Raw genomic sequence first — 227170 nt, 5'->3', positions numbered from 1 at the left:
TCCATTGTCTTGATCGATGACGGCTCAACGCCACTCGGCCTCGAAGCGCTGGCGTCTTTTCCATACCCGCTGAGCTTCGCGGTGGATGCGGAATGGGCTGGTGCGGCAGAGGCCATGGCGCGCTACAGGGCGGCAGGCTTTGACGTGATGGCGCTGGCCAATATGCCCGAAGGGGCACAGGCCAGTGATGTGGCCGTGGCCCTGAGCGGTGTGCTGGATGTGGTGCCCGAGGCCGTGGGCGTTCTGGAAGGGGACGGCGGCGGTCTGCAAGGCAGCCGTGCGGTCACCGATCAGGTGGCCTCGGCGCTAGCCGACAGCGGCCATGGGCTGGTGCTCTATCCTCAAGGGTTGAACACAGCCGTGTCACTGGCGCAGCGCGCAGGCGTGCCGGCACGCACCTTGTTCCGTGATTTCGATGGCGCAGGCCAAAGCCCGACGGTGATCCGCAGGTTCCTTGATCAGGCCGCGTTTAAGGCCGGGCAGGAAGGGGCGGTCATTATGGTGGGGCGGCTCCGGGCGGATACGATTTCCGCGCTCTTGATCTGGGGGTTGCAGGACCGAGCCTCGCGCGTGGCTTTTGTCCCGGTCTCGCAAGTGTTGATCCAACCCCCCTCCTGAGACGCTGTTTTCACAAGGACGACGCTTTGCAGCGTCGGCTCGATCTGCGCTGACGCGCGGTTCGCGGGAGGGCTGCCGGATTCTTTCGTGGCGACAACCCGCGTGTGCGGCGTGCGGAGGCTATAGCCCTTCTCAAAAACCCGGGTCACGAAAACACTGCCACGCACCTGCTTTCCCGTGATTTGCGTGATGCCCGTTGTATCAGGTTTCCGTCGACATGCTTTGGTTTGGCGGTTCCGCGCCAATGGCGATGAGCTCTTGCTTGAGGCGTTCTGTGCCCGCGTGGCCGCATTCCAGCGCATGCACATAGGCATGGGTGAGCAGAAAGGCCCGTTGCCGGGGCGCCTGCGATTGCGCGGCGGCCTCGGTGTAGAGCTGCACGAGGAGCGGCGCGTCGTTGTCTTGCAGAGCCGCGTCCAGCCGCGCTGCAAGATCGCTCATTCAGCGGCCTGCGCGCTCCCGCGTGCGGATTGCAGGCGGCCCGCGACCCAATCGTGGAAGAGATGCGTAGGCCCGTCCATGACAGGGGAAAAGCGCCCGCCATCAAACCCTACGGCATGACGGCCCTTCTGCATGCCTTCCACCACGAAGATGTCTTCCTCGAACACGCCCTTCCATTGTTCTGCATTGCGCAGGCGCAGGGCGCTGTCGGTCTCGTCGCTGGGGTAGAACAGGTGAATATGCTCTTCGGTCACGCCTGCGCTTTGCGGGCGCAAGATGATGGCGTAGCTGTGATCGCGGTGCACACCCAGCATCACATTGGGAAAGGCGGTAATGTATTCCGCAGCGGTATCCCATTTTGCGGGCAGATCTGCGAAATCGGGGAAGGCGGGGCCGTTATCTCCTTGCATCTGCTGATAGACCAAGGTGCCTTGACCGCTGAAGAGCCCGGGCTCTTCGATATGGTAGTGGTCTTCAAGCCGCGAAATGGCGTTCAGACCCGGATGGACCCAGGGCAGGTGGTAGCTTTCGGAATAATTCTCGATTGCCAGCTTCCAGTTGCCGCGCACTTCGAGCATGAAGTTGCTCTCCGCACCGCCATGATACATGGGGCGATCAAAGTCTTTCCAGCGGGCCAGGAGGCCTGCATTGGCGTCCTCAAAGGCGGGCGCGTCACCGGAGACATTGATCCAGACCACGCCGAACCAAAGATGGCTGCGCACCTCGATGAGCCCCAGCGTGTCGCGGTCGATCCCCTCTGCGGTGTTCTGGCCGGGGCCGCCGACATGGGGCGTGGCCACGAGCTTGCCTTCCGTGGAGTAGCACCAGGAATGGTAGGGGCAGCGAATGGCGCCTTCGATCTTGCGCGGCGTGTCCACGAGGATCATGCCACGGTGGCGACAGATGTTCTGAAAGACCCGCACCTGGCCAGCGCGGTCGCGCAGGAGCAGAAGGGGCATGCCCATGAAATCAATCGGGCAGGCATCACCCGGCTCCGGGACATCCACCTGAGCCGCCAGCCCGGCCCAGCCTGAGAAAAACAGCGCGTCGCGCTCTTCTAGAAAGAGCGCCTCGTCCACGTAATGGGCGTTTGGCAGGCCATTGGCCTCGGACACAGGGCGGCGCACGAGGGACAGGTCGGTTGGCTGGGGCATGTGGTTTCCTCCCGAACACGATGCCCGAAAATTCTGTTGGAGATTCGCGTCCAACTCGCGCCCGCTTGCGACGCGGGTTGTCTCACTGCGACGTCAGATGCCTCAGCTCACAGGCTCATCGGGCTGCAAAATCGCCCGGTCCGTCTCCGAGAGATCCGACACCCAGCGATATCCTGTGCCGCGTGCGACCTTGAGCGCCCGCCCGTAATCATTGCCCAGATGCTCCCAGACCAGACGTGTGATGCGCTTGCCGGTCTGCATCTCCGGGGTGGTGCGGATTGTGTATCCCGTCCAGGTATTGAGCGCGATGGAGGGCACGCGGTGCAGGTAGGTGAAGGAGCCGGTGAGCGCATTGCGACGGGCCACCAGCGAGGCCACGCCATTCTCCTGACGCAGGAAGAAGCCACGGAACTCCCTGTCGCGGGGCCGCGTCAACCCGACCTTGGACATGGCCTCCTTGGCCTCGTGGCCGCGCACAAAGGTGAAGCCCTGTTCACGATAGACCAGAACGAGGCCTTCGACGAACTTGTCCTGCTCGATAAAGGACCGTCGCAAAAAGCGAAAAAGCCCGTCGGGCAGCATGGCCTGGGTGATATTGGTTGATTCTGCGCCGAGGAAAGGCGCGATCGTCGGATGCGACAAAAGCAGCCCGCGATCTTGTGTGATGGTCTCGACCGGCTCCAGAAGGATACGCGCATCAACGTCAAAAAAGGTGCAGATCCGGTGGAGCACATCGGGGCGCGGAAAGCTTTCGCCTGACAGGTATCTGTTGAACTGCGTCCGGTTGATGCCGAGATCCCGACACAGGGCTGAGATGGATTTTGCTTGCCGGCACAAGTGCTTGAGGTTCGCGCCGAACATATCGCGCAGCTCTGCCGGAGATGGGGTGCCGGGTTTGGCTGATTTTAACAATTGGGCCATCTGAACGTCCTTCGGGCCTTGCAATAGCGGTTTTGCCAGGGGCGGGCGCATCCAAAATTGTACCAACTCAGATCGTGATTGACGCATTTTAACGTCAGCTGATGCGAACTAGAACCAGCATTGCCCGGAACAGACACAAAAAACAAGCCCGTTCGCAGCGCTTTGGCGCTCTGCAAGGTTTAAAAATGTGCAAAATCGACAGAACACACGGTGTTTTTGTGTTCTGATCTGAGGATGGTGCGATGTTAGTCGAAAGAATGTGTGGGGTGGTTTTATGGTCGTCAGACGACGACGCTCAGGCTGTGATCTGGTGCGAAGATCATGGCAATCTCGCCTTTTACACCGCGCAGGAGACGGACATGCATGCCGGTTTGGCGCTGGATGCGGGCGACCTGATCGATTTTGAGCTCGATGACGCGGCTGAGCATCGTTTGGCGCACAATCCCCGACTGCTCGTTGAGGATCACGCACCCAATCTTGCGCAGGGGCTGCGCGGGTGTTCGGATCCTGACGCGGGTGCGCCTCCTGTGACGGCGGGCACGGCTCCAGGCAAAATTGTCCGATTCCCGGGCGCGGCTGCGGCCTGATCCCAGAGCATACAATTCAAATGGTTTGATCGCGGGCGCCGCGTCGCCTCAGGCCGCAGGCCCGCGCGACAAGGCCGCAACACCCGTCCGGGCGACTTCCTGAAGACCCAGCGGGCGCATCAGATCAGCAAAGGCATCGACCTTTTCCGGCGTTCCCGTGATCTCGAAGACAAAGCTCTCCAGCGTACTGTCAACAACATTGGCGCGGAAGATGTCGGCCAGCCGCAGAGCTTCAACGCGCTTGTCGCCATCGCCGGTGACTTTGAAGAGCGCCAGTTCGCGCTGCACGGCAGGGCCTTCGACCGTCAGGTCATGCACTTCATGCACCGGAACGATACGGCCCAGCTGCGCCTTGATCTGGTTGATGACCTGTGGCGTACCGGTCGTCACGATGGTGATGCGCGACAGGTGGCCTTCATGGTCCACTTCCGCGACGGTCAGGCTCTCGATATTGTAGCCGCGCCCCGAGAACAGGCCGATGACACGCGCCAGTACACCGGCTTCATTGTCAACCAGAACGGCGAGCGTATGCGTTTCCTGAACGTCCGAGAAATTGGGCCGCAGATTATAGGCCGAATGCTTGGACGAGCCTTTTTTGATCTTGAGTGCTGACATGGTCTCTCCGGGGTCACGGGGGCCAGACGCGGCCGTCGAACCGATTAAGCACAGAGCCGGAAAATCTTCAACTAATCTCAACACTTTTTTGGCCTTTTGAGCCCAGCAATTCAGGGACCCATCCATGCCGGCCAGCCGACAGCAACGGAAAGTGCCTCAGCCTGAAACGAATTTCTCCATGGCGCTCATGGAGCAATTGCTGTTGCCGTTGCGCGCCTATGCGTTTCAGCTCGATGCGGATTATCGCGTGAGCTACCTCAGCGATCATGTTGCGCGTGTCACGGATTATACCGCCGATCAGCTTCTGGGCGTGCAGGTCATTGATCCGAAATGGGGCGCGGCGGGTGTCGAAGTTGGCATGCAGGAGTATCACCGCACCCTGATCGAAAGGAAGCCTGTTCTCGGTCAGTCTTATGAGCGGCTTTTCGTCAATGGGCGGCGTGGCGTGATCATGGATTCCATGCTGCCGCATTTCGATGAGTCAGGTGAATTTCAGGGCTATTCCGGCCTGTCGATGATCTTGTCGGAGGTTTTCAACCATGCCGATAGTAACGGCAGTCTTGTCTCCGTTCTGAAGTCGCGCGCAGATCAACTTGAAGCGACCTTGTTGCAGCGCAACGAAGAGCTTGAGCGATCCAATGCAGCACTGACGGAGATTCTGGACGCCATGGGCGAAGGGCTTCTGGTGACAACAAGTGAAGAGATTTACGATGACGATAACCTGATCCAGTTCGTTAACCCCGCTTTTTTGCGGCAAATGAATCTGGATCCGAAGAAGGTGCATCCCGGAGCGCCGTTCAAACGGGTCAATGAAGCGCTGTTTGAACGGGGCGAGGTGAAGCAGCGCAATACCAAAACCCTGCATGAATCGCTCTCGCAGGACGGCGGTTTAACCATATCCCTCAATACGTTGGGTCGTGTTATTCGCGTGAAGGGCACAGAGCGGCCTCAGGGCGGTTTCGTTCTGGTGCATACCGATGTCACGGAGTTGGAGCAGCGCAACCAGATGCTCGAGGCCGCGCGCAAGGCGGCGGATGTCGCCAATGCGGCGAAGTCCAACTTCCTCGCGGCCATGAGCCATGAAATCCGCACACCCATGAACGGCATTGTGGGTATGACGGATCTGTTGTCATCAACGGATCTGACTGCGGAGCAGCAGGAATTTGTGGCGACCATTCGCTCCTCTGCCCTGGCTTTGACGGAACTTATCTCGGATATTCTGGATTTTTCGAAAGTAGAAGCCGGGCATTTTGACCTCTCGCCCAGCGTCTTTGGCATTGGCGACATGTGCAAGGAGGTGGCAGCTCTGATGCGGCCCATGGCGGAAGCCAAGGGTTTGAGCTTCGAATTGGACATCGCCGATGGTGTGCCCGAGGTCGTCTATGGAGACACCTCTCGCCTGCGCCAGATCCTCGTGAACCTTCTGGGCAATGCCATCAAATTCACAGTGTCAGGCAAGGTGCGTCTCGCGGTCTCCGGGCGCAGCAATATCATGTTTCAGGTGGAGGATACCGGCATTGGCATTCCCACGGACAAACTGCAATCGATCTTCAAACCGTTTGAGCAGGCGCAGGGGGGATTGCAACGTCAGTTTGAGGGGACGGGGCTGGGCCTGGCCATTTCGCTCAAACTGGCCCGCGCCATGGGCGGGGGGATCAAGGTGCATTCCGTCGAAGGAGAGGGCACCTTGTTTTCAGTGCAGGTGCCGCTGGCCCCTGCGCGCAAGACGACGCAGGTGCACAGTCGGCAGACACGATCAGGCGAGATCGATGGCGCGTTTGTCCTTGTGGCCGAGGATAACAGAACCAATCAAATCGTCGCCGAACGTATGCTCGCGCGATTGGGCGCGAAATGCGAAATCGTTCCCGATGGTCGCGCTGCCGTCGAGAAGTTCGCCAAGGGGGGGTTTGATCTGGTGTTGATGGACCTGTCGATGCCCAAATTGTCTGGCCTCGACGCCACGCGGCTGATCCGCCAGCACGAGGCCGAAGAAGCAAGATCAAGAACGCCTATTATCGCTCTGACAGGCAACGCTTTTGCTCAAGACAGGCAGGATGCCCTAGAAGCGGGTATGGATGGGTTCCTCAGCAAACCGCTTCAGCTCAAGACCCTGCAGGACGAGATTGCGCGCCACCTGAGCGGCGCGCAAGCCAAAAGCGCTTAGACGAGGACAGCGCCGGAGCTGCCAATCGCATCTTTGGTTGAGGCTTCGCCCAGAAGCATCTTGTTATGGGGTTCCCCTGACGGGATCATCGGGAAACAATTCTCGTGTTTCTCGACAAGGCAATCGAAAATCACCGGACCGTCGTAGTTGAGCATTTCCATGATGGCATCATCGAGATCGTCGGGGTTGTCACACAAAATGCCCTTGGCGCCAAAGGCTTCGGCCAGTTTGACAAAATCAGGCAGTGCGTCAGACCAGCTGTGCGAATAGCGCTCACCGTGCAGAAGTTCCTGCCACTGGCGGACCATGCCCAAACGCTCGTTGTTCAGGATAAACTGCTTCACCGGCAGATTGTACTGCACGGCGGTGCCCATTTCCTGCATGTTCATGAGCCAGGATGCTTCCCCCGCGACATTAATCACAGTCGCTTTCGGATGGGCGATCTGTACGCCGATGGAGGCCGGGAACCCATAGCCCATGGTGCCGAGCCCGCCCGATGTCATCCAGCGGTTGGGGTCTTCAAAGCCCAGGTATTGCGCGGCCCACATCTGATGCTGGCCAACTTCCGTGCAGATGTAGCGATCGTGCCCCTTGGTCAGCGCTTCCAGCCGGGCCAGAGCGTGTTGCGGGCGGATCGTTTTGCCCTTTTGCTCGAAGCTCAGGCAATCCACCGCGCGCCAATCCTCGATCTGGGACCACCAGCGCTGCAGCGCCTCGCGGTTGACCTTGCGCCCGCGCGCTTTCCAGATCTTGAGCAGGTCCTCGAGCACATGGCCCACATCCCCAATGATCGGCATATCCACGCGGATGACCTTGTTGATCGAGGAGGGGTCAATGTCGATATGCGCCTTTTTCGAGTTCGGCGAGAAGGCATCGAGGCGGCCGGTGATGCGGTCATCAAAGCGCGCGCCGACATTGATCATCAGATCGCAGCCGTGCATCGCGAGATTGGCCTCGTAGAGACCATGCATGCCCAGCATGCCCAGCCAGTTCTTGCCGGATGCGGGGTAGGAGCCCAGACCCATCAGTGTTGACGTGATCGGGATGCCCGTGGCGTCTACCAGCTCGCGCAGCAGTTGCGAGGCCCCGGGACCTGAGTTGATTACGCCGCCACCGGTATAGAACACGGGCCGCTCTGCCGTTTCCAGCGCCTCGACCAACTCGGTGATGATGTCCAGATCGCCTTTCACCTTGGGCGCATAATGCCCCAGATCCGCCTTGGCGGGCGGCGTGTATTCGGCTGAGGCGAATTGCACATCCTTGGGGATGTCGATCAGAACCGGGCCGGGGCGGCCTTTGGTGGCGACATGAAAGCCTTCATGGATCACCGAGCTCAGCTCAGCGGTATCCTTCACCAGCCAGTTCATCTTGGTGCAGGGCCGGGTGATGCCCACGGTATCGGCTTCCTGAAAGGCATCCGAGCCGATCATGAATGTCGGCACCTGACCCGTCAGAACGACGAGCGGAATGCTGTCCATCAACGCGTCGGTCAGGCCGGTCACGGCATTGGTTGCGCCGGGACCGGACGTCACCAGCACCACGCCGGGCTTGCCCGTCGCGCGCGCATAGCCTTCGGCGGCATGCACCGCGCCTTGCTCGTGACGCACAAGAATGTGGCGGATGGCGTTTTGCTGAAACACCTCGTCATAGATCGGTAGGACCGCGCCACCGGGATAGCCAAAGACTGTGTCGACACCCTGATCCTTCAGGGCTTCAACTACCATTTTCGCTCCGGTCATCTGACGTGTCATATCGTTCTCCGTATCTCTGACATGCGTCTCTTTACTCGCGCCACAAAAAAGCCCCCGGGGGTGATCCGGGGGCGCATGGGGTACCGTTATGGTGTCCGTTACCGGCCCATGCGCCAAAATTCGATTAGTACGACAAGCTGCCCCATCGGGTGCCTCCTCATGTGCATGTCAGGCGTTTTAGGGGCGCGGGGCAGGGGCGTCAACACTCAAGTGCCGCAATTCACTGCGCGAAGCCCGCATTTTCTTTGCAAAAATTGCCGAGATCGTGATTTTTGAGACAGATTGTGAATTTTGTGCATCGAAAGCCCAGGATGTCGGCGGCCCAAATTCACAAATCCACATGTGTGCCTTGCAAGACGCCATGCTCCATCGCGTAGCGCGTGAGGCCCGCGGTTGAGGAAATGCCCAGCTTGCGTTTGATGTTCTTGCGATGGGTTTCCACGGTGCGGACTGAGATATCGAGCGCCAGCGCAACCTCCTTGTTGGATCGCCCCTGCGCCAGTTGCAGCAGGATGGTTTGCTCTCGGTTGGTCAATTGCTCGCGATCCGTCGTGGGCTCCAGTGACCCTTTCGCGCCCGTACACAGATATCGCTCGCCCTCCATGACCGTGTCGATGGCCCGTTTGATCTCGTCGGTGGGCACATCCTTGAGCACATAGCCCATGGCGCCATGGCCCAGAGCGGAAGAGATGTATTCGGGGCTGTCGTGCATCGACAGGATCAAGACGCGCAGATCGGGCATTTTCTCCAGCAGCATCTCGGTCGCGGTCAGCCCGCCCACCTTGGGCATGTTCAGATCCAGCAGGACGACGTCGGGCTGGAGCGCTTCGGCTTGATCTATGATCTCCTGACCATTGGACAGGGTCGCGGCCACTTCGATATCGTCGAAGCTTTCCAGAATCGCCTCGATCCCTTCGGCGACCATGGGATGGTCATCGACGATGACAACACGGGTTTTCATGCACGGGCCTCCTTGGAGGGGGGTGTTTGGGGCGCGGCTGTCTCAGGCGGTGCGCCGTCCTGAGCCGCATTTTCGGGCGAGAGCATATGGCTGAGCGGGACCTGTATTTCAATGGTCGTGCCAGCCCCTTTTGCGGAGAGGATGCGCAAGGTGCCGTCCAGTTGATCGACACGCTCCTGCATATTCCGAAGGCCAAGACCGGAGCCGGCGAGCAGCGATGTGTCGCGCGCGGCAAAGCCTTTGCCATCGTCAGAGATGCGCAGCGTCGCGCCGCGCCGGTGGCCGCGCACATCCACCTCGACGCGGCTGGCCTCGGCATGGCGCTCGATATTGGTCAGCGCTTCCTGCGCGATCCGGTAGAGCGCGATTTTGGCTTCGGGATCCAGCCGGTTGCGGAAGACGACAGTCGAAAAGACCGTCTCCATGCCGGTGCGCTCGCCAAAATCCTCGACCAATGATTTGAGCGCAGGTCCGACGCCGAGATCGTCAAGCACGCCGGGGCGCAGATCGCGGCTGATGCGGCGCACCTCCTGCACGGTCTCGGCCAGCGTATCGATGCCGCGATCGAGGGTCTCGGAGGCGCGCCGGTCGCCTTTGACAAGCCGCCGCTTGGTGATGTCGAGCGTGTAGCGGATGGCCACAAGCATCTGGCTGATCCCGTCGTGCAATTCACGCGCCACGCGGCCGCGTTCTTCTTCCTGCGCATCGAGCACCCGCTGGGTCAACGCCTTGAGTTTCGTGTCAGCCAGACGCCGCTCGCGGATGTTGAGGAAGAGCCCCGAGAGAAAGACCAGCAGCAGCGCGCCCAGCGTGATCGCGATGATGTAGTAGAAGGTCTCCTGAATGCGGCCTTCGACATCTGCCCGGGCCGCGGCAACAGTTTCCAGAACGTCATCGACGAAAACCCCGGTGCCAACGGCCCATTGCCAATCCTGCAGACCGGTGACGTAGACGATCATGCGCGCGGTCTCGCGGGTGGAGGGCTTTGGCCAGTCAAAGCTGTGATAGCCCGATCCGTCGCGGGCAAGGCGGATGAGCTCATCTGTCACGGGCGTGCCGTTGAGATCGCGCAGGCCGGTCCAGTTGCGCCCGATCAGATGGGTCTGGCGCGGGGCCACGAGATTGGTCCCGTCATAGCGAAAGACAAAGAAATGGCCCTCGGTGCCATAGGTCATGGATGACAGAATGCGCGTGACCTCCAGCTGAGCGGCGGCATCATCGGGTGCGGCGCGCCCGTAGATGTTGATAAAGGCGTTGCGGGCGATCGTGATGTAGTTTTTGAGCTCTTCCTTCTTTGCCTCGATCAGCGCGCTTTGCAGCGCATCAATCTCACGCTCGGCCAGCTGGCGGGATTGATAGGTCACCACCATGGCGATGGCTGCCGCCGCGAGGATCAGCGGCACTGTGGCCAGCAAAAACAGCTTTTGACCATACGAGAGGCGAAACGTGTGGATGGCGCGCAGCATGTCTGATTCGATACGCGCTTTGCCGCTCTGAGGCCAGTGCAACCGTGTCAGCCTACGGCGGGGTGGGTGTATGGTGGCGCTAACATGGTCAGGAAATTTGGCCAATGCGGTCAAAAAGGGGAATTTCTACGGGGTAGTTGGTATTCCACCTCTCCCGCGCCCCGGTTAACGTCGCGCCACTGTAAACGATCCGCCCGCCCTGTTTCCGCCTTCATGCGGAACGTGGGAACGGGAGGGCACGACATATGGGGAGGACCATTTATGGATCGTCGTTCTTTTCTGAAAAACTCTGCGATTGGTGGCACCGCTGCCGCGGCGTCCGCAACACTCGCGGCACCGGCCTATGCGGCCGGTCATGCGCGTACGCTGACCATGGTGACATCCTGGGGCCGTGGCCTCGCGGGTGTTTTTGACGCGGCACAACGTGTTGCAGACAGCATCAACGCCATGTCCGACGGCTCGCTGACCGTTGAGATCAAGGCCGCGGGCGAGCTCGTGGGCGCGTTTGAGGTGTTTGACGCGGTGACATCCGGCCAGGCCGACATGTATCACGCCGCTGATTACTACTTCATCAACCAGCATCCCGCCTATGCGTTCTTCACCTCCGTGCCCTTCGGCATGACGGCTCAGGAACTCATGAACTGGTACAACCACGGCGAAGGTGCGGCTCTGCATGATGAGCTGGGCGAAATCTTCGGCCTGAAATCCTTCCTCGCGGGCAACACTGGCGCCCAAGCGGGTGGCTGGTTCGCCAAAGAGATCGCAGGGCCTGAAGACTTCAACGGTCTGAAGTTCCGGATGCCCGGCCTTGGTGGTCAGGTGCTGGGCACGATGGGTGCATCGGTGCAGAACCTGCCCGGCGCGGAAGTGTATCAGGCGCTGGCCTCCGGCGCGATTGACGGCACTGAGTGGATTGGCCCCTGGGCCGATGAGAAGGCTGGTTTCCAGGAAATCACCAAGTTCTACTACACCGCCGGTATGCACGAGCCGGGCGCTGGCCTCTCGCTGGCAACCAACCGTGACGTCTTCGACAGCCTCACACCGTCGCAGCAGAAGATCATCGAAATCGCTTCCGGCGAAGCGCACAGCTGGTCGCTGGCACAGTTCCTCAACAACAACGGTTCCGCGCTGCAGCGTCTGCAGTCCGGCGGCGTCAAGGTTCTGGAATTCCCCGACAGCGTCTGGGATGCGATGGCAGCCGGTGCGAAGACTGTCTCCGACCAGTACATGGGCGACGACATCTACGCCAAGGTCAAAGCCTCCTACGATTCCTCCATGGCGGCATCGTCGAGCTGGCTCACGCAATCCGAGGGCACGTACCGCGCCCAGCGTGACCGCACAACGGGCTAAACCCCGCAGCTGACATGACCGGGCTCGCGCGACATCTGATCGCGCGAGCCCATTGTGCACCCGGACAGCGCGTCCGGTGTAACTTCTCGTGACCAAGAGAGGGAAGGGGGCCTTATGCTGGACGGTATTGCCTGGCTACTTACCAATATCGCGATGGCGTTCGTCAATTTCTTCAGTGCGCTGGCGCAGCCGGGATTGTGGCTGAGCTGGATTGGCGGGCTGCCGACGACGGAAGCCAAACAGGCGCTGATGCGCTTCATCTATTACGGCGGGTCCGTAGAATTCTTCTTTGTGTGTTTCACCACCTTTCTCGTGGTCACGGCAGTGGGTGTGTTCTACTCGCGCCAGTTCCTGTGGAAGGTGACAACCGGGCTTGAGGCCGTGGCCAATACAACGGGCCGGATCTTCGCCTGGGCCGGTCTGCTGATGGTTTTACAGCAGATCATCATCGTCTTCATGCAGCGTATCTTTGCGGCGGCCGAGATCTCCATCGGGTTTGGCAAGGCCATGACCTATGATGTGAGCTGGTGGTCCGAGGAGCTCAAACTCTACAACGCGATGATCGTGTGTTTGTGCTGTACCTACACCTTTGTGCAGGGCGGCCATGTGCGCGTGGATCTCGTGTATTCCGCCGTGTCGCACCGCACCAAGCGGATCATCGACATGTGTGGCTCCATGCTCTTCATGTTGCCCACGGCGGTGATCACATGGATGTACGCATGGTATTTCCTCTGGCGTCACCTTGTCGTGCCGAAGCCATCGGCGTCCGACGAGCTTGACCGTCTGCTGACCAAGGCGCGCGCCTTGCGCTGGAACGTGGAGACCATCGGGTTCTCGCCCAACGGTTTTAACGCGTATTTCCTCTTCAAGGTGCTGCTGGTGTTCTTTGCCGGGCTCGTTTTCATCCACGCCATTGCGTTCTTCTACCGCTCCTACCTGGAGTATGTCGAAGGCGAAGAGGCCGCGGGCAAATACCTCGACAAGGACAGCCTTGGCGAAGGTGAAGAAGCCTACGAAGGCACACACTAGGAATATTGGGGTAGAACCATGCTATTTGGACTTGATGGCGTCGAGATCGGCCTGATCATCGTCTTTTTCTGCCTCTTCGGGGGCATTCTGTCCGGCTTTCCGGTGGCCTTTGCCATCGCGGGTGCGGGCGTCATTTCCTTCGCGATCATTGCCGCGCTCGACAGTGCGGGGCTGCTGATCCACCAGGCGATTGACAAAAGCTCGCCCGAGTTTGCGGGGCTCATAGCCGAGGGCGTGCGCTCTGAGGCGATATCGATCTTCCGATACCCGGATTTGCCGAGGATTGCGGAACCGGTCTTCGTCTCGGGGTGGGAAACCGCGCTGGATCGCAACGTCTCTTTCATCGTGAACCGGATCAACGAGCGCGTGCTCGCGGGTCAATCCATCGAGACGCTGCTGGCGGTGTTGATGTTTGTTCTCATGGGGATCACGCTGGAGCGCTCCAAGATCGCCAATGATCTGCTGACAACCATGGCGCGGGTCTTTGGCCCGCTGCCGGGGGGCCTCGCGGTCTCGGTGGTTGTGGTGGGTGCGTTCCTCGCGGCCTCCACAGGTATCGTTGGCGCGACCGTTGTGACCATGGGGCTCCTGTCGCTGCCCACCATGTTGCGGGCAGGCTATTCGCCCCAGCTGGCCACGGGTGTGATCGCGGCTTCGGGTACCTTGGGCCAGATCATTCCACCGTCGATCGTGATCGTTCTTCTGGGGACGTTGGCGGGGGATCTCTATTCCGCCGCGCAGGAAAATCGCGCCCAGCTTGCCGGGTGTTCGGACGCTCTGACGTTGCTGGGTGAGCCTGCGGTGGTCTCGGTTGGCACGCTCTTTCAGGCGGCGCTTTTGCCGGGCATCATGCTGGCGTTCCTCTATGGCGCCTATGCCTTTGGCTACGCGCTCTTCAACCCGTCCAAAGCGCCCGCCGTGGAGCTTGGCTCGACCAATTCCGAGCCGATCACGCGCAGCGAAGGCCTGACATGGTTCCTTGGTGTGCCTGCGGCCCTGATCTTTGTCGTCATCGCCTTTGGACAGCTGAACGTCGTGGGCAGCCAGAACGTCACGGTGGACAGCTTCTCCGATGCCGGTCAGACCGCATCGCTTCGCACCAACGTGTCCGAGCAATGTCAGGCCTCGATGATCGAGCTGCATGGTCAGGAAAAATGGGACGCGGCGGTGGCCGAGCAGGCCGAGATCGATGCGGCCGGCGGTGTTGCGCAAGCGGTTGAGCTGACCGATGAAGAACGCGCGGCGGCCCTGGTTGAGAACATCGCCAACGCAGCGCCCATCGGCACAGGTGTTGCCGTGGGCTTCCTGCTGCTCGCGCTGACGCTGGCCATTGCGCGGGGCGTTGCGCCCACGGCGGAGCCTTTGCCGTTGCTCATCGGCTTTGCCGGTGTCGCACTGGCCTTCATCATCGATGCGGTCGCGATTTCGCCGGTCACATCAGCGGGGGCCACCTTCTTGATCCTTCTGATCCCCTTGGCCATGGCGCTCTACGGGGTCCGGATCGCGGCGATCCGCCTGTCGAAGAACGAGCTCTTGCGCGTGGTCTTCCCACCGCTGGTCCTGATCGTGGCCGTGTTGGGTTCTATCCTCGGCGGCATCACCAACCCGACGCCCGCAGCGGCGCTTGGGGCCGGTGGCGCGATCATGCTGGCGGCTTACCGCAAGCTGGCCGATCAGAACCGCTCGGGGCGCATTGTGCTCATGACGACCTTCTCGGTCATCATCATGATCCTTGTGGGCATCAACTTCGATCTGCGCATCAACAATGCCGAAGTAAGCTTTGAGAGTTACGTGGCCTATGTCGTGGCGACGGCGGCCTATCTCTACTCGCTCTTCGGTCTCTTGTTTGCGCTTTGGGTGCTCTATGCGGGCGGTGTTCTGACGCCGGTCGTGCGGGAGACGGCGAAGGTGACGAGTATGGTCTTTACCATTCTCATCGGCTCGCAGTTGCTCAACCTCGTCGTGATCTCCTTCGGGGGCGAGCACTACATCCAGCAGTTCCTCCAGAGCTTTGACAATGAGTTCAAGGTCTTCATCATCGTGATGCTGGTGCTCTTCGTGCTGGGCTTCGTGCTCGATTTCCTCGAGATCATCTACATCGTGATCCCCATTGTGGGCCCGGTGATCTATGGCGGATCCTTTGATCCCAAATGGGTCACGATCATGATCGCGGTGAACCTGCAGACCTCGTTCCTGACGCCACCCTTTGGCTTCGCGCTCTTCTACCTGCGAGGGGTCGCGCCAAAAGAAGTGACGACGGCACATATCTATCAGGGCATCATCCCCTTCGTGGGAATTCAGGTCGTGGGTCTGGCGATCCTGTGGTTCTTCCCGACGATTGTGACCATTGTGCCGGATCTGATCCCGAACTAGCGGGTCACGCTGTGAGAATTGATAAGGGCGTCCTTTCGGGGACGCCCTTTTCCTTTGGCCTCTGAATGATTTTCAATCTGCCGCGGTGGCTTCGATCTCGAACATGAGCCCCGGCAGCGCCAGCCGGTTGACCTCCAGCAGGGTCATGGGTGGGGCGCATTGGATGGGGCCGAAACGCTGACCGAAGAGATCGAAGTTCTTCAGCGCCTCATCCATATCCGTCACAAAGACGCTCAGCCGGATAATATTGCCCAGCCCCATGTCCGCGCCCGCCAAGACGGCTTCGAGATTGTCCAGCGCCAGCGCGATCTGTCCGCGCATGTCGCCCTCGAATTGCGGGGCGCCTGTCTCATCAACGGCAGTCTGGCCTGCGCAGATCAATTGCCGGCGGTGGCCTTCGATGATCTCGCCTTGATTGTAGCCAAGGTTCAGGGACCAGCCCCATGGATTTACGGCGGTGCGTTGCATGATGTCTCTCCTTCAATATGAGCCTGAGGGAGGTCTAAAATGAATTAGTGCCAAAAAATGGCACTATATGTGCTATGGTACAAAAATGAATATACGCACCAGACATGACGCCATTATCCGCACCCTGCGCCGGCAAGGATCAGCCACGATTGAGACGCTTGCGCAGGAGGTGGGCGCGTCGCGCCGCACAGTGTTGCGCGATATCTCCGCGCTGCGCGATCAGGGCTTTGTGATCTATTCAGAACCGGGCCGGGGCGGCGGTGTGCAGCTTGATCCGCAATCCATGCAGACGACGGCGCGGCTTTCCGTTGCGGAAGTCTTTGCCCTCTTGATCAGCGTGGCGGCGATGCGGGCGGCGCAAAACCTGCCGTTTTCCGATCTGGCGGATGCGGGATTGGCCAAGATCGAGCGGTCCTTGCCGTCAGACAAGGTCCGCGATCTGCGCCGGTTTCTGGATTGTCTGCACATCGGGAAGCTTTCACCGTTGCAGGATCTCTCGGATGTGCAACCGATGGATCCTGATCTGTTGCCCGCCTTCGAGGTGGCTTTCCTGCAACGCCACGTTTTGCGCTTTGCCTATCGCGATGCGCGGGGCAATCAGACGCTGCGCGAGGTGGAACCTCAGGCGATGCTGATCCTGCAGCCCCTGTGGTATCTTGTGGCCTGGGATCCTGCGCGCGATGATTTCCGACACTTCCGTATGGATCGCATCTCCGCGCCTGTGGGCGTGCCGGAAAAGGGCTTTCGTCTGCGCCATGTGCCCTTTGAGGACGATGTCTGCCCCTATACTCAAATGCAGGAGGCCGCGCAGGCGGCACGGGCTGCGGTGAGCTAGAGCGCTTTGCGATCGGAGGACGAGATGCGCGGTACAAGCGCCTTCACAAGCTCCTTCATGTCGATCTGCCCCACGGGTCGCCCGTTTTCCACCACACGGAAGTTTTGCGACGTATCACCGCCCGAAAGCGCGATCAGGTGTTCCAGCGTGTCATGGGGGGCGACATCGCCCGCGTAGTCCGCACCCTCGGCCAGCGGGATCATGATGGAGTTGACCCGCAGGACCCGCGCGCGATTGATGTCGCTCACGAAGTCCTCGATGTAGGGGTCTGCCGGATGCATCAGAATCTGTTGTGGCTCGCCTTGCTGCACAACTGCGCCGTCGTTCAGGATGACCAGATGATCGGCCAGTTTGAGCGCCTCATCAAGGTCATGGGTGATGAAGATGATGGTCTTGTTCAGCTCCTTTTGCAGCTCCAGCAGCAGGTCCTGCATATCGGTGCGGATCAGGGGATCGAGCGCGGAGAAGGCCTCATCCATCAACATGATATCGCTGTTGGACGTCAGGGCGCGGGCGATGCCCACCCGCTGCTGCATGCCGCCTGACAGCTGATAGGGGTAGCGGTGTTCAAACCCGTCCAGCCCGACGCGCGCGAGCCAGCGGGCCGCCTCTTTGAGACGCGTGGGCTCATCAATGCCGCGCACCTGCAAGGCGAGCGCGGTATTTTGCAGAACGGTGCGATGCGGCAGAAGCGCGAACTTCTGAAAGACCATGGACATCTTCATGCGCCGAAGGGTGCGCAGGGCATCGGCATTCTTCTTGAGCACATCTTCGCCATCCACCAGCACCTCGCCAGCGGTGGGTTCAATCAGGCGGTTGAGATGGCGGATCAGCGTTGATTTGCCGGAGCCTGAAAGCCCCATGACGACGGTGATCTCGCCCGCCTGCATATCCACATTGATATCTCTGAGCCCCAGAACATGTTCGTGGCTGGCCAGCAGCTCTGCCTTGCCCATGCCGCCGAGCACGTGCGGCAGCACCTTTTGCGGTTTGGGCCCGAAGATCTTGTAGAGGCCGCGAATGCGGACTTTCGGGGCGGCGGTTTTAGGATTTGCCATGCTTTGCGCGCTCATTTGCTTTGCCGAGACACATCAACGCGTGCGAGCGCCGCTTTTGATGTGCGATCCAGCACGACGGCCAGCAAGACAATTCCCAAACCCGCGACGAGACCCACGCCTAGCTCGAGATTTCGGATGCCGCGCAGGACAAGGACGCCCAGGCCCGGAGCCGAGACTAATGAGGCAATCACCACCATCGACAGGCTCATCATGATCGTCTGGTTCACCCCGGCCATGATGTTGGGCAGTGCCAGCGGAAATTCGACACCGATGAGCTTTTGCCGCGGTGTCATCCCAAAGGCATTGGCCGCCTCCACAACATCGCGATCCACCAGCCGGATGCCCAGATCGGTCAGCCGGATCACGGGCACGATTGCGTAGAGAATGATCGCAATGCCGTAGAGCTTGGGTTCGGTCACGGAAAAGAGAAAGATCAACGGGATGAGGTAGACAAAGGTTGGCAGGGTTTGCAGAAGATCCAGAAGCGGGATCATCATGCGCTGCAACGTATTGGATTTGGACATCCCGATCCCGATGGGCACACCAAAGAGAACGCAGAGCGAGGTACAGACAAAGACGATGGACAAGGTTTGCAGGGCCGGGTCCAGATGGTCGATCACACCGAAGAACACGAACGTTGCCGCCACAAGCCCTGTGACCCGAAGCGAGCGCGAGACAAGCCAGGTCAGACCGATGAGCAGCGGGATGAGGATGAACCACGGCGTGGTGGTGAAGGCAAACAGAGCGCCTTCCAGAAGCCAGGAGAGCGGCTGGGTCAGCGGATCGAGAACGAGCTTGAGCGTATCCTTGATGGCCAGAAAGCTGTCTTCGACACCTGCCGTCATCTCCCGGGTGCGGGGCATTTCTGCGCAGGATTCATTGAGCGCGTCCAGCGACGGGAACGGCAGGGTGCCGCCTGCCTCTTCGGCGTCATCCCCGCGCGATTGGGCGAGAAGATCGGCCATGGACATGGGCGCGTCGGAGGAGGCCTGATCGCACCAGTCTCGCAACCCGAGGCTGTCAAATACCCAATCGTAAAATGCCATGGCATCCTGTCCCGTCGTCGTCTTTTGCGCGTATCAGGCGAACAAACCGAGCTGCTCCGGGGGGCATGCGTGCTGCGAACCCATGGGCTGGTTGCCTTGTGCGTATGTGAGGCATGGCGCTGGTATTGCGCAGCGCGTGTCCCGCGCACAGGGTTTCAAGTCTTGGCTGCAATTGCAACATGGCAGGTGCTTCATGGACAGCGCAAAGCAGCTCCGTCATGTTGGACGCCGGTATGTGCGGGATAAATGAGCGCAAAGAGGGCAGGCATGGCGGAGCACTCCGATCCCATTGGGGAAACACAATCGAAACCGTCGCAGATCCTCGTGGCCACAGATGCGCAGGGCGCGGTCGTCGTGGCGCGTGAGGGGCTCAGCTTTTGGGGCGGGGTTGATCCTGAAACCGGCCGCGTCATCGATGCGCATCACGATCTGCATGGGCAATCGCTGGCAGGCAAGATCGTCCTGATGCCCACCAGCCGGGGATCTTGTTCGGGCAGCGGTGTCTTGCTGCAACTGGCGCTGAACGGTCATGCGCCTGCGGCTCTTGTGTTTCGTGAGGCCGAAGAAGTTCTCACCTTGGGGTCGTTGATTGCGGCACATATGTTTGACCGGCCCGTGGCTGTTTTGCGTCTGACCCCCGCCGATTTTGACGCGCTCAGCCAAAAGGCCGAGGCGACGCTAAAAGGCACAAGGCTCACGGCGGGTGATCTCGCGCTGGATCTGGCCACGACGTCCCATAGCGATCTTGGCCTGACCAAGGAGGATCGGGAAAAGCTCGAAGGCGGGCAGGGGCGTGCCGTGGCCTTGGCGATGCAGGTGCTCTGTACCATGGCCTCCGCGCAGGGTGCGCGCCGGCTGATTGATGTGACCCGTGGGCATATTGATGGGAGTATCTACGCCCATGAGGCCAATCTCATCTTCGCTGAAGCCATGGCCGAGATGGGCGCGCAGGTGGCCCTGCCTACAACAATCAATGCCATTTCCGTGGAGCGGAACAATCTGGCGGCCCATGACCTGCCGCCGGATTTCTCAAATGCGGCGTGCCGTCTGGCGGATGCCTATGTGCGCATGGGGGCGCAGCCGACCTTCACCTGCGCGCCCTATCTCCTCGAGGACGCGCCGGGGCAGGGCGAAGACATCGGGTGGTCTGAGTCCAATGCGGTCATCTATGCCAATTCCGTCCTTGGCGCGCGCACGGCAAAACATCCCGATTACCTCGATCTCTTTGTCGCGCTGACAGGGCGCGCGCCTGAGGCAGGCGTCTATCTCGACGACAATCGCCGCGCGCGTGTTGTTATCGATGTAGCCTGCCCCGAGGGTATCGACGATGCGTTCTGGCCCTTGCTGGGCTGGATTGCGGGGCGGTGCGCGCCCGACAGTGTCGCCTTGATCAACGGGGTGGAAAAGGCTCAGCCGAGCAAGGATGATCTGCGCGGCTTATGTGCGGCGTTTGGTACGACGTCGGCCGCGCCGCTTGTGCATGTCGCGGGCATCACGCCGGAGAGCGATCTACCCCCCCGACCCGACGCGCGGCACGTTCGCGTCACCCCGTCAGACTTGCGCGCTGCTTGGGCGCAGCTCAACACGGGCACGGAGCAGATTGATCTCGTGGCCATCGGCAGCCCGCATGCGTCCTATGACGAGACACGCCGCTTTGCTGCGCTCATGCGCGGCCGTCAGGTATGCTCCGGGACCAAGGCCATTGTCACATTGGGCCGCGCTGTTCTCAGCCGCGCGCGGGCGGACGGCGTAGCCCAAGAGTTGGAGAAGGCAGGTGTGCAGCTGATTGCGGATCTTTGCTGGTGCTCAATCGTGGAGCCGATCTTTCCCACAGAGGCCCGCTGTCTGATGACCAATTCGGGCAAATATGCCCATTACGCAGAGGGGTTGAGCGGGCGGGCGGTGCGCTTTGGCGGGCTGGTGGCCTGTGCGGAGGCGGCCTGTTCGGGGCATGCGCCCACGCAATGGCCGGTCTGGCTTGATGAGAGCATTTCGACGGAACCCTGACACATCGCGCCTCACGAAAATCATGAGAAAGCAGGTGCCTGGCAGTGGTTTTGTAATCCAGAGTGTTCGCGAGATGCTATACGCCACGCGCCTCTATTGCAGATCAGCGGGCAAACCGAGGGCCGCCAAGGCATCCTCCCGGTTGTCAAAAAGATGCACGGTCTGCTTTCCAAACCCTTCGGCCAGTTTCTTGTAAGCCATTGTGCCAAATCTCAAAAGCGGATTGCGGGCGATAATGGCCGTTTCCATGACGGGCATTCCGTCTTTGATCAGGCGCATCTTCGAGCGCACCATACCGGGCAGTTTCCACAGCTGGAGGTCAAAGTTTTGCACATCACGCAGATCGATCAGAATGCGTTGCGGCAGGGGGTCCGCGTCTTCAATGAATGACCGAAACGAGTCCAGCGACTCCTCCATAGTGACCCGGCCAGCGTAATGAACGATGACAAGTTCGTACTCCGGACGTGGCGAGATGAGGATCGGCATAGACCACAGGTAGGAGGATACCGGCAGCGGAGCAAGTGCTCAAAAGGTCATCCCGAGAGGCGTCCTTGTTGCAAATTGCCGCGCAGGAGGATGGTTTAGGAGCGACTTTTGGTTAATCCTGAGCAAGGACCGTATCGAGCGCAACCGGATCGATGCGCAAGAAGCCAAGCGCTTCTTCGCGCGTTCTGAAGACCGCTGCGAGTTGTCTGTCCGACGTGGAGACCAATCGCACGTATTCTTCCCATTTGGCGAAGACATCGTCCTGCGGCGCATAAATGCCCATGACCATGCTCACCTCAAACGGATCCAGAATGGACAGCTTCTGAGACACGAAATGCAGCATTTCCTGAAAATCGATGTCCAGCTTCGTAACGCCGCTGCAATCGGCCAGGACAGGGGTTCCTGAATAGGCGTGGCCCGAGGTCAAATACTCGATGAAGTTGCTCGCGGATTCTTCAAGAACAACCGTGCCCTGCCACGTCACGATGACGATGTCTGGGTCGGTGAAGATGCGATAACTGACCGGCATTACAAAATGTTACGCGCTTTGGCGTCATGGGAGCAAGCCCGCAGACGCCAAAGCGTGGATGACATAGCGTCATGTGTTGCCCGCCTTGGCTGGCAGGTTGGGTCAGTCCATCGCCTTAAAGTTGAACTCGCCACCTTCCTTGATGCCGGACGGCCAGCGCGCCGTCACGGTCTTGGTGCGGGTGTAGAACTTGAAGGCGTCCGGACCATGCTGGTTGAGATCCCCGAAGCCCGATTTCTTCCAGCCGCCGAAGGTGTGATAGGCGAGCGGGACGGGGATTGGCACGTTGATGCCCACCATGCCGATGTTGATGCGGTTGGCGAAGTCCCGGGCGGCATCCCCATCCCGGGTGAAAATCGCGGTGCCATTGCCGTATTCATGATCCATGGCCAGACCAATGGCTTCCTCATAGGAGGCCGCACGGACGGTTGAGAGCACGGGGCCAAAGATTTCCTTGCGGTAGATGTCCATCTCAGGCGTCACACGGTCAAAAAGATGCGGCCCGACAAAGAAGCCGTCTTCATACCCCTGTAGGGAAAAGTCGCGTCCGTCGACCACGAGCTCGGCGCCCTGATCAACGCCAGATTGAACAAGGCCGAGGATGTTTTGCTTGGCAGCTGCGGTCACGACAGGTCCGTAATCCACATCATCGCCCGCCGTATAGGGGCCAACTTTCAGCGACTCGATGCGCGGCACAAGCTCTGCGATCAATCGATCAGCCGTTTCATCGCCGACCGGAACCGCGACCGAGATCGCCATGCAGCGCTCGCCTGCGGCCCCGTAGCCCGCGCCCACGAGCGCATCGGCGGCCTGGCCCATATCGGCGTCTGGCATGATGATCATGTGGTTCTTCGCGCCGCCAAAACACTGCACGCGTTTGCCGTTGGCGCAGCCGCGCGCGTAGATGTATTCGGCGATGGGTGTTGAGCCCACAAAACCGATGCTTTGCACGATGGGGTGATCAAGCAGCGCGTCCACAGCTTCCTTGTCGCCATTCACGACCTGAAGGATGCCCTTGGGCAGGCCGGCTTCTTCCATCAATTCCGCGAGCATGAGCGGGACCGAGGGATCGCGCTCGGAGGGTTTGAGGATAAAAGCGTTGCCGCAGGCGATGGCGGGCGCAAACATCCACATCGGGATCATGGCCGGGAAGTTGAACGGCGTGATGCCCGCTGTGACGCCAAGTGGCTGACGCATGGAATACATGTCGATGCCGGGGCCCGCGCTATCGGTGAACTCACCCTTGAGCATCTGCGGCGCGCCGATGCAATATTCGACCACTTCGAGCCCGCGCTGCACATCGCCCTTGGCATCGGGCAAGGTTTTGCCATGCTCGCGCGAGAGCGCTTCGGCGAGCTTGTCCATGTCACGGTTGAGCAGGTGCACGAATTGCATCAGAACCCGGGCGCGGCGCTGCGGATTGGTCGCGCCCCAGGCCGGTTGAGCGGCAGCCGCGATTTTGACGGCGGTGTTGACCTCATCGGCGCTGGCCAAGGCCAGTTGCGCCTGCACTTCGCCCGTGGCGGGATTGAACACATCAGCGCTCCGGCCTGATGTGCCCGCCACGTGGGCGCCATTCATGTAATGGGACAGCTGTTGCATGCGATCTCTCCTCAAGATGTGAACTGGTCCAGTTTCCATCCCTCTAGCATTGCGGAGATGCATGACAAAGGGGCATGATGGCAAAAGCATATTGCAATTTTGCAAGGAGGCGAGCTCATGGATGATTGGGACGATCTGCGCATATTCCTCGCAACAGCACGGGCCGAAACCCTGTCAGGCGCCGGGCGGGCCTTGCGTCTGGATGCGGCGACGGTCGGGCGGCGATTGGCGCGGCTCGAGGAGCGGTTGGGGCAAGTGCTCTTTCTCAAGTCGCCCAGAGGCTATGCGCTGTCCGAGGCGGGCATGCGGCTTTTGCCTGCGGCAGAGCAAGCTGAAATCGCGGCGCATGCGGCGGTGGAGGCCTTGGGAGAGCCCAGTGAAGGCTTGGCCGGTCAGGTCCGGATCGGCGCGCCGGATGGGTGCGCGAACTATCTCCTGCCTCAGGTCTGCGCGCGGCTGGTTGCCGAGAATCCGGCGCTGGAGTTGCAAATTCTGGCCCTCCCACGGGTGGTGAACCTCTCCAAACGGGAGGCCGATCTGGCGATCACGGTCTCGCGCCCGACAGGGGGGCGGCTCATGGTGCAGAAGATTTGCGACTATACGTTGCTTCTGGCGGGCTCGCGCCGCTATCTCGCGGCCCATGGGCCGGTGCAAGCGCGCGCAGACCTGCGACACCACCCTATGGTCGGCTATATCCCGGACATGATTTTTGATGCCGAGCTGGATTACATGCGCGAGCTGGGCTTGGGCGGTGTGCATTTCGGGTCAAATTCCGCATCGGTTCAGCTCAATCTGTTGCGACAAGACGCTGGGCTGGGGATTTGCCATGCCTTTGCCTTGCCAGCCGCGCCAGAGGTGGTCCCGGTGTTGACGCAGGACATCCGCCTGACCCGGAGTTTCCACCTTTTGCGCCATGCCGAGGATCACAAGCGCGGGCGTCTGACACGGCTTGCGGACCGTCTGGTTTCCCTGATGCGGGCCGAGATTGCCCGGCTTGAGAGCCCATTCGACCTAAGGGAGAATTGACAGAAGGCCCCCTGTGCCGCGATGCTGGGGAAAACAAGCCAATCACAAGCGACGAAGGGACAGCCAATGCTCGTGCAACAAATCCTGAATTCCAAATCAGATCAAGCTGTTGTGACTGTTTCACCGGGGACATTGATCTCTGAGGCGGCCAAGATTCTGGCGGAAAAGCGGATCGGGACGGTCATTGTCTCCAAGTCTGGCCAGACCGCGGATGGGATCTTGTCGGAGCGGGATATCGTGCGCGAGCTGGCAGCGCGCGGGGCAACCTGCCTGAGCGATGCTGTTTCGGACTACATGACCTCTGAGCTCAAGACTGCGTCGCGGGAGGACAATGTGGACACAGTTCTGGCCACCATGACCGCAGGCCGGTTCCGCCATATGCCCGTGATTGATGACGGCGCGCTTGTGGGGATCGTGACTTTGGGAGATGTGGTCAAAGCCAAGTTGTCCGAAGTTGCCATGGAGAAGGATGCCCTTGAAGGCATGATAATGGGCCATTGATCGCGCGACTTTCTCCCCCGCGACACCTGACCGCTTGAACCGGACGGCGATTTGAGGCTTTCTCCGCGCAAACGGCCGCGAGACCGGAGGGACAGGAATGCGCGTTGGACTTTACCCGGGAACCTTTGATCCGGTGACCCTGGGGCACATGGATATCATCCGCCGTGCCACGGCTCTTGTGGACAGGTTGGTGATTGGTGTTGCGATCAATCGTGACAAGGGCCCGCTTTTTCCGCTCGAAGATCGGGTTGCCATGATCGAGACGGAATGCGCGGCTTTGTCCGAACAAACCGGCGTGGAAATCGTGGCGCATCCCTTTGAGAACCTCCTGATCGATTGTGCCAAGGACGTGGGCGCAGGCGTGATTATTCGCGGGCTCCGGGCTGTTGCGGATTTTGAGTATGAATTTCAGATGGTTGGAATGAACCGCGCGCTCAATGATGATATTGAGACGGTATTCCTGATGGCGGAGGCGAAGCATCAGGCCATTGCCTCCAAGCTGGTCAAGGAGATTGCGCGGCTTGGGGGGGATGTGTCGAAATTTGTCACGCCTGCGGTCAAAGAGGCGCTTTTGGCCCGCCTCGATCGCTAGAGTGCGACAGAGGCAGGCAGTCTTTTCATCGCAGGCCGGTGTTATGGTACTCCGCGAAAAACCTGGATCACGACGACACTGCCAAGCACCCGCGTTTTCGTGAAACGCGGTGCATCAGGTTTCCGTCGAAGTGTTTTACTCGCCGTAAACTGCTTTATACGCGATCTTCTCGGCATCGCCGGGATAGATATCGAGATCCAATGCGACATCCACAGGCATATTGCGCAGGGCGTCGACGGTGCGCAGGTAGGATGCGCGCTTTTGGTACCGTTTTTGGAGTTCTGTGAAAACACTGCTCATGTTCGTGCCTCCTTTCAAGAGGGTTTGGAGTTGCGTGGTCTTTGAACCACTGACACCCCGTACATAAGCAAGTTGGTGGCGCTAACAATGCACAGCTTGTCAGGCCCGCCTTGCAGTTTTTGCAAGGCTCCCCGAGGTAAGGTTAACAATCTTTTCAGGTGGTTACGCGAAGCGTTCCTGAATTTCGCGCTTGATCTCATCGGCTGGGGTCACGCCCTGGATCGTGTGCACGTGCTTTCCTGCGCCATCAAGAAAGACGAGGGTCACATTGGGCAACCCCATGCGCGCCTGAAACTCCGCGCCTTCCAGAGTTGTGATGTTGGCCACGAGATATTGGGTTTGGGCGGCATCTTTGCATTGGCGCAAGGCCTTGCGTGTGGCTTTTTGAAGCGCGGTGCAGAGCGCGCATTGCGGATCGTGGATTTGCACGATCGTGGCCATGCCATTGCCGATCCTGCTCAGGTCCGTCTCGGCGAGCTTTTTGCGAAAATCGAGAGCCAGCGCTGTACCACCGCCGCCCAGAACGGCCGCGCCCGCGCCAAAAAGCGCCAGCGTTTTGAGTGTGTCGCGACGGTTGGTGGGTTTCGGGGCGGCAGGTTGTGCGTCCTGTGATTTGCGCCGCTTGGTGGTTTTACGTGCCATGGTGTGGTGCCCCTCGTGAATTTACGCTGAGATAACCACAAAAAAGGCGCGTGAAGGGTCAACTTCCCTCACGCGCCCGTGAACTCGTACCATAATTATGGGTTACAGAAACTTGGCCATGGCAATTGCGGTATCGGCCATCCGGTTGGAGAAACCCCATTCGTTGTCATACCAGCTCAGGATACGACACATATTGCCGTCCATGACCTTGGTTTGATCCGTGGCGAAAATGGAGCTGTGGGGATCATGGTTGAAGTCCATGGAGACCAGCTTGTGATCTGTCGCGCCCAACACACCTTTGAGCGGGCCATTGGCGGCGGCGCGGATCGCGTCATTGATCTCGTCGACGCTTGTGTCGCGGTTGGCTTCAAAGGTGAGGTCGACCACTGAGACATTCGGCGTCGGCACCCGGATGGCCACACCGTCAAGCTTGCCGTTGAGCTCGGGCAGGACCAGACCAACCGCTTTCGCAGCGCCCGTAGACGTCGGGATCATGGACATGGCCGCCGCGCGGGCGCGGTAGAGATCCTTGTGCATCGTATCGAGCGTCGGCTGATCGCCTGTATAGCTGTGCACGGTGGTCATGAAGCCGCGTTTGATGCCGATGGCGTCATTGAGGACCTTGGCCACGGGCGCAAGGCAGTTGGTCGTGCAGGATGCGTTGGAGACAATCACATCCTCGGCTGTCAGCTCATTGTCGTTCACGCCATAGACGATGGTTTTGTCTGCGTCCTTGCCGGGCGCAGAAATCAGAACGCGGCTGGAGCCGTTCTCGAGATGGGCCTGGCAGGCGTCCTTGGAGGTGAAGATGCCTGTGCATTCCAGCACGACATCCACGTCTGACCACGGAAGATCCGCAGGATTGCGCATGGCGGTGACAGCCATGGGGCCACGTCCCACATCGATGCTCTCGCCCGACACGGTCACCTGCGCGGGAAAGCGGCCATGCACTGTATCGTATTGCAGCAAATGCGCGTTGGTTTCGACAGGGCCCAGATCATTGATGGCCACAACCTCGATGTCTGTCCGCCCGGATTCGATGATCGCGCGGAGTACGTTGCGGCCAATCCGACCGAACCCGTTAATTGCAACTTTCACAGCCATCCGTCTGGTCCTTATGCATTTTTTGTCTTTGTGACGGCGTGACATGGTGGGTGCTGCGTCAGGCTATGCCCTTGCAGCTGCGTTCAGCCCGTGCCCCGCCCCGTTCTGTTACCGCTAACAACACGAACCAGCCGGTCCTGTCAAGTCATCGCCAGAAGGCGAGCCACTCAATGAGATCGAGACCCTTCTTGGACAGGAAGAGGAAATGCTCGGTGCCGAAAAACACCCAGTCAATCCCGATGCAGACCAGAATGCTCAAGCCTGTCCAAAATGCGATGCCATTTGTCATGGCGCAAACATGGGGCAGGGCCGCGCAAATGAAAAGGGCCTGTGGGCGGCGCGGTCGGTGCAAAACGCAAAAGACCAGAGCGCACGGCTCTGGTCCCTCAATTCAGTTTGAAAAGGATGGTATCAGACCAACCGGCCCATGGCCGCGGCGACATCTGCCATACGAACAGAGAAGCCCCATTCGTTGTCATACCATGCCAGCACCCGCACGGTGCGCTTGCCCACGACCTTGGTCTGGTCGGGCGCGAAGATACTGCTGTGGGGGGTATGGTTGAAATCAATCGAGACCTTGGGCTCGGGATCATAGGCCAGAACAGCGCCCATATGCCCGGCAGCGGCTTCACGCACCACTTCGTTGACGTCTTCGACCGTCACGTCTTTGGAAGCCTCAAACGTCAGATCCACAGCGGAGACATTGGGCGTGGGCACGCGCATGGCGGTGCCGTCCAGTTTTCCCTTGAGGTTGGGCAGCACTTCCCCCAGCGCCTTGGCGGCCCCGGTTGACGTCGGGATCATTGCCATGGCCGCCGCGCGGGCGCGGTAGAGATCAGAGTGACGCCGGTCCAGCGTGGGCTGATCGCCGGTGTAGGAGTGGATCGTTGTCATGATGCCGCGCTCAATCCCGATGGCCTCATCGAGAACCTTGGCCAGAGGAGCGAGGCAATTTGTGGTGCACGACCCATTGGAGATCATCGTGTCGCCATCCACCAGATCACGATGGTTGACCCCGAAAACAACGGTCTTCTGGACGTTCTTGGCAGGTGCGGAGATCAGGACGGACTTGGCGCCTTGCTTGATATGCACATCTGCCTTGTGGCCGTCATTGAACTTGCCCGTGCATTCCAGCACGACATCGCAGCCGCTCCAATCGAGCTCAGTCGGATCATATGTCGAGAAAACCTGCATCGGGCCACGGCCCAGATCCATCGTGTCACCAGACACTTTCACTTCATTGCCAAAGCGCCCATGGATGGAATCGTAGCGCAGAAGATGCGCCGAGGTCTCGATCGGGCCTGTTGCATTGATCTTCACAACTTGCACATCATTGCGCGCGCTCTCGGCAATATGAGCCAGCGTACAGCGGCCAATTCGGCCAAAACCATTGATCCCGACAGTCACAGTCATGGGGCACTCCTTACGTCCGTTGCCGTTCAGGTACCCGGCCTTTGTGTTAAGACAAAGGAAAAAGTGTTTTTCCACCAACATGATAGCGATAACCGTGGCAGGCTGGCGCAACCTGGCCCGAGGTGAGCGCTAACGGTTGCGGTACCATTTTGGAGGTTTCCGCACACAACGGCATACGATTCGCAGCCCTTGCAGGTTTTTGCCTGCGCGTTAGGGTGCAGCTCAACGGAAAAGAAGCGTGTCGGGAGTGTGGGTATGAGCGGTTTGTTGGCCTTGTTTGATGATGTGGCGGCCATTGCCAAGGTGGCGGCAACCTCCGTGGACGATGTTGCTGCGGCGGCTGCGAAGGCGGGCGGCAAAACCGCCGGCGTGATCATTGATGATGCGGCCGTGACGCCCAAATACGTCCAGGGTTTCGCGCCCGCCCGCGAATTGCCGATCATCTGGCGGATCGCCAAGGGGTCGTTTTTCAACAAGCTGGTGATTTTGCTACCTATCGCGATGCTGCTCGCCAATTTTGCGCCCTGGTTGATCACGCCGCTGCTGATGCTCGGGGGGTCATACTTATGTTTCGAAGGCGCCGAGAAGGTCTTTCACTGGCTCTTCCCGCATGCGGACAAGCATGTTGAGGCGGATATGTCAGTTAAGGATCCGGGCCATCTTGAGGAGGAAAAGGTCAAAGGCGCGATCAAGACGGATTTCATCCTGTCGGCCGAGATCATGACCATTTCGCTGGCCGCCATTGAAGCGCCCAACGTGTGGATGCAGGGCGCGACGCTGGCCGTCGTTGCGATTGCGGTCACAATCGCCGTGTATGGCTCGGTGGCCCTGATCGTGAAGATGGATGACGTGGGGCTTTATCTTGCCCGCAATGGTCAAACATCCATGAGCCGGTCTTTTGGCAACGGTCTGGTCAAGTTCATGCCGCATCTGCTCAAGGTGCTCTCAGTCGTCGGCACGGCGGCCATGCTTTGGGTCGGCGGGTCGATCATGGTGCACGGTTTGCACGATCTGGGCCTGCATCACCCTTATGTCGATATCAAACATATCGCTGAGGGGATCGCGGGATCGGTCGAGGCGGCGCAGGGCTTTGTAAAATGGTTCTTCACCGCGTTCTTTGACGGGATCATCGGGCTGGCCTATGGGCTCTTGCTGATCCCGGTCATCTTGCGGGGCATTATGCCTCTGTTCGGCAAGAGCGTGCATTAAGCCTCGGTGGCGGACGAAGTTTGGGGCGCGCCTGTTGGATGCTGATGCGCTCTGAAGGCTCTCGGTCCCGGTCATAACGCCCGCGGATTTCCGCGTGCCCGGGCCGTATCTCGGCGGTCCTTCGCCGCGTCCTGCCGCATATCGCCATTTGATGCGCCACTTCTTGCGCGCCGGGCGCGGCGAGATGCCGAAAAACGCGGCCCGCCTCGCCTGACCTATCGGGCGCCATGCGAGAGCGCGCATGCCCATGACACCCCAATCAATAGGTGTCACTATGGAACTGAAAGCAAAATCCCTCTCACTGGATACAATCGCAGAACACGTCAGCCTTGATCCCGGCTTGCGTGCGCGCACCAGCGTGGAGGATATAAATGGCGGGATCGCGGCGGCGCGGTTGATGAATGAGGTTATCCTCGAAGCGGTGGCTGCGACGGGCGTGAATGCAGACGGGCGCATTTCGGCGGGCGATATGCAAAAGCTCTCCGACTATATCCGCGCCGATGATGCGCTCTATGCCAGGTTTGTCGAGGGCCATGGCGATGACGAGGGCAATGAGGAAACCGGCTTTCATCTTGTTCAGGGCGATGGCGGCACGCTGAAGTTTCAGGGGCGCGCCTTCATCAACACGGTCGCCGATGCGATTTACCACGTTGGATTTCCCATCGTTGACGGGCGGTTCGAGAACGAGGACGGCGACGCCAATGAGCTGGCCGTCGATGTGGCGGGGTGGCTGAATTACTACCTGAACGGCGTCAACATCGTCTATGGGAGCGCAGAGAGCGAGACCCTCTATAGCGGAAAATACAGCGCCGAACTCGTCGATGCGGCCAATGAATTGTTCTACGCAGGCTCCGGTGACGACAAGATCTGGGCGGGCGAGGGCGACGATTCCGTGCGCGCTGGCGATGGCAATGATGTCTCCGGCGGCGGCAAGGGCGATGACACGCTGCGCGGTCAGGACGGCGATGACAAACTCTGGGGCGAGCAGGGCGACGACAGCCTCATTGGCGGCAACGGCGCCGATGAGCTGGGCGGCCACACGGGCGATGACACATTGCGCGGCGGCCGGGGCGACGACAAGCTCTGGGGCGATGCCGGCGAAGACAGCATCAATGGCAACGGCGGCAATGACAAAATCGGTGGCGGGTCGGGTGATGATCTCCTGACTGGCGGCTCGGGCGATGATGAGATCGGCGGCGGCAGCGGCGCGGATCGTATGCTCGGCGGCAGTGGCAACGACAAGCTATGGGGAGTCACCGGCGAAGATACGATCAAAGGCGGCTCCGGAGATGATCGCATCGGAGCCGGGCAGGGCCATGACTTGGTCAGAGGCGGCAGCGGCGACGACACGATCTGGGGCGATCAGGGCAATGACCGCCTCAAAGGTGGGCGCGATGATGATGTGCTGGGCGGGGCTGATGGGCAAGATACACTGTCCGGTGGCAGTGGTGACGACACGCTAACGGGGGGCAACGGCCGTGATATCATGCGCGGCGGCACCGGGCGCGATGAACTTCTGGATTGGGAGGATGGCAAGGCGCGCGATATCTTCGTCTTTCGCGCAGGCGATTCCGGGCTCGGAGATCAGGCGGACGTGATCAAGGGGTTTGATGCGGGCCGTGGTGGCGGAGCGGACCGTATTGATCTCAGCGAATATGGCGGCTTGCGCTTTATCGGCACGGAGGCTTTCAGCTCCGGCGCGTCGGTCCGGGTGGACAAGGATCTGGTCCAGATCGATGTCGACGGTGATGGCGGCGTGGATGAAGAAATATCCGTGCTCTGGGTTGGCACGCTGGAGGAGGTGAATTTCATCCTCTGACAGGAAAAAGGGCAAGGCTGTGTGCGCAGCCTTGCCCCTTCATGTCCTGAGGTATGCTCTGATCTTTAGCGGCGCGTTTCTTCCCAATCTCCGCCGATCAGCTTGCGGACCTTGTCGGCCACGGCCTCGGGCGTGATGCCGAAATGCTCGTAGAGCTGTCCTGCAGGAGCAGAAGCGCCAAAGCCGTGCATGCCAACAAAGCCTGATTTCTCACGCTTCCCGCGCTCCCCAAAGAGCCAGCGATCCCAGCCCATGCGAATGCCCGCCTCAACGGCGACCCGGACCGGACCGCCGGGCAGAACGCGGCGACGATAGGCTTCGGGCTGCTCCTCGAAGAGCTCCCAACAGGGCATGGAGACGACGCGCGTGCCGATGCCTTCGGCCTGCAGGATATCGCGCGCGGCCATGGCGATCGAAACCTCGGACCCCGTGGCCATCAAGACCGCCTGACGTTTGCCATCCGCATCCGCCAGCACGTAGGCGCCTTGCGCGGTCAGGTTGGAGCGCTTGTTCTCCGTCCGCACTGTGGGCACGCCCTGACGAGTGAGCGAGAGCACCGACGGCGTGGCATCCTGCGTGAGCGCAATTTCCCAGGCTTCCGCCGTCTCGACGGTATCCGCCGGGCGGAACACAAGCGTGTTGGGTGTGGCGCGGGAAATGGCCAGATGTTCGACCGGCTGGTGCGTCGGGCCATCTTCGCCAAGACCGATGCTGTCATGGGTCATGACATAGACGACGGGCATCTTCATCAAGGCCGACAGACGCATGGCCGGGCGGGCGTAATCGGTGAAGCACATGAACGTGCCACCGTAGGGCCGGATGCCGCCGTGCAGCGCCATGCCGTTCATCGCGGAGGCCATGCCATGTTCGCGAATGCCCCAGTAAACGTAGCGCCCCTTGCGATTGTCCACGTCAAAGACGCCCAGATCGGCTGTCTTGGTGTTGTTGGACCCCGTGAGGTCCGCAGAGCCGCCAACAGTCTCGGGCAGGACCGGGTTGAGCACTTCGAGCACCATCTCGGAGCTCTTGCGCGTGGCGACCTTGGGTTGTGTCTCGGACACTTGCGCCTTGAGCGCCTTGATCGTGGCCGAGAGCTTCTTGGGAGCCTCGCCTGCCATGGTGCGGGCGAATTCCTTTTGACGGCTGGCCGAGCATTCCGCGAGACGCAGGTCCCATTCCGCGCGCTCCGCCGCGCCGCGGCTGCCGATTGCTTCCCAAGCGGCTTTCACATCATCGGCCACTTCGAAATGGCCCAGAGGCGCGCCATAGGCCTCTTTTGCTGCGCGCAATTGGTCTGCATCGGTCAGGGCGCCATGGCCCTTGGAGGTGTCCTGCGCGGCATGGCCCAAGGCGATATGCGTCTTGCAGGCGATCATCGAGGGTTTCTTGGTCTTCTTGGCCGCCGTGATCGCGGCGTCGATGGCCTCGGGATTATGGCCGTCGATTTCCTGCACATGCCAGCCCGCGGCCTTGAAACGCCCCACCTGGTCGGTGCGATCCGACAGCTCGACCGTGCCGTCGATGGTGATGTTGTTGTTGTCCCAGAAGACGATCAAACGCGAGAGCGCCTGACGGCCTGCAATGCCGATGGCTTCGTGACTGACACCTTCCATAAGACAGCCGTCGCCCGCCATCACATAGGTATAGTGATCCACAAGCTTCGTGCCAAAGCGCGCCCGCAGCATCTCCTCCGCCATGGCAAAGCCCACGGAATTGGCGATGCCCTGACCCAGCGGACCGGTGGTCGTCTCAATGGCCTGCGCCAGAAAGTTCTCGGGGTGGCCCGCGGTCTTCGCGCCCAACTGGCGGAAGTTCTTGATTTGCTCCAGCGTGATCTCGCTGTCACCACTGAGATAGAGAAGCGCGTAGAGCAGCATCGAGCCGTGCCCCGCAGAAAGGATGAACCGATCCCGGTCCGCCCAATCGGGTCGCGCAGCGTCAAATTTGAGGTGTTTTTCAAACAAAACAGTCGCCACATCGGCCATGCCCATGGGCATGCCGGAATGGCCTGAATTGGCCGCCGCGACGGCATCGAGGGTGAGCGTGCGGATGGCAGCCGCCTTCTTCCAATGGTCTGGATGGGCGGATTTGAGCGCGTCGATGTCCAAGGGATCTATCCTTCATCTCAGGGTTTGCCCGCTCCTTAACAGCCCGGGATCAAAGATCAAGAAGGCCACAGGCCGCAATCTGGACCTTGGGTGAAGACCCCGCGCTAAGCGTTTGAAAACATGGGGGGCGCAATTTCCCGAACATAGGTTTAAAATCGGCATCCAGACGCGCAGAGCGATTCGCGTCAGGGTGTAATGCCCAACAGGCAGGAAGACGCGTCGCAGCGGCCCGGCGGGGTGTACGTTGCGGTGTGAGACAGAAAGGTCGGGCAATGGCAGATATCGAGGACATGCAGCGCCGCATTACGCAGGCCCTGCATCGTATCAGTGCAGCAACAGATCACATGGCCAGCGGTGGCCCCGATCAAAGCGGAGAGATTGCCGCGCTCCAACAGGCGCTTGAAGATGAGAAAACGGTGACGTCTCAATTGGATGAGCGCATCAAGGGCCTCAAGGAAAAACACGCGACCGAGCTTGCCGAGGCGCAATCCGCCAGCGCGGGTCAGGCCGAAGCCATGGCCCAGGTCGATGCCGAGCTTCAGCGTTTGCGCCGCGTCACCCAGCAATTGCGCGAAAACAACCGCGCCCTGCGGGAGGCCAATGAGAAGGGCGTGGCAGAGCCGCATCTGATCAACAAAGCCATGCTGGCCGAGCTGGAAGCGCTGCGTGCCGAACGGGCCGCTGATGTTGCGGAAGCCAGTGCGATTTTGTCATCGCTTGAGCCCATGTTGGCCAAAGGGGAGGGCGCCTGATGCCTGAAGTCGCGATTTCCATCGGAGGGCGGACCTTCGAAGTGGCCTGTCAGGACGGCGAGGAGCATTACCTGCATGCCGCCGCCAAGATGCTGGATACCGAGGCACGCGTGCTGACCGATCAGATCGGTCGCGTTCCGGAGGCACGCATGTTGCTCATGGCGGGTTTGATGCTGGCGGACAAAACCGCCGCCTTTGAAGACAAGACCCGTGAGCAGGCCGATGTCATCGCGCAGATGCAGGCGGAGCTTGAAGAGCTGCGGGCGCGCCCTGCGCCTGCACCCCAGCGTGTCGAAGTGCCGGTCATTCCCGATGACGTTGCGGATTCCCTTGCGGAAATCGCGGCGCGTGCGGAAGCCCTGGCCGATGCTGTCGAGGAAAAAGCCGGCGGAGACTAGGTCCCGCAGAAAGTGGCCTGAACGATCTCGGTCTCCAGTGGCGGTCGCGTGAGATCGTCGAAGCGCGGATCTGTCTCGTAGGGGGCGGAGAGCGCGTCCATCATGCGTTTGAACGGCGCCAGATCTCCTGCAACGGCGGCTTCGATCATCTGTTCGATCCGGTGGTTGCGCGGAATGCGGGCGGGGTTGGTCTGGCGCATAAGGTCTTGCGGCGCCGTCTCTTGCGCTAGGCGGGCACGCCACTGGACCTCCCATGCGTCAAACGCAGCGGGATCGGTAAATTGATCGCGCGCGGCATTTGCGGACAAGGCGCGGAAGGTATTTGTGAAGTCAGCATCGTGATCGGCCATGATCTGCAAGAGATCGGTGATCAGCCGTGCGTCGTCCGGGGTGGCCTCTGTGAGGCCGATCTTGCGTCCGAAGTGATGCAGCCACCGCGCGCGGATCAGGCCGGGCATCGCGTGGACAGCTTCTGTAAACTGTTCAATCGCAGCTTCACTGTCCGGCATCAGCGGGACGAGAGACGTGGCCAGCTGTGCCATGTTCCACACGATGATGTCGGGCTGGTTGGCATAGGCGTAGCGGCCTTGCCGATCAATCGAGCTGAAGACGGTATGGGGATCATAGCGATCCATGAAGGCACAGGGGCCGTAATCGATTGTCTCGCCTGAAATCGTGCAATTGTCGGTGTTCATGACCCCGTGGATGAAGCCCACGGACATCCATCGGGCCACGAGATCGGCTTGCCGGGCAATCACGCCTCGAAGAAAATCCAGCGGATTGTCGGCGTCGGGGTCGTGGCGCGCCACGGCATAGTCAAAGAGCGTTTGCAGGTGTTCGAGCTGGCGACGCGCGGCGAAGATCTGGAAAGTGCCCACGCGCAGATGCGAGCGCGCCACCCGTGTCAGCACCGCGCCCGGCAGGGCGGTTTCGCGATAGACCGTTTCGCCCGTGGCCACAGCGGCCAAGGCACGGGTGGTGGGCAATCCCATGGCGTGCATCGCTTCAGACACGACATATTCGCGCAAAACAGGGCCCAGCCAAGCGCGGCCATCGCCCGATCTGGAAAACGGGGTCCGGCCAGACCCTTTGAGCTGAATGTCGAAGCGGCCTGCAGCATTGACCACTTCGCCCAGCAAGATCGCCCGCCCGTCGCCCAATTGTGGGTTGAAATGGCCAAACTGATGCCCCGCGTAGATTTGCGCCAGCGGGCTTGCCCCCTCGGGCGGATGGTTGCCGGAGAAGACCTGCGCAAGCTCCTCCTCCGCGCCAATTCGCAGGCCCAGCTCTTCGGCCAAGGCAAGGTTGAACACCAGAAGTTCCGGTGCTTGAACCGGCTCGGGCGCGACATGGGCGGCAAAGCCTTCAGGCAGCCGGGCAAAACTATTGTCGAAGGGAATGTGCAAGGTCATGCAGGATATATATTGTGCCGCGCCGCTCTTTACAGAGGTTAAAGCGCGCGGGTCATGAGCTGGTAACGATCGCGCAGCGCAAAGCCCACTTTCGCATAGAGCCGCTGCGTTTTTGTGTCGGTTTTATCGACCTCCAGATGAAGCGCGCGCAAACCCGCGCCGGCGAGCGCCTTTGGCAGGGCGATGAGGACCTCTGTCGCCATGCCGCGCCCGCGCACCGCCGGACGGATGTAGATTTCGTCGATAAACCCGTCCAGCCCGCCAAATTCCAGGGACCACCCAAAGGACACGACCAGATAACCCACGGGCGCGCGTGCCGGGCCAATGAGGTAAGCCGCGCCATGGGGCGAACCTTCCAGCAAGGGCAGGAGCGCCGCGCCGCGCTGGTCCGGATCGCTTGGCAGTTCCATTTCCTCGGCGAAAGCGCCAGACATCGCGACCAGACGCTCCAGATGCTCCGGCCGTGCAAGCGTCAGTGCCGCGCTCATAGTCGGGCCAGCCGTTCGGTCAGAAGCGTGAAAAAGCCGTCTGCGTCGATATCACCGATGAACAGGGCATTGGGCGCGCGATCCGTGACGCGCCACCAATCGGCAACGGTCATCCCCATGGTGAGCTCTGACTGGGTTTCGATTTCCACGTTAATACAGCGGCCAGAGAAGAGATCGGGCTTGATCAGGTACGCCGTCACGCAGGGATCATGCAGCGGTGCGCCTGCGGAGCCATATTTCTCCTTGTCGAAGCGCTCAAAAAAGTCGGTCATCTGTGCGACGGCGGTGCCGACAGGCGTGCCCAGATTGCGAAACGCGGAATTGCGCTCGGACGTGACCAGCGCCTTGTGCGTGACATCGAGTGGCATGACAACGATTGATGCGCCGGATTTAAACACGATATCAGCGGCTTGGGGGTCGACGTAAATGTTGAACTCCGCCGTGGGCGTCATATTGCCCACTTCGAAATAGGCCCCGCCCATCAGTACGATTTCCTGCACCTTTTCGATAATGTCAGGCGCGCGCTCGAACGCTGTGGCGATATTGGTGAGCGGGCCAAGTGGACATAATGTGATCGTATTGGCGGGATGCGCGCGCAGCGTATCAATGATGAAATCAACGCCATGGGTGTCCTGAAGCGCCATCGTCGGGTCAGGCAGGTTCGGGCCATCCAGCCCCGTTCTTCCGTGCACATGTTCTGCGGTGACAAGCGCGCGGCCCAAGGGAGCGTCGCAGCCTGCGAAGACGGGCACATCGGGCTTTCCGGCAAGCTCACAGACGATCCGTGCGTTCTTCGAGGTCAAATCAAGGGGGACATTGCCCGCCACTGCGGTGATGCCCAGAACATCGATCTCTTCGGGGCTCGCCAAGGCCAGCAGGATGGCGACAGCGTCATCCTGTCCGGGGTCTGTGTCGATGATGATTTTGCGTGGGCTCATGGTGTAATCTCTGGACGTGGAGGATGCTTGGCTTGCGTGTCAGTAAGTGGCTGTTTTCCAAATGAGCGCGCCGTGCGCGCGCTTTATTTCTTTGTTTCGTGTCGCTCGGAGTCACCAGAGCAAAAGCTCCGCAGCCCTCCTGCGCTTGTGCCTTTGGTGACAGAGCCGGACTGTCGCCGCAAGACAAATAGCCGTCTCCCACTGCGTGGGGCCCTCGGCGATTTGACTTGCACCGCCAGCCCCGCTCCGTCTCCTGTGGCGCAAGCGACGAGGGCTCCGGAGCAAAGGCTTTAGCCCGTGCGCTCCGTGGCCTTGGCGGCCTCCCACAGCGCATCCATTTCTTCGAGCGTGCTGTCTTCGGGGCGTCGGCCAGTTTTCGCCAATGCCGCTTCGATCTGGGTGAAGCGGCGCGTGAATTTTGCGTTGGTGCGGCGTAGCGCGGCTTCCGGGTCCACGCCGAGATGTCGGGCGAGATTGGCCATCACGAAGAGCAGGTCGCCCATTTCGTCTTCGATCTCGTTCTGGCTGAGTTTGTCCCGCGCCTCGGTCAATTCGCGCGCTTCCTCGAGGAGCTTGTCGAGGACCTGGCTTGTCTCGGGCCAATCGAATCCAACGCGGGCCGCGCGTTTTTGCAGTTTCGATGCGCGCAGGAGTGCGGGCAGGCCCACGGCAACATCATCGAGCGCACCGGTGCGGGACTTGGCTGCGCGCTCTGCGGCCTTGATCGCCTCCCAATCGGCGCTTTGTTGGTCGGCGGATTTGTCCCGGCTCTCGTCGCCAAACACATGCGGATGGCGGGCCACCATCTTGTCGGACATGGTGTTGGCCACGTCCTCGAAGGTGAAGAGCCCGGCGTCCTCGGCCATCTGCGCATGAAAGACCGATTGAAAGAGCAAATCTCCCAGCTCCCCCTTGAGCTCATCCCATGCCTGCCGCTCAATCGCGTCGGCCACCTCATAGGCTTCTTCTATCGTGTAGGGGGCAATGCTCGCGAAGGTCTGCTCGACATCCCAGGGGCACCCGGTTTCGGGATCGCGCAAGCGCCGCATGATTTCGCGCAAGCGCGGCATACCGCCTTTTGGGTCGTGGATCAGATCTTCGGCCATTGCAGCGCCCTCCGATTTGGTGTTGCCTCACATCTGACGCGTGAGAAAGGTGGTGTCCAGATGGCGGTGATCAATCGGATTGCAGGTTTTGCAGATGAGATGGCCGGCTGGCGGCAGCATATTCATGCCAATCCCGAATTGGGGCTTGAGTGTTATCAAACGGCTGCCTTCGTGGTCGAGCAATTGCGCGCCTTTGGCGTGGATGAGATCCACGAAGGCATCGCCACGTCTGGTGTGGTTGCAGTCATCAAGGGGCAGGGCGATGGTCCGGTCACGGGGCTGCGCGCGGATATGGATGCGTTGCCGATGCAGGAAGCGACGGGTGTACCCTACGCCTCGATGCATGACGGGCGCATGCATGCCTGTGGACATGATGGGCACACGGCGATGCTTCTGGGCGCGGCCAAGTATCTTGCGGAGACGCGCAACTTCTCGGGCCGTGTGGTGCTGTTGTTTCAGCCTGCCGAGGAAGTCATCGGCGGGGGGCGCATCATGGTGGAAGAAGGGGTCATGGATCGCTTCGGGATCGAAGAGGTCTATGGGCTGCACACCAACCCGCATATGGCTGAGGGCGATTTCGAGACGAGTGAAGGCCCGCTCATGGCCGCCGTCGATGATTTCTACATCCGGCTGCGTGGCAAGGGCGGGCATGCGGCTTATCCGGAGGATTGCATTGACCCAATCCCCGCCGCTTCCGCTCTTGTGGGCGCGCTGCAAACCATCGTGTCGCGCAATGTCTCAACCCATGACAATGCCGTGCTCACCGTGACCCAGATCCACGCGGGAACCGCAATCAATATTGTGCCCGAGCAGGCCTTCATCTGTGGCACGATGCGTACGCTGACCGAAGAGGTGCGCGCTCTGACCGAGTCCCGCCTGCGGGCTTTGGTCGAAGGCCATGCGCAGGCTTACGGGATGGAGCTCGAGTTGCAGGTGGACCGAGGTTATCCGCCGACCGTCAATCATCCCGCGCAGGCGCGGCTGGCCGCCAGCATTGCGCGCGAGGTGGGCGGCGACGTGCGCGACAACGTGCGCGCCGAGATGGGAGCGGAGGATTTCTCCTACATGTTGGAAGCGCGGCCCGGCGCCTACCTCTTTATCGGCCAGGGCGACGGCCCCGGCGTGCATCATCCCAAGTTTGATTTCAACGACGAGATCGCGCCCATCGGCGCCTCGTTCTTTGCGCGGCTCATCGAGACACGGCACGGGCGGGCGCGCTGACATGGCATTGGAAGACAGCAAAACCTATGTGGACGAAGCCTTCACGCAAAGCGGCCAACGGCGTGGCCCGTCTTATGAGAATACGTTTGGCGGCGCGCTCTCCTTTCTGCGGCGGCGCTATTCCAAAGATCTGAGCGGCGTTGATATCGCAGTTACAGGTGTGCCCTTTGATCAGGCCGTAACCAACCGGCCCGGCGCGCGCTTCGGGCCGCGTGCGATCCGCGAGGCCAGCGCGTTGCAGAGCCCTGATGCGCCCTATGGCTGGGGCTTTGATGTCATGAGCGAGGCTGAGATCGTGGATTACGGCGATCTGCCTTTTGACTATGCCGATGTGCGGGCCTTTCCCGCCGCATTGCGCGCCCATATCACAACCATTCTGGACGCAGGCGCGGCCTCTGTGGCCATGGGCGGGGATCATTTCATCACCCTGCCGATTTTGCGGGCCTATGCGGCGGTCCACGGGCCGCTCTCGGTCATTCAGATTGATGCGCATACAGACACTTGGGCCGATGACAGCGCAGAGCGCATCGACCACGGCACGTTTATGTACAAAGCCATTGGCGAGGGTCTCGTCGATCCGTCCCGCTCGGTCCAGATCGGCATCCGGACAGACAACCCGGACACGTTGGGCATGAACATCATCGATGCAAGAGAGGCCGACAGGCTGGGCTCTTCTGCAGTGGCAGAGCGTGCGCGCGAGATCGTGGGCGCGCATCCGACCTATCTGACATTCGATATCGACGGGCTCGATCCTGCCTTCGCGCCGGGAACAGGGACGCCTGTCTGGGGCGGTCTGAGCTCTGTTTTCGCCGAAGGTCTTTTGCGTGATCTGGCTGGAGTGCGGATCGTGGGCGGCGATGTCGTGGAGGTCTCGCCGCAATATGACACGACGGGGGCCACAGCCATTGCAGGCGCTCATGTGGCCACGGCGCTGTGCTGCCTTATCTGGGCAGGTCAGCAGCACCGGCAGGCGTAAGGGGCAGGCCCTTCACGCGCCGCGAGCGATATTTTGCGCGAAAGGACAGCAGATGCGGTGGAGTTTATGGGTCATTCTTCTGGGCGTTGCGGGATTCGCCGCCTTTGTGCGCTTGGCGCCCAGCGATCCGGCCCGGTGGCATGTGGCCCTGGATTTCGATGCCAACACAACAGATGCCGTCAGTGCGTCGCGTGTGTTTGACGGCGATGCGGCACGTTTTGACGCGCTTGACGCGATTGTTCGCGCTGAGCCACGGACGCAATTGCTCGCGGGGTCTGCCGAGAGCGGCCACGTTACCTATGTGACCCGCTCCGCGCTTTGGGGGTTTCCGGATTACGTGACCTTGCAGCGCACAGATGGGCAGATCCGTGTCTTCAGCCGGCTGCGATTTGGCAAGGCGGATCTAGGCGTCAATGCGGCTCGCGTCGACAGATGGCTTGAGGCTCTGGGGCAGGGCTGAGGTGGCGCATCCATCTTCGACCTGCCGCCACATCGGCACATTGAGCGACATCTGGCATTGCGCCATGAACATGCGGCCATCTACCTGCATGCAGATCGTCTGGCCCAACTCGATGCGCGAGCCGGTGCGGTCCGTGCAGTAGCAATCAACGGTTTTGCCTCCGGGACCAACGACATCGGCGTGGGCCGGGAGCGCAAGACAGAAAAAAAGCAGGGTTCCTCTCAGCATGGGCGCAGTTTATCACGAGAGCCACGCAATTCATAGGTTTTCTGATGATCCCCCAAGAGCGTTTGATGCAGATTACACAACGGTTCGAGTTCCTCGAGGCCAAGATGGCCGGCGGCGCAGAGCCCGGTGAGATCGCGGCGCTGGCCAAGGAATACTCGGATCTCAAGCCTGTGGTGGCGCAGATCTCGGAATGGCAGCGCATCGTTGCCGACATAGAAGAAGCCGAAGCTATGCTCGAGGATCCGGATATGGCAGAGCTCGCGCAGGAAGAATTGCCGACACTGAAAGCCGCGTTGCCGGATGCGGAAGCAGCCCTTCAGATCGCGCTTTTGCCGCGCGATGCCGCCGATGCGCGCCCGGCCATGATCGAGATCCGCCCCGGCACGGGCGGCGAGGAGGCAGCGCTCTTTGCGGGCGATTTGCTGCGCATGTACCACCGCTATGCCGAGGCGCAGGGCTGGAAGTTCGAGATCATCGAAGAGGCGCAAACAGAGCTTGGCGGCATCAAGGAGGTCACGGCTCATGTGACGGGCGAGGGTGTCTTCGCGCGTTTGAAATACGAGAGCGGTGTGCACCGGGTCCAACGTGTGCCGGAGACGGAATCGGGCGGCCGCATTCACACCTCTGCGGCCACTGTCGCGGTTTTGCCGGAGGCTGAAGAGGTCGATATCGACATTGCACCGTCAGATATTCGCATCGATACCATGCGGGCCAGCGGCGCGGGCGGTCAGCACGTCAACACAACTGATTCCGCCGTTCGGATCACGCATTTGCCCTCCGGAATCGTCGTGACCTCATCGGAGAAAAGCCAGCACCGCAACCGCGAGATTGCCTTGTCCGTGCTACGCGCGCGGCTCTACGATCTGGAAAGGCAAAAGGTCCATGACGAACGCTCCGCCGATCGCAAGGCGCAAGTGGGCTCGGGCGACAGATCCGAGCGCATCCGGACCTACAACTTTCCCCAAGGCCGCATGACAGATCACAGGATCAACCTGACGCTCTACAAGCTCGATCAGGTCATGGCGGGCGATCTCGACGAGATCATCGATGCGCTGACGGCGGATTCGCAGGCCACCATGCTCGCGGAGATGGAGGGGTAATGCACTTCTTTGCCTTGGGTCGGTCTTTTGATGTGACGGACGATCAGGCGCAGACCATCGAGACCGCCGCCGGGATATTGCAGGACGCGGGCATTCCCGCGGCGCGGCGCGAAGCCCGGATGATCTGGGCGGCGTGTTTTGATCCTGACGATCCCGAGTGCGGTGCGCTGGATGACGTTGGTCGGCAAAGCCGAGTCCTGCATCACGCCCGCGCGCGAGCTGCGGGCAAGCCCATGAGCCACATCACGAACCAACGCGCCTTTTACGACCATACGTTTTACGTCAATGAAGCAGTCCTCGACCCCCGGCCTGAAACGGAATGTCTTGTGCGCGCCGCGCTGGAGCTGCCCTGGACGACACTTCTCGATATGGGCACCGGGTCGGGCGCTATTGCCGTGAGCCTGCTTGCAGCCCGACAAAACGCGCGCGGCGTGGCCTGTGATCTGAGCGCAGCTGCCTTGGCCGTGGCCGAGAGGAATGCGTACGATATTGGTGTGGCCGAACGGCTCACGCTTGTGCAGAGCGATTGGTTCGCCGCTGTGGACGGGGTGTTCGATCTCATCGTGTCAAACCCGCCCTACATTGCCGCAGAAGAAATGGCGGGATTGGCTTGCGAACTGGACCATGAGCCGCGCATGGCATTGACCGACGAGGCCGACGGGCTGTCTGCCTACCGCGTCATTGCGCGGGATGCAGGCACGTATCTCGCGCCCGGCGGGTCTGTGCTTGTTGAGATCGGGCCAACGCAGGCGGATGCGGTGAGCGCGCTCTTTTCGAACCATGGATTGCGCGACGTCAAAGTGATTCCCGATCTGGATGGTCGGGACAGGATTGTCGCCGCAAGACGGGGCTGAGAGGTAAAATCGTGCGAAAAAGGGGCTTTTTGTCCACTTTTGCCATTTATCACTTGTAAGGCAGAGCGTGCCATGGTTACTCACGCATAGGTGCCGCGACTGCCTTGCAGACGCCGCCTGACCTAAGCCAGACATTTAGCATGATCCGGTCACACCAGCGCAGCAAGGCTGCATTCCGGACACGCAAGGCAAGACTTAAACAGGCTGGATTGAAAAAAGCTCATGAGATCGTCCAAATCCCGTTCGCGGAACAAAAATAACCGCAACAAGCCACAGGGTAATGTGGTCAATCGTGTGTTCGACAGCTCCGGCCCCGAGGGCAAGGTGCGCGGCACGCCGCAGCAAATCTTCGACAAATACAACCAGCTGGCCCGTGATGCACAATTGGCGGGCGACAGGGTTGCGACGGAGAACTTTCAGCAACACGCGGAGCACTACCTGAGGCTTTTGGCCGAGGCGCAGCGCGAGCAGGAAGCGCGCCGCGAAGAGCAGGAACGCCAGAACCGGGAACGTCAGGCGCAGCGTGATCGAGAGCGTCAGGAGCGCCAGGAACGTCAGGAACGCGAAAGCAATGCCGCGCCTGCAGCCGCAGATCCAATGGTTCAGGACCCCGGAGAGGCGCCGCAGCCCGATGTCCTGGAGACGGCGCAGGCGGACACAGGTCTGGTTGAAACCCCCGAGGAAAGCGCCGAGACGGCTGCGCCCGAGGAGCCCAAACCCAAGCCCAAGCCGAAGCGGCGCCCGCGCAAACCCAAAGCGGAGACACCGTCCCCGGACGCGCCACCTGCCGACACGCCGCCGGAAGCCGCTGAATAATCCAACGTGCACGAGCGTTGCGAACAAGCCCCGATGCCCATCGGGGCTTTTTTGTTGGCCCTGCGGCCCTGCGTGGCCTGCGTCAGAGCCATTGCGCCTTGGGCCGTGACATGGCTTAAGGGCACCACATCCAAGTGGAGGCCCCATGACCCAGATCATCACAGCTTTGTCCGATATTTCCGCGCGTTATGATGCGCTCTTTGTTGATCTCTGGGGCTGTTTGCACAATGGGATCGCGGCGTTTCCAGACGCCGTGGCCGCGCTCACAGCATATCGCGCGCAAGGCGGTAAGGTGATCTTGGTGACAAATGCGCCGCGCGCGCGTGACAGCGTGGCGCGTCAACTGGAGCAGTTCGGCGTCCCGCAGGAAAGCTGGGACTCGATTGCCACCTCCGGTGACAGCGCGCGCTCCGCGATGTTCCGGGGCGTGGTTGGCTCCAAGGTCTATTTCATTGGTGAGCCCCGCGATCAGACCTTCTTTGAACCTCTCTCGCTGATCGATGATCCCGTCGAAATCACGCAGGTGCCTCTGGAAGAGGCCGAGGGGATCGTCTGTTGCGGGCCCTTTGATGCCGCGGCAGATCCCGATGTGATGCGCCCGGAATTTCTCTACGCCAAGGAAAAGGGCTTGAAGCTGCTCTGCGCCAATCCCGACATCGTCGTGGATCGCGGCGAGATGCGGGAATGGTGCGCAGGCGCGCTCGCCCGGCTCTATACCGAGATGGGCGGCGAGAGCCTTTACTTCGGAAAGCCGCATCCGCCGATCTACGATCTGGCGCGCCGCCGCTTGGCCGCTCTGGGGACAGATATCCCCAATGAGGGCATTTTGTGCATCGGGGATGGAATCATCACCGACATCAAAGGCGCAATGGGAGAGGATCTCGACAGCCTCTTCATCACCGGTGGCCTCGCCGCCAAGGAGACCAAAACGACGCAGCAACCTGAGCCGGATGCTCTAAGTGCTTATCTGCAAAGTGAAATGTCCTCGCCGACCTACTCAATAGGGTTTTTGAGATAGAGCATTTCATCCTTGCTATTTCTGCGCTTGCAAAGTAATTATCTTGCTTGAGAGGGTCGATATTGAGCTAATTGTTACCTCGACCTGAAAGAAACGCGGTATGGAGAGGCAGATGTTGGACAATATGCCCCGAGGCACGATTTGCATCGAAGATATCGAGATGGGTATGACGCGCCATCTGCGCAAAGTCGTGACCGATCAGGATATCGAACTCTTCGCGCAAGTATCGACGGATCGCAATCCGGTGCATCTCGATGACGATTACGCGCAGGACACGATCTTTGAAGGCCGCATCGCCCATGGCATGCTGACGGCGGGTCTTATCTCCGCGGTCATCGGTGAACAATTGCCGGGACACGGGACGGTCTACATGGGCCAGACCCTCAAGTTTCTGGCGCCCGTGCGGCCCGGTGATATGGTCCATGCCGAGGTCAAGGTTATCGATATCGATTTTGCCAAACGCCGTGTGACGCTGGATTGCCATTGTTCTGTCGATGGCAAAAAGGTTCTGATGGGCGAAGCCAAGGTGCTCGCCCCCTCACGCAAATTCGATTGATCTGAGCAAATCCGAGGCAAGCTGCGGCTTTGACCCGAGAGGTGTTGCGTCGCCCGAAATGACGGGCTACGCCTGCGATCATGCGGATCATCCGAGATTATCAATTCGTAGAAGACCAGGACCGGGGCGCCTCTGTTGCCATCGGCAATTTTGATGGCGTGCATCGTGGGCACAGGGCGGTGATTGACCTCGCGCGGCGCGATGACACGCCGCTTGGTGTTCTGACCTTTGAGCCCCATCCACGCGAGTATTTTGCGCCAGACGCGGCGCCCTTTCGGCTCATGTCGCGTGCGGCGCGCGCGTCTCGCTTGGCCAAACTGGGGATCGATCATCTCTATGAGCTGAATTTCAACGCGACGCTTGCCGGGTTGAGCCCCGAGGAATTTGCACGCGATGTGATCTCCCGAGGGCTTGGCTTGCGGCATGTCGTGGTGGGGGCGGATTTCTGTTTCGGCAAGGATCGTGCCGGAAAAGCAGAGGATTTGCAGGCCTTTGGCGTTGAAATGGGCTTTGACGTGACGATTGCTCCGCTGTTGCAAGAGGGATCAGACGTGGTCTCGTCAACAGCCATTCGGCGCGCGCTCAGCGATGGCAATCCTGAAGCGGCGGCAGAGCTCTTGGGCCATTGGCACCGGATTGAAGGCAGCGTCGTGGGCGGCGAGCAACGGGGGCGGACTTTGGGGTATCCCACGGCAAATATGGCCCTCGAAGGTCTGCATTTGCCGCGCTTCGGAGTCTATGCCGTTCTGGTTGACGTGCAAGACGGCCCGCACCAGGGCAGCTATCTCGGCGCGGCGTCTCTGGGCGTGCGCCCGCAATTCGAGGGCGAGGTTCCCAATCTGGAGACGTTCCTTTTTGATTTCTCGGGTGATCTTTACGGGGCGACGCTCTCTGTGGGCCTCGTGGCCTACCTGCGCCCGGAAGAGACGTTTGAGAGCCTGGAGGCCTTCATCGCGCAGATGGACGCTGATTGCGTCCGCGCCCGCCAAATCCTGAGCGCGCTATGAGCGACCCGATCCCCCGCGCGGGGCTCACACCACGGTTTTGGGAGCGCAAGAAACTCAGCGCCCTGTCACCGCAGGAATGGGAAGCGCTCTGCGATGGCTGCGGCAAGTGCTGCATGAACAAGCTTGAAGATGATGAGAGCGGCGAGGTGGCCTTCACGCGCGTGGCCTGTCGTCTGTTCGATGACGCGACATGCCGCTGCGCCAATTACGACATTCGCCGTCAGTTCGTCCCGGAATGCATTCAGCTGACCCATGAAACCATCGCAAATCATGCCTATTGGCTGCCCCAGACCTGTGCCTACAAACTGCTGTGGGAGGGCAAGACACTGCCCGAATGGCATCCTTTGCTGAGTGGAACCGCCGAGACGGTGCATGCCGCGGGTGTGTCGATGCAGAACCGGACCATCCCGGAGTTCGAGGTCAGCGAAGAAGATTGGGAAGACCACATCATCGAGGAGCCACTTTGAATGCACTTTGCGTCTGACAATACGGGCCCCGCGCATCCATCTGTCATGCAGGCGATGATGGAGGCCAATGAGGGCTATATGTTGCCTTACGGGGCTGACCCTGTGATGGCCGAAGTCACAGAGCGGTTGCGCGCGACCTTCGAGGCGCCGGAGGCGGCGGTTTATCTTGTGGCGACCGGCACGTCCGCCAATGCGCTGGCGCTCGCAACCTTGTGTGAGCCCTGGCAAACGATTTTTTGCAGCCGGTTGGCGCATATCCAGGAAGATGAGTGCAACGCGCCGGAATTCTTCACAGGCGGTGCAAAGCTCACGCTGGTGGGGCAGGGCGACAAGATGAGTGTGTCTGAGCTGCGCAGGGCGATTTCGGGCGAAGAGACCCGTGGCGTGCACGGGCCCCAGCGCGGCGCCGTGGGGCTGACCAACGTGACCGAACGGGGGCAGCTCTACTCACTGGAGGACATCCGGGCGCTCGGAGGTCTTGCCAAAGAATTCGCCTTGCCAGTCCATCTCGATGGCGCGCGTTTCGCCAATGCCATTGCTGCGACCAATGCAAGCCCTGCCGAGATGACATGGCGCGCCGGTGTGGACGCGGTCAGTTTCGGCGGGACAAAGAACGGTCTGCTCGGTGTGGAGGCGGTCATCTTTTTTGATCCCGGGCATGCGCAGCAATTCGAATACCGCCGCAAGCGGGCCGGGCATCTCTTTTCCAAACACCGCTATCTGAGCGCGCAGATGCTGGCTTATCTCCGGGATGATCTCTGGCGCAACCTCGGGGCGCAGGCCAATGCCAAGGCCGCGTATCTTGTTGCCGCTCTTGAGTGCCTGCCTGATGTTCATTTTGACACTGTACCACAGGCCAACATGGTCTTTTGTTCCTTCCCGCGCCATCTGCACCAAAGGCTGCACGCGGTGGGCGCGGCCTACAATATCTGGTCCGGCACTTTGAGTGGCGAGGATCCTGATGAGCTGTTGGAGGCGCGGCTCGTCTGCGATTGGTCCATCAGCCATGAGCTTATTGATCGCTTTGTGGATGTGCTCAAAACCGGGTAGGGCGTCCGGTCAATGACTTGGGACATCAGATAACAGCGCGGCAAAAGTGCCGTGCGGCGTTCGTCCGAAAGCTGTGCTTCAGGTTTTCAGCAGACCGGGTTAACGCCGCGCTTCGACCTCGCGTGCGAGTGCGCAAAAGGCTTCGAGAGACACCTGCTCGGCACGTTCCGTGGGTTGGATACCTGCGCTCAAAAGCGCGTCTTCGACCCATGGACCAAGCCCTTTCAGAGACGCGCGCAGCATTTTGCGGCGTTGGTTGAACGCCCGCGCCACGACATCGGAGAGAACTCTGGGATCTGCGGGAAACCGCATCTCGGGCAGAGCCGAGAGATGCACTACCGCCGAAGACACTTTGGGCGGCGGTGTAAAGGCGCCGGGTGGCAGGGACAGGACGATCCGCGCCTCCGCACGCCATTGCGCCAGGATCGCCAGACGTCCGTAAGCCTTGCTCCCGGGAGCAGCGACAATCCGTTCGGCCACTTCACGTTGGAACATCAGCGTCAAAGAGGACCAGACCGGCGGCCAAGTGTCCGGCGTCAACCAGCGGATCAATAGCTCCGTTCCGACATTGTAAGGCAGGTTCGCCACGATCTTGATCGGCGGCGTCAGGTGTTGAAGCGGATCGAGCTCCAGCGCATCGGCTTCCAACACCTCCAATCGCCCGGGATACGCTGCAGCAATCTCCGCCAAGGCCGGCAGACACCGCGCATCTTTTTCAAGAGCAAGAACCTTGCGGGCCCCCGAGGCAAGAAGCCCGCGCGTCAAACCGCCGGGGCCGGGCCCAATTTCCAGCACGTCGCAGTCCTCCAGCGCCCCGGCCTGCCGTGCAATCTTGGCGGTCAGATTGAGATCCAGCAAAAAATTCTGCCCAAGGGATTTGCGCGCAGAAAGCCCGTGCTTGGCAATCACATCCCGCAAAGGCGGCAGATCATCAATCCCGCTCACGCAAGCACCCCGGCATGGCGTTTGAGAGCTATGTGTTTCTTCTGGCCAAAAATACGCATTACCCGACCTCTGCCGCCAGGCGCAGCGCGGCAATCAAGGAGGCTGGATTGGCCAGCCCTTGCCCTGCAATATCAAAGGCGGTGCCATGATCTGGCGAGGTGCGCAAAAACGGCAGTCCCAGCGTGACATTGACGCCGCCATCAAAGTCCAATGTCTTGATCGGGATCAGCGCCTGATCATGATACATGCACACAGCCACATCATAGCGTGCCCGGGCGGCGGCGTGAAACATTGTGTCGGCGGAGTGCGGTCCCACAATGTCGAGGCCTTCGTGGCGCAAATCGTCCAGAACGGGCGCGATCAGATCAAGTTCTTCCCGCCCCATCTTGCCCCCTTCGCCCGCATGGGGGTTCAGCCCGGCAACGGCAAGGCGCGGGCTCGCGAGGCCAAAGCGATCTTTCAGGCCTTGGGCCGTAATCCGGATGGTTTCGGCCAGAAGATCCGGGGTCAGCGCGGCCTTGACGTCTTCGATCGGGATATGGATCGTGACGGGAACCACACGCAGCATGGGACTTGCCAGCATCATGACGACATGATCGACGTCTGCGAGGTGCGCCAGAAACTCGGTATGTCCCGGGAACGAAAATCCCGCGCCGTCTTGCAGCGCTTGTTTGTGGATGGGGCCTGTACACAGAGCGCGCGCATCGCCTGATTGCACCAGAGCGACACCGCGCTCGATGGCCGTGATGACGCCGGGTGCATTGGCCGGGTTTGGTTGCCCGGGCCGGGCTTCAGCCGCAAATGCGTGGCGCAGAACAGGCAAATGCGATGCGTCCAGCGCCTCCGCCGGTTGCATGATCTCCACCCAGCCTGTGCCCTTCGGCAAGTGACGCGGATCGCCGATCCAGAAGAACGGCGCGTCGTGACCGATAGCTGCCCAGGCCTTGGCGGCTATTTCGGGTCCGATCCCTGAGGGTTCTCCGCAAGTCAGCGCAATGGGTGCGCGTCTCATTTTTCGATGATGCGGGCGTCTGCGCGCAGTTGGGCGAGGAAATTATCGGCCAGAGATTGCACCCGACGGTTCTGAAGGCCAATCGTGATCGCTTGGCGGCGCTCCGCAACCGGATCGACCGGTGTCTCATCGCCGTCAGCCTCTGCGCTTTGCTCTGGTGGTGTGCCTTGCGCCTCGATGGCCACGGAGCGGCCGCAGAGCATCAGGAAGACAAGCGTATTACCGCCCGAGCGGGTCAGCGCCGTTGATACCTCGCCGGGATCCAGCTTGGAGAGCTCGAACGCGATATCGGTCGGCAATTCGCTGGGCGGAAGCGCGCCGCGCTCCAGAACCTCTTCGGGCTGGCCCTTCGCCACGCCATAGAGATCATCGCAGACGTCCACCCGGGCCTTGATCTGATTGGCCGTAGCGAGGGTCGCCTCAGTGCGCCCGCCGGGCATATAGTAAGCGGCGTATTCAATCGCGGAATAGGTCGGCGGCGTGTAGTCGCTTTCCTCGATCGCCCTGAGCTGGAACAGCGCGATGGCGTTCGGGATATTGATGGGCTCCGTAACCTCGCCGGGCGCAAGTCCGAGCACCAATGGGCGCAAGACAGGTGGCAGTTCACTCAGATCGCGCCAAGGCAGCCGTCCGCCCTGGCCGCGTGTGGCCGTTGCGGAGAAGCGCCGTGCGGCTCTGCTGAATTCTGCCTCGGATGTGATCCGCGAGATGTCTGCGGCGCGGGCCTGGACCTGTGCGGCTTGCGGGGGTGGGGCTGGCATGATGATTTCAGACAGCAAGACCCGGACGTTGGAGCCACCCGATCCTTGATTGAGAGCGCGATCGACCTCTTCCTCGCTGACGCGGGCGCGCGGACCAAATCTCTGTTGGACGAGGTTGCGCCAGGCCAGACCGGCCTCGACAAAATCGCGGAACGTGGTTTCCTCGACACCGGCATTGGCCAATGCTGCGATGAATTCTTCTCGGCTGAGATTGGCGCGGCTTGCGAATTCCGCCATGCCTTCAAGGAGCTCTTCCTCATTGGGCACGGTACCGGCGCGGCGCGCCGCTTGCAGTTTGAGGCGATCCTCGATGAGCTGTTCGCGTGCGACGTCCTCGGGATTGCCCGGAGCGCGCAAAACGCCAGCCATCGTGGCGCGCTGCATCAGCTCGTAATTCGTGATGACGTCATCATTGACTTGAATGGCGGGAGAAAAGAGCCCCTGAGCGGCCAGGCCTGTGGCCGTGACCATGGCCAAGCTCCACGTTGCGATCAGTTTGAACATGTCCTGCGATAGCCTCCTGCGTCGCCGCCTGTGCTGAACCCCTTGAGCTCAACAGTTAATTCGAAAGTTGTGGTCGGGTCCAGATTGTCACTGTCCGCAAAGTCGCGATCTGCCTCAAACCGTGCCACCACGCATTCATTTTGATATTCCAGACCAAGCGACCCGTTGGACGATCGATCCTCTGCGAGGTTGTATTGCCAGCCGGCACTGGCTGTCCAGTGGCGAGAGACGCGGTAGGCGCCATCAAAGGACCATTCCGACACCAGATCATCGCGATCTTCATCCAGATCCTCCGGCAATAGCAGATAGCTCGCCGCCAGATCCAGCCGTGTGTTGGACCAGGTGCCGCGCGCCTCGGCGCGGTGCACCTCCCGGTCATCGTCGATCAGCATGCGGCCGATGAAATCCAGCCCGGTCTCGTTCCCGATCTGACCGGAGATCAGCCAATCGCTGCGCGTTTCCGACAAACCCGATGTCGTGGAAAACGCGGCACGGTCCTCTTCGCGCACAACCCGACCGACCGCAACGCCGGTACGCCACCCGGAGGGCGCGACCATGGTCCATCGCAGTCCTGCGGCCCCTTGCCAGCCGCGCTCACGTCGGTCCTTGGCGGCAAAGCGCGACAAGGTCAGCAGATTGCCCTCGTCCAGCTCGGAGCGTTGGCTCTCGTCATTGCCTGTTTCCAGAAGATCGCCGCCTGTCCAGCCCAGCTGCACGACCGGCTCCAGCATATACCGTGCGCCGCTGCCCGAGGTGGCCACAAACGGCATCCGGAGTGTCACATGCCCATGGGGGGCCACGACGGCGTCTTCGACGGGAACCGTGCTGTCGCCGCGATTGCGCACCGCGTCAATCGCCACACCAGCGCCCGCTTCCCAAAGCACGCCCCAGGCGCTGCGCCCGGTCTGTTGCCAGAGCGCTTCGGCATGAGTGCGGACGACATCACGGCCGATGATATCGGCATCGGAATCGCGAAAATGCCCATGCGCCTCCGCCGTAAGCCGCAGTTCTCCGCCGTAGCTGGGAAAGAGACGTTGTTGATGGGAGGCATCAAACACGAAGGCGGGCTGTGTGGCGTTGCTCTCATTGTCGCGCAGCGTGTTGAAGTGAATGAGTGTCCCCTCCGTCAGCCTGTCGCGTGTCACTTTCGTGACAGAGATCGCGCTGTCGAGGCGGTTCTTGGAGGAATAGCCATAGTCTTTGAGATAGGCCTCATCGGTGGTCAGTTCGACATCGAAGGTCAGCGTGTAGTCCCGTGGCAGATCGAACGTTCCATCGGCGAAGAGGTAGCCGCGGGTCTCGCCGGAGCGCAGGGAATCGCGCGTTACTGCGCCATTGAGCTCAATGGTGCCATTGCGGAACGCCTGACGGTAGCGCGCCTCAATCGTGGTCGTTTGGGCGCTCACATAGGGGGTGAGCGTCAGGTCTCTGTGGGGGCCGATTGGAATGAAATACGGGGTTTTGAGCCCGACGCCGAGTTTAGATGTGGAGCGCAGGGTCGGGAAGAGAAACCCGCGTGCGCGCTGCAGGGAGGGGTCGGGAAAACGAAGGCGGGGCAGGTAGACCACCGGGACATCGATCACGCGCAGCTGCGCCCCATCGAGGTAAATCTGCTTTTCCTCATCATCATGGATGATCCGGTCTGCGCGGATTTCCCACAGCGGTTTGCCTTGCGGCCCGCAGATCTGGCACGAGGTGACCGCGGCGCGCGAAAGCTGCGAATAACGCCCCTCGACCCGGGCGAGCTGAACGGCGGCCAGTTGCAACTGGCGATCAAGCACCAGCCGCGCGCCGCGCAGGAGCCCGTTTTCGAAGGCCGCGTCAATTTCCGCGCTCTGGGCTGTCAGGATCGTGCCGTCTGTGTCGGTGATGCGGATCGGACCCACGATGACCAGTTGATCGGTGTCCTGATTATACCGGATCTGCGTGGCGGTGAGCCTGCGGCCCTCAAAGAGCGCTTCGACATTGCCGTCGGCAATCAGCTCTGCATCAGGGGTTACGACGACGCTGTCTGCCACCAGCAAGGCGGGATCCACGGGAGCCGGGGCCTCTTGCGCCTGCGCCATCAATGGCAGGCAGAGAGCGATCAGGCAAAGGAGCAAGGTGCGTCGCAGCATCATCCGTCCTCCATATGCAGGATAACGCCGAGTGCAAGCAGTACCGATGCCACAGGTGGCGCCCATGCGGCTAGCATGACGGGGATTTGTCCATTCTCGCCAAGGATTTGCGCGAAGTTTCTCACGTAGTACAGCGCGAATCCCAAAAGAACGGCGCTGAGCACGGCAATGCCGGTGCGCCCGGTGCGCGCGGGTCGCATGGTGAATGCTGCGCCGACGAGCACCATGGCCACAAGAAACAAAGGCCGGGCAAGTTCCATCTGAAGCCAGACGGCATGGCGGCGCGCGGAGAAGCCCGCTTCCTCGAGTTGCGTGATGAAGGCTGGCAAATCCCAGATTGGTATGGCCGTGACCTTGCCAAAGCTGTCGCGGATCCGTTCCTGCGTTAATGTGGACGGGACAAAGAGCGTCTCATGCAGCGCAGCATTGACCTCGGGATTGATGCCGGGAACGAGCGGCCAGGCTTTGGCTTCCGTCAATTCCCAACCTCCATGTGTCAGCATGGCTTTTTCGGCAATGATCCGACGGGTGGGCGAGCCGCTCTCGGCAAATGCGAGGAAGGTGACATCAAAGAGCTCATCGGCATCGGCTGAGGCGCGCCGGGCATGGATGACCGTCTGACCATCGGAGCTGCCTTGGCGCAGCCACAGGCCATTGGTGCCGATGGAAAGCGTTGCCGTGCCGCCGGATTCGTGAAACTCGCGCAAATTGGCGTATTTTTGGGAGGTTGCGGCGACGATGGGGTTGAACATGGCCACTGCGAGACTGCCCAGCAAACCCGCCACAACAACGGGTGCAACAATCGCCGAAAGCCCGGAACGGCCCGATGCACGTGTCACGACCAGTTCGCTGGATCGCGCGAGGCCCAGATACAGCGCGATCGTGGCCAGAATGACGATGAGCGGTAGCATCTGGTAAAGGCCCAACGGCGTGTTGAGCAAGGTCAACGAGAGGACCTCGCCAAAGGCGAGACCATCGAAAATACGAACCTGTTCGATCAAATCAACAAGCGCCACAAACAGCGCGAAAACGATGAGCAGGCCGCAAAAGGCAATCGCGAACCGACGGGCGAAGTACCGATGCAGAATCATGCGGCAGGCTCCCGTGGCGCGCGGCTCGGCCAGAGCCTTGCGTGTGGATGATCCGCCCGCCAGTAAAGCGCGCCTGCTATAACAAAGCCCACCAGGGCCGGCAGGTAGTTCAGTGGCCAGTTGGAGAAGTCTTTCTCCACGGGGTCCGTGATCGCGCCCTCGACGAGTTTGATCAAGACGAGAAGGCCTACCGCGGCCACCACTTGTTTGGTCACGCCGAACCGGGAGAAGCCCGAGGCCAGAAGCGATGATTGGCCGATCAACACGGCCACAAGACATAGAAGCGGCTGGGCCAACCGCCAATGCAGCTCCTTCCAGACATGGGCTGGCGTCCGGTTGGCCTCTTCCGCCACGCGCGCCACGTCGTCAAAAAACTCCCATGTCGGGACATATTCGAGCTTACGCCGCGAGGCGGTGCCTTGCAGAACAAGACCGCTGACATCGCGCACCAATTCGCCGAAATTGGTCGTCGAGAGGGTCTGCATCGTCTCATCATAGGTCTGGGCGACCCCGTCCACCATCACGAGTTTCGGCCCGGCCTCATCGCGCAGCAGATAGGCGCGTTGTGCGGTGTAGGTGACTTGCCGGCCCGTGTCTCGCAGATCAGATAAAAAGACATCGCGCAGCTCGCCCTGCGTGGAAATCTCGCGGATGTAGAACGTGACCCCGTCCACCGGATGCAGGAAAACCCCCTCCCGGAGGAGGCGCGCGGAGACGGAGCCGGAAATTTCGCGCTCGCGAAACTTCAATTGCTCCGCGCTGACGGGGACCAGAACATGGATCAGCACCGAGGACATCAGCGTCAGGAGAAGACCAAACATCACAGCTGAGCGCGCGACGCGCAGCGAGGAGAAACCCGTGGCCTGCACAACGGTCAGCTCACTGTCATTGGCCAGTCGGTTGGTCATGTAAACAGCCGCTGCAAATCCCGCCATTGGCAACACAAGCGCGATGATCTGTGGCAGGGAAAGAAGCGTAAATTCGAGGAAGACGCGGGCGGAATGGCCATCGGCAATGAGTTCGTCAAACAGCTGGATCGCGTGGTTGATCCAATAGACCGCCACGAGCACCAAAGCGAAGAAGCCAAACAGCATGACAAGCTGTGACAACACATATCTGTCGAATCTCGCCAATCCTTCCCCCAAAGGTGGCCCGCATACATGCGCCGACACTAGACGGATTTCGCGCCCGGGAAAACACCTGAGTCCAAGAGATTTTAACAACAGGATGTGGATCGGCGGAGGCTGGCCCACAATCTGTCGTGGTTGGAGCCCGGATGTCACTATGACGTTGCCCAAGCCCGCGAAACGACTATCGTTGGCACAATTCCAAGCCTGCATCCTTGAGGAACGCACCCATGACAACTCCCCCTGCCATCTCATTTGCCGAAGTAGATATCGATGCCATCGCAGCTCTGAGCGGTCATTTGGCCGTCTGTGTCGATGAAGGCGGCGCGCTGGATGTCGCCGCGCGCCGGATCAACCGGCTCTCCAAAGGGGCCTTGAAGCAATTTGTCGAGAGCGACGGTTTCGGAAAAATGAAAGACGGCGAGGCGCGTGCGCTTCTGGCGCCTCTGGGCGTTGCGGCGGAGGCGATCCTCGTGCTGCGCCTGCCCAAACGGCCCGACGCGGTGCTTGCTCGCAAGGCCGGGGCCGCGCTGGCCAAGGCGCGCGGGGCGGGTGCGTTGCATGTCTTCGCCGGTGCACGCCCCCGTGTGGCGGCCTTGGCGCAGGGGATCGCGCTGCGCAGCTATGATTTCACCGACCACAAGACAGGCGACGCCAGCGACAAGGAGACGCCCGACGGAGAGATCACACTCTTCACAACCAAGGTCGAAGAGGCCAAAGCCGCTTACACAACCTTGGGCGCGCAGGCCGAAGGTGTTTTCTTCACGCGCGATCTCGTGAACGAGCCCGCCAACGTGCTCACAACAACGGAATTTGCCAACCGCCTCACAGCGCTCAAAGACAGTGGGCTGGAGGTTGAGGTACTGGAAGAAGACCAGCTGGCTGAGTTGGGCATGGGCTCACTCCTCTGTGTGGGGCAGGGCTCTGACAGCCCGTCCAAGGTCGTCGTGATGAAATGGATGGGCGGCGAGACGGATGCCGCTCCGCTGGCGCTGGTTGGCAAAGGTGTCGTCTTTGACACAGGAGGCATCTCGCTCAAGCCTGCCGCTGGCATGGAAGACATGACCATGGATATGGGCGGCGCAGGGGTCGTGGCCGGTGTCATGAAGACGTTGGCGCTGCGCAAGGCGCCCGCCAATGTCATCGGCCTGGTGGGGCTCGTGGAAAACATGCCGTCGGGCAATGCGGTGCGGCCTGGCGATGTTGTGACGTCAATGAAGGGCGACACGATCGAAGTGATCAACACGGATGCGGAAGGCCGTCTCGTTCTGGCTGACGTCCTTTGGTATGCGCAAGAGACCTTCAAACCCGCTGGAATCATCGATCTGGCGACGCTCACAGGTGCGATCATCATTGGGCTGGGCCATGATAATGCGGGCGTGTTTTCCAATGATGATGCCTTCTGCGGCGCGCTGCTCAAGGCGGCGGAGGCCGAGACCGAGGGCGCCTGGCGGCTGCCCATGGGGCCGTCCTACGACAAACTCCTGAAAAGCACCGTGGCGGATATGAAGAACGTGGGCGGGCGCGCGGCAGGCTCGATCACGGCTGCGCAATTCCTGCAACGCTTCATTCAGGACGGTATGCCCTGGGCCCATATCGATATTGCCGGTGTGGCCCATATCGCCAAAGGCACGGATCTTGCCCCGGGCGGGGCAACGGGCTGGGGCGTGCGCGCGCTGGATCGTCTCGTACAGGATGCCTACGAGGGATAATGCCGCAGATGGGCGCCGTTTACTTCTACCACCTGACGCAAAAGCCGCTTGAGGCGACCTTGCCCATGCTGCTGGAGAAATCTCTGGCCGCGGGCTGGCGCGTTGTGGTGCGGGGAACGGACGGCGCGCGTCTGGGCAGGCTGGATGAAGCGCTCTGGCTGGGCCCGGAAGAGGGGTTCTTGCCGCATGGGCGCTCGGGCGGGCCCCATGATGCGCATCAGCCGATCCTGCTGAGCACGGATCACACCAATCGCAATGCCGCCTCCTGTGTCATGGCCGTGGATGGTGCAGAGCTGGAGGCAGACGAGGTCAAGGCGCTGGAGCGGGCCTGCATTCTCTTTGATGGCAATGATCCCGCAGCTGTCGAGGCGGCGCGCGGCCAATGGCGCACGCTGACCGGCGCGGGTGTGTCTGCGCAATACTGGTCTGAGGAAAGCGGCCGCTGGCAGAAGAAAGCCGAAGCCTGACACGCTGCCAGGCTGTGGCGCGCTATTTCTCCAAGACCAGCTTGCCGCCTGCGATCTCGATACGGGAAAACGTGCTCAGGTAGGTCATGCCCAACAGGCTCTCGGGCATCTCACCCTCATTGACCAGAACGCGAAATCCGCGCTTCTCGATCCCGCCCACGGCCAGTGTGTCCAGCACGACCGATGCCGTGCGCACGGGGCCATTGGCGGTATTGGCGATGGAGGTGAAGGCCAGCTCATCGGGAGTGATGCCCGCCGCATTGGCAGCCTCCTGCGTCAGCACAACCGCGCTGGCCCCGGTATCCACGACAAATCGCGTGGCCACACCGTTGACATCGGCCATCATGTAATAATGCCCGTCCGGTTGCAGAGGCAGCTCGATCTGGCCCGCATCCGCAAAGACGGCCTGTCGGGGAATGACAGTTCCGCGAATATCGTCCCACATGCCGTAAGCTGCGATCACACCAATAAAGATCAGACCCCAGAGCAACGCCTGCTGCATGACCTGACCCATCCGCGCGCGATTCGACGTGACAAACCAGAACACAACGGCCGCCAAGAGCACGACCAGATAGATCAGATTGCCAGTTTCCATCTCAGACATGATCCACGCTCCTGTAACACCCGCCTTAAAACCTAGGTGGCTTCACGCGTCCTGCAAGGCAAGGCAAGGCGGAGCGCCTTAGCCGGGGATGCCGAAATCCCGCAATCCGTCCAGCACAAACTGAACCGCAAGGGCCGCGAGCAACATGCCAAGCAGCCGCGTGACGACGTTCACGCCTGTTTTGCCAAGGCCGCGCTCGATCAGGTTGGCAGCCAAAAAGAGCACCAGTGCAATGAGAAGCACGCTGGCCACGACGCCCACAATGACGGCCCAGACCACAAGCCCGGACGTCTGCGCGCTGTGGGAAAGCTGTCCGGTGAGCAGGATCACCGTGGCAATGGCACCAGGCCCTGCGATGAGGGGAATGGCAAGCGGGAAGACAGAAGGGTCTGGCCGGTCTTCGGCCTGATCTTCGCGCCGCTTTGTGCGCCGCTCAAACAGCATGTCCAAGGCTGTGAGGAAGAGCAAAACGCCGCCCGCGATGCGAAAGGCGGGCATGGAAATCCCGATAAAGCCCAAAACCGCCTCTCCAAATGCGGCAAAGAGGGCAAGCAGACCCAGCGACAGGACAATGGCGCGAAACGCAATCGCGCGCCGCTCGGCTGGTGACGTGCCTTGCGTGAGCGCCACAAAGAGCGGCGACAGGCCAATGGGATCAATCACGACAAAGAGCGTGACGAACGCAGAGATGAGAAAGGCCGTGTCCATGGCGCAGTCATGCGCAGAATGCGAGGCGGCTGCAAGGGGCAGATGTCAGGCGCTGGCCTGATCGAGCGCCTCCTGCGCGGCCATCCAGAGGCCCTCGGCCTTGTCCATCGCGCCTCTGAGCTCGGCATATTTCCGGTTCCACGTCTCCAGCTCGCCCTTGCGGCTGTCCTCATAGAGCTCGGGATCGGCCAGTTTGGCCGCAAGCTTGCCTTCCATATCCGTCAGTTTCTCGATGCGTTCCTCGCATTTGCGCAGCTCGGCGCGCAGCTTCAAGAGCGTCTCGCGATCTGCGCGTTTGGGCTTTGGCTTGGCCTCAGCGGTTTTGGCGGCCTTGCCGGGCTTGTCGCCCTTGTCCTGCGCCAGCAGGAGTTTGCGGTAGGCTTCCAGATCGTCATCAAAAGGCGTCACGCGGCCTTTGTTCACCAGCCAAAGCGTATCGGCGACCAGGGAAAGCAGATGCATATCGTGGCTGACCAGAATAACCGCGCCGCTATAGGCCGTGAGCGCCTCGACGAGCGCTTCGCGGCTCTCGATATCGAGGTGGTTGGTCGGCTCGTCGAGAATCAGCATATGTGGCGCATCATGGGTCGCCAGAAGCAGTGACAGCCGCGCTTTCTGTCCGCCCGAGAGCGTTTTGACCGTGTTCTGCGCGATATCTGCCCCAATGCCGAAGCCCGCCAGCCGCGCGCGCAGCTTTGCAGGCGGTGTCTCGGGATACAGCCGGGCCAGATGATCGATGGGGCTCGCCTCCACATCGAGCTCATCGACCTGATGCTGTGCAAAATAGCCGACCCGCAGCTTGCTGCTTTGCGCTTTCTTGCCCTCCATCAACGGGAGCTTGTTGGCCAGAAGTTTGGAGAGCGTCGACTTGCCTTCGCCGTTTTTGCCCAAAAGCGCGATGCGGTCATCGTGATCGATGCGCATGGAGAGCTGTTTGAGGATCGGCGTTGTGTCATAGCCGACAATGCCGCCCTCCAGCGAAATGATGGGCGGCGAGAGCTGCTCGGGTTCGGGAAAATCGAACCGTCGTTGGGCCGCGTCTTCCGGTGCCGCAATCAGGTCCATCTTCTCGATCATCTTGATGCGCGATTGAGCCTGTTTGGCCTTGGAGGCCTTGGCCCGGAAGCGATCGACGAAACTTTGCAGATGGGCGCGGCGCGCGTCCTGTTTCTTGGCGGCGGCGGCCTGAACGGCGCGCTGCGCCGCACGGGTGCGCGCGAAGGTGTCGTAGCCGCCTGTATAGAGCGTCAACTTACGCTCGGAGAGATGCAGAATATGGCCCACCGCCCGATTGAGCAGGCCCCGATCATGAGAGATCAGCAGCACGGTATGTGGATATTTGGCGAGGTAGGCCTCAAGCCAAAGCGCGCCTTCCAGATCGAGGTAGTTTGTCGGCTCGTCCAACAAGAGCAAATCAGGCTGCGCAAAAAGGACAGCGGCCAGCGCCACGCGCATCCGCCAACCGCCCGAAAAATCTGCACAGGGGCGGGCTTGGGCGGCTGTGTCAAAGCCGAGGCCCCGCAGGATTGCAGAGGCGCGCGCTTCGGCAGACCAGGCATCGATATCGGCCAATCGCGTCTGGATCTCGGCGATACGCGCGGGATCATCGCTTTCTTCCGCCAGCAACGCCGCGCGTTCAGTATCGGCCTCCAGCACAGTGTCCAGAAGTGAGGTCTGAGACGAGGGCACCTCTTGCGCCACACCGCTAATGCGCGCCCGCGCAGGCAGCGAAATGGTGCCGCCCTCAAGGCTCAATTCGCCCCGGATCAACCGAAAGAGCGTCGTCTTGCCAGCGCCATTGCGGCCCACGATACCGACCTTGTGTCCGGCCGGGATCGTGGCGGAGGCGCCGTCAATGAGCGGGGTGCCATCAATGGCGTAGGTGATCTGATCAATGCGCAACATGCGCGCGCTCTAGCAGAGCCCGGGCGCGCATGCTAGCGGGGCATGATGATACCGCGCACACAGCCCCATCTTGGCACGCTTGTTCTGCTCACGGCACTGACCGTTTTGAGCCTGAACATGTTCCTGCCTGCGCTGCCCGCCATGCGGGATGCCTTCGGCGTCAGCGAAGCTGTCATGGGAGTGGCAATTTCGGGCTACATGATCTGCGCGGCCGCGCTTCAGCTGATCATGGGGCCGCTCTCGGACAGGATCGGCAGACGCCCCGTCATTCTAGGATTTTTGACGCTCTATGTCCTGGCCTCGATCGTTTGCATGTTGGCGCAGAACATCTGGGTCTTTCTGGGTGCGCGCATGTTGCAGGCCGTGGCGGTGGGCGGAGGTGTTCTGGCCTCCGCTGTTGTGCGCGATCTCTTTGAGGGTCGGCAGGCGGCGGCAAAACTGGGCACGATTGCCTCGGCGATGGCCATCGCTCCTATGCTGGCCCCGATGCTGGGCGGGGCGGTAGATACCGCGTTTGGCTGGCGCGCGGTCTTTGTGATCTATGCGGCTTTCGGGCTGATGCTCTTGGCGCTGGCGCTGTGGGATCTCGGGGAGACGCGCCGGAGCGCGACGCGGCCCGAGATACGCGACTACCTCGATCTGCTCCGCGAGCCGCTCTTTTGGGCCTACACGCTCTGCATGGCCTTTGCTGTTGGTACTTTTTACATTTTCCTGACAGGTGCGCCTTTCGTGGCGGCGGCGGTCTTCGGGCTGTCCTCGCGTGATATCGGCATTGGTCTGGGCTCAATCACCATGGGGTTCATGTGTGGGTCCGCCATCTCGACGCGCCTTGTCATGCGCCTCGGGCCACTACCCTTGATCATCGTCGGTCGCAGCGTTGCTGTTGCGGGGTTGATCTGCGGGTTGGTTGGCTTTTCGTTCGGCGCGGCATCTGTAGCTCTGTTCTTTGCAGCCAGCATTTGCGTGGGGCTGGGCAATGGGTTCACCATGCCCAATGCGAATGCGGGCGCCCTGTCCGTCCGGCCTGAGCTAGCGGGAACTGCCGCCGGTGTCTCCGGGGCCGTGATGCTGCTCATCGGCGCGCTTTTGACGGGCGTAGCCACCGCCTTTCTCTCGACAGAGGCCACACCGCTCAAGCTTTTGAGTCTGATGTTTGCGGCGGTCTGCGTCTCTTGCGTCTTTGTGTTTTTTGCACGTGGGTTGGAGCGCCGATAGGGACTTTCCATAGGCCAAAGCCCATGGTATCCGCAGCCGCAATTCAGGACTTCGTCGGGCATTTCGCCCGGCTTTTTTGTAGGAGAGAAACCCATGGCCCTCGAACGGACCTTTTCGATCATCAAACCCGATGCCACACGCCGCAACCTCACAGGCAAGATCAACGCCAAGTTTGAAGAAGCCGGCCTGCGCATCGTTGCGCAAAAGCGCATCCACCTGACAAAGGCGCAAGCTGGTCAGTTCTACGCCGTGCATGCCGAGCGCCCGTTTTATGACGAGCTTTGCGAATTCATGGCCTCCGAGCCGGTTGTTGTGCAGGTGCTTGAAGGGGAAGGCGCGATTGCCAAGAACCGTGAAGTCATGGGTGCGACAAACCCCGCCGATGCCGCCGCAGGCACAATCCGCGCCGAGTTTGCCGAATCCGTCGGCGAAAATTCCGTGCACGGCTCCGATGCGCCGGAAACAGCTGCGGAAGAAATCGCGTTTTTCTTTTCCGGTCTTGAGCTGGTCGGCTAAACCGTCGCAAAGCCTGCGACCAAGACGTAAAGGGGAGCCTCCGGGCTTCCCTTTTTCTTTGGCGCGTCGCTTCGGTCGATCTATGTCGCGGCGGATGCTTGCGCGGCGCGCTCAGCTGCAAATGTGAGCAAAGTTTGCAGCGCGTCGGCGAGGATGGCGTCCGGCTGTGTCAGGGCGATCCGCAGATGGCCCGAAGCGGCTTGACCAAAGCTCTCGCCGGGCATGACGGCAATCTTGTGGGCATCCAGCAATTGATGAGCGAACTCCTCGCCGGACAGGCCGGTCCGGCGCACATCCAGCATCAGATACATCGCGCCTTGGGGCGGGATGGCGCGGACGGTGTCTTGCGCTGCAAGGATCTCCAGCGCCTGATTGCGGCGGGCCCGAAACGGTGCTGCTACCTCAGCGCTCAAGGCCTGACCCTCGGTCAGCGCCCAAAGACCCGCATCCTGAATGAAGCCGGGCACGCCGTAAGTTGTGTTGGTGGCCAGATCGAGCATCGCGGCAACGGCCTCTTGCGGCCCTATGACCCAGCCCAGACGGGAGCCGGTCATCGCAAAGCTCTTTGACATCGAGCCCACCACGAGCGTCCGCTCGGCCATGCCCGGCAGGCTGCGGGGCGAGATGTGAGCGCCTTGCCAAACCTGACTGTCATAGACCTCATCTGAGACAAGCCAGAGATCGCGCTCCTGCGAGGCGCGGGCGATGCTGTCCCACGTCGTTTCGTCATAGACCGTGCCGGTGGGGTTATTGGGCGAGTTCACAAGAAGCGTGCGCGCATCGGGCGCGTGGGCAAACGTGTCGTCGTTGGGTTGAAACGCGTTGTCCGCGCGGGTTTGGAGCGCATGGGGCCGCGCGCCCGCCGCGCGCAGGGTGCCGGGGTAGGTGGCATAATAGGGATCGATAAAGAGCGCAGTGTCGCCGGGGTCACAAAGCGCCATATGCGCGGCAAAGAGCCCGGCCTGACCGCCGGGTGTGATCAACACATTGTCGCGCGTGGTGCGCACGCCCGTGCGGGCTTGCGTCTGTGCCGCGATGGCGTCGCGCAGGGCGGGGACACCGGGCACGCTTGCATAGCCCGTATGACCCCCTCGGGCCGAGCGATCCATGGCGGCGAGGATGTCCGGATGCGTGCGGATATCGTGTTCACCAATGGTCAGCTCAATGACCTCTTGCCCCGCCGCGATCATGGCGCGGGCGCGATAGAAGACCTCCCAACCATCGGAGCCTTCGCCATTCAGTGTTGTGATGCGTTTCGAAAGCTTTGCCATGCTGCGCCTTCGCCTGGAGAGACCCTGCGAGTCAATCGCGATTTTGCGCATCCATGGCGGGTGCGTCGCCACGGAGATAGCGCGGGCCCTGGCCGCGGCGCGCTGCGCGATCATCCTTGTTGTAGAGGTGACAAGCCTCCAGCGAGAGGCAACCGCATCCAATGCAGCCATCGAGCCTGTGGCGCAACGATTGCATGCGCATGATCCGCGCGTCGAGTTCGGCTCCAAACGCGCGCGAGAGTTTTTCCCAATCGGCCTTGGTCGGGGTGCGGCGTTTGGGCAGGCTTTCGAGCGCGGCGCGAATGTCCTTGAGGGAAAATCCAAGCTCCTGTGCAATCATCACGAAAGACAAACGCCTGATGTCGCCGCGCCCGAAGGCGCGGTGGCCACCAGCATTGCGCTCGGGATGCACGAGCCCGCGCTCTTCGTAAAAGCGAATGGTGGCGACGCTGAGCCCGGTTCGCTCGGCTATGGCTCCAATTGATATCCCTCGCATCGCGCAACCCTCTGATTTAGTGACAATCTATCTCCTTGATCTCAAGTATAGGTGAGATGTCATGCTGAAGACAGCAAAACAAAAGGATCACACCGATGGCAATTCTCGAACATATCAACCTGACCGTGGCTGATGCCCATGAAACCGCCAGCATATTGGAACAGGCGTTTGGCTGGCGCGTGCGGTGGCAGGGCAAGACCGCTCAGGGCGGTTGGGATGCGGTGCATGTTGGCACGCAGGACAGCTATCTGGCTCTGTTTTCGCCGGGTGATACCACGGGCCCGGCGCCAAAGCGCTATTCGCGCACAGGGACGTTGAACCATATCGGGATTGTTGTACCGGATCTCGAAGCGGCGGAGGCGCGGGTGCGCGCGGCTGGTTTTACGCCCCATGCCCATCACGATTACGAGCCGGGGCGTCGGTTCTATTTTGAGGGGCCAGACGGGATCGAATATGAAGTTGTGTGCTATGCGTGACCTGATTGTGCGTGCTTGCGCACGCGCTGGCTACGCGCTGTCGCGCGGTATTTTGGGAGTGCTTTAAAGGAGAGGTATCCGATTGGCTTTTACCTTCGCACTGGCATGAGCGTGAGAAATCTGTGGCGCATCGGCGTTGATCAGGCTATCACGGACCCATGAACCGTAGAACTGCATCAATTATCTGCTGCATTCCCACCTGAACGATCAGGCGGGCCGGTTTTCTTTTCATCCTTGTAAGACACTGCTATGCCCGCCGCGCGCGCGACGCGTTTGGAGGCTGACATGGCTGTTGAGAGTAAAATAGAGATCACCTTGCGCAACTCGATGTCGCGGGCGAAGGAGCGGTTTGTTCCGATCGATCCCGGCAATGTTCGGATCTATCTCTGTGGCCCCACGGTCTATGATCGTGCGCATCTGGGCAATGCGCGCAATGTGATCATGTTTGACGTTCTGTTCCGGCTTCTCAGAGAAGTTTATGGTGCGGATGCAGTGACTTACGTGCGCAACTTCACGGATGTCGATGACAAGATCAATGCGCGGGCCGCCGAGAGCGGTCGGTCCATTGGGGAAATCACGGAAGAGACGATTGGCTGGTATCTCGCCGATATGGGCGCGCTTGGCACGTTGGAGCCGACGCATATGCCGCGGGCCACGGAATACGTGCCGCAGATGGTGGCCATGGCGGAGGACCTCATTGCCAAGGGGCATGCCTATGCGGCGGAGGGTCATGTCTTGTTTTCCGTCGAGTCGTATGAAGCCTATGGGGCGCTGTCTGGTCGATCGGTGGATGACATGATTGCGGGCGCGCGGGTCGAGGTCGCGCCTTACAAGCGCAATCCGATGGATTTTGTGTTGTGGAAACCGTCTGAGCCCGATCTGCCGGGATGGGACAGCCCTTGGGGGCGCGGGCGGCCCGGGTGGCACATCGAGTGTTCGGCCATGGCCCATGAGCTTTTGGGCGAGACATTTGACATTCATGGCGGCGGCAATGATCTGATGTTCCCCCATCATGAAAACGAGATAGCCCAGAGCTGCTGTGCCCACCCTGAAGGAGGGTTTGCGCGGGTCTGGCTGCACAATGAGATGTTGCAGGTCGAGGGCAAGAAGATGTCCAAGTCTCTCGGCAACTTTTTCACGGTCCGCGATTTGCTAGACCAGGGCGTGCCCGGCGAGGTGATCCGCTTCGTCTTTTTGTCGACGCATTATTCTAAGCCGATGGATTGGACAGAAAAGAAGGCACGGGAGGCGGAGGCGATGCTGGCGGATTGGTATGATGCCGTGTGGCAACTGGAGCCCGACCCACAAGGCGCTTATGCTGTTGTCCCGCCTATCTCCAGTGACTTGGACACCTCCAAAGCACTGGCAAACATGATGAAATTGTACCGATCCGGAAATCGGCATCGCGAACTGCGCTATGCGATGGAATGGATGGGATTTCCGTTTCCGGATAGACAAGTCCCAGCGGCACTCAAGAAGAACAAAATCACAGACTTGAGCGCGCAAGCGCATGTCAGCTGGAAGGGATCTCTGGATCTAGACACGCAAGAAAAGCTGATGGGGCTGTGCCATTCTTTGGTTGCAAGCCGGGCCGGGGCGATTGAGACCAAGGACTTTAGTGAGTTTGATCGATTGAAGAGCAACGCGGTAGCTGCAGGCGTTGAGGTTCGTATTGGCAATGGCATGATCGAAGTAACGCCAAGCCTGAATTTCGACCCGACCAAATTGGATTGATCATGAGCATTGGAACGGCAGAGAACAGTTCCCGAGCGCGGGTGGGGGCGAAGCCCCCGCCCATGGGGGCGGTCGGGGGCTGTTCGCGCCGAGAGCACGAACGGGCGCTGCATATATTCGCATGGGCCTCTAAACGGACATTTGGAATATCATGACAGAGCGCCTCTACCTCTATGACACCACGCTGCGTGACGGACAGCAGACCCAGGGTGTCCAATTCTCGACGGATGAAAAGCTGCGCATTGCAGAAGCGCTGGATGCGCTGGGGGTCGATTACATCGAAGGCGGTTGGCCCGGCGCCAACCCCACGGACAGTGCGTTCTTTGAAGCAGGGCTGAAGACACGCGCGCAGATGACAGCCTTTGGCATGACCAAGCGCGCGGGCATCTCGGCGGAGAATGACGATGTTCTGGCCGCTGTCTTGAACGCGGGAACAGGGGCTGTGTGTCTCGTGGGCAAATCCCATGTGTTTCATGTCGAGACGGCGCTTGGCATCACGAAAGAGGAAAACCTCGATGCCCTGTCCAAGAGTTTTGCCCATATCGCAGCCTCCGGGCGCGAGGGGCTGTTTGACGCCGAGCATTTCTTTGACGGCTACAAGGCCGATCCGCATTATGCGGTGGCCTGTCTGAACACCGCGCTGGAGGCAGGCGCACGCTGGGGTGTGCTATGCGACACCAATGGCGGGACGTTGCCGGAAGAGGTTGGGCGGATCACGGCTGAGGTCATTGCCGCTGGTATCCCGGGCGACAAGCTGGGGATTCATACCCATAACGATACCGAAAATGCCGTGGCCTGCACATTGGCAGCCGTGGACGCAGGCGCGCGGCAAATCCAGGGGACGCTGAATGGCCTCGGCGAACGCTGTGGCAATGCCAATCTGACGGCCCTGATCCCGACCTTGTTGCTCAAGGAGCCCTATGCCAGCCAATATGAGATCGGCGTGAGCCGCGAGGCTTTGGCGGGCTTGGTGCGCACGAGCCGCATGCTGGACGAGATCCTGAATCGGGTGCCGATGAAGCAATCAGCCTATGTGGGCGCGTCCGCCTTTGCTCATAAAGCGGGGTTGCATGCCAGTGCGATCCTCAAGGACCCGTCAACCTATGAGCATGTGGACCCGGCCAGCGTCGGCAACACGCGCATCATCCCGATGTCAAATCAGGCCGGGCAATCCAATTTGCGCAAACGTCTGGCGGATGCCGGGCTTGAGGTCGAAAAAGGGGATCTGGCCCTGTCGCGTATTCTCGAGCGCGTCAAACGGCGCGAGGCGGCGGGTTATTCCTATGATACGGCTCAGGCCAGTTTTGAGCTTCTGGCCCGCGAAGAGCTCGGTGTTTTGCCGGAGTTCTTTGAGGTCAAACGTTATAAAGTCACGGTCGAGCGGCGCAAGAACAAGCACAATGACATGGTTTCGATCTCGGAAGCTGTTGTTGTTGTCAATGTGGACGGCGAAAAGCGCCTGTCTGTCTCCGAGAGTTTCGATGACACAGGGTCTGACCGTGGCCCGGTCAATGCGCTCTACAAGGCGCTGGCCAAGGATTTGGGCCGGTATCAGGCCCTGATTGACGACATGAGGCTCGTGGATTTCAAAGTGCGCATCACCCAAGGCGGCACCGAAGCTGTCACCCGCGTCATCATTGACAGTGAGGACGGGCAGGGGCAACGCTGGTCGACGGTTGGCGTGTCGGCCAACATCGTGGATGCCTCGTTTGAAGCGCTGCTGGATGCGGTGCGCTGGAAGCTGGTGCGCGATGGCAGATAGGCCCGCCTGGCATGCCTGCGCCGAAATTGTGGAAAAGGGCGATCCGGATCGGTTTGCGGCGGCCATGCTCGCGCCTGTGTCTGCCCGTGCCGTGCTCTTTCCTCTTTATGCGCTCAATGTCGAAGTGGCCCGCGCGCCATGGGTCACGCAGGAAGCGATGATTGCCGAGATGCGGTTGCAGTGGTGGCATGATGCGCTTGGCGAGATCGCGGGCGACGGGGACGTCCGGCGTCATGAGGTGACCACGCCTTTGGCCACTGTCATCTCACCGGCGCAGGCGCGGCTCCTGCAAGAGGCCGTCGAGGCGCGCCGATGGGATATCTACCGCGACCCTTTCGAGGATGCGGCGGCGTTTGAGAGCTACATTCGCCAGACATCGGGCCATGTGATGTCCGTTGCGGTGGAGAGTCTGGGAGGCGCCGTGACAGACAATGTGCAGCAATTGGCCTACGCCGCGGGTCTGGCGAGCTATTTCCGTGCCGTCCCGGAATTGGAGGCGCGCGGTCGCAGACCTTTGGTGGATGGCAGGCCCGAGGCGGTCGTGGCGCTGGCAAAAGACGCGCTTGGCCAACTGGATGCGGTGCGCCTGCGCGATGTGGCACCGGCTGCGCGTCCGGCGCTCTATCCGGCGGCTTTGGCGCGGCCTATTCTGAAAGCGGTCTGCCGGGATCCTTCCATGCTAAAGGACACAACGCTCGTGCTCGCGCCGATCAAGCGCAGTGTGCGGTTCATCGCGGCCCGGCTCGGCAAGTATTGACGCTCAGGCGACTTGCTCATCCTTGGGACGCAGCATCAGCCAAATGAGCGCACCGCCCGCCAGCGCCAGCATGGGCACCATAGCGAGATTGACCGCCGTCCATCCCTGCACCGGATCACCGCCCGCGCAATTCATCAACCCGCCCGAGGCCAGAGAGGCGAAGGTCACGCCGCCAAACACGATCAGGTCATTGAGCCCCTGCGCGCGCCCGCGCTCCTCGGGCGTGTGCGACATGGTCAGCAGCGTCGTGGCGCCGATGAAGCCGAAATTCCAGCCAAGGCCCAGAAGGATGAGCGCCCCGTAGAAATTCGTCAAAGCCACGCCTTGCAATGCCACGACGCCAGCGCCTGCCAGAATTAACAGGCCCAGGCCCATGATCCGTTCGACGCCAAACCGCGCGATCAGGTGGCCTGTGAAGAAGGATGGCGCGAACATGGCCAGCACGTGCATCGTGACGACATTGGACGCATCGGGCACCCCAAAGCCGCAGCCGACAACGGCCAGCGGCGTGGAGGTCATCACGAGGTTCATGAGCCCATAGGTCACAGCGCCGACGATGATCGCCGTGACAATCTGGGGCGATTGGAGAAGCTCCCGGCGGCTGCGCCCGCCCTCGACGCCTTGTTTGGCTTTGGGAGGGTTCGGGATGTCCAGAAGGACAAACAGGAACATGCCCACGGCATTCAACCCGGCCGCCGCTAGATAGACCGGCACATATCGCGCCGCCGTGGCATCCGGGTTGCCTGCGGTCAGGAACGAGACGAGCTGTGGTCCGATAATCGCGGCCAGTAGCCCACCTGCCAGCACGTATGAAATGGCCTTTGGACGAAAGGCCTCTGACGCGGTGTCAGCGGCGGCGAAGCGATAAAATCCCTGTGCGGACATGTAGATGCCCGTCATGTAGGACCCTGCCAGAAAGAGCCAAAAATTGCCAAGCATCAGCGCATAGGCGCAGATCAGTGCCCCGGCCAGCCCCCCCAGAGCGCCGACGACAAAGCCGAGACGACGGCCCATGCGCTGCATCAGGGGCGACAACCACGGCGCGGTTGTCATCGAGCCAAAGACGATCAGCGAGATGGGCAAGGTCGCCAGACAGACATTTGGCGCAAGCTGCTGGCCTGCCAGTCCGCCCACGACAAAAACCAAAGGCATCTGCGCGCCCAGGATGGCCTGGGCCGCAACAAGAACAGCGACGTTGCGCTTGGCGCGCGTGTCATCGGGGGCAACAGAAGATACGTCAGAGATACTCATAATTCCGCTCTACGCCTGTTGCCGGGATCGGGCAAGGTGTCAAAGCCGCGCTGGTGCCGGACGCGCGAGCTGTCTATGTTCACATCATGGCAGAAGAGCTTCTTATCATTGGCGGATCGGCGGAGGCACATGCGTTTGCGCGCCAATGCCCGCAAGCGCGCGCCGTGCTGCCCGGGCCCTTGCGGTCTGATCCCGGCGGTGTCGCTTACGAGATCCTTTCTGAGTGGTCGGCCGAGGCCATTGTGTCCGACGCTCAAGGGCCGGTCATATTGGCGACCCATCCCTGTGATGACGCGCTCTATGATACCTTGCCGCAACGTTGTGCAGCGCTCGGGCGTCCCCTTATTATTTTGCAACGACCCGGGTGGCAGGCAGGCCCGGGCGATCAATGGCACATGCTGAGCCGGGATGGCGATGTCGGCGCGACGATCCCCGACGGTGCGCGGGTCTTTGTAGGCCTTGGGCGCTCCGTTGCGGCTTTGGAGCATCTTCTCGAAGGCCGGTATCTTGTGATCCGGCAGCTGCGCGCGCGCGGCGAGCTTTATGCGGGCGAGGGGCATTTCCTCGACGGAGACGCGCCGTTCACGGTTGAGCATGAAATCGCGATGCTGCGTGCGGAGCGGATTGACTGGTTGCTGTTGCGCAATGCAGGCGGGCAGGGCTCCGCACCCAAACTCAAGGCGGCGCGTGCGCTGGGGTTGCCGATTGCCATGTTGCCGCGGCCGGACCTGCCTGAATCAGTGCCGGTTGTGGAGACGCCTGAAGCGCTTCTGGACATGTTGGCCCGGCGCGAGGCCGGTGTGGGGGCGTCTCAATATGCGCCGGATTGAGAGCGATGCCTGCGTGGCCGAGGGTGCGGCCTGGCTCGCGCAAACCTGTCCGCGCATGGCCCATGCCATCGACCTTACCGCGCCTTTGCCCTTGCGGTTGCGTGCGGACGGCTTTGCCCAATTGTTGTCCGCGATTGTGAGCCAGCAAGTCTCTGTCGCCTCCGCCGCGGCGATCTGGGCCAGATTGGAAGCGGCGGGTGTCGTGACGCCCGAGGCGGTGCTGGCGTTGGACGAAGACGGTCTGCGTGCCCTGGGCCTGTCCCGGCAAAAGGCCAGTTACGCGCGCGCATTGGCAGAGGCCGGCATCGACTTCGATGCCTTGCGCGCGGCGGAGACAGAAGAGGTCATCGCCATCCTCACAGCGGTGAAAGGCATTGGCGTCTGGACGGCGGAAATCTACGCCATGTTCTCTCTGGGCCATGCGGATGTCTTTGCGCCCGGTGATCTTGCGCTCCAGGAAGCGGCGAAAGAGCTCTACGGTCTGGATGCCCGCCCCAAGGAGCGCGCCTTGCGGGAACTGGCCCTGGACTGGTCGCCCTGGCGATCGGTTGCGGCACGGGTGCTTTGGGCCTACTACCGCGTGGAGAAAAATCGAGAGGGCATCAGATGACACGGGTTTTGCAATCGGGCCGGGTAGAGCCGCAATCGGGATCGGTGCGCTCGGCGGTCGTGTTTCTGCATGGCTATGGCGCCAATGGCGCAGATCTTTTGGGGCTGGCGCAGCCCCTGGCGGAACATCTGCCCGATACCTTGTTTCTGGCGCCTGACGCGCCCGAGGCCTGTGCGGGCGCGCCAATGGGCTTTCAATGGTTTCCCATTCCTTGGATCGATGGTTCCAGTCAGGAAGAAGCCGAGGCGGGCATGGCGCGCGCGGCGGAAGATCTCAATGCCTATCTCGATGGCGTCATGATCGACAATGATCTTCTGCCTGAACAGGTTGTGCTGTTCGGATTTTCGCAAGGCACGATGATCGCTTTGCATGTTGCGCCCCGACGCGAGGATCCCGTGGCCGGGATCGTGGCGTTCTCCGGTCGGTTGCTCGCGCCAGACCTGCTGCCCGACGAGGTGCAATCGCGCATGCCCATCTTGCTGGTGCATGGCGATCAGGACGATGTGGTCCCTGTGCAATCGCTGCCCGAGGCGGCCGAAGCGCTGCAGCGCGCCGAATTCACTGATGTCTTTGCCCATGTGATGAAGGGCACAGCGCATGGGATTGCGCCCGATGGTTTGGGCGTGGCCCTGGCCTTTATGCGCGATCACTGCGGGCTCTGAACCCGCGGCTTTCCCGAACACTAGCAGGAGGGGCTTGTCAGGTTACTTGCCCGATATATAGTGTTCTCTAGAGCCGGGGCGGATGTCTTCGCCTCGGGCCCAGGGGGAAGCCGAGGCAAGAAATGAGTCCACTTGATACTGCTCAAGACTTCAGAACTGAATTCACGCGGTCTCCGGGATCGCTCAAGCACTATCCCGCGCTCGTTCTGAACGCCGATTATCGTCCGTTGTCCTATTATCCATTGTCGCTCTGGCCGTGGCAGGATGCGGTCAAAGCGGCGTATCTCGACCGGGTCGATATCGTCGCGGAATACGAGGCACAGGTGCATTCGCCCACGGTGTCGTTGAAGATCCCCTCGGTTGTGGTGCTCAAGGATTACGTGAAGCCGCAAAAGCGTGTGGCCTTCACCCGGTTCAACCTCTTTTTGCGCGATGAGTTTCGCTGTCAGTATTGCGGGGCACGCGGGGAATTGACCTTTGACCACGTTGTGCCACGCGCCAGCGGGGGACGCACGTCGTGGGAAAACGTCGTCGCGGCCTGTGCGCCGTGTAACTTGCGCAAAGGCGCGAAATCGCTGCGGCGGGCCGGTCTGTCCCTGCGCAAGCCGCCGCGCCAGCCCGGAGCTGAGGAATTGCGCAACATGGGTCGCAAGTTTCCACCCAACTACCTGCACGACAGCTGGGTGGATTTTCTCTATTGGGATGCCGAGCTGGACGCCTGACCTCAAGCGCGCCGACGGCGCCGCTTGCGTCCGCCTTCGCCTTCCGAGGGGCCCGCATTGAAGCCCACATCGGGCAAGGTCACGATGGATGAGAGCTCCGGGAACGGGTCCGTTGCATGCGGGATCGCATTGGCGTTGACGAAATGCTCCTGAAAGCGCGGCTCAATGGCGGTCTCGACCTTCGTGATTTCGCCCACAACGCGTTCGATCTCCTGACGCGCCTGGGTATTGCAGAGCGCGATGCGCGCGCCTGTCCCTGCGGCGTTGCCCGCTGAAATGACTTTGTCCAGCGGCGCATCCGGGATCATACCCAGCACCAGCGCGTGTTTGGGAGAGATATGCGCGCCAAACGCGCCTGCCAGCACCACGCGATCCACCTTGTCGACCTGCATGTCATCCATCAAGAGGCGTGCGCCGGCATAAAGAGCGGACTTTGCAAGCTGGATGGCGCGGATATCTCCTTGCGTGACCGTGATGCGCGGGCCGCCGTCGTCTGTTCCGTCGTGGATCAGGTAGGCATGGGTGCGCCCCTCCGCGATGCAGCGCGCTGTGCCGGTCTGTGCGGCGGACCCGATGAGACCGGAGGGATCCAGCAGACCCGCGATCCGCAGCTCAGCTACGGCTTCGATGATGCCGGACCCACAGATGCCCGTGATGCCCGATGCGGCGGTGGCTTCTGCAAACCCTGTCTCGTCCGACCAAAGATCGCAGCCGATCACCCGGAAGCGCGGCTCCTTGGTCTCGGGATCAATGCGGATCGCCTCAATGGCGCCCGGTGCGGCGCGCTGCCCAGACGAAATCTGGGCCCCCTCGAATGCGGGACCGGTGGGGGACGAACAGGCCAGAACGCGACTTGTGTTGCCCAGCAGGATCTCTGCATTGGTGCCCACATCGACAATCAGCGCCAGATCCTCGCTTTTCCCGGGCTCCTCTGAGAGGGCGACAGCAGCGGCATCAGCCCCTACATGACCAGCAATACAGGGCAGCAGATAGATCTGCGCACGCGCATTAATCGCGTTTAAATCCAGATCTTTGGCGGGCAAACTTAATGCGCCTGACGTGGCCAGGGCAAATGGCGCCTGACCAAGTTCGACGGGGTCCATCCCCAACAAGAGATGGTGCATGACCGGGTTGCAGACAAACACAGTCTCTACAATCAACGTAGGATCTATCTTGGCCTCAACTGCGATCTCAGCCGCCAGCGTGTTGATCGCCTCACGGACGGCTTTGGTCATTTCGACATCGCCGCCGCGGTTCATCATCGCATAGGACACCCGGCTCATCAGGTCTTCGCCAAAGCGAATTTGCGGGTTCATGATGCCTGATGAGGCCAGAACCTCGCCGGTTTCCAGATCGGTCAAATGCGCGGCAACTGTGGTCGAGCCCAAATCGATGGCCAAACCGAAGAGCCCGTCTTCATGCAAGCCGGGCCAGATCTCGACAACCTTGGCCTGCGCGCTGTGATGATCGCGATGCAGGGCGACGGTCACACGCCAGGCGCCCTTACGAAGCACGTTTTGCAATTTGCTCATCAACGACAGATCAGCAGAGATCGGACCGACATCCCATTGCTCTGCCAAGGCCCGTTCCAGACGCTCAAAATCGCCCGTCGGAACATGCATGTCAGGCTCGTCCACCTCGACAAAATAGAGCCGCGTCGCCGGGTTCATCGTGATGGCGCGGGCTGTGGCCGCCTTGCGGACCACCTGTTTATGCACCTGGCTCTCGGGCGGCACATCGATCACAACATCGCTTTGCATTGTCGCCTGGCAGCCCAACCGGCGCCCCGCTTTCAGGCCGCGTTTGTCGTCATAGCGCTGCTCCACAGCGTTCCATTCGGACAAGGCATCTTGCGACACCACAACGCCATGTTTTGGAAAGTCGCCCACACCGGGCGAAATCTGGCACTTTGAGCAAATACCGCGCCCGCCGCAAACTGAATCCAGATCAACGCCCAGCTGACGTGCCGCCGTGAGGATCGGGGTGCCAATCGGGAAGCGTCCGCGCTTGCCGGAGGGGGTGAAAACCACGAGGGGATCTTGAGACATCTCATACCTTTTCGTCGCGTCGTTGCTGCTGAACATATGACCGTGGACGCAAAGATACAGCCAAAGAGCGGCATTCACATGTAACTGACCGTCATTTCAGCAAAAAGCCGCGGGTTCTTGAACCTGTACGCATTGGTCTTTTCCTCGATCAGTCCGACGGGAACCTGATACGTCGCGCATCACGAAGAACACGAGAAAGCATTTTCTTGGCAGTGTTTTCATGAGTCATGTTTTTTGCGAAGTGCTATAGGGAAGACATGTCGACACGCCCGGCGTGGGGCGGCGAGACACGACCAACTTGGTATGAGGAGAGGACTATGAAGAACTGGCGTATTATCCTGGGGATCTTGGGTGTTGTTGCCCTGTCGGCTTGTCAAGATACGGCAAATCAGTCCTCGGCGCCGGATGTATTCATGGAGGTCCCGGTGACCTCTGCGTTCAACGAGATTACCAGCGGTGTCACAGGCAAACCTCGCCCCGGCTTGATTATTCAATGGCGCGGCATTGCGGTCGATGACGAAATCGCGATTTGTGGCGCGATCACCTATCCTGACCCCAGCCAGCGCTCAGCGACGTTTCAGGTTCTGGGCAATGCCTATGTCGAGCTCAATGGCGAGAAGATCATGCGCAATCTGCGCTTCTTCAAAAACACGCGGTATACCAATGCGCCGCAGTGGGATGTGGCGAACTGCGTGAAAACGGGCGCGTCGGCGGCAGGCCCAGTGCAACTCAGGCTGGGCTGGGATGCGCAGCGCGTCAATCTCTAGAGCGCGGCAACTCCGGCAGGGACTATCGCGGACGTTTTGCCGCAATCGGTGTTTCGAGCCAACGCAGGATTTCTCCCCGGTTGCCATCAAGTGAGGGGGCAGGCGGCCGCGTCGACGGGTCCGCCATGCCACTGATCTTGACCGGGTTGCCCGCCGCCTTGAAAGCGGGCCGGCCATGCTCCAACACATCCACGACCATGTTGCGCGCGAGAATTTGCGGATCTTTCAGCACTTGCTCAACGTCCTGTATGGGCCCGGTGGGCACACCTGCCGCCGTCAGCCGCGCAATCCAATGGGCACAGGTCTGATCCAACGTGATGGCTTCGATGAGCCGCCTGAGCAAACGCGCGTTTTCACAGCGTTTTGCATTCGTGGCAAAGCGGGGGTCCTGGGCAAGTGGCAGGCCCAGGCAGACGCAGAGGCGCTCAAAGAGAGTGTCATTTCCAGCTGCGATGACAAATTGGCCGTCGCTGCCGTGAAAGGTCTCAAACGGGGTAATCGAGGGGTGCCGCGCGCCGGAACGCCCGGGCGGTTTGCCCGTCGTCGTCGTGATGGCTACGGCATGCTCCAGAATGGCCAGTTGCGAATCGAGCATAGCCACGTCGATCTTCCGACCGGTCCCGGTTGTGTGACGGTCATAGAGCGCTGCGAGAATGCCCTGTGTCAGGAACATACCCGCCACGATGTCTCCGATGGAGGCACCCACGCGCACGGGATCGCGATCTTTCTCACCGGTGATGGACATGGTTCCGCCGCGGGCTTGCACAACCATATCATAGGCGGGCTTCAGTTTATCCGGGCCCGTATGCCCAAACCCGGAGACAGCCGCGTAAATCAACGCGGGATGCGCAGCATGCACATCCTCCCAGCCATAGCCCAGACGGTCGAGCACCCCGGGGCGGTAATTCTCGACGAGGACATCGGCCCGCGCGAGTAGCTTTTCAAACACGATCCGATCGTCATCGGCTTTCAGATCAAGCGCGATGGATTTCTTCGAGTGGTTGATTGCCGCGAAATATGCGGATTTCCCATCCTTGAACGGGGGAAAGGCCCGCGTGTCATCGCCGCGACCGGGTGGTTCGACCTTGATGACATCTGCGCCCAGATCCGCGAGCGAGAGCGTGCAGAACGGCCCTGCCAAAACATGGGTGAGATCGAGAATGGTGATGCCTTTGAGGGGGGACGTCATGGGCCTGCTCCGCGTTTTTGACGTCAGCTAAGCAGGTGTCTGGCGCAAAGCGTAGGGGTTTTTCTCTCCATGCGCGACAAGCCGCCACCCTGCGCACGTGCTACAGGCTCACAGACGTCGTCAACGCGCTAAGCGCGTCTCATATTGGGTAGCTGGGGAAATTGGCTCCGGCGGTAGGGATCGAACCTACGACCAATTGATTAACAGTCAACTGCTCTACCGCTGAGCTACGCCGGAACACGAGGGGCGATATAGCAACAGCGATTCCGGGCGTCCAGAGGGTTTCGTCACAAAATGCGTAAAACGTCCCTAGCTTTTGCTTTTTGCGAAAACTGCGTCGAACCGGAGGGTTGTTGTCGGCGCGACCTGCGCTTTGCCGGTGAGGTCGATCAGATGAGCAAAAACATTGCGCGCGGCGGCGGGCAAAAGGTTGGGGGGGATATCGGTGTAGATGCGTGCGGCGAGCGCTTCAGCGGTGCCCGGCGCTTGCGTCAGGGCGCTCAGGATCTGTTGCTCGCGGCTTTTGCGGTGTTGGATCAACCAATCAAGACGCGCTGCGGGATCTTCGATAGGCAAACCGTGGCCAGGATGGAGCGCCTTGTAGGCGCCTTCCTTCAGACGTTCGCAGGAGGCCATGAAATCCGTCAGATCACCATCGGGGGGCGAGACCAGCGAGCTAGACCATGCCATGACCAGATCGCCACAAAAGCAGAGATCATTCCATGCAAAACTCAGATGGTTTCCCATATGGCCCGGCGTATGCAGCGCTGTAAGGTCCCAATCACGGGACGACACGGTCTGTGCATCTTCGAGGATCACATCGGGTATGAAGGCGTCATCCACACCTTCGCCGCCCCCCGCGAAGCCTTCTGTCGCAAGGGCGGTCATAACCTCGCTTCGGCCCGCAGTCGCCGGGCCGAACGCATGGACCATTGCGCCCGTTGCTTGCGCCAAATCCCGCGCGCCGGGGCTGTGATCGAGATGGGCATGGGTAACAAAGATATGACTGATGCTCCCGCCAGAGGGCACAGCGTCGAGGATGGCCTTACAGTGGGTTGCATCCGTGGGGCCGGGATCAATGACGGCCACGTCCCGTTGGCCCAGCAGGTAGGTATTGGTGCCCCAATAGGTCATCGGCGAGGGGTTTGGTGCGATCAGGCGGCGTATATCCGGGGCCAGCTCAAACAGACGGGGCGGGGCAGGCGGCAGCATATGTATTTCCCTTTTGTCGGGCAGGCTTGAGGGGTAGTGATAGCGCATGTCGTTCGAATGGCTCAAACGCTATATGCCGCGCGGTCTGTATGGCCGGGCTGCGCTGATCCTGGTTTTGCCGGTGGTCATGCTGCAATTGCTTGTCTCGATTGTCTTCATTCAGCGGCATTTCGAGGGGGTGACGGAACAGATGGCGCGGGCCGTGGTGCAGGAGATACGGCTTTTGCAGACGACGCCTGACGCACTGGAGCGGGCGCGGATGGCAGAGGCGCTTGACTATACGCTGACGCCCGTTCCCATGGCGCAATTGCCTGACGTCAGCGAGCGGCGTTGGTTTGACTTCTCGGGGATTGTCGTGATCCGGGAACTCACGATGCGTGTGCCGCAGATACAAGCGGTATCCTTGCCCAATGATCGTGAGGCGCTGGTCTATCTCGCCATGGCGGATGGCCCGATGGAGGTGCAGTTTGACCGGTCGCGCGTTTCAGCGTCCAATCCGCATCAATTGCTGGTCAACATGATCGTGTTCGGGGCGTTGATGACGATCATCGCGTTTGTCTACCTGCGCAATCAGCTGCGTCCCATCACGCGGCTGGCCAAGGCCGCAGAGGCCTTCGGACGCGGGCGGCATATTGCCTACAAGCCCAGCGGCGCAATCGAAGTCCGCGCGGCTGGCAATGCTTTTCTCGACATGCGCCAAAGGCTCGAGCGGCAGATGGAGCAACGGACCTTGATGCTCTCCGGGGTCAGCCACGATTTGCGCACCCCGCTCACGCGCCTCAAGTTGGGATTGTCCATGTCGGATGATCCGGGCGCGGAGGATATGTCACGCGACGTGACGGAGATGGAGCGCATGCTCGATGAGTTCCTCGATTTTGCCCGGGGAGATGCGCAGCAGGCAGAGCCGGAAAGCGTCGATCCGGAAGCCCTGGTGCGCGCCATTGTCAGCGATGCACAGCGGGCTGGCAAACAGGTCGACCTTGAGACAATCGAGGGCGCGGGGGATGTCATGCTGCGCCCGCTTGCGATACGGCGCTGCATTGAAAACCTGATCGGCAATGCGACGCGATATGGGACGCGCGCGCAGGTCAGCCTTTTTGTCACAGACCGGGCCTTGCGCATCCGGGTGGAGGATGATGGGCCGGGCATTGCGCCTGCTGAGAGAGAGGCCGCCATGCGGCCCTTCGTGCGACTTGACGTGGCGCGCAATCAAGATCGCGGTTCAGGCGTCGGTCTTGGCTTGGCCATCGCCTCTGACATCGCACGTGCCCATGGCGGAATGCTGCGCCTGGCCGAGAGCCAGACGCTGGGCGGGCTGGCCGCTGATCTGGTGATTGCGCGTTAGGGCCTGTCGCTGAAGGCGCGCGTTGAACGCGAGGGAGCGGCGACACGTTTGACTCAAACTTGAACGGAGGTTCACGCTCCTGCCATATTCTTGGCCAGCCTGTGTCGCGAGCGCTCGATCATACTCTCCTCATCAGCTGCCAATGGAGAGATCCTTATGACCAAGTTTTCCCGTCTTGTTTCCGCCGTCGCCTGCACCGTCGCCCTTGGAACACTGGCTCAGGCCAATGTGGTAGATCCCGGTGCGACGCCAGTGTCGGACATGACCTTCTTTCAATCCGATGTCTTGATGGCGCAGGCTGCGCCGCGCTCGAGCTACTCCGGAAACTGGTATGTCGCGCCCAATGGCTGTGCCTATTCCCGCGCTCAGGCGCCGGGGCATTCGCCAATGTGGATCCTGATCCAGAACCCGCATCATCTGGGCCTGCCCAATGCCAGCGGGAACTGTCCGACAACGCTCTAAAAGCGCGAACGAAATTCAGATAGAGGCGTGGTCCCAGAGAGGCGGGACCGCGCCTTTTTTGATAGGTGAAGGCCTCCAGGCGGCAACGGCTGTGCGATACGCGGCCAGCATATTTCCACTTTGAAAAAGCATGCAAGAGAGGGAGTTGGTAGGCCCGGCAGGACTTGAACCCGCAACCAAAGCGTTATGAGCGCTCTGCTCTAACCAATTGAGCTACAGGCCCCCGCGCAGATGCCTATGCGTCAGCGTGCCCCGGGTCAAGCCCGTCTCCGCGCCGTTTGCCAGTTGCGAGGCCGCGCGCGATGCTTTACGCGCCACAGGCAACGGCTTTTGGCGGAGAGTTCCCATGTCAGACCAGAATAAAAGCGGGCTCACCTATGCCGATGCTGGCGTCGATATCGATGCGGGCAACGCGCTGGTGGATCGCATCAAACCGGCAGCCAAACGAACCAATCGCTCCGGCGTGATGGCGGGGCTCGGTGGCTTCGGCGCGCTCTTCGATCTGGCCGATGCAGGATACAAGGACCCCATTCTGGTCGCAGCGACCGACGGCGTTGGCACCAAGCTGCGCATCGCCATTGATACCGGGCATGTCGATGGCGTGGGCATCGATCTGGTGGCCATGTGCGTGAACGATCTGGTGTGTCAGGGGGCGGAGCCGCTGCTCTTTCTTGACTATTTCGCCACGGGCAAACTGGAGACGGAGGCCGCAGCGCGCATCATTGAGGGCATCTCCGAGGGGTGCGTGCGCGCAGGTGCGGCGCTGATCGGCGGGGAAACGGCCGAGATGCCGGGTATGTACCCCGAAGGGGATTTTGATTTGGCAGGATTTGCGGTTGGTGCCATGGAGCGGGGATCACATCTGCCTGCCGGTGTCTGCGAGGGCGATGTCTTGCTGGGTTTGGCCTCCGATGGGGTGCATTCCAACGGGTATTCGTTGGTGCGCCGTGTTGCCGACCATGCAGGGCTGTCGTGGGCATCGCCCAATCCCTTTGGCGCGGGGACGCTTGGAGAGGCGCTTTTGACGCCAACACGGATCTATGTCCGCCAGTGCCTGGCAGCGATCCGCGCGGGCGGTGTGCATGGTCTCGCGCATATTACCGGCGGTGGTTTGACGGAAAACTTGCCCCGGGTCTTGCCGGAGGGTTTGGCGGCACAGGTTGATCTGGCCGCTGTCCGCCTTCCGCGGGTGTTCCAGTGGCTGCGCGAGGCCGGGGGCATCGCGGACAGCGAAATGCTGAAGACGTTCAACTGCGGCGTGGGCATGGTCTTGATCGTGGCTGCGGATCGTGCCGACGCCATCACCGATGTGTTGCAGGCCGAGGGCGAAACAGTCACCCGTTTGGGCGAGGTTGTGGCGCAGCCGGGCGCGCGCCTCACGCACAGTCTTTACACAGGCACGCTTGCGTGACCCTGCGGGTTGCCATTCTGATCTCCGGCAGCGGCTCCAATATGGTGCGTCTGGTCGAGGATATGGTTGGCGATCATCCGGCGCGACCCTGTCTGGTCCTGTCCAACGTGGCCAGCGCGGGAGGTTTGGGCAAAGCGCAAGCCCGTGGCGTGCCCACGGCGGTGGTCGATCATAAACCCTACGGGGATGATCGCGCGGCCTTTGAAGAGGCTCTGCACAGCGCGCTCGTGGCCCATGGCACACAGATCATCTGCCTTGCAGGTTTCATGCGTGTGCTGACAGAGGGTTTTGTCCGCCGTTGGGAGGGAAAGATGCTCAATATTCACCCCTCGCTCTTGCCCAAATACAAGGGCCTGAATACCCATGCCCGCGCGCTTGAGGCGGGGGATACCCAGGCGGGCTGCAGTGTTCACCTCGTCACGCCAGCCCTCGATGATGGCCCAATCCTCGGGCAACGCGCTGTGCCGATCCAGCCGGGCGATACGGTTGACGCTCTGGCCGCGCGGGTGCTTGTCGAGGAGCATCAGCTCTATCCAGCTGCCCTGCGGGACTTCTGCGAGAGTGTTTCAAAACACAACGAATAGATGTGACAATGAAGCGCCTTTTCCTTCCGGGTGATTATTGATAGCCCCGGGTGTACGGGTGCGGCAATAAGACAAGAAAAGAGCACACATGCGGACACTTACGACCACCGAGGGTCTGGCGGAATTCTGTTCCGAAGCCAGCCAGCATGATTATGTCACGGTGGATACGGAATTCCTCAGAGAACGCACCTACTATGCGAAGCTTTGCCTGATCCAATTGGCCATGCCGGGCAAGGATGATGACACGGCCGTATTGGTGGATCCGCTGGCCGAAGGTCTCTCTCTGGACCCGCTTTACGAGCTGTTTCGCGATGAGAGTGTGGTCAAGGTGTTTCACGCCGCGCGGCAGGATCTGGAAATCTTCTTTGTCGATGCAGGTTTCATCCCAGCGCCTTTGTTTGACACGCAAGTCGCGGCCATGGTCTGCGGCTATGGTGAGCAAGTGGGATACGAGCGTCTTGTGCGGTCCATTGCGAAAACAGGGCTCGACAAGTCGTCTCGCTTCACAGATTGGGCGCGCAGGCCGCTGTCGGATGCGCAGAAGCGCTATGCGCTTGCGGACGTCACGCACCTGCGCCGGATTTATGAGAACCTCGCGGCTGAGCTTGAACGCTCGGGCCGAACCCATTGGGTTGATGAAGAAATGGGCGTGCTGACAACGCCGGACACCTATGTGATCGAACCACAGAATGCGTGGCTGCGGGTAAAGACACGGACAAGCTCGCCGAAATTTCTGGCCATTGTGCGAGAACTGGCGAAGTTCCGCGAAGCCTATGCGCAGGATCGCGACGTGCCGCGCAACCGCGTGTTCAAGGACGAAGCGCTGGTCGAACTGGCCTCCACAAAACCGCGCACGCCTCAGGAGCTCGGCCGGTCCCGCCTGCTGCAACGCGAAGCGCGAAAAGGCGCTATTGCGGATGGCATTCTGGCCGCGATCGAGGCTGGCGTAAATTGCCCGCCGGAAGACATGCCCAAGCCTGATCGCACACGTGACAAGCTACAGGTGAACCCCGCTTTGGCGGATTTGCTGCGCGTTTTGCTCAAGGCCAAGACCGAGCAATTTGGCGTTGCGTCCAAGCTGATTGCGCCGGCCTCGGATCTCGATTCGTTGGCGGCAGGTCTGCGCAGCGTGTCAGCTCTGAACGGCTGGCGGCGTGAGGTTTTCGGTGAGGACGCATTGCGGCTTTGTGCCGGAAAGATTGCGTTAACCGCCAAAGGCGAACGGATCGAGGTTATTGAGCTCGAAGACGCGACCTGAAGCATCGGGGTTTTTACGTCAGACATCAGATAAGGGCAGAGCGCGTGCGAGGCTCATATGTCGCGCAGCGTTTATCCTGAAGCTGTTTACGGGGTTCTTGGCCCAACGCTCCAGCGCGCCCTGGACCTTTTGCCCTTAACGCCGTGAGCTGCGCACATTGCTCGCGCTGACGACACGAATAGTGCGTACGCCGAGCAAATCTTGCGTCGAGAGGTTCGTGGCCACTGTCACGGTACGCGATTGCTCCGTCCCGCGTCCGCGCCCGGCGGAGGGCTGCAAGGCGCGCATCTCAAAGGTAAGCGTGCTGCCGTCCGAGTCCGCCTCATCGCGCACCAGCCTGACGTCAAATGCGCCAAGAGAGGTCGCCACGCCCGTGGCCTTGATTACTGCGCCGCCCTGAACCTGTTCGATCCGCAGATCCGTGACATTGCCCACAAGCGTGCCGCGATACACACGGTCTTCCTCGCTCTGAAATACCGAGGCGCGCCGCGCAGGGATCAGCGGATTGGTATTTTCCGATGTTGTAACGGGCGCGCTGGAGGATCGGCCAAACCAGTTCAACGGATTGATGTTGGAATCCCGGACCCGCGCACAGCCTGCCGCCGTGGCCAGGATTAGTGAGGCAATCAACACCTTGCGCATGGGTCTCTCCGTTATCATCAGGTCTTTCTCAAGGCCTATCCCATTGCTGCCTGCGTGAAAAGCGCCTCTGGACCTTTTGCGGACAGCGGCCTAACTCAGAGGCAACACGAGAGAGAGGTGTCCGATGGCCAGTGCCGCTTTTGAAGAGATCGTGGAAGATTTCGATTTCCTAGACGATTGGGAAGAGCGCTACCGCTATGTCATTGAGCAGGGCAAAGCGCTGGAGCCTTTGCCAGACGCGCTGAAAGTGCCCGCAACGAAGGTCGATGGCTGCGCCTCGCAGGTGTGGCTGCATCCCGTCATCGAAAACGGTCGTTTTCATTTCGATGGCGAAAGCGATGCCATGATCGTGCAGGGATTGATCGCTGTATTGCGCAGGCTCTATAACGGATTGGCTGTGCAAGAGGTTCTGGCGGTTGATGCGCGTTCCGAGATGGAACGGCTGGGCCTGAATGACCATTTGTCCGCGCAGCGCTCAAACGGCTTGCGCTCCATGATCGAGCGCATTCGCGAAACGGCCGCAGCGCAGACCGCCTGACAGCGCGCATCACGACAGGCCGGATAGAAAAAGGGCGCTGCCAGATCGCGCAACGCCCTCAATTCTCTGCACAGCTGTACGCAGCCGATCAGAACGGAATTTCATCATCCATGTCGCGCGCCGGAGGTGGGGCAGACTGGCCGCCGCCGCCACCGCCGGAATAGCCTCCGCCATAGTCACCGCCCTGATCGTAGCCCATCTGGCCACCACCACCGCCTCCACCAAAGCTGCCGCCACCGCCGCCGCCGCCATCACGACCGTCGAGGAAGGTCATCTCGCCCGCATAGGGCCGCAGCACAACTTCCGTGGAATAGCGATCCTGACCGGATTGGTCTTGCCATTTGCGGGTTTCCAGCTTGCCTTCGAGATAGACCTTGGAGCCTTTGCGCAGGTATTGCTCCGCGAGGCGCGCGAGGTTCTCGTTGAAGATTGCGACGGTGTGCCACTCGGTGCGTTCCTTGCGCTCACCGGTGTTGCGATCTTTCCACGTCTCGGATGTGGCGATGCGCAAGTTGCAGACTTTCCCGCCGTTCTGGAAAGTCCGAACTTCAGGATCGCGCCCCAAGTTACCGATAAGAATGACTTTATTGACTGATCCTGCCATGGTGCCCCCTCAAGTGTGTCGCGAATCCGCGTTTGCGATTTGACGCAGAATACAGCAGCACACGCGAGGTTAAAGAGAGCTTAACCTTAGACATTGGCCAAGCGCGATAAATTCCCTATATTGCCGCGAGACTGGGTAGGGATTGCAGTGATGCGTTTGGTGATCATTGGCTTGTGTTTGGCTGGGCTGACGACGGGTGCTGCCGTGGCTGAAACCATTTCGACCAAAAACAGATCGTCACTTTTCAAATCGCAAACCTCGATTCTCGATCGCCGCGCGACCCAGCAATACAACAATTCCGTGCGCTTGCAGCCGCCCAAAGTCGTGACGCCCAGCAAGTGGAACGATGAAAAAGCGATCCCGAAATATGATGGACGCTACCGCGGCGAATATGAGCAACTTGCGCGCCAGGCCGCGCGGCGCCACGGCATCCCGGAGGATCTGTTTCTCAGGCTTGTGAAGCAGGAGAGCGGTTTCAATCCCAAGGCGCGCAGCCACAAGGGGGCCATCGGTCTGGCCCAGTTGATGCCCGCGACGGCGGAGTATCTGCGCGTCAATCCTCATGATCCTGTGCAGAATCTCGATGGCGGGGCGCGATATCTCAAAGAGCAATACCGCACGTTCAAGAGCTGGCGCCTGGCGCTGGCGGCGTACAATGCGGGGCCGGGCGCTGTGAAGAAGCACGGCGGTGTGCCGCCCTTCAAGGAAACACGCAACTACGTCCGGATCATTCTGGGCAGTTGAGCGAGCGCTCTATTGACAGAGCCTTTGGGCCTCTCTGACACTCCCTCCATTGATTTATAGGCCTGCGGGCAAATTTGAGGGAGATATCAGATGGCGGATCCGAAACATCCGGGACCGATGAAACCCAATATGGCGCCCAAGCGGGCGACGGGCATGGCTCTGAAATCCGTTGCCCCTGTTTCAGAGGCCTCGGGCGCTGTTGCGGAAGGGCCAAAGGGCCCGCTGAAACTCGTGCGAAAGAGCGAATTTGAATGGGCCTATGAGGCACGGGCCGAGCATAGCCTGACCGACGATCAGTCCTGGCTGGTGGCGGAGATCACGGGCCTTCTCAACCAGATGTATGAATTCCGGGATCAAGACGGCACCAAGCGATTGATGGAGCGTCTGGCAGACACTTTCGCGGCCACTTTGGACGATGGCTATGACGGCGATCTGGAACCGCATATCCAGCAGGTTGAAAAAACCCGGCATGAGTTCTTTCGGCGGTGTGTGAAGCCTGCCCATCGCAGGCGGCTGAACTGGCCCATCTTTATGACGGTGGCCGTTCTGGTGGGCTTCATGTTCCTCGGCGGGACAGCGGGTAGCACGCTCAGCAAGTCCATCATCGGATTTCTGGGGACCCCGGAGGAGACAACGCCGTTCTTCTTCATGATTGCAGGCGTGCTGGTCGGGCGATTGATCTATTTCGGCATGGCCCATGGCGAAAAGATCACCTCGCTGGAGATGTATTTCGCGCTGGAACGCGAGCTCTCCAGCCCGATTGTCACGCTGTTGTTTGACATCATCACGGGCTTTGTCGCCTGCTTGCTCTTCGTCACCGGCATCATCGTTATTTCGCTCGGCGGCGGAGAGAACAGCGGCGACGCAGCCATCTCCACGCTGCACGTGATTGACAACCCTATGCTGGCCATTGCCTTTGGCGTGTTGGTTGGTGTGGCCAAGGCTCAGTTTCTCAAGAAGATGGTCGGCCTTGCAACTGAGCGCGTCGGATAAATCCAACGCGCCAGTTGGAATGCAGGCGTGGCGGTGGAGGCGCGTGAGCTTACTCCGCCGCGATCTGGATCACAGGCTCCATTTCATCGAGCTGTTCTGCCGGCAAGTGGCACTTGATCTGGTGACCTTCGGCCAGGATGCGCACCGGGGGCACGTCCTTCTCGCAAAGCCCTCCGGCAACCTGTGATTTCCAGCGGCATCGCGTCTGGAAAGGGCAGCCGGGCGGCGGGTTCATCGCAGATGGGATATCGCCTTCGAGCACGATGTGTTTTTTCTTGACCGAGGTATCCGCGATGGGCACCGCCGAGAGCAGCGCCTCGGTGTAGGGATGATAGGGCGGTGCAAAGACCTGCTCCGTGGTCCCAAGCTCGACCACATGGCCAAGATACATCACCATCACGCGATCCGAGAGGTAGCGCACGATTGACAGGTCGTGGCTGATGAAAAGCAGCGTGGTCTTTTGCTCGCGCTGAATGTCCATCAGAAGGTCCGTCACAGCAGCCTGAACGGACACGTCCAGTGCGGAGACCGGCTCGTCGGCAACGACGATCCGCGCATCGCCCGCAAAGGCGCGCGCAATACCCACCCGTTGCTTTTGTCCGCCAGAGAGCTGACGCGGCATGCGGTCAGCAAAAGCGCGGGGCAGTTTGACCAGATCGAGCAGTTCCAGCATGCGCTGGCGCCGGTCTTCATCGGTTTTGCCAATCTGGAAGATCTCCAACGCGCGAATGATCTGACGGCCCACGGTCATCGACGGGTTCAGCGTATCAAACGGGTTCTGGAAGACCATCTGAACATCCGCGATGGTCTTGGTGTCGCGGTTCTCGATGGGGGTGGATTCGATGTCGCGGTTGTCGAGGATGATCTTGCCCTCCGTCGCCGTCTCCAATCCCATGAGCACCTTGGCGAAGGTTGATTTGCCGCAACCGGATTCGCCCACGATGGCCAGCGTCTCGCTCTCGCGCGCCTCAAAGGACAGCGTCTCGTTGGCCTTCACGACCTTCTTCTCGCCGCCACCGCCAAAGAGCGCATTGGCTGCGACTTCGTAGTATTTCTTGAGATTGTCCATCTTGAGAACAACCTGACCGACCTCGGCCTTTTCCTTTTTGTCGGCTACTTCGATAGGCGCATCCCAATCGATCTCCTGAAACTTCAGACAGCGCGTGGCGTGGCGGTCATTGCCGGGCACATCAGACATCGGGATGTCTTGCGCATCGCAGCGGCCCGGCTCGAAGTAATCGCAGCGCGGCCCAAAGTTGCAGCCATTGGGCCGCTCATGGGGCAAAGGGAAGTTGCCGGGGATCGCCACCAGAGGGCGGGACGATTTATCGGCCCCAGGCAGAGGGATCGAGCGGAAAAGTGCCTGCGTATAGGGGTGCTGCATCTCATCGAAAACATCCGTGATCGAGCCGCGCTCAACCGCTTCGCCAGAATACATCACGCAGAGCCTGTCACAGGTTTCCAGCACGAGGCCAAGGTTGTGCGAGATAAAGAGCATCGAGGTGCCGTATTTCTTGCCAAGGTCTTTGACGAGCTCAACAACCGCTGCCTCAACCGTGACGTCCAGCGCGGTGGTGGGCTCATCGAGGATCAAAAGCGACGGTTTCGACATGAGCGCCATGGCAATCACGATCCGCTGTTGCTGACCGCCGGAGAGCTGGTGGGGGTAGCTGTCAAGGATCCGTTTGGGGTCCGGCAGCTTCACATCCGTGACAACTTCCAGCGCCCGCGCATAGGCGTCACTCTCGGATGTTCCCTCGTGAATGATGGGAACCTCCATGAGCTGCTTGCCAATCTTCATGGCCGGGTTCAGCGAGGCCATGGGCTCCTGGTAGATCATGGCGATTTCCGAGCCGCGAATGTCGCGCAGCTCGTCATCGGTCATTGTCGACAGATCGCGGCCCTTGAACTTGATCGACCCACCCACGATCCGGCCATTCACGCCAAGATCCTGCATGACGCCAAGCGCCACGGTGGATTTGCCACATCCGGATTCGCCCACGAGCCCCACGGCTTCGCCCGGTTGCACAGCGACGGAGAAATCCATGACGGCAGGTATCTCTCTGAGCCGCGTGAAGAATGAAATCGACAGCTTGTCAATTTCGAGCACAGGGCCGTCATAATCCAGTTTCGACATCTTTTACTCTCCCAAGCCAAATGACGCATGCCGCGTTTCTTCTGGCCAAAAATACGCCGGGGTCTGGGGGTCGTTCATGTGCGCCATTGGTTCAAGCACAATGGACGACGCCCGAGGTCCCCGTTTGATCAATCTCTCAGGCTCTCTTCGCGCAAGCCATCGGCCAGCAGGTTCAGACCCAGAACAAGGGTTAGAAGTGCGAAGGCCGGGGGCAGGGCGGGGTGCATGTATATCGACAGAAGCTTGCGACCTTCGTTGATCGTCGATCCCCAATCGGGGCTCTCGGGCGGCAGACCAAGGCCAAAGAAGCCCAAAGTTCCCAGAAGGATCGTGGTGTAGCCAATCCGTAGGCAGAAATCGACGATCAATGGACCGCGCGCATTGGGCAGGATCTCCCAAAGCATGATGTACCAAGGCCGCTCGCCCCGGGTCTGCGCCGCGGCCACGTAGTCGCGTGTCTTGATGTCGAGCGCGAGCCCGCGCACGATCCGAAACACGGTGGGCGAGTTCACAAAGACCACAGAGACAAAGACCACGAGAATGCCCGGCGCAATATCGAACCAGTCAATGATGCCCGGCAGGGTGATCTTGCTGTCGGGCGCGCCGACCGCGGAGGTGTAGAGCAGCACCAGCGGGATCAGCACGATCGCCAGATACATCATATTCTTCGAGGGCTGGGTCCGAAACCGCGAATGGATCAGCACGCCCACGAAGATGATCGGAAAGAAGAACAGCACCGCCGCCATATATTGCGGCAGGCCCGTCAAAACGATCTCCGGTGTGACCAGCAGGTAAAACAGCAAGATCACAGGGAAGGCGAGGATCAGGTTGGCGAGAAACGACAGGAAGACATCGAGCGACCCGCCGTAGTAGCCCGCAGGCAGGCCTAATGTGATGCCAACCATGAAGGCAAAGAGCGTCGCCAAAGGTGCGATCTGCACCACAACCCAGGCCCCTTTGACGACCCGACTGAAGATGTCACGTGCGAGATTGTCGCCGCCCAGCAGATACCAGGCAAACTCGCCGTCCTCGGCGCCCCTGAGTGGCGTCCCGGGAACTTTGTTTTTCATGCCGGAGACCTGGCTGAGGCTGTCATGGGTGACGATCAGATCCATCGCGCCGAAGATGCCGACAAAGACCCAGAACATCACGATGCCAAAGCCGATCATGCCCACGGTGCTGTCAAAGAGCTTGCCGTAGAGGCCCAGTCTACGCTTGTAGACGATCGAGAGCGTGAAGAGCGCAATCAGCGTGCCCCACACCGGGACCAATTGCTGCGAAATGCCACCCAGAATACCTGCGCTTGTCCCCATGGCCGCACCTGCAGCCACGTATATGACCAACAGGAGCAACACGATCCCAAGCAGGACCGTCAGCGCTGCATTCAGGATGCCACCGAGGCCAGGGCCTGCGGCAGAGACAGATCCGTCTGCGTTCAGCACGTTGCGACCCTCCGCAGGCGCGCTGACGAAGAATGTCAGGATGAAGACCGCGAGCAGGCCAAGGCAGGCCAGGCTCAGCGGAATGTTCAGAAAGGCGAGGCTTCCCGTCCAGGTAAGTGGTTCCATGATCAGACCTCCCTTAGCTGACGCTGATGCGCGGGTTGAGATAGACGTAGCCGATATCCGAGATCAGCTGCGTGATGAGCACGACCACGACCGAGACAACCGAGACGCCAAGCAGCAGCTCGATGTCGTTGTTGCCCGCCGCTTGAACAAGCGTCCAGCCGAAGCCTTTGAAGTTGAAGAGCGTCTCGACGATCACAACGCCATTCAGCAGCCATGGGATTTGCAGCATGATGACGGTGAAGGGCGCGATGAGCGCATTGCGCAGCGCATGTTTGACGACGATATTGGGGAAGGACACGCCCTTGAGCCGTGCCGTCCTGATGTATTGCGCCGTCATCACTTCCGCCATTGAGGCGCGCGTCATGCGGGCGATGTAGCCCATGCCGTAGAGCGCAATCGTAATGACCGGCAGAAAGAAATTCTCGAAGGTCGCGTTTTCCATGGCTGAGGTCGCCGTGCCCTTGAGCAGGGTGCGTCCTTCAATCCAGTCATTGGCGGCGAGCCATTGGTTGAGAGGCGAGGCCGAGGCCGCAAAGATCGCAATCAGGATAACCCCGGAAACATACTCAGGCGTCGCGGTGGTTGTGATGGCAAAGGTCGAGAGCGTCCGGTCCGTCCGTGAGCCCTCCCGCATGCCCGCGAGGATGCCCACAATCAGCGCGGAGGGGACCATGACAAGCAGCACCCAGAGCATCAGCTTGGCCGTTTGACTGCCGCGCTCTGCAATGATCGTGCCGACTTCGTCCTTGAACACCGTGGAAAAGCCCCAGTAGCCTTGCAGAATGCCGCAGAAACTGGGGGCCTCAGCCGGGTCTTGCCCGGGCGCGATGCAGCGGCCCGTGACTGTGCCATCCTCGGCCGTGTGCTGATACGAGGGCACCAGCCCAACCCATTCGGCATATTTCTTTGGCGTTGATTGCAGATAGCCGCCTTTTTCGAGCCATGAGGCGACGGCTTCGTCCGACATTCGGAAATTGCCCTGCGTTTTCGCGAGCTTTTCGAGGTTCGGATAAAGGTTCGTCATGAAAAAGACGAGGTAAGTCAGGCAGAGCGCAGTGAGGACCATGACCCCCAGCCTGCGCAAAATGAACAATCCCATGTGAGCCCCTGTTGGTGGCAAGCTGCGGGCAAGGTGACCGCATCAGATCATGGCCCGTTTTCGGGCGCGTTTTATGAAAGGGCCGCGCGATCTATCTCGCGCGGCCCCTGATTTTGCTTAGCCTTTAACGTGCCACTTGTAGATTTGCGGCAGGTAGGCGATGTGCATGTCCGCATCGCCAATCGTCCCGTTGTTGTGACGATAGAGCGAGCGCCAGTAGGGCTGGATCGTCACACCTTCGTCAATCACGATGGCCTGCATCTTGCCCATGACTTCGCGGCGCTTTTCTGCATCCGCGATGCCGTTGGCTTCCGCCAGCAGCGCGTCGAACTCGGCATTGGACCATCCAAATTCGTTCCACGCCTCACCAGATTTATACGCCAGACCCAGAACCTGCGTGCCCAGCGGGCGGTGGTTCCAGTTGGTCGAGGAGAAGGCGTATTTCGTCCAGTCGTTCCAGAACGTGGTCCCGGGCAGGATGGTGCGCTTTACGTTGATGCCTGCGTCGCGCAGCTGGGCTGCGACAGCGTCGGTCGTGTTCTTGCGCCAGTCGTCGTCAATCGAATGCAGCTCGATCTCGACATCTGTCATGCCGGCGGCGTCCCAAAGCTCCTTGGCTTTCGCAGGATCATGGGGCAGGCGGGTCACGCTGGCATCATGCTCAGGGTGCACAGGGCCCACGTGGCAATTGTCTGCCGGAACACCGCGGCCTGCGTTGCCCAGCTCGTTGCACACGGCATTGTCAACCGCCATGGCAAGCGCCTGACGGGCGCGCTTGTCGCCGTAGATCACATTGCCATCGGCATCTGTGGCCAACTGGTTGGGGCGCACAACAATGGTCGAGCCAGTTGCGATTTCGGATTTTTCCCAGCCAATCGCATCCATGATGTCCACGAAGTCACCAACGGTTTCGTAGAACATGTCGACTTCTTCGGCTTCGGCCGCCGCAACCCATGCAGAGGGGTCCGTGCCGTAGTCGATGTATTCGATGCGGTCTGCAAAAAAGCCGCCGCCTTCGAGTGCTGCGTCGCCCCACCATGGGTGATCGCCGCGCACGAGAACGGATTTCACGCCCACTTCATGGCTTTCAACGACCATCGGGCCGGTGCCTATGAGGTCTTGCGTGATATCGGCGTTGGCATCGTAGGATGCATGCGTCACGGCAGCCGGATAATCCGCCATGCCGGGGATCAGCGTGATGTCAGGCGCTTTGGTTTTCAGGATGACCTTGCTCCCATCCGCTGTGATCGCGCCTTCGGCGGCCTGACCTGTCGCATCATCGACGAGCGATGTCATGCGCGCGGCCATCGAGTTGCCCTCAACGCTTGTGTCGCACCAGCCAGTGATCACACGGGCAACATCGTCGGCCGTGAAGTCATCACCATTGTTCCACTTCACACCCTGACGGACATTGAGCGTGAATTCGGTGGCGTCGTCATTGACCTCCCAGCTCTCGACCAACATGCCACGGAACGTACCGTCGCTGTTGTATTCGATCAGGTATTCCAGCGTGCCAGCCGTGACATAGGCCATCTGCGTCCAGTCATACGTGCGCGGGTCTTTGGGCGCGCGGACTTCCATCTGCATGCGGATCGTGCCGCCCTTCTGGGCATGGCCCGCGGCGCGTGCCGGGCTTGCCAGGCCAATCATGCCGTAGGCGGCCGCGGCGCTTACGCCAAGTGCGGTTGTACGCGCGAGAAACTCACGGCGGCTCAGCGCGCCGGATTTGCATTCGTCTGCGTACATGTTCGCCGCCGGATGGATCCGGGTCAGCGAGGTGTCGTGATGCGTCATAATATACTCCCTGTGACACAGTCTTCGTTTGTCATCTTCCGAAAGAGTGAGGGTCTTCCCGGTCATCGTTTCACGCAACCGCCCAAGCGTCTCTTCCCCTGTGCGCCATTCGGCATTGTTTGCACCCATAGGTCAACGGGTTGTTATGCATTTTTTGGTCAAAAAGCGACATATGAATATAACAAATGCGACACCTCGGCGATCCGGTGGATCAGATCTGCGTGCGAAGACGGCTGACGTTACGTTATTCTCACAGCGCTTTGAGTGGCGAAAAGTTGGAGGGTCAATCCGTCTGATCTGCGTGCCAAGTGGTCCAGGAACGGAATCGAGCGCGGGTCCAGGTTCGTTGGCGTTTGGCAAATTGCCGCGTTGCAATCGTCGCGCGCTCCCGGGCTTCGTCCAGTGATAGCTCGCCTTTGAGGTGAGCTATCAACTCGGCCGCGCCGATGGCTTTCATCGAAAGACGCGTGGGATCCCAATGCGCCAGGTTGCTGCGCGCCTCCTCGAGAGCACCGGTTTTCAGCATTTGGTCAAATCTCAGGGCGATCCGCCTGTTGAGCCATTCGGTGTCGGACACGACGGAAATCGCATGGCAGCTCTCGAGCGACAGCGCTGGGGGCGGCGTGTCGTCTTGCCAGTCGGCCAAGCCCCGGCCTGTTGTTTGAAGTACTTCCCACGCTCTCTGGACACGCATGGGGTTTTGCAGGTCAATCCGTTGCCGGGTTGGTGCGTCCAGCTGGGCGATCATGTCGCTCAACTGGCCCGACAGGCGAATGGCATCGGCGCGTTCTCTGATACCCGTAGGTGTGGGGGGGATCTCAGCCAACCCTTCCGTCAGAGCCGTCAGGTAAAGCCCCGTTCCCCCCACGATGATCGGTCGGTCGGGGCCTTGCAGAAATGGGGCAACCTCGCGCAGCCAATGCCCGACGGAATAGGGCGCATCAAAGGGTTTATGCCCATACAAGTGATGCGGAGCCCGGCGCAGATCCGCATCCGGCGGGCGCGCCGTCAACACGGACCAATTGCTGAAGACCTGACTGGCGTCGGCATTCACGATCACGCCGCCCAACCGCTCGGCGATCTCAAGCGCAAGGGCGGATTTCCCGCTTGCCGTGGGCCCGTAGATGAGCACGGGGCGCTCCCGTGACAGGTCTGTGAAAGGTGACGTCACGCCCGTTTGACCCATTCTTGAGATTGCGCAGAAACCCGCATTGAACTGCCCCGACAATTCCTTCATTTTGCGCGTCGAACGAATGCCTGCGCGCCATGGGAGCCCTACAATGTCCGACACGCCTGATCAAACCACCTTCAAACGCGTCATGCTGAAAATCTCTGGTGAGGCATTGATGGGGGATCAGGGCTTTGGCCTGCATCCGCCGACCGTTGAGCGGATCGCGCGCGAGGTCAAAACGGTCCATGATATGGGCGTCGAGATTTGCATGGTCATTGGGGGCGGCAATGTCTTTCGGGGGCTGCAAGGCTCCGCGCAGGGGATGGAGCGCACAACGGCCGATTACATGGGTATGCTGGCCACGGTCATGAATGCGTTGGCGATGCAATCGGCACTCGAAGGTCTGGGTGTTTATACCCGGGTCATCTCAGCTATTCCCATGGATCAGGTCTGTGAGCCCTACATTCGCCGCCGCGCGGTGCGCCACCTGGAGAAAAAACGCGTCTGTATCTTCGCCGCAGGCACAGGCAACCCTTATTTCACGACCGATACCGCTGCGACCTTGCGTGCAAACGAAATGGCCTGTGAGGCCATCTTCAAAGGTACGAAGGTCGATGGCGTCTACGACAAGGATCCCGTCAAAAACCCTGATGCCAAGCGCTACGACAGCATCACCTATGACGAAGTTTTGCAAAAGCACCTGGGCGTCATGGATGCCTCGGCCATTGCGCTTGCGCGGGATAATAATCTGCCGATCATCGTCTTCTCGCTGGATGAACCCGGCGGGTTCAAAGGCATATTGGCGGGCGAGGGCACCTATACGCGCGTTCAGGACTAGCGCGCCTTTTTTGACGCTTGCCTGAGCAACCTCTGCTACAGAGCGGGCCATTGCGGTTTGGGCAGGGTCATGTCACAACATCGCGCAATAAACAGATCAATGAGGTTGGCATGTCGGATGACTTTGAGCTTGATACGGATGACCTGACGCGGCGCATGGACGGCGCTTTGGCGAACTTGCGGACCGAGTTTGCCTCCCTGCGCACGGGTCGGGCCTCGGCTGCGATGCTGGAGCCTGTCATGGTCGATGCGTATGGCGCGCCGACGCCGATCAATCAGGTTGGCACGGTCAACGTCCCGGAACCGCGGATGGTTACCATCAATGTCTGGGACAAAGGGCTCGTTGGCAAAGTCGAAAAAGCTATTCGTGAGAGTGGCTTGGGGATCAATCCTCAACTTAACGGCACGATCATCATGCTGCCCATTCCGGAACTCAACGAAGAACGGCGGCGTGAGCTGACCAAGGTGGCTGCGCAATATGCCGAGAACGCGCGCGTCGCCGTCCGAAATCTGCGCCGTGATGGGATGGATCAGATCAAGAAGGCCAAAAGTGACGGTCTGGGTGAGGATGATCAGAAGTTCTGGGAAAGCGAAGTGCAGGATCTGACAGACACCTACATCAAGAATGTCGATGACATGCTGAATACGAAGCAAGAAGAGATCATGCAGGTCTGATGTCAGTTCGCAGGGCCGCCGCCAAGGCCACAGGCACCAAACCCAAGGGCAAAGACGGGTCAGGCCCGCGGCACGTGGCCATTATCATGGACGGAAATGGTCGCTGGGCGCAGATGCGCAAACGTCCCCGGCTTTTTGGTCACCAGGCGGGCGCGCGCCGTGTCCGCGAGGTTGTCGAAGCTTGTCCGGAGTTGGGCGTTGAATATGTGACGATCTTCGCCTTTTCGACTGAAAACTGGAAGCGCACGCAGACCGAGGTCGCGGGGCTCATGTCGCTCTTTCGGCGGTACATCCGCAGGGAGATGGAGGCATTCCGGGCGGAAAACGTTCAGGTGCGGTTTATCGGCGACCGTCCGCGCCTCGACAAGAAACTGCGCGATCTGATGGATGAGGCCGAGGCCTTCACGGCAGATTGCACCGGGACGAACCTGACGATTGCGTTGAATTACGGCGGGCGCGACGAAGTGGCCCGCGCGACGAAGCGTCTGGCGCGCGACGTGGCTGATGGTAAACTTGATCCCGATTCCGTGGATGAAGAAACGCTGCCAAAGTATTTGGATACACATGTTTTGCCCGATCCGGACCTCGTCATCCGGACCTCCGGGGAAGCGCGCGTTTCGAATTTTCTGCTCTGGCAATCGGCTTATGCGGAATATGAGTTTATCGACACGCTGTGGCCGGACTTCACCCGGGATGTCTTTGCCGAGTTGGTGAAGAACTACGGCGCCCGTGATCGTCGCTTCGGCGGTGTGAAGGCCTGATCCTATGACGACCGACAGCAAATGGAATGATCTGGCCACGCGCATGGGCTCGGGCGGTATCATGGTTGCGGTCGGGATTTTGGGCATATGGATCGGCGGCCATGTCTTTCACGTGCTGATCTCCGCCGTATGCGGCGCGATGATCTGGGAGCTCGTGCGCATGCTGCAACCGGGCCAGCCTCGGTTGGCCATGCGCCTCGGTATAGCCTCGGCGGTGGCCCTTTTGATTGCCAGCTACCTTCCCTTGGGCGTTGCGCTGCCTTTGATCCTGGCGCCGGCCTTTGTGGGGATCGGGCAAATGACCAAGCGGCGCACGCGTTTTACGACCTATGCGACGGCCACATTGCTGGCGGGCCTCGGCATGATTGCTCTGCGGGATGACTTCGGGGTGGGCTGGATGGTCTGGCTTGTCCTCGTCGTCGTCGTCACAGACGTCGCGGGCTACTTCGCCGGGCGCTTGATTGGCGGCCCTAAGTTCTGGCCAGCAGTCAGCCCTAAGAAGACATGGTCCGGAACGGTCGCAGGATGGGTTGGGGCCGCCGCAGTCGGCCTCTACTACGCGACGTATATGGGCGGCGGCGTGAATGTCATCGGAATTTCAATTGCCCTCTCCATGGCCTCCCAGTTGGGCGATATCGCTGAATCAGCCATGAAGAGGCAGGCCGGCGTGAAAGACAGCTCTGCGCTGATCCCCGGCCATGGCGGCGTGTTGGATCGGTTCGACGGTATGCTGGGCGCATCGCTCATGTTGCTGATTGTGGAAGCCTTGGTTGATTTTCCTCCGGTGACCGCATGAGGCGTGTCACGATATTTGGCGCCACCGGATCGATTGGGCAGAACACCATCGATCTGATCGCGCGCGCGCCGAATGACTACAAGGTCGTGGCTGTGACGGGTGGGCAGAACATCGCCCAACTGGCCAAGGATGCGATCGCGCTTGGCGCCGAGATTGCCGTGACAGCCGATGAAAATCGTTTGTCAGAGCTGCGCGACGCCTTGGCCGGGCATGACATTGCGGTTGCGGCAGGGCCGACGGCCCTTTGCGAGGCGGCCGCGCGTCCGGCAGATTGGATCATGTCCTCCATCGTGGGGTCTGCAGGGTTGGAGCCCGGCCTGATTGCGCTGGAGCAGGGGACGCAGCTTGCTTTGGCCAACAAGGAAAGCATGGTCTGTGCCGGTGCGTTGATGAAGGACACCGCCGCGCGCCATGGGGCAGACATTCTGCCGGTGGACAGCGAGCATTCCGCGGTTTTCCAGGCACTTCTGGGCGAGAATATCGCGGAAGTGGAGCGTATTGTCATCACCGCCTCGGGCGGCGCATTCCGCGATTGGCCGATGGAGGCGCTGGCGCGCGCAACGCCGGAAGAAGCGGCGACCCATCCCAATTGGGACATGGGCCAACGGATCACAATCGATTCCGCATCCCTCTTCAACAAGGCGCTGGAACTCATTGAAACGCATGAGTTCTTTGATGTCACGCCTGACCAGATCGAAGCCATCATACACCCCGAAAGCCTGATCCACGCTCTGGTAGGGTTCCGGGATGGGGCCTTGATGGCGCATGTGGGCCCACCAGATATGCGCCATGCCATTGGCTTTGCGCTGCATTATCCGGAGCGGCGGCATTTGCCGGTGGATCGGCTGGATCTGGCGCAGATCGCGACCTTGTCTTTCCGGCCCCCCGATGAGGCGCGCCATCCCGCGCTACGGCTGGCGCGCGAGGTCATGCAGGCGGGCGGGCTTGCCGGGTGCGCCTTCAATGCCGCGAAGGAAACGGCCCTTGACGGCTTCATCGCGCGGCGCATCGGATTTCTCGACATGGCTGCGATTGTTGAAGAGGTTTTGGACCGCTTGAGTTCAAAAGCCGGACAAATTGATGCCGCAATGACCCTTGATAACGTGCTGGCACTGGACCATCTCGCCAGACAAGAGGCGGTGCACGCCATGGATCGCAAGCAGCAGCAGGGATAACAGGCTTTGGATATCGGAAACCTCGTCGCCTCAACGGGCGGGCTCGCCTATACATTGCTTTTTTTTGTTCTGGCGCTGTCGATCATCGTCGCGGTGCATGAATATGGCCATTACATCGTGGGTCGGTGGTCCGGGATCAAAGCGGATGTCTTTTCCGTTGGGTTTGGGCCCGTCATCTGGTCGCGTGTCGACAAGCACGGGACGCAATGGCAAATCGCGGCTTTGCCCTTTGGCGGCTACGTGAAATTCGCAGGCGACGCCAATGCCGCCTCTGCGGGGGCCGATGAAGCTGCTTTGGCCGAGATGAGCCCGGAAGACTTGCGCCACACAATGCACGGCGCGCCGCTTTGGGCGCGCGCGGCCACGGTTGCGGCGGGGCCCATTTTCAATTTCATCCTGTCGATCCTGATTTTCGGTCTGATCTTCATGAACCGGGGCGTTGCCACGGACCCGCTCTCGGTGGGTGACTTGTCTCCCATGCCCGGCGCGCTGGAGCTGAGCATTGGCGATGAGATCACGGCGATTGGCGGGATCGACATCCCGGCCTATTCCGACGGGGAGGCGTTTAATGCGTTCCTCGAAGAGCTGCCTGTTCAGACGCCACTGCCTTACAACGTCATTCGCGACGGCAGCGCACGCGAAGTGCTGGCGCCGTTCCCTTATCCTCCGATGATTACGCAGCTGGTCCCGCAATCAGCGGCTTTCGCAGCAGGGCTTGAGGTGGGTGATGTCATCACGGCCATTGATGGCACGCCGATTGCGGCGTTTTCCGAACTGAAGGATATCGTTGAAGGTTCTGACGGACGCGCGCTGGCGCTGACGGTCTGGCGCGATGGCGAAACGCTCGATCTCACGATGACACCGCGCCGGGTGGATGAGCCAACGGCGGACGGCAGTTTTCAGACGCAGTGGCGGATTGGCATTATTGGCGGTCTCTTCTTTGAGCCTGCGACAGAATCGCCAGGATTTGTGAACGCATTTGCCCAAGGGGCAGGGCAGGTCTGGCGGATCATGGATGGCTCCATCTCGGGCTTGTATCACATGATCACAGGCGCGATTTCCTCGTGTAACCTCTCGGGCCCCATCGGCATCGCCCAGACTTCGGGCCAGATGGCGAGCCAGGGGGCGACCTCCTTCATCTGGTTTGTCGCCGTGTTGTCGACGGCTGTAGGGTTTTTGAACCTGTTCCCGATCCCGGTTCTTGATGGGGGCCATCTCGTCTTTCATGCTTATGAAGCGGTTTTCCGCCGCCCGCCGCCGGAGAATTTCATGCGTGGCCTGATGATAGCGGGTTTGACGCTGGTACTCTCCTTGATGGTCTTCGCGCTCTACAACGATATTTTCTGCCCCTAGGATTGCGGCGGGGGCAAACACGGGCCCTGCCCAAGTTTTGCCTGAATCTCCTTTTAGGATGCGCGTGTAACCCGTGTTCCAGAGGAGCGAGTCGATGCAAACCTTGACCTACAGTGCCCGTGGCCTGCGTCTTTTGGCGCATCTGAATGCCGATCGTATCTTGATGTGCGCAGCGCTTGGAGGTGCCTTGTTGCTCGGCACATATCTGGGGCAATTGCTGATTTCCTAGCAACATGTAGTGGGTGATTGCGCCCACACATGCGGTTTTACTGCGCAAAAATTCCCGCTTCGTTTTTGACAAGCCCGGCCATCCCCCGTAAGTGATGTGCAGGGGAATCTGTTACGGATCGGGCTGATGAGTATGACAAAGACAACAGGCGCTACCAAGGCCGCGAGAACGCGTGGTTTTTTGCGAAACACAGCTCTCGCAAGTGCTGCCGCCGCAGCATTGATGGTAACGCAGCTGCCCGCGCCGGCATTTGCGCAGAATTTCGCGTTCAACTCCGTTGAAATCGAAGGGGCGCAGCGTATCGAACCAGCCACCATTCTGACCTACGCGGGCATTGCGCGCGGCGAGCGGGTGTCTGCGGGCGATCTGAATGATGCCTATCAGCGCATTCTTGGCTCTGGCCTGTTTGAATCGGTCGATCTGGTGCCACAAGGCAGCACTCTCGTGATCCGCGTGGTTGAGTTCCCCACAATCAACCGGATCGCTTTCGAGGGCAATCGTCGCATCAAAGACGAAGATCTGCTGCCGGTGATCCAGTCGCAATCCCGCCGCGTCTTTTCCGCCTCGACAGCCGAAAGCGATGCGCAGACGATTTCGCAAGCCTATGCGGAATCCGGCCGTCTGGCCGCGCGTGTGACGCCGCGCATCATCCGTCGCACGGATAATCGCGTCGATCTCGTATTTGAAATCCTCGAAGGCGGCGTAGCTGAGATTGAGCGCATCAATATTGTCGGCAACTCCGCCTATTCCGACCGCCGCCTGCGCCGGGTTCTGGGAACCAAGCAAGCGGGCCTTCTGCGCGCGCTTATCCGGTCTGATACCTTCATCCAGGACCGTCTGGCCTTTGATCAGCAGGTACTGACCGATTTCTATCAATCCCGCGGCTATGTCGATTTTCGCGTCACAGGTGTAAACGCAGAGCTTGCCGAAGAGCGCGACGGATACTTCGTTGTGTTCAATGTTCAGGAAGGCCAGCAGTTCTCCTTCGGCGAAATCGCCGTGAACTCCGATCTGCCGGATGTGGATCCTGATGAGTTTGCCGACATCCTCAGAGTGCGCCCGGGCGTGATCTATTCGCCCTCCATCGTCGAAAATTCGATTGCGCGCATGGAGCGTCTGGCCAACCGCAAGGGCTTGAACTTCGTGCGCGTCGAGCCGCGCATCACCCGCAATGACCGGGACCTCACACTGGATGTGGAGTTCAACATTGTCCGTGGTCCGCGCATTTTCATCGAGCGCATCGATATTGAAGGCAATACCACCACGCTGGACCGCGTGGTGCGGCGTCAGTTCCGGGTGGCGGAAGGGGATCCGTTCAATCCCCGCGAAATCCGCGAAAGCGCAGAACGCATCCGCGCCTTGGGCTTCTTCTCCAATGCGGACGTGAATGCCCGCGAAGGCTCAAGCCCGGATCAGGTGGTCATTGATGTGGATGTTGAAGAGCAGCCCACGGGCCAGATTGGTTTTGGCGGGACGTTCTCGTCTGACGATGGATTTGGCGCCAATATCTCCTTCTCGGAGCGCAACTTCCTTGGACGCGGCCAGCTTCTCAACTTCGGCATCTCGACGACGTCGGGTGCGCAGGCTTATTCGTTCAGCTTCGCAGAGCCCGCCTTCCTTGGACGCGATCTGCGCTTTGGCCTGTCTCTGGCCTATCGCGAAACGGACAATCAGAACGACGCCTCGTTTGACACAACACGCGCGAGCTTCGTGCCCTCTCTGACCTTCCCAGTCAGTGAGTTTGGGCGGCTTCAGGTCCGCTATGGCGCGCGGCTGGACGAGATGCGCGATGCGGGCTCCGACGTGGGCGGGATAATCCGCGCCGAGGTGGATCGCGGTGAGCTGTGGACGAGTTCCGTGGGCTACACCTATACCTACAATACAATTGGCGTTGGCCTTGATCCGAATTCCGGCGTGCGCTTCACCTTCGGTCAGGAGTTCGCCGGTCTTGGCGGGGATGTCCAATCGGTCCGCTCGACTGTGAACCTGACCGGCGAGACCAAGGTGCGCAACGAGGAGGTCACGCTGCGGGCGTCTCTTGAGGGCGGCATGCTGGCAACCTCGGGCAGCGATGGCTCCCGCACGCTCGACCGCTTCCGCCTGAACTCGCGGCAGATGCGCGGGTTTGAGCCGGGCGGCATCGGCCCGCGGGAACGCGGCGGTGATGTCAATGACGCGCTCGGCGGCAATGCTTTTGCCGTTGCCCGCTTTGAGGCGGAATTCCCCCTTGGGCTGCCAGAGGAATACGGTATCTCGGGCGGTCTGTTCTACGACGTTGGTAACCTGTGGAGCCTCGACTCCACGGATGTGGGAACCGCTGGCACGAGTGTTCTCTACGAAGAGGGCTCATGGCGTTCGGTAGTAGGGGCGTCCATCTTCTGGGATACGGCCATTGGCCCGCTTCGGTTCAACTTCACAGAGGCCCTGCAGGCTGAGAAGTACGACAAGACACGGGGCTTTGAGTTTACCATCTCGACCCGGTTCTGAGCATGTCACGCGCAGTTGCAAGCCTCTTGGCCTGCGCGTTGTCTATTTGCGCAGCCATGGCCGGGGCGCAATCTGATGGAGATGCGGACAACACCCCGCTAAACACTGCGCCGCCTGTGCCTTCTCCCTTGCCGCAGGGCACGCCTGCTCTGCGCTCTGCCATCCTCGTTCTCGACTACGAGACGTTGTTTACCCGCTCCCGGTTTGGCCAACGCGTGATGCGCGCGATTGAAGCCGAGGGCCGCGCCTTAATCGCCGAGAACGACCGGATTGAAGCGGAGCTCACGGCGGAAGAGCTTCTCCTGTCCTCGCAACGAGATGACATGGAGCCCGATGCCTTCCGCGCACTTGCCGATGCGTTTGATGAGAAAGTGCAGCGTATCCGGGCCGAGCAGGATGCCAAGGCGCGCGCGGTCGGGCAGAACCGTGCAGTCGAGGAACGCCGCTTTCGCCAGCTCGTGACCCCGATCCTGGGCCAGATCATGCGCGACACGGGCGCGATTGTCGTACTGGACCGCCGCAACACGATTGTCTGGGTTGATGCTGTGGACGTGACGGAGCGCGTCATGATCGAGGTCAACCGCGTGATCGGCGCAGGTGCTGCACCGGAGGCCGATACGCCCGAGGACCGCGAGGCTGACCCATCTGAAATGGACGCGACGCCTGAGGCCGAGTGAGTGCGGCTTGCCCCGCGCCCGCTGGATTGCTACGCAGGTTGAAAACATCAAAGGACCACCATGACCCAAGATCTTGCCCGCGCCGATATCCAGATGATCCAGCGCATTCTGCCACATCGGTATCCCTTTCTCCTGGTGGACCGCGTCGAGGAGATTGACGGCACAACCTCCGCGCTTGGCATCAAGAACGTAACGATGAACGAGCCGCATTTTCAGGGCCACTTTCCCGGCCAACCGATCATGCCCGGTGTCACGATCATCGAAGCCATGGCGCAAACGGCCGCTGTCATGGTGGGGGTGGCGATGGATCTCGCTGACAAGAACCTGCTGATCTATTTCATGGCGATCGACAAATGCAAATTCCGCCGCAAGGTCATTCCCGGTGATGTGCTGGAGATGCGCCTGACGACCCTGCGGGGCAAGCCCGGAGCAAAGGTCTGGAAGCTCAAGGGAGAGGCCACGGTCGAAGGGGAGCTGGCGGCTGAAGCGGAGTTCACAGCCATGATGGACCTGCCCGAATGAGCGAAACGGCCATTCATCCAAGCGCCGTCGTTGAGGAGGGGGCCGAGATCGGGGCAGGGTGCCAGATTGGCCCCTTTTGCCACATTGGTCCCCGTGTCCGCATCGGGCCGGGCACGCGGCTGATGTCCCATGTGGTCCTTCAGGGCGAAACGGACATTGGCGCGGATTGTGTGATCCATCCCTTCGCAGTCCTCGGGGGCATCCCGCAGGATCTGAAATTCAAGGGCGAGGTGACCCGACTGATCGTGGGGGATCGCAATCGCATCCGTGAACATGTCACGATGAACACAGGCACGGAAGGTGGCGGCGGTCTGACCCGGGTCGGCCATGACGGCCTCTTCATGGCCGGGTGCCATGTGGCTCATGATTGCCAGATCGGGGACCGGGTCATCTTCGTGAATAATGCAGGTGCTGCGGGCCATTGCGTGATCGAGGATGATGTCATTCTGGGCGGCCTGTCGGTCCTGCATCAATGGGTGCGCGTGGGCAAAGGCGCGATCATCGGCGCGGTCACGATGGTGACGAATGATGTGATCCCGCATGGTTTGGTGCAGGCGCCGCGCGGCAAGCTGGATGGCTTGAACCTCGTGGGCCTCAAGCGCCGGGGCGTTGCACGCTCTGACATCACTGCATTGCGCGCGGCCTTTCAGATGTTGGCGCAGGGCGAAGGCGCTTTTCAGGAGCGCGCCAAACGCCTGGGCGATGAGACCGACAGCGCCTATGTCAAAGAGATTGTCGAATTCATCATGGGGGAAAGTGACAGGTCTTTCCTGACGCCGGGCTGATGCTGGCTTTGATCGCAGGCGAGGGCGATTTGCCCGCAGCTGTGGCCTCAACCCAAAAAACCCCGCCCCTCGTTGCCGCATTGGATGGGTTTTTCCCTGACGGTTTGAGCGTCGATCCAGATCTCGTCTGGCGCGTGGAAACCATGGGCAAATTGCTGAGCAACCTGCACGCGCGGGGGGTGACGGATGTGTGTCTGTGCGGCGCGGTGCGGCGTCCCTCGGTGGATATTACAGCTGTTGATGAGGCCACAAAGCCTTTGATCCCCGTGATGCAGGCCGCGCTGACGGGTAAAGGCGATGATGGCGTCTTGCGCGCGGTTATCAGTATTTTCGAAACCGCCGGGTTCAAGGTCCGTGCGGCTCATGAGATTGCGCCGGACCTGCTGCCGCAGCCGGGTGTTCTGACAAAGATGGAACCGCCCGATCACGCGGAGGCCGATGCGCAACTGGGCGATTTGATCAGCTCTGAACAGGGGCGTCGGGACCTCGGGCAAGCCTGCGTGATCCGCGCAGGTCGGGTGGTCGCGCGTGAAGATGAGAGCGGCACAGATGCCATGTTGGCCAGCTTGCCGGTCAATGACGCCGCCGCCGGTGGTTTGCCCGATGTCATGGGAAGCATCGGAGAGCTGCTGGATACGGCTGCCGATTGGCTGTCGGGGCGCGAGCATGTGGGCGATGGGATGTTTTTCAAAGCGCCCAAGCCCGGGCAGGATCGCCGCGCCGATCTGCCTGTCATTGGCCCGATGACGGTCGCCTCGGTCGCCCGCGCGGGCCTCGCAGGCATTACGCTCGCGGCAAATGGGGTCATGGTGTTGCAGCGCGATGAAACCGTGGTTTTGGCTGATAGGCTTGGGCTCTACATCTGGGTGCGCGCCTCATGATCCGGCTGTTTCTTCTGGCCGGGGAGCCCTCAGCGGACCGTCTGGGCGCTGCATTGATGCGCGGCCTGCGGGAGCTCACGGATGATCAGGTCAGTTTTGCTGGCGTTGGTGGGCCCCTGATGGAGGCGGAAGGGCTTGAGAGCCTCTTTCCCATGGATGAAATCTCGATCATGGGCATCACCGAGATCCTATCGCAATGGGGCGCGCTCATGCGCCGGATTGACGAGACGGCTCAAGCCGTTGTTGACATGCAGCCCGACGCATTGATCACCATTGATCTGCCCGAATTCTCGCTGCGGCTGGCCAAAAAGGTCAAGGCCATGAGCGCCATCAGATGCGTGCACTATGTGGCGCCGACGGTCTGGGCCTGGCGGCCCGGACGCGCGGAGAAAATGGCCCGTCACATTGATCAGGTGCTGGCGCTTTTGCCCTTCGAGCCGCCCTATATGGAAGCGGCTGGGATGCGGTGTGACTTTGTGGGCCATCCGGTGGTGACCGAGCCTGTCGCCAGTGAGGCAGAGGTGCAAAACCTCCGGGCGTCACTGGGGGTGGGAGCGGCCCCACTTGCGCTTGTCTTGCCCGGATCGCGGCGAGGCGAAGTCGGGCGGCTGGCGCCTATTTTTGGCGAGGTTCTTGGAAAGGTGCATGCCGCGCGGCCGGATATCGAGGTCCTCGTCCCGGCGGCGCCCGCGGTGCGTGAGCTGGTAGCAGAAGCGGTCAGCCACTGGCCGAGTCCTGTGCATGTGATAGACAGCGCGCAGCTTGAGCAGAAGCGCGCGGCCTTCCGCGCGGCGGATTTTGCGCTCGCGGCCTCCGGGACTGTGTCTCTGGAACTGGCCGCATCAAGCACACCCATGGTTATCGCCTATGACATGAACTGGCTGTCGCGGCAGATCATTGGGCGTATGTTGCGTGTTGATACGGTCACTCTGGTCAACCTTGTCTCCGAGCGGCGCGATGTGCCCGAGTTTATCGGTGCGCATTGCAAGCCGGAGTTGATCGCGCAGGCCTTGCTGGCGCTCGCCGATCAGGATGGTGCGCAAGCAGACGCCATGGATCTGACCATGGAGCGACTGGGGCGGGGGGCCGAAGCGCCGGGGCGTCGCGCGGCCCGGGCCGTTCTGGATGGATTAAGCCATCACGCCCATTGATCCGGGCGATCCAGAAGGAAGACCCCAAAGAAAAAAAACGCCGCCTCCCAGGGAAGCGACGTTTCCGTCTGCGATATGCCGATGCGGGATCAGTTCGGGCTGGCGACAGCCTCGATCTTGTCGAAACCTGCGGTGAAACCGGTCAGGGACATCTCGACTGTCACGGTCTGATCGGGTGCCGCGAAGGGACGAATTTGCACCTGTGCTTTCGCCCCGCGCTTGAAGCCTGTGACTTCGGCATCCGTCAGACCAAGGCGCGCATAACAGCCAACCTGGCTGCAAAACGAAAACGGATAGCGCCGTGCGTTGGCGCCATCAATCGCCATGGTGAGCTGTGCTGTCAGCAAGGTTTCCAAAGGCACAATGACCGTCGCCCCGGCCACAATCTCTCCGCCATCGGCGAGTTTGAACACGCTGACTTCCGAGACTGCATTGCCGGACTGATCTTTCAACAATTGGTACAATTGGCAGGGATCCTGCTCCGGGGTCTGCGTGCGCACACAGCGGATTTCCCAATCGCCACTAACTTCTTTTGTATAGGCCGTGCCGAGCTGATTTTCCGTGACAGCAGGCGTTCCGGTGGACAAATCATTTTCCACTGCGGACGCGCCGTCATCGGTTTCAGTCTCAGCTGTCTGCGCGTGCAAAGGTGCGGCCAGTGCCAGTGTCAAAAGCAAGGTCGTGAGTTTTGCGTACATGTGTTTTGGTTCCCGCGATAATGTCCGGGTCGGGTTAACATGTCGGGACGGGAGTGTCAGGCCTAATTTGCCCAATTCGGGGAAATCTACCGGCGGATTTGCGCCTCTGCCGCCTCGGGCGATTTGTCCGCAAAGCCTTGATCTCAAATTAGAAAAAGGGCCGGCAGCGCCAACCCTCTCTCATTTTTTTGCTCCCCGTCGGACTGGCCGACTTAGTCATTGGGGGCACGCTACGAAATGAGATTTGAACCGTCAACAGTGAAAATGCGACAATCTGTTCAACTCTTTGCTGGATACAACTTGAGCGCGAAAAAAAGGCCGCACCTCGCGGCGCGGCCAGTCTGACAGGGAGGAAGTCAGTCCCGAAATCCGAATTCTTCATCCGGGAACATTGAAGATATTCTCAGACAAAGGTTAAGGTTGTCCTAGCGTGCAAAGCGCAGGCCATACGAAGGCGAAGGGGACCTTGATGAGCGACTTGTTTATGGGTGGCGGCGGCGTGGATTATGGCGTCCGTCAGGAGCTTTCGCTGAAATACGCCAATCGGCATGGTTTGATCGCGGGGGCCACGGGCACCGGCAAGACCGTCACGCTCCAGATTATGGCCGAGGGCTTTTCCAAAGCGGGCGTTCCTGTGTTTCTGTCGGATGTGAAGGGCGATCTGTCTGGCCTTGCTGCGGCGGGCAGTGATCAGTTCAAGCTACATCAGGCCTTCATGGATCGCGCGCAGACAATCGGGTTTGATGAGTATACCTACGAGGCGTTCCCGGTGACGTTCTGGGATTTGTTTGGCGAAAAGGGCCATCCCGTGCGCACGACAGTGGCAGAGATGGGGCCCTTGCTTTTGTCGCGCCTGTTGCAATTGACAGAAGCGCAGGAGGGCATCCTCAACATTGCATTCCGTCTCGCGGATGAGGAGGGGCTGCCGCTTCTTGATCTCAAAGACCTGCAAGCGCTTCTTGTCTGGGTCGGGGAAAGCCGCGCGGATCTATCCTTGCGCTATGGCAATATCTCGGTGGCCTCTATCGGCGCGATCCAGCGGCGTTTGCTTGTGATTGAGAACGAAGGCGGCGCGAAGCTCTTTGGCGAGCCCGCGCTCGCGCTCGATGACATGATGATGACAGATCCCGACGGGCGCGGGCGCATCAACATCCTGGCGGCGGATCAGCTGATGTCGTCGCCGCGCCTCTATGCGACGTTTCTTCTCTGGCTGTTGTCAGAGCTTTTTGAGGAATTGCCCGAGGTGGGCGACCCTGACAAGCCGCGATTGGTGTTCTTCTTTGACGAGGCGCATCTGTTGTTTGAAGACGCGCCCAAGGCTTTGGTGGAAAAGGTGGAGCAGGTGGCCCGGCTCATCCGGTCCAAAGGGGTGGGCGTGTATTTCATCACGCAGAACCCCGACGACATTCCCGAGGATATCCTCGGACAACTGGGCAATCGCGTCCAACACGCGCTGCGCGCCTTCACGGCGCGAGATCGCAAGGCCTTGCGTCTGGCTGCGGAGACATATCGGGAAAACCCCGCGTTTGATATTGAAGAGGCGATCCGCGAAGTGGGCGTTGGTGAAGCGGTGACCTCGATGCTGCAGAAAAAAGGCGTGCCGGGTATTGCAGAGCGGACGCTCATTCGCCCGCCGTCCTCGCAGCTGGGCCCCATCGGAGACCGGGAGCGCGATCGCGTGATGGATGGCTCGCCTTTGGCGGGCAAATACGAGGCGGTTCAGGATCGTCGCTCCGCCTATGAAATTCTGTCGAAACGCGCCGCAGATGCCGCTGACGCCGCCGAGAAGGCAGAGCAGGCGGCCGAGGCGCGCTCGGCTCTGGAACGCGAGTTCAATTCCGCGCGGCGCTATTCCGGAACGCGCGTGGGCCGATCCACAAGCGCGCCCAAGCGCACGACGCGCGCACGTCGGGGGACAGCCAGCATCGGCGAACAAATGACCAAGATGGTTGTCAAAGAGCTGACCGGGACCACCGGGCGCCGCATTGTGCGCGGCATCCTTGGAGGATTGTTCAAAGGGCGATAGTGGGCTCGCCCATGATTTCCGCCATATGTGCCGCGCAGCCAATCAGGGCGGCGCAATCATCCGTCACGGCATGAACGGCAAACTGATCCATGAACTCCGAAAAGCGGCCCTTGTCCCGGAAGGCGGCGCCAAAGCCATTGGCCATGAGATGGGGCAGGGTGTGCAGCGCCACGCCGCCCACCAGATAGACCCCGCCAAACGGCAGATGGGTCAGCGTCAGATCCCCGCTCACCCGTCCAAACACTTCACAAAAGAGCTTGAGCGCGGCCTTTGCATGGGGGTCGCTATCCAGTGTCCCCATGATCTCCGCGGCGGGTTTCGGGGTCTGCGCGATATAGGCATAGATCGTCTCAAGACCACGACCTGAGAGCGCTTCTTCAACCGAGGCAAATCCCTGATGGCGTGCTTCGATATAGGCCACTAGCCCGCGCTCCTGCGCGGTTTGCGCAGCCAGGGCCACATGGCCGGCTTCGGCAGGGGGCACGAGGGTTTGTCCTTTGAGGCGATAGACCGGGGCCACGTTCATACCCGTGCCGACATTCACGACGAGTTTTGCGGCTTGGGCTGAGGCGGGCTCTTTGCCTGCGATCAGCGTGGTCAGCGCGCCATCGGGCAGGGCGTCGAGCGCATGCCCTTGTGCTTGCAGATCATTCAGGATCGAGACAGCTTGCGCGCCAGTGCTGCTCAACGTTTCGCGATCCACAGCCCAATCGAGATTGGTCAATCGCAGCACACCATCGCGCACGGGCCCCGCGCCTGCGGCACAGGCTGCATCCGGGCGCGCGCCGCTCTGAGCCAGATAATCCGCAATGACTGCGCCAAGACCGGGCATCGTCGCATTGCGATAGCGTTTGATCGTCTCGGATTGCAGGGCCGTGCCCTGAGCCAGAGCCACCCGCGTGTTGGTTCCGCCAATATCAATCACAAGGGTCGTCACGGCCATGGTCTCTCTCCGGGCTCGAAATGGTGTGTCGGTGCGATCGGGTCTGCGCGTGGTGCGGATCGCGTCATTTTGATAGCGCTAACTTGACGGCCTCATAAGACGCTTTTGGGGTTCTTGCCAAGGTCTCAAAATCCACATGCACGCATCCGAAGCGTTTTTCATAGCCCAGAGCCCATTCATAATTGTCGAGAAGCGACCACAGGTAATAGCCTTCAACGGGCACCCCGTCGGCAATCGCGCGCAAGACCGCATCAAGATGGCGTGCGACGTAGTCGATCCGATCCGGATCCTCGAGCGGGTTGGCGCTGGCCATGCCGTTCTCGGTGATAATCAGGGGCAGGTCGCCTGTATAGTCCTGTGCCGTCCGCTTGAGGAACGCATAGAGGCCTTGGGGATAGATCTCCCAGCCCATTTGGGTCTTGGGCAAAGGGCCGGGCGCTTCTTCATGGCTGGGCCAGGGCCCTTCATTGGGCTTGAGGAGCTTGCGCGTGTAGTAGTTTATGCCAACCCAATCAAGAGGTTGCCCAATGGTCTTGAAGTCATCTTCAAATCCATCAGGCATGTGCGTGCCAAAACCGTCGAGTACGATCTGCGGGTAGGCGCCTTTGAAAACACCATCAAGGAAAAACCGATTGTAGTAGCCGTCATAAAGCTCGGCCGCGGCCTGTGCCTCGGGGCTATCATCGGCGGGCGCGGCCCATTCCATGTTGAACACGGCGCCGAGATTGGACATGCCCAACCCGCGCATGACCTCGATGGCGCGGCCATGGCTCAGGCAGACATGATGCATCGCCCGCGCTGTCGCCCGAATATCGCGCAGACCCGGTGCATGATGGCCCAGAAAGTGGCTGAGCCAGGAGACGCACCAGGGTTCGTTGATCGGGGCTGCTGAGTACATTCTATCGCCGATGCGCCCCATGATGATCTCGGTGTAATCGGCAAACCAGCCCGCAATGTCGCGATTGCGCCAGCCCCCTTGATCCGCAAGCGCCTGCGGCAATTCCCAATGATACAAGGTCACACAGGGCTTGATCCCACGTTCCAGAAGCGCGTCCGTCAGGCGGTCATAGAAATCAAGGCCGGCCTCGTTGGGCGTGCCGCGGCCTTCGGGCAGAACACGGGCCCAGGAGGTCGAGAAGCGATAGCAGTCGAAGCCTGCCTGAGCCACGAGATCAAGATCTTCCTCGAAGCGGTGGTAGTGGTCGCAGGCCAGACCACCATGCTCCGCGCGTACCACATTTCCCGGGGTCGCTGCGAAACTGTCCCAATGCGTCGGCCCCGCGCCGCCGAACTGATGGCCTTCGATTTGATAGGACGAGGTCGCAGCCCCGAAGAGGAAGCCCTTGGGGAAGTCAGATCGATTGGGGAGCATGCAGTGTCCTTTATTCGGGTGCGGGGCCTGTGGAAGGGCCTTTCACGAAAGTGATATCTTCCATCATGTGGGTTTTGACGGGGGCCATGGGCTCTGCGATCTTTTGCAACAGCATATTGGCCAGAAGCGATCCCGCACGCCGCACGGAAGAGCGCATGGCCGTGAAGATCGCAGCATCCTCCGATCCATTGCGCAGATAGGAGAGCTCATCGTCAAAAATGAGCACAGAGATATCGCGCCCCATTTCCAGCCCGCATTCGCGGATCGCGCGCTGCACACCGAGCGCGGTGATGATGGAGGCCACGATGAGGCCCGTTGGCGCATGTTCCATCGCAATCAGCTCCCGCGCGGCCTCGTAACCGTAATGTTCGGTCATATCGCTGCTGCGCATCCAACGCGGGTTCACGGGGAGGTCTGCCTGATTGAGCGCGTCCTCGAACCCTTGTCGGCGCCGGATTGCAAAATCCAACTCCTCGGCCCCGTTGATCAGCCCGATGCGCAAATGCCCGAGGTCAATCAAATGCTGCGTGCCGTCGAAAAAGGCGCGCCTGTTGGGCACATCAAGCCAGGAATAGTCGACCTTCGTGCTGGACGAGCGCCCGTGCACCACGAAGGGCAGGCCAAGTTCCTGCAGCAGACCGATGCGGGGATCCTCAGGGCGGGGGCCATGCACCACGATGCCATCGACATTGCCCTTGGCGCTGAACTCCCGGTAAACATCTTCCTGATCGCTGTCGGGCACCATGCGCAGGATCATTTCGTATCCAGCCGCAGAATAGACCTCGCCCGCACCGGCAATGAAGTCGCCGAAGACCGGGTTGACCATCTCGTGTTTGCTGGACACCGGGATCACATGACCAATGGCCATGGAGCGCCCTGTTGCCAGTGACCTGGCTCTGTTGGATGGCGTGTATTTGGCGGCACGGGCGGCCTCGGTGACACGTTTGCGCGTGGCTTCTGACACCTCCGGATAGCCGTTCAACGCACGACTTACGGTTGTTTGAGACAGGCCAAGCTGCGCGGATAATTCCTTGAGGTTCATATCTTCACGCCCAACCGGCTTTGCGCAGTGTCAGAATGAGGTGACATGCAAGGCGTCGCGTTGAAGGCTCTGAAAAGTATGTTTTTTTGATCATTGACTTTGAAGCTGCGTTGGCAAACGATAAGGTATTCAAAGCGCTTTGAGGCGAGTCGGTCAAGACCTCAGCTGCTGAAAGGCGCAGATAGGGAAACATTCGCGCAGGTCGCGCGAACGGGAGGAAAGCTATGAAGAAATCGCTTTTGGCGGGTGTTGGTGCATTCGCTCTGACGGTTGGTATGGCGCAAGCCGGTGGTCATCTGACATTCGCTCCGGGCGATGGTCCGTTCAGCTGGGACAGCTACAATGCATGGGCGGAAAACGCGCCTGACCTGTCCGGCCAGACGATCACGATCTTTGGTCCTTGGCTGTCGCCGGAAGATGGCTATTTCAACAACGCGCTTGCATATTTTGAGGAAGCTACCGGAGCAGACGTGATCTACACGGGCTCCGATGGTTTTGAGCAGCAGATCGTGATTGACGCGGAAGCGGGCTCCGCGCCCAACATTGCCGTCTTCCCGCAGCCCGGTCTGGCCGCTGTCATGGCCGCAAAGGGTCAGCTGGCGCCGCTGGGTGATGGCATGGCCAACTGGGTGCGTGACAATTACGCCGCCGGTCAGTCCTGGGTCGATCTGGGCACATTTGCCGATGAGAACGGCAACGACCAGATGTATGGCTTTTTCTACAACGTGAACGTCAAGTCGCTGGTCTGGTACAGCCCGGAGAACTTCGAAGATGCAGGCTACGAAGTGCCTGAAACCATGGAAGATCTCAAAGCGCTGACCGAGCAGATCGTGGCCGACGGTGAAGTGCCGTGGTGCATTGGTCTGGGATCAGGCGCGGCAACAGGCTGGCCCGCAACGGATTGGGTTGAGGACATGATGCTGCGCACGCAGCCGCCTGAGGTTTACGACCAATGGGTCTCCAACGAAATGCCCTTCAACGATGAGCGCGTGATTGCGGCCATCGAAGAGTTTGGCTGGTTCGCCCGCGATGATGCGAAAGTCTCCGGCGGTGCCGGTGCGGTGGCATCGACAGACTTCCGCGACAGCCCCAAGGGTCTCTTCTCCTCGCCGCCGCAGTGCTACATGCACCGTCAGGCGTCCTTCGTGCCGGCCTTCTTCCCTGAAGGCGTTGAGTTCGGCGTGGACACAGACTTCTTCTACTTCCCGTCCTATGCGGACAAGGATTTGGGCAACCCGGTTCTGGGTGGCGGTACGCTGATGGCGATGACCAACGCATCCGAGGGTGCCATGGCGGTCATGGAATACCTGCAACTGCCCATCGCGCACGAAGTCATGATGGCGCAGACAGGCTTCCTCACACCGCATAACGGCGTGAACCTCGAAGCCTACAAAGACGACACGCAGCGCGGTCTGGGTGAAGTTCTGCTGGGGGCCACCACATTCCGCTTTGATGGCTCTGACCTGATGCCCGGTGGCGTTGGTGCAGGCACGTTCTGGTCCGGCATGGTGGATTACGCCGGTGGCAAGGATGCGACGGAAGTGGCGACCGAGATCCAAAACAGCTGGGACGCGCTGAAGTAAGCGCAGACCACAGGAGCCGCCCTGTCACGGGGCGGCTCATCGCCCAGGTGAGAGGAGCAATTTCTCCGGATCACGCTGGGCATTCGGGCGATGACATTTTGCGCGGCGCCTGACGAAGACAAGACAAAGACCTGGAGCCAAACGAAGTCGGGAGGGGACAAATGTCACCAGCGATACTTGCTATTGTGACCATTGCCGTAGGCGTTGGCGGATGCGTGGGATACTTTTACCTGTCCAACCTGTTCTTGGATAAAGTGCTGTATCCCCCGTCCGGGCCAAATGCGGGGCGCAACATCAATCGCGCCAATCAGATCCGCCCCTGGCTCTTTCTTTTCCCAGCCTTTGCCGCGCTCAGCCTTTACTTGGCATACCCGGTTGTAGAGACACTGCGGCTTTCCTTGCTCGACAGTCAGAATGACAACGCCTTTGTCGGTCTTGCGAATTACCAGCAGATGATGGCGGAGCCCAAGTTTTGGGAAGCGCTGCGCAACAATATGCTCTGGCTCTTTGTCGTGCCTGCGGCATCAACGGCTCTCGGCCTGCTCGTTGCGCAAGTGACCGATCGGCTGAAATGGGGCACGATTGCCAAATCACTCATTTTTATGCCGATGGCGATTTCGTTTGTCGGCGCATCGGTCATCTGGAAGCTCGTTTATGAGGCCCGCCCGATGGGCACGGAACAAATCGGCGTTCTGAATGCGATCTACATCTGGTTCGGGGGCGCGGAAGCGCAGACATGGCTGACAGTTCCTTTCTGGAACAACTTTTTCCTGATGATCGTCCTGATCTGGATCCAGACGGGTTTTGCGATGGTGATCCTTTCGGCGGCCCTGCGTGGGATTCCCGAGGAAACCATCGAGGCGGCTATTGTCGATGGGGCCAACCCGTTTCAGATCTTCTTCAAGATCAAGGTGCCCCAGATCATGCCCACGATCGTCGTCGTCTGGACCACGATCACCATTGCCACGCTGAAGGTCTTTGACATCGTCTTTGCCATGACCAACGGGCAATGGGAGACGCAGGTTCTCGCCAATTACATGTACGACAAACTCTTCCGCGCCTTCGATTGGGGGGTCGGCTCCGCATCAGCCATGGTGATCATGCTGCTGGTTTTGCCAATCCTCGTCTGGAACGTGCGCGAAGTGCGTAAGGAGATGCGTTAAGATGGACAATATCGCTGGCACAAAACCCGCACTCGTCTGGATCACTCATCTCACAGCGCTGTTTCTGGTGTTCCTCTGGTTGTTCCCGACTGTGGGGCTTCTTGTCTCGTCCTTCCGGACGGCGGACCAGATCGCAAGTTCGGGGTGGTGGTCATCGCTATCCACACAAGAAGCGCAGAACCCGGCCATTCGCCTCTCTGGTGAGGAATTCCAGGACGGTGATCTTTTCGTGATCGAAGGCGCGTTGTTCCCGGATCGTGAGGTCGAAGTGCTCAAATGGGGCACATCGAGCCGCGCGCCGGATGCCTTCAATGCAGGCGAGACGGCCGAGATCAGCCGCGACCGCACTGTAACGCTGCAAGTTGATGGCGCCTTCCGGTTCACGGCGCTCGAGAGCCAGGAGGGCAAGCGGTTGCCACGCGTGTTCACGACGGCCATCTCGCCGCCGGAGTTCACGACGGAAAACTACGAGTTCATGTTGCTGGACGAGAGCAATTCCGAGGGCATGGCCAAAGCCTTCTTCAATACGCTGACCGTGACAATCCCGGCCACGATCATCCCGATCCTCGTGGCGGCTTTTGCGGCCTATGCGCTGGCGTGGATGGATTTCCCGGGCCGCGCGCTGTTGGTGGCTTTCGTGGTGGGCCTGCTGGTGGTGCCTTTGCAATTGGCGCTCATCCCGCTGCTCACGCTGCACAACAACATCGGTATCGGAAAGGGCTATATCGGGGTTTGGCTGGCCCATACAGGGTTCGGGCTTCCGCTCGCCATATATCTCTTGCGCAATTACATGGCCGGCCTGCCGCGCGACATCATTGAAAATGCCCGTGTGGACGGCGCGACGGAGTTTCAGATCTTTACCAAGATCATCCTGCCGCTCTCCTTCCCGGCGCTGGCGTCCTTTGCGATCTTCCAGTTCCTGTGGACATGGAATGACCTGCTTGTGGCCAAGGTGTTCCTCATCGACTCGACCGGTCAGACCACTGTGATGACCAACCAGATCGTTGAGCTTCTGGGCACCCGCGGCGGCAATTGGGAAATCCTCGCGACGGCGGCTTTTGTCTCAATCGCGGTGCCTTTGGGGGTCTTCTTCGCCATGCAGAAGTATCTTGTTCGCGGGCTCCTCGCGGGCTCCGTGAAGTAACCCTTTCAAATAACTATGTGACCTTGGACCTGTCATGACCAATACAGCACGCGACCTTCGCACCGAATTGCACACCGATCCCGATTGGTGGCGCGGTGCGGTCATCTACCAGATCTATCCGCGCTCCTATCAGGACAGCAATGGCGACGGGATCGGCGATCTTCTGGGGATCGTGCAGCGTTTGCCGCATATTGCCTCGCTCGGTGTGGATGCCATCTGGATTTCGCCATTCTTCCGCTCGCCGATGAAGGATTTCGGCTACGACGTGAGCGATTATTGCGACGTTGATCCCATGTTTGGCACGCTTGCGGATTTTGATGCGCTTGTGGCGGGGGCCCGGCAGTTGGGCATTCGCATCATGATCGATCTGGTGCTGAGCCACACCTCCGATCAACATGCATGGTTTGCCGAGAGCCGCAAGGATCGGACAAACGACAAGGCTGACTGGTATGTCTGGGCCGATCCGAAACCGGATGGCACACCGCCCAACAACTGGCTGTCGATTTTTGGCGGGTCTGCCTGGCAATGGGATACGCGGCGGGAGCAGTATTTCCTGCACAATTTCCTCGCTTCGCAGCCGGACCTGAATTTTCACAATGAAGACGTGCAGCAGGCGCTTTTGGATGTGACACGGTTCTGGCTGGATCGCGGCGTGGATGGCTTCCGCCTCGATACGATCAATTTTTACTTTGCCGATAAGGAGCTGCGGGACAATCCAGCACTTGCGCCCGAAAAGCGCAATTCCACAATCGCGCCCTCGGTCAATCCCTACAACCATCAGGAGCATCTCTATTCCAAGAACCAGCCGGAAAACCTCGCTTTCCTGCAACGGTTCCGCGCTTTGCTGGACGAATACCCCGGGTCCACGGCAGTGGGAGAGGTGGGTGATGCGCAGCGTGGGCTGGAGATCCTGGGTGAATACACCTCTGGCGGCGACAAGGTGCATATGTGCTATGCATTTGAGTTTCTGGAAAAGAATCCGCTGACAGCCCAGAAGATCGTCGATGTGTTCAACCGGGTCGACCGGGTGGCGCCCGATGGGTGGGCGTGCTGGGCCTATTCCAACCATGATGTCGAGCGCCATGCGTCGCGTTGGGGCCTGCCTGATGCGGCGCAACGCCTCTACACCACGATGATGATGTGCCTGCGCGGGTCTGCCTGTCTCTATCAGGGCGAGGAATTCGGCTATGGCGAGGCCGATGTGGCGTTTGAGGATCTGCAGGATCCCTACGGCATCGAGTTCTGGCCTGAATACAAGGGTCGCGATGGGTGCCGGACGCCCATCGTGTGGGAAGCGTCCAACCAGAATGGTGGTTTCTCTGAGGGGCGGCCTTGGTTGCCAGTGGGCCACGAGCATCTGCACCGCGCTGCGGCGGCGCAGGAGGATGATCCATCGTCCATCGTGCATCACTACCGCCGCGCCATTGCTTTCCGTTCGGCCCATGACGCGCTGAGCAAGGGCGAGATCAATGATCTGCAGGCCACCGGTCCGGTTCTGCATTTCACGCGTCGCCATGGCGGCGAGACGATTTTCTGCGCGTTCAACCTGAGCGATGACGCGTACACACTTGATATGGCAGCGGGAAACTGGGTGCAGATTGCAGCCGAACTGGGCTCCATCGGACCAGGTCCTGACGGAAAACTGCACCTTGGTCCCTGGGCTCCGGCCCTGGCGCTGAAAGTATAACGGGGAGAGACGGAACAATGGCGAATTTGAAGCTGGTGGATGTCGAGAAGACCTACGGCGGCACGGTCAACGTGCTCAACAATGTCAATCTCGATATTGAACAAGGTGAGTTGATTGTTTTCGTTGGCCCTTCGGGCTGCGGAAAATCGACCCTTCTGCGCATGATCGCGGGGCTGGAGAGTATCACCAGCGGGACGTTGGATATCGATGGCCAACGCATGAATCAGGTGCCGCCCAGCCAGCGTGGGATCGCAATGGTGTTCCAGTCTTACGCCCTGTATCCGCACATGACGGTGCGCGAGAACATGGCCTTTGCGCTCAAGCTCGCGAAAAAGCCCAAGGAAGAGATCGACGCCGCAATTGACAGGGCGGCCAAGGTTCTACAGCTGGACCAGTACCTCGACCGTTTGCCAAAAGCGCTGTCCGGGGGCCAACGCCAGCGTGTTGCGATCGGGCGCTCCATTGTGCGTGATCCAAAGGTCTATCTCTTTGATGAACCGCTCTCCAACCTCGATGCCGCTTTGCGGGTTGCGACCCGGATCGAGATTGCGAAACTCAAGGAAGCCATGCCGCAATCCACCATGATCTATGTGACCCATGATCAGGTCGAGGCGATGACGCTGGCAACGCGGATTGTCGTCCTGGCCAACAAGGGTGTCGCGCAGGTCGGCACGCCGCTTGAGCTCTATGAAACGCCCAACAGCGAGTTTGTCGCGCAGTTTATTGGTTCACCGGCGATGAACCTGGTTCCCGGCGAAGTGATCGAAACCGGTGCGCAAACTGTTGTGGATCTGGGCGATGGCCGCCAGGTGACATCTGCCGTTCCCACGACCGAGGCGGACAAGGGGTTGAAGGTCAACGTAGGCATGCGTCCCGAAGACCTGACAGCGACCGATGGCACTGCCGCGATCACGGGGTCCGTTAACTACACAGAAGAACTCGGCGAGGTCACCCTGCTGTATATCGACTCGCCGCAATCCGATGAGGCGTTGCTCGCGAAGCTGCCGGGTATTCACAAAGGTCTGCGGGGCTCAACGGTCGCGTTGACTGCCGTACCGGAGAAAGTGCATCTCTTCGCAAACGGCACGTCCTTGCTGTATCGCTGATCTGACAGGCGCGACCTTACGCGCGAAACACTTACACGCGTTTCGCGCAAGTTTCATGCTCTGAGGCTGGCGCTGCTTTCGTCACGCACGTCGTTGCGGCTGGACGAGGGCAGGGGTCATGTCCGGGAGAAGATGCAACGGGGCTTCGCCATGTGTCACGCGCTGCCCATCCGGCGTGGTGAGTGACCATTGTGCGACCACCAATTGGTGGATCTTGCTGCGCCAGCCGTCTTCCTCGGTTTCAAACCGGGTGCGCCAGCATCCCAGCACCTGAATTGGAATGCGGACACTCGAGGTTTCGATCCGGTCCATCTTGTCCGACCCTGCCGCGCGGCGCATCTGCGCCCAACGGCGATTGAGATGGGCCACGAGCGGCTCGGCAATGGCCCGCCTGCGCCCGGCAAACAGCACTTCCATGCCCGAGGTGCCGTTCACGAACCCCTTGAGAAGGACATCACCACGATTGTTGCGCGCGCGCGCGGGCGTAACGGTGACGGACACGTCGGTCATCGGTGCTTTGAAAATCCCGATATCTTCTGTCTCGGGATCCGATGCGATCTGAAAAAGCTCTTGTGTCATGCTTTGCCTTTCACCACCAAAACCGCGCAGATCAGCGCGCGTCACTGATGGGCGATGATAGGTGCAGGTCTTTAAAAGCCGATTAACGCGTCACAAAGAGGCCCCGGTCCCGCCAAATTGCAGTGGTCACGTTCATTTTTTGTTCTCATTTTTAGATTGGCGCACGCGCCGCTTTAAACTATCTAGACACAGATAACGATCGGGGGGCGCAGGCATGGCCGAGCTGAAGAACATCGAGGTGCGCGGTGCGCGCGAGCATAACCTCAAGGGAATCGACGTCGATATCCCGCGCGACAAGCTGGTGGTCATCACTGGATTGTCTGGCTCTGGCAAGTCGTCCCTGGCCTTTGACACGATCTATGCCGAGGGCCAGCGCCGCTATGTCGAGAGCCTGAGCGCCTATGCGCGGCAATTCCTCGACATGATGGAAAAGCCCGACGTGGATCATATCGCCGGGTTGAGCCCGGCCATCTCGATCGAACAGAAGACAACTTCCAAAAACCCGCGTTCGACCGTTGGCACGGTCACCGAGATCTACGATTACATGCGCCTGCTCTTTGCCCGCGCGGGCACGCCGTTCAGCCCCGCCACGGGCAAGCCCATCGAGGCGCAGCAGGTCCAGGACATGGTCGACCGGATCATGGAGATGGAGGAGGGCACGCGCGGCTATCTCCTCGCGCCCATTATCCGGGATCGTAAGGGCGAATATCGCAAGGAGTTTCTGGAGCTGCGCAAGCAGGGCTTCCAACGCGTCAAAGTGGATGGCGCGTTTCATGATCTGGATGAACCGCCCACGCTCGACAAGAAATACCGCCATGACATTGACGTTGTTGTTGACAGGATCGTTGTGCGCGAGGGGCTGGAGACGCGGCTAGCCGACAGTCTGCGCACTGCGCTTGATCTGGCCGATGGCATTGCCATTCTGGAAACAGCGCCGCGCGAAGACGAAGGCGAGCCCCAGCGCATCACCTTCTCTGAAAACTTCGCCTGTCCGGTCTCCGGCTTCACGATCCCGGAGATTGAGCCGCGCCTGTTTTCCTTCAACGCACCTTTTGGCGCGTGTCCGGAATGTGACGGGCTGGGTCACGAGCTTTTCTTCGATGAGCGCCTGGTCGTTCCTGATCAGACGTTGAAGATCCGGGATGGCGCCCTCGCGCCCTGGCGGAAAGGCAAAAGCCCGTATTTCCTGCAAACCATTGAAGCGATCGCCAAGCATTACGAGTTTGATGACAATGCCCGCTGGAAAGACCTCGCACCGCATGTGCAGCAGGTGTTTCTCTATGGCTCGGGCGAGGAGGAAATCCCGTTCCGTTATGACGAAGGCGGACGCGTCTATCAGGTGACGCGCGTCTTTGAAGGCGTCATTCCCAATATGGAGCGCCGCTACCGCGAAACAGACAGCAACTGGATCCGCGAAGAGTTTGAACGGTATCAAAACAACCGTCCGTGCGGGGCCTGTGGCGGCTACCGTCTGCGTGAGGAAGCGCTGGCCGTTAAAATCGCCGGGCTGCATGTGGGCGAAGTTGTCCAGATGTCGATCAAGGAAGCGTTTGATTGGTGTCAGTCGGTGCCCGAGCACCTGACCAACCAGAAAAACGAGATCGCACGCGCCATCCTCAAGGAGATCCGGGAGCGTTTGGGCTTCCTCAATAACGTGGGCCTCGAATACCTGACGCTCTCGCGCAATGCTGGCACTTTATCAGGCGGCGAGAGCCAGCGCATCCGGCTGGCCTCCCAGATCGGGTCCGGCCTCACGGGTGTTCTCTACGTTCTGGACGAGCCCTCCATTGGCCTGCATCAGCGCGACAATACCCGCCTGCTCGACACGCTGAAAAACCTGCGGGATCAGGGCAATACGGTCATTGTCGTGGAGCATGACGAGGAGGCCATCCGCGAGGCGGATTATGTGTTCGACATTGGGCCCGGCGCGGGCGTGCATGGCGGCGAGGTGGTGGCCAAGGGCACGCCCAAGCAGATCCTCGAAGCACCCAAATCCCTGACGGGGCAGTACCTGTCTGGCAAGCGCGAGATCTCCGTGCCTGCCGAGCGGCGCGCGGGCAATGGCAAGACGTTGAGTGTGGTCAAGGCCACGGGCAACAACTTGCGCGAGGTCACGGCGGATTTCCCGCTGGGGCAGTTCGTCTGCGTCTCAGGCGTGTCGGGCGGGGGCAAGTCCACCCTGACAATCGAAACACTCTTCAAGACCGCCTCCATGGCCCTCAACGGCGCGCGCCAGACGCCCGCGCCATGCGAGACAATCAAGGGGCTCGAGCACCTCGACAAGGTCATCGACATTGACCAACGTCCCATCGGGCGCACGCCGCGCTCAAATCCCGCGACCTATACCGGTGCCTTCACGCCCATTCGTGACTGGTTTGCCGGCCTGCCGGAATCCAAGGCGCGCGGCTACAAGCCTGGCCGGTTTTCGTTCAACGTGAAGGGCGGGCGCTGCGAGGCCTGTCAGGGGGATGGCGTCATCAAGATCGAGATGCACTTCCTCCCCGATGTCTATGTGACCTGCGAGACCTGTCAGGGTCAGCGCTACAACCGTGAGACGCTGGAGATCCGCTTCAAGGGCAAGAGCATCGCCGATGTGCTCGACATGACGGTTGAGGATGCGCAGGGCTTCTTCAAGGCCGTGCCCTCCATCCGCGAGAAGATGGATGCGCTCATGCGCGTGGGGCTGGGTTACATCAAGGTAGGTCAGCAGGCCACGACGCTCTCGGGCGGTGAGGCGCAGCGCGTCAAACTGGCCAAGGAACTCTCCAAACGCTCGACGGGGCGCACGCTTTACATCCTTGATGAACCAACCACAGGTCTGCATTTCGAGGATGTGCGCAAGCTTCTGGAAGTGCTGCATGAATTGGTGGATCAAGGAAACTCCGTCGTGGTGATTGAGCACAATCTTGATGTCATCAAGACGGCCGATCACATCATCGATATCGGCCCCGAAGGCGGCGATGGCGGCGGTGAGATCGTGGCCACGGGCACGCCGGAAGATGTGGCCGTTGTCGGACGCTCGCATACGGGGCGCTATCTTGCGCCGATGCTGGGTGTGACGCGCGTGGCGGCGGAGTGATCCGGGCTGCCGCCTTTGCATGTGCCGTGCCTGTGGCGCTTGCCGCGCAATCGCCGGGCAGTGCCGATGTATGGCAATTGTGGTCTCTGGGCGATGCGGACAAGATCCTTGAATGCGCGGCCATTCTTGATCTCTTCGAGATTGCGCCGGGGCCAGAGGCCTTTCCCGAGGACGCGGTGATTGATTTCCCTGCAGCGGCCGACGCCATGCGCGCCAAAGTACAAAGCTTTCACGGGCGGGATTTCGTGGCACGCAAAAGCGCGGAGCACAGTGACTATTGGGGCAATGCCACGCCGGAGGATCCAAAAGTCGCCGGGTTGCAGGATTTTCTGATCGCCTGCCGCGCCTTTGGTCTGGCCCATGATCTGCCGCTCTGACGCGCGACGGCCAAACTTCTGACATGCTGCACCGCTACCCAGAGGCCATCCACGGAGGCCGTCCCATGCGTGTCATACTTGTCTTGATCCTCACTTTCGCCCAACCGGTTGCCGCAAGCCAGCCCATCAGTGAGAGCCTTGTGCAATGCGCGCAACTCTTTGACCTCTCCAACCGTCAATCGGGCAAGGCCGCGATGAACGAAAAGGGCCACACGCTCAAAGCCCTGGCAGAGAGCTACATGCAGGCTGCCGAGACGCAGGCGCAGACTGAAGGGCAGGGCGATCCTGCTGCCTATGTCGCTGCAATGGCTAAGCGCAAAGCGCAGCTGTGGGACGGCAAAGGCAGGCTCTATGTCTTCAGCGAGGAGTTCCGCGATTGGGCGCGCTATTGCCGTAAACTTGGGCGACACATCGGCGTCAATAAGCCCTGATCTGCCCTACCAATCCGCGTTGAAGCCGCGCGTGTCGATGTGCACGAAGGTCGAGTAGGTGCCAATGCCGCCCAGAAACAATCCCTCCGCACGCATGGAACGCAGCGTATTGGCCCAATCCAGCGGCGTCGAATTGCCCTGGGCGACGAAGTCAACGGCGCGAAACATCGTATGCTGGGACTTCTTCGCGCCACCTATGGCCACGTTATAGGCCGGGCTGCGATAGACGGAGATCGTCCGGATCGGTGCATCAATGCGCCCGCGCAGAATGTCCAGGACCCGTGCCGTCGGCGCGATATTGGGCCAAAGCTCGCGGGGTGGGTTGGTATTGGTCTGGTAGGCGGCACTTTCGGGATTGGCGTTCTTGTCGCCCTTGATCAGGAATTCATAGGGTTTGAAATTTTTCAGGCCAAGAGACTTGATGAAGGCCATGAAATCCGCCTCATCATCGCCGCTTGCGCTCTGTGCCGGTGCCGTGAGCACCATCGTATCACTGGCAGTCGCCCAGCCGGAAGTGGAAGAGACCACGGTCTCATCGGCCTCAGCCGCAACCACCCTGTCCGCGAGGCCCCAATCCACCAATTTGTAATTCGCGCCATGGACCTTGCCGGAGCCGGTCGCCAATGTCATCTTGCGGCTGCGCACATCGTTTTGGTAGGCCTGCTTGGATCCCAGCGCCATGGCCTCGGCATAGCAGGCCCGATAGGCCTCGCCGCTGACCGGCCCGGCCTCGGAGAGCAGGCGGTTGAGGTGTTTGCGATCCCCTGTATCAATCGAGCCGTTTTGCACAGCGATATCAAAGGCCAGACAGGCCCCCAACTCACCATCAAGGGCTTCACGCGCCATGATTTTCTGCGCGCGTGTCCAATAAAGCTCGCGGGCCAGATCGTTTTGCGCGCGCTGCGCCTGCGGGTTCTGACCCAGGCGATGAAACGCCTCTGACCACGGCGCCTTCACCTTGTATTTCTTCGGCGCAACGGAAATCTCATTGGCAAAGCTGCGTTGCTTGGTTTTGCTTTGGCCCAGAACCTCTTTCCAGGGCTCCGCCAAAGCGCCAAAAGCATCGTCAATCGCGGAGGGATCGTATTGCGTGATCCGAGCCATCAGCTTCTGGAGCGAGCCGCCGCCCATCGTATATCCGATAATCCCCCAGGTCAGCAGAGCGCCATCGAAATTACCGGCGATTTTGGTGTAGCCGTGCCCCTCAAAGCTCGCGGTGATCGCCAGCGCCCGTTCGAAAATCGAAGGCGGCGCGGCATGGCCGGTCAGCCGTGTCCATGTTGTCAAATCGACGCTGCCACTCTCTGGCAAACCCACTGATTTTTGATAGGCACGCAGGGCTTTTTCTGTCCCCCCGCCGAACTCACCATCGATCACGCCGGGCGAATGTCCACTGTCGCGCAGCGCGCGTTGCACCTGCAAGACAATCGAGCCCACAGGATTTTTGTACCCGGCGTCCGAGTTTTTCAAAATAAGCATGGTCAAATCCACTTCTGGCTAAAGGCCAAAAGCTTAACCGTAAAAGTTATTCATGCAAGCATTGCGTGTGTTCGGCCCGCGCGATCACCCGGTTGAAAAGGCGATCTCGAGACGATCTGCCAGCCTGTCAAACTTGGTCCGTTGAAAATCCGTCTTTTTGTAACGCTTGGGGGTAATAGCGAGCCAATCAATCAGCAAGCGCCCGCGCATGGCACATTCAAAGACCTCCGGGTTGATCTGATGACGATAGCGCCGGAAGAACATATCGCGGTGATGTGCGGAGATCCCGGAGCGATCAATGTCGGCTTTGGGCAAGTCCAGATGGACATCCATTTTCAGAAAGTCGACGCAATCATAGACCAGCAACTTGTCGGTAACTTCCGTGAAGTCCAGGCCATAGCAGAGGCCGCGCCCCAGCAGGAGATTGCGGCTGTGAAAATCCCCGTGAGAGAAGCCAGCGCGTTGCGGCGCGCGGGTCAGCGTCGCGCACTCCGCCTTGAAACGCGCGAGAAAAGGCTCGTATTGCGCTGCGCGGGCCAGCGGGCCAAGGGCGATTTTCTCCTCGACGCTTTCGACCATCCAATTGGGCCAGAACTGTGCCTCACGTTGCGGCCCACAGCTATGGAGGGCATGCAACCATGCACCGCCCCGACGGTAGACCTGAGCGATACGCGCCAGGTTATCGCTCTCGCGAACCACCTGCATGGCGGTCGGGCGCTCGATATATTCCGTTACGAAAAAGCACTTGTCGGGTGAGAGGTAGAGCGGAGTGATCACACCCGCATCGTCAAATGAGGCAAACTTGTCATGCAGATCGGTCAGGGTGTTGAATTCATCGACCAGACGATTGGTCTCAGCGCCTTTGGTGTCAAACTTCAGACAGTATCGCGCATCGCCAATACCCAGAACATAGACCTGTCGCTCCGTGGGATAGTCCGACGAGCGATAGAGCCGGATCAGACCGTAGTCTTGCCCGGGAAAGCGCGCGGCGACAAATTCCGCCGCGCATGTCTTGGCAAAACGCTCGCCGCTCAGCCGCCAATGCGTGAGCCCTCTCAGCTGCGACCTCGTTTTTCAAAGCGCGGCAACATCGCGGAGAAATCCAGGCCGCGCCCGTCTTCGTCTTCGACGAACGTGCGGTAGAGCGCCAGCGCTTGTGCGCCCATCGGCGTATCCGCGTCCGCAGAATTGGCGGCATCCTGCGACAGGCCCAGATCCTTGACCATAAGCTCTGCGGCAAATCCGGGCGTGTAGGCATTGTCTGCGGGGCTCTGGGGCCCGATTCCGGGGGCGGGACAATAGGCGTTCATGGACCATGAATAGCCCGAAGAGGTTGAGACAACGTCAAACATCGCCTGCCGATCGAGGCCGAGTTTGTCGGCAAGAGCAAAAGCCTCACAGGTCGCAATCATGGTGACACCGAGGATCATGTTGTTGCAGATCTTTGCGGCTTGCCCGTTGCCCGCGCCGCCGCAATGTACGGTCTTTTGCCCCATCACATCGAGGAGCGGTTGCGCGATGGTAAGTGCGGCCTCTGGCCCACCGACCATAAAGGTCAGCGTCCCGGCAGCCGCGCCGCCAATTCCGCCGGAAACAGGCGCATCCAAGGCCATTTTTCCGGCTTTTTGCGCTTCCTCCGCGACGGCGCGCGCGCTGTCGACATCCACGGTTGAGCAATCCAGCAGGACCGCTCCCTCAGGCATCGCGGGCAGAATGTTTGTGGCGACATCGCGCAGAATAGCGCCATTGGGCAGCATGGTGATCACCACCTCCGCCCCTGCGGCAGCTTCTGTCGCCACCGCGACTGACCGCACGCCGTCTGCCTGCGTGCCCGCCACGTCAAACCCGGTGACATCATGGCCCGCTTTCGCCAGATTGGCCGCCATGGGAGCGCCCATATTGCCCAGCCCGATAAATCCGATTTTCATGGGGTTTCCTCCTCGAATGTCAGCTTGTCTGGCCCGAGTGGCATCAGCATCTGGGATACGGCCAGAGGGGGTACGGCCTCCAAGGGATGCTGCCACTTGGGCGTACGGTCTTTGTCGATGATAGCGGCGCGGATTCCTTCAAGGAAATCAGCGTTTTCCATGGCGCGATGGGTGAAGCGGTATTCCAGCTCAAGCGCCGATCGGATGGTCGCGACGTCGCCGCGCAGGCGATGTGTCATGTCTATGGCGCAGGCCATGGAGAGCGGGGCATTGCGCGCCATCATGGCCAGCGTGGCTTGCGCAAATTCGCTGCCATCTGTCTCTAGATCCTTGAGAATATCGCCCAGCCGCTCGCCTGTGAAGAGGCGGTTAATCTCGGCACGCGCGTTTTGGATGGGGCCGATGGGCGGGGTCAGGGCAGCCGTGTCGATCTGGGTCCAATCGCCGGTGCGCTCCAAGGTTTCGATCAATTCGGGCCACGTATCCTCGGGGATGTAGTAATCGGCAAACCCGGCCAGAATGGCGTCTCCGGGCCCCATCCGCGCGCCAGTTGTGCCGAGGTATTCGCCGAGGCGACCGGGGGCGCGGGCAAGGATGAGGGAGCCTCCCACATCGGGGACCAATCCAATGCCGCATTCCGGCATGGCGATCATGGATGTATCCCCGACAACGCGGTGCGATCCATGACATCCCACGCCGACACCGCCGCCCATGGTGAAGCCTTGCAGGAAAGACGCCACGGGTTTGGGGAACTCGAACAAACGTGCGTTCATCCGGTATTCATCACGCCAGAACCTTTGCCCGTAGGCAAAATCTCCAGCCATTCCAGTATCATACATCTCCTGTATGTCGCCGCCAGCGCAGAAGGCGCGTGTGCCTTCGGCATCGATGACGATCATCTTGACGGTATCATTATACTCCCACGCTTTGAGCGCGGCGTCGATCTGGAGGCACATGTCGTAGGAGAGTGCGTTCAACGCATCGGGTCTCTGTAGCGTGATCCGGCCCGTGGCGCCCGTGATGCGAATAGAGATGTCAGACATAAAAAAGTCTTTCTGTTTCAGTATTTTGCCAGGCGTTCTTATTCCGCAAGAAGATGCCGGGCAACGATAAGGCGCATGATCTCGTTGGTGCCTTCCAGGATTTGATGCACGCGCAGGTCACGGACAAGCTTCTCAATGCCGTAATCCGCCAAATATCCATATCCACCAAAGAGTTGCAGGCAATTGTCGACGACTTTTGATCCCGTTTCCGTGACAAGTTTCTTGGCCATGGCGCAGTGTTTGCCCGCGTCTGGCGCGCCGGTGTCGAGCTTCCATGCAGCTTGACGCAGTAAGACGCGGGCGGCTTGCAGGTCAATCTCCATGTCAGCCAGACGGAATTGCAACGCCTGAAACTGATCGATAGACTTGCCGAAGGCTTCCCGTTCGCTCATGTAGGCGCGGGTGAGGTCCATGGCCTGTTGGGCCGCGCCCAGCGAACAGGCGGCGATATTGAGCCGTCCACCGTCGAGGCCTTCCATCGCGTAGCGGAAACCATGCCCTTCTTCGCCAAGCAAATTCTCTATTGGTGTCAGACAGTTATCCATCTGGACTTGACGCGTCGGTTGCGAGCGCCAGCCCATCTTGTCCTCAAGCCCGCCAAAGCTCAGACCCTCCGATCCGTCGTCCACAAGCAATGCGGAGATGCCTTTTGGGCCATCCTCGCCGGTGCGGGCCATGACGATGTAGGTATCAGAATACCCGCCCCCTGAGATGAAGGCCTTGGTCCCGGTCAGGCGGTATCCTTCGTTTTTTTTCAGTGCCTTGGAGCGCAAAGCTGATGCATCACTTCCAGAGCCGGGCTCCGTCAGGCAATAGGAGAAGACGCGCTCCATCGTGAGTGCGGTAGGAAGATACCTCTCTCGCAACTCTTCTGAGGCGTGTTTGTCCAGCATCTTCGCGCACATGTTGTGGATCGACAGGAACGCCGCCACAGAGGGGCAAGCCATTGACATCGCTTCGAAAACCAAGGTCGCGTCAAGACGGCTGAGACCCGATCCGCCGTTGTCTTCGCTGACGTAGATCCCGGCCAAACCCAGCTCGGCCACCTTTGGCCAAAGCTCCTTCGGAATGGTGCCCGCAGCCTCCCAATCGCGGGCAAAGGGCGCGATATGCTCCTGCCCGAAAGCGTGGGTCATATCGAAAATGGCCTGTTGCTCCTCGCTTAATCCGAAGTCCATCCACGCCTCCCAGCGATTTATTAAACGCGCGTTCAAATACTGGCGCGATGGCGTGGCTTTGACAAGATGAGCGGGGGGCTTTTGTACGATTACCCCTCCAAATCGCACAAAAGCCCTCGCTCAGACCGTTTCGCGCGCGCCCCTTGGTGAGAGTTTGTAAACGCCTCTGTGTTCGGTGCGCTCAAACCATCCATAGTGGTCATCGCGCATGATCGTTGTCGCGCGGGCAATGTCACAGGCGCGCGCCACATCCGCACCCTTGCAGGGGCCGTACTCGGCCAGATGAGCGGCAATGCGCAAGGCGTCCTGGCGATAAGCGGTCACGAGATGGCGCGAGCGATCTGCGCCGCCTTCATTGGGGTCGCCCACACGGGCAGCAAACTCTTTCAGGAGCCGCGCAGTGCGGTGCTTGGATTTGCGCGGGGCATAGGGCGCGGGATCAAGATGGATCTGGGTGTGCCCATCCTTGAGGCGCACTGTGATCAGCCCAAGCCCCAGACGGCGGCAGAGCGCCGTGTTGTCTTTGAGCGACTTCAGGAAGCGTTTGCCGGGATTGTGGGGGACGGCCACATAGACGGCGTCGGTGATCGCTTGCCGGGCGATGGCCTGATGAAAGAGCGCCAGCGCGAAGGAGGTCTTGAGCTCCACGATCACGGGATCTTCCGCGCCGCGAACAGCCACGACATCCGCCGCGCCAATCTCACCTTTGACGTCATAGCCCTGCGCTTCCAACAGGGCCTTCACGGGGCCGTAAAGCTGGGTTTCTTTCACAGGTCCTGTTCGAACTCCGCCATGAGGTGACGCACGACGGCCTCTGGCCCGCCATCGGCGGCGACACGGCGCTGGCGCTCGGCTGAGGTGCCATCCTCGACGATGGTGCGCAGGCGCGTGAGCTCATCCGTGCAGCCCAGATGCTCGGCATCCTCCGAGACCAGCGCGATCAATTCGCCCACGAGATCGGCCATGGGCACGATCTGGCCCGCGCCGAAATCGATCAGCCCCTCGGTTGCGCCGTAGCGCTGCGCGCGCCAGCGGTTTTCCTCGATGAGGAATCGGTCATAAAGCCGCCAGCGCTGGTTGTTGCGGCGCAGCCGCCAGAGCATGCGCGAGAGGCACTGGATCAGCGCGGCCAGCGAGAGCGCGTCTTCCATGCGCGGCTGCACATCCATGATGCGCGTCTCCAGCGTCGGGAATTTGTGCGAGGGGCGCAGATCCCACCAGATCTTCGTGCTGTCCTCGATCACGCCCAGATCGGTCAGCACCCCGACGGAGCGCTGGTACTCATCCCAGGAATTCAGCTGTGGCGGCAGGCCGGTGCGGGGCAGGTTGTCAAAGACGGTCAGGCGGTAGCTCGCGAGCCCGGTGTCCTTGCCCTGCCAGAAGGGCGAGGAGGTCGAGAGCGCCAGAAGATGGGGCAGGAAGTAGCTCAGCTGGCCCATCAGATCAGCGCGCAGCGCGTCATTGGCGAGGCCCACATGCACATGCATGCCGCAGATCAGCATACGCTGGACAACGCCGCCCAGATCGCTGCGCAGCTGGTTGTAGCGCGGCTTGTCGGTGTGGTGCTGATCTTTCCAATCGGCGAAGGGATGACAGGAGGCGGCAATGGGGGCCAGCCCATGGCGGGCGGCCTCGGTGGCGATGGTGCTGCGCAGGTGGCGCAGATCGGCGCGGGCCTCGGCCGCATTGCGGCAGACGCCGGTGCCGATCTCGATCTGACACTCGAGGTATTCCGGGCTGACCTTGCCGTTGAGGCGCGCCTCGCAGGCGGCCATCATCTCTTGCGGGACCTTGGCCAGCGCGAGGCTTGTGCGATCCACGAGGAGGTATTCCTCCTCTATGCCAATTGTGAAATCCGGTTCAGACATGGCTCCACATTACCGCGCTTGCGCAGAAGATCAAATCGGCGGGGTTTGATGGAACGCGCGGCGCTTTGGACGCGCTCAGTAATTGTTGCGCAGGTCGGGCAGGGAGATATTGGCCACTTGCTCGGCGATCGGATCTGTCGCCAGCGGGTGATCATCGACCGAGTAGCTCTCGGGATCGGCCATGCGCTGCCATTCGCCGCCCAGAAACACTTCGAGCCCGGAGAATTTGGCCTTGTAGCCCATCTTGGGGGAGCCGGGGACCCAATAGCCCAGATAGACATAAGGCAGACCGGATTTTCGCGCGATTTCAATATGATCAAGGATCATATGTGTGCCCAGCGAGCGGCGGGGCGCGTCGGGCGTGTAAAAGCTGTAGACCATGGAGAGCCCGTCATCGAGCACGTCGGTCAGGCTCACGGCCGTGAGCGCGCCCTCGGCGTCGGTATATTCCACGAGGCGGGAGCGGATTGGCGTCTCCTCGACCATGGCAGCAAATTCGAACACATCCATATCGGCCATTCCGCCATCGGCGTGACGGCTGTCGAGGTAGCGGCGGAAGAGCTCGTATTGTTCTTCGGTAGCCCAGGGCGAGGTTGCCTTGCGGGTCAGGTCCTGATTGCGCTTGAGCGTCTTGCGTTGGCTGCGCGTGACCTCAAAGCGGGACACGTCGATCCGGGCGGAGAGGCAGGCCGAGCATTCTGAGCAGGATGGCCTGTAGAGCACATTCTGCGAGCGGCGGAAGCCTTGTTTGGACAGACTGTCATTGAGCACGGTCGCGTTGTCGCCCTGCAGCGCGGTAAACAGCTTACGCTCCATCCGGCCCTCAATGTACGGGCAGGGCTGCGGCGCAGTCACATAGAACTGCGGCGCGAGAGGAAGTGTATGGCGCATTACAAGACCGTATTCACAGAAGCATCAGTGATGTAAGACTAGCCAATCGAGGTGGCGGTGCCAACCCTTTGTATCTCTGTGCTTTGGTCGGGTGGGTGATGCCAGTGCGATTTTGCGCTACACGCGGCGGTTGAGCATCACAGTTCCCAGCGCCATGTCTGTGAGGCTTTGGCCGCGATCTGAGGCCATCATCAGAACGATGGATGCAACCTGAACAAGAAATATGCCAATCGAGATCGTATAGCCCAGTGTATGCAGGAACGCGCCGCCCAGCGTCAGCTTGTGGCCCATCGCATCGCGCAGCTCAATGGACATCATGCGCATGCCCAGTGTCGCCGATCCATTGGCGATGGTCACGGTGCGATAGGCAAAGCCGATGACGAGGTAGAAGAAGGGAAAGAAAAACAGAGCGGTGAAGGCCGTGAAGGGCAGGATCACAACGCAGAGCGCCAGAATGAAGATCGTGTCGATGATCCAGGCAATCCCGCGCTTGGGCGTCACGGAGGCGTAGAATTCAGGCTGATAGCTGGGATCGGGCAGGGCGGCGGTGTGCATGGGAGGCTCTGGTCTTGCTGGTGTTGGTTTGCGGAGAGGCCCGGCGCGTGGGAGGGTCGGGCCCCGGTCGTCAGTGTCGGGTCACGCGCGCTCAGGCGCAAGCTCGGTGGGTGTGTCGAGGTCCGTGGCCGAAATGCGCCGGGTCTGGGCATCGTTGGCGCGCGCTTCCATGAACGCGTCGAATTCGGTGGCGTCCTTGGCGGCCCGCAGGCGGGTCACGAAGCCTTCGAATTTCTCCTGTTCCCGCTCCAGTCGGCCCAGCACATCGCTGCGATAGGCATCAAAGCTGGCATTGCCTGAGGAGGCGGTGGTCGTGGTTTCGGGCATTTGCGGCGCAACGTCTTCCACAGAAGCGCTCTCTGGCGCCATGCCCGTCAGGATCGCGGGCAGGCGGGTCCATTGGTAGGCCAGAAACGCCGCCAGCGCGAGACCGAAGAAGAAGGAATTGCCCATGGCCACAACCGAGACGGGGATCGCAAAGCCGGTGTAGAGCACCATGATGACCACCAGAACAAAGCCCGAAACGCCACGCGGCGGACGGGAATGTGCGGAAGTCCTGCGGGATGAATGCGACGTGGACATATCTGTAAATCCTCTTGGCTCTTGTCTCATGGCGCCAGTCGGGCGCGCCTTGGTCGTCGGGCGGGCTCTCCAATCCAAGAGCCCCTGGGGCGTGCGCCCTGCGCAAAAAGCGCAGGGCAGGTGCCGATATCAGGCGTTTTCGTCTTCTTTTTGAGCCGCTTGTTTCTGGGCGGCCTCGGCGCGTTCGTCCATGAACTGGTCAAACTCGGCCTTGTCCTTGGCTTCGCGCAGACGCTCGAGGAAGGATTCGAAATTGTCCTGTTCCTCCTGCAGACGGCGCAGGGTTTCGCTCTTGTAGGCGTCAAAGGCGCTGTTGCCTGAGGGTTTCATAGCACCCCATGCGGCATGGTGGCTATGGCGGCGTGCGCTGCGGCAGCTTCCAGAAAACATACGTTTGCTCCAGATCATGTAGGCCAGAAGGGCGAGGCCAACGGGCCAGAAGAAGATGAACCCAAGGACCATGGCGGCAATCCACGCGCCTTTACCGCGCGCATCCAGCCACATCTCGGCGCGGGCGAACCAGCCGGGGCGGGTCGCGGCGGGGGCGGTTGGGTTGGTGGCGAGGGTTGTCATTGTCTTGGCTCCATCTTGTTTGCGTCGGTTATGTGAATGTCTTTCACATCACCAAGATGGGAGTGTGGCGTGATCTGTGCAAGGGTCAATGTGAATGTTTATTACATTTATTTTATTTAGCAAGTAAAATCAGATGCTTGCGCACCTGTGATTTTCTCAAGCAGAGCGGAGTTTAGTGGGAAAACATGCCGTGGTGTGCCTGCAGCAGCCCAGATTTCGGTAAATTCCAGCAATCTGGGGTCGAGCCAGGCGCGGATGGGAGAGAGATGGCCGATGGGGGCCACGCCGCCAATGGCAAAGCCCGTTTGCGCGCGGATGAGGGCGGCGTCCGCCTTGCCCAGCGCCTCTCCTGCCAATTCGGATGCGCGCACGGGGTCCACCTGATTGCCGCCTGCGGTCAGGAACAAGACGGCCTCGCCACTGCGCGCGCCGCGAAAGATGATCGACTTGGCGATCTGATCGAGATGACAGCCCACGGCATCTGCGGCCTCGGCGGCAGTGCGCGCCTGTCCAACCTCGCGGATGTCGGGCGTCACACCGGCCGCCTCCAGCGCGGCGCGCACGCGTTTGAGGGATTTGCTCATGATTTGTCTCCAAGGTGCGTTGTCAGTATTTTGTCGATCCGCGCTTCAAACCGCGTCAACCGGTCCGGTGCGACCCGCTCCGCGCGGTAGAGCGAGAGATGGGCATAGCGTGCCCCTGGCGCGCAGGCCTTCACCAGCCCCCATTTCAGCGCCCGCGCCACCGGGCGGCGCAGCACCAGCCAGTCGATCCAGGCCGGAGACCCAAGCGTCGTGATGCAGATCACATGGCGCAACCGGTCCAGCCGGGGCCGCAGGGCGCTCAGATCGTCGGCATGGTCATAGGCCACGCCGGGCAGAAAGCTCCGATCGATCCAGCCCTTCAGGATCGCGGGCAGGCCAAACCACCATGTGGGAAAGACGAGGATCAACGCCTCGGCCTCCCGGAGCCCCGCGCGGTCTTCAAAATCTCGCGTGTAATAGCCCGCACGCTCCTGAGCACTGAGCACCGGGTCGAACCCTTCGCCGTAGAGATCGCGCAGATACACGTCATGACCCGCCGCGCGCAGCCGCGTCACGCAACGCTGTGCCAAAGACGCACAGAGCGATGTGCCAAGAGGATGGGCCTGCACCACGATGATCTGCATCTTGTCTCCTTCGCACGGCTCGTCCCGTCGCGTCGCTTCATCTTGCCGGGAAAACTCCCCCCGGAGGGCCGAAAAGACAAGAGCGTCTCCCGCTTGACCTTGATCCGCCCCCGTGGCCATCTGCGCCCATGAACACACTGACAGGCCTGAGCCCCACCCGCATGCCCCGTCCTTTCAACGCCGAGCGCGGGGAGGAGGCCGTGCAGGCCGTCCCCGGGCTGGATGAGACCGCCGCCGCCCTGCTGCGCGGCACGGGCGGGTGTTCGCCCTATCTCAAGGGGCTGATCGACAAGGAGGCGGCCTGGCTGCCCTCTGCCCTTGCCGCGCCCTCCGAGGCGCTTGGCGCGGTATTGGCCGAGGTGCGCGCCATGGGGCCTGAGGGCATCAAGCCTGCGCTGCGACAAGCCAAGCGGCAGGTCGCGTTGCTCACGGCGCTGATGGATCTGGCGGGGATCTGGTCGCTCGAAGAGGTCACCGGCGCGCTCAGTGATTTTGCCGATGCCGCAACCGATGCCGCGCTGCGCTGCGCGCTCCAGCCGCTCATCACACGCGGCAAGCTGCCGGGCAAAACGGAGGCCGATGCCGAGCGCGGCGCGGGCATGGTGGCGCTGGCCATGGGCAAGATGGGGGCGGGGGAGTTGAATTATTCCTCTGATATCGACCTTATTTGCCTCTTTGACGAGACCCAGTTTGACCCCGATGAATTTCACGACGCGCGCGCCACGCTGGTCAAGGCCACGCGCGCCATGTGTGCAACCCTGTCTGACAATACCGGCGACGGCTATGTCTTTCGCACCGATCTGCGCCTGCGGCCCGATCCGGCGGTCACGCCGGTGGTCATGGCGATGGAAGCGGCGGAGCGCTACTACGAGAGCCTCGGGCGCACCTGGGAGCGCGCGGCCTTCATCAAGGCGCGGGCCTGCGCGGGTGACGTGGCGGCGGGCGCGCGGTTCCTCAAGACATTGCGCCCCTTTGTCTGGCGCAGGCATCTGGATTTTGCGGCAATCGAGGACGCCCATGCCATGCGTCTGGCCATCCGCGAGCATAAAGGCACGGGCGGGCCGATCACCTTGCCCGGCCATCACATGAAGCTGGGCCGCGGGGGTATTCGCGAAATCGAATTCTTTACCCAAACGCAGCAGCTGATCATGGGCGGGCGCGACGAAAGCCTGCGCCTGCGCGGCACCGTCGAGGGGTTGCGCCAGTTGGCGGCGCGCGGGCGCATCCCGGAGGCCTTGGCCGAAGAGCTTGTCGACCATTACCGGTTTCACCGGACCGTCGAGCATCGCTTGCAGATGGTCAACGATGCCCAGACCCACACCTTGCCCGTCAATGACGAGGGGTTTGCGCGGCTGGCGGCCATGATGGACCGCGACGTGGCGGATCTCAACGCTGAGCTCCTGGAGCGTTTGGGCGCGGTGCACGGCGCGATTGAAGCCTTCTTTGCGCCGGAGAAACACGAGCGCTCAGAGGCGGCAATCGATGAGGTCCCGCCGGAGATCAGCTCGGAGATCACTGCGCGCTGGCCCACCTATCCCGCGCTGCGCTCGGCCCGTGGGGCTGAGATCTTTGCCCGGATCGAGCCCGATATTCTGCGCCGTCTGTCGCAGACCAGCCATCCCAAGGAAGCGCTCATGGCGTTTGACGGCTTTCTGTCGGGCCTGCCCGCCGGGGTGCAGGTGTTTTCGCTCTTTCAGGCCAACCCTCAGCTGATTGATCTCATCGTGGATATCGCCGGGACATCGCCTGCGCTGGCGCTGCATCTGTCGCGCAATGCCGGCGTCTTTGATGCCGTGATTGGCGGCGATTTCTGGTCGCCCTGGCCGGGGCTCGAGGCGCTGGTGGGGGAGCTGTCTGCGCGGCTGGCAGGCGAAGAGGATTACGAGGCCAAGCTCGACGCGGCCCGGATCTGGTGCAAGGAGGTGCATTTCCGCATAGGCGTGCATCACCTGCGTGGTTTGATTGATGCCGAACGCGCGGGCCACCATTACGCGGAGCTGGCGCAAGCTGTCCTGCGCGGGCTCTGGCCTGTCGTCGTGGCGCAGTTTGAGAGCAAACATGGAGCACCTCCAGGGCGCGGGGCTGTGATCCTTGGCATGGGATCACTGGGCGCCGGGCGGCTGACCTCGCAATCAGACCTTGATCTTATCGTGATCTATGACCCGTTGGAGCAAGACGCCTCAACCGGACCGAGACCGCTGCAAGCCCGGCCCTATTACGCGCGGCTCACGCAGGCTCTGGTCACAGCCCTGAGCGCGCCCATGGCGCAGGGCCGGCTCTACGAGGTCGATATGCGCCTGCGCCCGTCAGGGACCCAAGGGCCCGTCGCCACCTCCTGGGCCAGCTTTAACACCTACCAACGCGAGGAAGCGTGGGTCTGGGAACATCTGGCGCTGACCCGCGCGCGCGCGATGGCTGGGTCAGAGAGCCTTGCGGCTGACATCGAAGACCTGCGCACAGATCTCTTGGGCAAGCGGCCGCGTGAGGACGTCCTCTCGGAAGTGGCCCAGATGCGTGCACGGATCGCGGCGGCCAAGGCCCCGCAGGGGGTGCTTGATGCCAAGATCGGACCAGGTCGCATGCAGGATATCGAACTTCTTGCACAGGCGGGCTCGCTGCTTGCGGGTGAAACCGCGGTGACAACCTCGGCGGGCTTGCAAGCCTGCGCAGCCGTGGGGCTTGTTCCTGACGCCGCGCCGCTGCGCGCCGCTTATGATCTGCAGGCACAGCTCAACATGTCTGCGCGCCTGCTCTCTGACAAACCACTTCAGGAAGATGACATGACCGGCGGCAGCATGGCCTTCATTCTGCGCGAAACGGGTCAAACGACGCTGCAAGACCTCATAGGGTCGCTGGACCATATGCGCGGGCGTGCCGAAGCGGCCATCACAGCGGCACTACCGAAGAGTGAGACATGACCGATCCGCTGGACCCCAAAGGCCTGATCCGCGAAGCCTACAACATAGAAGGCATCACCGATGCGGAATGCCGCTCCATTTTTCTCGATTGGGCGCTGGCATTGCCGCTGGAAGAAGATACGTCAAAAGCCATCTCGGCGCTGCTCGAACGCTACGGCTCCGAGACGCACCCGATGACGCAGGTGCTCAAGGCCGGACAGGCCGGCATGGCCGCCCCGCGCCGCCGTGGCGGATGGCGGGGACGCAGCCGCACAAACTGAGTGATTTCATCTGGCCCAAAATACGCCGGGGAGCGGCAAATGCAATTTGCCGCCGGGGCGGAGCCCCGACTACAAAATCCTGCCGCCGCGATAGCGGCGACATTTGGATCAGGTGGGTTCAGCGAGGCAGGGCAGCGGCTTCGCGCGCCAGCGCTTCGATGCCGGCCCAATCGCCCGCCATCACCTTGTCCTTGGGCGCGACCCATGAGCCCCCAACGCAGAGCGTATTGGCAAGGCCCAGATATTCCCGCGCGTTCTTCAAGGAGACACCGCCCGTGGGGCAAAAGGAGACCTGTGGGATGGGCGCGCCGATGGCCTTGAGAGCCGGGGCGCCGCCATTGGCCTCGGCGGGGAAGAATTTCTGGACCGTGTAGCCGCGCTCCAGCAGGCGCATGGCCTCCGACGCAGTCGCGGTTCCTGGCAGCAATGGCAGGTCTTCATCTTCGCAGGCTTGCAGGAGCCGGTCCGTCGCGCCGGGGGAGACACCAAATTTCGCGCCCGCAGCTTTTGCGGCTTTCACGTCACCCGGGGTCAGAAGCGTGCCTGCGCCGACAATGCCACCGGGGACGTCCGCCATCGCGCGGATCACGTCCAGCGCGGCGGGCGTGCGCAGCGTGACCTCAAGTGCGGGCAGCCCCCCGGCCACGAGCGCCTCGGCCAGCGGGCGGGCATGGGCTGCGTCGTCCACAACAAGGACAGGCACCACAGGGGCGGCCCGGCAGATCTCGGCGGAGCGTTTGGAGGCGTCTTGGGGTGTCATAATCGGGCCTTTCGCTTGGGGTGGGCTGCGGGAGCCTCCGGCGGGAGTTTATTTGGCAAGATGAAGGAGCGGGCGCGATCAGACAACCACGCCAGCGCCGCTGGAGGCCGGGCCCACGGTTTGACGGAAGACCTCGAAAAGCTCGCGGCCCACGCCGTGGCCATTGCCGGACAGATCCGGCGTCGCAGCCGTGCGACTGTCAAAGTCCTCTGCCTTAACCTCCAGAACACCCGCCGTTGCGTCGACGCGCACAAGATCGCCATCGCGCAGTTTTGCCAGCGGTCCGCCGTCGAGCGCTTCGGGGCTCACGTGGATCGCGGAGGGCACTTTGCCGGAGGCGCCGGACATCCGGCCATCGGTCACAAGGGCCACCTTGAGACCCCGGTCTTGCAGGACAGCCAGCGTGGGCGTCAGGGAGTGTAACTCGGGCATGCCATTGGCCTTGGGGCCCTGGAAGCGCACGACGACGACCGTATCCGAGGTGAACTCTCCGGCCTTGAAGGCCTCTTTGACGGCCTCTTGTGTCTCGAAAATGCGGGCGGGGGCCTCGACGACATGGCGCTCCGGGGCGACGGCGGAAATTTTCATCATGCCGTGACCCAGATTGCCTGCCATCTGGCGCAGGCCGCCCGTAGGTTGGAACGGATCGGTTGCGGGGCGCAGGATGCGATCGTTCTGGCTCTCGCGGGGGCCCGGGGCCCAGGCCACGGTGCCATCCTTGAGGGTCGGCTCGGAGGCATAGGCGGAGAGGCCCTTGCCCGAGACGGTCGTCACATCCTCATGCAGCAGGCCTGCGTCGAGCAGATCACCGATCATGTAGGCCAGACCGCCTGCGGCGTGGAAATGGTTCACGTCTGCCAGACCATTGGGATAGACCTTGGCCATCAGTGGCACCACCGACGAGATGGCGTCGAAATCCTCCAGCGTGATGTCGACGCCCGCCGCGCGCGCCATGGCCGGCAGGTGCAACACGAGGTTTGTGGATCCGCCTGTCGCCATCAGGCCCACCATGGCATTCACAAAGGCGCGCTCATCGAGCACATCGCAGACCGGTGTATATTCATTGCCCAGCGCGGTGATGCACACGGCGCGCTGCGCGGCATATTCCGTGAGCGCCTCTCGCAGGGGCGTGCCGGGATTGACGAAGGACGTCCCGGGCAGGTGCAGCCCCATGAATTCCATCAGCATCTGATTGGAGTTCGCAGTGCCGTAGAAGGTACACGTCCCCGGGCCGTGGTAGGAGGCCATTTCGGCCTTCATCAACTCGTCGCGGCCAATCTCGCCTGCGGCGAATTTCTGGCGGACCTTGGCTTTCTCGTCATTGGGCAGACCCGAGGTCATGGGGCCTGCGGGAATGAACAGACCGGGGATATAGCCGAACGTGCCTGCGGCAATGATGAGGCCCGGGACGATCTTGTCACAAACGCCAAGATAGACCGCGGCATCATAAGTGTTGTGCGACAGTGCCACACCGGCGGCCAGCGCGATCACATCGCGGGAGAAGAGCGACAGCTCCATACCGACCTGGCCTTGCGTGACCCCGTCACACATTGCGGGAACGCCGCCTGCGACCTGGGCTGTCGCGCCAACTTTGCGCACCGCTGCGCGGATCACGTCCGGATAGCCTTCAAAGGGTTGATGGGCCGAGAGCATGTCGTTGTAGGCGGTCACGATGCCCAGATTGGGCGAGCGTTCGTCTGTCAGCGTGTTCTTGTCGCCTCCCATGGCGGCGTAGGCATGGGCCTGGTTGCCGCAGGTCAGATGGGCGCGGCGCGGGCCCTCAGCGGCGGCTTGGCGCATGCGCTCGAGATAAGTTCTGCGGCGCGGGGCCGAGCGGTCAATGATCCGGGCGGTGACATCTTCGATAAGGGGATGCAGGGGCATGTGGCTCTCGTTTGGCTACAAATCGATCATGAGGCGCTGTTAGCGCTAACTTGTGCGCTTGATACGGCGAGAGCCGGGCGCTGACAAGCCTTTCTTTTAGGCAAGAGTGACGCGCTTTGCGTAGCGATTTGCGGCGCACTGTACCGCACTGTGCCGAACCTTTGGCGCGAAAGCTCCTTGGAGCTGTCCAATTCCCGCCCAGATTGCGCTCTAGCATTAAGGTTAACGCCGCGCGGGTTGTGCGGCCCAGCCAAGGAGGCGACATGATGATGTTTACCCGTTTTTGCGCCCTCGCACTCGTTGCGCTCGGATTGAGCGCTTGTGCCCAACCCGATACCGCCATGCGCAATGCCGCATTTGAGCCCCCCCTGAGCGCACCGCTCACGGCGCCTGCGGACCGGCTCGGCGCGTTTCACATCATAGCGACAAATGTCACCGTTCCGCGCTCTTTGCGCGTCTCGGAGGCCAACCGGTATTATCCCAGCGGGGATATCGTCTGGCGCGAAGATCCCATTGGCAACCGCCATGATCAGGTCGCGCAGATTTTCAAACAGGGCGTGGCTCTGGGAGAGCCTTCGGTCATTGGCGAGCGTCCGGTTGTACTGAATGTGCAGGTCACGCGCTTTCATGCGATTACCGAAAAGGCGCGTTACACGGTCGGCGGCGTGCATGACATTGACTTCATATGGTGGCTGAGCGAGCCAAGCACCGGTGGTCGCCTGACTGAGCCCAAGCTGGTCGATGCCAATCTCGATGCGCTTGGCGGCCGGGCGGCAGTTGCGGCAGAAAACCGGGGCGTGACGCAGAAATACCGGATCACCCACCATCTGGCGCGGGTCATCGTGACGGAGCTTCTGACCAAGGATGGTTGGGTCACTGCGAATTACGGCTTCTTTGATCTCGTCAACGAGCTCTGAGCCAGAAAGACGCCCCTTTCTAAACCCCGGGACAGAGACTAAGAGAGCGCCATGACAGCGCTCTCTTTTCCTATTGTGCGACTGCGTCCCAAAACGGATGCGCGCAAGATCCGCCATGGCAGCCCTTGGGTGTTTGACAATGAACTGGTCATGGACCGGCGGACAAAGGCCATTGCGCCGGGCACGATTGCGCTCCTGGAAGACGGCGCACGCGAACCTCTTGGCCTTGTTGCGGTCAATTGCGCCAGCCGCATTGTCGCGCGGATGTTGGACCGCGATCCAAACGCCACGATTGACGTGGACTGGATCCATGCCCGGCTCGCGCGCGCGCTCGCCATGAGGGCGCGGATTTATGACGCGCCTTATTACCGGCTGGTTCATGCTGAAGGCGATGGTTTGCCGGGCGTCGTCATCGACCGTTTTGACGACAGTGTTGTCTTTCAGCCCAACGCGGCTTGGACGGAGACGCTCAAGGCAGAGTTTGCCGAGGCGCTCTTGCGGCTTGAGGGCGTGACCCATGTGCTAAAGAATGCAAGCGGGCGGGCGCGGGTCCTTGAAGGGCTCGACGATAGCGCGGAAGTCCTTGCGGGGGGGGCACCGGACGGGCCGGTGCCGGTGCCTATGAACGGGGCGACCTATCTTGCCGATCTCACAGGTGGGCAGAAGACAGGATTGTTCTTTGACCAGCGCCCGAACCACGCCTTTGCCGCGCAGCTGGCGCCGGGCGCGCGGGTTTTGGATGTGTTCTCCCATGTGGGTGGCTTTGGTCTGGCCGCGCTGGCCGCGGGCGCAGCGGCGGTCACTTGTGTGGATGGTTCGGCCCCCGCGCTGGCGCTGGCTGAAGGCGGCGCTGCGGCGATGGGGCAGGGGGACCGCCTGTCGGTGCGCTGTGGCAATGCCAATGCCCAGATGGAAGCGCTCGCTGCGGAGGGGGCGCTATTTGATCTGGTGGTCTGCGACCCGCCTGCCTATGCACCGAAGAAATCTGCTCTGGAAAAGGGGCTGCGCGCCTATGAGCGTGTGGCAATGCTGGCGGCACCGCTGGTCGCGGAGGGCGGGTATCTGGTGCTGTGTTCGTGCTCGCACGCAGCCGATCTGAGCCGGTTTCGCGCAGCCTGTAGCCGGGGCATCGGGCGCGCTTTGGCAGGGTCTGGCCGCACAGCTCAGCTCATTCACACAGGTTTTGCCGGCCCCGATCACCCGATGCTGCCGCAACTGGCGGAATCGGGCTATCTCAAAGCGCTGTTCTACCGGCTATGAAACTGCTGCTTGATGCCTGCGTCCTCTACCCGACCGTGATGCGGGAGGTCTTGATGGGTGCGGCACACGCGGGGTTTTTCACGCCTCTCTGGTCCGCGCGTATTCTGGAGGAATGGCGCCGCGCGGCGCTCAAGCTGGGCCCTGAGGGGGCGGCGCAGGCGGAGGGCGAGATTGCCTTGTTGCAATCGCAATGGCCTCAGGCTTGCGTGGCCTGGCCCCCGTCTCTCGAAGCGCGGCTCTGGCTGCCCGATCCCAATGACGTGCATGTGCTGGCGGCGGCGATTGCATCCAGCGCAGACGGGATCGTGACGATGAATGCCAAGGATTTTCCGCGCCATATGCTGGCTGAAGAGGGCCTGTCGCGCAATGATCCCGATGCTCTGCTGCATGGGTTCTGGCAGGCAGACCCCGAGGCTGTCGCGGGCATTTGTGAAGAGATACGTCTGACGGCGGAGCGGTTGTCCGGGCAGGCGTGGGCCATGCGCAAGTTGATGAAGAAGGCGCGCTTGCCGCGGTTGGGCAAGGCGCTGGGGTAGGAGGCGCGTGTTCGATCTCACCCATGCCCGGTGCGCGGCGCAGCCGCAGGGCGGTGCCTGCCCGTCCCGGCGGGCTGGCGCCATGGTGACGCTGGCGAAAGGCTCATTCCGCGCAATGACTTGGCTGAGATAAAGCGCAGATACCGTGGCGATGTCGCGCCACCCCACGGGCAGGCATCGCTCTGCTCATGTCTTTCTGACCTGCGCGCTCGTGGTTGAGCGCGGTTATGACCAGCGGGCAAGCGTGCGTTGGGTTTCTATCTGGGGACGCAGGGCGGCGCCTGCCCGTGGGGTGGTGCTGCGGCCTCTGTTCTCCGCGATTTATCCCAACCAAGTCATTGCATCAGCCCATCGTCGCGCTGACGTTACCAAGGCACCAGCCCGCCGGGACGGGCAGGTGCCGCCCTGCGGCTGCGCCGCGCACCGGGCTGGTGTGAGTTGAAAAAGCCTACCGCCCGCCGCGCGCCATGAAGGCCAGCCGCTCGAACAAATGCACATCCTGTTCATTCTTGAGCAGAGCGCCGTGCAGCTTGGGCAGGGCATTGGCGCCCTCGCGCTTGAGGTCCTCCGGCGTCAGATCCTCCGCCAGCAGCAGCTTGAGCCAATCGAGCACTTCCGACGTCGAGGGCTTCTTCTTGAGGCCCGGTTGCTCGCGCAACTCATAGAATTGCGTGAGGGCGGCGGTCAGCAGCTCGCCCTTGATGCCCGGATGATGCACTTCGACGATCTTGCGCATCGTCTCGGCATCGGGAAAGCGGATGTAGTGAAAGAAGCAGCGCCGCAGGAAAGCATCAGGCAGCTCCTTTTCATTGTTCGAGGTGATAATGACAATTGGACGGATTTTTGCGCTGATCGTCTCGCCAGTCTCGTAGACATGGAATTCCATCCGGTCGAGCTCTTGCAACAGATCATTGGGAAACTCGATATCGGCCTTGTCCACCTCATCAATGAGCAGCACGACTTTCTGGTCCGCCTCAAACGCCTGCCAGAGCTTGCCCTTGCGGATGTAATTCTTGACGTCATTGACCCGCGCATCGCCCAGCTGGCTGTCGCGCAGACGGCTGACTGCGTCATATTCATAAAGGCCTTGCTGGGCGCGCGTGGTCGATTTGATGTTCCATTCGATCATCTCGCAGCCCAGAGATGCGGCCACCTGACGGGCCAGTTCCGTCTTGCCGGTGCCGGGCTCGCCCTTGACCAGCAGGGGACGTTCCAGCGTGACGGCGGCATTGACCGCCATGGTCAGATCGTCGGTCGCGACATAGCTCTCTGTGCCCTGAAACTGCATGTTCTTTTCCTTGCGCTACATCATGGCACGCGCCGCGCCACGGGTCTAAAATCAGGACTTAGCTTCCGCTTTGTGTAGTGACAAGGTGCGCCGATACCGCTAGAGCGTGCGGCAGGGGTAGCAGGGGCTGAAAAGGAGAGATTCATGACAGCCTCTAAGCGAGAAGAGGGAAACGCCATGAAACAAGAAGTGTTTCTGCCGGATGATTATCGTCCCGCCGAGGACGAGCCTTTCATGAACGAACGGCAGACGGAATATTTCCGCCGCAAACTGATCGATTGGAAGAACGATCTTATGGCCGATAGCCGCGACACGATCGAGGGCTTGCAGGAAGGCACGCGCAACATCCCCGATGTTGCCGACCGCGCCTCCGAGGAAACAGATCGCGCGCTGGAGCTGCGCACGCGGGATCGTGCGCGCAAGCTGGTCTCCAAGATCAACGCCGCGCTGCGCCGGATCGACGAGGGAGAATACGGGTATTGCGAAGTGACAGGGGAGCCGATTTCGCTCAAACGCCTGGACGCCCGCCCCATCGCCACGATGAGCCTCGAAGCGCAGGAGCGCCATGAGCGGCGCGAAAAAGTGCATCGCGACGATTGATCAAGGCTGCGCCGTTGGCGCGCAGATGCGACGATTTACCGAAACCGCCGGGGCTTCTTCCCCGGCGGTTTTGCGTTTAGCTAAAGCGTATGATTTTGGGACAAAAGATAACCGTTCTGGGCGCAGGTATTGGTGGGCTGAGCGCTGCATTGGCGCTCGCGCAGCGCGGCGCGCAGGTCACGGTGCTGGAGCAGGCGGAAGCCATCACAGAGGTGGGGGCGGGCATTCAGGTCAGTCCCAATGGCGCGCGGGTCCTCGAAGCGCTTGGCGTGGCAGACAGGCTGGCTGCGCGCTCGGTCACAGGGCGCGCCGTTGTTCTGCGCGACGGGCTCTCGGGGCAGGATGTGGCCAAGCTGGATTTGACCCAATTGCCCGCGCACCAGCGTTATCTCTTTGTCCATCGGGCTGACATTGTTGACGTTCTGGCGGACGCCGTACGCGCCGCCGGTGTGACGATCAAGCTGTTGCAAAAGGTCGTTGATGCGCAGGCGGATGGGACCGTGCATCTGGCGACAGGCGCGCAGCACAAGGCTGACCTTGTCGTGGCCGCCGACGGGCTGCATTCGCGGATGCGCCCCGCCCTTAACGGCACGGCAGAGCCATTTTTCACAGGCCAGGTCGCGTGGCGCTGTCTGGTGCCCAATGTCATCGGGCATCCGATGCACGCGCGCGTGCACATGGGCCCGGGGCGGCATTTGGTGAGCTACCCGCTGCGCGATGGCAAGATGGTCAACATCGTGGCGGTGGAAGAGCGCAAACTCTGGGCGGAGGAGGGGTGGTTTCATGAAGATGACCCGCAAAACCTCAAGGCCGCGTTTGCAGAGTTTGATCCCGAGGTGCACCTTTTGCTGAACGCCACAGAGAAGGTCTTTCTCTGGGGGCTCTACCGCCACCCGGTGGCCACGCGCTGGACCGATGGGCAGGGGCGCGTCGCACTACTCGGGGATGCCGCCCATCCCACGCTGCCGTTCCTGGCCCAGGGAGCCAATATGGCGTTGGAAGATGCCTGGGTGCTGGCCGATTGCCTGAGCCAGCATGACGGCACCGCTGCCGCGCTGGCCGCGTATGAGCTGCAACGCAAGCCGCGGGTGAGCCGCGTGATCGAGGCGGCCAATGCCAACGCTTGGAAATACCATCTGCGCCGCGGCCCGGTCCGTCTCGCGGCGCATCTGGGCATGCGCACGCTCTCGCGCATGGCGCCCGGGCGCTTGCTGCACCAGTTCGATTGGCTCTATGCCCATGACGTGACGCAAGCGAGCACGCCCGGCAGGGGCTCTGCCTCAGTAGTCTAAACGGACGCGCGTCTCCCCCGGATATTTAAGCAAGAGGAAGACAGTGGCGTGCGCCTCGTCCTCTTGCTTAAAAACTCCCCGCCTGAGGCATCCGGCTTTTGCCCCTTGCGTATCGCCTGGAAACTGCGTAATGGCTCGCGCATTCAATCCGCAGACGGGGCGGGCGTTCGGGGGAGACATCCCCGATCTTCCACCGGTTGGTCAGTTGACCCATCCCCGTCGAGGCGCAAACCGGAAAGGTAGATAGCATGGCTCTTCCAGAGTTCACCATGCGTCAGCTGCTCGAAGCTGGCGTTCACTTCGGCCACCAGACACAGCGTTGGAACCCCCGCATGGGTGAGTTCATCTATGGCAGCCGCAATGGCATCCACATCATGGACCTCACACAGACCGTCCCGATGCTGGACGCGGCGCTCAATGCAATCCGCGAAACCGTTGCCAAGGGCGGCCGCGTGCTCTTCGTGGGCACCAAGCGCCAGGCCGCGCAGCCCGTGGCCGATGCCGCAGAGCGTTGCGCGCAGTATTACATGAACCACCGTTGGCTCGGCGGCACGCTGACCAACTGGAAAACCGTGTCCCAGTCCATCAACCGTCTCAAGCAGATTGACGAAAAGATGGAAACCGGCGGCGACGGCCTGACCAAGAAAGAGCGCCTCAACATGGAGCGCGATCAGGGCAAATTGCAGGCCTCCTTGGGCGGGATCCGCGAGATGGGTGGCACGCCTGATCTGCTTTTCGTCATCGACGTCAAGAAAGAAGCGCTGGCCGTGGCGGAAGCCAACAAGCTGGGCATCCCCGTTGTAGCCATTGTGGATACAAACTGCTCGCCCGATGGCGTGGATTTTGTGATCCCCGGCAATGACGACGCGGCCCGTGCGATCTCGCTCTACTGCGATCTGGCGGCCCGTGCAGCGCTTGACGGCATGTCCGCGCAGCTTGGCGCGGCAGGTGTGGATCTTGGCGCCATGGAAGAAGCCCCTGCAGAGGAAGCTGTCGCCGAGGCCGAAGCGCCTGCGGCAGAAGGCGCACCTGCAGAAGGCTGAGGCCTGAGCCCAACCGGGCAGACCATTCGATAAAAAGGACGGCGCCGTCGTGGTGCCGCCTGAAACCCCTTTTTCGATGAGGAGAGCCGATATGGCCATCACTGCATCCCAGGTGAAAGAACTGCGCGAGATGACCGGCGCAGGCATGATGGACGCCAAGAAGGCGCTGACAGAAACCGACGGTGACATGGAAGCTGCAATCGACTGGTTGCGCACCAAAGGTCTGGCGAAAGCCGCCAAGAAATCCGGCCGTACAGCCGCAGAGGGCCTTGTGGCCGTCTCCGTTGACGGCGGCACGGGCGTTGCCGTGGAAGTGAATTCCGAGACGGACTTCGTGGCCAAGAACGCGGAGTTCCAGGAGATGGTCTCCGGTATCGCCGGTGCGGCCATGGGCGCTGCGGATGTCGAGGCTCTGGCCGCGGCAGATCTGGGCGGCAAGAGCGTTGCTGACACGATCACCGACAAGATCGCCACTGTTGGCGAGAACATGTCGCTGCGCCGTATGGCCAAGATCGAAGGCGCGCAGGTTGTCTCTTATGTGCACAACGCCGCCGCGCCCGGCATGGGCCAGATCGGTGTGCTTGTGGCACTTTCGGGCGACAACGAAGCCTTCGGCAAGCAGGTCGCCATGCATATCGCGGCCTCCAACCCGGCATCGCTCTCTGAGGATGATCTCGATCCCACAGTTGTGGAGCGCGAGCGTCAGGTGCAGATCGATATTGCCAAGGAATCCGGCAAGCCCGAAGCTGTGATCGAGAAGATGATCGTTGGCCGCATGAAGAAGTTCATGGCCGAAGTCACGCTTCTCAACCAAGCCTTTGTAATTGACCCCGACAAGACAGTTGCCGCCGCCGCGAAAGATGCAGGCGTCGATGTCGTTGGCTTTGTCCGCATGGCGGTCGGTGAAGGCATCGAGAAAAAAGAAGAAGACTTCGCAGCCGAAGTGGCCAAAGCCGTTCAGGGCTAAACCCCACGCGCAGGCGATTGGTACGAAAAAAGACGGCGTCAGGTTGCCCTGGCGCCGTCTCCTATTTTGGCCCGCCCCAGACAAATGGGGATGAGACGAGGCAGGCCGAGAGGTGACTGACCCCTCCAGCGTAGAATTGCGTTCAGGGCCAGTCTCCGGTTACCCGGTTGAGTGGGCGGAGCCTCGAAATCACGAGGATCACCCTCCCAATGTTCCCTGGCTAAAGCCACCACTCACGGAACGTCTCTAATGTGCCCTGTTTACCCAGCGTTAAGGAAGTATGGATTCCCATACTTTTGCCGACAAAGGCTTTCAAAGCGCTTTTATTGGGCAAAAAAGTTCCATCAGACGTGCAAAGGTTAACAAAAATTTCGTGATTGATGCAGGTGTAGCAACAATAACCGGAATCACCTGATTATCGGCGCGGGGCACTAAGGTGCATCGCAGATAGATGATTCTGCCCCAAGGCGGACAAGGCCGGGCCTAAAGATCGAGCACGAACATCTGGTTCTGGAAGGCGGCCTTGAGCACGGCTTGGGCCGTTGTCTCGACGTTCAGCGTTTCGCGGGCCAGCCGCAGGTGTTTTTCCACGGTCGCCGGTGTCAGGCCCATCAGCAGGGCGATGTCCTGGGTGGTCTTGCCATCGCCCACCCATTCCAACGCCTCGCGTTGGCGGTTGGTGAGCTTGCGGCCGATCCCGGTGAAGGGCAGCGTCAGGATCTTGAGGTGGGTCACGTTGTTGATGGTGACGATGTCCTGCCCCTCGCGGGACCAGAGCTCTTCCACGTCGTCCTGAGACATGCCGCGTTGCGCCGTCAGCGCGATCGCACCTTTCGAGCGCGCGGAAACGGCTTTGAAGGAAATCGTGTAACCCGCCGTGACGCCCATATCGAGGTTGAAAGCCACGACCTTTTGTTCTTTCTCGGTCAGATCGCCCTGCGCCATGCGCTCGCCAATCGTCCGCCAGCTTTGCACGCCTTCATTCTCGATGGCCCAGCGGGTCATCGGCGCGTTGGCATAGAGCTGCTGGCCCAGAAACACATCCGTATAGGCCTGATCGTGGTTGGTCAGCATCAGGAAATCATTGGGATCGCCCAGCGATGTCTCGGTGCGATAATAGGTGAAGCCGTAGATCAGGCGATCAAAGCCATAGCCCGCCATCTTTTCGGAATGCATTGCCCAGAGCGTCTCGATATCGGTCGTGTTGGTGACATCGAGCAGGTAGGAATTGAGCGCAGGCGACGGGGTATTCATGCCTGGCGCTCCAAGACACCCAGCATGGCGTCAATCGCGAGCCGGTACCCTGCCGCGCCAAAACCCGCGATGACGCCCGTGCAGACCGGTGCGATCATCGAGTGATGACGAAAGCTCTCGCGCGCATGCACGTTGGACAGGTGCAGCTCGATGACAGGCAAGGCAATGCCGGAGATCGCGTCGCGCAGGGCGATGGAGGTGTGTGTATAGGCGCCCGCGTTGAAGATCACGCCGTCCTGGCTGCCGCGCGCGGCGTGCAGGTGGCTGACAAGCGCGCCTTCTGAATTATCTTGTGCGCAGGTCAGCGTCACACCACGCGAGGTGGCGTAGATGCGTGCATCCTCCTCGACATCTGCCAGCGTCTGTGCGCCGTAGATCTCGGGCTCGCGGGTGCCCAGCAGATTGAGGTTGGGGCCATTCAGGATCAAGATGGATGGCATGGAAACTCCGTGACTTGACTTGTGCTTAGCGCGCCAGCGCCCCTCCTGTCCAGAAGGCTGAAACACACCGTTACGTCATATCGCCACCCACGCCGTCGCGCTTTGGCTCAGAGGTCTTTCATGACAAACCGCCACGCGCCATCGTCGGCGATCTCGCGGGTGGCCTCGCCTGCGTGCCACAGGTGCAGGCAATGGGCCATCGCCTCCACCAGCGCCAGCCCGTATTCGCCGGGCCCGATCTTGCGTTTGAAGAGCGGCGCAAAGCACGCGCCGGCCGTTTTGGGCTGGTCCAGATGGGCGCGAAGACGTTTCAGGCAGCCATGGTGATTGTCGATCAACTGGCTCAGGCGCAGCGGCAGGCCGGTGAAGGGCAGTTTGTGGCCCCCCAGAACAAGATGGTCAGCGCGGGCGATCTCGGCAAAACGGGCGCAGCTGTCCATCCAGTCCTGGACCGGATCGGCTTCCGGCTCCGTGGCATAGACCCCGATGTTTGACGAGATCGACGGCAGGATCTGATCCCCGGCAATGACAAGCGCGTCATCACGGCTCCAGAAGGTCACATGGTCCGGCGCATGACCTGCGCCCAGCCGAATATCCCAGCGGCGCCCGCCCATCGTGATCTCACCGCCCTCGGAGAGGCGCGAAAAGCCCAGCGGGATCGGATAGACGATATCGGCAAAGTTGAACGGGCGCTCCTGCGCGCGCTGTGCATAGATCTCCGCATCCATGCCGCAGGCGCGCCAATAGGCCAGTGTCTCTGGTGTAGGACTGGCCTGTTCATCCAGCGTGAGCATACGCGCAAAGAGCCAGGACGTGCGGCTCGCCAGTGTTTCGGTGCCGTGGTGCTCGGCCAGCCAGCCCGCCATGCCCACATGATCGGGGTGATGATGGGTCAGCACGACACGTGTGATGGGCTTGCCCGCCAAAGGCCCGGCAATGAGGTTTTCCCAAATGCGCACGGAGCGGCGCGAATGCACGCCGGTATCGATCACAGTCCAGCCGTCGCCATCATCAAGCGCATAGAGATTGACATGATCCAGCGCCATGGGCAGCGGCATGCGGATCCACAGCACCCCCTCGGCCACTTCCAGAACCTCTCCCTCTGCGGGAGGTGTCTCAAACGGATAGCGGATGCCGTCCATCAGGCCACGGCCAGATCTTCAGGCCGCAGGTCAAGCACAGCTTCCGCCGCCCCACCGGCTTGGGCGAGCAGGCCCTTGTGCTCGGGCAGGAGGCGTTCGATGTAGAACCGTCCGATACGCCCGCGGGCACTGTCGCGCCCGGCGATCTCGATGGCGCGCAGGTGGTAATGTGCGCCAAGCACCCGGGCAAATCCCATCAGGAAGGGAACAGCGCCCGAAAAGCGCGCTTCAAGGTCACGCTCGAGAAGCGTCTCGACCGTCTCGCGCAATGTCTCGGAGGCCTGCCAGACAGGCTCTGCCAGATCGGGCAGCCTGTGGCGGAGCGCTTCCGCATGGGCTTCGATCTCATCGATGAGCCCGAACATCGCCTCACCGCTGTCGGCCATTTTGCGCGCCACGAGGTCCATCGCCTGAATGCCATTGGTGCCCTCGTAGATCGCGGTCACGCGCACGTCGCGGGCAAATTGCGCAACACCGGTCTCCTCGATGAAGCCCATGCCGCCATGGACCTGCACACCCAATTCAGCCACGCGAATGCCTGTTTCCGTGCCAAAGGCCTTGGCAATTGGCGTGAGCAGCGCGGCACGGGCTGTGGCCTCCGGCGCACCCGTGGCATGGGCCAGATCAATGGCTTGTGCGCAAGCGAGCGCGAGGGCGCGGGCCGCAAAGGTATCGGCGCGCATGGTGGCCAGCATCCGGCGGACATCGGCATGATCGAGGATCGTCCCTGTGGGACCGGACGTGCGCCCCTGCACGCGGGCCTCGGCGTAATGGACCGCGGCCTGCGATGCGGCTTCGGCAATGCCGATCCCTTGCGTTCCGACACCCAGGCGGGCGTTGTTCATCATGGTGAACATGGCCTTCATGCCCTGATGGGGCTGGCCCACGAGCCAGCCTGTCGCGCCGGAGTATTCCATGACAGCGGTGGGGGAGCCATGCAGGCCAAGTTTGTGCTCAAGGCTCACCGCGCGCAGATCGTTGCGCGCGCCAAGGCTCCCGTCGGCATTGGGCAGGAATTTCGGGACGAGAAAGAGGCTGATCCCCTTGGTGCCAGGACCAGCGTCGGGCAGCCGCGCAAGCACGAGATGCACGATGTTTTCGGCGCAATCATGATCGCCCCAGGAAATGTAGATCTTCTGCCCGGTGATCGCATAGGTCCCGTCCGGTTGCGGCTCCGCCCGGGTCCGCAAGGCGCCCACATCAGAGCCCGCTTGCGGCTCGGTGAGGTTCATCGTGCCCGTCCATTCGCCCGCGACCAGTTTTGGCAGGTAGAGCGCCTTGAGCTCCTCAGAAGCATGCGCTTCGAGGGCCTCGATCTGGCCTTGCGTCATCAGCGGCGACAGCTGGATCGAGAGACAGGCCGAGGACATCATGTCATTCACCGCCGTCGTCAGCATCATGGGCAGGCCCATGCCGCCATGTTCGGGGAGCGCTGCAATTGACACCCAACCGCCCTCAGCAATGGCCCGATAGGCAGCTGGAAATCCCTCCGGCGTGCGCACAACGCCATTTTCAAGAACCGCTGGTTTGAGATCACCGACACGGTTCAGTGGCGCCAGAATGTCTTCGCATAATTTGCCAGCCTCCGAGAGGATGGCCTCGGAGACATCGGACGTGGCCTCTGCAAAGCGCGCCGTCTCGGAGATGGGCGCCAGCGGCACAACGTGATCGAGGATAAATCGGAAATCGGACAGGGGGGCAGTATAGGTCATGAGGCTCACATGGTCAGTCGACGGGCAGTTGGCCACATCGGGGCTGGGCAAACGGATCCCTCCCGGGCTATACCGCCACGCCAAAGTTCGTCCAACAAAACGCGGCGTCACGAATGAAAATCCAGACCGAACGCCTTGAGGCGGACCCAGACGGGATCGCGCGCGCCGCCCGGCTTTTGCGGGACGGGCGTCTTGTCGCCTTCGCAACGGAGACCGTCTACGGGCTGGGCGCGGATGCGACACAGGGCGATGCGGTGGCGCGGATTTATGAGGCCAAGGGGCGGCCTGCGTTCAACCCGCTCATTGTGCATGTGGCCTCGATCGATGCCGCCCAAAGGCTGGTGACGTGGTCTGCGCTGGCGCAGCGTTTGGCGGAGGCATTCTGGCCGGGGCCGCTGACGCTCGTTTTGCCGCTCAAACCGGAGGCGGGGGTGTCCTCGCTTGTGACAGCAGGGTTGCCGACGCTGGCGGTGCGTATGCCGCAGGGCGCTGCGGCGCAGGTGTTGTTGCGTGCGGCGGACCGTCCGATTGCTGCGCCTTCGGCCAACCCGTCCGGGCGGATTTCCTCCGTGTCTGCCGATCATGTCATGGCGGGGCTTGGGGGGCGGATCGATGCGGTTTTGGACGCTGGGCCCTGTCAGGTCGGCCTGGAATCCACGATTGTCGCGGTCGGAGAGCATGTGCAGCTGCTGCGCCCCGGCGGGATCCCGCAAGAGGCGTTGGAGCAGGTCTTGGGCGCACCCCTACAACAGCCGGAGACGGGCGCAATCACGAGCCCCGGTCAGCTGGCCTCGCATTATGCGCCGGGCGCGCGCGTCCGGTTGAATGCCACCTCCGCGACCCCTGACGAGATCCTGATCGGTTTTGGGCCCGTGCAGAGCGCGCTGACCTTGTCGGCATCCGGGGATCTGCGCGAGGCGGCTGCCCGGCTCTTTGCAATCCTGCATGAGGCGGATGCGGATGGGCGGCCTATTGCCGTGGCACCTGTTCCCATGGAGGGTCTGGGGCAAGCCATCAATGACCGTCTGCGCCGCGCGGCGGCACCGCGCAAATAGCTCTCAAGGACATCAGCGCAACGGGGGAATGTTGCGTAACGCAAACGCAAGCAAGAGCGCGGTTTGACACGGCGCAGCGTTTGATTGCTCGGTTTGATTATCCCGTGCCTGAAGTCCACGGCGGTCGATACACAATCCCGGGGGCAGGGCGTGGGCGCGTGGACGGCCGGAATGTCCCTTAGTACAACCCTGTGGCGCGTATTGTTGGACAGCTTGTCCGCAAGCGCACGCGCCTCCTCAAGAAACGTCCCCAAGCCCTTCTGACAGGCGCTTTTCGCGCTGTTCCCTGCCTGCGCAGACCTGTAGGTTATGCCCGAATGAAGGGGAGGAGGACCGGCGATGGTCGATCTTTGGGCCGGATTGGTGCAGGCCTTTTGGCTGGTCATCACGCTGGACGCGGATTTGCTGGAGATCACACTGCGCTCGCTGCATGTCACGCTGAGCGCGCTTGTGATTGCCTCGGCCATTGCTCTGCCTCTCGCGGCCCTTCTGGCGGTACGCCGGTTTCGGGCGCGGCGTGGGGTAATCGCGGTACTCAATGCTCTGATGGGTCTGCCGCCTGTGGTCGTGGGGCTGATTGTCTATGTGATGCTGTCGCGTTCCGGGCCCTTTGGCGTTTTTGGCCTGCTCTTTACGCCCACGGCCATGATCATCGCGCAGGTCATCATCATCGTGCCGCTCATCGCCTCGATCGCGCATCAGAACCTGCGGGATCTGTGGACGGAGTACCACGATCTGCTGATTTCCATGAACGTGACCCAGATGCAGAAGATGCGCACGCTGCTTTGGGACGCGCGGCGCGCGCTGTTGACGGCCTCGCTTGCGGGCTTTGGCCGCGCCATTGGCGAGGTGGGCGCGATCATGATCGTGGGCGGCAATATCGATCACGCGACACGCGTGCTGACCACGGCCATCGCGCTGGAGACGGGCAAGGGAGAGTTTGCTCTCGCATTGGGCCTGGGCTTTGTGCTGATTGGTCTCGCGATTGCGGTGAACCTCTCGATCCATTGGTTGGGCCGGACGGAGCGGGAGGGGCGGTGGTGAGCCAGTTGCTTCCCCTCACAGCGCGAGGAGCTCAAACGTCGCGGCGTGGACGGACGCTTGCGGGGCCGATTGATCTGAGCCTGGAGGGCCATGGCACGGTGGTGGTCATGGGGCCAAACGGCGCGGGCAAGACGAGCCTCTTGCGGCTGCTTCATGGCACGGCGCGGCTGAGCTCGGGCGCGCTGGATTGGGCCTGCGGCACACAAGAAGCGCGCCACCATCAGGCCTTTGTCTTCCAGCGCCCCGTCATGCTGCGCCGCTCGGTGCTCGACAATATCGCCTATCCGCTGATCGTACGCGGCAGCACGAAACGCGCGGCGCGCGCCAAGGCGGAGGATTGGGCACGCCGCGTGGGGCTGGGCGATATGCTGCACCGGCAGGCGACGGTCCTGTCAGGCGGCGAGGGGCAGAAGCTGGCACTGGCCCGCGCCTTGATCATTGATCCGCAGGTGCTGTTTCTCGATGAGCCTTGCGCCTCGCTCGACGGGCGCGCCATGCGCGAGATCGAGACGATCCTGCAAGACGCCAAGGCACGCGGCACCAAGCTCATTCTTTCCACCCATGATTTCGGCCAGGCGCGCAGGCTGGCGGATCAAGTCCTCTTCATGCTGAAGGGGCGCCTTCACGAAAACAGCCCTGCGGAGGCTTTTTTCACGCACCCAACCACACCACAGGCCCAGGCCTTTCTGAAAGGAGACATCGTCGAATGACCCGTTTGTTTGTCCTGCTGACCACGCTTTTATTTTCAACCGCTTTGGCGAGTGCGGAGACGTTGAAACTGGCGGTGACAACCTCGTTTCACAATTCCGGGTTGGCTGACGTGCTGATGCCCGAAATTGCCGGGGATCTGGGCCTTGAGGTGCAGTTGCTGGTCGTGGGCACGGGGCAGGCGCTCAAGCTCGGCCGGGCAGGGGATGTGGATGCCATCCTGGTGCATTCGCGCGCGGCAGAAGAAGCCTTTGTGGCGGATGGTGCTGGCACCCACAGACGTGAGATCATGTATAACGATTTCGTCTTTATTGGCCCTTCCGAGGATCCCGCACAGGTTGGATCGGCGAACGCGGCGGTGGATGCGCTACAAGGCATCGCCAAGGCTGAAGCCATTTTCGTGTCGCGCGGGGATGACAGCGGCACGCATAAAAAAGAGCTGGGTCTCTGGGCAGATGCAGATCTTGATGTTGCGGATTTCGGCGGATGGTACCGTGCGGTGGGCGCCGGTATGGGGGCCGCGCTCAATACGGCCTCGGGCATGAATGCCTACATCCTGTCGGATCGCGCGAGCTGGCTCACCTTTGGCAACAAAGGCGATCTGGCGCTGCTCTTTGCGGGGGATCCGGAGCTTTTCAACCAATATGCCTTCCTGCCCGTCAATCCGGAGAAGCATCCGCATGTCGCGCATGCGCGGGCGCTTGAGCTGCAAGGTTGGCTCGTCTCTGAGCGGGCCAAAGCGCTGATCAACGGCTACCGTGTCAGTGGCGAGGCGCTGTTTGTCTTCAATGCAGAGCCTTAAGCCGGCGCGGGCAGCGTTTTGCGATAGGTGAGCGAGCACTCAAAGACATGGCACTTGGGCGAGACGCTGGGACGGTCCCACAGGGGGCCTTTCAGCATCTCTTCCATGACATCCATGCAGGCCTCGACGATCTCGGGGATGGGTTGATGGATTGTGGAGAGCGCAAAGCTCTCCCAGCGGGCCATGGCCATGTCATTGAGGCCCAACAGGCCGACGTCGCCCGGCACGGCATGGCCTGCATCGGCCAGAGCAGAGAGCGCGCCCATGGACAAGACGTCGTCACCGCAGAAATAGCCCTGAGCAGGTGGGCCAGCCGCGAGGAGCCTCTGCATCTCCAGTCGACCGGCGTCAAAGGAATAGGCCGAGGCGAAGCTGTGGCTGGAGAGGATGTCTTTTTGCGCGGCCATAACGCCCTGAAAGCCTTGCAACCTGTCCTGCGTCGAGGTGGCCTCTGCCGGGCCTGCCAGCATGTGAACATGCCCGTAGCCTGCTGCCAGCAACGCCCGGGCCGCCATGGCCCCGCAGGCGACATTGTCGATGCCCACGACATGGGTGCGCGGCGCGTCGGATTTGCGGCCAAAGGCATGGACAACCGGCATGCCGGCATCTGCGAAGGCCTGGGCAAATTCCGGCGAGAGCGTCGAGGATGCGACGACGACCCCATCCACGGAATATTCGCGCAGCATTTCGACCGAGCTTTCGGGATCAATGTCCGCGCTGAGGTTGACCAGCAGGGGCCGCAATCCGCGCGCCTGCAAACCTCGCGTGAAGAGATCAAAGACCTCCAGAAAGATCGGATTCTGAAAGTTGTTGGAGACCAGACCAATGAGCTGCGTGCGCCCGGTTGTGAGCGAAGACGCGAGACGGTTGGGCCGATAGCCGAGCTCCTTGGCCGCAGCCTCCACCTTTTCGCGCATGCGCGGCGAGACGGAGGCACCATCGGTAAACGTCCGGCTGACCGCGGATCGGGACACGCCCGCGCGCGCGGCAACATCTTTCAAGGTCACGGCCATGGCGTACTCCTTCCGGGTGCACTATGCCTGCGTGCAGGTGCGCTTGCAATCGGTTGCAAAACCGCCATCGGTTCGGGTCCCTGAAGAGACTTGCGCTGTGGGGCGTTCCCTGCAATACACCGCGCATTGCACGCAGGCGCGAGTCGGCGGGCAAGCTGTGTCTTTGGCCGTTGCGATCCGTGTCGCACATGCAAGGGCCCAACACGGCGCGACAAGCAAAAGACGACCTGATCTCTGGCGGGCACAACAGGTGGACCCGATCAACGGCCAAGAGCTCTGAGGCGGCATCACATGCGCGGGCAAACCGTGCGCAGTTAGGAGAATAGCGATGGACCTGATCGCTCAGTTGGAGGCGGAGCAAATTGCCGCCCTGGGGAAAGACATCCCCGATTTCAAAGCCGGTGACACGATCCGTGTTGGCTTCAAAGTGACCGAGGGCACGCGGTCGCGTATTCAGAATTACGAAGGCGTCTGCATTTCCCGTCGCAATGGCGATGGCATTGCCGGTGCCTTCACTGTGCGCAAGATTTCCTTTGGTGAGGGCGTGGAGCGTGTGTTCCCGCTGCATTCCACCAATATCGACAGCATCACCGTTGTCCGCCGTGGTCGCGTCCGTCGCGCCAAGCTGTACTACCTGCGCTCGCGTCGCGGTAAGTCCGCGCGGATCGCGGAAGACACCAACTACAAGCCAAAGAAAGCCTGAGGAGCGCAATCATGAAAAAAGATCTGCATCCCGACTATCATGTCATCAACGTCAAGATGACCGACGGCACCATCGTTCCGATGCGCTCTACCTATGGCAATGAGGGCGACCAGCTCTCGCTCGACATCGACCCGTCCGTGCATCCCGCATGGACCGGTGGCGGTGCGCGCCTGATGGATCAGGGCGGCCGTGTCTCCAAGTTCAAAAAGAAATACGAAGGTCTGGGCTTCTAAGCACCGTTTCTTTCCGCGTTTCGAGAGCCGCGTCCCTGTTGGGGCGCGGTTTTTTGTTGTCGTGTTTCTTAGCTCTCCCAGCCCGATGCGCGGCGCAGCCGCAGGGCAAAGCCAGCCCTCCCCACGGGCTGGCTTTTTGGGGGCTGCCGCACGATGATTAAATTGCGCACAGGCACGACATCCATAAAGGCCGCAGACCCTGCGTTGGTATCGCCAACCCGAGGGCTGGCTTTGCCCTGCTACTCGTCCAGCGAGCCGTGGATCGCAAATTGCTCGAGCCCCGCCGCGTCCGCCTCGATCATGCGGTAGGCTTCTTTCACGCCGGCATCCGTCAACTCCCGCACCACGGTCAGCAGTGTATTGGGCGCATGATCGTCGCAAAGCTCGCGCATCTGCGCAATCTCTTCCGCGGCCACGGGGGTCGCAGCTTCAATCGACGGGGCGCCATAATAGGTCACGAAATGCTGCGCCAGAAGCTCTGTCAGCGTGGCAATCTCGGCCTCCTCGATCTGCGTCACGGCCACAAAGGTCACGCGCCCGCCGGTTTCCAGACCAAACCAGCCATTGGCAAAGGCCTGACGCGCCTTGCCCGTGAGATCGGCCTCGGTCCAGTTGGAAAACTCAAACCCGCCCGAGATACACCATTCCCCGGTGCGCGCGGGATTATGGAAGACCCTCTGGTCGCTTTCGTCAAAGTGAATGGCCCGTGCAAGATTCATCAGCTTGTCTCCAGCAATGTGGTCAGGGGGATCAAATGGGTTGTGCTCTCGTCGCGCAACAGCATGCCGAAATGCTCATCCACGCCCAGAAACGTACCTGTCAGGCCGCCGCGCGTGGCCTCTTCGCCAATGCCATGCACCAGACCGCGCCATTCCGAGTGCAGCGCTGCGCTACCGTCCTCTTCCCAGCGGCCGATCCAGTTCATTGTATGGCGCGCCCAGGCCTCAACCAACATCGGCGCCTGCACATCAACGCAGCCTTCGGCGTAGAGCGCTGTCTCGTCGGGCGTCTCACCCGGCGCGTCGCTCTCGGGCCAAAGCGGCAGGCTAAAGCCAACGACCAGCCAATCCGGCACGGCCTCTGCGTCATCCGTTGATGCCGCCACGGAGAAACCACCGCAGGCCGCGCCATTGACGCGTATCCCGCCATTCCATTCCAGATGCACAGCCACTTCCGGCGGGGCCAGGGCCCCAAGCGCATTCTGGAACCCCACGCCGCAGAGCGGCAGCATGGCCATGGCCGCGCCAAGGGGCACTTCAGGCGCAAAGACAAGGGCCGCCTCCACACGGTTGTCGCCGAGGGCATACACGACGAGGCCCGCATCACAGCCCTGCACCGCCCGCATCTGCGCGGCCTCCATGACATCATCGGTGACCTGCTCACCCGACATCATGGGGGGGAAGTGCAACGCACTCATGCGACCCCCTTGTCCACCAGTGCCTTGGCCACCGCATGGAAGGCCTGCGCGGACGGGCTGTCCGGCTGGCTGACCACAATCGGCGCGCCCCCGTCAGCGGCCAGTCTGATATCCAGGGTCAGCGGGATTTCAGACAGGAGCGGCACGCCCACTTTCTCGGCCTCCGCCTTGACGCCGCCATGGCCAAAGACATGCTCTTCATGTCCGCATTTCGAGCAGACATGGGTCGACATGTTCTCGATCATCCCGAGAATGGGCACGTTGAGTTGGTTGAACATATCGATGCCCTTGCGCGCATCCAGAAGCGCCACGTCCTGCGGCGTGGACACGATCACCGCGCCATCCACATGGGCCTTCTGGCTGAGCGTCATCTGTACATCGCCCGTCCCGGGCGGCAAATCGACCAAGAGCACATCGAGAGCGCCCCATTGCACCTGCATCATCATCTGCTGCAGCGCGCCCATGAGCATCGGCCCGCGCCAGACGACGGCCTGATCCTCATTGGTCATCAGCCCGATGGACATCATCGTCACGCCGTGGTTGCGCATGGGCAGGATCGTCTTGCCATCGGGGCTGGCAGGCCGGCCCGAGACGCCCAACATGCGGGGCTGCGAGGGGCCGTAGACATCTGCGTCCAGCAGACCCACGCGCCGACCCTGCTGCGCCAGAGCGCAGGCGATATTGGCCGAGACCGTGGACTTGCCCACACCGCCCTTGCCGCTGGCAATGGCAATGATGTGATCCACGCCGGGGATCTTCTGGGGTCCGGCGGGCTCGGCAGGTTTGGAGGGTTTGAGCTGCGGCGGCGCAGGCTGGGCGGAATGACCCGTCAGCACGATGGAAACCGTCTCGACCCCCTCAAGTGCCTTGAGCGCTGTTTCGGCCTGCGCCTGAATGCCCTCATAGACCTTGGCCTGTGATGGTGCGATCTCCATCACGAAGCGCACCGTGCCGCCTTCGACATTCAGCGCCCGCATGACGCCAGAGGCCACAATGTCTTCGCCGCTTGGATCCTTGATTGTTTTCAGCGTCTCAAGAACGCTTTCCCGTGTGGCCAAGGCTCACTCTCCGTTAATGTCGCCGGTGACCTCATGGGTCATGTCCAGCTCTTCGATCGTGACGACGGCGCGGACCTTGTAGGTTTTGCCCGCTTCGCCTTTCTCGCGCACAGCCGTCTCAATGGCCTGTTGCGATGTCACGCCCACCTGCTTGAGGAATTTGCGCATCGACATGTTGAATTCATCGCTCATTGGTCTGCTCCTTTGGTCGGATTTGACGGAATTGCCCGCGCGCGATTAGGCTTGACCCATGATACGCGCGTCTCTTGTGGTCTTGTCTTGTGTCACGGCTCTGATCGCGTCCTCGCTGGGGGCGCAGGAGCGTGAGGTCCTGTTGCATGCCCCCGATACGCTCGTCGAGACGGGAGTGATGAAATATGTCCTGCCGCGCTTTTCGCTGAAAACCCAGGTGCGCGTGACGCTTGTGCCGGAGGCGGAGGCGCAGATGGTGCTGGGCGCGGGCGGGCGGCCTTTGATGACTGGCATCGGTGAGACATGGGGCGTCGCTCTCCTTGAGGAGACTGACGATGTCGCGCGATTTGCCGATTGGCTGTGGTCGGATGTGGGTCAACGGACCTTGTTTGCCTTTGCCCCCGAGGGCAAGCCGCTTTTTGGGCCGCCTGCAATCGTCGAGCAGGAGGTTGTCGAAATCACCTTCGATGGCGATGCCGATGAAGGCGAGCAGGTGAGCATTGTGCAATGCGGCCGGTGTCATGCCGTCAATGAGAAGGGGCGCATGTCCGATATCGGATCGACCCCATCCTTCTTCGTGCTGCGCGCCATGGGCGACTGGGAGCAGCGCTTCGGCGCGTTCTATGTGCTCAAACCCCATGCCGCCTTCACGCAAGTGATTGATATCACAGATCCGTTTCCCGCCGATCGCCCGTCGCCCATCGTGCCGGTTGAGATCAGCCTCGATGATCTGGAAAACATCATGGCCTATGTGGGCGCGCTCACGCCCGCCGATTTGGGAGCTCCGATCCAGCATCAGTGATCCCGGCGCTTGGAGAGGTAATCATCTGTCGTGCGCACGCGCGGACGCTCGCCGCCCTGAAAGGGATTGTCCGCGCTGTGGAACTGCGCATTCACCCGGCAATCATCGCACATCTGAATCATGCGCAGCTTGTCCTCGCCCGCAAACATCGCATGGTCGCGCAGCTTTTCGGTGATCCGGTCAATCGCGGATTTTGATCCGAAAAGCGCGCCGCATTCCACGCATGGGAAGGGCTCTTCCTCGTTGAGGACCTCTTGCCGCAGGGCCTGATCCGTCAGATCGAGGCGCGGCGCGAGCGTGATGGCATCCTCGGGGCAGATATTGGCGCAAAGACCGCATTGCAGGCAGGCATCTTCCTGAAACCGCAGCTGCGGCTTGTCGGGGTTATCGCCCAAAGCGCCGGACGGACACAGGGAGACACAGGACAGGCACAGCGTGCAGTTGTCGGTGTTCACGAGAACCGCACCATAAGGCGCGCCCTCGGGCAGGGGGATCGTCTCTACATCGGGCAGGAGCGCCTTGGCCGCCTGACGTGTGATCTGGCGCCGTGTGCCCATGGGCCGCACGGGCGCGTTGATCGGTGTGCAAGTGGTGCCTTCATAGAGAGCGTCGGACATGGCGTCAGGATCTTCCACATCTAACAGCGCGACCCGCTCCACACCGCCAATCGCCTGGGCGAGCACGATCTGGGCGTCGAGAGCCGCGCGATCTGTGGTCGGGCCGGGCAGGAGGGTCACATCGACAAATCCGGCGGCCAGAGCGGCGACGATTTCCGAGTGTCCAAAGCCGTTTAGAGCCGACACTTCAAGTGGAATGACATCGGCAGGCAAGCCCCGTCCGAACCGCGCGGCGAGGCGGATCATCTCGGCGCCATGGGCATTGTGCACCAGCAAGCGCGGCGCAGTGCCGCCTGCGGCGACGTAGGCTTTCGCCTGCGTTTGCACCCGCTGGAACGTGAGGTCAACCGGCGGCGCGTCATAGGCGATTGCGCCCGAGGGGCACACGGCAGAGCAGGCGCCGCAGCCCGCACAGATCATGGGATCGACCGTCACGTGATCTCCATCCGGCGTGATCGCGCCTGTAGGGCAAAGATCGAGACAGCGGGTGCATCCCGTCTGTTCGGCGCGCGAATGTGCGCACAGGAGCGCATCTGTCGCCACGTAGAGCGGTTGCTCGAAGGTCCCGGTCAGATGGGAAGCCGCGAGGATCGCGGCACTGACCGCAGCGGGCCGTCCGGGATCAGCGCGCAGATAGCCTTCGCGTTTTTCGTGGGCTGGAAAGAGGGGGGTATCCCCGCGCAGATCGAGAATGATGTCGCATTGCGTGCTCGCGTGATCGCGTGCGGGAGAGAGCTCCGCGCTTCCGCGACCGGCCGGGCTTGGCATCTGAAGCCCGTCGATACGCACGTCGAATTGACCCAAAGCCCCCGTCGCCGAGCGCAGACGTCCGATGACAATGTCATGCTTGGCCATTGGTGGCATGTCGTCCCCGTGATCCAGCAGAACCGTGACACCGAGATGCTCTTGCAGCGCTTCGGCGGCGGCGAGCGCCACATCAGGCGCGCCGAGGATCAGGCACAGACCTTCAGAGACGACATCCATCGTTTTTTCAAGCGGCGCGGGCAGAAGCGCTTCGGCGGCGAGAGCGGACATTTTGGGTAGTGTGCTGGCGGTGTCGGCGGTCCATCCGGCCCGATCCCTGAGGTCCAGAACCGGGGGCATGGGCTGTTCCAGTTCCTCCGCGAGCTGCTCGAATCGGCGCTCCTCCTGGGTGCAACATAAAATGGCGTCGCCACTTTGGATCGCGGCCGCGGCGTGATCGATATTGCCCATGCACAGTGCCGCGCAGGGCTTTGACACGCTGAGACCGGTTTGGCCGGCAAGGGCATCGGCGTCGATCTCCTGTGTGCCCAAACAAGAACATGTTATCAACGTCTTAGCCATGATTTTCCGACCTCCCGATGTGCATCTTTGCCGTCATGACGGGTGCACAATTTCGCGTAGGCTAGACATGATTCTGCGCGGTTCACAACCGATTTTAGATCGCGGGTAGCAGGCTGGATTCGGGTTTTCGGGGACGAATCGAAGGGAAGATTCGAGACCGGACGGACGGGACGCATTTCCGAGCGAAATAATCAGGTTAGACAAATCGTCCAAGGGCGCAGTGAGGTGCTGTGCAAGCTGTCCAAAATGTCCGTTTCGCCTTTGGAATACGATGGTGCACAAAAAAACCCTTCGCGACGCGGCGTTTTGTGGTCACTCTCGCTGGCAGGGAGACCGATTTGATCCATAACCCGAACATGTACCGCAGCATGCCATTGGGCATCGTGATGCGCCGAACGCCGGGTGTGACCACGTGGGTGGCGCATCATTGGCGGGCGACGGCTGTTTTGCCGGGCGCGGGACTGGCAGATTGGCGTGTGCTGCGCGAAGAGGGTGAGGCCATCGAGTATCACGCGGCTACGGTCACGCTGGAATTGCATGGCGCCGAGACGGAGGCTTATCTCCACGGATTGCAAGCGCAGGAGCCGTCTATCTACATCGTGTTGCGGGATGACGCCGACGGGGAGTGTCCGCTGGATGTCGTGCTGGCTACAGCGTCGCCCTATGAGGCGCAGGATTACACCGATAGCGGCGAAGAGATTGTGGAGAAGGTGCCCATGCCCCCGGCCTTGATGGCGTGGGTCGAAGCCTTTGTGCATGATTTCCACGAAGAGGAGGTCTTCATCAAGCGCAAGCGGGACAAGAAGCGCCTCGATCTCGTGGAGGATGGCATCGGTGATGCGCGGATCGTGCAGACCGCCGATGTCTACGCGTCGCCGGCGCGCAAACGGGGGCGGTTGCAATGATGGATTTCTGGGCCCGCAGAAAAGCTGATGTTCAGGCTGAGGCCGAGGCGCGCGACGCCGCGCTGCAACAGGAAATCGCGCGGGAGAAGGACGCGGCCCAGGACGCCAAGTCGGACGAAGAGCTTCTGGAGGAATTGGGATTACCCGAGCCGGAAAGCCTCGATGCGGAGGGTGATTTCAAAGCCTTCCTCAAAGAGGGTGTTCCGGCGCGGTTGAAGACACGTGCGCTGCGCCGCTTGTGGCGGGTGAACCCGGTGCTCGCCAATCTCGACGGGTTGGTCGATTACGGCGAGGACTTCACCGATGCCGCAACGGTCATCGAGAACATGCAAACAGCCTATCAAGTTGGCAAAGGCATGCTCAAGCACGTGGAAGAGCTGGCGCGGCAGGCGGAGGCGAAAGAAGCCAAAACTGCCCCCGAGGGGGATGAGACGTCCCCGCCTGACATCGAAGAGACCCCGCCAGCACAAGAAGATGCCACGGTCGCGACAGTTGAACCTGAGGCCACGCCGGAGCGTGAGGCGTTTGTGTCCACTGAAGCGGCCGTGACGTCTTTTGCCGAACCGGTGCATTTTGAGGACGATGTGCCCGCGATGGCGCCGCCCTCGCGTCGCCGCATGAGCTTTACTTTTGATGACAGCCCCGCATGACCGAGGACAAGATGACCGCAGTGCCTGATATGCCCACCGAGATCCAGATCGCCGAAGAAGACCGGCTGCGCGCGGATCTCTACAATTTTCTGGGTTTGCTGCTGGCTGGCCCGCCCGATGAGATGCTTCTGGAGCAGACCGCAGGCCTGAGCGGGGATGACAGCGAGATGGGTCAGGCGATCACGACGCTGGCCAAAATGGCAAAGATCACCAAGCCGCGGTCTGTGGAGAGCGAATACAACAAACTCTTCATAGGTTTGGGGCGCGGGGAGCTTTTGCCTTATGCCTCCTACTATTTGACAGGTTTTCTCAATGAGAAGCCGCTGGCAAACCTGCGTCAGGATATGGCCGCACGCGGCCTGCAACGCGCGGAGAACGTGTTTGAACCCGAAGACAACATCGCATCCTTGATGGAGATGATGGCGGCCATGATCGTGGGCCGGTTTGGTTCAGCTGCGACGCTGGCCGAGCAAAAGACGTTCTACAACCGTCATATCGCGCCCTGGGCGGCGCTTTTCTATTCAGATTTGGAAGGGGCCAAGACCTCTGTCTTCTATGCGTCTGTCGGGACTGTCGGCCGGGTGTTCATGGAGATTGAGCAGGATGCTTTCCGAATGAGCGGCGAAGGGTGATCCTTTCGTCAAACCGGTGCTGGGCGACCAGTGCCTTCACGAAACCAAGGAGGACCTTGGACATGAGCGAAAAGACCCCGGGCAACAGCCGGCGTGATTTCCTCAAACTGGCTGGGACCACGGCACCTGTTGCTGCGGTCGCACTTGCAGCCGGAGGGACAGAAGCAGAGGCGGCCGAGCCCGATCTCTCTCTGGAGAAGATGCAGGATACAGCACATACGCGTGCCTATTTCGATAGCGCGAAGTTCTGATCCTGTAACGTCAAGACCGCGCCGCCCGGATGAACCGGACGGAGCAGGGGAGAGGCAACTGGTAGCGTGACGCCCGACCGCCTTGATCCGAGATCGTAGCCAAGCAAGGCGCCTGCATCTTGGCGCCAAGCAAGGGAGTGAGAAACCATGTTGAGGAAAAAGACCAACGGGGTTGCGCGACGCCCCCAGCGGACAAGTATCCTGTCTGACGTGGCCGAAAAACGGGTAGACCGCCGCAGTTTCCTGCGCGGTTCCGGGTTGGCCATTGGCGGTCTTGCCGCCATCGCCGCAACAGGCGGCACCGTCCAGCAAGCCAGTGCCGCGGGTGCGGTTATGGGCAAAGTGGACCTTAAGAAATCAGTTTGTACGCATTGCTCGGTCGGGTGCACCGTCATCGCTGAGGTGAGCAATGGTGTCTGGACGGGCCAGGAGCCCGGCTGGGACAGCCCGTTCAACCTCGGTGCGCATTGCGCCAAGGGGGCTGCGGTACGTGAGCACGCTCATGGCGAGCGCCGTCTCAAGTACCCGATGAAAAAAGAAAACGGTGAGTGGAAGCGCATCAGCTGGGAACAGGCGATCGACGAGATCGGCGACGGCATGATGAAAATCCGCGAAGAGAGCGGCTCGGATTCCGTGTATTGGCTGGGAAGCGCCAAGCACAACAACGAGCAAGCCTACCTGTTCCGCAAGTTCGCCGCCTATTGGGGCACGAACAACGTGGATCACCAGGCGCGGATCTGTCACTCCACGACGGTTGCGGGTGTTGCAAACACATGGGGCTACGGCGCCATGACCAACTCCTACAACGACATCCACAATTCCAAGGCGATCTTCATCATCGGTGGCAACCCCGCCGAGGCGCATCCCGTTTCGCTCCTGCACCTTCTCAAGGCGAAAGAGCAAAACAACGCGCCCGTCATCGTCTGCGACCCGCGTTTCACGCGGACAGCGGCCCATGCGGATGAATATGTGCGCTTCCGTCCCGGGACGGACGTGGCTCTCGTCTGGGGTATCCTGTGGCACATCTTCGAGAACGGCTGGGAGGACAAAGAGTTCATCCGTACCCGTGTCTGGGGGATGGACCAGATCAAGGCCGAGGTGGCCAAGTGGACACCTGAAGAGGTGGAACGTGTGACAGGCACGCCTGGCTCGCAGCTCAAGCGGGTTGCGCGGACCATGGCCAACAACCGCCCCGGCACCGTCATCTGGTGCATGGGTGGCACACAGCACACCAACGGCAACAACAACACCCGCGCCTATTGCGTGCTGCAGCTTGCGCTCGGCAACATGGGCACATCGGGTGGCGGGACCAACATCTTCCGCGGCCACGACAACGTGCAAGGCGCCACCGACCTCGGTGTTCTGTCCCACACGCTGCCGGGCTACTACGGTCTGTCGGGTGGCGCATGGGCGCACTGGGCGCGGGTCTGGGGGGAAGATCCCGAATGGCTCGCCGGTCGCTTCGGCAAGACCACGACGCGGGACGGCAAGGAGAAATCGCTCCAAAACCTCACGGGCATCCCCGTGTCGCGCTGGATCGATGGTATCCTCGAGGACAAGGAGAACATGGACCAGAACGAAAACGTTCGTGCCATGGTGCTCTGGGGTCACGCGCCCAACTCGCAAACGCGGATGACAGAGATGAAAACCGCGATGGAGAAGCTGGACATGCTGGTCGTGATCGACCCGTTCCCCACCGTCTCCGCCGTGCTGCATGATCGTGAAGACGGGACCTACCTGTTGCCCGCGTCCACGCAGTTCGAAACACGCGGTTCAGTCACGGCGTCCAACCGGTCGATCCAGTGGCGTGAAGAGGTCATGGCACCGCTTTTTGAGTCCAAGCCTGACCATGTCATCATGGGTATGTTCGCCAAGAAGTTCGGCTGGTCCGATCGCTTCTTCCGCAACATCGAAATGGAAGATGACGTCACGCCGAACGTGGAATCCATCACGCGCGAGTTCAACTCGGGCATGTGGACCATCGGCTATACCGGTCAGTCGCCGGAGCGCATCAAGCTGCACATGGCCTACCAGCACACCTTTGATCGCACGACGCTCAAGGCCGTTGGTGGCCCGGCGGATGGCGATTACTACGGTATGCCATGGCCCGCGTGGGGTACGCCCGAGATGAAACATCCCGGGACGCCGAACCTCTACGACATGTCAAAGCCTGTTGCTGAGGGTGGTCTCACCTTCCGGGCGCGCTTTGGTGTCGAGCGGGACGGTGACAACCTGCTGGCCGAAGGGGTCGCAAGCGTTGGGTCGGAAATTCAGGATGGATATCCCGAGTTCACGATGCAGATGCTGATGGACCTCGGCTGGGATGGCGATCTCACCGATGAGGAACGTGCCGCAATTGATGCGGTGGCCGGGCCCAAGACCAACTGGAAAACCGACCTCTCGGGCGGCATCCAGCGGGTGGCAATCAAGCATGGCTGTGCGCCCTTCGGGAACGCGAAAGCCCGAGCGGTTGTCTGGACCTTCCCCGATCCGGTGCCGCTGCACCGCGAGCCGCTCTACACGAACCGGCGCGATCTGGTGGAAGACTACCCGACCTACGAGGACCGGCATGCCTACCGTCTGCCCACCTTGTATGCCTCGATCCAGAAGAACGACTTCTCCAAGGATTATCCGATCATTCTGACTTCCGGTCGTCTGGTCGAATATGAAGGCGGCGGCGATGAGACACGGTCCAACCCGTGGCTCGCAGAGCTGCAGCAGGACATGTTCGTCGAGATCAACCCACGGGATGCCAACAACCTCGGCGTGCGCGATGGTGCGCAGGTTTGGGTCGAAGGTCCTGAGGGCGGCAAGGTCAAGGTCATGGCCATGGTCACCGAGCGGGTGGGTGAGGGCGTTGCCTTCATGCCGTTCCACTTCGGCGGTCATTTCCAGGGCGAGGACCAGCGGTCGAAATACCCCGAAGGGGCGGACCCGTATGTCCTGGGTGAGAGCACCAACACCGCTCAGACCTATGGCTACGATTCAGTGACCCAGATGCAGGAGACGAAAGCGACTCTCTGCAAAATCTGGACAGCGTAAGGAGGAAAGAGAATGGCAAGAGCAAAGTTTCTCTGCGACGCCGAGCGCTGCATTGAATGCAATGCCTGCGTAACAGCGTGCAAGAACGAGCATGAGGTGCCCTGGGGCATCAACCGCCGCCGCGTGGTAACCATCAATGATGGCTCCCCCGGTGAACGGTCGATCTCCGTGGCCTGCATGCATTGTTCGGATGCGCCCTGTATGGCGGTGTGCCCGGTCGATTGCTTCTATCAAAACGAAGAAGGCGTCGTCCTGCACTCCAAGGATCTCTGCATTGGCTGTGGTTATTGCTTCTACGCGTGCCCCTTCGGCGCGCCGCAATTTCCGCAGGCGGGCAACTTCGGCTCCCGTGGCAAGATGGACAAATGTACCTTCTGCGCCGGTGGCCCGGAGGAGACCCATTCCACAGCGGAGTTCCAGAAGTATGGTCGCAACCGGATCGCGGAAGGCAAATTGCCGATCTGCGCCGAGATGTGCTCCACCAAGGCGCTGCTGGCGGGTGATGGTGACGTTGTCGCCAATATCTACCGCGAGCGTGTCGTGGCCCGCGGCTTCGGCTCCGGTGCCTGGGGTTGGGGCTCGGCCTACGGCCAGCGCGACGGTTAATCGTCCTGCATAATGATCACGGGGCGGGCAGCATTGCCCGCCCCATTTCTACTTTCTCGCGACCCGGTGCTCTCGCACCCCAAAACTCATAAATTTTGACAGATCGAGGATCCCAACGTGACCCGTATGCGCGCTCTTCTCTGCTATCTTGCCCTCTGCCTGATGCTTCCGCTCTCCGCACAGGCGCAATCCGAAACCGAGGCCACTGAGCCTGCACCGATTGACCGCTCCGCCACAGGGGGTGCGCAGACGCTGGAAGACATTCTGGCCCGCCAGCGCGGCGAAGAAGTGGCGCCGCGCACCGGCGACGGCAGTGCTGCCTCGGCCGCTGGCGATCTGGCGGGGCAGTTGGGCATACGCGGCAGCGCGTCGGACCCCGACCTCTGGCGCGCGCTGCGGTACAATACGGCTGATATCAGCGTGTCGGCGGGGGGAGATGTGGCCAAAGTTCTCGTGCAGGACGGTGGTATGGCCTGGTACGAATTCCGGTCAGGACCTCTGGCGACCTATGGCGGCTACCTTTTGTTGGGAACCATCGTCGCGCTTGTGATCTTCTACGCGCTGCGTGGCCGGATCAAGATCGACGAGCCCATGACAGGCCGGACGGTCACCCGGTTCAAATTCATTGAGCGCTTCTCCCATTGGCTTATGGCAGGCTCGTTTATCCTGCTGGGCTTTACGGGGCTCTTCGTGAAATACGGGCGTGAGTATATCGCGCCATGGGCGGGGCTGGAGTTCAATGCCTGGCTGCTGACCGTTTCGAAATTCGTGCATAATAACGTGGCCTGGGCCTTTATGCTCTCGCTCTTCATGATCTTCTTCCTCTGGGTCTGGCACAACATTCCCAACCGGACGGATATCAAATGGTTTGCGCAATTTGGCGGCATCATTGGCAAGAAGCACCCGCCCGCCAAGAAGTTCAACGGCGGTCAGAAGATCATCTTCTGGTCGTGCATTCTGTTGGGCGGGTCCATCTCCGTCTCTGGTCTGTCGCTGCTCTTCCCGTTTGAATTGCCGCTCTTTGCCAAGACCTTTGCGGTCCTCAACGACCTCGGCATCACGGCGCTGATCGGTATGGACGCCCTGCCCACGACCTTGGCGCCGCACGAAGAGATGCAATTGGCACAGGCCTGGCATGCCATCGTGAGCTTCGTGCTCATGGCCATCATCGTCGCGCATATCTACATCGGCTCGGTCGGGATGGAGGGCGCCTATGATGCCATGGGCTCCGGCGAAGTGGATGAAGCCTGGGCGCACCAGCACCATTCCCTTTGGCTGGACGAGGTCAAAGCCAAGGAAAAAGAGGCGCCATCCTCAGCGACGCCTGCGGAGTAACCCGGTGGCGGGACGGCTTATCGCTGTGCTGTTGGCCGGGATGACCTCGGCCGCAGCGGCGCAGGATTTCACGACACTCAAGGGCCACGGTGGCCCCATTATGGGCCTTGCCGTGACACCGGACGACAAGGTCGCCACGGCCAGTTTCGACAATTCATTGGGAGTGTGGGACGGGCGGGCGCCCACTTGGCTCGAGGGCCATGACGCTGCCGTGACTGCGTTGCTGGCGCTGCCTGACGGGCAGCTGGCCTCGGGGGGAGACGACTTTGCCGTCATGCTCTGGGATGGACCGCAGGGCCGCGTGCTGGGGCGACACAAAGGCAAGGTCACCTCGCTGGCGTTGTCGCCGGATGGACGTTGGTTGGCCTCGGGCTCCTGGGATGGAACAGTTGGCCTTTGGCCTTTGCAAACGGGCACTGCCCGCACGCTGCACATCAACGGCAACGTCAATGACATTGCTTTTGTGGAGGAGGGAGCGGGACTTCTCGTTGCGACATCGCAGGGGCGGCTGAGCAAGTTTGACGTCAGCGGCGAGGATACGCCCCATCCGCTGGTCAACCACGGTTTCGGCATCAATGAACTGGTGATAGGGCAGGGCTGGATCGCCTATGGCGCGGTGGATGGCGGCACCCGCATCGTCTCACAAAAAGACGGTGCGCCGCTGCACGATTTCACCCTGGATCGTCGACCTGTGCTTGCCATGGTCCATCATCCTGAGACAGATCAATTGGCCGTGGGCGATGGCGAAGGCTTCATCATGATCATTGATACGAAAGACTGGCGTATCGCGCGGGATTTCAAAGCCACGCGGAAAGGACCAGTTTGGGCGCTTGCCTTTTCGCAGGACGGCCAGACGATCCATGCGGGCGGTCTCGATGATGTGGCCTACAGCTGGCCCGTCGCGCTTCTGGGTGAATTTGAGCCCGGGATTTCCGGCGCGCGCTCTTTTCTGCGCGCGGCGGACGAGATGCCCAATGGGGAGCGGCAGTTCATGCGCAAATGCTCGATCTGCCACGCCTTGGATGCCGGTCCCTCGCGCAAGGCCGGTCCAACGCTTTACAATGTCTTCGGGCGACGGGCGGGCGCGCTGGAGGGCTACCGCTACTCCCAGATTCTAGACGGCTCCGATATCGTCTGGACCGAGACCACGATTGACGCCCTTTTCGACGAAGGCCCGGATCACTACATTCCGGGTTCCAAGATGCCGATGCAGGTCATTGCCAAACCGCAAGACCGCGCAGATCTTATTGCCTTTTTGAAAGAGGCCACCACGGGAGACGGGAAATGAAAGCGATGATGACAGGGTTCGCAGCCATTATTGTCATTAGCATAGGCGCGTATTTCGCGCTGGGTGAGATGGGCTTCTCCTCTGAGGATACCTTCTCCAGTCCGAATGTGCGCCTCGACGGATGAATTCCGAGGTTCTTCAGGATTACGGCCCTGCCTTGGCGGGCGCGTCCATCCTCGTGGTGGATGATGAACCGGGCATGCGCAATTTCCTGACGAAGATCCTCGAGCCGCGCGCGCGCCGTGTCATGGAGGCCGCAAGCCCGGCGGAGGCTGCCAATCGTCTCGATGAGGCACATTTTGACCTGATCATTCTGGATAATATCATGCCCGGCCAACGGGGGTTGGATTGGGTCAGCGCGCAGCGCAAGATGGGGCTTTATGCCGATACGATCCTGATCACGGCTTACGCCGATGTCGAGACGGCCATTGAAGCATTGCGCGCGGGCGTGAATGATTTCGTGCTCAAACCATTCCGCGCCAACCAGATCCTGAACGCGGTCTCGCGTACGCTGGATCGCTCCTATTTGCGGCGGGACAATGCGCTCTTGCGCCATGAGCTGTCGAGCGCCTCGTCACAAGGCCAGCTCCTGGGCCGGTCGCCCGCGCTGTCGGATGTGCGGCAAATGCTCAACCGTCTGGCGCCGCTGCCCACGCCTGTTCTCTTCACGGGAGAAAGCGGCACGGGCAAGGAAGTGGCCGCGCGGACGCTGCATGCGATGTCAGATCGTGCGGAGAAGCCCTTCGTCGCCATCAATTGCGCAGCCATTGCGCCAGACCGTCTGGCGCAGGAGCTGTTTGGCGTTGCGGGTCCTGAAGGTGCACGTGCGCCGGGGCTATTTCTGCTGGCTGACGGGGGCACACTCTTTCTCGATGAGGTGGCCCAGATGCCGGAGGCCTTTCAGGCTGCCTTGCTCCGCGTTCTGGAGGATCAACGGATCCGGCCTGTGGGCGGCGAGCGCGATATCCCGCTCAATCTGCGGTTCTGCTTTGCCACGAATGCCGATCTGACCGAGGCCGTTGCCGCGGGCACATTCCGCGCCGATCTCTTCCACCGGATGAACGTCGTCCAAGTCGCAATGCCCCGTTTGCAGGATCGGTCCGAGGATATTGTCGAGCTGGCAGCCCTCTTCATGCAGCAGTTTGCAACGACCCTGGGGGTGCCTGCACTCGAGCTTGATGATCAGACCCTGTTAAAACTGGCGCGCCACGATTGGCCCGGCAATGTGCGCGAGTTGCGCAATGTGATTGAGCGCTCCCTTATTCTGGGCGCCTTTCCCAGCGAATACGAGGGCTCTGGCAATGTGATCGGCTCCCGTGCCATCGAGTCTCTGGAACTGGTGGAACAACGCCACATCCTGCATGTTCTGGATCTGTGCGGCGGCAATCGCGCTGAAGCGGCGCGCAGGCTCGGCGTGTCGCGCAAGACCATTGATCGCAAATGCGCCAGTTGGGCGGAGTAGGGCGGGTTATTCTGCGGCCAACTCATCCATGGACGCAGAAGGCAACCAGACATGGAAGATCGCGCCGCCTGTGGGTTTGTTTTCCACCGAGATCATGCCCTTGGCCCGTTGAATGATCGTTTGGGAAATGGACAGCCCGAGCCCCGTGCCCTCGCTGAGTTTCGTGGTGAAGAACGGATCAAAGACCGATTTCAGCACGTCCTCAGGCACGCCGGGCCCTGTATCCGCAACACTCAGGCGCGCGCCAGCCCGTCCCTCATGGGATGCGGCTTCAAGGGTAAGCGAGAGCGTTCCCTGCATCTCCATGGCCTGAGCTGCATTCATCAGAAGGTTGATGATGACCTGCTGCATCTCGCCTGTATCAACGCGGACCGCGGGCACTTCGTGAAAATCTGTCTTGACCGTGATATGACCGCGAGTGAACACGTGATCCACCAGAACAAGGCAATCCGCCACGACAAGCGGCAAGACGATCACCTGCGCCGAGGACGCATATTCGCTGGGGCGCGCAAATTGCAGCAATTTGCCCACGATGGCCTCAATCCGCGTGACTTGCCTGTCGATCAGCGACAATTCGGTTTTGATGGGCGCGGCTCCTGCCCCGAGCGTTTCGCGGATCACATCGACATTGCCCTGAATGACCGCGACGGGGTTGTTGATCTCATGTGCCACACCGGCGGTGATCTCCCCAATTGAAGCCAGTTTTTCGTTCATGACCAATTGCTTGTAGGTCGTTTCCAGCTTTTGATTGGCGTCTTTGAGCTCCTGTGTCCGGTCCTCGACGCGCGTCTCCAGATCCCGGGCCCAGGCGCGCAATTTCTCGTCACGATCCTCGATGCCGTCGAGCAGCCTGTCCATATGCGCGGCCACGATGCCCACCTCGTCTTGTGTTCCGACATCGCCGTTGCGCGCGCTGAGATTGCCGCGCGCCACGGTAGACATGGTCTTGGTCATCCGCTCCAGCGGCGCAAAAATGCTCTTTGCCAACCATAAGAAGACGGGCGCAGAGATCATGAGCACAACGAAAAAGGCCACCAGCATGGCTGCGACGGCCGCGCGTTTGGCGTTTGTAAATGGTGCTTCGCTGAAGCCCACATACAGCATGCCGACGCGCGCGCCGAAGCTGTCGGTGATGGGGAGATAGCCGGAGATATACCAATCATTGACCACAAAGGCGCGGTCCAGCCATGTTTTGCCATCCCCCAGAACCGCTTGCCGGACTTCCGCCGAGACCCGGGTGCCCAAGGCGCGTTCATCGTCAAAGAGGCGCACATTGGTCGAGATGCGGACATCGTCGAGAAAGAGTGTGGCCGTGCCTTGGCGTGTGCCGCCTGTGACCGCGTTGAGATAGACAAGTTCATTAATTGTATCAATGAATTGCAGGTTTTTGTTCAACAGGATTCCGCCCACCAAAGCACCCGTCGCACCGGGCAATTGCACGGGCGTTGCGGCATGAACGACCATGCCGCGATCTTCGACGTTTCGATCCGTGGGAACCGCCGCTTCTGTCGGCACAAGCTGAATGCGGGCGCGGTCTTTCAGCGTCGGGGGCAACGCCGCAAAATCGTCGTTTTCAAAGATATCGATGACGGTGCCGCGCGCACCCGCAAGCGCGTTTTCCACAACCGGCCAGCTGCGCGTCTGCACGGGCGCGCCTTGCGGCTGAAAATACAGGAAATCCAGGCCCAGCTCATTGCGTTTCTGCTCGAGAAATGCCGTCAGATCAGAGCTTTGAGCCACGTGATCCGAGAAATCCTTCGAGCCTGCGACCATGGCCAGATTGGCATCGGTCCCGTCCATGATCGTATCGAGATATTGAGCTGCAATGCGCAAATCACTTTCCACATTGGCGATCAGAACTTCATCGTAATCCGACGTCCAGCGCGACATGCCGAGCCATAGCAGCAGCGGCATCAGGACGACCAAAGGCGCAAGGGCCATGATCAAAAGGCGCAGACGAACGGATTTCATGGGAAGACCCTAGCGCCGGGATCGCGCCTGAGCAAATGTCCCGCGCTTGTGGACGGCTGCATAGCTGCTATCAAAAGAGGCCCATTGCAGAAGAAGGCGCCGAAGGCATGGCCAGACCAACCCAAGCACAGGCTGTCATCGAAGCCGTCATGTCCCGGATCGAAGAGGGAACGCTCTTGCCCGGGGATGTTGTCTCTGAGGCGGATTTGATGGCCGCGTGTGAGGTGTCCCGAACGCCTGTGCGGGAGGCGATTATTCAGCTGGAGGCCACGGGGCTTGCGGTGCGCCACGCGCGCAAAGGCGTCCGGTTGTTTCAGCCCAATACGGATGAATTTCTCGCGATACTCGAGGTGCACGCCAATCTGGAAGCCCAGGCCGCAGGGCTGGCGGCCCAGCGAATTTCGCCCGATCAATTGGCGCATTTGACGGCCTGCGGTCGCGCTTGCGCGGAATTCGCGGCGAAAACCGCTCCGCGTGATCACGCAGCTTATTACCGGCTGAATATGCTGTTTCACGCGGCCATTGCCGAGGCGGCCTGCAATCCGTTTCTGACGGAGATGATCAAGCTCAACGCACGCAAACTAATGGCGCATTACCGCCTACGCTACCGTGTCGATGGGGAAATTGCGGCCTCAGCGCGTGAGCATGCAGCCATCGTGGATCTCATTGCGCAAGGCGATGCCGCCGGCGCATCTGCGGCGATGCTTCAGCATTTCAATTATGATCGCGAGACGGTCACGAATATGATTGCCTCAGTGGTCCAACGCCCCGGAGGCCCCCTCAAAGAACCGCGCGATTGATTGCGCAAAGAGTTCGCTGTCTGCTTTGCGGCTGAGAGAGGCGCGCGCACGGGCGGCGACCTCGGGGCCCAAGGTATCGGCGTATTCCTCAACCAAGGCCGCGGCAAATTCAGGCGACATCTCGGGATGGTTTTGCGTCGTGTAGATGTGCTGGCCCAGAGCGAAGCCTGCGTTTTGGCAGTGCGATGTGGAAAACAGAATGCGCGCGCCGTCCGGTGCTTGCGTGACATGATCGATATGAGCCGCGAATTGCGTAAATCGCGGCGGGCCGTCAAACCAGTCGGGCGCATCGCTCACGAACATGTCGAGCAAACCAAAGGCCCAGTCGTCCTCGCTCCGGCGCACCTCACCGCCAAGAGCCATAGCGATCGCCTGGTGGCCAAAACAGGCGCCAAACATGGGCAGGCGTCGATCATGGGCCTCCCGGATCAATTCGAAGAGCCTTTCCATCCACGGGGTCTGTTCCAGCACGGACGCGGGGCTCCCGGTGATCATCAGCCCGTCATAGCGGGACAGATCGTCGGGAAAGATCCCGTCTTTCACGATGTAGCTGCTGACCTGCCAGTTCGGCCGCACGGACTGAATGAGACGCGTGAATTTCTCCCCGTCTTTTGGATGGGCCTGCGCGAAGGCGCTTTCGTCTGTATTTGTGACCAGTACAGCCAAATGCATCTGGGTCTCCTGAAGTTCATTTATTTGTATATTTATGGATTACGTTTGTATATCCATTTAAGAAGGGAGGGCGCGAGATGACGATTTGGACCCCAACAGATGACGGCTATGCCGATCTCACAAGCCATGACACATTCGTGGCGGGGCCTCCGCATAATACGTTCAAACGCCTACGCGACGAAGATCCGCTGCATTGGACAGAATGGTCGGAGGGGCAGGGGTTCTGGTCCATCACGCGCTACGCGGACATTCTGGAGATGAACCGCCAGACAGATGTCTTTTCCTCGGCCCACGGCATCCGGATGGAAGATCAGACGCCTGAAGAGGTCATCGCCCGGCGCACCTTTCAGGAGATTGACCCGCCCGAACATATGAAAACGCGGATCAAACTGGCCAAGGCTTTTTCGAAGACGGTGATTGAGACCTTCAACGACGATATTCGCGGTCTTTGCGTGGATATTCTGGATGAGGTTCTCCAGCAGGACAGTTTTGACGCAACAGCCGCAATCGCGCGGGTTTTGCCGATGCGCATGTTGGGGCGGATCATGGGCACCCCGGAGGAGGACCTGCCGTGGCTCGTGGAAAAGGGGGATGCGCTCATTGCCAATACCGATCCAGATTTCACGGATCACGTGCTGGACAAGATGACCACCGATGAGTTTCGCATGATGCCTTTCAATTCGCCTGCGGGGGCGGAGCTCTATCAATACGCCAAGGAGTTGATGGCCCGCAAAACCGCCAGCGGCGATACCTCTGGCGTCTTGCATTTGATCCTCGCGCCGGGGCCGGATGGCGAGGTCATCTCCGAGGAGGAATTTCGTAATTTCTTTTGCCTGCTGGTCGCCGCGGGCAATGACACGACACGCTATTCCATTGCCGCAGGTCTTCAGGCGCTGTGCCATCAGCCCAAATTGCTGGGGCAGTTGCAGGCGGGTGGGGCGGTTTGGGAGACCGCGCCGGATGAGATCATCCGCTGGGCCACGCCCGCGACTTACTTTCGCCGGACGGCGCTGCGGGATTACGAGATGCACGGCAAGACAATCCGCGCGGGCGACAAAGTGCTCTATTGGTTTGCCTCGGGTAACAGGGACGAGCGCGCCTTTGAGGCGCCGTTTCGCGTCGATCTGCATCGCAGTCCCAACAAGCATCTGGCGTTTGGCCTGGGCGGGCCGCATCTTTGCCTCGGCATGTGGCTCGCGCGTCTGGAAGTGCGGGTGCTGTTTCAGGAACTGGCGCACCGGATCACGTCCATTGAAGCCACCGGCCCACAGCAGTTTCTCCGATCCAACTTTGTCGGCGGCATCAAATCCTTGCCTGTGCGCATCACACGCGCCTAACCTTTCCCAAGCCAATAACGGAGTCTCCCATGGCAGATCGACTGAGAGCAATGTTCTGCGACCATCTGAGTATCATGCGCGGAAAATACCTGCCGGCGCACAAGATCGGTTCGCATGAAACACGGTTTTGCCAATCCACCTTTGGCGTACATTACGACCGCGATTTGCTGCCATCGCCGGGCTCCATGATGATGGAAGGCCTGCCAGACATGGAGCTGCGCTGGGAAGCGGATGATATTCGCGACGGTTGGGAGCCTGGCACAAAGGTTGTTTTGGGAGATCTTTACGACGTCGCTGGCGCGCCTTTGGGCCTGTGTCCGCGCGGCGCGCTGAAGCGCGCGGTGGCGGCATGGCAGGACAAGGGATTGTCGCCCAAGGTCGGTTTGGAGCTGGAGGCTTTTGCTTTCATCCAGACCGAAGACGGCGCGCTGGTGCCATACAACAGTCCGGGTGGCGTGGTCTACGGCACGGGGCCTTTTACCGATCCCTTGGGATTCAATGATCAGATCTGGGAGATGGCGGACAAGCTGGGCTTCAAGCTGGATATGATCACGGCCGAATACGACGCGCCGCAGTTTGAATACACGCTGACATTCGATGATGCGCTCCGCGCAGTCGATGACATCGTTTTGTTCCGGACCATGGCGCGGGAAGTGGCGTATCGCGCAGGTGTGATCCTGACCTTCATGCCCAAGCCGCTCGAAGACGCCGGAGGCTCCGGGTTGCACGTGAATTTTTCCTTTGTGGATGGCGATGGCAAGAATGCCATGGCCAGTCCTGACGGCGGCGGACCCGAGCATATGAACGCACTGACGCGTGGATGCGTGGCGGGTCTTGTGCATCATCACAAAGGTCTGGCCGGTCTGATCGCGCCGACGGCCACGTCTTACAAACGGCTGCAACCAGCCTCGCTTTCGGGTTATTGGCAAAACTGGGGAGGCGATCATCGCAACGTCACGACACGTGTCAGCACGGAAGGCGGCGCCAAGGCGCGTTTGGAGCATCGCACTGCCGATGCATCTGCAAATCCGTTCACAGCGGTCGCGGCCGTGCTGCAAGCGGCGCGTCTGGGGGTAGAGCAGGGCTATGCGATGCCTGCGATGGAAACCGGCGATGGTTTTGAGGTGACAGATGCGTCCGACGGCGTGGCGGCTGATCTGGCGGGTGCGATCGAGGATCTGAAAGCAGATGAAGTTCTGTGCAGCGCTGTCGGTGATCTGCTGACGCAGAACCATATCTTCATGAAAGCGCAAGAAGTCGAGAAAACTGCGGCGCTAGACGCAAGCGCTCTGAGAGACTTCTACATTTACTTCCTTTGATAGCTTTCCCTGCGTTGTCTGGTGCCGCGCGAGGCACAAGGACGTTGCAGTGTTGGCCATCAGGGTTGCGCATGCGGGTGCCAAATAAAGGCAAGGCGGTAAATACCTGATTTTGGGATATTACACATTTTACATAATTCACATTATACGAACTTCGTATCGAATACGGAACAGACGCGCGCGCCCTGCCTAGAGGTTCTTGGCGATGCGATCAAAGGCCACCAGACGTTTGATCAAACCCGCCATCTCATCGACGGGTATCATGTTCGGCCCGTCGGATGGTGCATTGTCAGGGTCTTCATGGGTTTCGATGAACAGCCCCGCAACACCAACAGCAACAGCCGCGCGGGCCAGTACGGGCGCGAATTGCCGCTGGCCACCTGATGTGGCACCATGACCGCCGGGTTGTTGCACCGAATGCGTGGCGTCGAACACGACCGGATAGCCTGTCTCGGCCATGGTCGGCAGCCCGCGGAAATCAGAGACAAGCGTGTTGTAGCCAAACGATGTGCCCCGGTCGCAGAGCATGATGCGCTCATTCCCGGTTGAGGCCACTTTTTCCGCCACATGGGCCATATCCCACGGCGCCAGAAACTGGCCCTTTTTGATATTGATGGCGCGCCCGGTCTCGCCTGCGGCCAAAAGCAAATCCGTCTGACGGCAGAGAAACGCCGGAATCTGCAAGATGTCCACCGCCTCGCTGGCCGGGGCGCATTGGCGGGCGTCATGCACATCCGTCAAAACCGGGCAGCCAAATTCATCGCGTATCTTGGACAGAATCGAGAGCCCCTCCTCCATGCCCAAACCCCGCTCCGTTTTTACGGATGAGCGATTGGCCTTGTCGTAGCTCGCCTTGAAGACAAACGATGTCTCCGTTGGGGCGCAGGCCTCGGCAATACGCTCCGCCATCATGCGCGCATGATCCAGGCTTTCGAGCTGGCATGGCCCCGTTATGAGCGAGAGCGCCTTGTCTTGTGCAAAGCTGACGTCAGCGACATCTACTGTTTTTGTCTGTGTCATTGCGTTGCCAATACCTTCTCGATGCGCGCGATGTCTTCGGGGTTGTTCAGCTCCCAAAAGACCCTTCCCCGCGCCTGTACTTCCACGCAGCGTACAGCCGCGCCGTTGACCAGAAAGCGCAATTGCTCAAGCCCTTCCAGCGTTTCCAATTCGCTGACAGGCCAGCGTGTATAGGCCTCCAGCGCAGCGGGTCGGTAAGCGTAGACGCCCACGTGATGATAGACCGGAATATCCGTCGCGGGGACCTTGCCGGGATCTATGTAGGGAACGATTTCCTTGGAGAAATACAGCGCGCGATAATCCGCGCCGAAGACGGCCGTTGTGCCGCCGACGCGGCCATTGCGCCTGTCTTCTGCAAACATCGCATAGGTGCCTGCATCACATTGCAACACAGGCGTTGCCATGTCGGCGGATGCATCCTGCGCCATGGCTGCAATCAAATCCTCGACGAACCATGGCGGCGTGAGCGGCGCATCTCCTTGAAAGTTCACGATTAAGTCGGCATCTACATGGGCCGCTGCCTCCGCACAGCGCGCGGTGCCATTCTCGGCGTCGGGCGATGTCATCAAGACAGACGCGCCAAATCCTTCTGCGGCCTGTTTGATCCGATCATCATCCGTGACGACGTGCACCGCGGCTACACCGGCAATGGCCTGTGCCGCCTCCCAGCTCATCTGGATCAGCGTCTTGCTGCTGCCATCTGCTTGACGCAAGGCCGCCAGAGGTTTTCCGGGATAGCGCGTGGACGCATAGCGCGCCGGGATCAGGATAACAGTCTTCATACCACCCCCGCGCGCAGCAGATCCAGAACATGCAAGACACCCACGGGGCGCTTGGTCTCGTCCACCACCATCAGAACGCCGATCTTGCGCTCGTTCAACACAGCCAGCGCCTGCGCGGCAAGGACGTCCGGCCCGATTGTAACAGGCGATGTACTGGCCATTTCGCCTGCCGTCATGTCCATCAGCCGTGCCATATTGCGCCGCAAATCACCGTCGGAAATGACGCCGTAGAGCTTTTCATCTTGTGTCACAGCTGCAATGCCAAACCCTTTGGATGTCATGGTGAGCAACACATCACTCATGGGCGTCTCGGCGCTCACGATTGGCATCGCCTCGCCGCTGTGCATCAGCTCCGACACGCGCGTCAGCTGCGCGCCCAGCTTGCCGCCGGGGTGATAAATCTGAAAGTCTTCCGGACTGAAGCCGCGCATCTCCATCACAGTCACCGCCAGTGCATCGCCAAGCGCCAGCGTCAGCGTGGTTGACGTGGTTGGCGCCATGCCAATGGCACAGGCCTCCGGCAGCTTCGGCATCAGGAGTTGGACATCGGCAGCCTGCATCAAGGTGCTCTGCGCATTGGAGGACATCCCCACCAAGGGAATGGAAAAGCGCCGCGTATAGCGGATCAAGTCGCCGAGCTCGGACGTCTCACCGGAATTGGAGATCAGGATGCAGACATCGCTCGTCGTGAGCATTCCCAGATCGCCGTGGCTTGCCTCAGCCGCATGAATGAAGTCCGCCGGTGTTCCGGTGGAGGCAAATGTTGCGGCTATTTTGCGCCCGATGTGGCCTGACTTTCCGATCCCTCCGATGATCACCCTGCCCCGGGTTTTCAAGATGGCGCGTACGGTCGCGGCAAAACCCTTGGGCATATCCTGTGAAATCGTTGCAAGCGCTTCGGCCTCAACTTTCGCAACCCGCGCCCCCAAGGCCCGGATGGCAGCGTCATCGTGGATCTGGTCAGCCATTTGACTCCTCACAGCCAAGTCCTGCGCCCTGACTACAGCGGAAACCACCAAGATGCACCTGCCAAGACAGCACAGCCTGCACAAGACGCAAAACGCATAAAACTCATGACCTTAGAGGAAGTTCTTCATCTAAAAGAAGGCCTGCAAACCCGTTTGCGCACGGCCAAGAATGAGCGCGTGCACATCATGTGTGCCCTCATAGGTGTTCACGGTTTCAAGATTCATCATATGACGGATCACCTGAAACTCACCGCTGATGCCGTTCCCGCCATGCATATCGCGTGCCATGCGGGCGATATCGAGCGCTTTGCCGCAATTGTTGCGCTTGATGATGGAAATCGTTTCCGGCGCGCCCTTCGCCTCATCCATCAACCGCCCGACGCGCAAGGACGCTTGCAGCCCCAGAGCGATTTCCGTCTGCATATCCGCAAGCTTGCGCTGGAAGAGTTGGGTCTGCGCAAGGGGCTTGTTGAACTGATGCCTGTCGAGACCGTATTGGCGCGCTGCGTGCCAGCAAAACTCTGCTGCGCCCATAACGCCCCAAGAAATGCCGTAGCGCGCGCGGTTCAAACACCCGAACGGCCCTTTAAGACCTTCCACGCCCGGCAAAAGCGCGTCTTCTCCGACCTCGACGCCATCCATAACGATTTCGCCGGTCACTGACGCGCGCAAAGACATCTTGCCCTCGATCTTGGGCGCGGACAGGCCTGCCATGCCCTTCTCCAGAACAAAGCCCCGGATCTTGCCGCCATGGGCCTCTGATTTGGCCCAGACGACAAAAACATCCGCGATCGGCGCGTTGGAGATCCACATCTTCGCGCCAGTCAGCTTGTAGCCGGTGGCGGTTTTCTCCGCGCGTGTTTTCATGCCAGCCGGGTCCGAGCCCGCGTCGGGTTCCGTCAGCCCAAAACAACCAATCAGACGGCCCTCGGCCAGACCGGGCAAATACTTCTGCCGTTGTTCCTCGCTGCCATAGGCATAGATGGGATACATCACGAGGCTCGATTGCACCGACATCATGGAGCGGTAGCCGGAATCAACCCGCTCAATCTCACGGGCGACGAGACCATAGGCCACGTACGACGAGCCCAGCCCGCCATATTGTTCAGGAACTGTGATGCCCAACAGGCCCATCTCGCCCATTTCACGGAAAATCTCCGGGTCCGACGTTTCTTCGGCAAACGCCTGAACGGCGCGGGGGGCCAACTTCTCTGCCGCATAGCTGCGCGCACTTTCAGCCACCAGGCGCTCTTCTTCGCTCAATTGATCCTGCAGCCGAAACGGGTCTTCCCAATCAAAAGCTCCCAGGTCCGGAGCATCTTTGGCCTTCAAAGCGGATACATCGAGTGCAGACACAACACATCTCCCATCTTTTGCATTTCACATCTTAAACCGCGCCTGTCAGAAGACCAAGCCACTCCCTTCCTCTTGCCAAAAATATCCCGAGGGAATTCTCCGCAGGAGCTTAGGGGCTGGCCGCCTTGCTGCGCCAAAGGCGCTGATCGTGTGTGCGCAGCACGCAATAAGATTACGTCAGCCCAGTGCGTAGCCTGCGCCGCGCACGGTTCTTACAAGATCGTCATCGCCGAATTGGCACAGCGCCTTGCGCAAGCGCCCCACATGCACATCAACCGTGCGGGTATCGACGTAGATGTCGCGCCCCCAGACCCGATCGAGCAGTTGATCGCGTGACCAGACACGGCCCGGCTTTTCCATGAAGGTCGTCAGCAGGCGAAACTCGGTGGGCCCCAGTTTGATGGCCCGGCCTGCGCGGGTCACCTTGTGTGTCTCGCTGTCCAGAACAAGACTGTCATATTCCAGCACAACCCCAACGGAAGAAGGGCGCGTTCTGCGCAATTGGGCCCGGACCCGGGCCATCAACTCGATCACGGAATAGGGTTTGATGACATAGTCATCAGCCCCCGTCTCAAGTCCGCGAACGCGGTCGACTTCCTCGGAGCGCGCCGAAATCATGATCACGGGAACATGTCGCGTGGCCGGGCGCATCTTGAGCCTGCGGCAGACCTCGATGCCCGATACATTGGGCAACATCCAGTCAAGCAAGATCACATCCGGGGCGTCTTCCTCTACAAGCAGCAGGGCTTCTTCGCCGTTCTCCGCCCGGCTGACCGCAAAACCCTCTGCTTCCAGATTGTAGCTCAGCACCTCGCGTTGCGCCGCTTCGTCTTCCACCACAAGCACACGCGGCTGCGACCCGGACATGGTCTACTGCCCCAGCTGCGCCGAGAGATCGGCATCCAGCGATGTCTTGTCTCCCTTGGGCCGCTCGTCTTCCGGCATTTCGCCTTCCACGAGGAATACGACCTGTTCGGCAATGGCCGTGACATGATCGCCCATCCGCTCGATGTTTTTGGCGATGAAATGCAGGTGCATACAGGCTGTAATGTTGCGCGGATCTTCCATCATGAAGGTCAGGAATTCGCGGAAAATCGCGTTGTACATCTGATCCACGTCGCGGTCGTGCTGGATTACGGCGCGCGCCAGCGTTGCGTCGCGCTGGATGTAGCTGTCCAGCGCGTCCTTGAGCATGCGCTCGACTTCCTTGGCCATGCGGCGCAACGTGGCCGTGGTCCCGTTGATCGGGCTCATGGTCATCAAAACGGAATTCCGCTTGGCCATGTTCTTCGCAAGATCCCCGATGCGCTCGAGGTTGGAGGACATTTTCATGACCGACAGGATGACCCTCAGATCAATCGCCGTTGGGGCCCGCAAGGCAATGACCTGTGCCGCTTCTGCATTGACCAGATCATCCAGAGCATCAATGGCCTTGTCTCCATGGCGGACCTTCTCGGCCAGCGCTTCATCGCGGGTCTCAAGCGAATGGGCCGCATCGAGGATGGCTTCTTCGACGAGACCACCCATTTTCATGATCTGTGCCTGGATGCCTTCAAGGTCGCGGTCATATGCGGAGGAAATATGTTGCTGCATGTCCATCTCCCCTACCCGATCCGGCCCGTGATGTAGCTCTCGGTGCGCGGATCTTCGGGTTTGGTGAAAATCTTGGGCGTGTCATCATATTCGACAAGATTGCCGAGGTGGAAAAACGCGGTCTTCTGGCTGACGCGGGCGGCCTGTTGCATCGAGTGGGTCACGATGACGACCGCGTAGTTCTGGCGCAACTCGTCAATCAGCTCCTCCACCTGTGCTGTGGCAATAGGATCGAGCGCGGAGCACGGCTCGTCCATCAAAAGAACCTCCGGCTCAGTGGCCACCGCACGCGCAATGCACAAACGCTGCTGTTGGCCGCCCGACAGGCCGGTGCCGGGGGCATGCAGCCGGTCCTTGACCTCGTCCCAGATTGCGCCGCGGCGCAGGGATTTTTCAACGATCTCATCAAGGTCTGCCTTGGAGCGCGCAAGCCCGTGGATGCGCGGGCCATAGGCGATATTGTCATAGATCGACTTGGGGAAAGGATTGGGCTTTTGAAACACCATCCCCACCTTGGCGCGCAGCTGCACAGGATCCACGCGGCGGTCATAGATATCCTCGCCATCAATGCGGATATCCCCCTCAACGCGGCAGATATCGATCGTATCATTCATCCGGTTGAGACAGCGCAGAAAGGTGGATTTGCCACAGCCCGACGGACCAATGAAGGCGGTCACGGTTTTGTCCTGTATCTCGACATTCACATCCTTGATGGCGTGATTGTCGGCATAATAGACCTGCACGCCCTCTGCCGCGATTTTGACGGTATCTGTGCTCACGTTGCTCTCCGTAGTCTGAACGGCATCATACATCGCTCGTATCTCCCTACCAGCGTCGCTCGAAGCGGCGGCGCAGGATGACCGCCAGCGTATTCATTGTCACAAGAAAGATCAGCAGGATGATGATCCCGCCCCAGGCGCGTTCATAGAAGGCGGGATCAGCCCGCTTGGCCCATTCGTAGATCTGCGCAGGCATGGCGGAATTGGGATCGAGAAGCCCGCTGGCCACGCTGTCAGGCATGTTGGAGGCAATAAAGCCGATCATGCCAATGAGCAAAAGCGGCGCCGTCTCGCCCAAGGCTTGCGCCAGCCCGATGATCGTGCCCGTCAGAATGCCCGGCGCGGCCAGCGGCAGAACATGATGAAACACCGTCTGCATCTTGGAGGCCCCCACCCCAAGCGCGGCTTCCCTAATCGAAGGTGGCACGGCCTTCAGGGACGCGCGCGTTGAGATGATAATCGTGGGCAAAGTCATGAGCGTCAGGACCAGCCCGCCCACCAAAGGCGCGGATTGCGGCAGGTGCATGTAGTTGATGAACACAGCAAGGCCAAGGATACCAAAGACAATCGAGGGCACGGCTGCGAGGTTCGAGATATTGACCTCGATGATGTCCGTGATCCAGTTCTTGGGCGCGAATTCCTCTAGATAGATCGACGCCGCAACACCAATGGGAAGCGCCAGGACCAGCACGACGAGCATCATGAAGAACGAGCCCACCATGGCCACACCAATCCCAGCGGCTTCGGGCCGGGCATCAGAGGCATCCGCCCCCAGAATGAACGCTGGATTGAACCGTTTCTCGATGACGCCTGCCGTGACAAGCGCATCAACCAGATCAAGCTGCGCGACGCTGATATTCTTGTCCTCGGCAATGTTTTCCCGGAACACACGGTCCTTCAGATAGCCATCCACACGGGATTGGGCCAGAAACTCGAAAGTGATGGTCTGTCCAATGACGGACGGGTTGGCAATCACGTGATCGCGCAGCTGTGCGGCGGCGGATTTGGAGAGGAGCTTGGCCATGTCCTTGGCCTTCATCTCCGTGGCGATACCCGCCTCCGCGACAGCATTCTCCATCGCGGTCCGCAAGAACGGCGCATAGCCAAAGGTCGTGACCTTCCTGATATCGTCGAGATCGCGATTGCCATTCTTGTCGAGCTTGTCTTCCAGCAACTCGACATTGAGCGTCACAAAGGTTTGCTGGAAGGCAGACGCACCATTGCTCACAATCGTCCAGACGAGGAAGGCGAGCATGATCAGACCGGCCGAGATCGCGGCGACGCCATAAGCCTGAAAGCGCGCCTCGGCGGCATTGCGCTTCTTGGTTCGGGCATCAGGCGCGATGATGGAGCTCTTGAGCGCGGGGCGCGCGTCATCCCCGGCCCCGGCATTCGTGAGATCACTCATTCGTATTGCTCCCGATATTTGCGCACGATGTAGAGCGCGAGGACGTTGAGCCCGAGGGTCAGGACAAAAAGCGTGAGCCCCAGCGCAAAGGCCACCAGCGTTTCGGGCGAAGAGAAATCCCCGTCGCCCGTGAGCTGGCTGACGATCCGTGTCGTGATCGTGGTCATGGCCTCAAACGGATTGCCGGAGAATTTGGCAATGGCCCCGGCCCCCAGAACGACAATCATGGTCTCACCGATGGCGCGGGATGTGGCCAGCAAAACCGCGCCCATGATGCCGGGCAGTGCCGCTGGCAAAACAACCTGCCGGATCGTTTCGGATTTCGTTGCCCCAAGGCCCAGCGATCCATCGCGCATCGCTTGCGGGACGGCGTTGATAATGTCGTCCGACAGCGAAGAGACAAACGGAATGAGCATGATGCCCATCACCACGCCCGCCGTGATCACGGCTCGGACACCAGCCATCCATTCCACACCTGCAAACCCGCCTTTGCCGAAGATATCGAACAGGAAGGGGCCCACAACCAGCAGCGCGAAGAGCCCGTACACAATGGTCGGGATGCCAGCGAGAATTTCGAGGAAGGGTTTGGCGAAGGCCCGCGTGCGTGGGCTGGCATATTCCGACAGATAGATCGCGGCAAAAAGCCCAATGGGCACAGCCACCAGCAGCGCAATGAAAGAAATATAGAGCGTCCCCCACAGGAGAGGCAAAATGGAGAGCTCTGAATCGCCCCGGAAATTAGGTGCCCAGGTGCCGCCAAAAAAGAAATCACTCCAGGAATGCAAGCCAAAGAAATTGCGTGTCTCAAAGAGCATCGAGAGGACAATCCCCAAGGTCGTCAGGATTGCGAGGCAAGCGGCGGCCAGAAGCAGTGCGAGAATGCCGGTCTCTACGCTGTTGCGTGCCCGGAAGTCCTTGTGCGCCCGCGCATAGCTTGCGCCAAAGCCGAGCAACGCTACTGCGAGGACCGCGTAGCCCATGATGGTGTGCCAACGCGCGCTCAAACTCCAGTACCGCTGGCCCGCGCTCAGGACTGTCTCATCGATCTCCGAGGCCAAGGCCACGCCCACCTCGCCGAACTGATCGCGCAGATCCGCACCTGCGCTTTGCATTTGCATCGCGGCCTCGCGGCTCAAGCGATCCTGATCGAAAAGCGCTTCGAACCCGTCGGCCGTCCGCCTTACATCAGACATCACAAGCGCAATCGACGATCCTTCCGGCACAGCACTATTGGGGATAAGCGACGCGACAGAGCGCTCAATCATCATGGGCTGCACGAAAAGCCAGAGTCCAAGGGTCGCGATAGCGGGCACGCCCGCGCACAAAGCAACGTAAGCCCCGTAGTAATTGGGGCGTGAATGCAAGTTGCGCGCGTCACCTCCGGCGCTTGCCAAGGCCCGCTTGCGGCCCAGAGCATAGCCCGCAGCACAGATCACGATGATCGAGATGACCAGCCAGATAAGAGGCATGTCTTTCCCCGCTTCCCTTTGAGAGAGTGCAAGCGGCGCCCCGCAATGTGCGGAGCGCCAACATCACATGGTTTTACATGCTGCCGCTGATGGTTTGTTCGTCCGCGACAATGGCTTGTGTGGCCTCCAGCTCAGGATCGGCCACGAGGCCATATTCCGCCAAAGGACCATCCGGGCCAGCTATGTCGTCAATGACGAAGAACTCCGCGAATTCCTTGAGGCCCGGGATCACGCCGATATGCGCTTTCTTGACGTAGAAATAGAGCGGGCGCGAGACAGGATAGGCCCCTTCAGCGATGGACTCGGTTGTCGGGACAACGCCCGACATCGTGGCCACTTTCAGCTGGTCTGTGTTGTTTTCATAAAACGCCAGACCAAAGACACCGATACCATTGGGGTTGGATGCAATCGAGGCCAGTGTTTCGGTGTAATCGCCATCAATATCCACGGATTTGCCGTCCACGCGCACGCTCATGCAGGCGCGTTCCGCGTCGTCCTCGGACATTCCCGCATCCAGCATCGCGCTCAGCGCGCCGGCGTCTTCACAGCCCTGCAGGAGCACTTTTTCCTCAAAGACTTCGCGCGTGCCGTGTTTCGTCCCGGGGATGAAGGCCACGATGTCCGCGGCTGGGAGCTCCGCGTTGAATTCGGACCATTGCGTATAGGAATTGTCGACCAATGCGCCGTCTTTCAGCACCTTTGCAGCCAGCGCGTTGAAGATGTCTGCGGGTTCAAAGGCCGCGAACGCAGGCCCGTCCTGCTGGGATGCAAAGACGATACCGTCGTAGCCCACGCGCACTTCGATGATGTCGGTCACGCCGTTTTCGGCGCATGCCGCAAGCTCTGTCTCTTTGATCTGGCGCGAGGCGTTGGCAATATCGATCGTGTTCTCGCCCACGCCCTCGCAAAACCGCTTCAGACCGGCCGAGGATCCGCCCGATTCCACAACTGGCGTCGGGAAATCGAAATTCTCGCCGAAGGCTTCCGCCACGATGGAGGCATAAGGCAACACGGTCGATGACCCGGCAATCTGGACCTGATCCCGCGCAGCAGCGCTTGTGGCGCATAGTGCGGCAACGGCGAGGGATGATGCGGAGAGTTTTACGAGTGTCATGGAGAGAGCTCCTGTTATCTTGACTGACGCGCCGCGCAGACGCGCCTTCGTACGGCCTTGCTAGGCCCCACGCGCAATGCTTTTGTGACACTTGTGTAACAGCTTTATGACAACCTGAGAGAAGTGGGGGCGCACTACGGTAGCTTCCTTCAAGTATCTGATAAATAAAGAATTGTATTTGCTTTGCGTTGCCCCTCCCACGCATCCGGAAAATGCTGGGCCTCAGGCATCTACAGGCAAAATGACCGAAAACCGGGATCCCTGCCCAAGTTCAGAATCAATCTGCAAACGCCCCCGGTGCCGGGTCACGATATGTTTTACAATCGCAAGCCCAAGACCGGTCCCGCCTTGTTCGCGGGATCTATGGGTATCCACCCGGTAAAACCGTTCGGTCAGGCGCGGAACATGTGCGGCGTCTATCCCCGGGCCATAGTCGCGCACGACGATTTCCATGGCCTCGCAACGCAAACGCGGATGAAAGGCGGGGCCTAGCAAGGCCACCACGCAGCGCTCACCCTCGCGGCCGTATTTGATGGCGTTCTCCACCAGATTGGTCGCAACCTGGCGCAGCTGATCTGCATCGCCGGGCACAGACAGCGCCGCGTCAGGGATCTGGGCCTCCAAGACCACGCCCGCTTCCGCTGCGAGCGGCGTCAAACCATGCAAGACCGAGCGCAGAAGATCGCCGAGTGCCACCGGATCTATTGGCCGCTGCCGTTCTTCCGCTTCCACACGATTGAGCGACATCAGATCACCGACAAGCCGGTTCATCCGACCGGCTTCCGCTTCCATGATCGACAGAAACCTCTCCCGCGCCACGGGATCGTCTTTGGCCGGACCGCGCAGCATCGTTTCAATGAAGCCCAGCAGTGCGGTCAGGGGCGTGCGCAGCTCATGGCTGACGTTGGCCACGAAATCGCGCCGCATCTGGCTCGCACTGTCCAGATGGGTCACGTCCTCAAAGCTTGCCAGAACCCCCTCGTCCAGTACCGCGACACTGGCCTGATAGGTCACGTCATGGCCCGTTTCATCGGACGTCAGATACCGTGCGGTCTGGGTTGTCCGCGTGGATTTTGCCCGCTCAATGGCCGATAGCAGGGATGGCTGGCGCAGGGCTGTGATGTAGTGACGCCCCGTGAGGCCTTCGCCAAATACGGCAGCCCCTGCGGGATTGATAGCCGCCACCCTGTCATCTCGCCCGATCCAGATGACTGGTGTTGGCAGGGCGTGGATGAGGCGGCCGGGCTCCATTACACGGCCTGAGAGGCCCGAACGGCGCGTTCGAACTCCGCAATTAGGGCTTTGGGCTCTTCGAGCCCGACCGAGACGCGGAACGTGCCCTCCGAGATGCCAATGGCGGAGCGCGCCTCCGGTGTCAGGGCGCGATGCGACGAGGACGCGGGATGCGACAATGTGGAGCCCACATCCCCCAATGTCGGCGCAAAGGCGATGCCCGAAGCCTCCGCAGCCAGCGCATTTGCCGCAGGGCGGCCGCCCGAAACTTCAAAGGTGACCATGTTGCACCCCTGCCCGTCCAGCAACGCCACCGCGCGATTGTGATCGGGGTGATCCGCACGCATGGGATAGACCGACCGGATGACGCCGGGCATGTCCGCCAGCGCATCCGCAAGTGCTGCGGCTGTGGCCTGGGCCCGATCAAAGCGCAGATCAAAGGTCATCAATCCGCGCTCGGCCAGCCAGCAATCAAAGGGGCTGGGTGTGAGCCCGGTCGTGACGGCAAAGGTGGTCATGCGCTCCATGAGACTTGCCTCATTTGCCCCGACCCAGCCCAAAGTGACGTCTGAATGACCCGCCATCAGCTTTGTGACCGAATGCAGCACGATATCCGCCCCAAGATCGACGGGCTTGACGGCGCGCGGCGTCGTGAATGTGTTGTCGACCACCAGCAAAATGCCGCGCGCCTTGGCCAATTGCCCGAGCGCCTGAATATCGGCCACGCGTAGCGTCGGGTTGGAGACCACCTCAACGAGGATGAGTTTTGTCTCGGGCCGGAGCGCAGCCTCCATCGCGGCAATATCCGTAGGATCCGCAAGCGTCGTCTCAATGCCAAGTCGCGGCAGGTCTTCTGCCATGAGCCGCAGCGAGCGACCGTAGAGCTGATCACCGCCAAGGACGTGATCCCCCGACCCGCAGAGCCCCATCAGAACAGCCGTCACCGCGGCCATGCCGGACCCCAGCACGAGACCGGCCTCCACACCCTCCAGCGTCGCGATGCGCCGGGCCAGAACGTCCGCGTTGGGATGGCCCTCGCGCGCATAGGTATAGCCCTGCGTGCGGCCTTCATATTGCGCGTCAAGCGCGTCCGGCGTCTCAGAGGCATAGACCACAGAGGGCGACAAAGGTGTCACCACAGGACGCGAAATGCTCTCCGGCAAAGGCTCGGGCCGGATCAGGGTGGCGCGGGGCTTGGCCATGGCAAAGGTCCTCTCGTGTTCTTTGTGATGTTTGTCAGGCATGCAGATAGATGTCTGTTCCGGCCAACGCAATTCGACAATTCCGAATGCGCTGCGATGGCCCTCGCATGGATTTGCTAACCCAACTGCATTGGCCTGCGTTTCAATCGAGGCCTTTCGCAAGGCTGGTGTGGCGACACCTATCGGAAAAGTCACGAAGCGCGTCGCATGCACCGCAAGCCTGCATGGGATGGTTCACTCTGCGTTATTTGATGGGCCGGCAATATGCTGGATCGCGGTGAACCCCTCGAAACTAGGCGTGCCTTCATGCAGTTTGGACGTTGTGCGCGCACCTGCATGTGCAGCGCGGAACTGCTCGGACCGTGTCCAGGCCAGAAAATGCGCTTCGCTGGCCCAAACCGTATGTGAGGCGTATAAAAACGTCCCATCCTCGCGCGCGGCACTCTTGAGCATGTGGAACTCCACAAACCCCTCAAGCTGGTGCAAGTGGCTTTCCCGGTTGAGCCAAAGATCCTCAAACGCCGCGGCGTTTTCGGATTTGACCGTAAAGCGGTTCATGGCGAGATACATGGCGGAACTCCTCACGTGATCTGAGCGGAATGTGCCACCAAGGTAGGGGAAGTGGAAGAAAAGACACGTCCACCTCGGCCAAAGGACAAAGCTTGGGTCACTGCGCCCTGCGCGGTTTTGCAGATTTTTGGAGGGAAGTGGCGGACAGGAAGGGATTCGAACCCTCGAGACGGTCTCCCGCCTACGCACTTTCCAGGCGCGCGCCTTCGACCACTCGGCCACCTGTCCGCCGCCGGGTCTACAGAAAGCGAGGGGGGGGATGCAAGAGCTTTTCGTCGTCTAAATGGCGCAATTCATGACGGGGCGCTCGGGCAGTGCGCCGGTCATAGGACACGCGCTGAGATGACCTTGATCTGCGGCTTTATACCGAGGGCCTTGCTGAGCTGGCCGCCGCTGTCAGGTGGGATCTGCTAGTTTTCCAACAGAAGGTTCACCCTGCGATTCTGGCGGCCCTTGTTTTCGATCTTGCCCAGTTTGAGCGAGCCGATTTCCCCTGTGCGCGCCACATGTGTGCCGCCGCAGGGTTGCAGATCGACCTGATCTCCACCCCGGCCAATCCGCACCAGCCGCACCTGTCCGGCCCCATGAGGCGGTTTGACGGACATGGTTTTGACAAGCTCAGGTGTGGCTTGCAGGACCTCGTCGCTGACCCAGGTCTCCGAGACCTCCAGATCCTGCTCGACCAATCGTTGCAGGGCAGCTTCCAGCCCGTCTCGATCACTGGGCGCTTCAGGCATGGCAAAGTCGAGCCGCCCCCGGCCCGCAGACACCTGCCCGCCCGTTACAGGAAGCGGGATCACGACGGACAGAAGGTGAAGAGCAGTGTGAACGCGCATGTGCTTGTGGCGTCGCTCCCAATCGAGATGCTGCTCGATGAAAGCGCCGATGGGCGGCAAAGCCATGGGCTCGGCGGGCACAAGCACGATATCGTCTCCGTCACCTTTCACAGCTGTGGCAATGGGCATCTCGTGCCCATCCCATGCGATCAGGCCACTGTCGCCGGGTTGACCGCCGCCGGTGGGGTAAAAGATTGTCTGGTCCACGACAATCCCGCCCTCGTCGGTGTGGCCCGTGACCTTGCCACGGGCGCTGCGCTGGTAGGGATCGGTGCGAAACAGCATCTCGGTCATGATTGTGTCTCCGCGTTGGGGGCCGAATCTGTGGAGGCCAGGTCTGGGTTGTCCTGTGCGTTGGGGGCCAGCGCATTGGGCGCCAGTGCTTCGGGGTTGCGCAGCCAGACATCGCGCTGTGCGAAGGGTATTTCAATCCCCTCCTCCGCAAACCGCATGGCGATTTCATGGTTCATCTCGGATTTGACAGAGAGCATGTAGTTCACATCGCGCAGAATGGCGCGGATTTCGAAATCCATGGAATCCGCGCCAAATCCCTGAAAGACGACCGATGGCTCGGGGTTCATCAGGACCATGTCATGCTGCCGGGCAATGGAGAGCAGAACGCTCTCGACCTTTCGGGTATCCGTCCCATAGGCCACCCCCACCGGCACGATCAGACGTCCGATGGAATTGCCACGGGTGAAATTGGTGACCGTGCCTGCGATCAGATCCCCGTTGGGAACGATGACATCCGTGCGATCAAACGTCTCGATACGGGTGGAGCGGACCGAAATATCGCGCACGTACCCCATCTGACCGCCAACCTCGATCCAATCGCCCTCCGCAATGGGCCGTTCGATCAGGAGGATGATGCCAGAGACGAAATTGTTGACGATGTTCTGAAGGCCAAAGCCAATCCCCACCGACAAGGCGCCCGCAACGATTGCCAGGGCGGACAGGTCAATGCCAGCCACCGAGATGGAAATCAGGGCCGCCAAAAAAATCCCGATATAGCCCACACCCGAAATCACGGCTGTGCGGGCGCCCTGATCCAGCTGGGTTTTCGGCAAGACGGTATTGCGAAGCGAGGCCTGCAATAGCTTGGTCGCGGAATACAAAACGACAAAGACGACCACGAAGGTCAGAAAGTCCGTCGGTTGAATACGGGTCCCGCCAAGGCTGACGCCTTGCAGGAATCGAGACCACACCTCGGTGATGTCAGCGGTCCGCGCGCCCCAGACCAATGCCAAAAGCGGCAGCGCTCCGATGGTCAGGGCAAAGGCGATCAGGACGGTAACAAGCGTATCTTCATCATTGGCGGACTTGCCCGTAATGAAACGGTAAACATCCCCGCAAAATCGTTGCAGCACGAGCAAGGCGCCTGCCAGCAGCAAGGTGGTGGCCGCGGGATAGACCAAAGCGCGGGCCGCCGCGCCATATCCGAAAACAGCCAGCAGTGGCGACAGGAGGGCAACAATCACCGCCACGCGCCCGATGATCTGCATGAACCGCGCCCGCATGGGAACAGGCTCATCGGCCTCGCGCTCAAAGATCACCTTCCTGCTCAGCAACTGCCCAAAGCGGAAGAGCAACAGAGCGGTCAGACACAGGATCGGGAAGTCGAGAACGGCGAGCGTCCCGTCTGAATACCCGTCCCGCTCGGCCAGAACCGATATGGCCCCGCGCAAGACTGACAAAACAGCCAGAAGGCTCGCGTAGCCCCGCGCTTCGACCCTGTGCAATTGCTCCATCGGCAACATGCGGTCGCCGTCATGTTCGGAGAAAACACGGTCCGCGACCCAGCGCGCGCCAAGGATCGTCAAGGCCCATAGCGGCACGTATTCGATCAGTAGATTGCCCCGCAACCCGAGGATCTGCGTAATCTGGACCGCTTCTACGAGTGCAAAAATGCCAGTGATCGGCAGCAGGATCTGTCCGACGGAGACCAGAAAACTCCAGATCCGCGCGCCGCGCCCGCTGCGTTCGAGCACCCAGACACCGGCAGAGCGCGCCCAGGCGCGCCCTCGGATCAACAAGACAAGCCCCAGGATCGTCAGCCCCAACCAGACGGGCGCCGCGCCCAGGATTGCGCTTTGGCGCGATGGCAAGGCCAGCGCGTCCGTGGCCTCCCGGACGATCCCCGTGAGCGAGCTTGTCAGATCACGATATGCCGGGCCCCACAGCGCGGGATTGAGCGGCGATGGCCCAACCTCCAAAAGCGCATCCGTCTGGCGCGTGCGGATGATGCTGTCGAGTTCCGCGATCAGGCCATCGGCCCAGTTGAAATTCTCTTCTGCTGCCACGACAGGCGCGCGCGCAACGGCGAGCTCTTCTTCAAGCGCTGCGCGTCGCGCGGCAATATTGGGTGCTTCTTCGCCGCTTTCAGGCACAGGGCCCATGGCTTCGATCTGGCGTGCCAGCGATGTAATCCGGGCCGCATTCAGGCTTTGGGCATCGAGAAATGCAGCCCGAAACTCCGCGATCTCGGCGCGCAAACTCTCCAGCTGCGGTGTGCTCGCGCTGCCTGCGTCAATGGCGGCCTCGGCCCGGGTTGCCAGCGCTTGCCAGGCCTGAAGATCAATGCCCGGAATGAGCTCCTCGGGCCCGTCTTGCGCCGCGGCCTGGGCCTCATCAACCGATTGCACCTGCGCGATGGCCTGAGGCGCAAGGCCGAAGGCGAGAACGCACAGAAGAGCAAAAACGAGATGCCGCATCACACCGGCTCGAATACACCGGGAATGGAGGCGGGAGCACGGTCCAGCCAATGGGGTACCGGCAGGTCTTTTGAGCGCAGGAATTCAGGATTGAACAGCTTGGATTGATAGCGTGTCCCGTAGTCACACAGGATTGTCACGATCGTATGGCCCGGCCCCATCTCTTGCGCCATGCGTATGGCACCGGCGAGATTGATGCCGGACGAGCCGCCAAGGCACAGGCCTTCCTCTGCCAGAAGGTCAAACACGATGGGCAGCGCTTCTTCGTCGGAGACCTGATAGGCCATGTCTGGAGTGAAGCCTTCGAGATTGGCCGTGATACGCCCCTGCCCGATGCCTTCAGTGATCGAACCGCCTTCCGCTTTCAACGCGCCGTTTGTGTAGTGCTCATAAAGCGCCGAGCCCATTGGATCGGCCAGAGCCACTTTGACACCCTTGGGCTGCAACGCCATGCCGACCCCGGCAAGTGTGCCGCCCGAGCCTACAGCGCAGACAAAGCCGTCGACGTTGCCGTCGGTCTGCTCCCAGATCTCCGGGCCAGTTGTGTCGATATGGGCCTGACGGTTGGCGACATTGTCAAACTGGTTGGCCCAGATCACGCCCTCGTTGCTGTTGCGGGCCATTTCTTGGGCCAAGCGCTCGGAATAGCGAACGTAATTGTTGGGGTTCTTGTAAGGCGCGGCCGGGACCTGCACGAGCTCCGCGCCCGCCAGCCGGATCATGTCCTTCTTTTCCTGGCTCTGGGTCTCGGGGATCACAATTACTGTTTTGAATCCCATGGACGCGCCCACAAGCGCCAGACCGATGCCGGTGTTGCCGGCCGTGCCTTCAACGATGGTCCCGCCGGGCGCGAGTTGCCCCTTGGCAATGGCATCCTTGATGATTGAGAGCGCGGCGCGGTCCTTGACCGATTGGCCGGGATTGAGAAATTCGGCCTTTCCCAGAATGGTGCACCCTGTCAGCTCACTGGCTTTGCGCAATTTGATCAGCGGCGTGTTTCCAACGGCCGTGGCGAGATCTTGGGCGAAGTGCATCGGGTCGCTCCTTGTGCTGTGGCGTCCTGTGTAGGCGGGGTGAACTTTGGCTTCAAGTGGATGCGCGCAGGCCATCGCGTTTGCGTGACAGCAGGAGCAACATCAAGGCAAGCGGCGTCGCGGTGATCTCACCGCTGTCAACCAGCGCCATCGCCTCATCGAAAGGCAGGATGTGAGAGCGAATATCCTCATTCTCCGAGGCCAAACCGCCCAGGCCCGCCATGTCTGGATCAAGGTCACACAGACCCAGATAGCAATGGTGATACTCTGTCACATATCCGGGCGCCGGATATCCCGAGATGAGCGGCAGGAGCTCACTGAGCGCAACGCCCGCCTCTTCCTCTGCCTCGCGCCGTGCCGCATCCGCCGGGTCCTCGCCCGCGTCCACCAGCCCCGCGACGGGCTCAAGCATATAAGGCTGCGGATCACCCCGCCACAGCGGCGCAAACCGCAATTGCTCAATCAACAGAACCAGATCGCGGGCTGGATCATAGGGCAGCACCAGCGCTGCATCGAAGGCCAGAAACGCCTCGCGTTCAAGGATCGGGCCGGGTGTTCCGTCAAACTTGGTTTGCTGCAACGTGAATTGCTTGATCCGGAAAAAGCCCTCGTGCCCGCTGGCCTCCGACAGGATTGTAACATCACCGGGCGAGATGTGGCGCCGGATGGTTGTTGGTTTGGTCGTTGTTTCGGCCATCTGACGGGAATGCGCGCGCGCCCGGATGAAGGGATAGAGCGTCACGAGCTCGGCCTGACCCGACAGATGCCGCCGCTCCATGATTTCCTTGGCCGCGAGGATATTGATCCGCCCGTTGGTCCGCGCCCATTCCTCCAGATGCCATGGCCCATCCGAGATCCATCTCCCGGCGGGCGGCATATACACCTGGGCCTCACGGAGCCCATCTTGTGTCACGACAACGACCTCGCGGAGGGTGTATTCGAAGAGGCTCTCATAAAAGTCGATGCGCTCGGCCGCCTCGCCACTGAAGCCTTGCAGCAATTGCCCCTCAGCGCGCGCGCCCGGCGTGGGAACAAGCAGCGGAAACGCCTGATCCTTGGCAGTGCAGACCGCATGCTCAGGAAGATATGCCGCGCTACCGGCAACAGGGCCTCCCGCCACAACCTCTCGCAACTCTTCGTTCAGCAGCGTGCCAAAGACAAATAGCGGCAGTGTCATGACCAGCGGCGCGCGGCCCAATCGGCCAAAATGCCTGAGACAGCGCCGCCGATGGCGAGGGTCACCACGATTTCGGAGGTGAGATATTGGGCGAAGTTCAGGCCTTCGACAAAGATGGCCGCCACAGCCTCAAAAGGACCGTCGTAGCGATTGCGCATGGCCAGCCGCATCATTTCGTTGGCCGATTGCAAGAAAAGCGCCACCGCTGTGAGAACTGCGGCGCTGGTCAATCCATAGCTGATCGCCGAGGAGACGCCCTCGCCTACTTGCCGGCCCAACCAAAGCCAGCCGACAAGCACACCGAGCACAATATTGAGCGGCAGGAAATTCCCGAAAGCGGTCGAGTCCGGCATGACCGCCATGACCTGCTGCGATACGATGAACGCCAGTGCGGCGAGACAGATCGAGGCAACAAGTTTGGCGGCCGTGGGCATCAGGTCGGTTTCTGAATCGTGATTTGCGTCACATCACAATTGCCAAAATGAAAGGTGGAGGCGCAAGAGGTCAGATAAAAATTCCACATGCGCCGGAACCGATCATCAAAGCCCATCTTGGCCACTTCGTCCCAACGCTCATTGAAGGTCTCGTGCCAACGGCGCAGGGTCAGATCATAACTCTTGCCGAATTCCACGGAACGCACCACGTCGAGCCCGGATTTCTCGATCTCCGAGCGCAGGACCTTGGGGGCGGGCAACATGCCGCCGGGGAAGATGTATTTCTGAATGAAATCGACCCCGCGTTTATAGACGTCCCAGCGCCGATCCTGCACCGTGATGATTTGCAATGTCGCCGTCTTGCCCGGCTTGAGCCGCTCCTTGACCGCGTTGAAATAGACCGGCCAGTATTTCTCGCCTACAGCTTCGAACATCTCGATGGAAGCGATACCGTCATAGCTGCCGGTTTCATCCCGATAGTCTTGCAACTTGAATGTCACCAAATCGGAAAGCCCTGCCTTTTCAATGCGATCTTGGGCGTATTTAAACTGCTCTTCCGAGATCGTCAGGCCTGTGACCTTGAGGCCCCGCTCCTTCGCGGCATATTCCGCGAACCCACCCCAGCCGCAGCCGATCTCAAGCACGTGATCGCCGGGCTGTGCGCCCATCTGATCGACCATGCTTTTGTATTTGGCAATCTGGGCTTTCTCTGTGCTCTCCTGACCCGTCTCAAAGAGCGCGGAGGAATAGGTCATCGTGTCATCCAGCCAGAGCCCGTAGAAATCATTGCCCAGATCATAATGATAGGAGATGTTCTTGCGGGCCTGTTTTTTGGAATTGCGCTGCAACCAGAAGCGCATTTTCTCAAAGCTGCGCACCAGCCCCATGCCGGGAAAGCCGTCGTACATCTCGTCATTATCGGCATGTACGAGGTCCATAAAGGCCTGCAAATCCGGCGTATCCCATTCGTCATCGAGATAGGCATCACAGAAGCCAAGATCGCCCTCGCGGATGAGCCGCGCGAAAAGATCATCGGATTTGATCTGCAATTCAGCCACCGGACCGGGATTTTTGCCCTCTGCCCGGAAATGACGTCCGTCGGGCAGGATCATGTCCAGCCGTCCACGGTTCATATTGCACGCCATCTGGAACACTTGTGCAAAGTAACGCGGCAAGTTCTTCTGCCCGTCCAATGATGTGAGGACCATCCCCATCCTCTCCCTGTCTTGTTTGGTTGACACTTTAGTCAGGACATCAGGCCGGGGAAAGGGCAATTCGTTAATCGATCCTGCGGTAGTTTCGCCTGAGATGTGCCCTTTAGGCAGAGATCCGTCCATGATGTGTCCTGTTCCAAAAATCGTTCGTTCTGCGCCACTTGGCGATCCGGGCCTGATCAGAAGCCTCTGTTTTCATATGCGGCGAGCGCGCGTTTGCGACCGTCTTCCGCGCTTACGATCGGACCGGGGTAATCCATATCCGCAGACAGGCCCCACGCGCGCGGAATGGCGTCAAAATACGCGCGCGCGTCCTGAGACGGATTTGACAGGCCTTCCGCGATCCAGTGGCGGGTGTAGCGCCGGTCCTTGTCGAACTTGTCGAGCTGGGTCACCGGGTTGAAGACGCGGAAATACGGCGTTGCATCCGGGCCTGAGCCTGCGGACCATTGCCAGCCCATGGCGTTGGAGGCCGGGTCCCAGTCGATCAGGCAATCCTCAAACCACTTCAGGCCGATCTTCCAATGGCTGAGCAGATGTTTGGTCAGATATGACGCAACAATCATGCGCGCACGGTTATGCATCCGGCCCGTGACATACATCTCGCGCATGCCCGCATCGACAAAGCGGATGCCCGTACGCCCCTGTTTCCAAGCCACGACTTCGTCAGTGTCTTCGGTGTTCCACGGAAACGCGTCCCAGTCTTCTTTCCAGTTCGCGGCCGTGATGCGCGGCGTATGAACCATCAGATGATAGGCAAACTCGCGCCAGACGAGCTCTTTGAGAAAGGTCTCCGCCCCCGCCTTGCCCTCCTCGCGCGCGCGCATGCCTGCGTGCCAGCATTGGTGCGGGCTGATCTCGCCTAGAGCGAGGTTTTCCGACAGGCCAGAGGTCCCGTCTTTCCAAGGCAAATCGCGGTTTTCAACGTATCCCGCCACATGGGTCTCGATAAATGTGCCAAGCCTGTCCTGAGCCGCGCTTTCGCCAAGGCGCACATGGGGTCGGACAATATCCGCGCCCCTGTGCATTGCTGCGCCGAGCTGCCAGGATGCGAGATCCTCTGACGCGGGCCAATCGTCTGGTGCGGGAATTCTGCCGGGTGCGGGAAGCGGTGCTTCAACGCTCAGGTCTTTGACGTTTTTCCAGAACGGCGTGTAGACCTTGTAGAATCCGCCGGTCTTGGTCTGGATGCCGGTGGGATCGAACATCAGATGACCGCCGAAGCTGCGCGCTTCCAGACCGGCGTCCTTCAGGGCCGACTTCACTGCCGTATCCCGTTTGATCGCATCCGGATCATACAGCCGCGACCAGAAGACCCGTTTGGCCCCGGTCTCTTCAATAAGCGCGCGCAATTGCTCCAACGCATCCCCGCGCCGTAAAATCAGCTGCGATCCAGCGGCCTCAAGCTGCGCCTGCATCTCGGCAAGCCCAAGACCCAAGCGCCACTTGGGAGCAGCGCCCAAGCTTTGCACGCTGTGATCATGGATGAACACGGGGATCACCGAGCCGCCTGCCGCGCAGGCCTCTGACAGCGCCGGGTGGTCTGTCAATCTCAGGTCGCGGCGAAGCCACACCAATGTTGGAGATCTGTCGCTCATCGTGCCCCTTTTCCCCTATGGGTCGTCTTTTGTTAACAATACGGAGGGCGCAGAATGCTGGATCAATCACATGGGCCTGTTTTTTCGCTTTGCGGGGGTCCCGTTGGCTGAGACAGGCGCCATGGAGCCGCTTGGTTTACAAAACGGCTTCCAAGGCTGTCAGCAATTGATCGATTTCGGCGGGCGACGTGTAATGCGTGAAAGACAGGCGCAGAACACCGGGATCGGGGGCCACACCGCAAGCTTGCAAAGCGCGCACCGCATAAAAATCCCCGCCGTCACACATAATATCGTGCTCTGCCAAAGCGCGGGCCTTGCCTTGCGGGTCCGGGACCTCCAGTGCCAGCGTGGGTGCGCGCTTGGTCGCGTCCGCCGGGCCCAGCAGGCGAAGGTCATTGCGGCCCGACAGGAAGGACAAGACCGGTGCCATGCGTTCGATCTCAGCAGTTCGCATGAGATCATGGGTTTGCGCTGCGCCTTGCAACCCGTGATGAGCGGCCAGTTCGTCAAGATAATCAGCAATCCCAGCGCAGGCCGCCACTTGCGCGTGATCGGGCCCGGCGGGCGTGAAGCGTTTGTAGAGCGTGCCTGCGTTGAAATAATGCCCCTGGTTGGGCAAAGCCTCGCCCAAGGCCCGCCGTATGACCATCAAACCCTGATGCGGTCCATAGGTTTTGTAGGCGGAGAAGAGATAGATATCGCAACCCAGATCCGCAACATTTGGCAGGCCATGCGGGGCATAGCTGACGCCGTCCACACAGGTGAACGCGCCGGCGGCATGGGCCAAAGCCGTGATCTCCGCGACAGGATTGATCTCACCCACGACATTGGAACAATGCGGGAAGCAGACAAGCCGCACCTTGTCATCGAGAAGATCGGCCAGACGGGCGGGATCCAGATGGCCCGTATCCCGATCAATCTGCCATTCTCTGATTTCGATACCCCGCTCGGCCAGCCGCCGCCAGGGGCCGGAATTGGCTTCGTGATCCTGATTGGTCACGATGATGGCCTCGCCTTCGCCCATGAACCCGGCGAAGGCCTGAGCGAGCACATAGGTATTTGCGGTCGTAGACGGCCCGAAAGATAACTCATCCCGCTCCACCCCGAGGATTGCTGACAATCGCGCGCAGGCTTCATCCATCTCCGCACCTCCCAAACGCGCGGCTTCATAGGGTCCGTAGGGCTGAACCTTGCGCGACGTGTAGAACCGCGTGAGCCGGTCAATCACTGGCTGACAGGTGAACGAGCCGCCTGCGTTTTCGAAGAATGCCTGCCCCAGCAGCTCAGGTTGTGAAAACGCCGGAAACTGCGCGCGTACAAAATCGAGATCGAGCATAATGTCTCCCAAATGAAAACGCCCCAGCCAGCTTGGCCGGGGCGTTTCAAAGGTTCAAGCGGGATTTATTCCGCCGCGATCTCTGCCGCCGTGGTGGGCAGGCCTTTTTTCTCGCGCCGTGAATCGCGCCAGATCGCCTTGAGCACCGAAATGCCCATGAGCGCCATCACGAGGCTGAAGGGCAATGCGCCAATCACCATGGCCGTCTGGATCGCGCCAAGACCGCCTGCAATGATCAAACCACCGACCACGAAGGCCAAGGCGGCCCCCCAGAAGAGAATATGCGGACGGGCTTTGGGCCCTTCATCGCCGGCTGCGTTGATGGTGTTGATGATCAAGACCGCGGAGTCTGCGGATGTCACGAGATAAGTCAGCAACAAGATCACCACGATCACCGACATGACCCATGCCAGGCCATCAGACAGAATAACGGCCAGCATGGCGAAGAGTTGATCTGATTGTCCTGCGCCCACGATTGCGCCATTGGCGTCGCCGTTCAGCTCAAGATCGATAGCCGTGCCGCCGACAATGGCAAACCAGACGAAGCACATCGTGGCGGGAATGATGATCGCGCCCAGCACATATTCGCGCACTGTCCGGCCCTTGGAGATCCGTGCGAGGAAGACACCCACGAAGGGTGCGAATGCGATCCACCAGGCCCAGTAGAAAATGGTCCAGCCTCCCTGCCATCCGGCAAGTGCTGCGCCAGTTTCCGTTCCGTCATCGCTCCAGACTGTGAAGATCTGTCCGGGAACCGAGAGCAGATAATCCCAAATGCCCAGGACCAGTGCCTGAAGGCCAAAGAATGTCGAACCGAAGACGAGGAAGAAGGCGAGGATAAAGAAGCTCAACCCCATATTGATGTTGGACAACCATTTGATGCCTTTGCCTACGCCTGAGAGCGCGGAGAGAGTCGATGCCCCCATGATCACTACCAGAGCAAATATAATGGCCACCGTGGACATGCTTTGTTCGCCCGCGTCATCCAGCGTGTAGAGCCAATCGCCAAAACCGATCCGCGACAGGCCGGAGATGAATTGTTCTACCCCGAAGCCTAGCGTCTGCGCGACGCCGAGCACAGTGGCCACCACAGCGACCACGTCAACGACATGGCCCAGCGGCCCAGACAACGAGCGTCCGAAAATGGGCGCCAGGGCGGAGCGAATTGTCAGCGGCAGATCACGCCGGTAAGCGAAATAGGCCAGCGACAGCCCCACAATCGCATAAGCCGCCCAAGCTGCCAGCCCCCAATGGGTAAAAGACCACACGTAAGCCTGACGAACATTGCCAGCGGTGCTGCCTTCGGTCAGGCCCTGAATCGTTGAGGGGTTGGACGCCCAGTGATAAAGCGGCTCTGCCGTGGCAAACGTCAGCATGCCAATCCCAATGCCCGCACCGAACATCATGGAAAACCATGAGAAGTTCGAAAATTCCGGGCGGTCATCATGATGCCCCAGCCGCAACCGCCCCGAGGCGGGCATTATCGCCAGCAGCAGGCAGACAAAAACAAAGAACGCCATCACATAGACGTACCAATAGTTAAATGTCGCCAGAATGATGTTGTTGATACCAGACAGAACACCCGCCGCCTGCGTTGGGAAGGCCACGGCCCAGATGATCAGCGCGCCAACCAGCAATTTTGCCGAAATCGCGACGATCTTGGCAAAGCCCTTGTAAAAGCCGCTATCGGCGACCCGAATGGGCAGATCAGTTAATGGTGGTTTCATGAGTGTCCCTCCCTACTCAATTTCCATTACGCTACGCGCAGACTGCGCACGAAAGTAGTAAAAAATCGGCGTTTGAGAGGTTTTTTGCAACCTGAACGCGCACCTGAACCCCTAAAGTCTCGCTTTCGAAGGGAATGCGCACGTCGAGAGGACAAAACAAAAAAGGCGCCGTGGAGCGCCTTTTTTCCTCGTTCTGTGCCGGTCTCAACCGCCTACATCAACAACCACCCTGCCCCGCACTTGCCCTTTCAGGATGTCTGCGCCCAAGGCAGGCAAATCGTCCAGCGTGGCGGGCACGACCATGGCCTCGAGCTTGTCCATCGGCAGATCCCGCGCGATACGCTCCCATGCGCGCAAGCGATTGTCGTAGGGCTGCATCACCGAGTCGATCCCCAGCAGGTTCACGCCGCGCAGCAGGAAGGGCACAACCGTTGCAGGCAAGCCTGCACCGCCCGCCAGACCAACCGCCGCGACCGAGCCGCCATACATCATCTGGCCCAGAACCCGCGCCAGCATGGCACCGCCAACAGCATCGACGCAGCCAGCCCATGTTTCGCGCTCCAAGGGGCGTTTCACGGTTTCATTGAGCTCTTCGCGCGCGACGATGCGCTTGGCGCCGAGCCCTTCGAGATATGTGCCTTGCTCCGGGCGCCCCGTCACACCGGCCACATCATAGCCCAAATGCGCAAGGATCGCTGTTGCAACAGAGCCGACGCCTCCCGCAGCCCCGGTGACCAGAACCTCGCCGCGCCCGGGCGCCAGACCATGATCCTCGAGCGCCATCACGGCGAGCATGGCGGTGAAACCGGCTGTGCCAACGGCCATGGCCTGACGCGTGTCCAGCCCCTGTGGCAGCGGAACCAGCCAGTCAGCACTGACACGTGCGCGCGTCGCGTAGCCGCCCCAATGCACTTCGCCCACGCGCCATCCCGTCAGAACAACCTTGTCGCCCGGCTTGTAGCGCGCGTCCGCAGACGTTTCGACGGTGCCCGCAAAGTCAATGCCCGGCACATGGGGATAGTTGCGGACAAGACCACCGCCCGGCCCAATGCAGAGCCCATCCTTGTAATTCACCGTCGAATACTCCACCGCCACCGTCACATCGCCCTCTGGCAAATGCGCATCGGACAGTGTTTTGACCCCGGCAGACGTTTTGCCGCTCTCTTCGTCTTTCTCGACAACAAGTGCCTTGAACTCGCCCATCGCCCTCTCCTTCCTCTTGCTTCAAATATTCCGGGGTGAATTGGCCGTCAGGCCAGGAGGGGCTGGCCCCTCGCTTGCGTCCCGGTCCTCGCTTTAGTTCCAGAATACCTCACGGACCGTCGCCACTTGTACGCCCGCCGGCGTCACGACATCCAAATCCGTGCCCGCTTTCCAATGGGTCATGCGCACCATGCCAATGCCCACATTCACATCGAAGTCGGGGCTCCAGGCGGCAGAGGTGACCTGCCCGACCTGCTCGCCATCATCCATGATCGGCCAGGGCCGGTCACATGACGGGACCGCGTCGCCGTGGATTTCAATGGGCCGGATCTGGCGGACGGGCCCTTCGCGCGAGACGCGCAACAAGGCATCACGACCGACACAGCCAATGGCAGTTTCGGTGTTACAAAACCGCCCAAGGCCGCATTCATGGGGTGTGTTGTTCTTGTCCATGTCATTGCCGTAGGACAACAATCCGCCCTCAATGCGTTCAATGAGGTTCGGGCAGCCTGCATGCACATCGAGATCTCGGCCCGCTTCCATCAGCGCGTTCCACATGGGCATGCCCGCATCGCTGCCCTCGACATAAATCTCGAAGCCGCCCTGTTTGGAATAGCCCGAGCGCGCAACGACATGGCTGCGCCCTTCGAATTCAAACCAGCCAAAGCGGAAAAAACGCAGATCTGTGACGCTGTCGCCGAAGACACGGGTCATCAACGCCTCAGCTTTGGGGCCCTGCACAGCCAGCGGGCTCACATCGGGCTCATCCACCAGAACGTCCAGACGCAAGCCCCATGCCACGCCTTTGACCCACAACAGCAGGTCACTATCGGCAATCGAGATCCACCAGCGGTCTTCGGCCAGCTTCACGGCCACCGGATCATTCAGCATGCCACCGGTCTCATCAACAATGGGCACGTAGTAACACTGCCCCGGCAACATGCCGCGCAAATCTCGGGGGGTCAGCATCTGCATCAAGCGGCCAGCATCGGGCCCGCGCAATTCCACCTGCCGCTCGACCGAGACATCCCAGATCTGCACAGCGGACTTCAGGTGATGGTAGTCTTCCTCCACCGAGCGGAATACGGTCGGCAAAAGCATACGGTTATAGACCGTGTAAGCTTTGGCCCCCGCCGCTTCGACGCCTTCGGAAAAAGGCGTTCGCCGCAGCCGTCGGGACGGCGAAATCAAAGCACTCATAGCTCCTCCGGCATCAAAAAGAGATCACTGTCGATGGGTCGTTGCCCGGCCGCCGTCAGCATCGCGTGGATCTGGCCACGGTGGTGGGTCTGGTGGTTGAAGAAATGCATGATGCACATGGACTTGGAGACGCTCATCTCCTTACCCGCCGCGCCGGAGTACCACGTGAGATTGCCCACAAGGTCGACCGTGCGCAGGCCATCGGCCCAGAGCACGATACGCCCGTCGGTTTTGTGGCGCAGCACGAGCCAGTCCTGGATATTCGACGTGAGCCCGACGCTTTCCACGATCCCGCCGCGCGCCTGGCCCGGTGCGGAGGGGGGTGCCTCACCACCGTCAAACCGAGACATCCACAACATGTCACCCCACAACAGATGGTTCGCCGTCGCGAAGATCGAGCCAAAAAATGCGCCCCGATCCTGCGTCAACTCCTCGTGCGGCATGCGCTCAAGAATGGGCCGCAACCCATTGTTTTGCCACTTGTTGTAGCGCGCCATGGTGCGGATGAAGGCAGAATCGATCATCGCCGTCCGGGGCCGCCCCAGTTGACCGGAATGATATCCGCGGACTTGCCTTCAAAATCCCATACACGGCCGTAATCACGCACTTTGGACTTGAGCCCAACGGCGGGGTAAATCGTGGGGCCCATCCAGTATTGTGTGTTTTCCATGGAAACCGGCACATCGGGATCCTTGCCCGGAATCATCTCGATCTCGCCCTGGATTTTGCGGCCCACCACGATGCGGCGCTTGCGGCCATCTTTCTCGATGATCACCTTCTCGCGCTCCGCGCCAAGAATTTCGGAGACCAGGAAATTGAACACGCCCGTGCTGCCGCCGGCCTCGCCGGAGAGAATTTTCAGGATGCCGTTATAGGCTTTGCCGCTGGCGCTATCGTCGACGTAGGCTGCGACTTTCCAGTTGCCCTCACACATCCGTCCCGGAATATCGATGAGAAGCGCCACATTCAGCCCTGACAGGCTTTCCCCTTCGAAATGACCCTCGTCGATCTGCAGCGCAAACCACGTCTGGCAATAGCCATAGGTCGGCGGATGCCGGCCCAGCGAGATCCCACAGGGACAGACCACTTCACAGGAGCAATTCATGAAGAGCTCGCCCTTGATTTCCCATTCCGTCGGGCTCATGCGGCGGCGCATGGGATTTTCCATGCGTTGATCGATACGCTGAGAGACCGGCAAACGGTCTGCGTCAGGTCTTTTTCTCACGGCCATTTTAGCTCCTTCCTAGGTTGCCAATGGCCAAGCGAGCACGCCCAGCCCAAAAATGATCAATGCCACACCAAGTGGCTTGGTGATACGATGCCCGATCTGGGGCAGTTTTTCGAGAACCATGAAGAGGGTCGCAAGCCCCATCCAAGCGAGGTTCATCACACCGCCCACAAAGCCCAGCACCATAAAACCCCAACAGCAGCCGACACAGAACGCGCCCAGCCCCAGGCCCATGCGCAGGCCGCCGGCAAACCCTGTGCGCCAATGGCCGAGGAAATAGCCCATCGGGCTGTGACACACCCCATGGCAGACCTCTTTGGCGCGGGTGAACTGAAAAGCACCCACGGCAATGAGCAACGCGCCAGAAAGCCAGGGCGATTTGAAGATGCCCAACATATCGATGACGCCGCCAAAGAGCAGCGCAAGCTGCGCGCCTGTGATCGCGGCCGCAAACAGGACCCAGACGATGAAATAGCCCAGCAAGACGCCCAACCATCCTGCCCGGCTGCCATTGGCCGAGCGGATCAGATCATCATAGGCCTGTAGGGTTGGCACCATCGTGGGCAGCATCATCGCCGCCATCATGCCCGCCCACATCATCAAAAGCGGCCAGAACTCCGCCATAGGCATATACATGTCCATGCGCGGGTCCATGGCTGCCATGCGTTGAGCCATCTCGTTGGGGCGGCCGAGCAGATCCAGCCCCATGCCCGTGGACATCGCATACATCCACCACCAGGACAGCAGGATCACGCCAAAGAAGGCGAGCCACAGGCCAGATCGCACAATATCAGACATGAACCCTCACCTCCCTGCGACTCATCTTCTCTTGCGCGATAAATGTCAGACCTTTAATTGTCTGACAAATGAAAAATCACTTGGATGCGCCTGTGTCAGCCTCACCAGATCTCTCGGCTTCCATTGCGAAAGACATTCGCGATGCCATCATTGCCGGACGGTTGATTGTTGATGAGCGACTGCCTTCGGAGGCGGAGCTGGCGGAGCAATTCAGCGTGTCGCGCTCGACGGTGCGCGAAGCGCTGAAACGGCTGGCTGCGCAATCCCTGATCCGAACCCAGCGCGGCGCGTTTGGCGGAGCCTTTGTCAGGCGGCTGTCTTATACGGAAGCTTACGGCCAACATGTAACGACCTCTACGCTGCTGTTGTCGATGAACGATGTGTCGTTTGATGTGGCCTGTGAGGCGCGGTTTGCTCTGGAGCGCGCTTGCGCCGAGATGGCATGTGCGCGGCGCACGCCGGACCATCTGGCCACCATGCATGCGGAAATCACGCGCCAGAAAACGCCCGGGCTGACGGATGAGGCATGGTGCGCGTCTGACGTGACATTTCACCGGGCGCTGGTTGATGCGGCGGGTAATCCTGTCTTGTCGTACCAACTGGCGGGTGCGGTGGAGGCCATGCAGCCCTTGATGAATATGATCACGTTCACTGCGCGCTCGCGCGAACGCATCATCGCGCTGCATGGCGGTATCGCCTCCTCCCTCGAAGCGCGTGATGCCCCGGCCGTCACCGCGCAATTAGAAGATCTTGCGCAATATACCAGCGTTCTGGGCCGCGATGTCCTGGCGGCACGGGCTGCACGGGCGGCACGAGAGACGCGGGCCTAGTCCTGTCGCCGCACCCGTTGCGCTGTTTTGGGGCTCTGCCCCCGCCCGCGTTGCGGGCTCCCCCGGAGTTTTTTCGGCAAGATGAAGTACAGAACGACCAATTCACGTCGGTTTCGCACTTGCGGATGAATAGCTTTGGGCCACAGTGACCTTGAGCATTCGAGGAGCGCGGAATGAAAACGCAGACGCGGGTTGTCGTGATTGGTGGCGGGGTTGTCGGCTGTTCGGTGCTGTATCATCTGACCAAGCTGGGATGGTCGGATGTGATGCTGCTGGAACGCTCGCAGCTGACCTCCGGCTCGACCTGGCATGCGGCCGGCGGGTTTCATACCCTCAATGGCGACACGAACATGGCGGCGCTGCAGGGCTATACGATCAAGCTCTACCGTGAGTTGGAAGCGCTCACGGGCATGTCTTGTGGGTTGCATCATGTTGGCGGCGTCACGCTGGCAGATACGCCAGAGCGCTTTGACATGCTTTTGGCGGAGCGGGCCAAGCACCGCTACATGGGGTTGGAGACGGAGATCGTGGGGCCCGAAGAGATCGCGAATATCGCGCCGATCACCAATACCGACGGCATACTCGGCGCGCTCTACGATCCGCTGGATGGCCATCTTGACCCGTCCGGCACCACGCATGCCTACGCCAAGGCCGCGCGGATGGGCGGCGCGGAGATTGTGACCCATTGCATGGTTCGTGAGACCAACCAGCGCGCGGATGGAACATGGGACGTGGTGACCGACAAGGGCACCATTCATACCGAGCACGTGGTCAATGCTGGAGGGCTCTGGGCGCGCGAAGTGGGCGCCATGGCGGGCGTTTACCTGCCTCTGCACCCGATGGAGCACCAGTATATCGTGACCGATGATGTGCCTGAGATCTATGAGCGTGAGGCCGAGCATCCCCATGTCATGGACCCGGCTGGCGAAAGCTATCTGCGTCAGGAGGGCCGCGGGCTCTGCATCGGGTTTTACGAGCAGCGGGCCAAGCCCTGGGCCGTGGAAGGCACGCCTTGGGACTTCGGCCATGAGCTCTTGCCCGATGATTTTGACAAGATCGGCGAAAGCATTGAATTTGCATATAAACGCTTTCCTGTGCTGGAGCGCTCGGGGGTAAAATCGGTCATCCATGGGCCCTTTACTTTCGCGCCCGACGGCAATCCGTTGGTCGGGCCTGTTCCGGGGCTGCGCGGCTATTGGTCCGCCTGCGGGGTGATGGCCGGATTCAGCCAGGGCGGCGGCGTCGGATTGATGCTCGCGCAGTGGATGACGGAGGGCGAATGCGAACGTGATGTCAGTGCGATGGACGTGGCCCGCTACGGCCGCTGGATCACGCCGGGCTACACCTTGCCCAAGGTCATCGAGAATTATCAGACGCGCTTTTCCGTGGCCTATCCCAACGAAGAACTGCCCGCCGCGCGCCCGCATCGCACAACGCCGATGTATGACATCTTTTCCGAATTGGGCGCCGTCTGGGGCCATCAATTCGGGCTTGAGGTCCCCAATTATTTCGCCCTGCCCGGTGAGCCGCGCTATGAGACGCCGTCCTTCCGCCGCTCCAATGCCTTTGAGGCCACGGCGCAGGAGGTACGCGCGGTGCGCGAGGCTGTGGGCATCAATGAGGTGCAGAATTTCGGAAAATATGACGTGCAAGGGCCCGGGGCCCGGGCATGGCTCGATTGGATCATGGCGGGTCGGGTCCCCAAACCCGGACGGGTGTCGCTTTCACCGATGCTGTCGCCCAAGGGGCGGATTATCGGTGATTTTACGGTGTCCTGCCTGGCCGAAGGGCATTTCCAGATCACAGGCTCTTACGGCGCGCAGGCCATGCATATGCGTTGGTTCATGAGCCATCCGCCCGAGGGCGAGGTGACGCTTGATAATGTCTCGGATCGGCGCACGGGCTTTCAGATTGCCGGGCCTCGGGCGCGCGACTTGTTGCAAAAAGTTTGCAGGGAAGACATCTCCGGGATGGCCTTTATGGAGGTGCGGCAGCTGACCATCGGCACGATGACTGCGCTCGTGCAAAGGGTAAGTTATACTGGCGATCTGGGGTATGAGATCTACGCGGATGCCATGGAACAGCGCGCCTTGTGGCATGTTCTTTGGACCGCGGGAGAGCCTCTGGGGCTCAAACCGTTTGGCATGCGTGCGATGATGTCCTTGAGGTTGGACAAGTCCTTTGGCTCCTGGCTTTCGGAATTTTCCCCTGACTATACCGCGGCCGAGACCGGGCTGGATCGCTTCATTCAGTTTTCCAAGGACACGGATTTCATCGGGCGCAGTGCAGCAGAAGCCGAGCGTGTGGCACCTCCCGCGCGCCAGCTTGTGACCTTTGAGCTGGATGCGGCGGATGCAGATGTTCACGGCTATGAGCCGGTTTGGATTGACGGCGCGGTGGAAGGGTTCTGCACCTCGGGCGGCTATTCGCATTACGCGCAAAAGTCGATCGCGCTGGCTTTGATCCCGCGCGCCAGGGCTGTGCCCGGATTGCGCTGTGAAATCGAAGTGCTGGGCCATAGACGACGCGCCACATTGCTGGATGGGCCGCTGTTTGACGCCGATGGCGCGCGCATGCGCGGATAAGAGGGCCGCGATGAGCACATGCCTGATCCTTCTTGCGGCCGGTTTTGGGCGTCGCATGCGCGGCGCGGACAAACATCTGGAACGGGTTCAGGGTCATCCGGTTCTGCGGATGCTTGCCATGCGTGGCTTGGAGGCTGGTCTCGAGGTTATCGTGACAGTGCCGGAGCTGACCCATCCCCGGGCTGAGGTTTTGCGGGGATTGGACGTCACACGTGTCCCCGTGCCGGATGCCGCCAGCGGCATGGCCGCCTCGTTTCGTGCCGCATTGGCGGAGTGTTCCGCGAGGGACGCAATGTTTCTGCCCGGCGACATGCCCGACATCACAACCGGTGATCTTTCAAAGATCGCAGGCGCGGAGGGCATGATCGTTCAGGCCACAAGCGAGGATGGCCTGCCGGGTCATCCCGTGCGCTTTCACGAAAGCCTCTTTGAAGAGTTGCGCCAATTGCAGGGTGATACCGGCGCGCGCACTGTTCTGAAGAGGCACAGTGATCACGTCACGCGCATCGCTCTGCCCGCGCACCATGCCGTGACGGATCTCGATACACCCGAGGAATGGGCCGCCTGGCGAGCAGGACAGGCGACCCAATAGAACGCGCGCAGGGGCAGGAAGGCGCGCTCTACTCCTCGGATCCGGGCCTCAGCCCAGAAAGAAGACGCGTGCTTCATGCGCCTTCAAAGTGGCACGTGCCGCAGGAAAAACCCTCTCAGCCGCAACACATGCCAATTCAGGAAACAGGGTGATCAATTCATCTCTTTGCGCCTGATCGAGCGCGCCAAGGGAGAGATCACCCGGCTGGAAACTTTCCGACCATGTCCCGTCGGACATGACGATTTCATGCTGATCGAACAGAATGTGAATATAGGTCACCTCGTCGGCATCGACCTGTTCGACCGCGTCAAGGCAGGTCATGTTGATCGCGGCCACGAGCATTTCCTCCTCGCCAAACCAGAGCTCTGTTTTCGTGCTGCCGACAAGCATGCGGTGCTGCGGAGAGACGAGCATGTCACGCTCGGGCATATTGGGGCCAAGCTGGCCCTGGGCGATGCGCACTGGGCGTAGTTTGGGGTTCGCGGCCATGTCTTTGCGCGTCAGCGTGCGGGCGCCGACCCAGCGGATGGTCTGAAAACCATTGTCCCGGGTCAGAACCGTATCGCCGACACCAAGGTGTTCGACAGCGACCTCGCCCATGGGTGTCTTGATCCGCGTGCCCGGGGTGAAACAGGGGACGAAGTTCTCGATGTTTTCAAAGGTCAGGGAGCCGGTAAACGTCCCGGTATTGTCGAAATAATCGACACGACCGTCCCAGCCATTGCCGTCACTGTCGGCCGTCTCCTGCACAATAGTGAAGGAGCCGCCCGGTGAGGCGCTACCTGCGAGAAAAAGGGTGTCGTCATCGGTGCCACCCGAACCGCCCAGCACCACATCGCCTGCGTTGAGATTGGTGAAGACATCGGCGCCATCGCCGCCTTCCAGCGTGTCGTTGCCCGCGCCTCCCGAGAGGGTGTCTGCGCCCACGCCACCCACAAGACTATCGGCATCTGCGCCGCCTTCCAGCGTGTCGTCGCCAGATCCGCCAAGCAGGGTATCGGCGCCCGCGCCCCCGATCAGGCTATCGGCATCCGCCCCGCCGTCGAGGCTGTCGTTTCCGGTGCCGCCATCAAGGGTGTCAGTCCCGGCACCCCCCAGCACTGTGTCGTCGTCTTCATCCGCAAACACCAGGTCATCGCCTGCGCCGGCATCAATGTCGTCCGCGCCTTCTTCGGTGTTGATCGTGTCATTGCCCAGACCACCGACCAGCGTATCGGCACCGTCACCTGAGTTGATGATGTCATCGCCCGCGCCTGCGTCATACGCGATCCCATCGCTCAGCGTTCCGCCTTGCAATGTATCGTCCTGTGCTGTGGCGCCGATGCTTTCGATGTCGGTGAAGGTGGCGGTGTTGCCCGCCCAGGTGGCTTCCCCGTCCTCTGTGGAGGTCAGGTCAATTTCGACGCCGGCGCCGGTGACATTGCTGAAATCAAGCGTATCGCTGTCGATACCGGTCGATCCGCCATCGATGACATTGACATCATTGCCGTCGGCATCGCTGTCCAGAAGGAAGACATCCGCATCTGCGCCGCCAAACGCCGTGTCGTTGCCTTCGCCCAGCACGATTGTGTCGTCACCCGTGCCGCCTTGCAGGCTGTCGTCGCCGCCGCGACCGTCGATGCTGTCATCGCCCGCGCCGCCGTCGATCTCATTGGTGAAGGTCGCGTCAAAGGCGTCAAAGCCGGTGAGCGTGTCGTCAAAGCCTGATCCCGTGACGCCGTCGATGCTGAAACCGAGCGTGTCATTGGCGGCATCCCCGCCCGAGACGATACTGTCAGCCAGATCGATGTTTACCGCGCCGGTGGAGGCAGAGTAGTCGACATTGTCCTGCCCCGCATCGCCCACGAAACTGTCCGCGCCGCTGCCGCCTTCGAAGACATCGTCACCCGCGCCACCGATAAGGGTATTTGTACCCGTGCCGCCGGAAAGCGTATCATCGCCATCCTCGCCGCGCACAAGATCGTCGCCCGCGCCCGCGAGAACGGAATCGTTCCCACCGCCCGCTTCAATCGTGTCATCCAGCCCATCCGCGCTATCGACAAGATCGCCATCCAGATCACCGACATAGGCGCCATCAATGACATCATCTGCGCCATAACCGGAGACAATCCCATCGGAGGGGATGCCGATTGACACAAGCCAGGCCGGGTTGTCCGCCAGCGCAGGCGGAATGCCGACGAGCGTGATGGCCTCACCATTGGGGAAGACAAGCTGGGCATTTCCATTGTCATCCACAATGGTGACATCGGCTGTCGTGACGGGAACCGTTCCGGCCAAGTCCGAATGCAGATTGGTGACATCGAGCAGATCATTGCCCGTAAACGTACCATCGCCATTGTCTGTCGGGGTCTCAAACGCGCTGACCGTATCGGTGCCAGAGCCATCAGCCAGCAGGATCGTGTCCGTGCCGCCCCCCAGAATGATGTTTTCAATTTCCGAAAATTGCGTCGTTGACGTGCCGTCGGTGACGCTGCCGTTTTCGGGGAACGCAGCCGTCAGATCGAGAGTCAGATCTTCCGTGACGTCGGAGAGATCCAGCGTATCGCCAGAGACTTCGCCATCTTCGCCGCCAACAATCGTTGCATTGCCTGTGGCATCGGTCAGCTCAAAGGTATCATCGCCGTCATTGCCCTCGGCCGTGTCCGCGCCACCATCGAGGCGAAATGTGTCATCGCCCAGACCGCCCAGCAGTGTATCATCATCAGCGCCGCCAAGCAGACTGTCATTGCCCTGCCCGCCCTCCAGCGTGTCAGCCTCAGACCCGCCCGCGAGCGTGTCTGACCCTTGGCCGCCAAGGATGGAATCCGCGCCAGCCTGACCATCGATGGAGTCGTCGTCTGTGCCGCCGTCAATTGTGTCGCCCGCTGCGCCACCGTCGATCGTGTCGTCTCCGGCATAGCCGAAAATCGTGTCGGCAAGCCCATCTGTGCCGTCCGTCTGATCGCCTTCCTCATCGACGAAGGTGACGCCCATAGCGTCGTCGCCTGCTGTCCCATCCACGATTTCATTGGAGGGGATCCCCATGGCCACCAAATAGGCGAGGTTGGAGGCGGCAACCGGGTCAATGCCCACAAGGGTAAGCGACCCACCTGCGGGAAACGACAGGAGCGCATTGCCGCTGCCATCATCCGTGACGGTGACATCGCGGGCAGTAATGGGCGTGACGCCGAAATCCGTCGTGACGTTGGAGACATCCAGCTGATCCACGCCAGTGAACGTGCCGTCGCCATTGTCGATGGGTCCGGTGAAGGATTGGACGATGTCATCACCGCTGAAATCATCGAGGACCAGCGTGTCGATGCCCGAGCTGAGAATGATATTCTCGATTTCAACGAATTCTGCTGTCGACACACCATCGGTGAGCGTGCCGGCTTCGGGGTTGGCATTGGTCAGGTCAATGGTCAGATCATCGGTGATGGCGGAGAGATCCATGACATCGCCCGTGGATTCCTGCGCCTCTTCACCTTCGATCGTGTCATTGCCGAAGTCGTTTTCGAGCACGACCGTGTCATCGCCGAAACCCAGCCAGAGGTAATCGTCCCCCTCGCCGCCGATCAGGCTGTCATTGCCAAAGGTGCCACGCAGGAAGTCATCTCCGGCGCCGCCAATGATGGTGTCGTTCCCGGAGCCGCCGATCAGGCTGTCATCATCATCGCCGCCATCGAGGCTATCGGCCCCGTCGCCGCCTTGCAGGGTATCGTTGCCAGCACCGCCGTCCAGCGTGTCATTGTCTTCATCGCCAAAGAGGGAATCCGCGCCCTCACCGCCGATCAGCGTGTCGCTGCCAAATCCGCCAAAGGCGGTGTCATTGCCAGCACCGCCGTCGATGCTGTCCGCACCGGTGGAATCGTAGATTTCGTCATCACCCGCGCCGCCCAGCAACGTATCATTGCCAGCATCGCCGATGAGCGTGTCATTGTCCGCGCCGCCATCGAGGTAGTCATTGCCACCGTCACCGTCGAGGCTGTCCGCGCCGGATCCACCGAGCAGGCTGTCGTTGTCCTCCCAGCCAAAGAGCACATCGTCGCCCGTGCCGCCAACAAGCGTGTCATTGCCAGCCATGCCTTGGACGGTGTCGTTGCCCGAGCCGCCTTCCACGGAGTCGTTGCCCAGACCAGCATTGACGTCATCATTCCCGCCCCAGGCGCGAATGACATCGTCGTCAGCTGTGACGCCGGGCAGAATGCGATCCCCACCATCGACCACATCGCCGTTGGGATCACCGAGGTAGGAGGCGTCAATTGTATCATCGCCAACGGACCCATCGACATAGCCATCGGGGACCGGAGCGCCCGTTGTTTCAATGTTGATGTAGCCAACATCTGTTGTGCCGTTGCCGTCTACGATGGAGTAGGTAAAGGCGTTGGAGCCAATATCGCCATCGGTCAGGATCGAAAACGTATTGTCGGCGTTCAGAGTGACCTGCTCGCCCGTTGGCAGTGTGATCGTATCACCGGCCACAACATCATTGCCGTTGATCTGCGTGATCGTCAGCCCTGTGCCCGCAAGATCGGTGTCATTTGCCAAAGGCTCGATGATCGCGGTGGAGTTCTGTGGAACGGAAAACGTGTCTTCTATGGCCAGCGCGACGGATTGCACGGAATCGGCCGCGATCAGCAGGTTGGAATCGTAGACCCCGTCGCCACCATCGGCGATGCCTATCTTGATGGTGTTGGAGACACCTGCGTTGAGCGGCGCTTTGACAGAGAGAACAACCGTGAGGCCGTCCATCTCGGTGTTGTAAGTGTCATCGGTGGCGGCGTTGTTGAGATAAAGGTTGGCGTTGGAGGTCGTGTTGACCGTATCAATCGTGACATCGCCCGTGGTAATCGAGAGGTCAATCTTGACGTCGTTGACCCATATGCCCATCGCATCGTTGACGCCACTGCTGACGTATTCCAGATATTCTTCGGACGAAAAGACGAATTGCATCGTGAGCGTATCGCCCACCGGGATGAATTCCGCTTCCAGAATAGAGCCGTCGAATGTTGCCTGTCCGGCAACTGCATCAAGATCGGTGTCCCCATCGATCCCACCGGCCATGTCGGTGCCCGTCCCCGCGGCGGTGTTTGTATCAGTGGTCCCGGAATCGTTGGTGAAATCGGCGGCTTGCCCCGTCGACAGGATTACGCCGCCATCTGTGGGCGATATATTCGGGATCGTTGACGAGGCACCGGAGTAGATGCCCGATGACGCGGCATCACCGGAATAAGTTGCCGCCACGACAGTCATGCCGTCGCCAAAGATGGCTTGCGCCATGTCTTCCGCCGTGGCGGCTGTATTAATCGTTAATTCTTGCGCGATAGGCATGCGCAGGCACCTCTTACACACAGGCACGTCGTTGCCTGCTTGAAGAAGATGCAAGTTGACTTAGGCGTAAAGAAGGTACGAACGGCGGTCTTTTTGTGGTTGAGGCGCTGTATTCATATACCTCCGCAACCGCGACGGCCCCGTGCGTCATGCCGCAAACGCCTTTGTTTTAAAGGCTGCAACGTGTGGTTGCACCTTGCGTTGCCTTTAACTCGCCGCAATCGAACAAAAAATGGCGGAAGCAATAAATGCTTCCGCCGGTGCTGCGCGGCCCCTTGGATGGGAACCGCGCGCGCTGCATATTCCGGGGGTGTTCCAGCCCGTCAAAAGGACGGGCTGGAAACCGATTTAGCGGGTAAGGAGGCGGGCCTCATGCTTCTTGAGGGAGCGTCGGGCCGCAGTATAGCCTTCGAGCCCCTCGCGCGTCTTGAGCTCGGGGAACAACTCATAGATCTCGTTGCGCTGCGCATTGCCCATGCCTGACATCGTGTAGTCGCCGGGCTGGAAGCTTTCGGTCCAGGCGCCGTTGGACAGAACAACCTCGTGCTGATCACACATGAAGTGAACATAGGTCACGCCGAGTGTGCCAACTTCGCTCACACCATCGAGGCCAATGAGATGTTTGGCCGCCGCCAGAACTTCGCGGTCCTCAAAGTAAAGCGATGTCTTGTCATTGCTGACCAACACACGGTGATTGGGAGACACAAGGATATCATGCTCGGGCAGGTTCGGACCCAGCGCGCCCGCCTGAATGAGAATGGGCTTGAGGTGCGGCGCGCGGGCCAATTGGTGCCCGGTCAGCTCCTTTTTGCCAATCCAGCGGATTTCCTGGAGGCCGTTGTCGCGTGTGATGATCCTGTCGCCCTCACGCAGGTCCTCAACGAGGCGCTCGCCCGTTGGCGTTGCGATGGTTGTCCCGGGCGTAAAGCAGGGAATGATCTCTTCGATATTGGTGAAATCGAAGCTGCCAGTGACCGATCCGTCATCATCGAGGAACTCGATCGTGCCGTCGATCCCGTTGCCGTCGCTGTCGATCACTTGATTAACGAGGCGCCAGTCTTCGCCGCGCTCACCAACACCTGTCAGATCAAGCTGGTCGAAGTCATCGCCCGTGGAACCACCGGTGATCGTATCATCGATGCCATCTTCTGCGCTTTCGATCACAATGACATCGCGGTCCGCGCCGCCATCGATCACGTCAGTGCCCGCGCCGCCAATCAGCGTATCGCCACCGGCGCCGCCGCCAAGCGTGTCTTCGCCCTGGCCGCCGATCAGAACATCATCACCGTCTCCGCCTTCAAGCGAATCCTCGTCGATCCCCCCATCGAGACTGTCGTCACCTGCGCCGCCAAGGAGCGTATCGTCGTCGTCGCCGCCAGTGATCGTGTCATTCCCGGCGCCGCCATCCAGAAGATCACGGTCATTGTCAGGGTCGGGATCCACATCATCCGTCAGGACAAGGTCGGGATCCTCGTTGCCGCCATCAATGACATCGTCGCCATCGCCTGCATCGACTGTGTCGTTGCCGTGGGCCGCGATGATGGAATCGTCGCCATCGCCGGAGCTGATCGAGTCGTCATCAATACCGGCGTCGATCGTATCGTCGCCGCTGCCGGAAATGATCGTGTCGGCATCATCACCGGTAAAGACCGTGTTGTTGCCCTCGCCTGCATCAACGAAGTCGCGGTCGTCTTCCGGATCGGGATCTGTCTCATCGAGGATTTCACGGGTGAAATCATTGGCGGTGTTGATGCTGTCATCACCTTCGCCGCCAAATGCAGAATCGGAGCCCTGGCCGCCGATGATGGTGTCATCTCCGGTCCCGCCGAAGACTGTGTCATCGTCGATACCTGCATCGATGGAATCGTCGCCTGCGCCGCCGAGGATGCTGTCGTCATCGTCGCCCGTCAGGATCGTGTCATTCCCATCGCCACCATCGACAACGTCACGGTCGTTCTCGGGATCGGGATCGACATCATCGATTGCTTCGTCATCTTCGCCGATCCGCGTGTCCACGAAGTCATCATCGGTGCCCGCGTCGACGGTGTCGGAGCCGTGGCCGGTGAGGATTGTATCGTCACCACTTCCGCCCAGCACGGAATCGTCATCAATACCCGCATCGATTTCATCGTTGCCGCTGCCGCCTAGGATCGTGTCCGCGTCATCACCGGTAAAGATTGTGTCGTTCCCGTCGCCACCATCCACGAGATCGCGGTCATTGTCGGGATTGGGATCAATGTCATCGGTCAGCACGAGGCCCAGATCGGTGATCGCGGCATTCACGCTGTCATCGCCCGCGCCTGCGTCAATGGTATCGGAGCCATGACCGCCGATCACAGAATCGTCGCCTGCCCCGGAGGTTACGCTGTCATCATCGATGCCCGCGTTGATCGTGTCATTGCCGGAGCCTGCAATGATCGTGTCGTCGTCATCCCCGGTGAAGACGATATTGTCGCCCTCGCCTGCATCCACGAAGTCACGGTCATCATCGGGCTGCGGATCGGTTTCATCCAGCTCTTCACGGTCTTCGGGATTGGCGGCGTCGATGTCATCCGAACCGTCTCCACCAAGGATCGAGTCCGAGCCATGGCCGGTGAGGATCGTGTCGTCGCCTTCGCCGCCGTCCACGGTGTCATCGTCAATGCCCGTGTTGATCTCGTCATCGCCGAGACCACCCAGAACACTGTCGTCATCATCGCCCGTAAAGATCGTGTCATTGCCCGCACCGCCATCCACGATATCGCGATCGTTGTCGGGGTTGGTGTCAATGTCGTCTGTGGCTTCATCGAGGAACGGCAGGCCGGTCTCGACAAGGTCATCCCCGTCACCGGCATCCACGGTGTCATTGCCGTGCTGGCCAAAGATGCTGTCATCTCCGCCGCCTGCGATGATGCTGTCATCGTCAATCCCGGCATCAATGAAATCTGCATCATCACCACCGATGATCGTGTCATCATCATCGCCTGTGAACACGCGATTGAGACCATCGCCGGCATCCACGAAATCACGGTCATCATCCGGGTTGGCGTCGGTTTCATCAACCTCCGTCAACCCCTCGGGGTTGCCTGCATCAATCGTGTCAGCGCCAGTGCCGCCCAGGACGGAATCGCTGCCCTGCCCGGTGATGATCTCGTCATCTCCCGCACCACCATCCACAGTATCTTCGTCAATGCCAGTGTCGATCACGTCATTGCCGTCGCCGCCGTCCACGCTGTCATCGTCGTCGCCGGTCACGATGGTGTCGTCGCCCGTGCCGCCCAGGACCGTATCGCGGTCGTCGCCTTCAAAGGCGTCCGTGGCGTCGATGATTTCGCGGCTCAGCAGGTTGCGCGTGTCGATTGTGTCGCCTTCGGCGCCGCCATCCACAAAGTCAGAGCCTTGCCCGGCAATGATCGTGTCCGCACCACCCTGGCCAAGCACGGAGTCGTCATCAATGCCCGAGAAGATATTGTCGTTGCCGCCATTGCCTTCGATCGTGTCCGCATCATCGCCGGTGAAGATCGTGTCATTCCCGATCCCGCCGATCACGCTGTCGCGATCATTTTCGGGGACGAGATCGCTGTCAGCGCCGTTGTCATCAATGATTTCAAGAGCTTCGACATTGCTTGCATCAATGAGGTCATCGCCCTGACCGCCGTCGATGGTGTCTGAGCCATGGCCGCCGATGAGCTCGTCATCGCCGCTCGCGCCAAAAACGGAATCGTCGTCAATACCTGCATTGACCGTGTCATTGTCGGCGCCCGCGTCAATCGTGTCGCGGTCATCGCCGGTGAAGATCAGGTCATCGCCTGTCCCGCCGAGGATGGAATCGCGCCCGTCGTCCTGATTGGGATCGCGGTCGAAGCCCAGGACATCGCCCAGAGCACCGGGGCCAAAGAACGTGTCATCGCCTGCGTAATCGGAGAATGTGTCGATCCCGGCATTGATCGTGTCATTGCCCGCGCCGCCGTCGATTGTGTCAGCGCCCTGAACGTCGATGATGAGATCATTGCCCTGACGGCCTTCGACCACATCGTCATCAATGCCCGACAGGATTGTGTCATCGCCACCAAAGCCAATGATCGTGTCGGCGTCGTCTCCCGTCTGGATGAAATCCGCGCCGCCCGTGCCATCAACGCTATCGCGGTCGTCATCGGGGTCTTCGTCCTCATCGAGGCCATCGAAGGGATCAAGCGGCTGGAGGTCCGGGGAGACGGGCAAAATGTCGGTATCGATCCGGCCCTGACCCACTTCGACCGTAACAGTTGCTGTGGATACCGCGCCACTTGGGTCTTCAATGGTGTAGGTAAAGGTATCGGTGCCCTCAAAATCGGGATCCGGGATATAGGTGATCGTTGTGCCGTCATCTGAAATGAACGCCGTGCCGTTGGGCGGATCCTGAACCGCGATCACGCGGATCGGATCGCCATCGGCATCGCTGTCATTACCCAGAACGGGGATCACAATTTCCTCTTCCGGCAAGGCCTGGGCGGTATCATCCACGGCGACGGGCGGCGTATTGCTGCCATCGGTCACTGTTATGACGAGATCGGCCGTATCGGTGCCGCCGTTGCCGTCGCTGATCGTGTAGGTAACGGTATCCTCGCCTGTAAAGCCTGCATCGGGCGTGTAGGTGATGGTGCCGTCTGCGTTGATCACGGCTGTACCATTGGCGGGATCGCTGGTCGCGACGACTTCCAAGGGATCATCTTCAGGATCGCTGTCATTATCGAGCACAGCAAAGGTTGTTGCGGTATCGATGGCTGTCGTCGTCGCGTCGTCAACTGCATCGGGCGCTGAATTGCCCGGAGGCGATACGGTGACCACGAGTTCCGCCGTGTCGGTGCCGCCATTGCCGTCACTGATCGTGTAGGTGATGGTATCTTCCCCGACGAAGCCGTCATTTGGCAGGTAGGAAATGGTCCCATCGGGATTGATCGCCGCAAGGCCATTGGCCGGATCCGAGATAGCTGTCACGGTGAGGGGATCGCCATCGGGATCGCTATCATTGCCCAAAACGGGGAACGTAACGACCGTATTGAAAGCCGTCGTTGTTTCATCATCCACCGCGTCGGGGGCCGTATTGTCCGGGTTGCCCACGGTCACAATGACCTCAGCGGTATCCGTGCCGCCATTACCGTCGCTGATCGTGTAGGTGATCGTATCCTGTCCTTCGAACCCATCGTCAGGGGTGTAGGACAACGTCCCGTCCGGATTGATCACCACAGTGCCGTTGGGCGGATCAGAGGCATCGATGACGGTCAGCTCATCGCCGTCAGGATCATCATCGTTATCGAGAACAGGTATGACTGTCGACGTATTGACCCCCGTGCTGGCCGTATCATCCGTCGCGACAGGCGCCGCATTGCCATCGTCTGTCACCGTGACCGTGACAATTGCGGTGTCAGAACCGCCATTGCCATCGTCAATTGTGTAGCTGAAGCTGTCTTCGCCGGTGAAGCCATCGTTGGGCGTGTAGGTGATGGTGCCATCGGGATTGATGACAGCCGTCCCGTTGGGCGGTGTCGATGTACTGGTGACGCTCAGCGGATCATCTTGCGGATCACTGTCATTGTCGAGGACGGCGATCACAACCGGATCGCCCTCGCCCGTTGTCGCGACATCATCCACCGCGTCAGGAACGCCGGCATCGATCGTCTCGAAGTAGACATCTGACACAGTGACGGCCTGAACGCCTTCGGCA

209 protein-coding genes and 3 tRNA genes (2 of these 212 only partly in view) are annotated in these 227170 nt (G+C 60.6%); 101 read left to right on the top strand and 111 right to left on the bottom strand.

The genetic code is table 11. The annotated features are described in order from the left end of the window. A protein-coding gene (locus tag ACP15S_RS08685) for a divergent polysaccharide deacetylase family protein (RefSeq protein ID WP_425039171.1) crosses the window boundary here: on the top strand, nt 1–618 show its 3' portion. 1290 nt of this gene lie to the left of the window's left edge; only the last 618 of its 1908 coding nucleotides appear in the window; the start codon falls outside the window, past its left edge; it ends in the stop codon at nt 616–618. Between the two features lie 201 nt (nt 619–819). Here the strand turns inward: ACP15S_RS08685 and ACP15S_RS08680 are convergent, their stop codons facing one another. The 3 genes from ACP15S_RS08680 to ACP15S_RS08670 all read right to left on the bottom strand — a co-directional run bounded on the left by ACP15S_RS08680 (nt 820) and on the right by ACP15S_RS08670 (nt 3134). Then, nucleotides 820–1059, bottom strand: a complete 240-nt coding sequence (locus ACP15S_RS08680; RefSeq protein WP_425039170.1) for a hypothetical protein — start codon at nt 1057–1059, stop codon at nt 820–822. After that, complete coding sequence (locus tag ACP15S_RS08675) at nt 1056–2213, bottom strand: aromatic ring-hydroxylating oxygenase subunit alpha (protein WP_425039169.1); 1158 nt, start codon at nt 2211–2213, stop codon at nt 1056–1058. Before ACP15S_RS08675 ends, ACP15S_RS08680 begins: the two co-directional genes overlap by 4 nt. A 102-nt stretch (nt 2214–2315) precedes the next feature. Beyond that, nucleotides 2316–3134, bottom strand: a complete 819-nt coding sequence (locus ACP15S_RS08670; protein WP_425039168.1) for a helix-turn-helix domain-containing protein — start codon at nt 3132–3134, stop codon at nt 2316–2318. A gap of 242 nt (nt 3135–3376) precedes the next feature. Here ACP15S_RS08670 and ACP15S_RS08665 point away from each other — a divergent pair, with 242 nt between their 5' ends. Further along, nucleotides 3377–3721, top strand: a complete 345-nt coding sequence (locus tag ACP15S_RS08665; protein WP_425039167.1) for a hypothetical protein — start codon at nt 3377–3379, stop codon at nt 3719–3721. A gap of 48 nt (nt 3722–3769) precedes the next feature. On the opposite strand, the gene ilvN is transcribed toward ACP15S_RS08665, so the two are convergent. Next, nucleotides 3770–4336 (bottom strand): acetolactate synthase small subunit, encoded by a 567-nt coding sequence (ilvN, locus tag ACP15S_RS08660; RefSeq protein WP_425039166.1) that lies wholly within the window; start codon nt 4334–4336, stop codon nt 3770–3772. Nucleotides 4337–4460: 124 nt separating this feature from the next. Between ilvN and ACP15S_RS08655 the strand changes: the two genes are divergently transcribed. Continuing rightward, nucleotides 4461–6500, top strand: a complete 2040-nt coding sequence (locus tag ACP15S_RS08655; RefSeq protein WP_425039165.1) for an ATP-binding protein — start codon at nt 4461–4463, stop codon at nt 6498–6500. Here ACP15S_RS08655 and ACP15S_RS08650 read toward each other — a convergent pair. The 3 genes from ACP15S_RS08650 to ACP15S_RS08640 all read right to left on the bottom strand — a co-directional run bounded on the left by ACP15S_RS08650 (nt 6497) and on the right by ACP15S_RS08640 (nt 10678). After that, nucleotides 6497–8251, bottom strand: a complete 1755-nt coding sequence (locus tag ACP15S_RS08650; RefSeq protein WP_425039164.1) for an acetolactate synthase 3 large subunit — start codon at nt 8249–8251, stop codon at nt 6497–6499. The genes ACP15S_RS08655 and ACP15S_RS08650 overlap by 4 nt on opposite strands. Before the next feature lie 328 nt (nt 8252–8579). Further along, on the bottom strand, nt 8580–9212 hold the full coding sequence (locus ACP15S_RS08645) for a response regulator transcription factor (protein ID WP_425039163.1): 633 nt from the start codon (nt 9210–9212) through the stop codon (nt 8580–8582). Next, on the bottom strand, nt 9209–10678 hold the full coding sequence (locus tag ACP15S_RS08640) for a cache domain-containing protein (protein ID WP_425039162.1): 1470 nt from the start codon (nt 10676–10678) through the stop codon (nt 9209–9211). The genes ACP15S_RS08645 and ACP15S_RS08640 overlap by 4 nt, the downstream gene beginning before the upstream one ends. Nucleotides 10679–10939: 261 nt before the next feature. Here ACP15S_RS08640 and ACP15S_RS08635 point away from each other — a divergent pair, with 261 nt between their 5' ends. The 3 genes from ACP15S_RS08635 (at nt 10940) to ACP15S_RS08625 (ending at nt 15430) form a co-directional block, all read left to right on the top strand. Next, nucleotides 10940–12028, top strand: a complete 1089-nt coding sequence (locus tag ACP15S_RS08635; protein WP_425039161.1) for a TRAP transporter substrate-binding protein — start codon at nt 10940–10942, stop codon at nt 12026–12028. Nucleotides 12029–12142: 114 nt separating this feature from the next. Then, nucleotides 12143–13057: a TRAP transporter small permease subunit gene (locus ACP15S_RS08630; RefSeq protein ID WP_425039160.1), complete on the top strand. Its 915-nt coding sequence runs from the start codon at nt 12143–12145 to the stop codon at nt 13055–13057. An 18-nt stretch (nt 13058–13075) separates the two neighbouring features. Further along, nucleotides 13076–15430: a TRAP transporter large permease gene (locus ACP15S_RS08625; RefSeq protein WP_425039159.1), complete on the top strand. Its 2355-nt coding sequence runs from the start codon at nt 13076–13078 to the stop codon at nt 15428–15430. A 72-nt stretch (nt 15431–15502) separates the two neighbouring features. On the opposite strand, the gene ACP15S_RS08620 is transcribed toward ACP15S_RS08625, so the two are convergent. Then, complete coding sequence (locus tag ACP15S_RS08620) at nt 15503–15898, bottom strand: RidA family protein (RefSeq protein ID WP_425039158.1); 396 nt, start codon at nt 15896–15898, stop codon at nt 15503–15505. An 85-nt stretch (nt 15899–15983) separates the two neighbouring features. On the opposite strand from ACP15S_RS08620, the gene ACP15S_RS08615 reads away from it, so the two are divergent. Then, nucleotides 15984–16733 (top strand): helix-turn-helix transcriptional regulator, encoded by a 750-nt coding sequence (locus tag ACP15S_RS08615; protein WP_425039157.1) that lies wholly within the window; start codon nt 15984–15986, stop codon nt 16731–16733. Here the strand turns inward: ACP15S_RS08615 and ACP15S_RS08610 are convergent. Continuing rightward, a complete protein-coding gene (locus ACP15S_RS08610; RefSeq protein WP_425039156.1) occupies nt 16730–17791 on the bottom strand; it encodes a quaternary amine ABC transporter ATP-binding protein in 1062 nt (353 codons plus the stop codon). The genes ACP15S_RS08615 and ACP15S_RS08610 overlap by 4 nt on opposite strands. Nucleotides 17792–17802: 11 nt before the next feature. Further along, nucleotides 17803–18837 carry an ABC transporter permease gene (locus tag ACP15S_RS08605; RefSeq protein WP_425039155.1) on the bottom strand — a complete coding sequence of 345 codons (1035 nt, stop codon included), beginning with the start codon at nt 18835–18837 and terminating at the stop codon, nt 17803–17805. A gap of 267 nt (nt 18838–19104) precedes the next feature. Between ACP15S_RS08605 and ACP15S_RS08600 the strand changes: the two genes are divergently transcribed. Further along, nucleotides 19105–20844, top strand: coding sequence for an aconitase X (locus ACP15S_RS08600; protein ID WP_425039154.1), 1740 nt, complete (start codon nt 19105–19107; stop codon nt 20842–20844). Nucleotides 20845–20937: 93 nt separating this feature from the next. Here the strand turns inward: ACP15S_RS08600 and ACP15S_RS08595 are convergent, their stop codons facing one another. The 3 genes from ACP15S_RS08595 to ACP15S_RS08585 all read right to left on the bottom strand — a co-directional run bounded on the left by ACP15S_RS08595 (nt 20938) and on the right by ACP15S_RS08585 (nt 23461). Then, on the bottom strand, nt 20938–21330 hold the full coding sequence (locus tag ACP15S_RS08595) for a hypothetical protein (protein WP_425039153.1): 393 nt from the start codon (nt 21328–21330) through the stop codon (nt 20938–20940). Between the two features lie 112 nt (nt 21331–21442). Continuing rightward, the gene (locus tag ACP15S_RS08590; protein ID WP_425039152.1) at nt 21443–21859 is read right to left on the bottom strand and encodes a hypothetical protein; all 417 of its coding nucleotides are present in this window, start codon (nt 21857–21859) and stop codon (nt 21443–21445) included. 102 nt (nt 21860–21961) lie between these two features. After that, nucleotides 21962–23461: a CoA-acylating methylmalonate-semialdehyde dehydrogenase gene (locus ACP15S_RS08585; protein ID WP_425039151.1), complete on the bottom strand. Its 1500-nt coding sequence runs from the start codon at nt 23459–23461 to the stop codon at nt 21962–21964. 117 nt (nt 23462–23578) lie between these two features. Between ACP15S_RS08585 and ACP15S_RS08580 the strand changes: the two genes are divergently transcribed. From ACP15S_RS08580 to coaD, 3 genes are all read left to right on the top strand, one after another. Further along, nucleotides 23579–24487, top strand: a complete 909-nt coding sequence (locus tag ACP15S_RS08580) for a LysR family transcriptional regulator (protein ID WP_425039150.1) — start codon at nt 23579–23581, stop codon at nt 24485–24487. A 66-nt stretch (nt 24488–24553) separates the two neighbouring features. Beyond that, a complete protein-coding gene (locus ACP15S_RS08575; protein ID WP_425039149.1) occupies nt 24554–24988 on the top strand; it encodes a CBS domain-containing protein in 435 nt (144 codons plus the stop codon). A 97-nt stretch (nt 24989–25085) separates the two neighbouring features. Further along, entirely contained in the window at nt 25086–25580 is a 495-nt protein-coding gene (gene coaD / locus ACP15S_RS08570) for a pantetheine-phosphate adenylyltransferase (RefSeq protein ID WP_425039148.1), read from the top strand. Nucleotides 25581–25715: 135 nt separating this feature from the next. Here the strand turns inward: coaD and ACP15S_RS08565 are convergent, their stop codons facing one another. The 5 genes from ACP15S_RS08565 to gap (ACP15S_RS08545) form a co-directional block, all read right to left on the bottom strand. Continuing rightward, nucleotides 25716–25880: a hypothetical protein gene (locus ACP15S_RS08565; protein ID WP_425039147.1), complete on the bottom strand. Its 165-nt coding sequence runs from the start codon at nt 25878–25880 to the stop codon at nt 25716–25718. A gap of 162 nt (nt 25881–26042) precedes the next feature. Continuing rightward, nucleotides 26043–26522: a hypothetical protein gene (locus ACP15S_RS08560; protein WP_425039146.1), complete on the bottom strand. Its 480-nt coding sequence runs from the start codon at nt 26520–26522 to the stop codon at nt 26043–26045. 102 nt (nt 26523–26624) lie between these two features. Next, nucleotides 26625–27626, bottom strand: coding sequence for a type I glyceraldehyde-3-phosphate dehydrogenase (gene gap, locus ACP15S_RS08555; protein WP_425039145.1), 1002 nt, complete (start codon nt 27624–27626; stop codon nt 26625–26627). A gap of 145 nt (nt 27627–27771) precedes the next feature. Then, nucleotides 27772–27915, bottom strand: coding sequence for a hypothetical protein (locus ACP15S_RS08550; RefSeq protein ID WP_425039144.1), 144 nt, complete (start codon nt 27913–27915; stop codon nt 27772–27774). Between the two features lie 122 nt (nt 27916–28037). Beyond that, entirely contained in the window at nt 28038–29039 is a 1002-nt protein-coding gene (gap, locus tag ACP15S_RS08545) for a type I glyceraldehyde-3-phosphate dehydrogenase (protein WP_425039143.1), read from the bottom strand. A 255-nt stretch (nt 29040–29294) separates the two neighbouring features. Between gap (ACP15S_RS08545) and ACP15S_RS08540 the strand changes: the two genes are divergently transcribed. After that, entirely contained in the window at nt 29295–30248 is a 954-nt protein-coding gene (locus ACP15S_RS08540) for a DUF808 domain-containing protein (RefSeq protein WP_425039142.1), read from the top strand. Nucleotides 30249–30522: 274 nt separating this feature from the next. Beyond that, nucleotides 30523–32067 (top strand): calcium-binding protein, encoded by a 1545-nt coding sequence (locus ACP15S_RS08535; protein ID WP_425039141.1) that lies wholly within the window; start codon nt 30523–30525, stop codon nt 32065–32067. 65 nt (nt 32068–32132) lie between these two features. Here ACP15S_RS08535 and tkt read toward each other — a convergent pair whose 3' ends face one another. After that, a complete protein-coding gene (tkt, locus tag ACP15S_RS08530) occupies nt 32133–34175 on the bottom strand; it encodes a transketolase (RefSeq protein WP_425039140.1) in 2043 nt (680 codons plus the stop codon). 272 nt (nt 34176–34447) lie between these two features. Here tkt and ACP15S_RS08525 point away from each other — a divergent pair, with 272 nt between their 5' ends. Further along, nucleotides 34448–34927 (top strand): hypothetical protein, encoded by a 480-nt coding sequence (locus ACP15S_RS08525; protein ID WP_425039139.1) that lies wholly within the window; start codon nt 34448–34450, stop codon nt 34925–34927. After that, on the top strand, nt 34927–35325 hold the full coding sequence (locus tag ACP15S_RS08520) for a cell division protein ZapA (protein ID WP_425039138.1): 399 nt from the start codon (nt 34927–34929) through the stop codon (nt 35323–35325). Before ACP15S_RS08525 ends, ACP15S_RS08520 begins: the two co-directional genes overlap by 1 nt. On the opposite strand, the gene ACP15S_RS08515 is transcribed toward ACP15S_RS08520, so the two are convergent. From ACP15S_RS08515 to mazG, 4 genes are all read right to left on the bottom strand, one after another. After that, on the bottom strand, nt 35322–36737 hold the full coding sequence (locus tag ACP15S_RS08515; RefSeq protein WP_425039137.1) for a protein adenylyltransferase SelO: 1416 nt from the start codon (nt 36735–36737) through the stop codon (nt 35322–35324). The two genes, ACP15S_RS08520 and ACP15S_RS08515, sit on opposite strands and share 4 nt — an antisense overlap. A 38-nt stretch (nt 36738–36775) precedes the next feature. Beyond that, the gene (locus ACP15S_RS08510; RefSeq protein WP_425039136.1) at nt 36776–37225 is read right to left on the bottom strand and encodes a GNAT family N-acetyltransferase; all 450 of its coding nucleotides are present in this window, start codon (nt 37223–37225) and stop codon (nt 36776–36778) included. After that, nucleotides 37222–38163 carry a nucleoside hydrolase gene (locus tag ACP15S_RS08505; RefSeq protein WP_425039135.1) on the bottom strand — a complete coding sequence of 314 codons (942 nt, stop codon included), beginning with the start codon at nt 38161–38163 and terminating at the stop codon, nt 37222–37224. Before ACP15S_RS08505 ends, ACP15S_RS08510 begins: the two co-directional genes overlap by 4 nt. 290 nt (nt 38164–38453) lie before the next feature. Continuing rightward, a complete protein-coding gene (gene mazG / locus ACP15S_RS08500; protein WP_425039134.1) occupies nt 38454–39269 on the bottom strand; it encodes a nucleoside triphosphate pyrophosphohydrolase in 816 nt (271 codons plus the stop codon). Between the two features lie 60 nt (nt 39270–39329). On the opposite strand from mazG, the gene ACP15S_RS08495 reads away from it, so the two are divergent. Genes ACP15S_RS08495 through ACP15S_RS08485 form a run of 3 tightly spaced genes read left to right on the top strand, consistent with a single transcriptional unit; the run spans nt 39330 to nt 41926 of the window. Continuing rightward, nucleotides 39330–40490: a M20 aminoacylase family protein gene (locus ACP15S_RS08495; protein WP_425039133.1), complete on the top strand. Its 1161-nt coding sequence runs from the start codon at nt 39330–39332 to the stop codon at nt 40488–40490. Between the two features lies 1 nt (nt 40491). Further along, nucleotides 40492–41466 carry an agmatinase gene (speB, locus tag ACP15S_RS08490; protein WP_425039132.1) on the top strand — a complete coding sequence of 325 codons (975 nt, stop codon included), beginning with the start codon at nt 40492–40494 and terminating at the stop codon, nt 41464–41466. 52 nt (nt 41467–41518) lie between these two features. Next, on the top strand, nt 41519–41926 hold the full coding sequence (locus tag ACP15S_RS08485; protein WP_425039131.1) for a DUF1499 domain-containing protein: 408 nt from the start codon (nt 41519–41521) through the stop codon (nt 41924–41926). On the opposite strand, the gene ACP15S_RS08480 is transcribed toward ACP15S_RS08485, so the two are convergent. Then, nucleotides 41870–42154, bottom strand: a complete 285-nt coding sequence (locus ACP15S_RS08480; RefSeq protein ID WP_425039130.1) for a hypothetical protein — start codon at nt 42152–42154, stop codon at nt 41870–41872. The genes ACP15S_RS08485 and ACP15S_RS08480 overlap by 57 nt on opposite strands. A gap of 44 nt (nt 42155–42198) precedes the next feature. Here ACP15S_RS08480 and prfA point away from each other — a divergent pair, with 44 nt between their 5' ends. The 8 genes from prfA to ACP15S_RS08440 all read left to right on the top strand — a co-directional run bounded on the left by prfA (nt 42199) and on the right by ACP15S_RS08440 (nt 49022). After that, nucleotides 42199–43254, top strand: coding sequence for a peptide chain release factor 1 (prfA, locus tag ACP15S_RS08475; RefSeq protein WP_425039129.1), 1056 nt, complete (start codon nt 42199–42201; stop codon nt 43252–43254). Further along, nucleotides 43254–44108 carry a peptide chain release factor N(5)-glutamine methyltransferase gene (prmC, locus tag ACP15S_RS08470; RefSeq protein WP_425039128.1) on the top strand — a complete coding sequence of 285 codons (855 nt, stop codon included), beginning with the start codon at nt 43254–43256 and terminating at the stop codon, nt 44106–44108. The genes prfA and prmC overlap by 1 nt, the downstream gene beginning before the upstream one ends. A gap of 222 nt (nt 44109–44330) precedes the next feature. Then, nucleotides 44331–44924 (top strand): DUF4167 domain-containing protein, encoded by a 594-nt coding sequence (locus ACP15S_RS08465; protein ID WP_425039127.1) that lies wholly within the window; start codon nt 44331–44333, stop codon nt 44922–44924. Nucleotides 44925–45069: 145 nt separating this feature from the next. Then, nucleotides 45070–45942 carry a TIGR01459 family HAD-type hydrolase gene (locus ACP15S_RS08460; RefSeq protein WP_425039126.1) on the top strand — a complete coding sequence of 291 codons (873 nt, stop codon included), beginning with the start codon at nt 45070–45072 and terminating at the stop codon, nt 45940–45942. A gap of 112 nt (nt 45943–46054) precedes the next feature. Further along, a complete protein-coding gene (locus tag ACP15S_RS08455) occupies nt 46055–46498 on the top strand; it encodes a MaoC family dehydratase (RefSeq protein ID WP_425039125.1) in 444 nt (147 codons plus the stop codon). An 80-nt stretch (nt 46499–46578) separates the two neighbouring features. Then, entirely contained in the window at nt 46579–47505 is a 927-nt protein-coding gene (locus ACP15S_RS08450) for a bifunctional riboflavin kinase/FAD synthetase (RefSeq protein WP_425039124.1), read from the top strand. Continuing rightward, on the top strand, nt 47502–47972 hold the full coding sequence (locus ACP15S_RS08445) for a YcgN family cysteine cluster protein (protein WP_425039123.1): 471 nt from the start codon (nt 47502–47504) through the stop codon (nt 47970–47972). Before ACP15S_RS08450 ends, ACP15S_RS08445 begins: the two co-directional genes overlap by 4 nt. Continuing rightward, nucleotides 47973–49022, top strand: a complete 1050-nt coding sequence (locus ACP15S_RS08440; protein WP_425039122.1) for a threonine aldolase family protein — start codon at nt 47973–47975, stop codon at nt 49020–49022. A gap of 99 nt (nt 49023–49121) precedes the next feature. Here ACP15S_RS08440 and rsmA read toward each other — a convergent pair whose 3' ends face one another. The 6 genes from rsmA to lptF are packed head-to-tail and all read right to left on the bottom strand — an operon-like array spanning nt 49122 to nt 56624. Beyond that, nucleotides 49122–49967 (bottom strand): 16S rRNA (adenine(1518)-N(6)/adenine(1519)-N(6))-dimethyltransferase RsmA, encoded by an 846-nt coding sequence (gene rsmA, locus ACP15S_RS08435; RefSeq protein WP_425039121.1) that lies wholly within the window; start codon nt 49965–49967, stop codon nt 49122–49124. Nucleotides 49968–50025: 58 nt separating this feature from the next. Then, a complete protein-coding gene (pdxA, locus tag ACP15S_RS08430; protein ID WP_425039120.1) occupies nt 50026–50979 on the bottom strand; it encodes a 4-hydroxythreonine-4-phosphate dehydrogenase PdxA in 954 nt (317 codons plus the stop codon). Further along, complete coding sequence (locus ACP15S_RS08425) at nt 50976–52244, bottom strand: peptidylprolyl isomerase (protein ID WP_425039119.1); 1269 nt, start codon at nt 52242–52244, stop codon at nt 50976–50978. Before ACP15S_RS08425 ends, pdxA begins: the two co-directional genes overlap by 4 nt. Next, on the bottom strand, nt 52232–54361 hold the full coding sequence (locus tag ACP15S_RS08420; RefSeq protein ID WP_425039118.1) for an LPS-assembly protein LptD: 2130 nt from the start codon (nt 54359–54361) through the stop codon (nt 52232–52234). The genes ACP15S_RS08425 and ACP15S_RS08420 overlap by 13 nt, the downstream gene beginning before the upstream one ends. Then, nucleotides 54361–55452 (bottom strand): LPS export ABC transporter permease LptG, encoded by a 1092-nt coding sequence (gene lptG, locus ACP15S_RS08415; protein WP_425039117.1) that lies wholly within the window; start codon nt 55450–55452, stop codon nt 54361–54363. Before lptG ends, ACP15S_RS08420 begins: the two co-directional genes overlap by 1 nt. Then, nucleotides 55449–56624 (bottom strand): LPS export ABC transporter permease LptF, encoded by a 1176-nt coding sequence (gene lptF / locus ACP15S_RS08410; RefSeq protein ID WP_425039116.1) that lies wholly within the window; start codon nt 56622–56624, stop codon nt 55449–55451. Before lptF ends, lptG begins: the two co-directional genes overlap by 4 nt. A 185-nt stretch (nt 56625–56809) precedes the next feature. On the opposite strand from lptF, the gene ACP15S_RS08405 reads away from it, so the two are divergent. Both ACP15S_RS08405 and ACP15S_RS08400 read left to right on the top strand, forming a co-directional pair. Then, entirely contained in the window at nt 56810–58291 is a 1482-nt protein-coding gene (locus ACP15S_RS08405; RefSeq protein WP_425039115.1) for a leucyl aminopeptidase, read from the top strand. A gap of 8 nt (nt 58292–58299) precedes the next feature. After that, nucleotides 58300–58758 carry a DNA polymerase III subunit chi gene (locus ACP15S_RS08400; protein ID WP_425039679.1) on the top strand — a complete coding sequence of 153 codons (459 nt, stop codon included), beginning with the start codon at nt 58300–58302 and terminating at the stop codon, nt 58756–58758. 22 nt (nt 58759–58780) lie between these two features. Here ACP15S_RS08400 and ACP15S_RS08395 read toward each other — a convergent pair whose 3' ends face one another. The 3 genes from ACP15S_RS08395 to ACP15S_RS08385 form a co-directional block, all read right to left on the bottom strand. Beyond that, nucleotides 58781–59362 (bottom strand): retropepsin-like aspartic protease family protein, encoded by a 582-nt coding sequence (locus ACP15S_RS08395; RefSeq protein ID WP_425039114.1) that lies wholly within the window; start codon nt 59360–59362, stop codon nt 58781–58783. A 78-nt stretch (nt 59363–59440) separates the two neighbouring features. Further along, nucleotides 59441–60070, bottom strand: a complete 630-nt coding sequence (locus tag ACP15S_RS08390) for a MarC family protein (protein WP_425039113.1) — start codon at nt 60068–60070, stop codon at nt 59441–59443. A gap of 45 nt (nt 60071–60115) precedes the next feature. Next, nucleotides 60116–61975 (bottom strand): ABC-F family ATP-binding cassette domain-containing protein, encoded by a 1860-nt coding sequence (locus tag ACP15S_RS08385; protein ID WP_425039112.1) that lies wholly within the window; start codon nt 61973–61975, stop codon nt 60116–60118. 42 nt (nt 61976–62017) lie between these two features. On the opposite strand from ACP15S_RS08385, the gene ACP15S_RS08380 reads away from it, so the two are divergent. Continuing rightward, nucleotides 62018–63190 (top strand): multidrug effflux MFS transporter, encoded by a 1173-nt coding sequence (locus ACP15S_RS08380; protein WP_425039111.1) that lies wholly within the window; start codon nt 62018–62020, stop codon nt 63188–63190. A 93-nt stretch (nt 63191–63283) separates the two neighbouring features. Beyond that, on the top strand, nt 63284–63706 hold the full coding sequence (ndk, locus tag ACP15S_RS08375) for a nucleoside-diphosphate kinase (RefSeq protein ID WP_347199340.1): 423 nt from the start codon (nt 63284–63286) through the stop codon (nt 63704–63706). A gap of 80 nt (nt 63707–63786) precedes the next feature. Here ndk and ACP15S_RS08370 read toward each other — a convergent pair whose 3' ends face one another. Then, nucleotides 63787–64977, bottom strand: coding sequence for a pyridoxal phosphate-dependent aminotransferase (locus tag ACP15S_RS08370; RefSeq protein WP_425039110.1), 1191 nt, complete (start codon nt 64975–64977; stop codon nt 63787–63789). Nucleotides 64978–65008: 31 nt separating this feature from the next. Continuing rightward, the gene (soxR, locus tag ACP15S_RS08365) at nt 65009–65473 is read right to left on the bottom strand and encodes a redox-sensitive transcriptional activator SoxR (RefSeq protein WP_425039109.1); all 465 of its coding nucleotides are present in this window, start codon (nt 65471–65473) and stop codon (nt 65009–65011) included. Between the two features lie 95 nt (nt 65474–65568). On the opposite strand from soxR, the gene ACP15S_RS08360 reads away from it, so the two are divergent. The 4 genes from ACP15S_RS08360 (at nt 65569) to ACP15S_RS08345 (ending at nt 70202) form a co-directional block, all read left to right on the top strand. Next, nucleotides 65569–65949: a VOC family protein gene (locus tag ACP15S_RS08360; RefSeq protein WP_425039108.1), complete on the top strand. Its 381-nt coding sequence runs from the start codon at nt 65569–65571 to the stop codon at nt 65947–65949. Nucleotides 65950–66234: 285 nt separating this feature from the next. Then, a complete protein-coding gene (gene cysS, locus ACP15S_RS08355; protein ID WP_425039107.1) occupies nt 66235–67683 on the top strand; it encodes a cysteine--tRNA ligase in 1449 nt (482 codons plus the stop codon). Between the two features lie 151 nt (nt 67684–67834). Further along, on the top strand, nt 67835–69445 hold the full coding sequence (cimA, locus tag ACP15S_RS08350) for a citramalate synthase (protein ID WP_425039106.1): 1611 nt from the start codon (nt 67835–67837) through the stop codon (nt 69443–69445). Then, complete coding sequence (locus tag ACP15S_RS08345) at nt 69435–70202, top strand: squalene/phytoene synthase family protein (protein WP_425039105.1); 768 nt, start codon at nt 69435–69437, stop codon at nt 70200–70202. The genes cimA and ACP15S_RS08345 overlap by 11 nt, the downstream gene beginning before the upstream one ends. Nucleotides 70203–70205: 3 nt before the next feature. Here ACP15S_RS08345 and ACP15S_RS08340 read toward each other — a convergent pair whose 3' ends face one another. Then, entirely contained in the window at nt 70206–71453 is a 1248-nt protein-coding gene (locus tag ACP15S_RS08340) for an MFS transporter (RefSeq protein WP_425039104.1), read from the bottom strand. Between the two features lie 86 nt (nt 71454–71539). Between ACP15S_RS08340 and ACP15S_RS08335 the strand changes: the two genes are divergently transcribed. The 4 genes from ACP15S_RS08335 to ACP15S_RS08320 all read left to right on the top strand — a co-directional run bounded on the left by ACP15S_RS08335 (nt 71540) and on the right by ACP15S_RS08320 (nt 74277). Continuing rightward, complete coding sequence (locus tag ACP15S_RS08335; protein ID WP_425039103.1) at nt 71540–72283, top strand: precorrin-6A/cobalt-precorrin-6A reductase; 744 nt, start codon at nt 71540–71542, stop codon at nt 72281–72283. Then, the gene (locus ACP15S_RS08330) at nt 72270–72893 is read left to right on the top strand and encodes a DNA-3-methyladenine glycosylase family protein (protein WP_425039102.1); all 624 of its coding nucleotides are present in this window, start codon (nt 72270–72272) and stop codon (nt 72891–72893) included. The genes ACP15S_RS08335 and ACP15S_RS08330 overlap by 14 nt, the downstream gene beginning before the upstream one ends. Beyond that, complete coding sequence (locus tag ACP15S_RS08325) at nt 72890–73555, top strand: alpha/beta hydrolase (RefSeq protein WP_425039101.1); 666 nt, start codon at nt 72890–72892, stop codon at nt 73553–73555. Before ACP15S_RS08330 ends, ACP15S_RS08325 begins: the two co-directional genes overlap by 4 nt. A 122-nt stretch (nt 73556–73677) precedes the next feature. After that, the gene (locus tag ACP15S_RS08320; RefSeq protein ID WP_425039100.1) at nt 73678–74277 is read left to right on the top strand and encodes an HNH endonuclease; all 600 of its coding nucleotides are present in this window, start codon (nt 73678–73680) and stop codon (nt 74275–74277) included. Nucleotides 74278–74279: 2 nt separating this feature from the next. Here the strand turns inward: ACP15S_RS08320 and ACP15S_RS08315 are convergent, their stop codons facing one another. Beyond that, nucleotides 74280–76325, bottom strand: coding sequence for an ASKHA domain-containing protein (locus tag ACP15S_RS08315; RefSeq protein WP_425039099.1), 2046 nt, complete (start codon nt 76323–76325; stop codon nt 74280–74282). A gap of 317 nt (nt 76326–76642) precedes the next feature. Here ACP15S_RS08315 and ACP15S_RS08310 point away from each other — a divergent pair, with 317 nt between their 5' ends. Continuing rightward, a complete protein-coding gene (locus tag ACP15S_RS08310; RefSeq protein ID WP_425039098.1) occupies nt 76643–77092 on the top strand; it encodes a hypothetical protein in 450 nt (149 codons plus the stop codon). A 22-nt stretch (nt 77093–77114) separates the two neighbouring features. On the opposite strand, the gene ACP15S_RS08305 is transcribed toward ACP15S_RS08310, so the two are convergent. The 3 genes from ACP15S_RS08305 to ACP15S_RS08295 all read right to left on the bottom strand — a co-directional run bounded on the left by ACP15S_RS08305 (nt 77115) and on the right by ACP15S_RS08295 (nt 79493). Then, entirely contained in the window at nt 77115–78281 is a 1167-nt protein-coding gene (locus tag ACP15S_RS08305) for a CaiB/BaiF CoA transferase family protein (protein ID WP_425039097.1), read from the bottom strand. Nucleotides 78282–78443: 162 nt separating this feature from the next. Further along, nucleotides 78444–78518: transfer RNA gene (locus ACP15S_RS08300), tRNA-Asn, on the bottom strand. Between the two features lie 72 nt (nt 78519–78590). Then, nucleotides 78591–79493 (bottom strand): MBL fold metallo-hydrolase, encoded by a 903-nt coding sequence (locus ACP15S_RS08295; protein ID WP_425039678.1) that lies wholly within the window; start codon nt 79491–79493, stop codon nt 78591–78593. A gap of 46 nt (nt 79494–79539) precedes the next feature. Here ACP15S_RS08295 and ACP15S_RS08290 point away from each other — a divergent pair, with 46 nt between their 5' ends. After that, a complete protein-coding gene (locus ACP15S_RS08290) occupies nt 79540–80838 on the top strand; it encodes an ATP-binding protein (protein WP_425039096.1) in 1299 nt (432 codons plus the stop codon). A gap of 156 nt (nt 80839–80994) precedes the next feature. Beyond that, nucleotides 80995–81300, top strand: coding sequence for a hypothetical protein (locus ACP15S_RS08285; RefSeq protein ID WP_425039095.1), 306 nt, complete (start codon nt 80995–80997; stop codon nt 81298–81300). A gap of 146 nt (nt 81301–81446) precedes the next feature. Here the strand turns inward: ACP15S_RS08285 and ACP15S_RS08280 are convergent. After that, nucleotides 81447–81523, bottom strand: a tRNA-Ile gene (locus tag ACP15S_RS08280). A gap of 123 nt (nt 81524–81646) precedes the next feature. Here ACP15S_RS08280 and purM point away from each other — a divergent pair. The 3 genes from purM to rnd all read left to right on the top strand — a co-directional run bounded on the left by purM (nt 81647) and on the right by rnd (nt 84553). After that, on the top strand, nt 81647–82711 hold the full coding sequence (purM, locus tag ACP15S_RS08275; RefSeq protein ID WP_425039094.1) for a phosphoribosylformylglycinamidine cyclo-ligase: 1065 nt from the start codon (nt 81647–81649) through the stop codon (nt 82709–82711). Continuing rightward, nucleotides 82708–83295 (top strand): phosphoribosylglycinamide formyltransferase, encoded by a 588-nt coding sequence (gene purN / locus ACP15S_RS08270; protein WP_425039093.1) that lies wholly within the window; start codon nt 82708–82710, stop codon nt 83293–83295. Before purM ends, purN begins: the two co-directional genes overlap by 4 nt. 88 nt (nt 83296–83383) lie before the next feature. After that, the gene (rnd, locus tag ACP15S_RS08265) at nt 83384–84553 is read left to right on the top strand and encodes a ribonuclease D (protein WP_425039092.1); all 1170 of its coding nucleotides are present in this window, start codon (nt 83384–83386) and stop codon (nt 84551–84553) included. Nucleotides 84554–84688: 135 nt separating this feature from the next. Here rnd and ACP15S_RS08260 read toward each other — a convergent pair whose 3' ends face one another. Further along, on the bottom strand, nt 84689–85195 hold the full coding sequence (locus ACP15S_RS08260) for a hypothetical protein (protein ID WP_425039091.1): 507 nt from the start codon (nt 85193–85195) through the stop codon (nt 84689–84691). 124 nt (nt 85196–85319) lie between these two features. On the opposite strand from ACP15S_RS08260, the gene ACP15S_RS08255 reads away from it, so the two are divergent. Further along, complete coding sequence (locus ACP15S_RS08255; RefSeq protein ID WP_425039090.1) at nt 85320–85733, top strand: SufE family protein; 414 nt, start codon at nt 85320–85322, stop codon at nt 85731–85733. A gap of 88 nt (nt 85734–85821) precedes the next feature. Here ACP15S_RS08255 and ssb read toward each other — a convergent pair whose 3' ends face one another. After that, nucleotides 85822–86337: a single-stranded DNA-binding protein gene (ssb, locus tag ACP15S_RS08250; RefSeq protein WP_425039089.1), complete on the bottom strand. Its 516-nt coding sequence runs from the start codon at nt 86335–86337 to the stop codon at nt 85822–85824. A gap of 150 nt (nt 86338–86487) precedes the next feature. Here ssb and ACP15S_RS08245 point away from each other — a divergent pair, with 150 nt between their 5' ends. Both ACP15S_RS08245 and ACP15S_RS08240 read left to right on the top strand, forming a co-directional pair. Further along, nucleotides 86488–87081: a lytic transglycosylase domain-containing protein gene (locus ACP15S_RS08245; RefSeq protein WP_425039088.1), complete on the top strand. Its 594-nt coding sequence runs from the start codon at nt 86488–86490 to the stop codon at nt 87079–87081. Nucleotides 87082–87171: 90 nt separating this feature from the next. Next, nucleotides 87172–88074 carry a hypothetical protein gene (locus ACP15S_RS08240; protein ID WP_425039087.1) on the top strand — a complete coding sequence of 301 codons (903 nt, stop codon included), beginning with the start codon at nt 87172–87174 and terminating at the stop codon, nt 88072–88074. 49 nt (nt 88075–88123) lie between these two features. Here ACP15S_RS08240 and ACP15S_RS08235 read toward each other — a convergent pair whose 3' ends face one another. The 5 genes from ACP15S_RS08235 to miaA all read right to left on the bottom strand — a co-directional run bounded on the left by ACP15S_RS08235 (nt 88124) and on the right by miaA (nt 95858). After that, nucleotides 88124–90211 carry a dipeptide ABC transporter ATP-binding protein gene (locus tag ACP15S_RS08235; RefSeq protein ID WP_425039086.1) on the bottom strand — a complete coding sequence of 696 codons (2088 nt, stop codon included), beginning with the start codon at nt 90209–90211 and terminating at the stop codon, nt 88124–88126. A gap of 128 nt (nt 90212–90339) precedes the next feature. Next, nucleotides 90340–91779, bottom strand: coding sequence for an ABC transporter permease (locus ACP15S_RS08230; RefSeq protein WP_425039085.1), 1440 nt, complete (start codon nt 91777–91779; stop codon nt 90340–90342). A 13-nt stretch (nt 91780–91792) separates the two neighbouring features. Beyond that, complete coding sequence (locus ACP15S_RS08225) at nt 91793–92878, bottom strand: ABC transporter permease (protein WP_425039084.1); 1086 nt, start codon at nt 92876–92878, stop codon at nt 91793–91795. A 117-nt stretch (nt 92879–92995) separates the two neighbouring features. Next, on the bottom strand, nt 92996–94672 hold the full coding sequence (locus ACP15S_RS08220; protein WP_425039083.1) for an ABC transporter substrate-binding protein: 1677 nt from the start codon (nt 94670–94672) through the stop codon (nt 92996–92998). Nucleotides 94673–94955: 283 nt separating this feature from the next. Then, a complete protein-coding gene (gene miaA, locus ACP15S_RS08215) occupies nt 94956–95858 on the bottom strand; it encodes a tRNA (adenosine(37)-N6)-dimethylallyltransferase MiaA (protein ID WP_425039677.1) in 903 nt (300 codons plus the stop codon). Between the two features lie 94 nt (nt 95859–95952). On the opposite strand from miaA, the gene pyrH reads away from it, so the two are divergent. The 13 genes from pyrH to lpxB all read left to right on the top strand — a co-directional run bounded on the left by pyrH (nt 95953) and on the right by lpxB (nt 108172). After that, nucleotides 95953–96681, top strand: coding sequence for a UMP kinase (pyrH, locus tag ACP15S_RS08210; protein WP_425039082.1), 729 nt, complete (start codon nt 95953–95955; stop codon nt 96679–96681). A 110-nt stretch (nt 96682–96791) separates the two neighbouring features. Next, nucleotides 96792–97355 carry a ribosome recycling factor gene (gene frr / locus ACP15S_RS08205; protein WP_425039081.1) on the top strand — a complete coding sequence of 188 codons (564 nt, stop codon included), beginning with the start codon at nt 96792–96794 and terminating at the stop codon, nt 97353–97355. Continuing rightward, on the top strand, nt 97355–98116 hold the full coding sequence (locus ACP15S_RS08200) for an isoprenyl transferase (protein WP_425039080.1): 762 nt from the start codon (nt 97355–97357) through the stop codon (nt 98114–98116). The genes frr and ACP15S_RS08200 overlap by 1 nt, the downstream gene beginning before the upstream one ends. Nucleotides 98117–98120: 4 nt before the next feature. Next, complete coding sequence (locus ACP15S_RS08195; RefSeq protein ID WP_425039079.1) at nt 98121–98912, top strand: phosphatidate cytidylyltransferase; 792 nt, start codon at nt 98121–98123, stop codon at nt 98910–98912. Beyond that, the gene (dxr, locus tag ACP15S_RS08190; protein ID WP_425039078.1) at nt 98909–100087 is read left to right on the top strand and encodes a 1-deoxy-D-xylulose-5-phosphate reductoisomerase; all 1179 of its coding nucleotides are present in this window, start codon (nt 98909–98911) and stop codon (nt 100085–100087) included. The genes ACP15S_RS08195 and dxr overlap by 4 nt, the downstream gene beginning before the upstream one ends. A gap of 6 nt (nt 100088–100093) precedes the next feature. After that, the gene (rseP, locus tag ACP15S_RS08185; RefSeq protein ID WP_425039077.1) at nt 100094–101440 is read left to right on the top strand and encodes an RIP metalloprotease RseP; all 1347 of its coding nucleotides are present in this window, start codon (nt 100094–100096) and stop codon (nt 101438–101440) included. Nucleotides 101441–101534: 94 nt separating this feature from the next. After that, entirely contained in the window at nt 101535–101669 is a 135-nt protein-coding gene (locus ACP15S_RS08180) for a hypothetical protein (protein WP_425039076.1), read from the top strand. 126 nt (nt 101670–101795) lie between these two features. Further along, complete coding sequence (bamA, locus tag ACP15S_RS08175; protein ID WP_425039075.1) at nt 101796–104156, top strand: outer membrane protein assembly factor BamA; 2361 nt, start codon at nt 101796–101798, stop codon at nt 104154–104156. A 2-nt stretch (nt 104157–104158) separates the two neighbouring features. Further along, a complete protein-coding gene (locus ACP15S_RS08170) occupies nt 104159–104833 on the top strand; it encodes an OmpH family outer membrane protein (RefSeq protein ID WP_425039074.1) in 675 nt (224 codons plus the stop codon). 60 nt (nt 104834–104893) lie between these two features. Next, nucleotides 104894–105355 (top strand): 3-hydroxyacyl-ACP dehydratase FabZ, encoded by a 462-nt coding sequence (gene fabZ, locus ACP15S_RS08165; RefSeq protein ID WP_425039073.1) that lies wholly within the window; start codon nt 104894–104896, stop codon nt 105353–105355. Next, nucleotides 105352–106140, top strand: coding sequence for an acyl-ACP--UDP-N-acetylglucosamine O-acyltransferase (gene lpxA / locus ACP15S_RS08160; protein WP_425039072.1), 789 nt, complete (start codon nt 105352–105354; stop codon nt 106138–106140). The genes fabZ and lpxA overlap by 4 nt, the downstream gene beginning before the upstream one ends. Then, a complete protein-coding gene (locus ACP15S_RS08155) occupies nt 106140–107021 on the top strand; it encodes an LpxI family protein (protein WP_425039071.1) in 882 nt (293 codons plus the stop codon). Before lpxA ends, ACP15S_RS08155 begins: the two co-directional genes overlap by 1 nt. Beyond that, complete coding sequence (gene lpxB, locus ACP15S_RS08150) at nt 107021–108172, top strand: lipid-A-disaccharide synthase (protein ID WP_425039676.1); 1152 nt, start codon at nt 107021–107023, stop codon at nt 108170–108172. Before ACP15S_RS08155 ends, lpxB begins: the two co-directional genes overlap by 1 nt. Before the next feature lie 89 nt (nt 108173–108261). Here the strand turns inward: lpxB and ACP15S_RS08145 are convergent, their stop codons facing one another. After that, nucleotides 108262–108870, bottom strand: coding sequence for an invasion associated locus B family protein (locus ACP15S_RS08145; RefSeq protein ID WP_425039070.1), 609 nt, complete (start codon nt 108868–108870; stop codon nt 108262–108264). 469 nt (nt 108871–109339) lie between these two features. Between ACP15S_RS08145 and ACP15S_RS08140 the strand changes: the two genes are divergently transcribed. Continuing rightward, a complete protein-coding gene (locus ACP15S_RS08140; RefSeq protein WP_425039069.1) occupies nt 109340–110896 on the top strand; it encodes a helicase HerA-like domain-containing protein in 1557 nt (518 codons plus the stop codon). Here ACP15S_RS08140 and ACP15S_RS08135 read toward each other — a convergent pair. From ACP15S_RS08135 to ACP15S_RS08125, 3 genes are all read right to left on the bottom strand, one after another. Beyond that, entirely contained in the window at nt 110883–111839 is a 957-nt protein-coding gene (locus ACP15S_RS08135) for a glucokinase (RefSeq protein WP_425039068.1), read from the bottom strand. The two genes, ACP15S_RS08140 and ACP15S_RS08135, sit on opposite strands and share 14 nt — an antisense overlap. 64 nt (nt 111840–111903) lie before the next feature. Beyond that, complete coding sequence (locus tag ACP15S_RS08130) at nt 111904–113211, bottom strand: GH1 family beta-glucosidase (protein WP_425039067.1); 1308 nt, start codon at nt 113209–113211, stop codon at nt 111904–111906. A gap of 10 nt (nt 113212–113221) precedes the next feature. Further along, complete coding sequence (locus ACP15S_RS08125) at nt 113222–114253, bottom strand: substrate-binding domain-containing protein (RefSeq protein ID WP_425039066.1); 1032 nt, start codon at nt 114251–114253, stop codon at nt 113222–113224. A gap of 224 nt (nt 114254–114477) precedes the next feature. On the opposite strand from ACP15S_RS08125, the gene ACP15S_RS08120 reads away from it, so the two are divergent. The 5 genes from ACP15S_RS08120 to ACP15S_RS08100 all read left to right on the top strand — a co-directional run bounded on the left by ACP15S_RS08120 (nt 114478) and on the right by ACP15S_RS08100 (nt 120936). Next, nucleotides 114478–115836, top strand: coding sequence for an ABC transporter substrate-binding protein (locus ACP15S_RS08120; protein ID WP_425039065.1), 1359 nt, complete (start codon nt 114478–114480; stop codon nt 115834–115836). Between the two features lie 161 nt (nt 115837–115997). After that, the gene (locus ACP15S_RS08115; protein ID WP_425039064.1) at nt 115998–116999 is read left to right on the top strand and encodes a carbohydrate ABC transporter permease; all 1002 of its coding nucleotides are present in this window, start codon (nt 115998–116000) and stop codon (nt 116997–116999) included. Nucleotide 117000: 1 nt separating this feature from the next. Continuing rightward, nucleotides 117001–118143: a carbohydrate ABC transporter permease gene (locus ACP15S_RS08110; protein WP_425039063.1), complete on the top strand. Its 1143-nt coding sequence runs from the start codon at nt 117001–117003 to the stop codon at nt 118141–118143. A 34-nt stretch (nt 118144–118177) separates the two neighbouring features. After that, complete coding sequence (locus ACP15S_RS08105) at nt 118178–119830, top strand: alpha-glucosidase (protein WP_425039062.1); 1653 nt, start codon at nt 118178–118180, stop codon at nt 119828–119830. Nucleotides 119831–119847: 17 nt separating this feature from the next. Continuing rightward, on the top strand, nt 119848–120936 hold the full coding sequence (locus ACP15S_RS08100) for an ABC transporter ATP-binding protein (protein WP_425039061.1): 1089 nt from the start codon (nt 119848–119850) through the stop codon (nt 120934–120936). 81 nt (nt 120937–121017) lie between these two features. Here ACP15S_RS08100 and ACP15S_RS08095 read toward each other — a convergent pair whose 3' ends face one another. Next, nucleotides 121018–121515, bottom strand: coding sequence for a hypothetical protein (locus tag ACP15S_RS08095; protein ID WP_425039060.1), 498 nt, complete (start codon nt 121513–121515; stop codon nt 121018–121020). A gap of 214 nt (nt 121516–121729) precedes the next feature. Here ACP15S_RS08095 and uvrA point away from each other — a divergent pair, with 214 nt between their 5' ends. The 3 genes from uvrA to ACP15S_RS08080 all read left to right on the top strand — a co-directional run bounded on the left by uvrA (nt 121730) and on the right by ACP15S_RS08080 (nt 125402). Further along, nucleotides 121730–124594, top strand: coding sequence for an excinuclease ABC subunit UvrA (gene uvrA, locus ACP15S_RS08090; protein ID WP_425039059.1), 2865 nt, complete (start codon nt 121730–121732; stop codon nt 124592–124594). Beyond that, nucleotides 124591–124971, top strand: a complete 381-nt coding sequence (locus ACP15S_RS08085; RefSeq protein ID WP_425039058.1) for a hypothetical protein — start codon at nt 124591–124593, stop codon at nt 124969–124971. Before uvrA ends, ACP15S_RS08085 begins: the two co-directional genes overlap by 4 nt. 65 nt (nt 124972–125036) lie before the next feature. Continuing rightward, a complete protein-coding gene (locus ACP15S_RS08080) occupies nt 125037–125402 on the top strand; it encodes a hypothetical protein (RefSeq protein WP_425039057.1) in 366 nt (121 codons plus the stop codon). Between the two features lie 6 nt (nt 125403–125408). Here the strand turns inward: ACP15S_RS08080 and ACP15S_RS08075 are convergent, their stop codons facing one another. From ACP15S_RS08075 to ACP15S_RS08015, 13 genes are all read right to left on the bottom strand, one after another. Beyond that, on the bottom strand, nt 125409–126881 hold the full coding sequence (locus ACP15S_RS08075) for a D-Ala-D-Ala carboxypeptidase family metallohydrolase (RefSeq protein ID WP_425039056.1): 1473 nt from the start codon (nt 126879–126881) through the stop codon (nt 125409–125411). Between the two features lie 84 nt (nt 126882–126965). Next, nucleotides 126966–127838 carry a phosphotransferase family protein gene (locus ACP15S_RS08070; protein WP_425039675.1) on the bottom strand — a complete coding sequence of 291 codons (873 nt, stop codon included), beginning with the start codon at nt 127836–127838 and terminating at the stop codon, nt 126966–126968. 98 nt (nt 127839–127936) lie between these two features. Continuing rightward, on the bottom strand, nt 127937–128809 hold the full coding sequence (gene mmsB, locus ACP15S_RS08065; RefSeq protein WP_425039055.1) for a 3-hydroxyisobutyrate dehydrogenase: 873 nt from the start codon (nt 128807–128809) through the stop codon (nt 127937–127939). Further along, nucleotides 128806–129852 carry an enoyl-CoA hydratase/isomerase family protein gene (locus tag ACP15S_RS08060; protein WP_425039054.1) on the bottom strand — a complete coding sequence of 349 codons (1047 nt, stop codon included), beginning with the start codon at nt 129850–129852 and terminating at the stop codon, nt 128806–128808. The genes mmsB and ACP15S_RS08060 overlap by 4 nt, the downstream gene beginning before the upstream one ends. Before the next feature lie 38 nt (nt 129853–129890). Then, entirely contained in the window at nt 129891–131030 is a 1140-nt protein-coding gene (locus ACP15S_RS08055) for an acyl-CoA dehydrogenase family protein (protein ID WP_425039053.1), read from the bottom strand. A gap of 120 nt (nt 131031–131150) precedes the next feature. Continuing rightward, entirely contained in the window at nt 131151–131801 is a 651-nt protein-coding gene (locus tag ACP15S_RS08050; protein ID WP_425039052.1) for a DUF2161 domain-containing phosphodiesterase, read from the bottom strand. Continuing rightward, nucleotides 131798–132898: a carboxylate-amine ligase gene (locus tag ACP15S_RS08045; protein WP_425039051.1), complete on the bottom strand. Its 1101-nt coding sequence runs from the start codon at nt 132896–132898 to the stop codon at nt 131798–131800. The genes ACP15S_RS08050 and ACP15S_RS08045 overlap by 4 nt, the downstream gene beginning before the upstream one ends. Before the next feature lie 75 nt (nt 132899–132973). Then, entirely contained in the window at nt 132974–133789 is an 816-nt protein-coding gene (locus ACP15S_RS08040; protein WP_425039050.1) for an arginyltransferase, read from the bottom strand. Between the two features lie 117 nt (nt 133790–133906). After that, nucleotides 133907–134344 carry an RDD family protein gene (locus tag ACP15S_RS08035; RefSeq protein ID WP_425039049.1) on the bottom strand — a complete coding sequence of 146 codons (438 nt, stop codon included), beginning with the start codon at nt 134342–134344 and terminating at the stop codon, nt 133907–133909. A gap of 81 nt (nt 134345–134425) precedes the next feature. Then, nucleotides 134426–134926: a DUF2852 domain-containing protein gene (locus tag ACP15S_RS08030; RefSeq protein ID WP_425039048.1), complete on the bottom strand. Its 501-nt coding sequence runs from the start codon at nt 134924–134926 to the stop codon at nt 134426–134428. A 129-nt stretch (nt 134927–135055) separates the two neighbouring features. After that, a complete protein-coding gene (locus ACP15S_RS08025; RefSeq protein ID WP_425039047.1) occupies nt 135056–135499 on the bottom strand; it encodes a DUF2852 domain-containing protein in 444 nt (147 codons plus the stop codon). Between the two features lie 116 nt (nt 135500–135615). Continuing rightward, a complete protein-coding gene (locus ACP15S_RS08020) occupies nt 135616–136083 on the bottom strand; it encodes a YbaK/EbsC family protein (RefSeq protein ID WP_425039046.1) in 468 nt (155 codons plus the stop codon). Then, nucleotides 136080–136667, bottom strand: coding sequence for an NAD(P)H-dependent oxidoreductase (locus ACP15S_RS08015; protein WP_425039045.1), 588 nt, complete (start codon nt 136665–136667; stop codon nt 136080–136082). Before ACP15S_RS08015 ends, ACP15S_RS08020 begins: the two co-directional genes overlap by 4 nt. Nucleotides 136668–136795: 128 nt before the next feature. Between ACP15S_RS08015 and ACP15S_RS08010 the strand changes: the two genes are divergently transcribed. Both ACP15S_RS08010 and ACP15S_RS08005 read left to right on the top strand, forming a co-directional pair. Next, the gene (locus tag ACP15S_RS08010; protein WP_425039044.1) at nt 136796–139585 is read left to right on the top strand and encodes a glutamine-synthetase adenylyltransferase; all 2790 of its coding nucleotides are present in this window, start codon (nt 136796–136798) and stop codon (nt 139583–139585) included. Next, on the top strand, nt 139582–139845 hold the full coding sequence (locus tag ACP15S_RS08005) for a hypothetical protein (RefSeq protein WP_425039043.1): 264 nt from the start codon (nt 139582–139584) through the stop codon (nt 139843–139845). Before ACP15S_RS08010 ends, ACP15S_RS08005 begins: the two co-directional genes overlap by 4 nt. A gap of 118 nt (nt 139846–139963) precedes the next feature. Here ACP15S_RS08005 and eda read toward each other — a convergent pair whose 3' ends face one another. Together eda and edd are read right to left on the bottom strand one after the other, a co-directional pair. Continuing rightward, nucleotides 139964–140605 (bottom strand): bifunctional 4-hydroxy-2-oxoglutarate aldolase/2-dehydro-3-deoxy-phosphogluconate aldolase, encoded by a 642-nt coding sequence (eda, locus tag ACP15S_RS08000; RefSeq protein ID WP_425039042.1) that lies wholly within the window; start codon nt 140603–140605, stop codon nt 139964–139966. A gap of 78 nt (nt 140606–140683) precedes the next feature. After that, nucleotides 140684–142489 carry a phosphogluconate dehydratase gene (gene edd / locus ACP15S_RS07995; RefSeq protein WP_425039041.1) on the bottom strand — a complete coding sequence of 602 codons (1806 nt, stop codon included), beginning with the start codon at nt 142487–142489 and terminating at the stop codon, nt 140684–140686. Between the two features lie 263 nt (nt 142490–142752). On the opposite strand from edd, the gene ACP15S_RS07990 reads away from it, so the two are divergent. The 3 genes from ACP15S_RS07990 to ACP15S_RS07980 are packed head-to-tail and all read left to right on the top strand — an operon-like array spanning nt 142753 to nt 145202. Then, nucleotides 142753–143406, top strand: a complete 654-nt coding sequence (locus ACP15S_RS07990; protein WP_425039040.1) for a DUF6778 family protein — start codon at nt 142753–142755, stop codon at nt 143404–143406. Nucleotides 143407–143457: 51 nt separating this feature from the next. Then, entirely contained in the window at nt 143458–144666 is a 1209-nt protein-coding gene (locus ACP15S_RS07985) for an RSP_2647 family RNA methyltransferase (protein ID WP_425039039.1), read from the top strand. Further along, nucleotides 144663–145202, top strand: coding sequence for an RSP_2648 family PIN domain-containing protein (locus tag ACP15S_RS07980; RefSeq protein ID WP_425039038.1), 540 nt, complete (start codon nt 144663–144665; stop codon nt 145200–145202). Before ACP15S_RS07985 ends, ACP15S_RS07980 begins: the two co-directional genes overlap by 4 nt. 448 nt (nt 145203–145650) lie before the next feature. Here the strand turns inward: ACP15S_RS07980 and ACP15S_RS07975 are convergent, their stop codons facing one another. Beyond that, nucleotides 145651–146490 (bottom strand): AAA family ATPase, encoded by an 840-nt coding sequence (locus ACP15S_RS07975; protein ID WP_425039037.1) that lies wholly within the window; start codon nt 146488–146490, stop codon nt 145651–145653. A 177-nt stretch (nt 146491–146667) separates the two neighbouring features. On the opposite strand from ACP15S_RS07975, the gene dksA reads away from it, so the two are divergent. From dksA to tsf, 4 genes are all read left to right on the top strand, one after another. Further along, nucleotides 146668–147090: an RNA polymerase-binding protein DksA gene (gene dksA / locus ACP15S_RS07970; RefSeq protein ID WP_425039036.1), complete on the top strand. Its 423-nt coding sequence runs from the start codon at nt 146668–146670 to the stop codon at nt 147088–147090. Nucleotides 147091–147179: 89 nt separating this feature from the next. Then, nucleotides 147180–148382, top strand: a complete 1203-nt coding sequence (locus ACP15S_RS07965; protein ID WP_425039035.1) for an FAD-dependent monooxygenase — start codon at nt 147180–147182, stop codon at nt 148380–148382. 248 nt (nt 148383–148630) lie between these two features. Next, the gene (gene rpsB / locus ACP15S_RS07960; protein ID WP_425039034.1) at nt 148631–149425 is read left to right on the top strand and encodes a 30S ribosomal protein S2; all 795 of its coding nucleotides are present in this window, start codon (nt 148631–148633) and stop codon (nt 149423–149425) included. Between the two features lie 91 nt (nt 149426–149516). After that, nucleotides 149517–150392 carry a translation elongation factor Ts gene (tsf, locus tag ACP15S_RS07955; RefSeq protein WP_425039033.1) on the top strand — a complete coding sequence of 292 codons (876 nt, stop codon included), beginning with the start codon at nt 149517–149519 and terminating at the stop codon, nt 150390–150392. A 483-nt stretch (nt 150393–150875) separates the two neighbouring features. Here the strand turns inward: tsf and ACP15S_RS07950 are convergent, their stop codons facing one another. The 4 genes from ACP15S_RS07950 to ACP15S_RS07935 all read right to left on the bottom strand — a co-directional run bounded on the left by ACP15S_RS07950 (nt 150876) and on the right by ACP15S_RS07935 (nt 154940). After that, complete coding sequence (locus tag ACP15S_RS07950) at nt 150876–151646, bottom strand: helix-turn-helix transcriptional regulator (protein ID WP_425039032.1); 771 nt, start codon at nt 151644–151646, stop codon at nt 150876–150878. Beyond that, complete coding sequence (gene aroQ / locus ACP15S_RS07945; RefSeq protein WP_425039031.1) at nt 151643–152086, bottom strand: type II 3-dehydroquinate dehydratase; 444 nt, start codon at nt 152084–152086, stop codon at nt 151643–151645. Before aroQ ends, ACP15S_RS07950 begins: the two co-directional genes overlap by 4 nt. A gap of 107 nt (nt 152087–152193) precedes the next feature. Then, a complete protein-coding gene (locus ACP15S_RS07940) occupies nt 152194–153228 on the bottom strand; it encodes an MBL fold metallo-hydrolase (RefSeq protein ID WP_425039030.1) in 1035 nt (344 codons plus the stop codon). Further along, nucleotides 153228–154940, bottom strand: coding sequence for an acyl-CoA dehydrogenase (locus ACP15S_RS07935; protein WP_425039029.1), 1713 nt, complete (start codon nt 154938–154940; stop codon nt 153228–153230). Before ACP15S_RS07935 ends, ACP15S_RS07940 begins: the two co-directional genes overlap by 1 nt. 113 nt (nt 154941–155053) lie before the next feature. Here ACP15S_RS07935 and ACP15S_RS07930 point away from each other — a divergent pair, with 113 nt between their 5' ends. From ACP15S_RS07930 to ACP15S_RS07915, 4 genes are all read left to right on the top strand, one after another. Then, nucleotides 155054–155995 (top strand): L-threonylcarbamoyladenylate synthase, encoded by a 942-nt coding sequence (locus ACP15S_RS07930; RefSeq protein ID WP_425039028.1) that lies wholly within the window; start codon nt 155054–155056, stop codon nt 155993–155995. 339 nt (nt 155996–156334) lie between these two features. Next, on the top strand, nt 156335–157039 hold the full coding sequence (locus tag ACP15S_RS07925; protein ID WP_425039027.1) for an ABC transporter permease: 705 nt from the start codon (nt 156335–156337) through the stop codon (nt 157037–157039). Continuing rightward, nucleotides 157036–157749, top strand: a complete 714-nt coding sequence (locus ACP15S_RS07920) for an ATP-binding cassette domain-containing protein (RefSeq protein WP_425039026.1) — start codon at nt 157036–157038, stop codon at nt 157747–157749. The genes ACP15S_RS07925 and ACP15S_RS07920 overlap by 4 nt, the downstream gene beginning before the upstream one ends. Further along, nucleotides 157746–158549 (top strand): substrate-binding domain-containing protein, encoded by an 804-nt coding sequence (locus ACP15S_RS07915; RefSeq protein WP_425039025.1) that lies wholly within the window; start codon nt 157746–157748, stop codon nt 158547–158549. Before ACP15S_RS07920 ends, ACP15S_RS07915 begins: the two co-directional genes overlap by 4 nt. Here ACP15S_RS07915 and ACP15S_RS07910 read toward each other — a convergent pair. Further along, nucleotides 158546–159562, bottom strand: a complete 1017-nt coding sequence (locus tag ACP15S_RS07910; RefSeq protein WP_425039024.1) for a LacI family DNA-binding transcriptional regulator — start codon at nt 159560–159562, stop codon at nt 158546–158548. The genes ACP15S_RS07915 and ACP15S_RS07910 overlap by 4 nt on opposite strands. Before the next feature lie 328 nt (nt 159563–159890). On the opposite strand from ACP15S_RS07910, the gene rplS reads away from it, so the two are divergent. Beyond that, nucleotides 159891–160265: a 50S ribosomal protein L19 gene (gene rplS / locus ACP15S_RS07905; RefSeq protein ID WP_425039023.1), complete on the top strand. Its 375-nt coding sequence runs from the start codon at nt 159891–159893 to the stop codon at nt 160263–160265. Between the two features lie 11 nt (nt 160266–160276). Continuing rightward, on the top strand, nt 160277–160498 hold the full coding sequence (gene rpmE / locus ACP15S_RS07900) for a 50S ribosomal protein L31 (RefSeq protein ID WP_425039022.1): 222 nt from the start codon (nt 160277–160279) through the stop codon (nt 160496–160498). A gap of 239 nt (nt 160499–160737) precedes the next feature. Here the strand turns inward: rpmE and ACP15S_RS07895 are convergent, their stop codons facing one another. Genes ACP15S_RS07895 through ACP15S_RS07880 form a run of 4 tightly spaced genes read right to left on the bottom strand, consistent with a single transcriptional unit; the run spans nt 160738 to nt 163165 of the window. Then, entirely contained in the window at nt 160738–161217 is a 480-nt protein-coding gene (locus ACP15S_RS07895; protein WP_425039021.1) for a DUF6505 family protein, read from the bottom strand. Then, a complete protein-coding gene (locus tag ACP15S_RS07890) occupies nt 161217–161915 on the bottom strand; it encodes a DUF4444 domain-containing protein (protein ID WP_425039020.1) in 699 nt (232 codons plus the stop codon). Before ACP15S_RS07890 ends, ACP15S_RS07895 begins: the two co-directional genes overlap by 1 nt. Then, entirely contained in the window at nt 161912–162973 is a 1062-nt protein-coding gene (locus ACP15S_RS07885; protein ID WP_425039019.1) for an Mrp/NBP35 family ATP-binding protein, read from the bottom strand. The genes ACP15S_RS07890 and ACP15S_RS07885 overlap by 4 nt, the downstream gene beginning before the upstream one ends. A 3-nt stretch (nt 162974–162976) precedes the next feature. Then, on the bottom strand, nt 162977–163165 hold the full coding sequence (locus tag ACP15S_RS07880; protein ID WP_425039018.1) for a DUF6494 family protein: 189 nt from the start codon (nt 163163–163165) through the stop codon (nt 162977–162979). A gap of 58 nt (nt 163166–163223) precedes the next feature. On the opposite strand from ACP15S_RS07880, the gene ACP15S_RS07875 reads away from it, so the two are divergent. Next, nucleotides 163224–163967 (top strand): hypothetical protein, encoded by a 744-nt coding sequence (locus ACP15S_RS07875; protein WP_425039017.1) that lies wholly within the window; start codon nt 163224–163226, stop codon nt 163965–163967. Here the strand turns inward: ACP15S_RS07875 and ACP15S_RS07870 are convergent. Then, nucleotides 163961–165910, bottom strand: coding sequence for a 4Fe-4S binding protein (locus ACP15S_RS07870; RefSeq protein ID WP_425039016.1), 1950 nt, complete (start codon nt 165908–165910; stop codon nt 163961–163963). The genes ACP15S_RS07875 and ACP15S_RS07870 overlap by 7 nt on opposite strands. Before the next feature lie 368 nt (nt 165911–166278). On the opposite strand from ACP15S_RS07870, the gene ACP15S_RS07865 reads away from it, so the two are divergent. The 10 genes from ACP15S_RS07865 (at nt 166279) to ACP15S_RS07820 (ending at nt 176081) form a co-directional block, all read left to right on the top strand. Then, a complete protein-coding gene (locus ACP15S_RS07865; protein WP_425039674.1) occupies nt 166279–166815 on the top strand; it encodes a DUF3305 domain-containing protein in 537 nt (178 codons plus the stop codon). Then, nucleotides 166812–167465 carry a DUF3306 domain-containing protein gene (locus ACP15S_RS07860; RefSeq protein ID WP_425039015.1) on the top strand — a complete coding sequence of 218 codons (654 nt, stop codon included), beginning with the start codon at nt 166812–166814 and terminating at the stop codon, nt 167463–167465. Before ACP15S_RS07865 ends, ACP15S_RS07860 begins: the two co-directional genes overlap by 4 nt. Before the next feature lie 11 nt (nt 167466–167476). Continuing rightward, nucleotides 167477–168097, top strand: a complete 621-nt coding sequence (locus tag ACP15S_RS07855) for a TorD/DmsD family molecular chaperone (RefSeq protein WP_425039673.1) — start codon at nt 167477–167479, stop codon at nt 168095–168097. Nucleotides 168098–168159: 62 nt separating this feature from the next. Continuing rightward, nucleotides 168160–168348: a twin-arginine translocation signal domain-containing protein gene (locus ACP15S_RS07850; RefSeq protein ID WP_425039014.1), complete on the top strand. Its 189-nt coding sequence runs from the start codon at nt 168160–168162 to the stop codon at nt 168346–168348. Nucleotides 168349–168495: 147 nt separating this feature from the next. Continuing rightward, nucleotides 168496–171390: a formate dehydrogenase subunit alpha gene (locus ACP15S_RS07845; protein WP_425039013.1), complete on the top strand. Its 2895-nt coding sequence runs from the start codon at nt 168496–168498 to the stop codon at nt 171388–171390. 12 nt (nt 171391–171402) lie between these two features. Next, nucleotides 171403–171996: a formate dehydrogenase FDH3 subunit beta gene (gene fdh3B / locus ACP15S_RS07840; RefSeq protein WP_425039012.1), complete on the top strand. Its 594-nt coding sequence runs from the start codon at nt 171403–171405 to the stop codon at nt 171994–171996. Nucleotides 171997–172122: 126 nt separating this feature from the next. Then, entirely contained in the window at nt 172123–173331 is a 1209-nt protein-coding gene (locus ACP15S_RS07835) for a formate dehydrogenase subunit gamma (protein ID WP_425039011.1), read from the top strand. Nucleotides 173332–173371: 40 nt separating this feature from the next. Then, nucleotides 173372–174619, top strand: a complete 1248-nt coding sequence (locus ACP15S_RS07830) for a c-type cytochrome (RefSeq protein WP_425039672.1) — start codon at nt 173372–173374, stop codon at nt 174617–174619. Further along, nucleotides 174616–174744: a hypothetical protein gene (locus ACP15S_RS07825; protein WP_425039010.1), complete on the top strand. Its 129-nt coding sequence runs from the start codon at nt 174616–174618 to the stop codon at nt 174742–174744. The genes ACP15S_RS07830 and ACP15S_RS07825 overlap by 4 nt, the downstream gene beginning before the upstream one ends. After that, entirely contained in the window at nt 174741–176081 is a 1341-nt protein-coding gene (locus tag ACP15S_RS07820) for a sigma-54-dependent transcriptional regulator (protein ID WP_425039009.1), read from the top strand. Before ACP15S_RS07825 ends, ACP15S_RS07820 begins: the two co-directional genes overlap by 4 nt. Nucleotides 176082–176087: 6 nt before the next feature. Here the strand turns inward: ACP15S_RS07820 and ACP15S_RS07815 are convergent, their stop codons facing one another. After that, nucleotides 176088–178052 carry a sensor histidine kinase gene (locus ACP15S_RS07815; RefSeq protein WP_425039008.1) on the bottom strand — a complete coding sequence of 655 codons (1965 nt, stop codon included), beginning with the start codon at nt 178050–178052 and terminating at the stop codon, nt 176088–176090. A 107-nt stretch (nt 178053–178159) separates the two neighbouring features. Between ACP15S_RS07815 and ACP15S_RS07810 the strand changes: the two genes are divergently transcribed. Then, the gene (locus tag ACP15S_RS07810) at nt 178160–178852 is read left to right on the top strand and encodes a GntR family transcriptional regulator (protein WP_425039007.1); all 693 of its coding nucleotides are present in this window, start codon (nt 178160–178162) and stop codon (nt 178850–178852) included. Here the strand turns inward: ACP15S_RS07810 and ACP15S_RS07805 are convergent. Continuing rightward, nucleotides 178805–179524: a type 1 glutamine amidotransferase gene (locus tag ACP15S_RS07805; RefSeq protein ID WP_425039006.1), complete on the bottom strand. Its 720-nt coding sequence runs from the start codon at nt 179522–179524 to the stop codon at nt 178805–178807. The two genes, ACP15S_RS07810 and ACP15S_RS07805, sit on opposite strands and share 48 nt — an antisense overlap. A gap of 77 nt (nt 179525–179601) precedes the next feature. On the opposite strand from ACP15S_RS07805, the gene ACP15S_RS07800 reads away from it, so the two are divergent. Further along, nucleotides 179602–180861, top strand: a complete 1260-nt coding sequence (locus tag ACP15S_RS07800) for a cytochrome P450 (protein ID WP_425039005.1) — start codon at nt 179602–179604, stop codon at nt 180859–180861. Between the two features lie 29 nt (nt 180862–180890). Continuing rightward, entirely contained in the window at nt 180891–182180 is a 1290-nt protein-coding gene (locus tag ACP15S_RS07795) for a glutamine synthetase (RefSeq protein ID WP_425039004.1), read from the top strand. Nucleotides 182181–182369: 189 nt separating this feature from the next. Here the strand turns inward: ACP15S_RS07795 and kdsA are convergent, their stop codons facing one another. From kdsA to ACP15S_RS07655, 28 genes are all read right to left on the bottom strand, one after another. Beyond that, nucleotides 182370–183200, bottom strand: a complete 831-nt coding sequence (gene kdsA / locus ACP15S_RS07790) for a 3-deoxy-8-phosphooctulonate synthase (RefSeq protein ID WP_425039003.1) — start codon at nt 183198–183200, stop codon at nt 182370–182372. Further along, nucleotides 183197–183982, bottom strand: a complete 786-nt coding sequence (locus ACP15S_RS07785; protein ID WP_425039002.1) for a 3-deoxy-manno-octulosonate cytidylyltransferase — start codon at nt 183980–183982, stop codon at nt 183197–183199. Before ACP15S_RS07785 ends, kdsA begins: the two co-directional genes overlap by 4 nt. Then, nucleotides 183979–184950, bottom strand: coding sequence for a KpsF/GutQ family sugar-phosphate isomerase (locus tag ACP15S_RS07780; protein ID WP_425039001.1), 972 nt, complete (start codon nt 184948–184950; stop codon nt 183979–183981). Before ACP15S_RS07780 ends, ACP15S_RS07785 begins: the two co-directional genes overlap by 4 nt. Before the next feature lie 129 nt (nt 184951–185079). After that, the gene (locus ACP15S_RS07775; RefSeq protein WP_425039000.1) at nt 185080–186306 is read right to left on the bottom strand and encodes an acyl-CoA dehydrogenase; all 1227 of its coding nucleotides are present in this window, start codon (nt 186304–186306) and stop codon (nt 185080–185082) included. A 177-nt stretch (nt 186307–186483) separates the two neighbouring features. After that, nucleotides 186484–187173, bottom strand: coding sequence for a phosphate regulon transcriptional regulator PhoB (gene phoB / locus ACP15S_RS07770; RefSeq protein WP_425038999.1), 690 nt, complete (start codon nt 187171–187173; stop codon nt 186484–186486). Nucleotides 187174–187176: 3 nt separating this feature from the next. Then, nucleotides 187177–187905 carry a phosphate signaling complex protein PhoU gene (phoU, locus tag ACP15S_RS07765; RefSeq protein WP_425038998.1) on the bottom strand — a complete coding sequence of 243 codons (729 nt, stop codon included), beginning with the start codon at nt 187903–187905 and terminating at the stop codon, nt 187177–187179. A 5-nt stretch (nt 187906–187910) separates the two neighbouring features. Next, the gene (gene pstB / locus ACP15S_RS07760; RefSeq protein WP_425038997.1) at nt 187911–188711 is read right to left on the bottom strand and encodes a phosphate ABC transporter ATP-binding protein PstB; all 801 of its coding nucleotides are present in this window, start codon (nt 188709–188711) and stop codon (nt 187911–187913) included. Between the two features lie 13 nt (nt 188712–188724). Further along, nucleotides 188725–190086, bottom strand: a complete 1362-nt coding sequence (gene pstA, locus ACP15S_RS07755) for a phosphate ABC transporter permease PstA (RefSeq protein ID WP_425038996.1) — start codon at nt 190084–190086, stop codon at nt 188725–188727. Continuing rightward, nucleotides 190083–191555 (bottom strand): phosphate ABC transporter permease subunit PstC, encoded by a 1473-nt coding sequence (gene pstC, locus ACP15S_RS07750; protein ID WP_425038995.1) that lies wholly within the window; start codon nt 191553–191555, stop codon nt 190083–190085. Before pstC ends, pstA begins: the two co-directional genes overlap by 4 nt. Nucleotides 191556–191628: 73 nt before the next feature. Continuing rightward, nucleotides 191629–192669, bottom strand: a complete 1041-nt coding sequence (locus ACP15S_RS07745; RefSeq protein ID WP_425038994.1) for a substrate-binding domain-containing protein — start codon at nt 192667–192669, stop codon at nt 191629–191631. Between the two features lie 222 nt (nt 192670–192891). Then, complete coding sequence (locus ACP15S_RS07740; RefSeq protein WP_425038993.1) at nt 192892–193920, bottom strand: ATP-binding protein; 1029 nt, start codon at nt 193918–193920, stop codon at nt 192892–192894. After that, a complete protein-coding gene (locus ACP15S_RS07735) occupies nt 193920–195104 on the bottom strand; it encodes a trans-sulfuration enzyme family protein (protein WP_425038992.1) in 1185 nt (394 codons plus the stop codon). The genes ACP15S_RS07740 and ACP15S_RS07735 overlap by 1 nt, the downstream gene beginning before the upstream one ends. Before the next feature lie 234 nt (nt 195105–195338). Beyond that, nucleotides 195339–195674, bottom strand: coding sequence for an antibiotic biosynthesis monooxygenase family protein (locus ACP15S_RS07730; protein ID WP_425038991.1), 336 nt, complete (start codon nt 195672–195674; stop codon nt 195339–195341). Nucleotides 195675–195812: 138 nt separating this feature from the next. Continuing rightward, nucleotides 195813–195902 (bottom strand) — tRNA-Ser (locus ACP15S_RS07725). A gap of 182 nt (nt 195903–196084) precedes the next feature. Next, on the bottom strand, nt 196085–196804 hold the full coding sequence (locus ACP15S_RS07720) for an alanyl-tRNA editing protein (RefSeq protein ID WP_425038990.1): 720 nt from the start codon (nt 196802–196804) through the stop codon (nt 196085–196087). Continuing rightward, nucleotides 196801–199221: a DUF3772 domain-containing protein gene (locus ACP15S_RS07715; RefSeq protein ID WP_425038989.1), complete on the bottom strand. Its 2421-nt coding sequence runs from the start codon at nt 199219–199221 to the stop codon at nt 196801–196803. The genes ACP15S_RS07720 and ACP15S_RS07715 overlap by 4 nt, the downstream gene beginning before the upstream one ends. Further along, complete coding sequence (locus tag ACP15S_RS07710; RefSeq protein ID WP_425038988.1) at nt 199221–200255, bottom strand: cysteine synthase A; 1035 nt, start codon at nt 200253–200255, stop codon at nt 199221–199223. The genes ACP15S_RS07715 and ACP15S_RS07710 overlap by 1 nt, the downstream gene beginning before the upstream one ends. A gap of 52 nt (nt 200256–200307) precedes the next feature. Beyond that, on the bottom strand, nt 200308–201432 hold the full coding sequence (locus ACP15S_RS07705) for an NUDIX domain-containing protein (RefSeq protein WP_425038987.1): 1125 nt from the start codon (nt 201430–201432) through the stop codon (nt 200308–200310). Further along, nucleotides 201429–201866 (bottom strand): TrgA family protein, encoded by a 438-nt coding sequence (locus ACP15S_RS07700; RefSeq protein ID WP_425038986.1) that lies wholly within the window; start codon nt 201864–201866, stop codon nt 201429–201431. Before ACP15S_RS07700 ends, ACP15S_RS07705 begins: the two co-directional genes overlap by 4 nt. Further along, nucleotides 201866–203074 (bottom strand): class I SAM-dependent methyltransferase, encoded by a 1209-nt coding sequence (locus ACP15S_RS07695; protein ID WP_425038985.1) that lies wholly within the window; start codon nt 203072–203074, stop codon nt 201866–201868. Before ACP15S_RS07695 ends, ACP15S_RS07700 begins: the two co-directional genes overlap by 1 nt. Nucleotides 203075–203259: 185 nt before the next feature. Continuing rightward, nucleotides 203260–204678, bottom strand: a complete 1419-nt coding sequence (locus ACP15S_RS07690) for a cryptochrome/photolyase family protein (protein WP_425038984.1) — start codon at nt 204676–204678, stop codon at nt 203260–203262. 136 nt (nt 204679–204814) lie between these two features. Then, nucleotides 204815–206014: an aminotransferase class V-fold PLP-dependent enzyme gene (locus tag ACP15S_RS07685; RefSeq protein ID WP_425038983.1), complete on the bottom strand. Its 1200-nt coding sequence runs from the start codon at nt 206012–206014 to the stop codon at nt 204815–204817. A 65-nt stretch (nt 206015–206079) separates the two neighbouring features. Further along, the gene (locus tag ACP15S_RS07680; RefSeq protein ID WP_425038982.1) at nt 206080–207741 is read right to left on the bottom strand and encodes a BCCT family transporter; all 1662 of its coding nucleotides are present in this window, start codon (nt 207739–207741) and stop codon (nt 206080–206082) included. 204 nt (nt 207742–207945) lie between these two features. Next, nucleotides 207946–208944 carry an acryloyl-CoA reductase gene (gene acuI, locus ACP15S_RS07675; protein WP_425038981.1) on the bottom strand — a complete coding sequence of 333 codons (999 nt, stop codon included), beginning with the start codon at nt 208942–208944 and terminating at the stop codon, nt 207946–207948. Nucleotides 208945–209037: 93 nt separating this feature from the next. Then, the gene (locus ACP15S_RS07670; RefSeq protein WP_425038980.1) at nt 209038–210144 is read right to left on the bottom strand and encodes a dimethylsulfoniopropionate demethylase; all 1107 of its coding nucleotides are present in this window, start codon (nt 210142–210144) and stop codon (nt 209038–209040) included. Beyond that, the gene (locus ACP15S_RS07665) at nt 210141–210668 is read right to left on the bottom strand and encodes a DinB family protein (protein ID WP_425038979.1); all 528 of its coding nucleotides are present in this window, start codon (nt 210666–210668) and stop codon (nt 210141–210143) included. Before ACP15S_RS07665 ends, ACP15S_RS07670 begins: the two co-directional genes overlap by 4 nt. Then, complete coding sequence (locus ACP15S_RS07660) at nt 210665–211375, bottom strand: DUF1326 domain-containing protein (protein WP_425038978.1); 711 nt, start codon at nt 211373–211375, stop codon at nt 210665–210667. Before ACP15S_RS07660 ends, ACP15S_RS07665 begins: the two co-directional genes overlap by 4 nt. A gap of 12 nt (nt 211376–211387) precedes the next feature. Next, complete coding sequence (locus tag ACP15S_RS07655; protein WP_425038977.1) at nt 211388–212170, bottom strand: DUF2182 domain-containing protein; 783 nt, start codon at nt 212168–212170, stop codon at nt 211388–211390. Nucleotides 212171–212238: 68 nt separating this feature from the next. Between ACP15S_RS07655 and ACP15S_RS07650 the strand changes: the two genes are divergently transcribed. From ACP15S_RS07650 to ACP15S_RS07640, 3 genes are all read left to right on the top strand, one after another. After that, nucleotides 212239–213000, top strand: a complete 762-nt coding sequence (locus ACP15S_RS07650) for a FadR/GntR family transcriptional regulator (RefSeq protein ID WP_425038976.1) — start codon at nt 212239–212241, stop codon at nt 212998–213000. Between the two features lie 173 nt (nt 213001–213173). Then, nucleotides 213174–215585, top strand: a complete 2412-nt coding sequence (locus tag ACP15S_RS07645; protein ID WP_425038975.1) for a GcvT family protein — start codon at nt 213174–213176, stop codon at nt 215583–215585. Between the two features lie 10 nt (nt 215586–215595). Continuing rightward, nucleotides 215596–216177, top strand: coding sequence for a nucleotidyltransferase family protein (locus ACP15S_RS07640; protein ID WP_425038974.1), 582 nt, complete (start codon nt 215596–215598; stop codon nt 216175–216177). Nucleotides 216178–216225: 48 nt separating this feature from the next. Here the strand turns inward: ACP15S_RS07640 and ACP15S_RS07635 are convergent, their stop codons facing one another. Both ACP15S_RS07635 and ACP15S_RS07630 read right to left on the bottom strand, forming a co-directional pair. Beyond that, nucleotides 216226–221487, bottom strand: coding sequence for a Hint domain-containing protein (locus ACP15S_RS07635; protein ID WP_425038973.1), 5262 nt, complete (start codon nt 221485–221487; stop codon nt 216226–216228). A gap of 348 nt (nt 221488–221835) precedes the next feature. Then, nucleotides 221836–227170: the 3' portion of an Ig-like domain-containing protein gene (locus tag ACP15S_RS07630; protein WP_425038972.1), read on the bottom strand. It continues 569 nt past the right edge of the window; 5335 of the gene's 5904 nt are visible here — the last part of the coding sequence; the start codon falls outside the window, past its right edge; its stop codon occupies nt 221836–221838.

The sequence above is a fragment of the Primorskyibacter sp. S187A genome (genome assembly GCF_049800955.1).
Classification (GTDB): domain Bacteria; phylum Pseudomonadota; class Alphaproteobacteria; order Rhodobacterales; family Rhodobacteraceae; genus JAKVBH01.
The sequence above is the reverse complement of the archived record's forward strand: the minus strand, read 5'-3'. Positions and strand labels throughout refer to the sequence as shown.

What these genes read in the sequence shown, in the direction of transcription:
- ACP15S_RS08640 (WP_425039162.1), bottom strand. Translation starts at nt 10,678, where the DNA reads ATGCTGCGCGCCATCCACACGTTTCGCCTCTCGTATGGTCAAAAGCTG.
- ACP15S_RS08505 (WP_425039135.1), bottom strand. Translation starts at nt 38,163, where the DNA reads ATGAGCCCACGCAAAATCATCATCGACACAGACCCCGGACAGGATGAC.
- ACP15S_RS07650 (WP_425038976.1), top strand. Translation starts at nt 212,239, where the DNA reads ATGAAAAATCACTTGGATGCGCCTGTGTCAGCCTCACCAGATCTCTCG.
- fabZ (WP_425039073.1), top strand. Translation starts at nt 104,894, where the DNA reads ATGACCCAAGATCTTGCCCGCGCCGATATCCAGATGATCCAGCGCATT.
- ACP15S_RS08525 (WP_425039139.1), top strand. Translation starts at nt 34,448, where the DNA reads ATGGCAGATATCGAGGACATGCAGCGCCGCATTACGCAGGCCCTGCAT.
- ACP15S_RS08340 (WP_425039104.1), bottom strand. Translation starts at nt 71,453, where the DNA reads ATGAGTATCTCTGACGTATCTTCTGTTGCCCCCGATGACACGCGCGCC.
- ACP15S_RS07875 (WP_425039017.1), top strand. Translation starts at nt 163,224, where the DNA reads ATGATACGCGCGTCTCTTGTGGTCTTGTCTTGTGTCACGGCTCTGATC.
- ACP15S_RS07660 (WP_425038978.1), bottom strand. Translation starts at nt 211,375, where the DNA reads ATGGCCGTGAGAAAAAGACCTGACGCAGACCGTTTGCCGGTCTCTCAG.
- ACP15S_RS07695 (WP_425038985.1), bottom strand. Translation starts at nt 203,074, where the DNA reads ATGGTCCTCACATCATTGGACGGGCAGAAGAACTTGCCGCGTTACTTT.
- ACP15S_RS08200 (WP_425039080.1), top strand. Translation starts at nt 97,355, where the DNA reads ATGTCAGTTCGCAGGGCCGCCGCCAAGGCCACAGGCACCAAACCCAAG.
- ACP15S_RS08585 (WP_425039151.1), bottom strand. Translation starts at nt 23,461, where the DNA reads ATGCAACAGCTGTCCCATTACATGAATGGCGCCCACGTGGCGGGCACA.
- ACP15S_RS08125 (WP_425039066.1), bottom strand. Translation starts at nt 114,253, where the DNA reads ATGAACCTCAAGGAATTATCCGCGCAGCTTGGCCTGTCTCAAACAACC.
- aroQ (WP_425039031.1), bottom strand. Translation starts at nt 152,086, where the DNA reads ATGCCATCCATCTTGATCCTGAATGGCCCCAACCTCAATCTGCTGGGC.
- ACP15S_RS07845 (WP_425039013.1), top strand. Translation starts at nt 168,496, where the DNA reads ATGTTGAGGAAAAAGACCAACGGGGTTGCGCGACGCCCCCAGCGGACA.
- ACP15S_RS08290 (WP_425039096.1), top strand. Translation starts at nt 79,540, where the DNA reads ATGTCGTTCGAATGGCTCAAACGCTATATGCCGCGCGGTCTGTATGGC.
- ACP15S_RS08560 (WP_425039146.1), bottom strand. Translation starts at nt 26,522, where the DNA reads ATGGCACGTAAAACCACCAAGCGGCGCAAATCACAGGACGCACAACCT.
- ACP15S_RS07915 (WP_425039025.1), top strand. Translation starts at nt 157,746, where the DNA reads ATGACCCGTTTGTTTGTCCTGCTGACCACGCTTTTATTTTCAACCGCT.
- ACP15S_RS08105 (WP_425039062.1), top strand. Translation starts at nt 118,178, where the DNA reads ATGACCAATACAGCACGCGACCTTCGCACCGAATTGCACACCGATCCC.
- miaA (WP_425039677.1), bottom strand. Translation starts at nt 95,858, where the DNA reads ATGGGTCAAACGGGCGTGACGTCACCTTTCACAGACCTGTCACGGGAG.
- ACP15S_RS07745 (WP_425038994.1), bottom strand. Translation starts at nt 192,669, where the DNA reads ATGACACTCGTAAAACTCTCCGCATCATCCCTCGCCGTTGCCGCACTA.
- ACP15S_RS08550 (WP_425039144.1), bottom strand. Translation starts at nt 27,915, where the DNA reads ATGACAAATGGCATCGCATTTTGGACAGGCTTGAGCATTCTGGTCTGC.
- ACP15S_RS08060 (WP_425039054.1), bottom strand. Translation starts at nt 129,852, where the DNA reads ATGTCTGACATCTCTATTCGCATCACGGGCGCCACGGGCCGGATCACG.
- ACP15S_RS07870 (WP_425039016.1), bottom strand. Translation starts at nt 165,910, where the DNA reads ATGGCTAAGACGTTGATAACATGTTCTTGTTTGGGCACACAGGAGATC.
- ACP15S_RS08455 (WP_425039125.1), top strand. Translation starts at nt 46,055, where the DNA reads ATGTTGGACAATATGCCCCGAGGCACGATTTGCATCGAAGATATCGAG.
- phoB (WP_425038999.1), bottom strand. Translation starts at nt 187,173, where the DNA reads ATGTCCGGGTCGCAGCCGCGTGTGCTTGTGGTGGAAGACGAAGCGGCG.
- bamA (WP_425039075.1), top strand. Translation starts at nt 101,796, where the DNA reads ATGAGTATGACAAAGACAACAGGCGCTACCAAGGCCGCGAGAACGCGT.
- ACP15S_RS07635 (WP_425038973.1), bottom strand. Translation starts at nt 221,487, where the DNA reads ATGCCTATCGCGCAAGAATTAACGATTAATACAGCCGCCACGGCGGAA.
- ACP15S_RS08255 (WP_425039090.1), top strand. Translation starts at nt 85,320, where the DNA reads ATGGCCAGTGCCGCTTTTGAAGAGATCGTGGAAGATTTCGATTTCCTA.
- ACP15S_RS08620 (WP_425039158.1), bottom strand. Translation starts at nt 15,898, where the DNA reads ATGCAACGCACCGCCGTAAATCCATGGGGCTGGTCCCTGAACCTTGGC.
- ACP15S_RS08615 (WP_425039157.1), top strand. Translation starts at nt 15,984, where the DNA reads ATGAATATACGCACCAGACATGACGCCATTATCCGCACCCTGCGCCGG.
- ACP15S_RS07800 (WP_425039005.1), top strand. Translation starts at nt 179,602, where the DNA reads ATGACGATTTGGACCCCAACAGATGACGGCTATGCCGATCTCACAAGC.
- ACP15S_RS08445 (WP_425039123.1), top strand. Translation starts at nt 47,502, where the DNA reads ATGAGCGACCCGATCCCCCGCGCGGGGCTCACACCACGGTTTTGGGAG.
- ACP15S_RS08100 (WP_425039061.1), top strand. Translation starts at nt 119,848, where the DNA reads ATGGCGAATTTGAAGCTGGTGGATGTCGAGAAGACCTACGGCGGCACG.
- ACP15S_RS08480 (WP_425039130.1), bottom strand. Translation starts at nt 42,154, where the DNA reads ATGCTGAGAGGAACCCTGCTTTTTTTCTGTCTTGCGCTCCCGGCCCAC.
- ACP15S_RS07785 (WP_425039002.1), bottom strand. Translation starts at nt 183,982, where the DNA reads ATGAAGACTGTTATCCTGATCCCGGCGCGCTATGCGTCCACGCGCTAT.
- ACP15S_RS07925 (WP_425039027.1), top strand. Translation starts at nt 156,335, where the DNA reads ATGGTCGATCTTTGGGCCGGATTGGTGCAGGCCTTTTGGCTGGTCATC.
- ACP15S_RS07680 (WP_425038982.1), bottom strand. Translation starts at nt 207,741, where the DNA reads ATGAAACCACCATTAACTGATCTGCCCATTCGGGTCGCCGATAGCGGC.
- ACP15S_RS08055 (WP_425039053.1), bottom strand. Translation starts at nt 131,030, where the DNA reads ATGGACTTCGGATTAAGCGAGGAGCAACAGGCCATTTTCGATATGACC.
- ACP15S_RS07690 (WP_425038984.1), bottom strand. Translation starts at nt 204,678, where the DNA reads ATGAGCGACAGATCTCCAACATTGGTGTGGCTTCGCCGCGACCTGAGA.
- pyrH (WP_425039082.1), top strand. Translation starts at nt 95,953, where the DNA reads ATGTCCGACACGCCTGATCAAACCACCTTCAAACGCGTCATGCTGAAA.
- ACP15S_RS08230 (WP_425039085.1), bottom strand. Translation starts at nt 91,779, where the DNA reads ATGGAACCACTTACCTGGACGGGAAGCCTCGCCTTTCTGAACATTCCG.
- ACP15S_RS08625 (WP_425039159.1), top strand. Translation starts at nt 13,076, where the DNA reads ATGCTATTTGGACTTGATGGCGTCGAGATCGGCCTGATCATCGTCTTT.
- ACP15S_RS07730 (WP_425038991.1), bottom strand. Translation starts at nt 195,674, where the DNA reads ATGTATCTCGCCATGAACCGCTTTACGGTCAAATCCGAAAACGCCGCG.
- ACP15S_RS07980 (WP_425039038.1), top strand. Translation starts at nt 144,663, where the DNA reads ATGAAACTGCTGCTTGATGCCTGCGTCCTCTACCCGACCGTGATGCGG.
- cysS (WP_425039107.1), top strand. Translation starts at nt 66,235, where the DNA reads ATGGCTGTTGAGAGTAAAATAGAGATCACCTTGCGCAACTCGATGTCG.
- ACP15S_RS08405 (WP_425039115.1), top strand. Translation starts at nt 56,810, where the DNA reads ATGACAACTCCCCCTGCCATCTCATTTGCCGAAGTAGATATCGATGCC.
- ndk (WP_347199340.1), top strand. Translation starts at nt 63,284, where the DNA reads ATGGCCCTCGAACGGACCTTTTCGATCATCAAACCCGATGCCACACGC.
- ACP15S_RS07865 (WP_425039674.1), top strand. Translation starts at nt 166,279, where the DNA reads ATGCCATTGGGCATCGTGATGCGCCGAACGCCGGGTGTGACCACGTGG.
- ACP15S_RS08115 (WP_425039064.1), top strand. Translation starts at nt 115,998, where the DNA reads ATGTCACCAGCGATACTTGCTATTGTGACCATTGCCGTAGGCGTTGGC.
- ACP15S_RS08040 (WP_425039050.1), bottom strand. Translation starts at nt 133,789, where the DNA reads ATGCGCCATACACTTCCTCTCGCGCCGCAGTTCTATGTGACTGCGCCG.
- ACP15S_RS08440 (WP_425039122.1), top strand. Translation starts at nt 47,973, where the DNA reads ATGCACTTTGCGTCTGACAATACGGGCCCCGCGCATCCATCTGTCATG.
- ACP15S_RS07645 (WP_425038975.1), top strand. Translation starts at nt 213,174, where the DNA reads ATGAAAACGCAGACGCGGGTTGTCGTGATTGGTGGCGGGGTTGTCGGC.
- ACP15S_RS08360 (WP_425039108.1), top strand. Translation starts at nt 65,569, where the DNA reads ATGGCAATTCTCGAACATATCAACCTGACCGTGGCTGATGCCCATGAA.
- gap (WP_425039143.1), bottom strand. Translation starts at nt 29,039, where the DNA reads ATGACTGTGACTGTCGGGATCAATGGTTTTGGCCGAATTGGCCGCTGT.
- ACP15S_RS08420 (WP_425039118.1), bottom strand. Translation starts at nt 54,361, where the DNA reads ATGCTGCGACGCACCTTGCTCCTTTGCCTGATCGCTCTCTGCCTGCCA.
- ACP15S_RS08590 (WP_425039152.1), bottom strand. Translation starts at nt 21,859, where the DNA reads ATGCCGGTCAGTTATCGCATCTTCACCGACCCAGACATCGTCATCGTG.
- ACP15S_RS07670 (WP_425038980.1), bottom strand. Translation starts at nt 210,144, where the DNA reads ATGAGTGCTTTGATTTCGCCGTCCCGACGGCTGCGGCGAACGCCTTTT.
- ACP15S_RS08095 (WP_425039060.1), bottom strand. Translation starts at nt 121,515, where the DNA reads ATGACACAAGAGCTTTTTCAGATCGCATCGGATCCCGAGACAGAAGAT.
- speB (WP_425039132.1), top strand. Translation starts at nt 40,492, where the DNA reads ATGGCATTGGAAGACAGCAAAACCTATGTGGACGAAGCCTTCACGCAA.
- ACP15S_RS07640 (WP_425038974.1), top strand. Translation starts at nt 215,596, where the DNA reads ATGAGCACATGCCTGATCCTTCTTGCGGCCGGTTTTGGGCGTCGCATG.
- ACP15S_RS08510 (WP_425039136.1), bottom strand. Translation starts at nt 37,225, where the DNA reads ATGAGCGCGGCACTGACGCTTGCACGGCCGGAGCATCTGGAGCGTCTG.
- rnd (WP_425039092.1), top strand. Translation starts at nt 83,384, where the DNA reads ATGCGGACACTTACGACCACCGAGGGTCTGGCGGAATTCTGTTCCGAA.
- ACP15S_RS08425 (WP_425039119.1), bottom strand. Translation starts at nt 52,244, where the DNA reads ATGTTCAAACTGATCGCAACGTGGAGCTTGGCCATGGTCACGGCCACA.
- ACP15S_RS08645 (WP_425039163.1), bottom strand. Translation starts at nt 9,212, where the DNA reads ATGAAAACCCGTGTTGTCATCGTCGATGACCATCCCATGGTCGCCGAA.
- ACP15S_RS08380 (WP_425039111.1), top strand. Translation starts at nt 62,018, where the DNA reads ATGATGATACCGCGCACACAGCCCCATCTTGGCACGCTTGTTCTGCTC.
- ACP15S_RS07855 (WP_425039673.1), top strand. Translation starts at nt 167,477, where the DNA reads ATGACCGCAGTGCCTGATATGCCCACCGAGATCCAGATCGCCGAAGAA.
- frr (WP_425039081.1), top strand. Translation starts at nt 96,792, where the DNA reads ATGTCGGATGACTTTGAGCTTGATACGGATGACCTGACGCGGCGCATG.
- ACP15S_RS07930 (WP_425039028.1), top strand. Translation starts at nt 155,054, where the DNA reads ATGAAAATCCAGACCGAACGCCTTGAGGCGGACCCAGACGGGATCGCG.
- ACP15S_RS08285 (WP_425039095.1), top strand. Translation starts at nt 80,995, where the DNA reads ATGACCAAGTTTTCCCGTCTTGTTTCCGCCGTCGCCTGCACCGTCGCC.
- ACP15S_RS07700 (WP_425038986.1), bottom strand. Translation starts at nt 201,866, where the DNA reads ATGCCCACGGCCGCCAAACTTGTTGCCTCGATCTGTCTCGCCGCACTG.
- edd (WP_425039041.1), bottom strand. Translation starts at nt 142,489, where the DNA reads ATGCCCCTGCATCCCCTTATCGAAGATGTCACCGCCCGGATCATTGAC.
- ACP15S_RS07880 (WP_425039018.1), bottom strand. Translation starts at nt 163,165, where the DNA reads ATGAGCGATGAATTCAACATGTCGATGCGCAAATTCCTCAAGCAGGTG.
- ACP15S_RS08155 (WP_425039071.1), top strand. Translation starts at nt 106,140, where the DNA reads ATGCTGGCTTTGATCGCAGGCGAGGGCGATTTGCCCGCAGCTGTGGCC.
- ACP15S_RS07710 (WP_425038988.1), bottom strand. Translation starts at nt 200,255, where the DNA reads ATGCACTTCGCCCAAGATCTCGCCACGGCCGTTGGAAACACGCCGCTG.
- ACP15S_RS08670 (WP_425039168.1), bottom strand. Translation starts at nt 3,134, where the DNA reads ATGGCCCAATTGTTAAAATCAGCCAAACCCGGCACCCCATCTCCGGCA.
- rpmE (WP_425039022.1), top strand. Translation starts at nt 160,277, where the DNA reads ATGAAAAAAGATCTGCATCCCGACTATCATGTCATCAACGTCAAGATG.
- ACP15S_RS07740 (WP_425038993.1), bottom strand. Translation starts at nt 193,920, where the DNA reads ATGGAGCCCGGCCGCCTCATCCACGCCCTGCCAACACCAGTCATCTGG.
- pstC (WP_425038995.1), bottom strand. Translation starts at nt 191,555, where the DNA reads ATGCCTCTTATCTGGCTGGTCATCTCGATCATCGTGATCTGTGCTGCG.
- ACP15S_RS07830 (WP_425039672.1), top strand. Translation starts at nt 173,372, where the DNA reads ATGACCTCGGCCGCAGCGGCGCAGGATTTCACGACACTCAAGGGCCAC.
- ACP15S_RS08315 (WP_425039099.1), bottom strand. Translation starts at nt 76,325, where the DNA reads ATGTCTCAAGATCCCCTCGTGGTTTTCACCCCCTCCGGCAAGCGCGGA.
- prfA (WP_425039129.1), top strand. Translation starts at nt 42,199, where the DNA reads ATGATCCCCCAAGAGCGTTTGATGCAGATTACACAACGGTTCGAGTTC.
- ACP15S_RS08010 (WP_425039044.1), top strand. Translation starts at nt 136,796, where the DNA reads ATGAACACACTGACAGGCCTGAGCCCCACCCGCATGCCCCGTCCTTTC.
- ACP15S_RS07935 (WP_425039029.1), bottom strand. Translation starts at nt 154,940, where the DNA reads ATGACCTATACTGCCCCCCTGTCCGATTTCCGATTTATCCTCGATCAC.
- ACP15S_RS07720 (WP_425038990.1), bottom strand. Translation starts at nt 196,804, where the DNA reads ATGACCGAGATGCTGTTTCGCACCGATCCCTACCAGCGCAGCGCCCGT.
- ACP15S_RS07890 (WP_425039020.1), bottom strand. Translation starts at nt 161,915, where the DNA reads ATGAGTGCGTTGCACTTCCCCCCCATGATGTCGGGTGAGCAGGTCACC.
- kdsA (WP_425039003.1), bottom strand. Translation starts at nt 183,200, where the DNA reads ATGACACAGACAAAAACAGTAGATGTCGCTGACGTCAGCTTTGCACAA.
- ACP15S_RS07815 (WP_425039008.1), bottom strand. Translation starts at nt 178,052, where the DNA reads ATGAAATCCGTTCGTCTGCGCCTTTTGATCATGGCCCTTGCGCCTTTG.
- ACP15S_RS08565 (WP_425039147.1), bottom strand. Translation starts at nt 25,880, where the DNA reads ATGAGCAGTGTTTTCACAGAACTCCAAAAACGGTACCAAAAGCGCGCA.
- ACP15S_RS08320 (WP_425039100.1), top strand. Translation starts at nt 73,678, where the DNA reads ATGAGTCCACTTGATACTGCTCAAGACTTCAGAACTGAATTCACGCGG.
- ACP15S_RS07810 (WP_425039007.1), top strand. Translation starts at nt 178,160, where the DNA reads ATGGCCAGACCAACCCAAGCACAGGCTGTCATCGAAGCCGTCATGTCC.
- ACP15S_RS07655 (WP_425038977.1), bottom strand. Translation starts at nt 212,170, where the DNA reads ATGTCTGATATTGTGCGATCTGGCCTGTGGCTCGCCTTCTTTGGCGTG.
- ACP15S_RS07795 (WP_425039004.1), top strand. Translation starts at nt 180,891, where the DNA reads ATGGCAGATCGACTGAGAGCAATGTTCTGCGACCATCTGAGTATCATG.
- ACP15S_RS08345 (WP_425039105.1), top strand. Translation starts at nt 69,435, where the DNA reads ATGGCAGATAGGCCCGCCTGGCATGCCTGCGCCGAAATTGTGGAAAAG.
- ACP15S_RS07850 (WP_425039014.1), top strand. Translation starts at nt 168,160, where the DNA reads ATGAGCGAAAAGACCCCGGGCAACAGCCGGCGTGATTTCCTCAAACTG.
- ACP15S_RS07780 (WP_425039001.1), bottom strand. Translation starts at nt 184,950, where the DNA reads ATGGCTGACCAGATCCACGATGACGCTGCCATCCGGGCCTTGGGGGCG.
- uvrA (WP_425039059.1), top strand. Translation starts at nt 121,730, where the DNA reads ATGGCCGAGCTGAAGAACATCGAGGTGCGCGGTGCGCGCGAGCATAAC.
- ACP15S_RS07940 (WP_425039030.1), bottom strand. Translation starts at nt 153,228, where the DNA reads ATGGACGGCATCCGCTATCCGTTTGAGACACCTCCCGCAGAGGGAGAG.
- ACP15S_RS08260 (WP_425039091.1), bottom strand. Translation starts at nt 85,195, where the DNA reads ATGCGCAAGGTGTTGATTGCCTCACTAATCCTGGCCACGGCGGCAGGC.
- ACP15S_RS07820 (WP_425039009.1), top strand. Translation starts at nt 174,741, where the DNA reads ATGAATTCCGAGGTTCTTCAGGATTACGGCCCTGCCTTGGCGGGCGCG.
- ACP15S_RS08030 (WP_425039048.1), bottom strand. Translation starts at nt 134,926, where the DNA reads ATGTCCACGTCGCATTCATCCCGCAGGACTTCCGCACATTCCCGTCCG.
- ACP15S_RS08485 (WP_425039131.1), top strand. Translation starts at nt 41,519, where the DNA reads ATGCGGTGGAGTTTATGGGTCATTCTTCTGGGCGTTGCGGGATTCGCC.
- ACP15S_RS08130 (WP_425039067.1), bottom strand. Translation starts at nt 113,211, where the DNA reads ATGCTCCCCAATCGATCTGACTTCCCCAAGGGCTTCCTCTTCGGGGCT.
- dxr (WP_425039078.1), top strand. Translation starts at nt 98,909, where the DNA reads ATGAGGCGTGTCACGATATTTGGCGCCACCGGATCGATTGGGCAGAAC.
- fdh3B (WP_425039012.1), top strand. Translation starts at nt 171,403, where the DNA reads ATGGCAAGAGCAAAGTTTCTCTGCGACGCCGAGCGCTGCATTGAATGC.
- gap (WP_425039145.1), bottom strand. Translation starts at nt 27,626, where the DNA reads ATGGCTGTGAAAGTTGCAATTAACGGGTTCGGTCGGATTGGCCGCAAC.
- acuI (WP_425038981.1), bottom strand. Translation starts at nt 208,944, where the DNA reads ATGGGCGAGTTCAAGGCACTTGTTGTCGAGAAAGACGAAGAGAGCGGC.
- ACP15S_RS08400 (WP_425039679.1), top strand. Translation starts at nt 58,300, where the DNA reads ATGGGCGCCGTTTACTTCTACCACCTGACGCAAAAGCCGCTTGAGGCG.
- ACP15S_RS08595 (WP_425039153.1), bottom strand. Translation starts at nt 21,330, where the DNA reads ATGCCGATCCTCATCTCGCCACGTCCGGAGTACGAACTTGTCATCGTT.
- ACP15S_RS08390 (WP_425039113.1), bottom strand. Translation starts at nt 60,070, where the DNA reads ATGGACACGGCCTTTCTCATCTCTGCGTTCGTCACGCTCTTTGTCGTG.
- ACP15S_RS08610 (WP_425039156.1), bottom strand. Translation starts at nt 17,791, where the DNA reads ATGGCAAATCCTAAAACCGCCGCCCCGAAAGTCCGCATTCGCGGCCTC.
- pstA (WP_425038996.1), bottom strand. Translation starts at nt 190,086, where the DNA reads ATGAGTGATCTCACGAATGCCGGGGCCGGGGATGACGCGCGCCCCGCG.
- ACP15S_RS07735 (WP_425038992.1), bottom strand. Translation starts at nt 195,104, where the DNA reads ATGGCCAAGCCCCGCGCCACCCTGATCCGGCCCGAGCCTTTGCCGGAG.
- ACP15S_RS08655 (WP_425039165.1), top strand. Translation starts at nt 4,461, where the DNA reads ATGCCGGCCAGCCGACAGCAACGGAAAGTGCCTCAGCCTGAAACGAAT.
- ACP15S_RS08045 (WP_425039051.1), bottom strand. Translation starts at nt 132,898, where the DNA reads ATGTCTGAACCGGATTTCACAATTGGCATAGAGGAGGAATACCTCCTC.
- ACP15S_RS08015 (WP_425039045.1), bottom strand. Translation starts at nt 136,667, where the DNA reads ATGCAGATCATCGTGGTGCAGGCCCATCCTCTTGGCACATCGCTCTGT.
- tsf (WP_425039033.1), top strand. Translation starts at nt 149,517, where the DNA reads ATGGCCATCACTGCATCCCAGGTGAAAGAACTGCGCGAGATGACCGGC.
- ACP15S_RS08630 (WP_425039160.1), top strand. Translation starts at nt 12,143, where the DNA reads ATGCTGGACGGTATTGCCTGGCTACTTACCAATATCGCGATGGCGTTC.
- ACP15S_RS08145 (WP_425039070.1), bottom strand. Translation starts at nt 108,870, where the DNA reads ATGTACGCAAAACTCACGACCTTGCTTTTGACACTGGCACTGGCCGCA.
- ACP15S_RS07805 (WP_425039006.1), bottom strand. Translation starts at nt 179,524, where the DNA reads ATGCATTTGGCTGTACTGGTCACAAATACAGACGAAAGCGCCTTCGCG.
- pdxA (WP_425039120.1), bottom strand. Translation starts at nt 50,979, where the DNA reads ATGAGACGCGCACCCATTGCGCTGACTTGCGGAGAACCCTCAGGGATC.
- ACP15S_RS08240 (WP_425039087.1), top strand. Translation starts at nt 87,172, where the DNA reads ATGGCGGATCCGAAACATCCGGGACCGATGAAACCCAATATGGCGCCC.
- ACP15S_RS08605 (WP_425039155.1), bottom strand. Translation starts at nt 18,837, where the DNA reads ATGGCATTTTACGATTGGGTATTTGACAGCCTCGGGTTGCGAGACTGG.
- ACP15S_RS08395 (WP_425039114.1), bottom strand. Translation starts at nt 59,362, where the DNA reads ATGTCTGAGATGGAAACTGGCAATCTGATCTATCTGGTCGTGCTCTTG.
- ACP15S_RS07990 (WP_425039040.1), top strand. Translation starts at nt 142,753, where the DNA reads ATGATGATGTTTACCCGTTTTTGCGCCCTCGCACTCGTTGCGCTCGGA.
- ACP15S_RS08635 (WP_425039161.1), top strand. Translation starts at nt 10,940, where the DNA reads ATGGATCGTCGTTCTTTTCTGAAAAACTCTGCGATTGGTGGCACCGCT.
- ACP15S_RS07685 (WP_425038983.1), bottom strand. Translation starts at nt 206,014, where the DNA reads ATGCTCGATCTCGATTTTGTACGCGCGCAGTTTCCGGCGTTTTCACAA.
- pstB (WP_425038997.1), bottom strand. Translation starts at nt 188,711, where the DNA reads ATGTATGATGCCGTTCAGACTACGGAGAGCAACGTGAGCACAGATACC.
- lptG (WP_425039117.1), bottom strand. Translation starts at nt 55,452, where the DNA reads ATGATTCTGCATCGGTACTTCGCCCGTCGGTTCGCGATTGCCTTTTGC.
- soxR (WP_425039109.1), bottom strand. Translation starts at nt 65,473, where the DNA reads ATGCGAGGGATATCAATTGGAGCCATAGCCGAGCGAACCGGGCTCAGC.
- ACP15S_RS08005 (WP_425039043.1), top strand. Translation starts at nt 139,582, where the DNA reads ATGACCGATCCGCTGGACCCCAAAGGCCTGATCCGCGAAGCCTACAAC.
- ACP15S_RS08295 (WP_425039678.1), bottom strand. Translation starts at nt 79,493, where the DNA reads ATGCTGCCGCCTGCCCCGCCCCGTCTGTTTGAGCTGGCCCCGGATATA.
- cimA (WP_425039106.1), top strand. Translation starts at nt 67,835, where the DNA reads ATGACAGAGCGCCTCTACCTCTATGACACCACGCTGCGTGACGGACAG.
- phoU (WP_425038998.1), bottom strand. Translation starts at nt 187,905, where the DNA reads ATGGACATGCAGCAACATATTTCCTCCGCATATGACCGCGACCTTGAA.
- ACP15S_RS08520 (WP_425039138.1), top strand. Translation starts at nt 34,927, where the DNA reads ATGCCTGAAGTCGCGATTTCCATCGGAGGGCGGACCTTCGAAGTGGCC.
- ACP15S_RS08035 (WP_425039049.1), bottom strand. Translation starts at nt 134,344, where the DNA reads ATGCACACCGCCGCCCTGCCCGATCCCAGCTATCAGCCTGAATTCTAC.
- ACP15S_RS08675 (WP_425039169.1), bottom strand. Translation starts at nt 2,213, where the DNA reads ATGCCCCAGCCAACCGACCTGTCCCTCGTGCGCCGCCCTGTGTCCGAG.
- ACP15S_RS07985 (WP_425039039.1), top strand. Translation starts at nt 143,458, where the DNA reads ATGACAGCGCTCTCTTTTCCTATTGTGCGACTGCGTCCCAAAACGGAT.
- ACP15S_RS08245 (WP_425039088.1), top strand. Translation starts at nt 86,488, where the DNA reads ATGCGTTTGGTGATCATTGGCTTGTGTTTGGCTGGGCTGACGACGGGT.
- ACP15S_RS08370 (WP_425039110.1), bottom strand. Translation starts at nt 64,977, where the DNA reads ATGGCAAAGCTTTCGAAACGCATCACAACACTGAATGGCGAAGGCTCC.
- ACP15S_RS07975 (WP_425039037.1), bottom strand. Translation starts at nt 146,490, where the DNA reads ATGCAGTTTCAGGGCACAGAGAGCTATGTCGCGACCGACGATCTGACC.
- ACP15S_RS07965 (WP_425039035.1), top strand. Translation starts at nt 147,180, where the DNA reads ATGATTTTGGGACAAAAGATAACCGTTCTGGGCGCAGGTATTGGTGGG.
- ACP15S_RS07860 (WP_425039015.1), top strand. Translation starts at nt 166,812, where the DNA reads ATGATGGATTTCTGGGCCCGCAGAAAAGCTGATGTTCAGGCTGAGGCC.
- ACP15S_RS08310 (WP_425039098.1), top strand. Translation starts at nt 76,643, where the DNA reads ATGAAGAACTGGCGTATTATCCTGGGGATCTTGGGTGTTGTTGCCCTG.
- coaD (WP_425039148.1), top strand. Translation starts at nt 25,086, where the DNA reads ATGCGCGTTGGACTTTACCCGGGAACCTTTGATCCGGTGACCCTGGGG.
- ACP15S_RS08385 (WP_425039112.1), bottom strand. Translation starts at nt 61,975, where the DNA reads ATGTTGCGCATTGATCAGATCACCTACGCCATTGATGGCACCCCGCTC.
- ACP15S_RS08535 (WP_425039141.1), top strand. Translation starts at nt 30,523, where the DNA reads ATGGAACTGAAAGCAAAATCCCTCTCACTGGATACAATCGCAGAACAC.
- ACP15S_RS08330 (WP_425039102.1), top strand. Translation starts at nt 72,270, where the DNA reads ATGCGCCGGATTGAGAGCGATGCCTGCGTGGCCGAGGGTGCGGCCTGG.
- mazG (WP_425039134.1), bottom strand. Translation starts at nt 39,269, where the DNA reads ATGGCCGAAGATCTGATCCACGACCCAAAAGGCGGTATGCCGCGCTTG.
- rplS (WP_425039023.1), top strand. Translation starts at nt 159,891, where the DNA reads ATGGACCTGATCGCTCAGTTGGAGGCGGAGCAAATTGCCGCCCTGGGG.
- ACP15S_RS07665 (WP_425038979.1), bottom strand. Translation starts at nt 210,668, where the DNA reads ATGATCGATTCTGCCTTCATCCGCACCATGGCGCGCTACAACAAGTGG.
- dksA (WP_425039036.1), top strand. Translation starts at nt 146,668, where the DNA reads ATGAAACAAGAAGTGTTTCTGCCGGATGATTATCGTCCCGCCGAGGAC.
- ACP15S_RS08195 (WP_425039079.1), top strand. Translation starts at nt 98,121, where the DNA reads ATGACGACCGACAGCAAATGGAATGATCTGGCCACGCGCATGGGCTCG.
- ACP15S_RS07950 (WP_425039032.1), bottom strand. Translation starts at nt 151,646, where the DNA reads ATGAATACCCCGTCGCCTGCGCTCAATTCCTACCTGCTCGATGTCACC.
- ACP15S_RS08460 (WP_425039126.1), top strand. Translation starts at nt 45,070, where the DNA reads ATGACCCAGATCATCACAGCTTTGTCCGATATTTCCGCGCGTTATGAT.
- ACP15S_RS07715 (WP_425038989.1), bottom strand. Translation starts at nt 199,221, where the DNA reads ATGCGGCATCTCGTTTTTGCTCTTCTGTGCGTTCTCGCCTTCGGCCTT.
- rpsB (WP_425039034.1), top strand. Translation starts at nt 148,631, where the DNA reads ATGGCTCTTCCAGAGTTCACCATGCGTCAGCTGCTCGAAGCTGGCGTT.
- ACP15S_RS08515 (WP_425039137.1), bottom strand. Translation starts at nt 36,737, where the DNA reads ATGACCTTGCACATTCCCTTCGACAATAGTTTTGCCCGGCTGCCTGAA.
- ACP15S_RS08075 (WP_425039056.1), bottom strand. Translation starts at nt 126,881, where the DNA reads ATGCTTATTTTGAAAAACTCGGACGCCGGGTACAAAAATCCTGTGGGC.
- ACP15S_RS07825 (WP_425039010.1), top strand. Translation starts at nt 174,616, where the DNA reads ATGAAAGCGATGATGACAGGGTTCGCAGCCATTATTGTCATTAGCATA.
- ACP15S_RS08335 (WP_425039103.1), top strand. Translation starts at nt 71,540, where the DNA reads ATGGCAGAAGAGCTTCTTATCATTGGCGGATCGGCGGAGGCACATGCG.
- ACP15S_RS07835 (WP_425039011.1), top strand. Translation starts at nt 172,123, where the DNA reads ATGCGCGCTCTTCTCTGCTATCTTGCCCTCTGCCTGATGCTTCCGCTC.
- lpxA (WP_425039072.1), top strand. Translation starts at nt 105,352, where the DNA reads ATGAGCGAAACGGCCATTCATCCAAGCGCCGTCGTTGAGGAGGGGGCC.
- ssb (WP_425039089.1), bottom strand. Translation starts at nt 86,337, where the DNA reads ATGGCAGGATCAGTCAATAAAGTCATTCTTATCGGTAACTTGGGGCGC.
- ACP15S_RS08180 (WP_425039076.1), top strand. Translation starts at nt 101,535, where the DNA reads ATGCAAACCTTGACCTACAGTGCCCGTGGCCTGCGTCTTTTGGCGCAT.
- purM (WP_425039094.1), top strand. Translation starts at nt 81,647, where the DNA reads ATGTCAGACCAGAATAAAAGCGGGCTCACCTATGCCGATGCTGGCGTC.
- ACP15S_RS08170 (WP_425039074.1), top strand. Translation starts at nt 104,159, where the DNA reads ATGTCACGCGCAGTTGCAAGCCTCTTGGCCTGCGCGTTGTCTATTTGC.
- ACP15S_RS08220 (WP_425039083.1), bottom strand. Translation starts at nt 94,672, where the DNA reads ATGACGCATCACGACACCTCGCTGACCCGGATCCATCCGGCGGCGAAC.
- ACP15S_RS08235 (WP_425039086.1), bottom strand. Translation starts at nt 90,211, where the DNA reads ATGTCGAAACTGGATTATGACGGCCCTGTGCTCGAAATTGACAAGCTG.
- mmsB (WP_425039055.1), bottom strand. Translation starts at nt 128,809, where the DNA reads ATGAAAATCGGATTTATCGGGCTGGGCAATATGGGCGCTCCCATGGCG.
- prmC (WP_425039128.1), top strand. Translation starts at nt 43,254, where the DNA reads ATGCACTTCTTTGCCTTGGGTCGGTCTTTTGATGTGACGGACGATCAG.
- ACP15S_RS08450 (WP_425039124.1), top strand. Translation starts at nt 46,579, where the DNA reads ATGCGGATCATCCGAGATTATCAATTCGTAGAAGACCAGGACCGGGGC.
- ACP15S_RS07910 (WP_425039024.1), bottom strand. Translation starts at nt 159,562, where the DNA reads ATGGCCGTGACCTTGAAAGATGTTGCCGCGCGCGCGGGCGTGTCCCGA.
- ACP15S_RS08540 (WP_425039142.1), top strand. Translation starts at nt 29,295, where the DNA reads ATGAGCGGTTTGTTGGCCTTGTTTGATGATGTGGCGGCCATTGCCAAG.
- ACP15S_RS08110 (WP_425039063.1), top strand. Translation starts at nt 117,001, where the DNA reads ATGGACAATATCGCTGGCACAAAACCCGCACTCGTCTGGATCACTCAT.
- ACP15S_RS08680 (WP_425039170.1), bottom strand. Translation starts at nt 1,059, where the DNA reads ATGAGCGATCTTGCAGCGCGGCTGGACGCGGCTCTGCAAGACAACGAC.
- ACP15S_RS08575 (WP_425039149.1), top strand. Translation starts at nt 24,554, where the DNA reads ATGCTCGTGCAACAAATCCTGAATTCCAAATCAGATCAAGCTGTTGTG.
- ACP15S_RS08305 (WP_425039097.1), bottom strand. Translation starts at nt 78,281, where the DNA reads ATGACGTCCCCCCTCAAAGGCATCACCATTCTCGATCTCACCCATGTT.
- ACP15S_RS08465 (WP_425039127.1), top strand. Translation starts at nt 44,331, where the DNA reads ATGAGATCGTCCAAATCCCGTTCGCGGAACAAAAATAACCGCAACAAG.
- ACP15S_RS07705 (WP_425038987.1), bottom strand. Translation starts at nt 201,432, where the DNA reads ATGACACTGCCGCTATTTGTCTTTGGCACGCTGCTGAACGAAGAGTTG.
- ACP15S_RS08325 (WP_425039101.1), top strand. Translation starts at nt 72,890, where the DNA reads ATGACACGGGTTTTGCAATCGGGCCGGGTAGAGCCGCAATCGGGATCG.
- ACP15S_RS08080 (WP_425039057.1), top strand. Translation starts at nt 125,037, where the DNA reads ATGCGTGTCATACTTGTCTTGATCCTCACTTTCGCCCAACCGGTTGCC.
- ACP15S_RS08580 (WP_425039150.1), top strand. Translation starts at nt 23,579, where the DNA reads ATGGATGATTGGGACGATCTGCGCATATTCCTCGCAACAGCACGGGCC.
- ilvN (WP_425039166.1), bottom strand. Translation starts at nt 4,336, where the DNA reads ATGTCAGCACTCAAGATCAAAAAAGGCTCGTCCAAGCATTCGGCCTAT.
- ACP15S_RS08665 (WP_425039167.1), top strand. Translation starts at nt 3,377, where the DNA reads ATGTTAGTCGAAAGAATGTGTGGGGTGGTTTTATGGTCGTCAGACGAC.
- ACP15S_RS07895 (WP_425039021.1), bottom strand. Translation starts at nt 161,217, where the DNA reads ATGAATCTTGCACGGGCCATTCACTTTGACGAAAGCGACCAGAGGGTC.
- ACP15S_RS08650 (WP_425039164.1), bottom strand. Translation starts at nt 8,251, where the DNA reads ATGACACGTCAGATGACCGGAGCGAAAATGGTAGTTGAAGCCCTGAAG.
- ACP15S_RS08140 (WP_425039069.1), top strand. Translation starts at nt 109,340, where the DNA reads ATGAGCGACTTGTTTATGGGTGGCGGCGGCGTGGATTATGGCGTCCGT.
- ACP15S_RS08600 (WP_425039154.1), top strand. Translation starts at nt 19,105, where the DNA reads ATGGCGGAGCACTCCGATCCCATTGGGGAAACACAATCGAAACCGTCG.
- ACP15S_RS08135 (WP_425039068.1), bottom strand. Translation starts at nt 111,839, where the DNA reads ATGGCCGTGACGACCCTTGTGATTGATATTGGCGGAACCAACACGCGG.
- ACP15S_RS08020 (WP_425039046.1), bottom strand. Translation starts at nt 136,083, where the DNA reads ATGAGCAAATCCCTCAAACGCGTGCGCGCCGCGCTGGAGGCGGCCGGT.
- ACP15S_RS08225 (WP_425039084.1), bottom strand. Translation starts at nt 92,878, where the DNA reads ATGGGATTGTTCATTTTGCGCAGGCTGGGGGTCATGGTCCTCACTGCG.
- eda (WP_425039042.1), bottom strand. Translation starts at nt 140,605, where the DNA reads ATGACACCCCAAGACGCCTCCAAACGCTCCGCCGAGATCTGCCGGGCC.
- ACP15S_RS08120 (WP_425039065.1), top strand. Translation starts at nt 114,478, where the DNA reads ATGAAGAAATCGCTTTTGGCGGGTGTTGGTGCATTCGCTCTGACGGTT.
- ACP15S_RS08025 (WP_425039047.1), bottom strand. Translation starts at nt 135,499, where the DNA reads ATGACAACCCTCGCCACCAACCCAACCGCCCCCGCCGCGACCCGCCCC.
- ACP15S_RS08495 (WP_425039133.1), top strand. Translation starts at nt 39,330, where the DNA reads ATGGCGGTGATCAATCGGATTGCAGGTTTTGCAGATGAGATGGCCGGC.